Genomic DNA, 230,686 nt, shown 5'->3' with positions numbered 1-230,686 from the left:
ATGGCAGCATGTGGGATGGAACTCGATCATCTATTTGGCTGCGTTGTCCAGTGTGGATGTGTCGCTGTATGAAGCGGCGAAAATTGATGGCGCCGGACGTATGCAGCTGATTCGCCATGTGGATATTCCCGCCATCATGCCCACCGCGGGCATCCTGCTCATTCTCAATATGGGCAGTGTGCTGGCCGTCGGATTCGACAAAATCTACCTGCTGCAGAACGCGTTGAATTTGCCGGCGACCGAGGTGATAGCCACCTACACGTACAAAATCGGTATTCTCAACAGCCAATTCTCCTACTCTACGGCCATTGGCCTGTTCAACACCGTGGTGAACTTCCTGTTTCTTATCACCGCGAACTTTATTTCCAAGAAAGTCTCGGACACGAGTATCTTCTAGGAGCGCATCATGAGTATGACATCGACGACAACCAACGACATCCCTTGGAACAAGCCCGTGCGGCAGCATCGCAGTTTCGGTGATTGGGTCTCCACCGCAATCATCAACTCCTTGATCGCGCTGATCGTTCTCGCGGTGTTGTATCCGCTGTGGTTTGTGGTGATTTCCTCGATTTCCGATCCGACAGCGGTGTCTTCCGGAGCGGTGGGACTGTTGCCTAAGGACATCACCTTCGACGGATACATCAAGGTGTTCACCGATGCGAGCATCTGGATTGGCTATAAGAACACGTTGATCTACTCGGTGGTGGGAACCGCGTTGAACATGGTGGTCACCATCCCCGCGGCCTTTGCGCTTTCCCGACGTGAATTCAAACCGCGTCGTGTGATTCTGTTCCTGCTTTCCGTGACGATGTTCTTCTCCGGCGGTTTGATCCCCAGTTACCTGCTCTATCGGGACCTCGACATCCTCAACACGATGTGGGTGTTCATTCTGCCCGGCGCGGTGAGCGTCTACAACCTTATCGTGGCACGCTCCTTCTTCGAGACCTCCATTCCAGAGGAGCTGCACGACGCCGCGCAAATCGACGGTCTCAGCTATGGCGGATACTTCTTGCGGATCGTGTTGCCCCTGAGCTCCGCTATTCTCGCGGTGGTGGGTCTGTACTACTTCGTGGGCCATTGGAACGATTTCATGACCGGTCTGATCTACATCACCGACGACGCCAAGCAGCCGCTGCAGAATGTGTTGCAGAAACTGCTGCTCATCAACCAGAGCGAGGGCGGCGCCAACATCGGCGCGGTGGATCAGCAACGCATCGCCGATCAGATCAAATTCGGTGTGATCATCGTTTCAACGTTGCCTTTGTTGCTGTTGTACCCGTTCCTGCAGAAGTACTTCAACAAGGGCGTCATGCTTGGCGCGGTGAAGGGCTGAGAAAGGAGAACTCATATGCTTGCGCGATTCTCGCTGGTGTACGAGCGGTTCTGCCGTATCGCGGTTATGGTGTTCGTTGTGAACGTCGCCATGTTCGCGCACACGTTGCTGGGTGCCTTCGTCGTCGGTTTCTTTCCTTCCGTCGCTGCTGCGCATACTGTATACCGTGACTGGCTGCTCGCCGAGGATCGCGCTTGGAAAACCCGTCAGGTGTGGCGGCGCTTCCATTCGGCGTGGAGAACCGAGTTGAAGCCCGCCAACCTGTTCGGATGGTTTCAAGCAGCTGTGGGATTGTTGCTACTGTTCGACTACCGCGTGATGAATTGGCATGCCACCGGTGTGTTCGATTACGCGCTTGCGGGTGTGCTACTGCTGGCGATAGTGGTGTTCGTGCTGTTTTTCGACATGTCATGGGTGCTGCGCGCCCATTATGCCGAACGAGGGTCGTGGGTGGTGCGCGCGTCGCTGGCGGCGGTGATCGCTCGCCCGTTGTGCAGCGTGATGCTTGCGATGACTGCGTTCCTTACGCTGTGGGTATGGTACAACTGGCCAGGCGTGATGATGGTGTTCGGGCTGGCGTTGCCTTTCTTCTGCACCACTATGTTGGTATGTTCGTTCGCGCGACTGCCTGGAGTCCCTCGTCCTCAAGAGGCGGCACGTTCCCGTGCTGTGTCGGGGAGGTGATACGGTGGAAACCGTTATGGTCACGATCCAGGAAGTCGCCCAGGCATCGGGCGCATCGAAAACCGCCGTTTCTCTAGTACTTAATAACAAGGATGCGAAACGTGTGAATCCACAGGTCGCCGAACGTATCCGCCGTGCGGCCGAGGAACTCGGCTATCGGCCGAATTCGATCGCGCGCAGCCTGCGTACGAAGCGTACTCGAACGCTCGGCTTCATCAGCGACGAGATCGCCTCCACTCCTTTCGCCGGCAAGCTGATTCTTGGCGCGCAGGATGCTGCGCGTGACTTGGGATATGTGCTGCTCACCATCAACACTAATAACGACGCACAAATCGAGGATGAGGGCATCGCCGCTTTGCGTCGGTATGGCGTGGATGGTTTTCTGTACGCGTTCATGTACCATCGCGTGGTGCGGGTGCCGCAGTCGTTGCTGGCGCTTCCCACGGTGGTATTGGATGCGGAGGACGTGGATGGTGTGATTCCCGGGATTATGCCCGATGAGCCGCATCTGAGCTATGCCGCGACTGAGCGTTTGGTCAGTGCTGGGCGGCGACGAATTCTGTATGTGGGCACTACAGCGCCCATTCCTGCGCGGGAACAGCGTTTGTCGGGATACCGGCAGGCTATGGAGGATTCCCCCATCGGATTCGACGCTGAATTGGTGGTCGACATTAGCGACGATGTGGATGCGTTCGATGTGGCTGATGAGGCGATTCGTCGACTGCGTCCGGATGGCATTGTATGTTTCAACGACATTCGCGCCACGGTGGTTTATGACTGCATGAAAACCCAAGGGCTGGTGGTTGGAGAAGACACCGATGTCATCGGCATCGATAACCAGCCATTCATCGCGCAGATGCTCAGGCCTCGTCTGACTTCGGTGGAATTGCCTCACTACGAGATGGGATATTGGTCCGTCGCGAAATTGGTTTCGATAATCGAGGACCGTGACCCTGCCGACCTAGTGTTGCCTGAACAACTGGGCGAAATGCCGTCGCTCACGCAATCCCACGCGTTGGCCTATGGCAAGGTCATCGACAAACAATCCGTGCGAATGTAATCCGCCCGCCATGCGATGGTTCTGACTGTTGCACGATTCCAATGCATTGCGGAGTCAGATTTTGCACGATTCCAAGGTCAAATGGAGTCGAAATTTGCACGATTCCAAGTTTAGAGGCCGGGAATCAGGCCTCCGGGCGGGTCTAGGGTGAGGTATTGTTCGTTGAGGTCGATGTCGGGGACGATCGCGCCCACGAAGGGCACGAGCGCGGTTTTCTCCACCACTTCCTCGCCGCTGGAGTTCGTGCCGGTCACCACAGGTTCGCTCAGGCGGATCTTGAGCAGCGACTGGGCCGGTCCGTCGATCACGTCCACAACCTTGCCAACCACCTGGTCTGCGGGCAGGCCCAAGCCGTTGCCCTCGGCCAGACGCGCCTCAAGTCCGATCAGGTCTTTGGAATACCATTCGTCGGCTTCGAGCATCTCTTCCGGATCGTCGGCCTCGCCGTAGAGTTCCACGCCGTTGATCGCCTCGGAGGCGTCGCGGTCGTCCACATCGAAGAATTTGATGATCCAACGGTCCTTGAACGTGCGGGACCATTCGACCACATATTCCTCCTCGCCGTCCTTCGTGTACAGCACGGAGTCGGGGGAGAAGCGGTATTCGGGATCGTCCGTGAACAGCCGCACGGTGACTTCGCCTTTGAGTCCCTGCGCGCGGCCGATACGACAGACCCTCAACAGCTCGCGCTGCTGAGGGTCGTCGGACATGTTCTGTTGCGCCATGCCTGGAAAACCTATTCTGTTCGTCTCGGTCAGCGACGCACGTCCATGATGTCGACGCGCACCTTGTGATCGGCAAGAGCCTGGACCACGGTGCGGATCGCATTGGCGGTACGACCATTGCGGCCGATCACACGGCCGATATCCTCCGGGTTCACGCGCACGCGAAGCAGTTCGCCGCGCGCGTTCTCGTGGGACTTGACGGAGACATCGTCGGGAAAATCAACGATGTTCTTGATGAGGTGTTCCACAGCTTGGGCAAGCATGATCAGTGCCTTTCACTCACTCGGCGTCGGCCGGAGCTTCTTCAGCGGCTTCCTCGGCCGGAGCTTCAGCGGCGGCGGCAGCCTCGGCCTCGGCCTTGGCCTTCGCGGCGGCTTCGGACTTGGCGGCCTTCAGCTTCTGGGCCTGGGATTCGACGGCCTCCACGCGGGCGGCCGCATCCGGGCCGGCCTCAACGGTCTTCAGCGTGCCTTCGGCACCCTCAAGGCCCTTGAACTTCTGCCAGTCGCCGGTGATCTTGAGCAGGGCGAGCACGGGCTCGGACGGCTGAGCGCCGACGCCAAGCCAGTACTGGGCGCGCTCGGAGTCGATCTTGATGGTCGAGGGCTGGGTGTTCGGGTTGTAGGTACCGATCTCCTCGATGACCTTGCCGTCACGCTTGACGTGAGAATCGGCCACGACCACGCGGTAGAACGCGTAGAACTTCTTGCCCTGTCGCTTCAGACGAATCTTGGTTGCCAAAATGGCTCTCCTTATAGTGTTGGTTTGTGCGTTATGGCTGCTGTGTGGGGCACGGCAAACCGATAACCCACGCGTTCCTCGCAAGCCGGGGTGTAGAGGGCGCCACGGAATGCGAATAACTGGGACATTATAACTCCACTCCCCGGACGCGCAAAACGCGGGAGGCTGGGGCTACCACACGTAGGCCGGCTCCTCGTTGGTGACGATCGCACGCATCGTGGCCGTCACGGCGAGATGGTCGGTGGTGGTGATTGCAAACGATTCGACATGCGTGAGTGTGATGCCGCGCGTGAGCAGTGGTGACCGCATGAATGTGGGCAAAGGTCTCCGCGAGGGATTTATTTTTGTGAATGATGGGTCTCAATTATTATGATATTTTGTTAATATTTCTAGGAATATATTGTATATTTCTGTCAAAACCTACTGATTTCAATACGTGAGGCGGTGGTGTGATTGTTGCGAAGAAGTGCCTATCGTCAGCTGATGGACTGGAAGCGATTGAAAACCCAACAGGGACTTTTGATCATGGGCGCTCGTCAGGTGGGAAAGACCACATTGGTGCGGGAGTTCGCAGCCAATGAGTACCAACGTCTGGCGGAAGTGAATTTCATCGAATCACCTCAAGCCGCGGATACGGTGAGCAAAGCGTCCGATGCGAAAGATCTGCTGCTCAGACTGTCGATATTGGCGGGAACGGAGATTGTCCCCGGTGAGACGCTATTGTTCCTCGATGAGATTCAGGCTTGCCAAGATGTGCTGACATGGGTGAAATTCCTCGTTGAAATGCGTGATCTGGACATTGTGCTGTCCGGTTCCATGCTTGGCGTGGATTTGTTCAATGTGCGTTCACTGCCGGTTGGTTTTTTGCAGACCATGGTGATGAAACCCCTTGATTTCTTTGAGTTTTGCGACGCATGCGGACTTCCTAGCTCGGCTCTGTTTACTATGCAGGAATGTTTCTTCTCCCACTGCGAGGTTCCTGACTACCTACACGAGAAGCTGACGGATTTATGGTACAAATACCTACTGGTCGGCGGTATGCCTGATGCGGTGCAGGCTTTTGTGGATTCGTCCGATCTCAATAGGGTGCGCAATGTGCAGAAGGCCATTGTCGATCTCTACGAACTCGATATCACCAAATATGTTCCTGATTTGGTGGAGCGCCGGCATATCAAGACCATCTACGAGTCCATCGTGAATCAGCTCAACGCGCCGAATAAGCGGTTCAAATTCACCAAGCTGGGGAACGGCAGTCGGTTCGTTCATATGCGAACGGCTTTTGATTGGCTGGCGAATGCGGGTATCGCACTGCCGACACTGAAGGTTCAGGAGCCTCGTTATCCCATGGGAGACCATGCGAGCGAGAATTCGTTCAAACTGTATTTGAACGATGTGGGGCTGTTGACCTCGCAATTGATGCGTGAAGTGGACCTGGAGATACTCAATCGACGTTCCAGTATGAACTACGGTTCAATTTTTGAAAATGCGGCTGCCCAAGAGCTTTTCGCCAAAGGATATGAGTTGTTCTACTACAATCAAGGCAATATAGGCGAAGTGGATTTCCTCTTGCAAGACGCAAGAGGAGGTGTGTCCCTATGCGAGATCAAATCAGGGAAAGACTACACGCGGCATCGTGCCATGAATAATCTTTTGGACACGCAAAATTATGAATTCTCGCACGCTTGGGTATTCCATGACGGAAATGTCGAGCGCAAAGGTGTTGTGGAATATTTGCCCATTTACATGTTGGCATGCCTTGACCCCTCGATGACGGCATCAGCCAGCGACGTCACTGCGTTATAAGTGTGGCCGTCACGGCGAGATGGTCGGTGGTGGTGATCACGAAGGATTCGACATGCGTGGGCGTGATGCCCGGCGTGACCAGCACATGGTCGAGTTCGATGCGCGGCCACGGCAGCCATGAGGGGAAGGTGAGATTGGGGCCGTGCGCGTAGGCGAGGCTCGCGTCCGTGAAACCGGATTTGAGCAACGCGCGGAAGCTCGGGTGGTCGGTTCCGGAGTTGAGGTCTCCCATCACCACGGCGATATCGCCCCCGCTTTCCGTCGCGTCGGCCAGCGCGCCCAATCCGCGGATGCCGGCGCTCCACTGGGGGCATCCGCGCATCGGGGATTTCGGATGCGCCGACGCGAACGTGATGTACCGACGGGCCGGCGCGACGTTCGGCTCGCTTTCGTCCGCCGGCTCGATGCCGTCGGTATCGTCGGTCTCGACGGCTGGGGTCTCGTCTTCGTCGCGCGACAGCGGAATGGTGACTGCGGGGACGTCCGCCGCGGGGATATCGACCGCGTCGGACGTGGCGCTGGCCGGCTCGTACGCGGTCCAGATGCCGTTGAACCCGCCGTTGTCGGTGTCGCGTTCCTCGCCCAGCTGGCGGTAGGGGAGCAGTTCGGCGAGACCCTCCTCGTCAAGCGCGGCGACGAGTCCTCCGGTGAGCTCCTGCAAGGCGAGCACGGTGATGTTCCGTTCGCGCACCTCGCGCACGATATGCGCGGCATCGGCCCGGCCGAACCGACAGTTCAGCGTCATCACCGCGAACGGTTGGCCGCAGGCGAGACGCTGACTTCCGTTCGCGCGGCTCGACGGGAATGCGTCGGACGCGCAGGCCATCGATGTTTCACGACCTGTTTCACAGTCGTCCAAACTCGTTTCACGAGATGTTTCACGCATATTGGCGGACGCGAGGACCGCGGCGCTTTTGGCCGGACGCGCCGCCGAAGGCTTCATATCGTATCCGGAACCTTGATACTGCAAGCGTCGCGACGAGGCGGTCAGCGCCAACACCAGCATGGCGCCCACAATGCCCCACTCGTGCAGAATGGCCGCCCACACGGCCAAGGCGACCAGCGGAATCCAAAGAAAAGGAATCAGCGCGATGAGGTACGGCATCGGCATATGCCCCTCCCAGCCTGCCGGCAGCACGCTGAGCGCGATCCATACGGCCGCAATCACCCACAGTACGGAAAACAGCACTATCACTACGACTCCTTTTGCCGGACGCATCGTCCATCACATCTCGCCGCCCTATTGTAGGCGAACCGTCGTATGGAGGAATCAGCCGGCGGCATGGACGATACGCGTCCGCGCGAGGTCGCAACCGGACTGGTCCGCCGGATCCACCGGTCTTGAGATGCGCCGAACGGTTGGTATTCCGCGCTGTTATCGTGGATGGAGGAGGCATCGTATGGCGGAGGTGCGTGGGTGATGGAGGAAAGTCGTATCGATATGCCGCGTTCGCGAAAGGCGGTGCGGCGTCGTGTGGCGGTGGCGCTGTCGCTGGTGTTGGCGATCGTCGCGGTGCTCGTGGCGTATGGCGTCTGGGAGACAACCGCGGACCCGGACCAGCGCGACGCGGCCGCGGGCGGCACGACGGCGCAAGCCGAGGATTCGGACGGCGGCTGGACATCGGTCGGGGACCATGAGGCGCAGGCCGTGCCGGAGGTCTCGCAGTGGACCGAGCAATCCACCCAGGCTGCCCAAGAGGCGGCGGAAGCGGTATCCTCCGTGGTGGTGCCGCAACTGGACGCGCTGTTCGCCGGCGCGGAGTACGCGGTGAAGGTGGTGGACCTCGCCGACCGCACCGTGCCCGTCTCCGTCAACGAGAATGAGATCTATGCCTCCGCCAGCACCTACAAACTGTATGTCGCCCACTCCATGCTGAGCGCGTTGGACGCCGGCACGGTGACGTGGGATTCCGCGCTCAACGGCACCACGCTGCGCGAATGCTTCGCCCTGATGATCGAAATCTCCGACAACGACTGCGCGCAGGCGTGGATGGACAATGTGGTCCCGCGCGATGAGGTGAACGCCCTGGCGGCCTCCATAGGCGCCACGAGCACGAGATTCGCCAAAGACGAGGTGACCACCACCACCGCGGCGGATCTGGCCACCATACTGACGGGAATCTATGACGGCACGCTGATGTCCGCCTCCTCGAACGAGGTGCTGATCGACGCGTTGGAATCGCAGATCTACAGGGATGGCATCCCCGCGGGCATAGGCGAATCGGGTGTCGTGGCCGACAAGGTCGGGTTTTTGTATGGGTATCTTAACGATGCTGGCATTGTCTATAGCGATAAGGGCGATTATGTGTTCGTGATTCTGACGAATAATTCCTCGTGGGCGGCGATCGCGGAAGCCACCGCCATCATCTACGACGCGTTGCCCGCATAGGAGCGGACGGGCGCGGGGCTTTCGGGAAATTCCCAAGATCGAGGAAGGGGATTTTCAGCGTCGTGCCATGATCCGCTGTGATTCGCCGTCTACTGTCGGGGCTGACCGAAGCGGCGGCTCCGCCGCGCGTAGCAGACAGACAGTAAAGGATCGTCGAACCATGCGTCAGCCGAGCAGACACCGTAGCAGCGCCAGTCATGGGATGCGGTCGTATCGGCGGGCTGTGGCGGTTGTCGTGCTGCTGGCGGCCGGCGTGATCAGCGCCATGTGGATGTCGATATCGTACGCGGGGAGCCTTGACGAGGATCTCGCCGTCGAGCAGGAGACGACGGACGAGGATGGCGACTCGACGGATGACGACTCGTCGTTGCGGAAGCAATCCGTCACCTCCACATATCTGCTCGAACAGAAGCAAGAGGAGGCGGCCGCGGCCTTGTCCGCCGAAGTGCAGGAGGAACTGGACGGCGTGTTCGCCGGCGCGGAATACGCGGTGGACGTCGTGGACCTTTCAAGCGGGGCCACCTCCATCGAAATCAACGCGGACGAGGTGTTCGTCTCCGCCAGCACCTACAAACTGTACGTCGCCTACTCCATGCTGAGCGCGGTGGACAGCGGCACGATGACGTGGGAATCGGAACTCAACGGCACCACGTTGGGCGAATGCTTCGCCCAGATGATCGAGATCTCCGACAATGCGTGCCCGGAGGCGTGGCTGTACGACGTGAGTTCGCGGGACGAGGTGACCGCGCAGGCGCACTCCATCGGCGCCACCAGCACCGCGTTCGTCGACGGGCAGGCGGCCACCACCACCGCGTCCGACTTGGCGACCATGCTGACCGGCGTGTATGAGGGCACATTGCTGTCCCAGTCGTCGAGCGAGACGCTGATCGACGAGATGATGTCGCAGGTGTACCGCGAGGGCATACCGGCCGGCATCGGAGACGCGGGCGTTGTGGCCGATAAGGTCGGGTTTTTGTATGGGTATCTTAACGATGCGGGCATCGTCTATAGCGATAAAGGCGATTATGTGTTCGTGATTCTGACGAATAATTCCTCGTGGGCGGCGATCGCCGAGGCCACCGCCATTATCTACGACGCGCTGCCGGAGGCGTAATCGGGTCTCAGTTGAGTTTGGTGTGTCGGTTTTGCTCAACCAGGCCGATTTCTCACACCAAACTCTTGAATCAATCGTTTTACATAGACAGGGCTTGAGAGCCTGACACACCAAACTCGCAATCGCTGGATTTGAGGTATGGCGATTGCGAGTTTGGGAGTGTTTATCAGCGGCCGAACAGCCCGCCGATGCCGCCGCCGAGATTCGGAGGCAGGTCGGGCGTGCCGTTGCCGGCCGCGTCTCCCATCAGCTCATCCAAACCGGCGGGAAGGGCCGGGTTCTGCGGCTTCTTGGCGAACGCTGAGCCGCCGGACGCGCCGTCGGAGGGCTTACCGGCCAGACGGTCGCGCAACGCCTTCTCCTCGGCCTCGCGCTTCATCGGATTGCCGGACTTCGAACCCTTCTTCTTGTTCTTGCCCTTGCCTTTTTTGCCGCCGCCCATCGCCGGGCCGCCGAAGCCGGGGATGCCGCCGCCCATACCGGACTTGTTGCTCATCCGCTTCATCATCTTCGCGGCCTGCTCGAAACGCTGCAGCAGCGCGTTCACCTGTGAGACGGTCACGCCGGAACCATAGGCGATGCGGGCACGGCGCGAGCCATCGATGATCTTCGGGTCGCGGCGTTCGGCCGGGGTCATCGAACGGATGATGGCCTCGGTGCGGTCGATCTCACGCTCGTCGAACTGCTCCAGCTCCTTGCGGTGCTGCGCCATGCCCGGCATCATGCCCAGCAGGCTTTTCATCGAACCGAGCTTGCGCACCTGCTGCAGCTGGTCGAGGAAGTCATCGAGGCCGAAGGAGCCCTCGGAGATCTTCGCGGCGGCCTTCTTGGCCTCCTCCTCGTCGAACTGGCGCTGCGCCTGCTCGATCAGGGTCATGATGTCGCCCATGTCGAGGATGCGCGAGGCCATGCGGTCCGGGTGGAACACCTCGAAATCCTTGAGGCCTTCGCCGGTGGACGAGAACAGGATCGGCTTGCCGGTCACGCTCGCCACCGACAGGGCCGCGCCGCCGCGGGCGTCGCCGTCGAGCTTGGAAAGCACCACGCCGGTGAAATCCACGCCCTCGTCGAAGGCCTTCGCGGTCTGCACCGCGTCCTGGCCGATCATCGCGTCGATCACGAACAGAATCTCATCGGGCTGCACGGCATCGCGGATGTCGCGGGCCTGCTTCATCAGCTCCTCGTCCACACCCAAACGGCCGGCGGTATCGATGATCACCGTGTCATACAGCTTCTGCTTGGCCAGCGCGACCGCGTCGCGCGCCACCTTCACCGGATCGCCCGTGGTCTGGCCGGGGGAGGCCACCGCCTCGCCGCCATCGGACTGCACGCCCTTCTCCGGCGCGTACACCGGCACGCCGGCGCGCTCGCCCACCACCTGCAGCTGCGTCACCGCGTTCGGACGCTGCAAGTCGGCCGCCACCAGCAGCGGCGTGTGACCGCTGTCCTTGAGCCAGTAGCCCAGCTTGCCGGCGAGCGTCGTCTTACCGGCGCCCTGCAGACCGGCGAGCATGATGACGGTCGGCGGATTCTTCGCGAAGTTCAGCGGACGGTCCACGCCGGCGCCGAGCACTTCGGTGAGCTCCTCGTCCACGATTTTGACGACCTGCTGCGCCGGATTGAGCGCCTGCGACACCTCGGTGCCCAGCGCGCGCTCGCGGATGCGCGCGGTGAAGGAACGCACCACGTCGAGCGCCACATCGGCGTCGAGCAGTGCGCGGCGGATCTCGCGGATCGTGCCGTCGATATCCGCTTCGGAAAGCTTGCCCTTGCTCTTCAAATGCTTGAACGCATTCGAGAGCCTATCAGTCAAAGAACTAAATGCTGCCATAATGCGCTCCAGTCTAGCCGTGACGCGGGAAAAGCGCACGCCAGGCGAATTCGGGAAACCGGCGGGCCGAATGAGGTGGACTCGCGGGTGCATGGTCCGCGGCCACCGTTCTTCCACCGAATCCGCTTTCCGCTGATTGGGGCTCGCCGCACGCTTCGGGCCGATACCATGGAAAGAGTAAACCTCAGTGGTAGTGCGAATTGTTGATTGAACTTCGATTTTCGGTTCCGTACATATCGCTGGACACCCCTTATCGCAGACATGCCGTGCGCCGGCGCACCCGTCCACGATGTGATGGGCCGCGTTGCTGCAATGCAGACTGCCATGCAATATGGAGGCCCACCGATGCAACATAAGCAGATAGAACGCAAAGCCCTGACCGTGGGGCTGGTCGTCAACATTTTGATGGTCGCCGCCGGCGTCATCGTCTTCTTCATCACCGGCCTGAAGGCCATGTTCCTCGACACCGCCTATACCGCCATCTCCGTAGGCTCCGGACTGGTGGCGATCGCGCTGTCCTCGCACACCGTGCGCACCACCGAACGCTACCCCAACGGACGGTTCGCGTTGGAACCGATCTACGCGATCTGCAAGGCGGTGTTCACCCTCACCTTGCTGCTGTTCACCCTGATCGACACCGCGCAGATGGCCTATGATTACTTCGCCTATGGAATCGGCGAGCGTACCGCCTTCGGCCCGGTGGTGGTGTACGAGGCCATCACCGTGCTTTCCTGCCTGGGATTGTGGCTGTACTACCGTCGCGAGAACCATTCGATTCGTGGGGCGAGCACCATGCTGGTCGCCGAGGAGAAAAGCACGTTCATCGACGGCGCGATTTCGCTGGGCATCGGCGCGGCCGCGGTGCTCCTCGTGTTCCTGCCGGATGGCACGCCGCTCGACTTCCTGCATTACACGGGCGACTTCTTCATCACCCTGCTGATCGTGCTTGCCGTGGTCAAGGAGCCTTTCGGAGTGCTGTACGGCGCGTACGTCGAGCTGATCGGCGGCGTGCATGAGGATGACGAGACATACGCTTTCGTCGAGGAGACCGCGCAACGTCATCTGCCGGACGGCACGGAGTACGATCGCACGCTGATTTTCAAAACCGGAATGAACTACACCATCGACGTCTACCTCGCCGGCACAGGAGAGACCATCGACGTCGACAACCTCGTGGCTTGCAAGCGCGCTCTCGAACGTGAACTCACCCGCCGCCTGCACATCGTCGACGTCGACTTCGTCTTCGACTAAATCGCCCGTCGCTGCGCGCCGTATGCACCGTCCGTTGCGATTTCACCATCGCCTCAACCCCGCGCGCGTTCAACCGCCCGTCGCTGTGCGCCGTCCGTTGTGATACCCCCGTCGGATTGTGCCGTGAAACACGACCGAATGGGATGTTTCACGAGCACTCCTGCGATACCCCCGTCAGGAAGTGCCGTGAAACACGCTTGAACGCGGTGTTTCACGACACAATCCGACGGGGGTATCGCAATAGGGGCCGTAAAGGTCATGGCGTTCGGTTCGTTCGAGCCAGTCGATTCGAACGAACCGGTTGGGACATTTGAGTGGTTGACACTCAGACTGTGGAGATCATCTGGGAATCGATGTAGAAATACAGTCCGATTCCAGCGGCGGCGAGAACGACCACGACCGCGCCAAGGATGATCAGTCCGCGCATGAGCTTCGCGCGTTTCTGTTCCGCGGTCAGCACAGGGGCTTCAAGGCGGGACCTGCGAATGACGAACCATTCGCCGACAGCCAAGGCGAGAGCCGCTAGCACGTCGATCGCGATCAGGATCACCTGGTATACCGCCATATTGCCGGCGGAGAGGTTGCTGCCTCGGGTGATGCCGTTCATCGCCGCGCTGTTGCCGAATGCGTACAAGGTATGCTTCGAGGCCTCGCGCAAGGCGTTGCGCACTCGGTTGGACTTCGTGTCGCTCAGCTTGTTCTGACCGGTGGTCAACTGAAGATCCGTGCCCGCGGACAGGCACATGTCATTCACCGCCTCTGGTGAGACATTGGCCGCGTCGGTGATCACCGTACCCGTGAAGCCCCACTCGACGCGCAGCAGCGACGTGAGCAGCGCGTAATAGCCGCGCGTGTAGCGGAAGCCCAGACGGTTCATCGAATCCATCAGACCGTTGGCGTTGCCCTCCTTGATGGACATCTCAAACGGTTTGAGATAGATTTCGCGAATCGTCTGTTCGTTGGCCCAAGTGGCCACGGAACTGCGGTTCGTCTCCTGCTCGTTCAGCGCGAAGTGCTTGATGTAGGTCACCAGACCCTTCGAGGTGGCGCCCAGGCATTCGGCGGTACCCATCGCGCCGGAGAGCATCGGATCCTCGGAATAGTATTCGAAGCCACGTCCGCCGAACGGGGTGCGGTGCATGTTCATCGCAGGGGCATACCAGCCCACCGTGTTGGAGCGCAGACCGTCCTCGCCCACCAGTTCGCCCATCTGCTGGGCGAGATCCACATTCCATGTGGAGGCGAGCATGTAGTCGGTGCTGTAGTTGAAGCTGCCCCAACCACTCATGAAATTGGCCAGACCAGCCGGACCGTCGGTATCGGCGGTGGCGGGCTTGTTGACGCTTTCGATCATCGGGGTGTTGAAGCCGGACTTGTTGTACAGCAGGTGCATCTCGCTGACCTTGAGCTCGTCGAGCAGCTGTTCCCACTGCGGATCGTCGTAATCGAGGCCAACCATGTCCACCAGTTCCAGGCCACGGTCAGTATCGACGGTGACGTCATCGTTGTTGTCGGCGTCCGCCGGACGTCCGGAGGCTTCCCAGCCGGTGGCGTCGATGTTGGCGATCAGCTCATCGTCGGCCTCGTGCGTCGGGTACGTCACGCCATCCTGCACGGCGGTGGAGGTGGAGTAGGCGATGCCGTTGTCATCCATCATCGTCCAGTTGGAGCGGGTCAGATATTCGGCGTCCTCGGCGAGGGCGTCATCGAACAGGTTCGTGACCGTGGCGCCGGTGGCGTCGTCGGTGTCCAGCGTGCGCAGGGCATCGACCTCATAGGATGCGACCATATCGGCGCTCGCCGAATCGTCATCGACGTCGTAGCCCTTGGCCGTCAGCATATTGTTCACCGCCTGATGGGCGTCACGTGCGGCGGTCACATAGTAGGTGCCCTCGTCCATGATGTAGGTCTGAGCGCCTTGGGCATCGTAGGATTTCATGTCGTCGACGTCGAACGTGGCGGTGACGGTCTGCGTCTCGCCGGGCTCGAGCAGATCGGTTTTGGCAAAGGCGGCCAATTCCACCGCCGACTTCTCCACGCCGTTGTCGCGATCATAATCGGTGTAGGGCGACTGGAAATAAACTTCGAGCACGTCCTTGCCCGCCGCGTCTCCCGAATTCTCCACGTCAACGGAGACGGTGATGACGCCGTCCTGTTCGCTCATGGTGTAGTTGGACCATGTGAAATCCGTATAGGACATGCCGTAGCCGAAGGGGAACGCGACCTCCTGCTCGTAGTCATAGTCTCCGACGTTGTCGGTGCCCATGATCGAATCCTCGTAGCGGGTCTCATAGTAGCGGTATCCGACGTAGATGCCTTCGGAATACGTCACATAGGTATATCCATCGCCGATGATGTTGCCTTGGTCATCCACATACCGGCTGTTGCCGAAGTTCTGCATCGCAGGGGACGAGAACACGTCGTAGACCTGTGTATCCACGAGTTTGCCGGAGGGATTGTCTTCGCCGGAAAGCACCTTGCCCAGAGCCCGAGGCCATACGCGCCGGTGGGGCCCATCCACAGGCAGGCATCCACGCCGTATTCCGCCTGATCCAGGAATCCCATCTCGAACGGGTTGGCGGCGTTGATGACTACGACGACCTTATCGAAACCGGCTTGCGCGATGCCGGCAAGCATGCTTTCCTCTTCGTCGGTCAACTCGAGGTAGCTTTCATCGGCGGAACCGCCGAACTGTTCCATGGAAGTGGCCAAATCGCCGCCTTCGCCGCCGGTGCGACCGATGACCATGATCGCCGCGTCCGTGTAGCCGTCGAATGTGGAACCCATATCGGCGTTCACCGTATCCCACGGCTGTTCGTTCACCGACCAGTCGCCGTTGGAGCTGCCGCCGCCGCGGCTGATGCCGTCATCCTTGTAGTAGTTCCAAACGTCCTCGTTCACGGTGAAGCCGGCGTTTTCCAGCGACCATTTGACATCGACGTAGGCGAAATCCTCCGTGCCGATGGCGCTGGAGCCGGTGCCGTTGATCAGCCATTCCGTCGAGGCCTCGCCGAATACGGTGACGCTCGAGCCGGCGTCAAGCGGCAGCGCACCTTCGTCGTTCTTCAATAGCACGGTGCCTTCTGCCGCGATATCCCGCGACAGTTGCAGCTGGGCCTGTTCCAGTTCCTCGTCTGAGCTGAACGAGGTTCGATAGAGATTGCCGTCGGCGTCGATGGACACGCTCGATGAATCGCCCACCGTGCCGAGCACCAGACGTAGTGCGCCGTCCCAATAGAGCGCCACCATGTTCAACGCCACCAGAGCTGCGACGATGGCCGCGAAGATGGCGTTCATTATCGCGAAATGCTTTTTATTCTTAATCATTGCGTAATCCTTGTGATGAATGCTGTGTTGTGGAATCACTCGACCGGGTCGTCGTCCGAGGTGTCTCCCGCCGGGTATTCGAAGGTGTAATCCTCCATATTCACCGTCACGGTTTGCGGTTCGTTGCCGCTATCGGCGAACGGCTGAAGCACGGGGCCTCCGAATCTGAGGCTGATATCGCCGGCTGTGCCCTCCTCGCCTGTGCGCACCATGAAATCGCAGCTCTCGTCCTTGTTGAAGGAGTAGTATCCGTCGCCTTCATAATCCACATACGACCAGTATTCGGGGGTTTCCAAGGTGACTTCCATATCGTCGTTGGTCCATGTGCCGTAGAACATCGCGATGCGATGGATGCCCTTGGACCCCACATAGAAATCCTTGGTGAGCTCGTAGCGTTTGGTGGTGGAGGTGTCGATGTACGGCTTGGCGGTGGCGATGTCGCCGCGGTCGCTGTCGGCGTTGTCGGTCAGCACCAGGGTGTTGCGTTCGAACAAAGTGTTGGTGTTGCCATAGCCCATCTCCAATGAGGAGACGTATCCGGCCATGCCTTCGCTGTTCACATAATTGGTGAATACGCCGGTGGAGAATTCGGTGCTGACTGCGGTGTCCGTGTTCTGCTGGTCGTCGGTCTGGGCTCCGCAGCCGCCCAGAGCGCCCACCGCGAGCGCAAGCGAGAGAATGGCTGCCGCGGGTTTCAATGCGAGTTTCATGAGGTCCTTCTTGTCTCGTAGCCGGTATTGGTTGATGATGGCGTACGCGGTGCCGAGGAGTGCCATCTCCTTTCCGTTCTCCTGTTCGGCTTCGGTGCCGCGTATGACGTTGCCGCTTTACGAATGCGAGGGAAGCGTGCCATCAACGTCGTTTGCCCTCAACGTATGCGTCGGATGAGGCCCGTCTCAACGCGTAGTGCATAATCGGTCGTTTGGTTTACGCGATGAGCAGCCGTAGGCCCCGTTGTCCTGCTGCGTTCCCATTACCATGGAATTCAAGGAGACGAAGGAGTGTTCTGTCATGTTCAATGTTGCGATAGTGGACGATGACGCGGCGGATGCGCGCTGGCTGCGCGCCTGCGCGGAACGGTGGGCCAAGGAAAGTGGCGAGGATGTCGTCTGCACCGTATTCGAGAGCGCTTTGGCGTTTTTGAACGTGAGGCATTCGCCCTTCGATATCGTGTTCATGGACATCGAAATGCCTCATCTCGACGGCATGGAAGCCGCGCGCCGTATGCGTGAGTTGGATTCGCGCACCTGTCTGATCTTCGTGACGAGCATGGCGCAGTACGCGATCAAAGGCTATGAGGTCGATGCCATGGATTTTGTGGTGAAACCGGTCTCCTATCCGCAGTTTCGGTTCAAAATGGACAAGGCCGTCGCCTATGCGCGCAAAATGCGTCGGCGTGAGTTTGTGCTGCAATCCAAAAACGGACTGATTCGGTTACCGGAATCCGATATCCAATACGTCGAGGTCTTTCAGCACCGACTGCGCTACCATACGACTCGCGGCGTGCTGGAGGGGTGGGGCACTTTAAGCCAGACGGAGCAGCGCTTGGAGGCGGGACGATTCGCCCGCTGCCATGCCAGTTATCTGGTGAATCTTATGCATGTGAATGAGGTGCGCGGTGACGTGGTCGTCGTTTCCGGCGATGAATTGCCGTTGACCCGTCGCAAGAAAAAGGAATTCATGGATGCGTTGGTTCGATTTATCGGCTCGTGATAGGAGCACGTTATCCGGAACAGCTGAGGGAGGTGCGTGTTGACGGAGATGCTGGTGACGGTATGGGATTGCCTGACGAATTTCTCGGTTGCGCTGTTCGTGGTGGAATTGCTGATGGCCATGCGGGCAAGACGGCGGTCGTTGTTCTGGGTCAGGATGCTGGTGTGGACACCGTTCGTCACCATCCCCGTAGGGTATTGGTTGGCGACGGGATCGTATTTCTACATGTTGCCGTGGTTCCGTATTGGCTGGTATCCATGGATATTCACCGCTCTTATGGCGGTTTCGGCGCTGTTGCTTTGGTGCTGTTTCGAAATGTCCGCGACAAGGGCGTTGTTCATCGCGGTCGCGTCGCATGGCGTGCAGAACGTGATGTATATGGAGGATCTGCTGATCGAGCTGGCCATGCCGGAGGACGGGTTGATGGTCGTCGCGCTGGAATTGATGGCTTGTTTGGTGACGTTGGCCATCGTGTGGAAAGTGTGCGCGCAGCGTCTTCATCGTAATGAGGTGGATGTTTCGAATGTCGCGATGCTGACATTCGTCGTGGTGTCCTCGCTGATTGTGGGGGTGCTGAACTATTGGGCCTACAGTTTTTCATATGTGAGCACGGCCACATTGGTCTACCAGTTGACGTGCAGCGCGTTGCTGCTGGTGGTGCAGTTCAATGTGTTCAACCGCTCGGTGGATATGGCGCGCAACGCCGCGATGGAGCAGATGCTTCGCGCCGCTGAGCGGCGATACCGGTTGACGCAGGAGAACATCGACATCATCAACCGTAAATGTCACGACCTGAAGCATCAGATCACGCTGTTGCGCGATGTCAGCACGCCGGTCGAACGTGAGAACAGCCTTGCTCAAATCGAACAAGCCATCGATATCTATGATTCGCTGATATCTTCAGGCAATCGTGCGTTGGATACGTTGATTATGGAGAAAAGTCTGATCTGCGCGGAGCGGGGCATCGAACTCACCACATTGGTCGATGGTTCGAAGCTCGGTTTTCTTGAGGATGTCGACGTGTATTCGCTGCTCGGCAACGCGTTGGATAACGCGATTGAACGAGAAGGACTGGAAGCGGAGGAGAATCGGATCATCTCACTGACCAGTCGCGAGAGTGGCGACAATATGCTGGCCATACAGATTGACAATTATTGCAGCCAACCCGTGGCGTTCGTAGACGGATTGCCGAAGACGACGAAAGCCGATTCGGCATATCACGGAATCGGCACCAGGAGCATGCGATATGTGGCGGAGCGTTATGGCGGCACGCTGTCGATGCAATGGTCCGCGGAGCATAACCGTTTTTCAGTGACCATCCTGTTTCCGGCCACGAGCCATCGGTGATCGAAAATCAGGCGTCCCTCGCACGAAACCCATCCTGTTAGCCCGTCGGAAAGTGCCGTGAAACAACGTCATCGGAATTGTTTCACGAGCACTCCTGTTACACCCCCGTCGGCTTGTGCCGTGAAACACAGCCGAACGGGATGTTTCACGAGCACTCCTGCGATACCCCCGTCAGGAAGTGCCGTGAAACACCACAATCAAGCGTGTTTCACGGCACTTCCTGACGGGGGTGTCACAATAGGGACCGTAAAGGTCATGGCGTTCGGGTCGGCTGGCCCGTTCGGTCCGGACCAACCAGCTCACCCGGACCGAACGGACTGATCGTGGCGGTCGAACGGACCGGACGGACCTAACGGACTGAACGGACCGGACGGACCGACCGGACCGGACGTGGCGACATGACCGGACGGACCGATTGCTCGTTGCGGCTACTTGATGCTCCAGGTGGATCCCTGCGGGCCGTCCTCGATGGCGATGCCGGCGGCGTTCAGCACGTCGCGGATCGCGTCGGCCGTAGCGAAGTCACGGGTCTTGCGGGCTTCGGCGCGTGCGGCCAATTGGGCGGCGACCAGCGCGTCCAGCGCGTCATGCTCGGCAGCGCCGTTGCCTGCGGCACCGGTGCCCGCGCCCGCTGCGGCCGTGTCGATCCACGGCTCGGCCAGTGGATCCAATCCCAGCGTGTCCAGCATCGCGCGCACGGCGAGCAGCGTATCGCGCAGCTCGGCCTTGACGGTGCCGGCGGCGTCATCGCCCGCGCCCGTATCGGCGGCGATCTGGGCGAGCAGGGTGTTGCCGGCGCGCACGGCGGAGAACATCGCGGCGATCGCGCCGGAAACGTTGAAATCATCGTTCATGGCGGCGGTGAACTCGGCCGGCAGCTGGTCGGCCATCATCGCGCGCACCTCGTCGCGCGAGGGCTGCCCGTCCAACACGACGCCCGCGCGTTCGACGAAATTGCCCACGCGATCATAAGCGGCCCGCGCCTCGGCCAGCGTCTGATCGGACCATTCCAGCATCGAACGGTACTGCACGCCGCCCAGCGCGTAGCGGACCACCCACGCGGGATTCTGGGCCAGCACGGCCGGCACGCTCAAACCGTTGCCCAGCGACTTCGACATCTTCTCGCCCTTGGCGGTCACCCACGCCGAATGCATCCAATGCGCGGCGGAATCCCAGCCGGCGGCGCGCGTTTGCGCCATCTCGTTCTCATGGTGCGGGAATCGCAGGTCGAGTCCGCCGCCATGGATATCGAAACCGTCCTTGAGGTAGCGGCGGCTCATGGCCGAGCATTCGATATGCCAACCGGGGCGGCCCGTGCCGAACGGCGTGGCCCAGCGGGCGTCCTCGGGATCGGTGCTCTTCGGCGCCTTCCACAGCGCGAAGTCGCGCGGGTCGCGCTTGTCGGGCGAAAGATCGGCCGGATCGACCGGATTGTACTTGTCGTCGCCGGCCGCGTCCACGCTGGGGCCCATGCGGTCGGCCACCGCGGCCGCCTCATCGGCGGACTCCGCTCCTGCGGTCTGCTTCTGATGCGTCAGCTCGCCGTAATGAGGCCAGCTTGCCACGTCGAAATACACATTGCCGGTGGGACGGCCCTCGTCGTCCGTCACCACATAGCCGTGGCCGTTGTCGATGATGCGCTGGATAAGCTCGACCATATCCAGCATATGCCCCGTGGCGCGCGGCTCGTAGGTGGGGGGAAGCACTCCCAACGTGTCGTACGCCTGCGTGAACTCGCGCTCGTAGATATACGCGCGCTCCCACCACTGCTGGCCGGCGGCCGCGGCCTTGTCGAGGATCTTGTCGTCGATGTCGGTCACATTGCGCACGAACGTGACTTGATAACCCAGTTTCATGAACCAGCGGCGCACCACGTCGAAGGCCACCGCGGCGCGGATATGGCCGATATGCGGCGAGGACTGCACGGTCGCGCCGCACACGTAGATGCCCACCTGTCCGGGCTTGATCGGCGTGAAGGCCGACACGGCGTGCGTGGCGGTGTCGTACACGCGTAGGCCGGCGGCTGCGGACTGCACGTCAACGGCGGAATTCTGCGGTTCTTGAGCTTTTTCCATAAGCGTCAAGGCTATTCGCGCAACCCGACAAACTCGCGGCGTTCGCGGGCCGTTGGCGCGAGACGGGCGCGGCGCGGGGAACGCGCGGCAAGACTCGTGTCATGGGGCGTGCCACAATAGATGGCATGGTCACACCACAAGTGCTCATCATGCAACACGTCCCATGGGAGAAGCCGGGGCGCATTCTGGCGAACCTCGAGGACCTCGGTCTTGACGCGCAGACGCTTAACGTGGCGACGGTCAAAAAGCCGGATCTGCCGGATTTCAACGAGGTGGCCGGCGTGGTGATCATGGGCGGTCCGATGTCGGCGACCGACTACGACAAATATCCCGGACTCAAAGCCGAGGCGAAGCTCGCACGCGCCTGCGTGGCCGTGGGCAAGCCGGTGCTGGGCGTGTGCCTGGGGCATCAGATCATCGCCACGGCGCTGGGGGCGAAGCTCTCCCGCGGCGAGGCTCCGGAGATCGGATTCGCGCCGATCAAGCGCGTGGACAAGCACGACTATTTCTCGATGTGGGATAAGCAAATCGATGTGCTGCACTGGCATAACGACGTGGTGGGGCTGCCTCCGGAGGCGCAGCTGTTGGCTCGGTCCGCGTCCACGAAGGTGCAGGCGTACCGCATCGGCTCGGCGTTGGGATTGCAGTTCCATCTCGAGGTCACCGGCGCGCTGCTTGAGGAATGGCTTGATGAGCCGAGTATGGTCAAAGAGCTGAAAAAGGCCGGCGGCTCCAAATCGCAGCTGCGTGAACGGTTCGCCCAATGCGACTCCACGCTGCAGCCGCTCGCCGAATCGGTGTTTTCCGGATTCGCGGTCCGCTGCAACGCCTATGCCAAAACCTTGCAGGCCGCGTAGCCTGCGGCGTGGCCTGGGCGTTTCCGCGGTATTCCGCCGCATTCCACGCCGGATGCGTGACCGCTCGATGGCCTGCGCCATCGGGCGTTTTCATCGAGTTGGCACTTGGGCCCTCCAGTTGGCACCCAACTTTGATGTTCGGCAAAATCGTTCGTTGGTATTCCGCCATTGCGGAAGTGATGGCCGCCAAGGCGGGTGCCAACTGGAGGCCTCAAGTGCCAACTCGATGAATTGGCGGCATCGCCTTCCGGGTCGACGCGGTTATTCGAGCTGTTCGGAAAGCTCCATCCACTCCATTTCGAGGGTTTCGGATTCCTCGGCGATGGCCTGCAGCTGCTGGTTGAGCTCGTTGAGTCCGGCGTAGTCGCTGGGGTCGTGCTCGGCCATGCGCTGTTCCAGCTGCATCCGGCTCTCCTCGAGTTTGGCGAGCTTGCGTTCGATGGCGTTCACGCGCTTCGACGCCTGATGGAACTCCTTGCCGCTCAGTTTCGACTTTGCGGAGCCGTTCGATGGGTTGTCGGCCGAACCGTTCATGCCGTCTGAGATGCCTCGACCGCGCTCGGCATGACGAGAGGATGAACCTGCGTCACCGTCATTCTGAGCGGAGCGCAGCGAAGCCGAAGAATCCCCCGCGCCGCCGAAATCGCCCTTCTCGACCATATCGAGATAATCGCCCACGCCTCCGGGCAGATGCCGCACCTTGCCGCCGATCAGCGCGAACTGCTGGTCCGTCACGCGTTCGAGCAGATAGCGGTCGTGGCTCACCACGATCAGCGTGCCGGGCCAGGTGTCGAGCAGATCCTCCATCACGGCGAGCATGTCCGTGTCCAGATCGTTGCCGGGCTCGTCCATGATGAGCACATTCGGCTCGTCCAGCAGAATGAGCAGCAGCTGCATGCGGCGCTTCTGCCCGCCGGAGAGGTCCTTGATCGGCGTCATCAACTGGGCGGAGGCGAAGCCGAGCCGCTCCATCAGCTGGCCGGGCGTCACCTCCTTGCCGTCCACGATATAGCTCGGCTTGTAGCGGCTCAGCACTTCCTTGATCTTGTATTTGCCGAGCTTCTCGAGCTCGTCGAGACGCTGGGAAAGCACCGCGAACTTCACGGTTTTGCCGATGTTCACATGTCCGGCGGTGGGGGTGAGCGTGCCGTCGAGAATCTTCAGCAGCGTGGATTTGCCTGCGCCGTTCGCGCCGACGATGCCGAAACGGTCGCCCGGACCGATCAGCCAGGTCACGTCGTCGAGAACCTTGCGTCCGGAAATCGTGACTTTCTGCGCGGCGGAGGTGACGGATGCCGTCGTGTCCGCCGTTTCGTGCAGCTCGGCGGAATCGGCGGCACCGTTCATGTCGACCGTGACGGCGGCGTTGTCCGGCGTCGCGCCCACACCGGCGTCCGCCAGGCGGGGATCGTTCCAGTCGTCCACCGCGATTTCGAGAGAACCGTGCGCCTGCGGTTCGTCATGCATGGCCGGCACCACATCCACGCGCGAGGCGGAATCGCTCATCGCCGCCACATCGGGGTCGATGTCGGCCAGGCGGTCGCGTCCCACCGCCAGGTCATGGCCGGTGGGCAGCGCCACCCCTTCGGAGGTCACCGCCCGGTCCGCGAAGATCTGCGTCACATCGATCAGATCCACCACCTGCTTGCCCAGACGCGAGGTGGCCATCTGCTTCAATTCGACGCTGTTGCGCACCGGCGGCACGTCGGCGATGAGCTCGCGCGCGGCCTTGACATGGAACTTCTGCTTGGTGGAGCGGGCGCGCGCGCCGCGGGTCAGCCAGGCGAGCTCCTTGCGCGCGAGATTGCGCCGCTTGGTCTCGCGCACGTCGGCCTGGCGGTCGCGTTCCACGCGCTGCAGCATGTAGGCGGAATAGCCGCCCTCGAAGGGGTCGATCACCCCGTCGTGCACCTCCCACATCGATTCGCACACCTCGTCGAGGAACCAACGGTCGTGCGTGACGAGCAGCAGCGCGCCGGATCCGGCGGACCAACGGTTTTTCAGATGTTCGGCAAGCCAGTGGATCGTCACCACGTCCAAGTGGTTGGTGGGCTCGTCAAGCGCGAGGATGTCCCAGTCCTTGAGCAGCAGCCGGGCCAGGTCGGCGCGTCGGCGCTGGCCGCCGGAGAGGGATCCGACCTTCGCGTCGAGGCTGATGCCGCCGAGCAGCGCCTGCACGATCTCGCGCGAGACGGTGTCGGACGCCCATTCGTAGTCCTCGCGGTTCTCCAACGCGGCCTGACGCACCGTGGCGTCGTCGTCGAGGGGATCTCGCTGGTCGAGCATGCCGAAGGTGAGGCCGCCGCGTTTGGTCACGCGTCCGGAATCCGGTTCCTGCGTGCCGTTGAAGAGGTGCAGCAGTGTGGATTTTCCGTCGCCGTTGCGGCCCACGATGCCGATGCGGTCGCCCTCGAACACGCCCTGCGTCACATCGGTGAAGATGGTTTTGGTGGCGAAGGCGAGCGAAACGTGTTCCAGTCCAATATCGTAAGTCGGCATAAGGCACCAATTTAGCGCCTGCGCCCTACCGATGGCATCATTCTCCCCATTCGCGGGAGCGTCTCTTCTCGTTGGCCTGGGGCGTGCCGTTTCCCTTTTTCCTCGGGTTCCGCCCATCGGCGCGATGGATGCGCCGCCGCGTCCCCTCGTGCGGCTCGACGGCGCGCATCCCATCCCGACATCATGGAAAAGAGCCGCCTATTTCTCGCGTCCCGATGGGAATCGGCCCGGTGTGATGGGCCGCCGTGCGGCGGTGGTGGCCCGATTGCGGTACAACGTTTGCCTAAATCACGAAAAAGACCGAAGCGTCCGTGCGCCGACATATGGGCGCGCATCGGCGTATCCAAGCCGAACACGCCGTGAAACCAAGGGCTTGCGATCAGAAACCGTCCGCATAGAATGAACCGAGTTTGTAAGGCGAACAAAGCCTTAAGGGAACGACGAAAAGTTCATATGCGGGCGTTACCGAGGCGCGCTGAGGCGGCACGGTCGCGATCCCGCGGGAACAGGGGTGATGCTGGCGTACGCGCCTTGAGCGAAGACGGGTCGGCCCGCGTGGACGCGCGGCGTCCGCACGACGGTCCTTCACACCTGCGACATCGGCCGCAAGCCATGTCGGCGGCCGAATCATCAGCCAGTGCAACCATCATCCCATCAAACACAAACACACCAGACCATGACCGCCCACACAGAGAGACACGAGGGACCGTCCTTCCATGTACGTCGATCCGAACCGTAACCAAAACGCCGGCAACATCCGCTGGATCCTGCCATACTGCAAGCCCGACTGGCCGCGCGTGGCGGGCTCGGTCGTGCTGTTCGTCGTGAACAACACGATGGCGCTGTCCATTCCGCTGATCACCGGCATGATCGTCGACCGCGTGATCGTGCAGGGGCACGTCGACGAGCTCACCCGCCTGTGCCTGCTGATGATCGTCATGACCCTGGTGCGCGTCGCCTCACGCTACGGCTACGTGATGTGGATGGAGCGCTTCGGGCAGAACTCCGTATACCGGCTCGTCTCGGACGAATACGAGAAGCTGCACAAGCTCGACTTCACCTACTTCAACCACACGCGCACCGGCGACATCATGAGCCGCATGACCTCCGACACCGACGCGATCCGCCACGCCCTGAGCTGGGTGACCTATCAGGTGGTCGACTGCGTGGTCATGTTCGTCGGCGCGCTCGCCGTCATGTTCGCCATCGACTGGCGTCTCGCCCTCGCGCTCGCCTGCATCACCCCCTTCCTGTTCGTGCTCACGCGCGGCCTGTCGAGCCACGCGCGCCCGCTGTTCCTCGCCATCCGCAACTCGCTCGCCGAGCTCAACTCCATGGTCGAGGAGAACATCGAAGGCAACCGCGTGGTCAAGGCCTTCGTGCGCGAGGGATACGAGACCGAGAAATTCGACGAGCGCAACGACGACTACATGCGGCGCAACATGGCGCAGGCCTACAACACCCGCCGCTATATGCCCTGGCTCGACGGGCTCGGCTTCTCGCTGCAGCTCATCACCTTAGGGCTCGGCGGCTTCCTCGTGATCCGCGGCCACATGACCCTCGGCAACCTGGTGAGCTTCAACTCCTTCCTGTGGATGATCGACGGTCCGGTGCGCCAGTCCGGCTGGCTGATCAACGACTGGCAGCGGTTCAACGCCTCCTGCGTGAAGATCCGCAAGCTGCTCACCGCCAAGCCGCGCATCGTGGAGAAGGACGGCGCCGAAGACACGGTCAAACAGGCCGTGGTCATCGCCGAACAGGTCGGCGCGGCCCATCCGCCGGCGCCGGACCGCATCAGCGGCGAGATCCGCTTCGACCATGTGAGCTTCGCCTTCCCCGACGACCCCAAAACACCGATCCTCAAAGACGTCGATTTCGTTATCCCCGCGGGCGGCAAGCTGGGCATCCTCGGCGAGACCGGCTCGGGCAAATCCACGCTGGTCAACCTCATCTCGCGCTTCTACGATCCGACCGTCGGCCATGTGATGATCGACGGCATCGACGCGCGCGACTGGCCGCTGACCACGCTGCGCTCGCAGGTGTGCATCGTCGCGCAGGACACCTTCCTGTTCTCCGACACCATCGGCGGCAATATCGCGTTCGGCGCGGGCGGCGACCGCGACGAGTGCTTCATCCGCCGTATGGCGCAGATCGCCGGCGCCGACCAGTTCATCACCTCGATGCCCGAAGGCTACGACACGGTGGTGGGTGAGCGCGGCGTGGGCCTGTCCGGCGGGCAGAAGCAGCGCCTGTCGCTGGCCCGCGCGTTGGCGGACGATCCGGCGATCCTCATCATGGACGACACCACCTCGGCCGTCGACATGGAGACGGAAGCCCAGATCCAGCGCCGCCTGCAGGAGATGGACAGCCGCAAGACGATCATCACCATCGCGCACCGCATCTCATCGGTGAAGGACGCGGACCTGATCCTCGTGCTGGAACGCGGTCAGGTGGTCGAGCGCGGCACGCACGAGGAGCTGGTCAAGGCGCACGGGCGGTACTGGGACATCTACCACAAACAGCTCGGCCTGCAATCGGGCCGTTCGCAAGGCTACGGCGAGTAGGAAAGGGGGACGCATTCCATGGCGCAACGCAACACATTCCGTGAGGACGAGGAACTCGAGGAGCAGATCAACCTGCGCGACATCCTGCGCGTCGGCAAATATCTCAAACCGTATCTCGACCGCGTGGTCCGCATCCTCATCGTCGTCGTGTCGATGAGCGGCATCCTGGTCACCGTGCCCTACCTGACCAAAATCATGATCGACGAGGCGATTCCGAACAAGGATCTGGGTTTGCTGGGTCTGCTCGCCGGTCTGCTCGCCGTGCTGATCGTGGTCTACGAGCTGTGCCTGCGCTACCGCACGGTGGAGATCACGCGCGTGGGGCAGATGATGCTCAAGGACATGCGCCGCGACATCTTCACGCATATCCAGACGCTGCCGTTCAGCTACTTCGACTCGCGTCCGCACGGCAAGATCCTGATCCGTGTGGTCAACTACGTGAACACGCTGTCCGACACGCTTTCGTCCGGTCTGATCAACGTGATCTCCGACGTGTTCACCTTCCTGCTCACGCTGGTGATTATGTTCGCGGTCGACTGGCGGCTCGCGCTGTGGAGCCTGGTGCTGTTCCCCGTGCTCATCCTCTGGGTGCGCGTGCTGCAGTATTTCCAGCGGCGCGCCTACCAGCGGCTGTCGAACAAGCAGTCGAACCTCAACGCGTACATCCACGAGTCGATCGCCGGAGTGAAAACCACGCAGACCTTCGCACAGGAGCGAGCGCAGTTCGCCACCTTCCAGCAGCAGCAAAGCGAGGTGCGCGACGCGTGGATGAAGGCGGTGCACATCCAGTTCCTCATGTGGCCGGGCGTGCAGACCATCTCCGTGATGACGATCGCGCTGATCTACTTCGTGGGCATCACGGGCTTCGCCGGCGTGGACGTGACCACGGGCGTGCTCATCGCGTTCGTCGGCTACGCGAATAACTTCTGGAACCCGGTCATCAACATCGGCAACTTCTACAACCAGCTCATCACCTGCTCCGCCTATCTGGAGCGCATCTTCGAGACGCTGGATGTGGTGCCCGAGATCGAGAACAGGCCGGGGGCCGCCGACCTGCCGCAGGTGTGTGGCGCGGTGGATTTCAACGATGTGGTGTTCCGCTACGAGGAGGGTGGGCGCAACATCCTCAATCTGGTGGACTTCCATGTCTCACCGGGGCGCACGGTCGCGCTGGTGGGGCCGACGGGCGCGGGCAAGACGACGATCATCTCGCTGCTGTCGCGTTTCTACGACGTGTCGGAGGGGTCGGTGACGATCGACGGCTACGACGTGCGCGACGTGACGCTTGAGTCGCTGCGCCGGCAGATGGGCGTGATGCTGCAGGACACGTTCATCTTCTCGGGCGACGTGCGCGAGAATATCCGCTACGGCAAGCTCGACGCCACGGACGATCAGATCGAGGCTGCGGCCCGGGCCGTGCACGCGCACGAGTTCATCATGGAACTGCCCGACGGCTACGACACCGTGGTGGAGGAGCGTGGCTCGACGCTCTCCGCCGGGCAGCGACAGCTCATCGCCTTCGCTCGCGTGCTGCTCGCCGACCCGCGGATCCTGATCCTCGACGAGGCGACGTCGAATATCGACACGCGCACCGAGGAGGCGCTGCAGGCCGGGCTCGCCGCGCTGCTGAAGGGGCGCACGAGCTTCATCATCGCGCACCGGTTGTCGACCATTGAGAACGCGGACGAGATCTTCTACATCGACCACGGGCAGATCGTCGAGCATGGCGCGCATAAGACGCTGCTTGAGGCGCGCGGTGCGTATTGGCGGCTGTACGAGTCGCAATACGCGATGATCACAGCCGGCGTCGGGGCGTAGGCCCGTCGCGGGCTTCGCACGGACCTCGCCCCATCTCAGTCCCATGCGACTTTTCCTTACATGAATCGCACAGGTCGTGTGCGATTCATGACGGGAGGAAGGGCGGATTTCCAAGGAAATCCGCCCTTCCGTGTGCGTTTGGCGGTCGAAACAGGGTCGCACGGGCACGGCGGCCGCCCGTATCCGTGCGACCCGCCTCTACCGTCGGGTCGACTCGCGTGCGACCAGCCTATAGTCGGCGGTAAGCGTGCGGGCGGGGACGCCCCCACCGTCGATGCGGTCGAGCAGCAGTCCCACCGCTTTGCGCGCCAGATCCTCCATGTCGGTGGCGATGGTGGAGAGCGAGGGAATGTAGTAGTCGCATTCGTTGATGCCATCGAAGCCGATGACGGCGGCATCCTGCGGCACATTGACGCCCCGGTCCGCCAGTCCGCGGATGAAGCCAAGCGCGATCGAGTCGGTCATGCAGAAAGCGCCGTCGAATTCGACTCCCGAATCGACGAGGGTATGCGCCATAGCGCGGGCGTTTGCGGTGCGCCATTCGGTACTGACGAACTGCGAGGGGTCGGGGGTGATGCCGAGGACTTCGAAGGCGTTGAGACATCCGATGAGGCGGCGGCCTGATACCGATGTGGCGCCACGGTCTTCGGCGAGCATGTCATAGTTGGCGCCGATCACCAGGATGCGACGGCATCCAATGTCGACCAGATGCCGGATGGCGGTTTCGGTGCCGGCCTCGCATGGTGTGGCCACCGAATCGAATACCGGATCGGGGGAGAGGTCGTCGAGCAGCACCACCGGTTTGCCGCCGGACAGCGCGCGGATCTCCTCATCGGAGACGTTGCCTGGGCTGAAAATCGTACCGTCGCACAGTTGGCTCGTCACCTTCTGCAGAATCGCGATTTCGCTTTCTTTGGAATTGGAGGTCTCCTGGACGATGGCTTCGAGCCCGTGGCGGGCGACCTCGCGGGAGATGGCGGCGCTCATTTCGGAGGGGTATGGGAAGTCGAGTTCGAAAATCGCCACACCGATAAGCCCGCTGCGTCCGGATCGCAGAGAGCGGGCGGAGAGATTGGTGGTGTATTGCAACGCGCGCGCCGCTTGAAGCACGCGGTCCGTGGTCGCGGGGGCGATGCGTGGGTCGCCGCGCAGCGCGTAGGATGCGGTGGCGCGCGACACGCCGGCCGCCTTGGCGACATCGCTCATCGTGACCATGCTGCGCTCCTTGGATATTGCAATGGTTGCGTTGCTATTGGGCTTCGCTGGGAGGACCTCTTCTTGGGCCCAGTGTACCCCGATGATTTGACACGATTCAACTCAGTGATGTATAACGGTATCCGTCACTGAGTTGAATCGTGTCAAAACAAGAATTCAGCGGGAAATACATGGCGATGCAGCCATGAAACGACCACAGGGGCATAGCAGCCCCGATAAAGGAGGAGTCATGAGGATCACGAAGACGATGAAGGCCGTCCTTGGCGCGGTTTCTGCCAGAAGCGGATCGTCTCCGGTCTTGTCGGGCTGATGGCTGAAATGGAACGCCAGTCCTCCCATGGTCGAGGCCGCGGCGGAGCGTGTTCTCCTTTCGCTCCGCCTGTGACCTGATAACAAGCTACGCCCGCGGGTGCGGGCATGAGAAAGGCACTACGATGACCAACGCTTTTGAACCCCCCGTCGTGCGCGTCGCGGAGCGTGAGCTGCTTCCGCACCGCGTGAACGACGCGACGTTGCCGACCAATCCGCTGCGCCGCTACGGTGCGGATCCGAATCTCGCGATCTTCGACGGCCGATACTTCCTCTACTACACCGACGACGGCGTCGACGATTGGGGGACCACCGTATTCAGCGTGTACGTCTCCGACGACCTCGCCACTTGGGAGCGCTATCCGGCGCTCGACCTGCGCGACGTGCCGTGGTGGGACGGTGAGAACGGCGCGTGGGCGCCGTCCATCGTGCGATCATCCCAAGGCAAGTACGTGTTCCTGTTTGTCGCGGGCGGACAAATCGGCGCCGCCGTGGCGGACGCCCCGTACGGCCCGTTCGTCCCCCAGCCGCAGCCGCTGGTGCGTAAGGGCACCTACGACTGCCATACCATCGATCCCGGCGCGTTCGTCGACGACGATGGCAGTCGGTACTTCCTCTGGGGTAACGGCCGGGCGTGGATAGCCCCATTCTCCGACGATTGCCTGTCGTTCGATGAGACGCGGGCTTGGTCGTGGATTCCCGGCGATTTTCGCGAGGCCATCTGGATCCACCGCCGTAACGGCATGTACTACGCTTCGTGGAGCGAAAACGACACGCGCGATCCGGAATACTGCGTCAAATACGCGATGTCGGATTCCCTGCATGGGCCGTGGAGCGAGCCGCGCACACTGCTGGAGCAGGATCCCGAGCATCACCTGTACGGCACCGGGCATCACAATATCGTGAATATCCCCGGCACCGACGAATGGATCATCGCCTACCATCGATTCGCCTACCATCCAGACGGTCGCTGGACGGGCGGCGACGGCTGTCACCGCGAGGTGGTGTTCGCTCCCCTGACCCATAACACCGACGGCACGCTGGAGCCGGTGCGTCCGGCCGTGGGGTCGTACGTGCGGCCGTTGACCTTCTGAGTCCGGCGCGGCCGTCGGGCGAGAGAAGCGCACGGACTTCGCACGGACCCCGCCCCAACCCGGTCCCGTGCGACTTTTCCTTACATGAATCGCACAGACCGTGTGCGTTCCGTAAGAAGCAAAAGGGCGGATTTCCAAGGAAATTCGCCTTTTTTGTGTGCGTTTGGGGCCGACGGGAGGGGCGCACGAACGCACGAGACCAAGGTATTCGTGCGACCCGCTCCCAGCCAGCGATGGTGCGGACGATGTACACTGTCAGCGCGAGCATATAAGGAGGTCCGTGTGACGGCAGACGACAGCAACCATAAAGGTGGGGTGGTGTTCACGCAAGAGCAGCAGGACGCCATCGCCGCTCTCGCCTCGGAGAACAAATATGCGAAGCAGTCGAAATGGAAAACGCTGCGTGAGCTTCCACCTAAGGACCGTTGGCCCTTCTTCCGCCAGAATTTCCTGGTGGAGACGGGGCTGGTGTTGGTGGTCGTGGTGTTTGTCGTGGCGCTTGTCGTCACCATGGTGACGCGTGGGCCCGATGCGGAGCTCACGGTCGTGCGGCTCAACGCCGGTGAGTCCTACGCGCAGCCGATGTCGGATCTGAAAACCGGCTTCATCGAGCGCGCGGGCATCGAGGACGAGCGGATCGCGCAGTTCGACGGTTCCTACGACATCACCGAGGACGGAAACATCTACACCGACGATTCCGCCGGTCTGCTCACCCGTATCAGCGCGGGGGGCATCAATGTGCTGATCACCACCGAAGAGACGTTGGCATTGGTGGAGACGCGTGGATACGCCTCGTCTCTGTCGGAGAAGCTCGAGTCCTCGCAGCTGGAGGCGGTGGCCGACGCCTTGGTCGATGTCGACGGCGAGCCGGTGACCGACGCGTCGCAGGCGTTCGCGCTCGACCTGAGCAAGTCGTCCACGTGGACGTCGCTGGACGGCGCGCCCGACGACGCGTATCTGGTGATCTCCAACGTGGAGGATGAGACGCATCTGACCCGCATGCGCGAGTTGGTTGATTATCTGTTTGAGTGAGGTCGCACGGAGCGGTTGCGCGGTATCGCTCGTGCGACTTTTCCTTACATGAATCGCACAGCCCGTGTGCGTTGCGTGGATGACATAATGGCGGATTTCCAAGGAAGTCCGCCATTCGTATGTTCATTTGAGGTTGATGGATGGGTCGCACGCGTGGGAGCGCCGGCCTCCGTCGTGCGATAACAGGCTTGTGGACTCGCGCTCGACAAGCCGATATCCGATGGTGAGTTGCGCGGGCGGTTCGTCCGTCTCGCCGTTCGCCCGGCGTTCGATGCGTCGGACGAGCAGGTCGAGCGCGAAGCGGGAGAGTTGGTCGAGGTCGACTTGGATGGTGCTCAGGCTGGGGGTCGCGTACGCGCCGGCGCTGGCCCCGTCGAAGCCGATCACCTTCACATCGCGCGGCACGTCGAGTCCGAGATCGTTCAGGCCGCGGATCACCGCGAAGGCGACGCAGTCGTTCGCGCAGAACACCCCATCGAACGGAATCGGCGCGGTCTCCTCGGCAACGTTCGTCCGTTCCGCGGTGTGCGGGTCATTCTGTGCGGTGGTGGTTTGCCTCGCGTTCGCCGTGGTGCGTCGGTCGGTCCGCGCAGCGGCGGACTGACCGGCATCCGCCGCTGTCTGGTTGCCGATCTGCACGGATTGTGGGTGCCCCCCGCGGTCGTACACATGCGTTCCGGTGGCTGTCTGGTTGTCGATCAGCGCGGGGCGGGGGTCTTGGTTCGCGGTCTCCGATGTCGTGCCGCGGGCCGCCAGAATATGACGTGCGATGCGCTCTCCGGCGGCGATGCCGTCGTCGATGCCGTAGGCGTGGAAGACCGTGGGCTCGTCGTAGGGCAGTCCGGCGTCGAGCAGCGCGCCGCTGGCGCCGCGCAGACGCAGGGCTCCGGAACTTTGCGCCTGCGCGAGTTCGCCGCGTTCCATGTAGGTTTCGCCGACGAGCGCGACGCGTTGGCATCCGCGGTCGATCAGATGGCGCACGGCGGCGCGCGCCCCCTCCTCGTTGGGGAAGTTCACCTGGTCGGTGGTGGGCTGGATTTCGCATGAGTCGATCAGCACGAAGGGGCGGCCGTGGGTCATGCTGTCGATTGGGGCGTCCGGGTTCAGTCCGGAGGCGTGCAGGATCTCCCCGTCGAAGAGCTGGTCGGAGAAGGGGGAGGATTGCAGCGCCTGTTTGGCCGCGTCCGGCGAATATCGCGTCTGTTCGAGGAATGGGGTGAGTCCGCGCGCGGTGGTGTGCGCGCTGAGCGACTGCACGAGTTTGGAATAGAAAGGTGAGTCGTATTCGTTCACGACGATGTGGATGATGTTGCTGCGGCCGGATTTGAGCATGCTTGCGGTGAGATTGATGCGGTAGTCGAGTTTTTTCGCGGCCGCGACCACCTTGAGCCGCGTGGACTCCTTGACGCCGGGCTTGCCGTGCAGCGCGTTCGACGCGGTCATGGGGGACACTCCCGCCGCTCGCGCCACATCGCGTAATGTCGGGGTGCTGCCTGTGCCCATGACTCCTCCTTGGGTGCGTCTGACGGCCGATACCGCATATCGTACGCATATCACGACCTTCAGCTGTGCGTCTTCTTGTCGGGTGCGCCTGACTGCCGGCTCCGGACCGCGATATGTCCGCATGATATGGGTGGGTTTATTTAACGATATTGTCTTGCAGGACAAAATGCAAACCGAGGTGAAAATCATTGTAATTAAGTGAAATAACAGGCAACTCTCCGATAGGCGGATGCTGTTTGCGAAGTGATGATGTTGCTTTAGAATATGTAACGGTACATATTTGTGTGGGGCCATTCCACACGGATCGGAACGGGCCGGACGGCCGCCGCCCGACATCGGCGGCCTCGCGACGCGGCCGGCATGCGACGAAGGACGGAAAGGAAACGACATGAGCGGGCATCTCAAAGCGAACCGCCCACCGATGGGCTGGAACAGCTGGGATTCATACGGCACCACACTCAATGAGCAGGAGCTGCTCGCCAACGCGCGTTTCATGGCCGAGCATCTGCTCGCCGCCGGATGGGACACGTTGGTCGTGGACATCGACTGGTACGATCCGACCGCCCGCGCGCACGGCTACAATGAGAACGCGCCACTGGTGCTCGACGAATACGGCCGTCAGCTGCCCGACCCGGAGCGCTTCCCGAGCGCGGCGAACGGCGCGGGCTTCAAGCCGATCGCCGACGCCGTGCACGCGCTGGGACTGAAATTCGGCGCGCATATGATGCGCGGCATCCCCCGCCTCGCCGTCGAACGCGACCTGCCCGTCAAAGGCACCGCATACACCGCGCGCGACGTGGCCGACCTCGACCATGTGTGCAAGTGGAACCCCGACAACTACGGGCTCAACCAATCCCATCCCGGCGCGCAGGCCTGGTACGACGCGCAACTCGACCAATTCGCCGAATGGGGGCTCGACTTCCTCAAAGTCGACGACATGCAGACCCCGTTCCATTCCGAGGAGATCGCCGCCTACCGGCGCGCCATCGCCAAAGCCGAGGCCGCGCACGGCCGCGCCATCAGCCTTTCGCTCTCGCCCGGCGGCTGGGTGAGCACCGGCTACGTCGACTTCCTGCGCGAGAACGCCCAGATGTGGCGCATCTCCGACGACCTGTGGGACCGTTGGGAGGACATCCTCCAACAGTTCGCTCGCCTCGCCCGTTGGGCCCCGTTCCAGACCGCCGGCCACTGGGCCGACGCCGACATGCTGCCGCTGGGGCATATCGGCCTGCGCGCCGAACGCGGGGACGACCGCGACTGCCGTCTGACCCCGGACGAGCGCCGCACCCTGCTCGCCCTATGGTGCATGGGACGCTCGCCGCTGATGGTGGGCGGCGACCTGCCCACCAGCACGCCCGAAACCATCGCCCTGCTCGCCAACCCGGCCCTACGCGAGGTGACCGCGGGCTCGGCCGACAACCACGAAACCGTGCGCGAACGCATCTTCGCCCGCTGGGACGACGAGAACAGCTATCGCGGCGAACTCATCGTCTGGGCCGCCGACGCCGCCGACTGGGCCGACGGCACGCCATCTGCCCATCCGAACGGCCGGTACGCGGCCCTGTTCTGGACCGGCGACGACGACTACGAGCTCGGCGGCAACATCGAACTGCAATCCATCGTCGGCATCGACGGACGCGACGATCCGTGGACCCTCACCGATCTGTTCGCCGGCGTGGCCGACGGCGCGGCTCCGGCCGACGTGCGCATCGAAGGCGAAGGGGCAGACCGGGTGATCGCCGGCACGATCCCCTCCCACGGCGTGCTGTGGATCGCGCTCGACCGTCGCTGAGCATCCAGCGGAATCAGGAGACGCCTGCGCCGGCGCTCGGTACAGCGTGGGCGTGCGTCGTTTCGCTCAGCATGACGCGGACAGGTGCCGTGTCATTCGGCGTGACGGCTCTTCGCTTCCGTCATTCCGAGCGCAGCGCAGCGGAGTCAAGGAATCCCACAACCCAAAAAGGAACATCATGACAAACGAACGACTCACCGCCACCCTCGACAAGGCCGGCGTGCGGAAAATCAGCACCGACCTGTGGGGCATCTTCTTCGAGGACATCAGCCATTCCGCCGACGGCGGCCTGGCCAGCGAACTCGTGCAGAACGGCGCCTTCGAATACAACCGCGCCGACAGCCGCGACTGGAGCAGCTACACCGCCTGGCGCAAAATCGTGCCGGAAGGATCCTTCGCCGCGTTCGGCGTCGGCGTCGACGATCCGGTGGCAAACGAGAACCCGCACTACGCCGTGGTCGAGGTGCGCGACGCCCCGGCCTCGTTGGAGAACGTCGGCTTCGACGGCATGGTCTTCCGCGCCGGCGAAACCTACCGATGCTCCCTGTGGGCTCGCAAGCGCGGCGGAACCGGCGCGATGCCCATCGACATCGCCCTGATCGGCGACCGGGGCGAAACGTTGGCCCGGGCGCGGGTCACGGCCGAAACGCGGCAGTGGTGCCAGCTCGCCGTCGACCTCACCGTCGCGGCCGACGGAACCGCATCGTACGATGCGGCCGACGACGACGGCGAAACGCGCGGCGGAACCGACGGCATCGCCCGCGAATCATACGCTTGCGCCGGTGACGCGGACGATCCCGCGCAGGACGCGCCTTCGGGTGAGCCTAACGCTCCGGACGACCCGGTCAATCCGGCCAGTCCAGCCGTCCTGGCCAACTCGACCGCCCTGGCCAATCCGGTCAACCTGACCAACTCGACCGTCCCGGCCAATCCGCCGGCCGTCGCGCGCCAGGGCATGCTGCGCCTCACCTTCACCCAACCGGGCGAACTCGACCTCGACTTCATCTCGCTGGAACCGGCCGCCACAACCCAAGGCCTGACGGCCCACATGCGCCCCGACCTGGTTCAGGCGCTCGCCGAACTCAAGCCGCGGTTCATGCGCTTCCCCGGCGGCTGCATCACCCACGGCCTGGGCATGGAGAACATGTACCACTGGGACCGCACCATCGGCGCCGTTGAGCATCGCCCGCACAACTTCAACACGTGGGGCTACCACCAGAGCTTCCGCGTCGGCTACTACGAATATCTGTGCCTGTGCGAGGCGATCGGCGCGAAACCCCTGCCCGTGCTGCCCGCGGCCGTCAGCTGCCAGAACACCAGCCAAGGCCCCGTGCCCATCGCCGAACGCGACATGCCCGCCTACATCGACGAAGTGCTCGCGCTGGTCGAATTCTGCAACGGAGACGCCGACACCCCATGGGGCGCGCGCCGCGCCGAACTCGGCCATCCCGAACCCTTCGGGCTGGAATATCTGGGCATCGGCAACGAGGACCTCATCGACCCCGTGTTCAAAGACCGCTTCCAACGCATCTTCGACGCGGTGAAGGCCGCCTACCCCGAAATCGTCGTGGTCGGTACCGTCGGGCCCGCACCTGAAGGGCAGGATTACGAACTCGGCTGGGCCTACGCGCGCGAAGCCGGCATCCCGGTCGTCGACGAACACTCCTACCAGTCGCCGAGCTGGTGGTTCCACAACCTGCACCACTACGACGACGCCGACCGCGGCGGCCCGAAGGTGTACCTCGGCGAATACGGCTCATGGGGCACCCAGCTCATCAACGGCCTGTCGGAAGCCGCGTTCATGAGCCATATGGAGCTCAACGGCGACGTGGTGTCGATGGCCTCCTACGCGCCGCTGTTCGCCAAAAACGGCCACGAAAGCTGGAATCCCGACCTCATCTACTTCGACAACGAGCGCGTCTACCGCGCCATCAGCTACTGGGTGCAGCGGATGTTCGCCACCACCACCTGCGACGCCGCCTATCCGGTGACGCTCGACGGGCCCGCCACGCTGACCCGCGAACTGCCGGAGAACATCGGCCTGCGCATCCTCGGCGGCGCGCACGCAGACATCCGCGACCTCAGCATCGAAACGGCGGACGGCGAGACCATCGCCCTGCCCGACGTCCACTACTTGGGCAACGGTCCCGTCGACACCACGCTGGCGACGAGCGGCGAGAGCTACACGCTGCGCGCGCGGGTCACCTACTGGGAGGGCATGTGGGGCGTGCAGTTCGCGATGGGCGACGTGGACGGCCCTAACCACAACATCGTCTCGCTCGGGCGCGGGCACAGCGTGCAGGTGGTGCGCGACGGCAGCGGGTACGCGCTCGCCGGCACGGAGGTGTCGATGGACGCCGTGCGTCCCGGCACCACGTGGGACGTGCGCGTCGAAGTCGCCGACCGCGGCGCGAGCATGCGTCTGTTCATCGACGGCGAGCTGATCGCGGACGGGTGCGAGGATCCGGCCGAGCCGCGCCGCACCGTCACCGTCGCGCAGGATACGGCCGCGGGCGTGACGTATGTGCGCGTGGTCAACGCGATGCCCGAGTCGGTTCAGGTGGACCTGACGCAGGTGTGCGATGGGCTGGGACTTGCGCCCGAACGGCGTGCGCACGCGAAGGCCGTCGTGCTCGCCGGCGACGACGAATACGCCGGGCGTGTGGGGCAGGAGGCGCCGTACGCGCCGCAGTCCGTGCGGATCGACCTGGCGGCCGGCGTGTACGAGGCTCCCGCATGGTCGTTCACGGTTATTACGCTGTGAACGCGGAACTTATGCAGGCGGAAGTATGACTGGAAGCACAATCGAAAGCGCGGCCCTGCGCGAGGCGGTCGTCGCATCCGACAAACGGCGCATCACCCTGCGTGATGCCATCGGTTTCGGCATCGGCGACTGCTTCGGCGGCGGACAGCTCGCGCTGGGCACCACCTATCTGGCGCTGTTCTGGAACCGATTCGGCGGCATGTCGATCACCACGGCCCAAGGCATCATCGGCGCGTGCGCCATCGTCAGCGCGTTCGCGGCGCTGGTGTTCGGCGTGCTCGACGACAATCTCTACCGTTTTCCGATCGGCCTGCGCTTCGGGCGCCGCCGCTTCCTGCTCGCCCTGCTTTCGCCATTGGTGCTGATCGGCGTGTTCCTGTGGATTCCGGGACTGCCGGTCGGCGTGTATGCGGTGGTGTACGTGCTGTGGGCGATGCTGCCACAGGCGTTCCAGGCCTGCTACAACCCTCTTCCCGGCGAGATGGCGCAGGATTTCGACGAACGCACGAAGCTGTCGACCACGCGCCTGTTCATCTCCACCGGAACCGGCACGCTGATCCCATTGGCCGGCAGCGCGACGTTGGCGATATTCGGCGAATGGCGGCCGGTCGGCTATATGATCTTCGCCATCGGCTTCACCGTCTGGTTCTCGCTGTCCCTGTTTCTGTGCTGGCGTGCCACTTGGGAGATGACGCCGGAGGAGGCGGGCTTCGGAGCGTGGGCGCGCGGCGAGGTCCCGCGCCGTCGCGTGGGGTTGCTTGGCTGGCTGCGACGCTTGGGCAAAGTGTTGGGGGAGTATGCCTCGACGTTGCGCATCGCCGAATTCCGCCGGCATCTGTCCATCTACCTGCTGGTGCAGCTGGCGATGGATGTGTTCGGGCAGACCTTCGTGTTCTTCGTGATCTACGATTGGAACCGCACCGCCGCCTTCGCCTCGCTGCTGCTGGGATGCGGCGTGATCTCGCTGCCGCTGATGCCGCTGTTCGGCTGGCTGCTTTCCGCCATCGGGCCCCGTCGCCTGTATGCGGTGAACTTCATCGGGTGTCTTGCGGGGGTGGGCTGGATGTTCGCGGCCTGGCGGTTGGTGGACGTGCTGCCCTCCACGGCGTGGACGGTGTTCGCGGTGGCCGGCGTGGTGGTGTTCTTCGCGTTCAAATCGCTCTGCGGATATCTGCCATGGTCGGTGTTTCCGTTCATCGCGGATATCGACCAGCTGGTCACCGGGCGCTACCGTTCCGCCACCTTCTCCGGCATCCAATCCTGCCTGCGCCAGTTGGGTTCCGGTGTCGTGGTGATTGCGGTGGGCGCGATACTCGGCTGGGTGGGGTTCGACTCCACGCTGGATACGCAGTCCGAAATGGCGCGCGATGGTTTGGGCGCGGTGCTGCTTGGATGGTTCGCCATCGCCATGGTGCTCGCCTGGGTTATTTCGTCGCAGCTGACGATCGACCGTGAGACGAATCTGCTGGTGTTGCGTGAGATCGACCGCTTGCGTGCGGGCGGCAGTAAGGCGCAGGTCGACGATGAGACCCGCAAGACGGTCGAGCGGCTGACCGGCATCCCGTATGAGGAATGCTGGCGCGGCTGAGTCATTGCGTTGTTCAGACGTTGCGTTGCCTAGACGCTGCGTTGCTTAGCCGTTGCGCGTCCCACGGGTTTCGACCTATCCGCCTCCCAAACGGTTCCCTTCTGGCCGTTTCCGACGGCTGCCCGCAAGCAGGCTGCGATCGATATTACGTGAGATGCCGGGGACTTCCGGAATAAGCCTCGCTGAGTTTTCGTCAGCGATACAAATTACGGAAGTCCCCGGCATCTCGCGTAGAAACGTTCACTGACGAATCGTCAGTGAACGTTTCTACGGAAGTGTGGGAATCGACCGTGTCGTGTTAGCGGTGGCCGGTGCGTGGTGCGGGATTTTGTTTCACGGATAAGCCCACTGGGCTTATCCGTCCACTGGGCCTATCGTCCGGTGATCTCCGAGCCCAGCACCTTCTCGCTCAAGGCCCGCGGGCCGCGCGTGACGGCCACGGAGCCGGAGCGCACCAGTTCGATCACGCCGTAATGCTCCAGCAGCCCCAGCAGCGCGTCGATTTTGCCCTCCGCGCCGGTCGCCTCGATGGTCAGCGACTCGGGATGCACGTCGACCACGTTCACGCGGAACAGGCGCACGATCTCCAACACGTCCGAACGGTTCGACTCGTCCGCCGCGACCTTGATCAGCACAAGCTCGCGGTCCACGGTGGTGGCGGCGTCCAGTTCGACGATTTTGAGCACATGCAGCAGCTTGTTGAGCTGCTTGATAATCTGCTCCAGCGGCACGGTGTCCACATCGGCGGTCACCGTGATGCGGGAGATGTCCGGACGCTCGGTGGGGGAGACGGACAGCGAGTTGATGTTGAACGCACGGCGCGCGAACAGGCCCGCCACGCGGGCGAGCACGCCGGGACGGTTCTCCACCAGCACCGACAGGGTGTGGCGCTGGGAGCCTGGCTGGGATGCGGGATAGTTGGCCATATCGTTTCTCCTTACACGCTTGGGTTTCACACCGAGGCGGCGCCGGACACCTGGGCCGCGTCATCCGCGCCCTGGGCGGCGGCTCGACGCAGCGGCTTGGTTCCGGGACGGTAGGTGACTTCGTCGTTGGGCGCGCCGGCGGCGACCATCGGCCATACCATCGCGTCCTTCCACACGCGGAAGTCGATCAGCACCGGACGGTCGTTGATCTCGTTGGCCCGCTTGATCGCGTCGATCGCCTGCTCTTCGGTGAAGGCGCGCAGGCCCACGCAACCGTATGCTTCGGCGAGCTTGACAAAATCGGGCACGTCGACGAAATCCTCGGGAGCGGTGTCCTTCGTGGCCTCGCCGTCGCGCAGCATCGTGGCCGAGTAATGCTTGTTGTAGAACAGGGTCTGCCATTGGCGCACCATGCCATACACGGAATTGTTGAGGATCGCGATTTTCACGGGCGCGCCGTCGAGGAACGCGGTCGCCAGCTCTTCGGAGCTCATCTGGAACGATCCGTCGCCGTCGATCAGCCACACCGGCTTGCGTCCTTCGAAGTCGCGCTGCGAGCCGAGCGACGCGCCGATGGCGGCGGGCAGGCCGTAGCCCATCGTGCCCAGGCCTCCGGAGGAGATCCACGAGCGCGGCCGTTCGAAGTCCACCAGCTGCGAGGCCCACATCTGATGCTGTCCCACGCCGGCCACCCAGATCGTTTCGGGATCGGCCATGCCGGAGAGCTGCTTGACCACCCACTGCGGCGAAAGCGAGCCGTCGGTCGGCTGGTCCTCGGGCTGGTCGTAGTCGATGGGATAATCCTCGCGCAGTTTGTTCAGCGAAGCCCACCAGTGGGTCAGGTCCGGCTTGCCATGGATCGCCTGGGTGCGTGTGGTCTCGGGGATGAGGTCGTCGAGCACGCAGGCCACGTCTCCCACGATCGGCACGTCGGCCACGCGGTTCTTGCCGATTTCGGCCGGGTCGATATCGATGTGGATGACGCGGGCCGTGGGGGCGAACGACGTCAGATCGCCGGTGACGCGGTCGTCGAAGCGCGCGCCGATTGCCACCAGCAGGTCGGAACGCTGGGCCGCGCCGGTCGCCGCCACCGTGCCGTGCATGCCCAGCATGCCGAGGTTGGCGGAATCGGAGTCGGGCAGAATGCCGCGCGCCTGCAACGTGGTGACCACGGGCGCGCCGGTGACGCGGGCGAGTTCGGCGATCTGCCGCTGGGCGCCGGAACGGACCGCTCCGCCGCCCACGTACAGCACCGGGCGGTACGACTGCGAGAACATCTTCGCCGCGTCGGCGAGCACGCGGCCATGCGCCTTCGTCGTGGGATTATATCCGGGCAGGATCATGCGCTGCGGCCATGAGAAGTACATGTCGCCGGTCTGCGCGGTTTTGGTCAGATCGACCACCACGGGGCCGGGACGGCCGGTGGCGGCGATATGGAAGGCCTCGGTGAGCACGCGGGGGATGTCCTGCGCGCGCGTGACGAGGTACGAATGCTTGACCACCGGGTAGGTGATGCCGACGATATCGGCCTCCTGGAAGGCGTCGGTGCCGATCGCGCCCACACCCACCTGGCCGGTGATGACGACCATCGGCACGGAATCCATATTCGCGTCGGCGATGGCGGTGACCACGTTCGTGGCACCCGGCCCGGAGGTGACGAGGCACACGCCCACACGGCCGGTGGAGATCGCGTAGCCTTCGGCCGCGTGGCCGGCCGCCTGCTCGTGACGTACCAACACGAAACGGAACTTCGTGCTGTCCTTGATCTCGTCGTACACCGGCAGGATGGCGCCGCCGGGCAGGCCGAACACATCCTTGACGCCCAGTTCCTCCAGAGACCGTACCAGCGCCTGCGCGCCGGTCATCTTCTCACCGTTGACGATGGTCTGCTTGTCGTTGCCCACGGATGTTTTGGGCACGCTGCTGAATGCCTGAAGCGGCGTAGGTAATGCCATGGTTCCTCTCACACTTCGATGAACTTCTCGCCTTGGGTGGGGCTTTTCGGTGCAAAGCCCTCCGGCGGCGTCGGCGGTTCGGCGCGGCGCTTGTGGCGCGTGACGCGAATCCAATGCGGTTGTCTCTCCAGTCTATGGTACCGGCGGATATCGCGCGGCTCGGCGTTCCGCCCGAATGGTGAAGTCCGGCGGAGCGCGGCTCCCGCTCAGCCCAGCGTCTTCCATCCCGCTTCGGCGGCGGCCAGCTGCGCCTTGCGTTTGCTGGAGCCGCGGCCCTCGCCGATGACGGTCCCGTCCTCGCCCAGGCTCACGCGGGCGGTGAACACCTGCGCGTATTCGGGGCCGGAGACCTCCATATGGTAGACGGGCTCGCCTTTGCCGAGCTTGTGCGCCTTGACCGTGAGCGAGGTCTTCCAGTCGAGCGCCGGACCCTCGGTGGCCACCTCGTCCAGCGTCTCGTCGATCAGGCGATGCACCACGGCGCGCGCCTCGTCGATGCCGTGCTCCAGGAAGGTCGCGCCGATCAGCGATTCCACGATGTCGCACAGAATCGAGTTCTTCTCGGCGCCGCCCTGCTCGGATTCGCCGTGGCCGAGCAGAATATACGGTCCCACGTGCAGTTTTTTCTTGGCGATGGCGCTGAGTGAATCCTCGGAGACGGCCCGCGCGCGCATCTTCGCCAGCTCGCCCTCGGACTTGTCGGGGTGCCGGGCGAACAGCGTTTCGGTGGCGACGAGTTCGAGCACCGCGTCGCCGAGGAATTCCAGACGCTCGTAATGGGGCACGCCGGGATGTTCGTGCGCGAAGGAGCGGTGGGTGAGCGCCTGCACCAGCAGGTCGGGGCTGATGGTGGTGCCCAGCGCCTCCAGCAGTTCCGCGCCGGCCGGCTGGTCCGACTGCGAGGCGCGTGAGACGCGGGTGCGTGGCGCGGTCGCGTCGTGTGCGCCGGATGCGGTGGTTGTGTTGTGTGCGGACGTGTTGCGCGCGGTTGTCCGGTTGGGGTCGGTCCGTTGGGAATTCTTCTTAAAATCGGATGATGCTCCGTGCGAGAGTGCGGTTCCATGCACGGAGGGTGCGCCGGATGCGGGGGCAGAGGCGTTGTGTGCGGATGTGTGCGTATTTTGGTTCTTCATGTGCTTCTCGTCTCTTCGCCGGGGTAGGGGACGTCGTGGATTTCGCATTTCGACGGATGGTGTGCGAAATCCACGACGTTGCATGGCCGACAAACGTCGCGAATTTCGCACAAGGTTCGTCAAAGTGCGAAATCCACGACGTTCGTCGGCGGAAGGGGATTATGCAGAAGGCCCCGCCACCCGTCGATGGCAGGGCCTTCTATGCCGTTATGCAGCCGAAATCACTTGGCGTGGGCCGGCTGGATGGCTTCGCGGTAGACGCGGCCGCGGAAGGAGCCGCAGCTCGGGCAGGCCATGTGCGGCAGGGCCGGAGCGCCGCAGTTCGGGCAGCTCACGGTAGCGGTAGCGGTGGCCTTCCAGTTCGCGCGACGCGAGTGCGTATTGGCGCGCGAGGTCTTGTACTTAGGCAGTGCCATTTCAGTATCCTCTGTTTCGTTCGAACGATTGAGCTTAAGCGTTCAGTATGTTAGCGCAATGCTCGTACAAAGTCCATTTCGACATGCGCGGGGCTTGCCTGGACTCGCTCATGTGGGGCCCACGAACCCTCATATGGTTAGTTGGAATGAGTGCGGTCTGGACGCGCGCATGCGGGTTTGCCCGGACGATGCGGCCCGCTGGACGGGATTCAATCGTCTGGACGTGCCCACGCCGGTCCTGCCGCGTTCGTTCCGGGCCGCCGTCACTCGCCGGCTTCGGCTTCCAACTGGGCTTTGAGCGCCGCCAGTCCCGCGAGACGGATGTCGGTCACGTCGTGGCCGTGGTCTGGATGCTCGTTGAGGTTCTCCCCGCACTGCGAGCACAGGCCGCGGCAATCCTCACGGCACAGCGGCTGCAGAGGCAGCGCCTCGACGAGCGAGTCGCGCAGCATCGCCTCGATGTCGGCGAACGCGCCGTCCATCAGCAGCGGGTAGGTGTCCTCCGACTCGTCCTCGCCCGCGATGATGTCCACCTCCGTCTCGCGCCGGGCTTTCTTGCCCGCCCGCGCGTCACGTTTGGATTCCGCCTGCGCGTAAGGGAAGAACGCGGTCACGCTCACCGGCCAGTCGTGTTCGATGGGGGTGAGGCAGCGCGTGCATTCCGTGCTGACGGGCGCGCTGATCCGCCCGGAGAAGATCAGCCCGTCCACAATCGAATCGAACGATCCGCTCACATGAATCGGCGCGCCGGGCGCGACTCCGACGATGGTGTCCCCAATGCCCTCGGGCGCGGGGAAATCCGCGTCCACCGGTTTCGACTGGCCGGCCCGCGTGGCGACCTGCGCCACGGAAATCGCCCACGGGGAATCCTCAACTCGTGCCATATTTCTGCTTTCCTTACGAATGATGATGCGGTATGTCGTGCGATCCTACGCCTGCGGATAGTCGTCCTCGTCCAGCGAGGGCAGTCGGCCTTCGGCGGCGCGCTGGCGTTCGTTCAGCACATTGATGCCGGCCTGCACGTCCTGGCTGAGTTTGTTCAGCTGCTGCTGCAGTCCCTCCATCATCGTGGAGCAGTACCGGTCCGCTCCCTGCGTCAGATGGTCGGATTTGGCCTGCGCCTGGTCGAGGATTGCGCGCGCCTTCTGCCGGGCGATTTCGGTGACGTTCTCCTGCCCGGCGAGGAACTGCGCCTGCTCGTTGGCCTCCTTGACCATGTCGGAGGCGCGGCTTTGCGCCGAGGCGATGATGGCGTTGGCTTGGGTCTGTGCCGATTCGAGCCGGCGTTCCGCCTCACGCATCAACGCGGAGGCGCGCTCGAGCTGCACGGGCAGCATCTTTTTCAGCTCGGTCAGCCGGTCGGTGAACATGTCGCGGTCCACCTTCACCTGGCTGGGGGTGAACAGGCCGCCTTTGGCCTCGTCCAGAGCCTTGTCCAGATCGTCGATGATGTCGTAGACGGTGGTGAATTCGGCGTGGCTTTGGTCCTCGTCGTCGGCGGAGCGGTCCTGCCTCATATCCGGCATCGCGTTTGCGGGGAACAGGGCGGATGGTGGAGCGGATGCGGCATCCCCGGCATCCTGCGCCAGCGGCGGGAACAGGTCGGTGTTGTTCGCGTCCGTCAGATCCACATATCCGGTCGGACGGTCGCCTGCAGGATTGGCCGTATCGTTCGTCATGATCACTCCTTCGTCTGACGTTCCTGGGCGAGGGCCTGGGCGAGCATGGGGACCACGCAATCCGGCACCATGCCGGTCACGTCGCCGCCGTGGCGGGCCACGTCCTTGACGACGGAGCTGGAGATATGCTCGAGCACCGGATCCGCCGGCAGGAACAGGGTCTCCACGGCGGCGAGTTTGCGGTTCACCAGAGCCATGCCCAGTTCGGCTTCGTAGTCGCCGTTCTGGCGCAGTCCTTTGACGATGACCGTGGCGCCGACCTTGGTGCAGTAGTCGGTGATCAGTCCGTCGGTGGAGGAGACGGTGACGTTCGTGCAGCCGGCGTCCGCCAGCGCGCGGCGAATCACATCGACGCGGGTCTCCGCCGGGAAGATCGGCGTTTTGGCGGCGTTCACCGCCACCACCACATGCACTTCGTCGAAGAAGCGCGCGCTGCGTTCAATCACATCCAAATGGCCGGACGTCAGGGGATCGTACGAGCCGGGGCACACTGCGATAGTCATGAGTCCAAGAGTACCGCGTCGTGTCTATGATGGTGGACGACAGGCCGCGACGGCCGGCGGAATCGCCGAAGCCCGTGTGGTCGCCCAAGTTGATGTGGAGGAACGCCATGACGAGCATGTTCGATCTTGAAGACCCGGTGTCGCCGCTGTCCGATCCGGATCAGGGCACGGGCACGGCGGTGCTGGAACGCCCCGAGACGCAGGAGGAGACGAAGCGCGACGATGGCGGCGAGGCCGACCGGTTCGCGCATTACGTGTCCAAGGAGCGCATCAATGAGTCGCGCCTGACCGGCCGCCCCGTGGTCGCCCTGTGCGGCAAGGTGTGGGTGCCCAAGCGCGATCCGTCCCAGTACCCGGTGTGCCCCGACTGCAAGCGCATCTACGACGAAATGATGCGCTGATCGCTCGGTCTCCGTCGTTCCGGTGGACATCACCCGTCATTCCGGGCGAAGCGTATCACCTCGCGTCATCCCGAGCGGAGCGTAGCGGAGTCGAGGGATCTCTGATGTCATCATGCATGAGATCCCTCGACTCCGCTCGGGATGACAAGTAAGGTTCTCTCGGGATGATGAGTGAGGCCTATAGAACCGTAGTCTCGGTGGCTGAGCCGTCAAGCGGGTAGCCCGGTGGGCTGCCTGTAGGCGAGGTGAGCGGCTTGCCGTGAAGGATTCCTGCCGGGGCGGAGGTTCCTATAGAACCGTAGTCTCGGTGGCTGAGCCGTTAGGCGGGTAGCCCGGTGGGCTGCCCGTAGTCGAGGTGGTCGGCTTGCCGCGAAGGATTCCTGCCGAGGCGGAGGTTCCTACAGAACCGTAGTCTCGGTAGGAATCACAGGTTCGCCGCGCATCAGCGATTGGGCGGTGATCGGCAGTTCGGCCAGCGCCTTCGCGTGATGGTCGTGCGCATTCATAATCGCCTCGTGTCCGCGCCACTGCGGGTCGATCTCACCGTGGTCCACGAAGTCGACGAGCAGATTCTTCCACTCGGGGTCGGGCGTGTACGCGGCGAGCTTCTCCTCGCTTCCGGAGACGACATGCTCGCAATCGGCCAGATTGTACTCATACGAGCGGTAGGCGAGCTTGCGTCCAGGCACGGTGGCCTTGTCTTTGGACTTCTTCATGACCGGCTGCATCACGCCGTCCGCGCCTTCGCGCTCGGTGAGCTTGTACACCATGGCGCAGGTCGGCGCGCCCGATCCGGTCACCAGCATCGTGCCCACACCGTAGGAGTCGACCGGCGCGGTCTGCAATGCGGCCAGCGCGTATTCGTCCAGATCGTTGGTGACGGTGATCTTCGTGTTCGTGGCCCCCAAGGCGTCAAGTTGGTTGCGCACGCGCTGCGCCAACGCCGCCAGATCGCCCGAATCGATGCGCACGCCGCCGAGTTCGGGGCCCGCAACCTCGACCGCGGTTTTCACGGCCTCCTCGATGTTGTAGGTGTCGACCAGCAGCGTGGTGTTCTTGCCCAACGCCGCGATCTGCGATTCGAACGCGTCCCGTTCGCTGTCATGCACCAGCGTGAAGCAGTGCGCGGCCGTGCCGATGGCCTTCAGACCATACATTTTGGCGGCGAGCAGATTCGCGGTGCCTTGGAATCCTCCCACCACGGCGGCGCGCGAGGCGGCCACTGCCGCCCATTCGTTGGTGCGCCGGCCGCCCATATCCATGCAGGGGCGGTTCTTCGCCGCGCTGGTCATACGCGAGGCGGCGGAGGCCACGGCGGAATCGTAGTTCAGTATCGACAGCACCAGCGTCTCCAGCAGCGTGCATTCGCCGAAGGTGCCCTCGAACTGCAGGATCGGCGAGTTCGGGAAGAACATCTCGCCTTCGCGGTAGCCCTTGATCGATCCGGTGAACCGGAAGTTCTCCAGCCAGGCGATGGTCTCCTTGCTGACGATGCCTCGGTCGGAGAGGAATCTCAGATCCTCGTCGGCGAGGTGGAGGTCCTCCAGCGCGTCGAGGATGCGGCCGGTGCCGGCGACCACGCCGTAGCGGCGGCCCTCGGGCAGGCGGCGGGTGAACACCTCGAACACGCATTTGCGGTTCGCCGTGCCGTCCTTCAGAGTCGCGTCCAGCATCGTGTACTCGTACATATCGGTCATCAGCGCCGCAGAATAATCCATCATGGCCTGTTCTTTCCGTAGATTCCACTTCGTTCGACTCTTCAAGTCTAGTCGCGTCCCGCCGCTCCGGCGCGATTTCCTCGCGTTTGGATCGCCCGCCACGTCGGGCGCGCGTCGGACGGCGGGCGAAATCACCAACCCGGGTGCTAGGCTCGGCTGGAGGAAAGGTTGAATCATGGTTGAGATCAAAGACATGTTGGGCAGACAGCAGGTCATCCGTTCGGACGGCCGTCAGGTCGACGAGCTGCGGCCGGTGCGCATCACCCGCCACTTCACCGACGCTCCGGAAGGGTCGGTGCTGATCGAATGCGGCGGCACGCGCGTGATGTGCACGGCCACGTTCACCACCGGCGTGCCGCGCTGGCGCAAGGATTCCGGGCAGGGATGGGTCACCGCGGAATACGCGATGCTGCCGCGCGCCACCGCCGAACGCACCGACCGCGAGTCCATCCGCGGCAAGGTCGGCGGCCGCACGCATGAGATCAGCCGCCTGATCGGACGCTGCCTGCGCGGCGTGGTCGACATGAAGGCGCTGGGCGAGAACCAGGTGCAGCTCGACTGCGATGTGCTGCAGGCCGACGGCGGCACGCGCACGGCCTCCGTGACCGGCGCGTACGTGGCGATGGTGGACGCGCTGCGTTGGGCGGAGAAGCATCATTGCATCCGTTCCGCCGACCGTGTGGTGCGCGACAGCATCTCCGCCGTGTCCGTGGGCGTGGTCAACGGCACGCCGATGCTGGACCTGCCGTATCTCGAAGACAGCCAGGCCATGACCGACATGAACGTGGCCATGACCGGTTCCGGCGAATTCATCGAACTGCAGGGCACCGCCGAACACCGCCCGTTCACGCGCAAGGAACTGGACGCGCTGCTCGATCTGGCGGCCAAGGGCAACAAGGAATTGCAGGCCGCCCAGCGCGCCGCCCTGTCGCTGGACTGACACGCGGCCCGACGGGTCGGGTGAGTCGAGTTGGCGGGCGTCCTGAAAACGGATTGGACCGGTTGCGCGAATCGTGTTTGGACGGGCCTGATCCGACCTGATTCGACTTGGTCAGGCCTGATCTGACCGGACTCGCCGGAGACGAATCCGCAGCCGCCCCGTGCGACGGGCGGCCATCGTAACCCCATGTTTTGAATCAAGGAGCAGCACGTATGAAACTGGTCGTCGCCACGCATAACGAAGGCAAACTGGTGGAGATCCGCCGCATTCTCGAGGAGCGGCTGGGCGCGGACGCGGACCGCGTGGAGCTGGTATCCGCCGGCGGCCTTGGTCTGCCCGATCCGGTGGAGGACGGCGTGACCTTCCAGGAGAACGCGCTGCTCAAAGCCCGCGATGTGGCCCGGCGCACCGGTCTGCCCGCCATCGCCGACGATTCCGGACTGATCGTGGATGTGATGGGCAACGCCCCCGGCATCCTCTCCGCCCGTTGGGCCGGCGTGCACGGCGACGACGCGGCGAACAACGCGCTGCTGCTCGCGCAGATCGAGGATATTCCGGACGCCAAACGCACCGCGCGTTTCCGTTGCGCCGCCGCTTTGGTGGTACCGGAGGCTCCGGGCGCGAGCGGGGAAACCGCGTTCGCCGACGTGGCCGACTCCGCCGGCGCGCCGTACCGGATCGCCGAAGAGATCGTGGAAACCGGCGAGATGCCGGGCGTGATTATCCGCGAGCCCCGCGGCGAACATGGCTTCGGCTACGATCCGCTGTTCGTGCCGGACGACCAGTCGCGGCATGACGGCGGCGCGACGCTGACCTCCGCCGAGATGACCCCGGCCGAGAAAAACGCCATCTCCCATCGAGGCAAGGCCCTGCGCGCCCTGGCCCCCGCCGTCGAACGACTGCTGCGGTAGCTGCTGGTGCCATCCGTCGATCGTCGGCGCGGTGGCGGCGGAGGAGACGTCGTCGCATCGCATTTCGGTCGTTTCCGGGCGGCGATGCGACAACGGGGTGCGTAAGCCCGGCCAACCTCGGTCCGCAGCCTGCCGCCGTGCTATCATCGCCTCAGAATCCTCCTAGTCGTTCAAAGGAATTGTGCCCACATGCGCTCATTCACGCTGGTTACGCTCACCCCGGAACAGTTCGACGATTTCTCCGCGCATCATCCGCAGGGTAATTTCCAGCAGACTTCGGCCATGGGCCGTCTGCGTGAGCGGCGCGGCATCGAAGTGGAATATCTGGGAGTCAGCGAACATGGGCGGATCGTGGCCGCGGCGCTACTGGAAACGCACCGCTCCCGTCTATCCACTTTCGCGGCGATCCATGACGGCCCCCTATGCGATTTTCACGACGTTGAGTTGGTGGAGTTCCTCACCTCGCAGCTGAAGTTCCATGCCAAAGCCAATGGGGCGGCGCAGTTGGAGATCACGCCGGAGGCGCCGTATATGGTGCGCGACTCCTTCGGGGCGGCGTTCGAATCCGATGCGGTGCTGCATGCCGCGGTTCCCGGCGTGGACGAGAACGCGGCGGCCCGGTCGGATGACATGAGTGTGGAATCGCTGGTCGCTGCGGGATTCCGCCACGGCGGTTTCGGCACGGGGTACACCGCGGTGCCGCGTTGGCGGTATCTCAAGGATCTGACCGACGTCACCGATGAGCGGTCGCTGTTGAAAAGCTATGACAAGCGCACGCAGTGGAGCGTGAAGCGCGCCCAATCGATGGGCGTGCATGTGCGTGAGCTTGGGGAAGACGAGCTGACGGTATTCACCGACATCGAACGGCAAACGGCCGAACGTCGCAGTTTCGAATATCGCGGCGAGGAGTATTTCCGCCAGTTCAAGCAGTCTTTTGGCGACTCGGCGCATTTCATGCTCGCCGAGATCCATATGGGCGAATATGTGGCGGATATGACCGCCAAGCGTGATGCCTTGCGATCCAAGGTCGAGGCGTTGCGGGCCAAGAACGACGGCCATCCGACCACCAAAACCGAACGTCAGCTGGGCGAGGAGACCCGCAATCTGGAAGCGGCCGAGAAGCGTCTCGCAGATGCGGCCGAATTCGCGAAACGGGGCGATGTGCTGCCTGCGGCCGCTTCGCTGTTCGTGGAGCACCCGCGTGAGGTCATCTACCTGTTCTCCGGCAGCGTGGAGGACTACAAGCCGTTCTACGCCTCCGCGCTCATCCAGCATGAGACGATGCTGCGCCTATGCGTGGAGCGTGGCGTGGCCCGCTATAACTTCTACGGCATCAGTGGCGTTTTTGGGGACCCCGATGATGAGGGCCGTGGCGTGTTGGAATTCAAGCAGGGCTTCAATGGGTATGTCGAGGAACTTCTCGGCGAATTCGAACTCACGGTGAAGCCGTTGACGTACGCGGTGAAAAGTGTCGTCCGCAAGCTGGCGCGTCGTTGACCGACGGCGCCTGCGCGTAATCGTTTGGTTTGTGGAAAGGTTGACGCGATGTCCGTGAGTGCCGAGTATTCGTCGGGAATCATTACTTTGGACGAGTTGGACGAACTGTCCTCCAGACACCCGCAGGGAGGATTCCAACAAACGTCAAACATGGCGCGCCTGTCCTCCGGCGTCGCCGAATCCTACGAGGCGCTGGGCGTGCGCGACGGGTCGGGCGCGTTGGTCGCTGGGTGCCTCGTCGCCTACACCGCGAGTCGTTTCGGTCTGGAGGGGTCGGTATGGATGGGTCCGTTGTGCGATCCGCATGATATCGGGGCCCTGCGCGCCATCACCGAGGAACTCCGCCGGTCTGCGGCCCGACATGGGGCCATCGCGGTGACCTGTTGGCCCGATGTGCCGATCCAGCCTCGCGACTCGTTCGGACAGGCCGTCGGTGAGCTCGACCAGGAGGCCATGGACGCCTACGCCGGATTGGGATGGCGCCATGCCGGGTTCACACGCGGATACGGATCGGTTGTGAACCGTTGGGTGTACGTCAAGAATCTGGAGGGATTGGAGAATCCCGACCAGCTGCTCGCCTCTTATTCGAAGAACACCCGGCGCAATGTGAAGATCGCCGCGAACAGCGGCGTCGAGGTCCGTGGGATGTCTCGTGAAGAGCTGGGCACCTTCCATGAGATCTGCGGGATGAGCTCCGAGAAGCAGCATTTCCGCAACCGTGAGTTGGCGTACTTCCAGCGCGTGTTCGACACGTTCGGCGATCGCGCGGAATTCATGGTGGGCGAGATTCATTACGATCGGTACCTGGCGTCATGGCAGGAGAAACTCGCCGCGTTCACCGCCGAGGCCGAACGGCTTGAGTCGCAGCTGCCGGAGGCGAAATATCCCGACGCCGTGAGGAAGAAGCTTGATACGGCGCGTAGGAACGAGCTTGCCGCTTCCAAGCGTGTTCAGGATGCCCAGGAGGTCATCTCCCGAGAAGGCGCGGTGGTGCCGGCGGCGGTCGGCCTGTTCGTCTGGCATGAGCGGGAGCTGGTGTACCTGTCCAGCGGCAGCGATCCGAGATTCATGAAGTTCTATGCGCCCACGGCCATCCAGCATGAGATGATGAGCCGCTGTCTGGAACGAGGCTTGAAACGATACAACTTCTACGGCATCTCCGGAGTGTTCGACGACCCCGATGATCCGGGCCGCGGCGTGCTGGAGTTCAAGCAGGGATTCAACGGCAATGTGGAGGAGCTGATTGGCGAATTCACCCTGCCGGTGGACAAGTTGCGGTTCGGCGTCAAGGAATTCGCGTCCAAATTGCTGCGCCACTAACCGTGAATCCACGTACTTCCGCTCCTGTTTCGCCCCGGTGGCGAGTTTGGTGTGTCGGGGCGTCGAGCCTTGCCTATGTAAAACGATTGATTCTCGAGTCTGGTGTGCAAAATCGGCCTTGTCTGGCGAACGCGGCACACCAAACTTGTTTGTCGCCTGTCGAAGAGGGTGTTTTGAGTCCTGTGCGGACCATCCAGACGAGCGGATTCGTGGTCTAGATGGGCAGGAACATGCGCGCGACGGTCATCATGACCAGCGAGATGATCGCCGTGATCGCCAGCGAGAATCCCGCCAGACGCGCGTTGCCGAGCACCTTGTCGGTGAACAGCGTGGAGAAGATCGCGATCGGCGCCAGACAGCAGATGACCGCGACGGCGCGCGTGGCCGCGTCGAACGGCAGCACGAACCAGGCGGCCGCGGCGAACAGCAGGCCGAACGGCAGACGCCAGGCGATCACCTCCAACAGTTCGCGCACGTCATGCCGTGAGCTGGGCAGGTCCATAAGCATACCAACCATGAACATCGCCACGAAGGCGTTCGCGTTGGACAGCGGCTGGCAGATGGTCGCGATCCATTCGGGAATCCGCACGTCGGCGATCATCAGCGCGATCATCAGCAGATAGGTGTCGAACGGTACCGATCCGAAGAAACTGTGGGCGATGTTGCGCGCCATCGCGTGGCGGGTCAGCCGTCGCGCGTCGCGGTCCTTCGGCTTCTCGTACGGCAGGGTGGGTGCGTCGCCGGCGTGCTGTTCGGCGAGCGTTTTGCCGGGCTGGATGTGCAGCAGCTGCTGGGTCATCACATTCGTGCCGGCGGCCACCATCACGCAGTTGCCGATGTCGAACATGGCGGCGGGCACCACCGCGCCCGCGCCCCAGAACGCCTGCACCACGGGGAAGCAGAAGCATCCGAGGTTGAATCCCGCGCCGTTGAGCATAAGGAACGCGCGGTCGGAGACCTTGCGCTTGCGTGTGGCAGCGAAGATGAACAGCAGCGGAATCAGCGCGCAGAGGAACGAGAACGCGGCGATCCACAGCAGGCTGATGTCGTGCGGATTCGTGGCGAAGGAGTAGATGATTGCGCCGGGCAGCACGATGTTGAACTCGGCGGTCTGCAACACGCGGTAGTCGCGCTGGCCGAACAGGCCGAACCGCTTGAACAGATATCCCGCGAGGATGATCAGCAGCAGGCTGGCAGGTTGGATGATGGCGGACACGGATTCCTCCACTCTTCGTTCGCTTGACTCGTGTCGGGAACGCGCGCCGCGCGCGGCCTCTCCCACGGCCCGTACGCGGCGGCCCGGCCGATCCCACGCCATCGCGCGCCACCGGCATGAAGAAAGTATAGTGTTCGTCGAACGGCGCGTTCGGAATATGCCGAAGTTTGCATTGCGATGGGCGACGGCTTCGCCGAAGTGCGCGAGATGGGACTCGAACCCACACGTCAAAGACACAGGAACCTAAATCCTGCGCGGCTACCAATTACGCCACTCGCGCGAACGCCACAACTGTAGCAAGCCGCCTGCCCAGCGCGGATCCTTGGGGAGGCGCGCGTCAGGTTCGCATACGAAAAACCCCGGCCGGAACCGGGGTGAGGGAGCCACTTGACAGAATCGAACTGTCGACCTGCTCATTACGAGTGAGCCGCTCTACCGACTGAGCTAAAGTGGCGTGTGGCCCGAGAAGCATTCGCTACTCGCGCACAAAAAGAAAAGTATAGGGGAATCCGTCGAAAAAGCAAGGCGGGTTTTTCCGTCGCGCGTGTTGCCGGAGCGGGGTGCGGTTTGTGTTGTTCTGTCCCCTTTTGTGAGTATCTTGTGAGGTGAAGCGAAGTGTTGCGGCGTATGTGTTTCGGCACGCAACCGCACCGCTTTCAGCAATGATGAAAGGAATGGAATTCATGGCCATCAATCCTCCTGTTGACGCCACCAAGACCCCTGAATGGGCCGCTCTGCAGAAGCATTACGACGAGCTGCAGAACGAGGGCATCAGCCTCAAGCAGTGGTTCGCCGATGATGAGAACCGCGTCGACGCGCTGTCCTTCGACGCCGGCGACCTGCATTTCGACCTGTCCAAGAACCTGATCAAGCCCGAGACGCTCAAGCTGTTCGCCGACCTCGCCAAGGCTGTCAAGCTCGACGAGCGCACCCAGCAGATGTACACCGGCGTGCACATCAACAACACCGAGGATCGTGCCGTGCTGCACACCGCGCTGCGCCGCCCCGCCACCGACGCCGGCAAGTTCATCGTCGACGGCCAGGATACCGTCGCCGACGTGCGCGAGGTGCTCGACCGCATCTACGCCTTCGCCGAGCAGGTCCGCTCCGGCGAATGGGTCGGCGTGACCGGCAAGAAGATCGAAACCGTGGTCAACATCGGCATCGGCGGCTCCGACCTGGGCCCCGTCATGGTGTACGAGGCGCTCAAGCCCTACGCGGACGCCGGCATCTCCGCCCGCTACATCTCCAACATCGACCCCAACGACCTGGCCGAGAAGACCAAGGGACTCGACCCGGAGACCACCCTGTTCATCGTCGTCTCCAAGACCTTCACCACCCTGGAGACCCTGACCAACGCCCGCGAGGCCCGCACCTGGCTGCTTGAGGAGCTCAAGGCCGCCGGCGCCATCGACGGTTCCGACGAGCAGAACGCCGACGCCGTCAAGAAGCACTTCGTCGCCGTCTCCACCAACCTGGAGAAGGTCGCCGAGTTCGGCATCGACCCGGCCAACGCCTTCGGCTTCTGGAACTGGGTCGGTGGCCGCTACTCCGTCGACTCCGCCGTGGGCACCTCCCTCGCCGTGGTGTTCGGCCCGGCCCGCTTCGAGGAGTTCCTGCACGGCTTCCACGAGATCGACGAGTACTTCGAGAAGACCCCGTTCGAGAAGAACGTGGTCGTGCGCTCGGCATGCTCAACGTGTGGTACCGCAACTTCTTCAAGGTCGCCTCGCATGCCGTGCTGCCCTACGACCAGTACCTGCACCGCTTCCCGGCCTACCTGCAGCAGCTGACCATGGAATCCAACGGCAAGTCCGTGCGCTGGGACGGCACCCCCGTCACCTGCGAGACCGGCGAGATCTTCTGGGGCGAGCCCGGCACCAACGGCCAGCACGCCTTCTACCAGCTGATCCACCAGGGCACCCAGCTCATCCCGGCCGACTTCATCGCGTTCGTGAACACCCCGAACCCGACCAAGGACGGCGACCAGGACGTGCACGAGCTGTTCCTCGGCAACTACTTCGCGCAGACCAAGGCGCTCGCGTTCGGCAAGACCGCCGACGAGGTGCGCGCCGAAGGCACTGCCGAGGAGATCGTCCCGGCCCGCGTGTTCACCGGCAACCGCCCGACCACCTCGATCTTCGGCGTGGCGCTGACCCCGTTCGCCGTGGGTGAGCTGATCGCGCTCTACGAGCACATCACCTTCGTCGAGGGCACCGTGTGGGGCCTGGACTCCTACGACCAGTGGGGCGTCGAGCTGGGCAAGCAGCTCGCCAAGGAGATCACCCCGGCCATCAGCCAGGACGACGAGGCGCTCGCCGAGCAGGACGCCTCCACCCAGTCCCTGATCAAGTTCTACCGCGCGAACAGGGAGTTCTGACTAGAGTCAGAACGCTGTGCATAGCGACGTGCATGACGCTATCGCTATGCGCTGCGACGAACAGTTCACTGGACTGTTCGTCGCGAGTTCTGATTCGGACTGTCCGTCTGACTGCACTCAGGGGGCGTCGGTTCCGCATGGAATCGCCGCCCCTTTGTCATATCGCTGGCGGTATTCTGGGGGAGGGAACCGAACGTGAACGTTGCAAGGAGGCACGAATGACAGGCGCGTATCAGCCCCATATCACCGACTATCCGATGGCGCCGGCGGTCTATATGACCCGCGACATCAGTCCCGCCGGGCTGATGAAGGCCTACGAGGCGCTGGGTGCGCGGTCTCAGGGCAAGGTGGCGGTCAAACTCAGCACCGGCGAGGGCGGCAACACCCACTACCTCGATCCCAACCTCATCAAGGATCTGGTGCGGCGGCTCGACGGCACGATCGTCGAATGCAACACCGCCTACGCGGGCACGCGCGACACCTTCGACGCCCACTGGCAGACCATCAAGGAGCATGGCTTCCTGGAGATCGCGCCCGTCGACATCCAGGACGAGGAAGGCGAGATCACCCTGCCGGTCGAAGGAGGCCGCCGCATCACCGGCGACATCGTCGGCTCGCATTTCACGAACTACGACTACTACGCCGTGCTCTCGCACTTCAAAGGCCATGTGATGGGCGGCTTCGGCGGCGCGCTCAAGAACATCTCCATCGGCATCGCCTCGGCGAACGGCAAGAAACGCATCCACTCCGGCCAGGACGAGATCCTGCCCGACCATTTCGGCGGCGAGCAGGACGCCTTCCTCGAGGCGATGGCCGAGGCGTCATCCGCCGTGTTCAACGCGCTCAAAGGCAATATGCTGTTCATCAACGTGATGAACCACCTGTCCGTGGACTGCGACTGCGACGGCAATCCGCACGCGCCGCAGATGGGAGACATCGGCATCCTCGCCTCGCTCGACCCGGTCGCCGTCGACCAGGCCTGCGTCGACCGGATCTACCTCTCCGACGACAACACCGGGCCCCTGATCGAACGCATGGAAAGCCGCCACGGCATCCACACCATCGAACACGCGGCCGAACTCGGCTTCGGCAGCCGCGACTACCGTCTCATCGACCTCGACTAACAGGAGAAGATATGACATCCACGACAATCACCCGTTCCACCGCACGCCCGTTGCCCTCCGTCACCACGCAGGTGTGGGCCACGCTGCTCGCCGTCGTCGGCGCGGTCGCCCTGCCTCAGGTCTTCCACATGGCCGGCGCCTCGCTCGGACTCGGCACCGCCCTGGGCGAAACCCTGCTGCCCATGCATCTGCCGGTGCTGCTGGTCGGACTGCTCGCCGGCCCCTACGCGGGCGTCGCCGCCGGCGCGCTCGGCCCTCTGGTCAGCTTCGCGCTCTCCGGCATGCCCGGCCCGGCCATGGTGCCGTTCATGATCCTCGAACTGGCGGCCTACGGTCTGTTCGCCGGGCTCCTGCGCGGTGTGAACCTGCCGACCGTCGCCAAAGTGCTAATCGCGCAGATCGCAGGCCGAGCCGTGCGCGCCGTGGCGATCCTCGTCGCCGTGTTCGCGCTGGGCAACACCACCGTGGCCGTCGCCTCCATCTGGACGAGCGTTATCGCCGGACTGCCGGGCCTCATCCTGCAGTGGGCGCTGCTGCCGCTGATCGTATGGCTGGTGGACCGCCGCACGGCCGCAGGCCGGTAAGCGGCGCGATGTTCGCCGATATCGAACGCGCGAAGGCCGCGCTCGCCAGCGACCCCACGCTGGGCTGCGCGGCCTGCCTCGGCGTGGAGACCGTCACCGGCATGGGCCGGGGAGTCAGGCCGCTGCTGCAATGGCTGGCCAACGGTCAGGACATCCATGGATTCTCCGCCGCCGATCGTGTGGTCGGCAAGGCCGCGGCGCTGCTCTACGTCAGACTCGGCGTGGCCGCCGTGCATGGGCAGACGATGAGCGAGGCGGGACTGTCCGTGCTGCGGTCCCGCGGCATCGAGGCGAGCTATGACGCGCTGGTGCCGATGATCCTCAACCGCACCCACACCGGCATGTGTCCGATCGAGGCGTCCGTACAGTCCATCCGCACGCCCGACGAGGCCGAACCCGCCATCCGCGCCGCCGTCGCCAAGCTGATGGCATCGAATTCGTAGGATCTTCCATGCGCCGCCGAGCCGTCAAGGTTGTGCTTCGGTCGAGGAGGGCGCGTACACTGGTTCGCTGATTGTGCTGTGAGACGGGTTGCCGCATAAACCCGTCCCACACGAGGTCCAGCCGGGCGGCCTGCGAAGGCCCGACTCCCGGCGGATCGGCACCTCCCCTCGGGCGGACCCGTGGGGATGATGCAGGCGTATCGCACGGCTTCGCGCCGGGCGACGCCCCGACCTATCGCCGATATGCGGCGGCGAACGAGGAACAACAATGGTTAACGCTATTGAGGCATTTGACGCCAAGCACGTCAAGCCGGCCGAAGAGATCCCGGCCTTCCGTCCCGGCGACACCGTCGACGTGAACGTGAAGATCAAGGAAGGCAACAACTCCCGTATCCAGACCTTCACCGGCGTGGTGATCGCCCGTCAGGGCTCTGGCGTGCGCGAGACCTTCGTGGTGCGCAAGATCAGCTTCGGCACCGGTGTGGAGCGCCGCTTCCCGCTGCACTCCCCGGCGATCGACTCCATCAAGCTCGTGCGTATGGGCCGTGTGCGCCGCGCCAAGCTCTACTACCTGCGCGCCCTGCGTGGCAAGGCCGCTCGTATCGTCGAGCGTCGCGACAACTCCGCCAAGTGAGTTTGTGAAATTCAGCCCGGAGGCTTCGGCTTCCGGGCTGTTTTCATTTTCGGCGGGTATGATGGCCCACGGAAAACCTAAGCGAGCCCAATGAGGAGGGACATGCAGCCGGAGAATCCCACAGGCGACGAAACGACGCCGTCGCAGCCGAACGATGGCTCCCGCATCACCGCCGGGGCATCCCAGCCTTACATGACGCAGTCCTATGCGGCGCAATCCTCCGAATTTCAATTCCCTGAACCGCAGGCCTACGCCGACGCAATCGATACCGAAGCGCGCGACGCCCGCACCTTCCAAGTCGCCGACCACGGCGTGGACCCGACGCCGGTGCCACCGCCGGCGTCGAGCGGCCGACACGCGGCGGCGCGCGGCGACAGCTTCACCTTCCGCGACATGCTGGTCTGGTGCGGCGTCCCCATCATCATCGTGCTGCTGCTGCGCATCTTCCTCGTCGGACTGTATACGATTCCCAGCCGATCCATGATGGACACCATCGAACCCGGCGACCGCGTGCTCACCAGCAAGCTCACCCCCGGCGTCTTCGACCTGGAACGCGGCGACGTGATCGTGTTCCACGATCCGGCCAACTGGCTGAGCAGCGAGCAGAACAGCGACATCGTCGGCGACTATCTCATCAAACGTCTGATCGGTCTGCCCGGCGACGTGGTCGCCTGCGAAGGGCCAGGCGAGCCCGTCACCATCAACGGCGTGGCCATCAACGAAACCAGCTACATCCGCCCCGGCGTGGACCCCTCCAGCTTCGCGTTCAGCGTGACCGTCACCGAAGGCCATGTGTTCGTCATGGGCGACAACCGCTCCAGCTCCGCCGACTCACGCTTCCACCAGGACGACGGCTCGAACGGGCTGGTGCCCATCAGCGATGTGGTCGGCGTGGGGTTGATCCGCTACTGGCCGTTGGACCGCATCGGCCTGTTGGACGCGCATCACGAGGTGTTCGCCGACGTGTCCGACGGCGACGCGTCCGGCGGCTCATCCGATTCGGTGGATTCGGCCGATGCGTCCGTCACCATGCTTCTCGGCGTCTCCGGAGCGTCGCAATGAGCGTCTCCGTGACGCCCACGCTCGACCTGGAACGCCAGCTCGCGGCCCGCGGCTTCGACCTGATCGTAGGATTCGACGAGGTCGGCCGCGGCGCGCTCGCCGGGCCGGTGATGGTCGGCTGCGCCGCGATCTGGACGCGGGATCTGCCCGCGCTGGAGGTCCCCGCCGGCGTGGCCGATTCCAAAATGCTCACCGAACATCGCCGTGAAGCCATGTTCGACGAACTGTGCGCATGGCCGGCCGCCTATGCGGTCGGACAGGCCGGCAATACGGAAATCGACGAGTGGGGCATCACCTACGCGTTGGGTGTGGCCGCCCTGCGCGCCCTCAATCAGGTCGAACGTGACCTGGGACTCGGCGACGGCGCGGGTATGGGGGCCACCGCGCCAGCCGGTTTCGCGGATGGCTCGGCGGCCGTGGGCGTTATGGAAACCGACTCGAACGCCCCGGACGTTTCGGCTGCGCGAAACGGACGTGGCGGTCGCGACGCGTTCGGCGTCGTGGATCTGTTCGACAGGTCCAACGTGCGTGTGGGCGCGATTCTCGACGGTCCCAGCGACTACATCACCAAGGCGCTCAACACCTTCGACGCGCCGTCAGTGCCGATTCCCGCGCAGGTGACCACCAAAGTCAAGGGCGACCAGCATTGCGCCACGGTCGCCGCGGCGGCAGTGATCGCCAAGGTGACGCGTGACCGTCTGATGACCTCGATCGCGCAGGGCAATCCGCGGTACGCGCCTTACGAATGGGCCCATAACAAGGGCTATGGTTCCGCCGCGCACCGCGCCGCCATCGTCGAGCATGGCGTCACTCCTTTGCATCGCGTCAGCTGGAAACTGCGATAATCCCACCTCGGCCCGGCCGTGTGCTATGCCCTTCCGCTCCTCCAACGCGCGCAAAAGGATGGCGTTGATTGGGTCTGGGACGTATCTTCACTGTAGGAGGCGCGAGTTTGGTGTGGCCGGTTCTCCCGACGGAGCCGATTTCGCACACCAAACTCGAAAATCAATCGTTTTACTTGGGCGAGGCTCGGCGAGGCGACACACCAAACTCGAAAACCGCCTGCCATGGGGTCGTCTGGCTGCGTCATGTAACGCGGGATACACGGGGTACATGGGGCGCATGGTTGAGGATGTACAATTGTGAGCGCTCACGTTTTTTGGGTGCGGGACGCGACGGGCTCGCATTGCCGTGAGCGACGAGTACGGGCGTCGCCTGCGAGATTCGCGCAACGCCGTTCGCAAACGCATCCGTGCGATGACGCCCAGCGGGGAGGTTCGGGATATGGCAGCAAGCCGCACAACAGGCAAACGGCCTTCGATGTTCGAGGTGGCCAAACTCGCCGGTGTGAGCCATCAGACCGTTTCCCGCGTGATCAACGATTCGCCCGACGTCTCCGATGCGACGCGCGCCCGCGTGCAGGAGGCCATCAAACAACTCGGCTACCGCCCCTCGAATTCGGCGCGCGCGTTGGCCTCGCGCCGCTCGCGCACCATTGGTCTGATCGCCGGCGGCCTCAAATTCTTCGGTCCGATCTCCGCCATCACCTCCATTGAGTCGATGGCGCGCGACCACGGCCTGTTCATGTCGGTGATGATGGTGCACGAGGCCCTGTGCACGCAGGCCGACTTCAACAACCTCACCGATACGTTCAACGAGCAGAACGTGGACGCGTTCATCTTCCTGACGCCGACCGACGTGATGTTCGCCGCCGCCTGCCGCGTCAAGGTGAGCCAGCCACGCGTGATCGTCACCTCCACCCATGGGCAGATGACCGTGCGTGAGGGGCTGGGCCTGATCGCCGCGCCCGACCGCCGCCGCACCGCCCTGGTCGGCATCGACCAATGGGGGGCGATGGCCGACGTGGTGCGGCTGCTGGTCGAGTACGGGCATAAAAGCGCCGTGTATTTCGCCGGGCCCAACGAATGGCGCGACGCCCACACCCGTTTGGACGCGTGGCGCAAACTCTCCGCGGCCAGCTCCATCGACATGCGCGTGGTGCGTTGCCATACGTGGGATTCCTCCGAGGCGTACGCGCAGATGAACCATATGATCGACGAGTATGGGCGCGACGGCGTCGCCCTGCCCACGGTTGTGGTGACCGCGAACGACAGTCAGGCCGTAGGAGTCGCCCGCGCCCTGCACGAGCATGGGCTGCGTATTCCGCAGGATGTGAGTCTGGTCGGATTCGACGACATGGCCGCCATGGACAATATGTATCCGCCGCTGACCACCGTGCGTTCCGACTTCGAAGGGCTGGGCGTGGCCGCCATGCGCGAGGTGCTGCGATTGCTGGGGGAGGGCGCGGATTCGGGGTTCCTGACCAGCCAGCATGGCGTGGGGCTTATTCCCGCCGAAGTGGTCAATCGTCGTTCCCTGGGCCCCGCCCCGCGCCGGTAAATGTTTCGTTCCGCGGTGCGGTGATCGCATGGTGCGGTGATCATACTGTGTGTGGTGATCGCATGGTGCGGTCCATCGTGCGGTGTGCCCATCGTGCGGTACTTTCCATGGTGCGGTGCCTTGAAAACGTTGAAATTCCAACCCACCGCACCATGGGGTCACCGCACGATGGGCACCACCGCATGATGGACCGCACCATGTACCGCACGATGGATGGAGTGGTGATGATGTCGCGGAGGATTTGGGGATGGCGTGGGACACGACGAGGTTGTGAACGCTCACAGGAACCGGTACAATGTGTATCGGCAAGATTGTGAGCGCTAACAGGACTTCCGAGGACGGGAACTGTGAGCGCCTGAAAGAACCAGCGATCACCGCGGACGGCCGCGCGATCGACCAAAGGAGTCCACATATGGCAGCAACGGAAAACGCCGCTGAGCGGGTCGCCACCATCGCCGAGAAGATCCGCGCGGGCAAAACCTCGCTCGGCATCGAATTCGGCTCCACCCGCATCAAGGCGGTGCTCATCGACGACACCTACGCCACCATCGCCTCCGGCGACTTCGGATGGGCCAGCCACTTGGAAGACGGCCTGTGGAGCTACTCCGTCGAGGAGATCTGGACCGGTCTGCAGACCGCGTACGCCGCCATGGCCGGCGACGTCGAAAAAGCCTACGGCGAAAAGCTCACCCATGTGGGCCATATCGGCTTCTCCGCCATGATGCACGGCTACCTCGCCTTCGACGAGGCCGGCGAGCTGCTCGTGCCGTTCCGCACCTGGCAGAACACCAACACCCACGAGGCCCACGAGAAACTCTCCGAACTGTTCCAGTACAACATTCCCGAACGCTGGAGCATCGCGCACCTCTACCAGGCCGTGCTCAACAACGAGGAGCACGTCGGCAAGGTCGCCTTCTTCACCACGCTCGCCGGCTACGTGCACTGGAAGCTCACCGGCAAGAAGGTGCTCGGCGTGGGCGACGCCTCCGGCATGTTCCCCATCGACCCGACCACCCACACGTGGGAGACCGAATTCGTCAAGCAGTTCAACGCATTGCCCGAAGTCGCCGCGCAGCCGTGGACGCTCGAGGACCTGCTGCCCGAACCGCTCGTCGCCGGCACCCCCGCCGGCGAACTGACCGCCGAAGGCGCGGCCCTGCTCGACCCGACCGGCACCCTGCAGCCGGGCGTCGTGCTCGCCCCGCCGGAAGGCGACGCGGGCACCGGCATGGTCGCCACCAACTCCGTGCGCGTGCGCACCGGCAACGTCTCCGCCGGCACCTCGATCTTCGCGATGGTCGTGCTGGAGCGCAAGCTGGAACGCCTGCACCCCGAAGTCGACCTCGTCACCACCCCGGCCGGCGACCTCGCGGGCATGAGCCACGCCAACAACTTCACCTCCGACCTCAACGCCTGGGTCGGACTCTTCGGCCAGTTCGCCGAAGCGCTCGGCACCCCCGTCGACGCCGGCACCCTGTATGGCACCCTGTTCCGCGCGGCCATCGCCGACGACGTGGACCGCAACGCCGGCGGCCTCATCAACTATCCCTTCCGCGCCGGCGAATTCCTCGCCGGACTTTCCGAAGGCCGACTCGTCTTCGCCCGTGGACCGGAAGCCAACATGAACCTCGGCAACTTCATGCGCGCCCAGCTGTTCTCCGCGTTCTCCCCGGTCAAAATCGGCATGGACGTGATGACCAAGGACGAGCACGTGCAGGTCGACTCCCTCGTGGGCCACGGCGGCATCTTCACCACCCCCAAGGTCGCGCAGAAGATCCTCGCCGCCGCGTTCAACACCCCCATCAAGGTGATGGCCACCGCCGCCGAAGGCGGCGCATGGGGCATGGCCGTGCTCGCCGACTACCTGTGGCATGCTGACACCGCCCTCGACGCCTACCTCGACGAACGCGTCTTCGCCGACGCCGCCTCCACCACCGAAGCGCCCGACGCCCAGGACGTGGTCGGCTTCGAAGACTTCTTCGACCGCTTCACCAAGGGGCTGCCGATTGAACACGCCGCCATCGCCGCCATCCCGCTGGAAGAGCGGTGATGGAGTGTCATCCGCGTTGCTCCTCGGTCGACATACCTTCGTATGCCTTCCCTCAGTGCGCCTTGATGACACACGCATCACCGCCTCCCAGCGCTGGAAGAGCGCTGAACATAACTGAACAATCCAAGACATCCGCAAAAGGAAGGAACAACAATGGCAACTTTGGCTGATTACGGTCCCGAAGTGCGCGCCGAAGTCAAGCAGGTGCGCGAGATCGTCGCCACCCTGCACGACCAGCTGATCAAGTGGAACCTCGTCGTGTGGACCGCGGGCAACGTGTCCCAGCGTTTGAAAACCGCCGACCTGTTCGTGATCAAGCCCTCCGGCCTGCGCTACGAATACCTCACCCCGAGCTCCATGGTCGTGTGCGACCTCGACGGCAACGTGGTCGACGGCTCCGAAGCCCCGTCCTCCGACACCGCCTCCCATGCCTACATCTACCGCCACATGCCCGACGTGTACGGCGTGGTGCACACCCACTCCACCTACGCCACCGCCTGGGCCGCCACCGGCCAGAACGTGCCGTGCGGCCTGACCATGATGGGCGACGAGTTCGGCGGCGAAGTCCCCGTCGGCCCCTTCCGCCTCATCGGCTCCGAAGCCATCGGCGAAGGCGTCGTGGAGACGCTCAAGAAGTATCCCAAGTCCCCGGCCGTCCTCATGCAGAACCACGGTCCCTTCACCATCGGCAAGGACGCGGAAGCCGCCGTCAAAGCCGCCGCCATGACCGAAGAGGTCGCGCACACCATGTGGGCCGCCAAGCAGCTCGGCGAGATCATCCCGATCGCGCAGGAAGACATCGATAGGCTTAACGACCGCTACCAAAACGTCTACGGCCAGCATTGATCTGACGGCGCGTCCTCCGCGTTGCGGAAGGCTTGACGTACCGCCGTACGCCTGCGCCTTCCGCGCCTTGAGGCCGCGCGTCAGATCAATGCTTACAGCACTAGCCTGACGGCGATATGTCGTCATCCTGAGCGGAGGCCTTGGCCGGAGTCGAAGGATCCCAGCCATGAACTGGCATCAGATGCCTCGACTGCGCTCGGCATGACGGAATAATTCGATAACACAACACAAACAATCACAACGAAGTAAGGAACAACCCATGGCAATGGAAAATCCCTTTGAGGGCAAGGAAATCTGGTTCGGCGTCGGCTCGCAGGACCTTTACGGCGAGGAGGCGCTGCGCCAGGTGGCCGAGCAGTCCACCGAAATCGTCGACGCGCTCAACGCCACCGGCAAGATTCCGGTCAAGCTGGTGCTGAAGCCCACCCTCAAGTCCTCCGACGGCGTCAAGCAGTTCATGGTCGAAGCCTCCGCCAACCCGAACGTCATCGGCGTCATCACCTGGTGCCACACCTTCTCCCCGGCCAAGATGTGGATTCGCGGCCTCGAAGTGCTCACCAAGCCGATGCTGCAGCTCAACACCCAGCACCACATGGAGATTCCGTGGGAAACCATCGACATGGACTTCATGAACCTCAACCAGGCCGCCCACGGCGACCGTGAGTTCGGCTACATCGTCTCCCGCCTCGGCATCAACCGCAAGATCGTCGTCGGCCACTACACCGACCCCGAAGTCGCCGAGAAGATCGCCACCTGGGTCCGCGCCTGCGCCGGCTGGGACGCCTCCCAGAACATGAAGGTCATGCGCTGGGGCGACAACATGCGCAACGTGGCCGTCACCGAAGGCGACAAGACCGAAGCCGAGCGCGTGTTCGGCGCGTCCATCAACACCTGGGCCGTCAACGAGCTCGTCGCCGCCTACGAGGCCGTCAAAGACGACCAGGTCAAGGCCATCATCGAAGACTACAAGGCCAAGTACGACGTGGCTCCCGAGCTGCTCGACGCCAAGTACGACTCCCTGTTCATCGCCGCCAAGGAAGAGGCCGCGATGGTCAACATGATGCAGGCCAACGGCTGCACCGCCGGCGTCGACAACTTCGAAGACCTCGGCGCCCTGCCGCAGCTGCCCGGCGTCGGCCCGCAGCGCTTCCCCTCGGAGTACGGCTTCGGCTTCTCCGCCGAAGGCGACTGGAAGACCGCCGTCCTCGTGCGCATCGGCGCCGTCATGGGCTACGGCCTCGACGGCGGCGCCTCCCTCATGGAGGACTACTCCTACAACTTCGTGCCCGGCCATGAGCTCAACATGGGCGCCCACATGCTCGAGGTCTCCCCGTCCATCGGCACCATCGCCAAGCCCAAGCTGGAGATCCACCCGCTCGGCATCGGCGGCAAGGCCGACCCCGTGCGCCTCGTCTTCACCGGCGCGCCCAAGAAGGACGCGGTCGTCGTCTCCATGTCCGACGTGCGCGAGCGTTTCCGCCTGCTCATGAACGTCGTCGACATCGTCGAACCCGAAGGCTCCCTCAAGGCCCTGCCCTGCGCCCGCGCCCTCTGGAAGCCGCAGCCCAGCCTCAACGTCTCCGCCGAATGCTGGCTGCGCGCCGGCGGCTCCCACCACACCTGCATGACCACCTCCATCGGTCGTGAGGCCTGGGAGGACTTCGCCCGCATGGCCGGCGTCGAACTCGCCACCATCGACGCGGACACCACCCCGGCCGCGTTCGAACGCGAGCTGCAGATCAGCGAAATGTACCACCGTCTCAACAACCAGCACTGACGCACTTGCGCGATTGCGTAGCAATCGCATATAAGTGCGTGACTGGCGGAATGGGGGCAGTCCAGTGGACTGTCCCCATGGAGCTCCGTGTTGCGGTAACGGAGCGTCACCGGCACGGCAGAAGACTCGACGTACCCGACGGCTTGCGCCGTCCTTCGCGCCAAGGCGCTCACTTCGCCTATGAACTGCCCACTGGGCAGTTCAAGACGGCTCAGCGCCTTCGCCTTCTGCCGCACCGGTGCCGCACGCGTTATCTCAGTGCTCCGCACTGACGCACTTGCGCGATTGCGTGGCAATCGCATATAAGTGCGTGACTGGCGGAATGGGGACAGTCCAGTGGACTGTCCCCATGGAGCTCCGCATTGCGATAACGGAGCGTCCTTCCTCCTGTCATCCTGAGCGGAGCCTGTGGCGGAGTCGAAGGATCTCATGCGGGATTCCTCGATTCCGCTCTCAATGACGGGTGCATCGCTCTCCAACGGCGTGTGGATCGCTCGCAATGACGGGCGAATCCGTTTTGTCTGGCAGGTAAGGCGCTTTGTACGAGGCGGCGCACCGAATCACAGCGGGTGTTTGCGATATTCGTCGCGAGCGCCCGCTGCGGTGTTTTAAAGAGGTTTAGGAACCGGCATGAAGAATATGAGAAGCCTGGTGGCACTGGCGTTCGGCGCGTTCGTATGCGGCGCTGCCGAATTCGTGATGATGGGCATTCTGCCCCAGACGGCCGCCGACATGGGCGTGAGCATCCCCACCGCGGGCAACTACATCACCGCCTATGCGATCGGCGTATGCGTCGGCACGCTGATGCTGGTGTTCGGCCGTACGACCCCGCCGAAGAAACTCATCCTCATCTTCATGGTGATCGTGTTCGTGGGCAACGCGCTTTCCGCCGTCGCCCTCAACAGCGCGATGCTGATCGCCGCGCGCTTCATCGCCGGACTTCCGCACGGTGCGTTCTTCGGCGCGTCCGCGGTGATCGGCAAGAACCTCGCCGAAAAAGGCAAGGCCACCCAGGCCGTGGCCGTCATCACCACCGGACAGACCGTCTCCAACATGCTCGGCGTGCCCGCCGGCACCCTGCTCGCCGAATACGTCTCCTGGCGTGTCTCTTTCGCCATCCTCGCCGCATGGGCGGTGCTCACCATCGTGCTCGTGGCCGCATGGGTGCCGTTCGTCGTTCCGATCAAAGACGCGGGCCTGGCCGGACAGTTCAAATTCCTCAAAGCTCCCGGACCGTGGCTTATCCTCGGCGCGGTGCTGCTCGGCAACGGCGGCGTGTTCTGCTGGTGGAGCTACGTCTCGCCATGGCTGACCGGTGTGGGCGGATGGTCGAGCGCCGCCGTTCCCTTCCTGATGGCCTTGGCCGGATTCGGCATGGTGTTGGGCGGCATGGCCGGCGGCAAGGTCGCTGACCGTTGGCGTCACGCGGGGGCCGCGGGCATCGGCCAGGCCATTGGCATGATCGGCCTGCTTGGTGTGTTCCTCTTCGAAGGTGTGCAGGGGAGCGGCGGCGACGGCGCGCCCGCCGCGCAGGTCGGCACCGCACTGCTGACCTTGTGGATCGCGTTCGGCCTGTTCTTCATCAACCCGCCCCAGCAGCTGCTGATGGCCGAAGCCGGCCAAGGCGGCGGCGAACTCATCGGCGGCGCCACCGTGCAGGTCGCCTTCAACCTCGGCAATGCGATCGGATCGGCCGTCGGCGGCGCGGCCCTCAACGCCACCGCCATGGACTACCATTATCCGGCGCTGTCCGGCGTGCCTTTCACCGCCCTCGCCGTCATCCTCCTCGCCGTCTTCTCCCTACGCTATGAAGGCAAACGGCAGCAATCCTAGCGGCGCTACGAAGTCGTTGGGATATCTTCGCGATGCGGCGGATGCCGCGGATACCGGAAGGCCGCCGGTCCAATAGAGCCGTCGGCCTTCCGTCCAGTGCCGCTCCGACCATGCGGCATGCTTCAGCGTGGATGGGATGACAGTAAGCGACGATTCATCCACGGTGGGATCTCCGCCGGCGTGGACGAATTGATAGTTACCGACCATTCGTCCACGGTGACACGTCCCTCAGCGTGGATGGATTGGCAGTTGCTGACGATTCGTCCACGTTAGACATACTCACCGTGGATGGGTCGATAGTTGCCGACGATTCATCCACGGTGAGGACCCCGTCAGCGTGGGCGAGGTGACAGTCACTAACGGATCATCCACGCTAGGCGTACCCACCGTGGATGGAATGACAGACACCGACCATTCATCCACGGTGCCGCATCCCTCAGCGTGGATGGATTGGCAGTTGCTGACGATTCGTCCACGTTAGACATACTCACCGTGGACGGATTGATAGTCACTGACTATTCGTCCACGGTGACGACCCCGCTAACGTGGATGGATCGATAGTTGCTGACCATTCATCCATGGTGGCGAGTCCGTTAACGTGGATGGGTCGGCGGTTGCTGACCATTCATGCACGGTGGCACATCCGCCAACGTGGACGGATTGATAGTGACCGACGATTCATCCACGATGACGACTCCGCTAACGTGTATGAGCCGACAGTCACTGACCGTTCTTCCACGATGGCGCAGCCGTCAGCGTGGAAGAGGCGACAGTTACTAACGATTCCTCCACGGTGACGACCCCGTCAGCGTGGATGAGCCGTCAGCAGATACCGATCCCTCCACGCCGACGGTCTCCGGCGTCGCGACGACCATACGGAACTCAAGCACTTCGAAATCCCGAACGGGACACCCCTCAACCGGTCCGGTCATGGAGAGTTTGGTGTTCCGGCCCGTCGAGCAAACTCCACGTAGAACGATTGATTCGGCAGTTTGGTGTGTGAAAACGGCCGTATCCGGCGAACCCGACACACCAAACTCGTCGTCACCCCACAACCCGCCGAACAATGGGAAACCACAGGCACGCCATTGGGTTGCAATCCACCGTCAATACGTTCGAGTCCGCCGTGGTCTTGAATAGGTCGCACTATGAAAATGCCGGGCTTACCCCGGCTTCCGGAAGTCTCGCATCGCTGCCGACCTGTGCGATGAGACGTTGCCATACGCTGGTGGCCCGGTTCGTCGGATATATGAACCAGGCCACCAGTCATGCGGTTATTCGAGATCGGTTTGATTTCAGTCGTAGTACTTGATGCACTCTTCGACGAGATCCCAGAACTTCTCCACGTCGATGTCGATGGCGACGTCGGTGTTCTTGACGTCGTCGGTGAGCAGGAAGTAGTCGCAGTTGGTGCGCCCGTAGCTCTGCTCGCTGTTGATTTCGATGTCGGTGTGCATGTTCTTGACGGTCACGATGGAGGGGTCGATCAGATAAGCGACCGTGGTCGGATCATGCAGCGGGCCGCCCTCCCAGCCGAACGTCTTCTTCTGCCCCTTGTTGAAGAACGTCATCAGATCGCAGAACAGCTTGCCGGCGCGGTTGTCGTGCTTGCTCATCCGCTCGATCACGGACGGATAGCACAGCACCTTGCGGGTGATGTCGAGTCCCATCATGGTCACCTTCACGCCGCTGGAGAACACGATATGCGCGGCCTCGCCGTCGGCCCAGATGTTGAACTCCGCGGAAGGCGTGACATTGCCGAGCTGGTAGCAGCCGCCCATCAGCACGATCTGGTTGATCTTGGGGATGATGCGGGGCTCGATGCGCATCGCCATCGCGACGTTGGTCAGCGGACCCGTCGGAACCAGCGTGATGTCGCCGTCGGAGGCCATCAGGGTGTCGATGAGGTAGTTGATGGCGTGCTTGTCCTCGATGGTTTTGGTCAGTTCGTCGAACACCGGGCCGTCAAGTCCCGAATCGCCGTGCACGCGTTCCTCGACGGGCCTCGGCTCGATGACCATGGGGACGCTCATGCCCTTGTACACCGGCACGTCGATGCCGAGATACTGGCAGACGTTGAGCGCGTTGCGGGTGGTCTTCTCCAGCGACTGGTTGCCGCGCACGGTGGTGATGCCGAGCAGCTCGATGTCGGGATGGCCGGCCGCCATCAGAATCGCGACGGCGTCGTCGTGTCCGGGGTCGCAGTCGATGATGATCCTATGCTTTGCCATTACGGAACCTCCTTGTTGATAAATCGTTTTGGCAAAGACATATTAAACATCTATCCGAAAAAATGTCAACTGCGCGACACGCCGTGCGCCAACGCATAGAATGAGGTGAGGAAAGGGGCGAACATGCGAGTGACATTGAAGGACATCGCGGAGGCGACCGGCACGTCGGTGCCGACGGTATCGCTGATACTGAATGACAAACCGTTTAGGGTTTCCGAGGAGACCCGTCAGAAGGTGCTCCGCGCCGCCGAGGAGATGCATTACGTGCGCAATCAGGCGGCCCGCGATCTGCGGCAAGGCGCCAACCACACCCTCGGTCTGATCGTTCCGGACATCAGCAACGGCTTCTATTCCTCGTTCGCCAAAGGAGTGGAACGCGCCTGCCACGACGCGGGCTGGAGTCTGCTGCTCAACGACTCCGACAACGATCCGTCGCGCGAGGCGGAGTACATCGAGCTGATGTATTCCAAAAACGTGGAAGGCGTCATCCTTGCCAATGCCGCGGGCGACGAACGGAAGACCTCGGCGAGTCTGCGGACGCTTGTCTCCCGGGGCATTCCCCATGTGCTGATGGACCTTTCCGGCACGGACCAAAGCGACGCCGTGGCGGGGGACCACCATGTCGGCGGCCGGACGGCGACGGATTACTTGCTCAGGCTCGGCCATCGCCGTATCGCCTGCATCACGGGCCCCATGCATTTGGAGGGCGCGCGCAGCCGTTACGAGGGGTATCGGGAGGCGTTGTCCGCCAAAGGGGTGGAGTATGACGAATCCTTGGTGTACGAGGGGGACTACACCTACGAAACCGCCCTGCAGCTGGCCCGCATGATGGATTGGGAGGCGTTCACGGCGGTTGTCGCCTGCAATGATCTGACCGCTCTCGCCGTGTGCAAGGTCGCCGCGGAGATGGGGTATTCCATCCCCGCCGACCGATCCGTCATCGGCTATGACGACGTGCTGTTCGCCGGACTGATGACTCCGGGGCTGACGACCATGCACCAGCCCAACGAACGGATGGGCATGGACGCGGCCCGTATGCTGATGGAGCGGGTGCGCCATCCTGACCGCGAGCGTGTGGTCACCATGTACACGCCGCAGCTGGTGGTGCGGGACAGCACGGCGCCCTGCCGGTAGGGGCCTTGCTCCGCGCGGGGCCTACGCCTTGCGTCCCGCGGCTCGTCCGCTCAGGGGATGAGCCGCGGGGTGGTCCGTGGGATGAGCAGGGAGCAGGCCCAGGCGAGCGCCATGGTCGCGGCGCTGACCGCCAGGGCCGCGGCGTATCCGGTTTGGGCTCCCATCCTGTCCGCGACGCCCGCCTGCGCGCCGTACAGCAGCAGGTAGCTGATGCCGGAGGCGAGATTGAACGTGCCCGCCGTCAGTCCGGGTAGGGTGCCGGGGCTGTCGCTCGGGGAGAGTTCGACCGCCAGCGCGTTGATCATGATGTTGACGATGCCCACATACCCCAGGCCGAGCATCGCGGACAGCGCCGCGATTGAGGGTCGGCTTGGGTGCAGGGCGGCGAACACGCCGAAGCACGCGGCCAGTGATGTGAGCGCAAGTCCGGCGCGGAACACCGCAAGATATCCGTTTCGCGCGGCGAGCACGCCGGAGAGGATGGCCATGGGCATGCCCGCCAGCGCGTATGGCACCAGCGTCACGATGGTGGAATCGCCGGCGCTGAGCGCGAGGCCGGCCTGCGCGTCCTGCGCGATCGCCGGTATCAGTCCGTTCATCAGGGCGAATACGCCGATGAGGGCGATGAAGACGGTGAGGAGAAAGCCCCAGGTGCTTCGCTGGGTCAGATAGCTGGTTGGTGCGAGCGGCGATGCCGCGCGGCGTTCGATTCGCCAGAAGGCGGCGAACGCGCATGCGGCCACGAGCATCAGCGCGATCGCGGTCGATGTGGGCAGACTGCCTGAACGTAGGGCCGAGATGGCGCAAAGCAGCGTGCCGACCGCCAGGGCGAGGCAGGCCACTCCCGGCCAGTCCATGGTCGTCGCGGCGGGGATCCGGCTTTCGTCCGCGGTGGTCGCAATGGCCACGATGCCGCAGATTCCGGTGCCCGCCAAAGTCCAGAATACGGCGCGGTACCCGAATTCGGAGGCGAGCCATCCGCCCGCGATGGCATCGAGGCCGGCGATGCCTCCGTTGGTGCATGTCACCGCCGCCAGAAGAACGGCGTAGGTGCGGTCGTCCGTGACGCGCTCGCGCAGCATCAGCAGGCATAGGGAGATGATCGGGCCGGTCACGCCCTGCAGCACGCGTCCCAGCGTGAGCAGGGTGAGATTCGGCGCGGCGGCGGCGATGGCGCTGCCTATGGTCGCGACGGCCAGCATGCCGATGGTGGTGCGTTTGCGTCCGACGATGTCTCCTAATCGGGGGAGGAACAGTGAGAAGATGGCGGAGGAGGTGAAGAAGACGGTTTGCGTGTCCGCCGCCTGCGCGGCGGTGATGCCGAGTTCGGCGCTCATCGTCGGCAGGGCGGGGGAGACCATGGACGCGTTGAATTGGTACGAGAAGATGGCGAGGAACAGCGAGGCCATCAGCCCGATAAGGGCGGGGTCGGGACGGAATCCGCGATCGCGTCGCGGCGAGGGGTGCGCTGTGTGGGGCATGGGTGGGATCCTTCGGGATGGGTGTGGCTGGCCGGAGTAGTCGCGGCCATGGTTGTCGGTGGCCGGGTCGTGAAGTGGGAAGACTTTGGCTGAACTCAAGATAAAACGTTTCATCATTGATGTCAAAGATTCTTATGGGGCATTTTGTGATCTGGGTCGGCGTGTCGCGAGCATGCGATTTCCGCGGATTGGCGCATATTGGCCTAAAAACAGGGCTCCTGCACCCATCGGTGGGCGGTTTTTCCAAAAACCTACGTTTTGACATTAATGCCAAAACGATTTATCTTATTTTCTGTCACGGTACGAAGGCCGCGAAGCGGGGCCTGTGACATCGCGTTATCCGCTGAAGAAAACGAAGGAGTTTATCCATGTCGAAGTCGACATACACGATCGGAGAACCGCGATGAACGACACCGTCCGATCCTCGTCGTCCGTGCGGCGGAACGGAGGCGGCAAATCCGTCGCCTTCCTTATGGTCGCGTTCCTGACCGCCACGTTCGCGTTCCAACTCAACGCCTCCATGCTGTCGCCCGCGTTGGTGACGATGCAGGAGGAGCTGAACACCAGCGCCACTCAGATAGGCCTTTCCCAGACGGTGTTCTTCACCTCGTCGGCGCTGTTCTCGTTGTTCCTTCCCCGCCTGGCCGATCTCGTCGGACGCAAGAAGGTGCTGCTGGGCATGCTGCTGGCCACGGTCTGCGGATGCAGCGTCGCCGCGCTGGCGCCCAACGTGCCGGTTCTGCTGCTCGGCCGGTTGCTCCAAGGCACGGCCGGGCCGATCGTGACCCTGTGCATGATCATGCTGCATGTGAGGGTCCCCGACGAAAAGCAATACACCAAGCTTATGGCCATCATCACATCCGTCAACGGCGGCATCGCCGGCGTCGACGCCATCGCGGGCGGATGGATCGCCGGCACGTGGGGATACCGTCCGATCTTCTGGGTTATGGCGGGCATCGGACTGTTGTCCACGATTCTGGTCGCCATCGTCGCCGATGAGAGCAAAGCCGAGGAGTCGAACGAGCGTATGGATTGGCCGGGCGTGCTGTTCCTGGTGCTCGCGGTGGGCACGGCCCTTACCGCCGTGAATTCGATGCAGCGCATCACCGAGGCGAACTGGCTGCTGATCGGCGTGCTGCTGGCGGTCGCGGCCGTGGCGTTCGTCGTGTTCTGGAACATCGAGAAGCGCAGCAGCCATCCGATGTCGCCGATCCATTACATCAAACAGCGCCGCACATGGGGGCTGCTGCTCACCGCCCTGCTGACCCTCACTGGCGTGTTCGCGATTATGAACGGCGTGGTGCCCGCCATCGCGCAGGACGCCGAGGCTGGCGCGGGCATCTCGGCAAGCGTGTCCTCGTTCGTGACGCTCACTCCGTACGCCATCATCGGCTTGGTGTTCGGTCCGATCTCCGGAGTGCTCGCCACCAAATTCGGGTATCGCAAGGTGCTGCGCTGCGGTCTCGTCGTGAGCGTGGCGGCCGCGGTGTTCGGCGTGTTCGTCGCACACTCGCCCAGCGCTGTCGGACTGCTGGCCATGTCGCTGGCCATGGGCGTGGGCTACGCCGGCACCGCCAACATCATGCTCAACGGTCTGGGCATAGTGCTTTCGCCCAAAGACAATCCGGGCTACCTGCCGGGCTTCAACGCCGGGGCGTTCAATCTGGGAGCGGGCATCAGCTATACGATTCTGTACGGCATTATGGATGCGTTCACTGAATCCTCGGGCGCGACCGCCGGATACACGGCCAGTATGATCGGCGGCGCCGTGATTCTGCTCCTCGCGCTGCTCAGCTCCTTCCTGATTCCCAAACCGGAGTCCGACGTGGCGTAGGCGCCGGACGATAAGGCGGGCCGGTCGATCGCATCGAGATGATGACGATCGGCCGGCCCGCCTTGCGTTATGCGGCGTCTCCGTCCGGTCGCCGCCCGAGCGCGTTCGTCAGCGCTTGTCGCCGTAGATCTGGGTGGCGATCGTTTCGGCGAAGACGCGGTTCACGGCGGGACGCACCACCTTCAGCGAAGGCGTCAGGCACTTGTTCTCATTGGTGAACTGCGTGCCCAGCACCACGAACTTGCGCACGGATTCGGCGCGCGAAACGGCCGCGTTGGCGCGGTCCACATAGGTCTGGATCTCCTCGTGCACCGCCGCGTTCGTCGCCAGACGGTCCACCGGCGTATCCACGGACAGGCCGTGCGCGGCCAGCCACATCGGCAGGCTCTCCGGGTCGAGCGTGACCAGCGCGCCGATGAACGGACGCGCGTCGCCCACCACCACGCAATGCTCCACGATCGGGCATTTGACGATCTCCTCCTCCAGCGGGATGGGGGAGACGTTCTTGCCGCCGGCCGTGATGATGATGTCCTTCTTACGGCCCGTGATGGCGAGACGGCCCTCGTCGTCCAGCGACCCCAGATCGCCGGTTTTCAGCCAGCCGTCCTCAGTGAAGGTCTCGGCCGTCTTCTCGGGCAGATTATGGTATCCGACGAACACGTTCGCGCCCTTGACCTGCACTTCGCCGTCCTCGCTGATGCGCACCGACGAGCCGGGCGCGGGCTGGCCCACGGTGCCGATTTTGTTGTCGGACGCGCGGGTCACGGTGAACGGGGCGGCGGTTTCGGTCATGCCATAGCCCTGGATCATCGGCAGTCCGATGCCGGCGTAGAAATGCGCCAGATCCGGGTCGAGCGGCGCGCCGCCGCACGCCACGAACTTGATGTTCGGGCCCAACGCGCCGCGCACCGTGCGGTAGACCAGCGTCTCGTAGGTCGCGCGTTCGGCGATCTCGCGGGCGGTGTGCGCCTCGCCGTTCTGCTCCTTGCGGCTCCACGCGCGCGCGGCCGCCACGGCCTTGGCGAACAGACGGCCTTTCATGCCCATGCCGGCCTTGTGCGTGGCGGCGTTGTACACCTTCTCGAACACGCGCGGCACGCCGAGCAGATAGGTCGGGCGGAAGGAGCGCAGGTCGGGCAGCAGCGAGCGGGTGTCGGGCAGATAGCCCACCACACCCGTATCGGAGCCGATCGAACAATACTGGATATAACGGGCGAAGCAGTGGGCGAGCGGCAGGAACAGCAGCAGACGCGGGAGCCCCTCGCAGATCATCTCAGGCAGGCACTCATAGCCGGCGCGCACGATGGACAGGAAGTTGCGGTGGGTGAGCTCGGCTCCCTTCGGCGCGCCCGTGGAACCGGAGGTGTAGACGATGGTGGCGAGGTCGTCGGCATGCACCGAGGCGATGCGCTCCTCGAGCTCCTCGTCGGAGACGGACACGCCCATGCCTTCCAGCGCGCCGAGCGCGTTGCCGTCCATCATGAGGATCTGGCGCAGCGCGGGGCAACGGTCGCGTACGGAGTCGAGGCGGTCGAAGCGCTCGCGGTCGTCGGCGATCGCGAGACGGACCGTGGAGTCGTTGAGGATGCGCTCCGCCTGCGCGGCGGAATCGGTGTCGTAGATCGGCACGTTCACCGCGCCCACGGCGGCCAGCGCGAAGTCGAGCACGCCCCATTCGAAGCGGGTGGACGAGAACAGGGTCACCGCATCGCCCTTTTCGATGCCGAAGGCGATGAAGCCCTTCGCCGCGGCACGCACCAGACGGGAGAATTCGCCGGTGGTCACGTCCTGCCAGCGGCCCGGTCCCAGCTTCTTCGAGGCGATCACCGTGTCTTCGCCGGTGCGGGCGATGCGTTCGGTGAGCAGGGAGTACAGCGTTTCGTCGTCACGCACCTCGATGGTGCCGGGAGTGGTGTATTCGGTCAGCATTCGTGCACATATCCGTTCTGCGAACGTGGCCTTCATGGGTTTGCGGCCACACTATCGCTTAGGTTACGCGGCCGTAGCCGTGCGCGGCTTTGTGGCCTCCATCAAAAAGGCCCCGCTCCTTTTGTCCGCCGATACAAACGTGGGATGACCTGTGCTGGGTGCCGGCGAAGCCTGCGCTTGGCGATGCGTGGGATGCGGGAGCGGCGTGGTTGGGTGGAATTGTGGCAGCGGGTGGTGGGGCGTGTGGATGGATTTGTTTGAGGATGAGGCTGGCTGAGGCTGAGGCTTGGGCGCGGGACTTGTCGGTGGGAGCGCGGTCTTCGATAAGACGCTATAGGTTTTGCTTATTGCCGGAATATGGGCGCGCCGCGTGTCATGATACGGGCGCGCTTTAGCATGTGGGAGGACGGTCGGCGCGTGGAGGGCACGACGCCGGCGTCGTATGCGATGCCGAGGCGCGGCACTGTGCGCCCGCGGCACTTACGGCACGTCATGGAAGGGAAGAGAACATGGCCGAGAACCGCAACGAACTCAACAAGAACCTCGCTCAGATGCTCAAAGGCGGTGTGATCATGGATGTGACCACACCCGAACAGGCGCGCATCGCCGAGGACGCCGGCGCATGCGCGGTGATGGCGCTGGAACGTATTCCGGCCGACATCCGCGCCGCGGGAGGCGTGAGCCGCATGAGCGATCCCGCCATGATCAAAGGCATCCAGGAGACCGTGTCCATTCCGGTGATGGCGAAGGTTCGCATCGGGCACGTCGCCGAGGCGCGCATCCTGCAGGCCATCGAAATCGACTACATCGACGAGTCCGAAGTGCTCTCCCCGGCCGACGACGTCTACCACATCGACAAAACCCAGTTCGACGTGCCGTTCGTGTGCGGCGCGAAGAACCTCGGCGAGGCGCTGCGCCGTGTGGCCGAAGGCGCGTCCATGATCCGCACCAAGGGCGAGCCCGGCACCGGCGACGTGATCCAGGCCGTGCGCCACATGCGCACCATGAACAAGCAGATCCGCGAACTCGTGGGGCTTCGCGACGACGAACTGTTCGAGGCCGCCAAACAGCTGGCCGTGCCGGTGGAACTCGCCCGCTATGTGCACGACAACGGCCGTCTGCCGGTCGTCAACTTCGCCGCCGGCGGCGTCGCCACTCCGGCCGACGCGGCCCTGATGATGGAGCTCGGCGCCGAAGGTGTGTTCGTCGGATCCGGCATCTTCAAATCCGGCGACCCGGCCAAGCGCGCGGCCGCCATCGTGCAGGCCACCGCCAACTGGCAGGACGCGGACCTGCTCGCCCGCCTGAGCGAAAACCTCGGCGAGGCGATGGTCGGCATCAACGAAGACGAAATCGAAACCATCATGGCGGCGCGTGGCGAATGAGCCGCTGAGCGGTGACCTGCTTGCGGTGACCCGCTTGGCAGGTCACCGCGCGAGGCGGCCGAAGAGGAAGCCCAGTGGGCTTCCGTGCCGCCGGAGCCATCCTTATAACAAAACCCACTCCGTACGAATCGTAGATTTCCGTTCCGCGACGACATGAGATGAGATCCCTCGACTCCGGCCTGACGGCCTCCACTCAGGATGACGAAGAGAGTCCGTATCCGCATCGCGCGAGGTGGGCAGCATGATGAGATCCTTCGACTCCGGCCTGACGGCCTCCGCTCAGGATGACGAGATGGACTTGCCTAGGCTGCGGAGAGACGTGCTTGCTCGGGATGGCAGGCCCTCTTCCTCGTCATGCTGAGCGGAGCGTAGCGGAGTCGAAGCATCTCACACCGAAGGCGGGAGTAAGTCTTCCAAAGAAGGGAATGAGAGAAGCACACATGGTCGTAGCAGTCGAATACATCAGTAAAGAGGCGTCCGACGACGTCGAAAACGCCACCCACGGCGTGACCGGCATCCTCGCCGTGCAGGGCGCGTTCGCCGAACACGCCGCCATGCTCGACAGGCTCGGCGCGCCGTGGAAGCTGCTGCGCGCCGCCGACGACTTCGACGGCTCCATCGATCGGGTGATCCTGCCCGGCGGCGAAAGCACCACGCAGGGCAAGCTGCTGCGTTCGACCGGCCTGTTCGAGAAAGTGGCCGCGCATATCGCCGCCGGCAAGCCCGTGTTCGGCACCTGCGCCGGCATGATCCTGCTCGCCGACCGCCTGGAGAACGACGACAACGTGTATTTCGCCGCGCTCGACGCCACCGTGCGCCGCAACGCCTACGGCCGTCAGCTCGGCTCCTTCGCCGCCACCGCCGACTTCGGCGAGGTGCGGGACTTCCCGCTCGTGTTCATCCGCGGCCCCTACGTCGTCTCGGTCGGCCCACGCGCCCAGGTCATGACCGAGGTGAACGGCAATGTGGTGGGCCTCAAACAGGGTAATATCCTCGCCACCGCCTTCCACCCCGAACTCACCGACGACACCCGCATCCACGAGCTCTTCCTCAGCCTGTAGAAAAGCGCGCGAGCTCGAAGGTCAATCCGGCCACGGAACTCGCAAGGCGACGACGCCGCATGCGAAAAGTCGAACGAATCCCTTGCCACGGGTATGCGCGGGCCGCTAAGGTGACAGGTGGCTAGGCGCGAACAGGCGCGCCGACGGTTCGCTGAGAGGTTCGCATGTTCGACAAACGACTGTTTCAGGTGGCGCCCGGCATCGGACGGCTGATCGCCGGCAAAGTGCTGTGCATGTGGATCGGCCTGCTGGCCAATATCGTGTTCGTGGGCACGTTGGTCATGATGCTGTCCGCCATGGTCCTCGCCGCCGATCCGCACTCCTTCGCCTGTGATGCCGCAGCCGGCACCGACTGCTCGACCAATCTTTTCGGCATCGCGGCCGTGGGCGTGCTGCCCGGCGATATGATGCTGTACGCGGGCGTCCTCATCGCCTGCGCGCTGGTGCGCTACATCACCACCCGTCTCGCAGCCCGTTGCGGCACCGAAGCCGCCGAACGCGTCAAGCTCGGCCTGCGCGAGCGGCTCTACCGCAAGATGCTCGCGCTCGGCCCCTCCTACTCCTCGCGCGTGAAAACCGCCGACGTGGTGCAGTCCGCCGGCGAAGGCGTCGAACAGATCCAATCCTTCTTCGAACTCTTCCTGCCGCAGTTGTTCTATGCGATCCTTGCGCCGATCACCTTGTTCGCCGTGATCGCGCCGCTGAACATGCCCACCGCCGTGACCCTGCTGGTCTGCGCGCCCCTGATCGTGATCGTCGTCGGATTGGTCGCCATGAGCGCCTCCCGAGCGTTCAAAAAGTATTGGGGGCGCTACACCGATATGGGCGCCGCCTTCCTCGACAACCTGCAAGGCCTGGAAACCCTCAAAACCTTCGACGCCGACGCGCAGGCCGCCGAACGCATGGATGAGAAGGCCGAATCCTTCCGCGTGATGACCATGCGCGTGCTGCAAATCCAACTGCGCTCGCTGGCCGCCATGGACGCGGTCGCCTACGGCGGCACCGCGGCCGGCATCGGCGTGGCCCTCTGGCAGTACGCCGGTTCGGATGGATCCGCCGCCGGGCAGACGCAGGGCGCGCTCTCCTCGCTGCTGCCGTTCACCGTAGGGGCGTCGCTCTCCCTTGCGGGCGTGCTGCTGATCGTGCTGCTGTCCGCCGACTTCTTCATCCCCCTGCGCCAGCTCGGCTCCTACTTCCATGTGGCGATGAACGGCATGACCTCCACCAAGCGTATCTTCGCGCTTCTCGACGCGCCCGAACCCGCGCATGGCACGCTCGACCTGCCGTTCGACGCGGCCGGCACCGCACATGAATCCACCAAAGCGGAGCATCATTCCGCGTCCGCGTTCGACATTGAATTCTCCGACGTCTCCTACGCGTATCCCGCCTCGGAATCCGTCCGTCCCAACGACGGGGACAAGTCCGGCAAGCCTGAGAATTCCGACAAATCCGATAAGTCCGGCGGACAAGCCGGTACGGCAGTCTCCGATGCGTCGGACTCCACGCCCGCCAAAGCGCTCTCCGACGTCTCCTTCGCCGCTCGCCCCGGCCAACTCACCGCCATCGTCGGCGTCTCCGGCTCCGGCAAATCGACCGCGGCGGCCCTACTTGCCGGCCAAATCACCGGATACGACGGTTCGATCAGCATCGCCGGCATGGAACTCGCCGACCTGAACGCGGCCTCGCTCACCCGCGCGGTCACCTTGGTCGGCGCGCGCAGCCACCTTTTCGCCGGAAGCCTGCGTGAGAACCTGCTGATGGCCGACCCCGCCGCCGATGACGACCGGCTCTGGGAGGCCTTGGAGCGCGCCCGCGTGGCCGACTTCGTACGCGCGCAACCGGCCGGATTGGACATGCCTATCGCCGCCGACTCCGCGAACCTGTCCGGCGGCCAGCGCCAGCGCATCGCCATCGCCCGTGCCTTGCTGCACAACAGCGCCATCATGGTGTTCGACGAGGCGACCAGCAGCGTGGACGTGGAAAGTGAGGCGCTGATCCTCGCCTCAATCCGTGAACTCGCCGACCGTGGCGCAACGGTCATTATGATCACGCATCGCATGGCCAACGCCGTCGAAGCCGACCGGATCGTCGTGTTCTCCCATGGCGCGGCCGTCGAAACCGGCACGCACGCCGAACTCATCGCCGCCGACGGCGCCTACGCCACGCTGCACCACACGCAGCAAGCCATCGAATCCGTCTCCAATCCCGCCCGTCACGCCGACCGGAACCTCATGGACCGGCGGTATGAGCCCGCGGACGCAACGGCTGACCCTGCACCAACATCACCGGCCGCGGTGCCGGAATCGATGCCGGCATCAGCATCGGCATCGACCGCAAGCCGATCCGCAACCATCGGCACGTCCGCCGTCAACGCGACATCCGCCGTCGCATCGCCCGAAGACGCAGAAGTGTCCGACGCCGCAACCTCCCGCGGCGGCCAACAACCCGATGAACCGAACACGCCGACGGAAAGCACCTTCCATCTCGTCTCGCGTCTGCTCAAGGAGGCCACGCCGCTCGCGCATCTGATGACGGCCGCGGTCGTCTCCGGAACCGTCGGCCATCTCGCCGCCACCTTCCTGCCGGTGTTCGGCGTAATCGCCGCGTTCGCGCTCGCCGGCAATCCCGTGTGGGGGATGGGCGTCGCGCCCGCCGTCATCGCCATGGTGGTGTGCGCGCTGCTGCGTGGCCTGATGCGCTACGTCGAGCAGTATCTCAACCACAACGTCGCCTTCCGTCTGCTCGCCCTGTTCCGCTCCAAAGCGTTCGCCGCGCTGCGCCGCCTCGCCCCCGCGAAGCTCGCCGGCAAAGGCAAGGGCGATCTGATCGCGTTGGTCACCACCGACGTGGAACTGCTGGAGATCTTCTTCGCGCACACGATCTCGCCGGTCGCGATCGCCGTGGCGACCAGCGTGGTGTACGCGCTCGTCCTGCTCACGCTCAGCCCGTGGCTCGCGCTGCTGCTTGTCGTCTCGCATCTGATCATCGGCGTGGTCGTGCCGCGCTTCTTCGCCACCGGCGTGCAGAACCTCGGCCCCACCATCCGCCGCCAATCCTCCTCGCTGGACGACGCGGTGCTCGACGATATGCGCGGCCTCGACGAGATCATCCGCTTCGGCCGCGGCGAGAGCCGGGTGGCCGGCATTGTGGAACGCACCAAGGCGTTGTGGGCCGAGCATGCGCATCTGAGCCGCGTCAACGCCGGATTCGCCGGCATCGGCGGCGTGCTGGTGCTGGTGCTGACCGCGGCCGCGGCGGCTGTGGCGATCGCCGAGGCCACCGTCGAGCCGACGAACATCCCCGCATTGGTGACGGCGGTCGTGCTCCTGTCCAGCTCGTTCGGACCGACTCTGGCCCTGAGCGCGCTGCCTGCGAATCTCACGCAGACCTTCGCCTCCGCGCGCCGCCTGTTCGCGCTGATGGACGAAGCGCCGGCCGTATCGGAAACCGGTCTCGAATCGCCGGCCTATACGGGCATGGCGATGGAACATGTCGACTTCGCCTACGAGTCCGGGGCGGGGGAGAAGGTGCTCGACGATTTCGGCATGGAGGTGCCGCGCTACGGCGTGCTGGGCGTGCAGGGCCCGTCCGGCCGGGGCAAGTCCACCACATTGAAGCTGCTGATGCGCTATTGGGATCCGCAGGGTGGTCGGGTAGCCTTGTCCGGCACGGCGTTGCCGCAGGTCGACGCGCATCACCGCCGCCGCGTGCAAACCATGATGAGTCAGGAAACCCACCTCTTCGACGGCACCATCCGCGAAAACCTGCTGATCGCCCTTCCTGAAGGAATTGAAGGGGCCGAAGGAGTCGACGGGGCCAATGGGGCCGAGGGGGCCGACGGCATGCTGCGCGAGGCTCTGCGCAAGGCTTCGGTACTGGATTTGGTCGACTCATTGCCCGAGGGTCTTGACACGCAGGTGGGGGAGTTGGGTGACCGCCTGTCCGAGGGAGAGCGCCAGCGCATCGGTTTGGCGCGCATTTTCCTGCGTGACGCCGACCTGGTGTTGTTCGACGAGCCGACCAGTCGCCTGGACGCGCTGAACGAAGCCGTGATCCTCCAGTCGATCAACGATCTAGCGCGTCCTAATGCTTGTGAGCGCAGGATCGACAGGGATGGCACTGAAAACGCGCATGGTGTTGAAGGTGCGCACGGTGCTGAAGGTGCGTGTGGTGCTGAACATGCGCACGGCACAAACGACGAGAGTGTTTCGGAGGGCATGGGCAACCCGTCCGGCAAAGCCGTCGTATTGGTCTCGCACAGGGAATCCGCCATGCGCATCGCAGACACCGTACTGACAATGTAATCCCACGCATCACCGACACCGTGCTGTCGATGTAATCCCGTGCTCTGCCAACACTGTGTTGGCGGAACAATCCGTCTACTCGTCATCCCGGGCAGAACGTTTCCCTCTTTTGTCATGCTGAGCGGAGCGCAGCGGAGTCGAAGCATCTCTCGTGAATGGCGACGGAGATCTTTCGACTGCGGGCTGAAGCCCTTCGCTCTAGGATGACGTTGATAATGGTTATTTGTCATGCTGAGCGGAGCGTAGCGGAGTCGAAGCATCTCATACGTCCGATACTGGTATATCTGCGTTACGGGCAGTGTTCAAGGGGCTTTGCATAGGTTGATCTGCGTTACTGGTAGTGCCCATACGCGCTGAGGCCGTATATGATCCGCGGAATACCGGGCCTGTTAGAAGCGATATGGCCGATATGGCACCACCCGTAACGCAGATCGACCTCCGCAGACCTCCAAATCCACTACCCGTAACGCAGATAGGTTCTTGCGGGCCGCGAATCAGATAGGTTCTTGTGGACTGGAAGTGTCGAGTGCCGGCAAGATCGCAAGGACTTTTACGAGGTCATGATTGGTTCCTGTGGGCTGCGAATTGCGGGGTGCGGGAGGCTGTTTTTCTTTGGAAACTCAGGCGTGTCGAGGAGTGTTTGACAGATTGGTACACGGGTGTATCATAGAGAGCAATGGTACACGGATGTACCAACGGGGAAAGGCCCCAATAACCAAACAGCATCGCTTACTGGACGCGGTGGCAACGGAAGCCGTCGCAAGGCCGGTCGGGCGGCGCAAGTGAAGGAGAGCAACATGCGCAACGGTAAGAAGATCGTCGCCGCAACGGCCGCCGCGGCGACCCTTGTGGGTATGGCCGCCTGCGGTTCCAGCAACGGAGCGGGGGATGCCGACGCCTCGAATGGCGATGCCGCCACTGAAATCGTCATCTGGGGCTGGGATTCCGGCAACGTCATCAACGACGTGATTGAGGCCTTCGAAGAGGAGAACCCCGATATCACCGTCAAATTCAACAACACCGGCACCGCGGCCGACACCCAGACCGCTTTGAGCAACGCCGTGCAGGCCGGCAACGGCGCTCCCGACGCCGTGATGCTTGAGGATCCCACCGTCACCCAGTTCGCGGTGACCGGCGACCTGGTGGATCTGAGCCAGTTCGGCGCCGACGAGTACGCGGACGACTTCACCGCCGGTCCGTGGAACAAGGTGCAGTACGACGGCAAGCCCTATGCTCTGCCGATTGACTGCGGTCCTGAAATGTTCTTCTACAACAAGGCCGTGTTCGACGAGGCCGGCGTGAACGCCGAAGACATCAAGACGTGGGACGACTATTACGAGGCCGCCAAGAAGATTCGCGCCATCGGCTCCTACATCACCAACAACGCGGGCAGCTCCATGGAATACCAGCCCTTCACCGCGCAGGTGTGGCAGGCCGGCGCGCAGCCTTGGAAGGTCGATGGGGAGAACATCACCATCGATATGACCGAAGACGAGGGAATGCAGCGTTACATCGAGTTCCAGCAGAAACTCATCGATGAGGACCTCATCGACACGAAGACCCAGAACTGGTCCGACGACTGGAACCGCGAGCTCAACGACGGCACCCTCGCCTCGCTCACCATCGGTGGCTGGATGCCCATCAACCTGATCAACGGTGCTCCCGACCAGGCCGGCAACTGGCGTGTGACCACCATGCCGCAGTGGGAGGAAGGCCAGTCGATCGGCGCCGAGGACGGTGGCTCCGCATGGGCCATCACCACGCAGTCCGACAAGCAGGAAGCCGCCTATAGGTGGGTCGAGTACATCACCCATGGCAACGGTGCCGTGCTCAACTCCCAGACCGGTACGCTGTCTTGCCTGAAGTCCATCCTGAACTCCGACGAATTCACCGATGCGGACTCCAATAAGGAGACCAACGACTACTTCGGCGGGCAGAATGTGAACGAGATCCTCGCCGAAGCGGCCCAGGCCGATGTCACCGAATTCCAGTATCTGCCGTACAACCCGTACGCGCAGTCCACCTTCGGCGATCAGATCTCCAGGGCCTACAACAAGGAGATCACTCTCGAAGAGGCCTTCGCCAACTATGCCAAAGCTCTCGCGGACAACGGCGAACAGCAGGGCTACACCGTCACCCTCAAGGGCTGATACGTCGACGGCCCATCGAGATCAACCGATTTCTCATAACGCGTAGCAGCGGAAGGCGGGTTTCCACCCCGCGTGGGACCCGCCTTCGTCATGCCTCGCAGCTCCACCCCCACACCTCATCCGAAAGAGACAAGTCATGACCGCACAGACCTCGGCGGCGACGGCGCCGGAAATCCCCGTCAACAAGCACAAGCGCGACTGGCGCGGCTGGAAGTTCATGGGACCGTTCGCCGTGGTGTTCGTATTCGTGTTCATCATCCCGATCGTCTACGCCATCTACATCAGCTTCTTCAAGCGGCAGATGGTCGGCGGCACCAAATTCGTCGGCATCGAGAACTATGCGCGTCTGTTCGTCGACTCGCAGTTCTGGAGTTCGGTCGGCCGTGTGGCCCTGTTCACGGTGGTGCAGGTGCCGATCATGCTGTTCCTGGCCGCCGCGATGGCGCTCGCCCTCGACTCGATGAAACTGCACGGCACGAAGTTCTTCCGCATCTCGACCTTCCTGCCCTACGCGGTGCCGGCCGTGGTCTCGACGATGGTCTGGGGTTTCGTGTACGGCGCGAAATACGGTCTGGTCGGCTCTCTCAACGACCTGCTCGGTACCAATATCGACGTGCTCAGCCCCGATGTGCTGCTCGCCGCCATCGTGAACATCAACACATGGGAATTCACCGGCTACAACATGCTGATCTTCTACTCGTCGCTCTCCACCATTCCGCACAGCCTCTATGAGGCCGCCAGCATCGACGGCGCGAGCGAATGGCAGATCGTGCGCAAGATCAAGCTGCCCGAGCTCAAGGGTTCGCTGGCGATCACGGTGATCTTCTCGATCATCGGCTCGTTCCAGCTATTCAACGAACCGAGCGTTCTGCAGAACATGGTTCCGGGCAACGCGATCACCACGTACTACACGCCGAACATGTACGCCTACAACCTGAGCTTCAGCGGCAACCAGTCGAATTACGCCGCCGCGCTGGCCATCACCATGGCGGTGATCACCATGGCCATCGCCTATGTCGTGCAGCTCAAGAGCATGAAGGAGCAGATGAAATGACCGACCTCAAAGCACAGGAAAAGGCCGCGAAAAAGGCCGAGAAGGCGCGTCAAAAGCGCATCGCCCAAGACGAGAAGGCCGAGCGCAAGCGTTTCGCGAAGAACGGATTCTCCAATCCGGCGAATCCTACCCGCTCCGTCGCGCTGACCGCGGTGTGCGCGATCTTCGCCGTGTACTGCCTCTTCCCCTTCGTGTACCTCATGATCAACGCCACCAAGACGCAGGCGGACTTCACCTCCACCTTCGGCCTCGGATTCGGCAGAACCTTCGCCCTGTGGGACAACATCGCCACGGTGTTCACCTACCAGGACGGCATCTTCGCCCGCTGGTTTTTGAACACGATCCTCTATGTGGTGTTGGGCGCGGGCGGCGCGACCCTGCTGGCCATCATGGGCGGCTACGCGCTGGCCAAATTCCGCTTCCCCGGCCGCAAGGCCTGCTTCGTGATCATCATCGGCGCGATCAGCGTGCCCGGCATCGCACTGGCGGTCCCGCAGTTCCTCCTGTTCGCCAAGCTCGGGCTCACCAACACCCCCGCTTCGATGATCATCCCCAGCCTCGTCTCCACCTTCGGCCTGTACCTCATGTGGATCTTCTCCGACCAGGCCGTGCCGGACGAACTGCTTGAGGCCGCCCGTGTGGACGGCGCCGGCGAATGGCGCACCTTCTGGCAGATCAGCCTGCCCCTGCTCGCGCCCGGCATCGTCACCACCGCTTTGTTCGCCATCGTGGCCACGTGGAACAACTACTTCCTGCCGTTGATCATGCTTAAGGATTCCGACTGGTATCCGCTGACGATCGGTCTGAACCAGTGGAAGGACCAGGCCTCGACCGCCGGCGGTCAGGCGATCCAGAACCTGGTGATCACCGGCTCGCTGATCACCATCATTCCTCTGGTCATCGCGTTCCTCATGCTGCAGAAGTACTGGCAGTCCGGCCTCGCCGCCGGCGCGGTCAAGGAGTAAGGCTCCGTAGGGGAGACAAACAAAGGACGGGACTTATGCGTCGAGAATTTCGTTGGCCGCGACTGCTCACGCCGAACGGCGGCGGCATCGCCTACGGTGGGGACTACAACCCCGACCAATGGCCGGAATCCGTGTGGAATGAGGACATCGAACTGATGCGTCGCGCCCACGTGAACACCGTGGCGCTCGCCATCTTCAGCTGGAGCCGCATCCAGCCGCGCGAGGACGAGTGGGATTTCGACTGGCTCGACCGCATCATCGCCAAGCTCGGCGAGGCCGGCATCGCCGTCGACCTCGCCTCCGCCACGGCCAGCGCGCCGATGTGGCTGTACGAACGGCATCCCGAGGTGCTGCCGCGCGACAGATTCGGCCATGTGGTCAATCCCGGCTCGCGTCAGTCGTGGAGCCCCACCAGCCCGGTGTTCAAAGAGTACGCGCTGGCCATGTGCCGCCGGCTCGCCGAGCGCTATGGGGATAATCCCACCGTCACCGCCTGGCATATCGGCAACGAGTACGGCTGGAACAACCGTCACGACTATTCCGACAGCGCGCAGGCCGCCTTCCGCGACTGGTGCGAGCGCCGCTACGGTTCCGTCGAGGCACTGAACGACGCGTGGGGCACCGCCTTCTGGTCGCAGCATGTGAACTCCTTCAGCGAAGTGCTGATTCCGCGCCACATGGGCGGCGACTCCATGGTCAACCCCGCCCAACAGCTCGATTTCGAGCGCTTCGGCAACGATATGCTGCTCGACTTCTACAAGGCCGAACGCGACGCCATCGAGGCGATCTGCCCAGACAAGCCGTTCACCACGAATTTCATGGTATCCACCGACCAGTGCGTCATGGATTACGCGCAATGGAGCGACGAGGTGGATTTCGTCTCCAACGACCATTACTTCCACGAGGGCGAGTCCCATCTCGACGAGCTCGCCTGTTCGGACGCGTTGATGGGAGGTCTCGCCCAAGGCAAGCCATGGTATGTGATGGAGCATTCCACCTCCGGTGTGCAATGGAAGCCGCTGAACGCCCGAAAGCGCCACGGCGAGCTGGTGCGTGACGCGCTGGCTCATGTGGCGTTCGGCGCGGATGCGATCAATTTCTTCCAATGGCGGCAGTCGCGTTCCGGCGCGGAGGCCTTCCATTCCGCGATGGTGCCGCATGCGGGCGCCGACAGCGCGCTGTTTCGCGAGGTGTGCGAGCTGGGGGAGAGTCTGCAGGCGCTGTCCGATGCGGGAATACAGGGGAGCGAGATGGAGCGTTCGCGCGCGGCCATCCTCTTCCACGCCGATTCCGAATGGGCCACGCGCAGCGAGACCCTGCCGACGATGAAGCTCAACCACTGGCATGACGTGCGCGACTGGTACCGCGCGTTCCTCGATGCGGGCCTGCGCGCCGACGTGACGCCCCTGCGCGACGATTGGAGCGGATACGACATCATCGTGCTGCCCACCGTGCTGGTGCTTTCGGACGCGGATGCGCGCCGCATCGCCGAGTTCGCCGCATCCGGAGGCACGGTGGTGGTCGGATACGCCACCGGTCTGGTCGACGAATCCTTCCGCGTCGGATTGGGCGGATATCCGGGCGCGGGCGGCGGCCTGCTGCGCGACGTGCTCGGCGTGCGCACGGAGGAGTTCAATATCGTGGGCGATGAGGCGCAAGGCGAGGCTTCCGCGGTGGGATTGTCCAACGGCGCGTGCAGCCGACTGTGGCAGAGCGTCGCCACGGTCGCTGATGGGGAGGCCGACGATGTCGCGGTGCTCGCCACCTATGAGGGTGAGGGGGCCGAGGATTGGGAGTTGGGCGGCATGCCGGCGCTCACCCGCCATGCGTACGGTGCCGGCGTGGGCTATTACGTCGGTTGCGACCTGCGGCGTGAGGATATCGCCCGCTTCGTCGAAGCCGAGTTCGGCGATGCCTCGATTCGGGCAGACAGCCGCCTGATGCACACCAGACGTATCGGCGTCGACGAAAACGGAAACAGGGTGGCCTTCGATTTCTACCTCAACCGCGGACCGAAGAAGCCGGTGAACGTGCCGGAATTCACAGGCGTTCCGCTGGTCGAACACCGCTGCGCGCCGGTTGCCGGCGTCGCGCATGGCCGTGTGCTTCAGCGCAATGGTGTGCTGATCACACGTCAGCGGCTAGACTAACAAGGAGTGCATCAAGCGGCCGGAGGTGAGGGTATGACAGCGCAGGGAGGCAACGGCAGGCGCGTGACGCTTCGCGACGTGGCGCGCGAGGCCGGCGTCTCGTTGAAAACCGCGTCCAATGTGATCAACGGCTCCGGGCGTATGGCGGAGAAAACCCGCCTTCGTGTGCAGCAGGTGATCGACGAACTGGGATACCAGGTCAATGTCGCCGCCCGCAACCTCAGCCGCGACCACACCGGCTTCATCACCCTCGCCGTGCCCAGCCTCACCCCGCCGTACCTGGCCGAACTGGCCAACCGGGTGATCGACGAGGCCCGCAAGCGCGACTATTCCGTCTACGTCACCACCTACGCCGAAGGATCGGCGAAAGGCGCCCGCGCGCTGCTGGAATCCTTCAACAACACCGTCTCCGACGGCATGATCCTCTCCATGAGCGAGGTCGAAAAACTCGATCCCGAAGATTTGGATGTGAACTTTCCCTTGGTGGTGGTCGGCGCGCGCACCACATGGGGGCGGGCCGACCACGTGACGCCCGACGACGTGCAGGCCGCAAGCGAGGCGACCCGCTATCTGTTCTCGCATGGCGTGCGCTCGCTGGCCGTGGTGGGCGCGCGAGAGGATTACGACGAGGCCGAGGCGCTGCGGGCCATCGAAGGCAACGCGCAGCTGCGTCTGCGCGGCGTGGTGGAGGAGTGCCTGCGTGAGGGGTGTTCGCTGGATTCTCGTCTGGTGGGCAACACCGGGCAGGATTGGACCATCGGTTCGGGGGCGAAGGTGACGCAGCGGCTGATCGACTCGGGAGTGCCCTTCGATGGCATCGTCGCGTTCAACGACCAGCTGGCGATCGGTGCGGTTTCCGCATTGAAGGCCAATGGCGTGGAGATTCCCGAACAGGTGCAGGTGATCGGTTTCGACAACATCGAAGAGGCGGCGTACCTGCAGATTCCTCTGACCACGATGGATTCGCGGCTCGACTGGACCGCGCCCACCGCGGTGGAGCGCATCCTCGCGCGCATCGGCGGCGAGGAGTTGTCCGCCGAACGCCTCACTACCCCCTCACGCGTGATCGAACGCAGCACCACCCGATAGCGTTTGCCTCATTGTCGTTTGGCGCATCCGCTCTGTTTGACGTAACTGTGGTACACAGTTGCACCAAAATAATTTCCGTGATATGCTTACGGTGTTGGTATACAGGTGTACCAACTGTAATTACTGGATTTTTCAGCACAATGATCGGTGCTGTGATTGGATGAGCGGGTGGTCCACTCACCTTGAATCCAAATCCAGAGAATCGCAAATCACAGATGATTCGGAGAGCATAATGATTCAGTCTCGACGACTACTCGCGGCGCTGACGGCTGCCGTCACGACGCTGGGCTTGGGTGTTGCCCCGGCCATGGCGGAGGATGCGGCTGTCGAAACGGCGGTCGCGACGGACGGGCTTATCGCCGCATACGACTTCGCCGATGGCGAAGGACAGTCGCTGAAAGACATCAGTGGCCATGGCAACGACGGAACGGTGGAGGGCTCCCCGATCTGGGGGCGCGGCATTCTATCCTTCGACGGCGGCAATTACGTCAAACTGCCGGATGGCTTGTTGGAAGGGAAGACCGCGGCGACGGTGAGCATCATGGCGAAACCGGACGCGACGGCCAAATCGCGAAACAACTTCCTGTGGAATCTGGGAGGAGACGGCGACGCCTCCACAGGGCAGTTCTTCGTCAGTGCCAACGGAGACAGAGCCGTGATCTCCTCCACCAACTGGAGCGACGAGCAGGCAGTGGACGGTCTGGGGCTTACCGCCGACGTTTGGAAGCAGGTGACCGTCACCATCGAACCAAGCGAGAGCGAGGGCGCTTCGACGCTGACGGCCTACGTCGACGGTGAGCAGGTGGGAGCCTCGGTCGAATCCACGGTGGGCATCGCCGACCTGAAGGCGCACACCAGCAACTACATCGCCAAATCCGCGTATAAAAACGACAAGCTGTTCACCGGTGACGTCAGCAATATGCGAATCTACGACAGGGCGCTCAGCGCGGATGAGGTGCGCGCGGTCGCGCAGGCGGACGCCGTGGAAGTGTTCGCCGAATCACAGCTGAGCGACGAGGAGAAGGTCGCCGCCGACAAAGAGGCGTTGACGGTGGCTGACGCACTGTACGAGGATATGGAACTTCCCTCGACGGGCAACAACGGATCGTCCATCACATGGAGCGTCGAGCCCTCCGAAGCGCTGTCCCTGACGACGGATGGGGGAGTGGCGAAGGCCGTGGTGTCGCGCCAGGATGCCGATGTGACGGTGACGCTGACCGCCACCATCGCCAGCGGCGAGGTCTCCTCGAATAAGGAGTTCATCGTCACCGTCAAGGCGCAGGGCGAGGAGGAACCCACCAGCGCGTATCTGTTTGCGCATTTCACCGGCGACGAGTTGAAATCCACCGACGAACAGATCTACTTCGCGGTCAGCGAGGACGGCGTCTCATGGACCGACACCAAAAAAGACGGCTATCCCGCGCTGATGAGCGACCTCGGCGAACAAGGCGTGCGCGACCCCTACATTCTGCGCGGACACGACGGCACGTTCACCCTACTGGCCACCGATCTGAGCATCTACGAACGAGACGGCAATTGGTCCGGGACCGTGGACGACGCCAGCACCCAACTCATCGTCTGGCAATCCGACGATCTGGTGCACTGGAGCGAGCCGTGGACGCTGGATGTGGCCAGCGACATCACCAATATCGCCACCGGAGCGACGGAGGCAGGCGGCGACGCGTGGGCACCGGAAGCCGTATGGGATGAGGAGAACCAACAGTATGTGGTGTTCTTCGCGGTCGGCGACGATCCCGGCGACGAATTCGGCGTGGTTAAAGACGCCGAAGGCAATATCACCTCGCGATCCCAGAACGTGTATTACGTGACCACAACGGATTTCAAAACGGCGTCCAAGCCGGTGAAGTGGATCGACTACACCAATCCCATGCTGGATTCCTCCGTGCTCAAGGTGGGTGACTGGTGGTATCGGGCAACGGGATCCGGCACCATTTTCATGGAACGCAGCAAGGACCTGTACGCCGTGGCCAAAGGCGACAGCCCGACCGAGAACCTCAATGCGGAAGGCGGATGGGAATTCGTCGGTTGGTTGAACAACTATCAGAACACTGCCGGTTCCGGCGCGCAGACGATGCTCAATACCACCATTGGCTTGGAAGGCGGCGAGCTGTTCCTGTACAACGAGAGCGATTGGGCGGCCGGCGGCGACGGCGAGAGCGTGCCGACCTATGGCGTGATGGCCGACCGTTTCGCCAACAAGCAGGGTTACGTGCCGTACGTGACCACCGATCTATCGGACGGAACCGGTGCCGCTTGGTCGAAGGGCGCGAATATTGATTTCGGCTCGTTGAAGAAGAGGCATGGCTCGATTCTGCCGATCACCCAAAGCGAATACACGCGCATTATGGCGGCATACGTCGGTTCGGAATCCAGCACGACGCTTCAGTCGATCACCGTTGCCGGCGCGGCCGTGGATATGAACGCCGCCGCGGAAGAGGGTGGTGCGACCGTCGAACTCGCGCAGGACGTGAGCTTCGACGCGGGCGCCGATGTGGTGGTCCGCACCTCCCAGCCGCAACAATCCGCCGAAGTCGACTATGACGCGACCACGGGAACATTGCGTGTGGACGTCACCTCGGAGAACCGTCTGGCCCAGCGCTCCTACGTGATCGCCGTGCGGCAGAACGGGCAGCCTCCGGTCGTCGATCCGGATCCGGATCCTGATCCGGTCGATCCGGAACCGGTGCGGGCGGATATCAACGTACAAAGAATCGAAGGCCTCTCCGACGACTTCATCGGCGGCGGAGACATCTCGTCGATGCTGTCGCTGGAGGAAAGCGGAGTCGTGTTCAAAGACGCCGACGGCAACGCCGGAGACCTGTTCGCGCTGATGAAAGCCGGCGGCATGAACTACGTGCGTCTGCGTGTGTGGAACGATCCCTACACCGCGGACGGGCAGGGCTACGGCGGCGGCAACGTGGACGTGGACCGCGCCATCACCATGGGCAAGCGCGCCACCGAAGCCGGGCTGAAAGTGCTGGTCGATTTCCACTACTCCGACTTCTGGGCGGATCCCAGCAAACAGCAGGCGCCGAAAGCCTGGGAATCCTTCGAGGGCGACGCCGATAAGACCGCCGACGCCGTGTACGAGTACACGGTGGAAAGCCTGAACAAGTTCAAGGAAGCCGGCGTGGACGTCGGCATGGTGCAGATCGGCAACGAGACCACGGCGAAGATCGCGGGCGTCACGGGATGGGCCGGTATGTCGAAGGTGTTCAACGCGGGCTCCCGCGCCGTTCGTGAAACGCTTCCGGATGCCAAGGTGGTGCTGCATTTCACCAATCCGGATCGTGTGGGCAGCTATGCCAACTTCGCCAAGTGGCTCAACGACAACCAAGTGGACTACGACGTGTTCGCCAGCTCGTACTATCCGTTCTGGCATGGCACGACCGAGAATCTGACCAACGTGCTCAAGCAGGTGGCCTCCACCTATAAGAAGGACGTGATGGTCGTGGAAACGTCGTGGGCCTACACGTTGGAGGACGGTGATGACGACAGCAACACGGTTCCCAAGAAGGTTTCGGCCACGGAGCTGAAGAAATACGACATCAGCCCGCAAGGTCAGGCCGACGCCATCCATGACGTCGCGGAAGCCGTCAACAACGTCGGTGACAACGACGGCGACGGCGAAAACGACGGTCTGGGCGTGTTCTACTGGGAGCCCGCTTGGCTGCCGGTCGGTACCGGAGGCAAGGGCAACGCGGAACTTGTGGAGCTGTGGAACGCCTATGGCGCAGGCTGGGCAACCGAAGCCGCAGGCGAATACGATCCGGCCGACGCCGGCAAGTATTGGGGCGGTACGGGCGTCGACAACCAGGCGCTGTTCGATTTCGACGGCAAGGCGCTGCCTTCGTTGAACATCTTCTCCTACCTGCATACGGGAGCTGCCACCGAGCACGTGTTCTCCTCGATCACGCCGGTGGAGATCTCCGCCGCGGACACGGACTCCATCGAAGCCATCAAGGCGATGCTTCCCGCCGAGGTGACCGCCGAGTATACGGATGGGGTGGATGAAACCGAATCCGTCACCTGGCAGTCCGATGCGCTCGACTGGATCCGGGGCGCCGGGACCTATGCCATCACCGGCACCACAACCGCCGGCCATGAGGCCACCGCCACCATCACCGTGGTCGACACCGCAACCATGAACCGTGTGACGGACGGCAGTTTCGAGGATTCGGCGAACGATGGCGCGTGGGCCATCACCGGCACCTCCGGCGCCGCATCCATCAAAGCGCAGAACCCCTCCGACGGACAGCGTGCGTTGTGCTTCTGGTACGGTTCGGCCTTCGAGTTCTCCGCCTCACGCACCATCTCCGGTTTGGAACCCGGCGAATACACGCTGACCGCCAAAAGCGAGGGCGCGTACGTCGGAGGCAACGCCGAAAGCAATCCGTTGACGCTCTCCGGCAAAGGCGACGCCGACGAGGCCGCCGTCACGGCGACACTGGGCCTGACCGCATGGAACGATTGGCATTCCGCTTCGGCGACCGTCACCGTGGGAGAGGAAGGCAGCGTGGAGATCTCCATCGGCGGATCGTTCGGAGCCGGCGATTGGGGTTCGATCGATGAGGTCTCTCTGGTCAAGAAAACCGAAAGCCACACCAAACCCGACTCGACCACATTGGACGAAGCCGTCAAACGCGCCCAAGACGTGGATCGCGACGCCTACACCAGCGAGTCCCTGTCGCTGCTCGACCAGGCGGTGATGGCAGCCAAGGTGCTGCTTGCCGGCAGCACCTACACCGAACAGGACATCGCGGATGTTGCGAAGCTGATCGACGATGCCATCGCGGGCCTGTCCGGCGAGCGGCTGGCCAATATCACGGTCGACCCGCATAAAACCGAATATCAGGTGGGCGACGAGATCGCGGTCGACGATCTTGACGTTACCGGCGTGTACGCCGCGGGCGCGGGCACGGTGGAGCTGACGGCCGACGACTACACGCTGTCGTACGACTTCTCCAAGCCCTCGGATGCGGCTACGGTTACGGTGACGCTCAAGGCCGACACCAGCATCACGGAAAGCTACACGGTCGTCGTGAAAGAGGCCACGACGGATCCCGACCCCGAGCCGAGCCCAGACCCCGATCCGGCTCCTGAACCTGAGCCGGATCCGTCTCCGGACCCTGAGCCCGAACCCGAGCCGGATCCGACTCCCGGCCCTGGTGATGGTGACGGGTCGGAATCGGGTGCGGGTTCTGACGGCGAGCCTTCGCAGGACGGTGGTTCGGATGGTCCGTCCGTCGCCGTCACCGGTGCGGGCGTGGCCGCGCTCGCGGCCGTGGTGATGTTGTGCGCCGTCGGTGCCGTGGTCGCGTTCGTCGTGCGGCGCCGTGCCTGATCTCGAATAGTTCGACACGGCACGGCAGCGGGGCGTGCGCGACCTAGACAACGAGCCGTGCCTGATTTCGGATAGTCCGATATGACATGGGGCTGCGGGAGCTACGAAACCCGCGGCCCCATCGTCATGTCGAACGGCCCAACCTGTTGGGCCAAGCGGATTGCCAAACGCCCGTCATGCTGAGCGGAGCGTAGCGGAGTCGAAGCATCTCTTAGTGGCAGAGATCCTTCGACTCCGGGCTACGCCCTCCGCTCGGGATGACGAGGCGCAGAGGCCTGCGCCTTGCCGCTTAAGGCAGCAAAGTGCCTCCGCTCAGGATGGCGCGAACCCCTACTGCTTCTTATTGACGATGAGCTTGTCGAGGAAGTCGAGCACGGTGTCGATGGCCTGGTCTTCGCGGGCGCGGTCCTCCGCGCTCTGCTCCGGTTCGTCGGCCTCCTGCGAGATGGACGACTCCTTGGCCTTGCGGAGGATCTCCAAGGCCGCTTCGGCTTCGGCCAAACGTTCCACATCGATCGAAATCGTGGCGGCGTCCACCATGTTCTCATCCACCTCCATGGTGGAGGAATCGTCATCGGACCGCCGGGTCGTGTGATGCAGTTTCGGTTCGACGATCGACGCGTTCACCGTATGCGCCACACGTTCGGCGTGCCAGCGCTCCTCTTCGGCCAATCGCGCGGTCTCCTGGGCGTTGGCCAACGCGGCCGCCTGATTCTCCAACTCGAACAGCTGCTTATGCGCGCGGACGCGCTCGCGTTCGGCCTGCTCGATCACACCCATCGCCTGCATGCGTTCGTTCTCCACACGCGCCAGCGTGATCTCCGCCCAACGGATCTGCGCGCCGGCGGACGCCAGCGCCATGCGGGCCGAAGCCATGGGCGTGCGCGGCTGCCAATCGTATTCGATATCCTCCAGCATGCGGTCCATCGTTTCCGGAACCAACGTGATCACGCCGATCAGGCAGATCAGGTTGCAGATGGCGAACAGGAAGAACGTGCCCCTGCCTCCCCAGCGTTCGAACATCAGCGGCGTGAACTGGCCGATGGCCCAATTCGTGGCCAGCAGGAACGCCGTGCAGATGCCGGTGGCGCGTCCACGCAGGAATGTGGGGAATAATTCGGGAATCATGATCCACGGAATCGGCCCCATCGAGAACGCGAACGACGCGGTGAACAGCATCACCGCCACCAGCGTGAGCGTCTGGTCGCCGATCAGATACGCGTAGCTGATCAGCAGCGCGAATACGGCCATCAATGCCGAACCGATCGCCATCAGGCGTTTGCGCCCCACCGCGTCGATCAGATACATGCCGATCACGGTGAACACCAGCTCCACGCCGCCCACGCAGGAGGCCGCCAAAAACTCGGTGTTGTCGCCGAAGCCCAGATGTTTGAACATCGTCGGACCGTAGTAGGAGATCGCGTTCATGCCGACGAGCTGGTTGCCGATCGCCAGGAAGATGCCGATTCCCAACGCCTTGCGCAGGCCGGGGCGGAACAGGTCGAGGAAGGAGGCGTTGAGCTCGCGTTCGCGCACCACCGACTCGTGGATGACCTCCACCTGCTCGCGGGCGCGCGTGGTGCCGAGAATATGCTCCAGCACCTGGAAACCCTCATCCTCGCGGCCCTGCTGGATCAGGAAACGCGGGGATTCCGGCACGACCAGCATCGCGATGAAGAACACGGCCGCCGGCACCGCGCCGAGGCCCAGCATCCAACGCCAGCCCCACTCCACATTCCAAAACAGGGAGCCGTTCTCGGCGATGAAATAGTTGATCACATTCGTCAGGAAGATGCCGCAAATGGCCAACAGCTGGAACGAGAACGCCAATGTTCCGCGGATGCTGGTGGGGGCCGACTCCGTGATGTAGGTCACGGCCAACGCGGTCGCCAGACCGATGCCCACGCCGCCGACGATGCGCGCGATGATGAGGTCGAACGGCGAGAACGTGAACGCGCTCCACAACGCCGCCACGAAGAAGAAGGCCGCGCCGGCCAGCAGGATGCGGCGGCGGCCGAACCTGTCGGACAGGAATCCCGCCATCGCCGCGCCGACCACGCCGCCGATCATAATCGACGAGATCACCAGTCCTTGCAGCATGGTGGACAGATGGTAGCGGTGCTGCAGAAAATCGATCGCGCCGGAGATCGACACGGTGTCATAGCCATAAAGAAGGCCCGCCAGACCGGCGCTGAGCGCCAGGCCGAACGTGTACCGTCCGGTGCCACGCGGCTGCACGCGATTGCCTAACGGGTTGCTGTGTTTCGAAACCGCCTGAAACCTTCCCGCCATCGCTCTTCCTCTCAAACGCTCAACGGGGAACATGACCATCCTAGCCGCTTCGGGCGGGTTCGTCACGCGGCGTCTTATCGTATGTTGCCTTATTTTTCGGCAAGCGGACGGCAAACGGCCGGACGGCGGGCGGACGGCGGACGGACGACGGTCGCATGTGAGCCGCGTATATCGCGTGCGGGACGTACTCTGAACACAGCATCGAAGGAGGAACCATGACCGACGACCAGACCGCAGCGACCACCCCCGCCATCCCGTCCATCGCGCTCTCCGACGGCAACCGGATCCCGCAGATCGGCCTCGGCGTGCTGCGCATCGACGACGAAGGCGTGGCGCCCGTGATCGAAACCGCGCTGGAAGCCGGCTACCGGCATATCGACGGCGCCGCCGGATACAACAACGAAGCCGGCGTGGGCCGCGCGCTCGCCGCCACCGGCTACAACGCCGGCGAAGCCCGCCGGAGCCTATGGGTCACCACCAAACTGCGCGACTCGCAGCAGGGCTACGATTCGGCTCTTAAAGCCTTCGACGACTCCCTGAGCCTGCTGCGGCTCGACTACGTGGACATGTACATGCTGCATTGGCCCACCCCCTTCGACTGGCGCAGCGGCGAAACGTGGAAGGCCTTCGCGCGCCTGCGTGAGGAAGGCCGCGTGCGCACGCTCGGCGTATGCAACTTCCTGCCCGAACATCTTGAGCGTCTGCACGATGAGACCGGCGAATGGCCCGCCGTGAACCAGATCGAACTGCACCCCACATGGCAGCAGCGCGACGTGGCCGCCTTCTGCAAAGAGCATGGCATCGCGGTGGAGGCGTATTCCCCGATGGCGCGCGGCGCGGATCTGGCGGCCGGCGACGGCGCGATCGAGCGCATCGCCGAAGCGCACGGCGTCTCCCCGGCGCAGGTGATTCTGCGCTGGCATGTGGAGAACGGCACGATTATCATCCCCAAGTCCGTGCACGCCGAACGCCAGCGCGAGAACCTCGACCTGTTCTCCTTCGCGCTCACCGCCGACGAGCATGCCGCGATCGACGCGCTCGACGGACCCACCCGCGCCGGCCATGACCCGCTCACCTTCACCTATGCGTGACGGCGGATACGCCATGCGGTGGGCGTGGAGGCATGATGGCGCGTAGAACGCATTTCAGGAAGCGACGATTCAACGCGTCGAACCCTTTGGAGCGCGTGCTGATCCTGCTGGTGATCGCCGCGATGGTGGGCGTCGGCATCGGCCTGGGACTGCCGATGTTCAGCCCCACCGTGTCCAAAATCACCGGCGGATACACGGCCACCGGAGACGCCGCCGACACGCTCGCCACACTCGTTGTGGACGACCAACCCGACTCGTCCGGCTACGACCGCGACCTGTTCGGATTCCGTGAGACCGACGACGACGGCAACGGCTGCGACGTGCGCGAGGACGTGCTGGCGCGCGACCTGACCGACGTGGTCTATAAATATCCGGGCAGTTGCAAAGTGCAATCCGGCACGCTTGACGACCCCTACACCGGCGAAACGATCCAGTTCGTACGCGGTGTGGACACGAGCGCGCTGGTGCAGATCGACCACGTGGTGGCGTTGGCGAACGCGTGGCAGTCCGGAGCCCGCGATTGGACCACCGCCGAACGGTATCGTTTCGGCAACGATTCGTACAACCTGCTGCCGGTGGACGGCACCGCCAACCAGGACAAAGGCTCCGCGTCCGCCGCCTACTGGCTGCCCACGAACGGCGACTACCGCTGCTCATACGTGGCCCGCCAAATCGGCGTGAAAGCCAAATACCAGCTCACCGTGACCTCCAAGGAGAAGGACGCCATGCTCACCGTGCTCCACTCCTGCCCCGGCCAGCCCGTTCCCGAATCCTGAAGCGCTGTCTCATATTGGAGCCAGCGCTTTGTCCGCCAGCGGTTCGATGTCCGGAGGGGTGTCCGTTTGGCTCTGTCTTGCTCATTTCTATCCGCGCGTTTTCCATGCGGAGAATAACTCGTCAGAGCCGCCCACCCGCGCCGTTTCGTAAATTTCGGTTGTGCTCGTAACCGCTATTCCTCAAACTCTCATAACTCGTATTTTTCCAAATCTTGCGAACGCCGTTCTCTGAATCCTGCCTATGGAGTTCGGATCTCGTCTGTGAGGTTCGGTCCCTATTCGTCAGCTTCACCCTTTTGGCGTTGCGCACGCAGTGATATCGAGTTTGGTGTGTCCGACTTCGAAGAGGCGCGTGGGTAAAACGTTTGATTCTCGAGTTTGGTGTGGGGAAAACGCCTTCTCTCCCAATCCGGACACACCAAACTCGAACCCCGCCTCTGTCAGAGGTGGGAAGTGGGTTGTGTTCGCAGTCGTTCCGCAACGCCACAGCGATCACCCGTCCTGTCCGAGGGCGGGTGATCGGGGCTGTCTGCCCCGGTGCGGCTTGCGTCGAAGTCAGGCGTTTTTACGTATCAGGGGTTCGATGGTTGGAATGCCTTCGGCTTCGGCCTTTTTCAAGTCATACGTGGATTGCAGATTCATCCAGAAATGAGGTCCGGTTCCCAATGCCATGCCCAGCAGCAGCGACATGCGTGCGGTGATCGCGCGACGCCCATGAATGATGTCGCTGATCGCGGACTGCGATACGCCGATGGATTTGGCTAATCGGTAATGAGAGATGCCCAGTGGCGAAAGAAACTCCTCTTCGAGAATCTCTCCCGGGGTGGAGAGCAAGTCCGTCATGGCGACGCCAGCTGTTTCGTTGGCGCTTGCCGGCGAGTCATGTGCGGGGCTCATGCTCTTGGTGTTGTCACTGACAACGCTCGTTGTCTCGTCAGTGGTAGTCGACGAATCGAACATCGGTGGCCTCCTTCCTGTCCCATCGAAACACCAGCCGCCATTGCCTATTGACGCGGACGCTGTAATGGCTGGCCAGGTCTCCGGATAACTCCTCGAAACGGTTGCCAGGCGGGGTCCGTAACGCTTGGGGGTACTCAGCAGCGTCAAGCATCTGCAGTTTTCTCATCAGCGTTCGTGCCACGCCTTGCGGATATTGGGATGGGATGATTCCCGATTCCCAAAATCGTTCCAGTCGTTTATCTGCGAACCGCATTAATACTACCGCCTTACAGAAGTATTGACAATTATTGGGTGTGGCAACCGGCTTGATTGCCTTATTCTGGTCGATTGAGGATGTCTCAGGTTGGAGAATCCGAGCTTTGCTCATTCCGGTCTTCCAACCGTTTTCGGTCTCCATTTCCTCTCCTGGTTTTTGTCTCTTCGGACGCCGAAAGAGCTGATGTCGAGTTTGGTGTGGCCGGCTTCGAAGGGGCGTCTGGGTAAAACGTTTGATTCTCGAGTTCGGTGTGGGGAAAACGCCTTCTCTCCCAATCCGGACACACCAAACTCGAACCCCGCCTCTGTCAGATAATTTCCTCGAGCAAGTATCGGCAAACTCCGGTTAATTTCGGTGGTAGCCGCATGTGCAATGCCTTGGCGACGCTGCGTGCCAGATCAAGTTTCGCCTCAGCGCTGCTCAGATCCTTTGCGGTGGCGCAGATCACGGCCCATCCCATGTCTCTTAGATGCCTTTGCTTAATGTTGTCTTGTCGATATTGGTGTTTGTCGGTGCGATGTTGGTCGCCCTGATATTCAATGCAAACCTTCTGATCGGGAAACGCCATATCCAGCAGCCAGATATGGTCACCGGCGTCGTCGTAGACGGCGTGGTTCACCTCCATGTCTGGCAGTCCATGCTGTCTTAACACCAAACGAGTCCGTGTCTCCTGCGAGGAGTCGGTATCCTCCTTCATGAGCCGCAACGCCTTCTTGCATTTCTGCTTTCCCCAGAACAGGCCGGATTCCGCCAAAAGTATGACAAAATCGTTTCTCTCACACAACTTCATACGCTTGTCCCGCCGCGTCAACGAATCCGCGAGCACGACAAGCTCGCTGAGCGTCAGATACTGCGCCATCTGCGCCCACGCCACCGCTGGTGGTACGCATTGCACATCTCCCACGATATAAGGCTGGTCAAGTCCTGCGCCGTTGCTCCACCGCAGACGTTTGATGCCTTGTTGCTGGTAGCGGGCGTTGTTGTTCCTTACCGCCACGTGAAGCGCGTTCGTTGAGAGACGAGTCTGCTTTGGCAATTCCGCGCCAAGCAACGCCAAAGCGGTGATGTGGCTGTAGATGAGAGGCTTCTCCCTCTCCTGATTGGCTTGGTTGCATCGCTCCTGCATACGTCGTGATTCCTCTTGAAGCGCGCCGTATGCGATGTCGTTATGCACTCGTTCCACGAAGGCTTCGCTACCCTCGCTCATAGTCGTATTGTTCATGCGCCTTACGCTAGAGGGGTGTACCCGCTCATCGCAACCCGCTTGTTGGAAATGGTGGATAAGTGGAATAACTTTCGTTTATTCACATCAATTCAGCTCAATGTGGATAACTTCAGAGGCGTTGTTTCGTCGAGCGTTCCAATCGGTTTCATCGCTTGCTCCGGTTTGATCGACCGTTTGGTCGTGGTTGACTCATACCGACTCGACATGAGAAACGAAGATGTTTCCCACCCTTGTTGTTCCGGGATCGTTTCAGTTTCCTTCGATTCTCCGGTCCGTTCGTCTGATCTGGTTGCCTTGTTGAGATTTGCCCCACGCCGGTTCATTCAAAACGTGGGCTGCTAGGCCGTTCCGGCTTACCTATCCGTCGTGGTTCGTCTTGTCTTATCCCGTTCATTGTGGTCTTCTGGACATCGAATGCGGGGCGATATCGAGTTTGGTGTGTCCAGCTTCGGAGAGGTGTTTGGGTAAAACGTTTGATTCTCGAGTTTGGTGTGGGGAAAACGCCTTCTCTCCCAATCCGGACACACCAAACTCGAATTCCGCCCTGTCGGAGAGCGAGGAGAGCGGGGCGTGGGTTATTTGCCGCGGTGCGCTTCGTGTTGGGCTCGGGCGCGGGCCAAGGCGCGATGGGTCAGGTCTCTCGTCGAACCGGCGCCGTCGCCCTTGACTCCGAACAGCACGAGCACCACCATGCACAACACCAGGAAGGCGCTGATGCGCAGCGCCCACTGCACGCCGAAGATGTTCGCGGCCGCATAGGTTTCCGCGCCGCCGCCCAACGCCGCGTGGCGCATGTCGGTGAACGTCTCCATAAGAATCACCAGCACGGGCGCGCCCACGGCACCCGCGATCTGCCTCGCCGTATTGGTCACGGCCGACCCGGCCGACACCTCCGAAGGCTCCAGGCAGTTCAACGACCATGTGGTGATGGGCATCAGCACGAAGCCCATGCCGATCTGCCGCACGAACTGCCAGATCGACACCCACCAGATCCACGAATCCGCGCTGACGGTGCTCATCATGGCGGTTCCGAACAGCAGGGTGATCGATCCGATGAGCGCCACCGGCCGCGCGCCGAGCCGGTCGAGCGTTTTGCCGCCGAGAAACTGCGAGATGGCCTGTCCGAGTGCGCCGGGCAGCATGATGAGGCCGCTCATGGTGGCCGAATACCCGCGGTCGTCTTGAATGTACAACGGCATGATCACCATGATCGAGCTGAACGCGAAGAACGACAGCGACGCGCACAGCGTGCCGATGGTGAACGACCGGTTCCTCAGCACGCCCAAATCCAGCAGGGGAGGCTGGGTGGCTTTGGCCCGTGCGATGGCTTCGGCGCTTGGAGCCGTGCCTGTGCCGTCATCGACTGCGACGCCCATTTTGGCGCGCGCCACGAACCGCGCCGCCTCGTTGAAGCGCCGCGCCCCACGCACCTGCCGCAGTACGAACCATACGATGCCACCCAATCCGATGATCATGGGCGCCCACACCATCGGATGCGCGACGTCGTAGGATTCGATGTTCGTGAATCCGAACATCAGCCCGCCGAATCCGAAGATCGACAGTCCCACGGAGAAGAAGTCCGCTTTGGCGTTCTTGTCGTTCGCGCCGAAGTTGCGCAGCCACAGCGTGGCCACGATCAGCGAGACGCCGCCGATGATGGTGAGCGTCAGGAAGATGGAGCGCCAGCCGTTCATATCGGTCTGCCACCCGCCGATGGTCGGTCCGATGGCGGGGGCCACGCTCATGGCCATGCCGACCGTGCCCATGGCCATGCCGCGCCGCGACAGCGGATAGATGGAGAAGACGGTGATCTGCAGGACCGGCCACATCACGCCGGTGCCGACCGCTTCGAGCAGTCGCCCGAACAGCACGAGCGCGAAGGAGGATCCAAGCCACGCCAGCAGCGAGCCGATGGTGAACACCGCCATGGACGCGATGACGATCTGGCGGGTGGAGAACCGCCGGGTGAGAAACGCGGTCAGCGGCACCATCACGCCCATCACGAGCTGGAAGATGGAGGTGAGCCACTGCCCGGTGGTCACGGAGATGCCGAATTCGGAGACGATGGTCGGCAGGGCGGCGCTCAACTGCAATTGCGTGAAGTTGCCGACGAAGGTGATGAATGTAAGTATGGCGATGGAGATGAAGGCGGCCTTCGTAAGGTGTCCGTTCCTATACGAATCCTCTTGGGTCAGCACGGTGTTGCTGCGTGTTGTGCTTATGGCTCCGGCCATTCGTTCTGCATCTTCTTCCTGCCGTCGGCGCGCCCCGTCTAGGCTTGCGGCGACGCGAACACTTTACGCCCACCTGTGCCCATCCGTCCGGTTTCCGTCCGATTCCGTTCGAGGGTTTCGGTCCGGTTCCGTTTAGTCTCGCCCGATGATTTCGTTTGACTTCGCCCCATCCATCGTGCGGGCCGATGTTTGCGTGGATTGTTGCCTGGTTTGTTGTTCTTGGAATGGATGTTCCGATAGTTGATGTCAGATCATCCACGCTGAGGGATATGCAAACGCCAACAGTTCTAATCCGTGCAACGGTCTGCTCACAATGGCTCCAGTCTCGTCCTTTTCAAGTGTATATCCGACTACCGTGTCTCGTGCGCTGCTTCTGGAAAGGCATTGTTGCGATGGATAGGCTGTCGTGCCGCACCGTTATGCAGGGAGGGATTGGCCGTAATGGCTGGTCCAGTTTCACTTGAGAATTTATCAAATCGTAATTTGACAAATCGTGATTTGACAAATTGTGATTTGATACATGTCATTCATAGGTTGCGTGGCCGAAGTCACCTTTATATGGCCGCGCGACCGGAATGCTGCAAGTTGCAGCCCATACCGTATTTGGACACCGTGCGATTTTTCCCGACTACAGCGCGCGGGATAACGCGCTCGCGGAGTTTGGATGGCCTGTCACTCCTGCGCATCGATCATTTGCATACAAGAGACTCGTAAGTATGCAAATAACATACTTACGAGTAGGATACTTATAAGTATGCTATTTGCATGATTGATTGAAGGAAGGTCTTGCATGTTTGTCGGACGCACTGATGAATTGAATGCATTGAACTCCATGTTCAAGCGAAATCGATTCGAAATGGCGGTGATTTACGGACGTCGTCGTATTGGCAAGACCGCTCTGATTGATGAATTCGTCAAAGACAAAAGAGTGTTGTATTTCACCGCTCTGCAACGCAGTAATATCGTGAACCTTCGTCGGTTCACCACAGTTGTGGCCGGGTTTTTCAACTATGAATCATTACCTCCGTTCGAGGATTGGTCCGCAGCGTTGTCGTTTGTGGTTCGGCAGTCCCAAGACATGGAGGATCGTTTCGTTTTTGTGTTTGACGAGTTCCCCTACGCTGCGATGATGGATGATAATCTTCCGTCAGAATTGCAGATCGCCATCGATCATGGATTCAAAGACTCCAATATCATGATGATTCTCTCCGGCAGCAACGAAGGCTTCATGGAAAGCGAGGTGTTGGGCTACAAGAGTCCGCTGTACGGCAGACGCACAGCCCAGATTCAGTTGCAGCCATTGGATTACCGTACCGCCGCTGAATTCCTTCCCGATGCCGCCCCGGAAGAATTGGTGAATACGTACGCTGCGTTTGGCGGAACGCCATACTATTTGGCGCAGCTGGATCCGCAGGCTGATTTTGAGAGCAACGTGCTCAATCTATGTTTCAACCAGCTTGGCTTGCTGCGTGAGGAGCCGTCCATGCTGTTGCGTGAGGAGTTGCGTGAGCCGGCTTTGTATTATTCCGTGCTTCAGGCGATTGCGGGCGGAAGCACTACGCCGAAGATTATTGCAGAACATTCCGGGGTGGGAGAGCATGGGATTGGCAAGTATCTGAAAACTCTTGAGAGCCTAGGCCTGGTGGAGCGCAAAGTGCCGTTCGGCGAGAGTCCGGAGAAGTCTCGCAGAGGTTTGTATTCCATCAAAGATCCGTTTTTCGCGTACTGGTACCGGTTCGTGAGTCCCGCGCTTGACGCGATTGACAACAAGGCTGGTGAGCGTGTGATTCGTCAGCTTGCGTTCGGTGATGCGTTTTCCACGTATGTGGGGCAGCAGTTTGAGACGCTGTGCATGCAGTGGCTCGTTCGTGTGAATGTGGAAGGAGAGCGGATGCCTTTCCTCGCTACTCGATTCGGCAAATGGTGGGGTAATGATCCGCGTAAACGTGAGCAGACGGATATTGATGTGGTGCTTGCGAATCGACAATCGAAAGAGATTTTGCTGGGCGAATGCAAATGGCGAAACACCTTCAACGAAACCGAAGCCGTTGAGTCATTACTGGCACGGGAAGGACTTATCTCCGGCTACGACACCACGTATTTCATGTTCTTCAGCAAGGTTGAAGTCTCCGAAGCGACGCGCAGCAAATACGCGGGCAAGGTCGAGTTCCTTTCAGTCCAAGACCTTTACCGCTAGCCATCACATCTGTCTAGACCTGTGTGCGTACGATACTCACGAGTATCATACGCACACAGGTCTAATGAGGTATGCAAAAGAAAAGGCCGGGATTGATTCCCGACCGAAAGCTGAAATGAACGAACGAGAAAGCGTCGAAGCTTCGAAACGCCAATAGCCGCTCCGCCCGCGATCAGTATGATCCGGTGCCTCTGAGCACCGCCATCACCGTCTTGCACAGCAGGGCGATGTCGCCGGTGATGGACCACGTCTGGATGTAGGAGACGTCTGCGAATTCGGATTGCTCCTTCGTGAGGTCGCTTCGCCCGGAGACCTGCCATGGGCCGGTGATGCCCGGTTTGACGAGCAGTCGGGTGGAGTAGAGCGTCCCGTAGCGGGCGACTTCCTCGGGCAGCGGCGGGCGTGGTCCGACCAGGCTCATATCGCCTTTGAACACGTTGAAGAACTGCGGGAACTCGTCCAGCGATGTTTTGCGAATGAACTTGCCGATCTTCGTGACTCGCGGATCGTCCTTGAGCTTGAAGATGAAGCGGTCCTCCATGCCGTTCTCCTTGGCGAGCCGCGCTTTGATCTCGTCCGCGTCGGTGCGCATGGAACGGAACTTGTACATGGTGAACGGTTTTCCGTAGATACCAATGCGCTGCTGCGAGTAGAACACGGGGCCGCCGTCTTCCTGCTTCACTTTGAACGCCACCCACAGCATGATCGGCGAGCTGATGATCAGCGCGAAGGACGACAGCACGATGTCGAACAGACGTTTGATGATGCGGGTCGTCTGCGAATACTGCGGCAGCCGGGCGGTGAGCACCGGCATGGTCGGGTCGTTGCGCAGATGCAGCAGGGATCCGCCTAGGTCCGCGACCGAGGTGGTGAACGCCAGTTCGATGCCCATGGATTCCACTGCGAGTGAGAGCGTGCGCATGGTCTCCGACTCGCGCGTCAGCACGTCGGCGATGAGCACCGACGAAGCGCCAAGCTGCTTCGCCGTCTGCGGCAGATGCGAGTTGAGGGCGAGCACGCGCAGCCGCGCCTCTTCCTCGTCCCGCGGTGTGAAAGGCACCGATACGAGATGCTGTGCTGCCGTTGGGCCGCCGTCGTCGACGCTGTCCAGAGCGACCGGGCATACCGCGATGGGCTTGTATCCGATGCCGGTGCTTTTGCGTAGGCGCGTGATTGTGGTATGGATTCCCTCGGGAGACCCGATAAGGATGGTGGGATAGTTGTATTCGCCTTGTTTGCGGTTGCGGTGCAGCGCCATCCGCATGCACCAGCGTTCCACCAGAGTGAACAACGTGGCCAGTATGGGCACGAACACGTTCAGAGACCGCGGAAGGTCGAGTTTGAACAGGTATGCCGCCGTGCACAGGATGATGAAGTATGCGAATCCCGCGCTGATGATTTTGCTGTAGAGCGTGTATCCCTCGCCCATGAGATGCCGCTCGTAGCAGTGCATCGCGGCGAGACTCGCGAGCCAGGAGAGGCACGTCAGCACCAGGAACACCATCAGGTTGCTGATCGGATAGTTGTGGCTGTGCAGAAGATAGTCGTAGGTCTCCCGGTTGAGCAGGAACATCATGGCCGATGCGAGCAGCGGCATGATTGCGTCGAGCACCGCCAGCGTGGCGGTGTAGACGTATCGCCATTGCGGCACGGAATAACCTTTGATGCGGCTTTCTTTGCCTTCGTCGTTCGGTTGTGGAATCCCTTTAGTGTTGACCGAAAAATACGAGCCATCGAAGAACGTGGCAGGCGCCGGTTCGCGCGAGTTGATTGTTCCCCCGGTTCGCCTGCGTGACGCCGCACTACGGCCCACCCCATACTCTGACTGCGTCATCGGTGTCTGAGAGTTCCTTCGTTTTGCCTAGTTCCCTATGTTCAAGATACAGAGTATACCCCCTTAGTGTGACTAAGCCATGTTAGACGCGCGAATAATAATGTGGACGTTTTTCGCTTAATACATGGGTTTTTGGTCATCTTTGCAGCTGCCGCTGGGGATATTTGACACCACCCGTTCTTTCTGTTATGGAAGGGGGTGCGGATTTTGATTCCGACGCGCCCACAAGGGGTGGCTGCCAACCGCATCTTTGCGGAAAGGGGAGCTGATCTCTGGAACACGGAATATGGTGGGGTCCGCTTGGTGCTGTTGTGACCGTCGTCCGCATAGGCGCGATTGTCATGGGCGATGCGTGTCGGACCATCCTTTCCATGGATTTCGCCCAGGATTGGGTGGAGAGCCTGATGCCGGGCGAGCGTGGAGAATCTGCTTGTTCACCTGATTCATCAGCCATGATGCTGATAGCGGTCAGTGTTGCAATACTTGAAGGAAAAGACGCTGAGATGCTTTGAGGGTTTGTGTTCTTCCTCGTTGCCGAGGGTGAATCAATTATCATTGCGCCTTATGCTGTTTGGGGAGCGAATTAGGCGCTTGTAGATCGAAGCGGTCCCGTCGATGAATAGGGCCGCTTCGATCGTTAGGGACTGCGCGGCAACTGGTTGGACGCGAGAGTCGCCTGAGGCTGGTGCCGCTGAAGTAATTATTCGCTGACTTTGCGGCGGCCGCGACGTTTGGTGACGCTGGCTTCGGCATCTGCGACGTTGAAGACGATGGCTTTGCTGTCGGGCATGTTCACGCCGTTGATCACGCGCTGGTCGATTTCATTCTCGCTGGGGTTGCTCAGCGTGAAGAACTTGGCGACCGCTTCGAGCACGGCGGGCGTCTTGATACTCACGGAGCCGGTCTGCTTGCCGTCGCTCTTGCTGAACTTGATGGCGTTCGCGTCCTTGGCAGTGCACGCCTGGATGGCGATCTGCTGGTCCTTCTCGTTGACCAGCACCCTCACATACGCGGGATATCCGAGCTCGACGGCGGTGGCCTTGTTGAAACGGATCACGGAATCCGTGATGGTCATCGTCGACTTTCCGGTGGGAACCACGAGCTCCACGGCTTTAAATCCCTGCAATGCTTTCATATAAATACCTCCATATTTATCGGCGTCTACAACATAATAACCTAAGGCAATAATTTGATTTAATGTGTTGTCTTTTCCTTATTGAATCAGAGACATCCTATTGAGTAAAAGACTGAGATTAATACTTGCAAACCTGTGGCTAATGTCTTGTCGTCGCCGTGTGTTCCGTTTGGATAAAAAATCGGGTGGCGGAAAGTCTCAGTGTGAGTGTTCCAACGATCGTTGCGGCATTGTGTCTCTCCCGAATGAACTCGAATAGTGAGTCGACTCAAATTAGGGCCACGTTTACGAAGGGGTTATTGGATGCGGCGGCGCGGATGGCTGATCGCATCGTTGATGCATCCCCGGTTTCGCAGTGATTCATTGATTCATGCGGTGATGAGTGAGGGTGGGATGATTAACACAAGGGGTAACCCCATCGGCTATAGTGTTGAACCGATGTGATGTCCCCTTTTGGGGTAGGTCTTTGGGTGGCGTTTGAAGATGCCGCGCAAGGAATTGCTTGGAGGAGGCATCCCGGGATTGTATCTCGAAAAGAAGCATGTGAGCAGTGCTTAAGTGCGAATGCATGGGAGAAGCGGCGGCGGCTCGGAGGAAAAGAGGAGACATGGGTGTGAATGCTGAGTGGACACGGAAGGCTGCGGATGATCGTGTCGATTCTCCCCGATCGGTCGAACAGCTGATCGACATCCGGCAACAGCAGCTGTCTCATGTGCTGTACTGGCGTTTTTATGTGAATCTGGCGCTTATGCTGGTCGACGCGGCCATGTTCATCATCGCTGGTGCCACCGTGCTGCTTGTGTTGGGGCAGCCCAATTCTTTTATGTCGTACCAGTTCGGCTTCCGTGTGAATGTGACTGTGTATATGTGCATCGCCGCGGCGTTGTACGTGCTATGCCTGCAGAAGTCAGGCATTTATCACCGCCATGTGATGGGTGATGGCTACCAGATCAACACACTGCTGTTCAAAGGCGCGGTGGAGTGCTGGGTGCTGTTGTGCGCCTTGAATTTTGCGCTGAACTTGGACTTGTGGTTGAGCACGCTGACCTACATGCTCGCCGCCGCTTGGCTGCTGACCGTGCTCTCTCGTGCCGTCTCCCGTGTGTTCATCACCCGTGGGCGCCGCAAAGGCGAGTATGCGTATGGAACCGTGGTGGTCGGTTCCCCTGAGGGCATCGGGCGTACGTTGAAATTTCTGGCACGCCGCCAGCAGCTGAACTATCGTCCGGTGGCCGTATGCCCGATTCGTTTTAACAAGGCAGAGGGGCGGATCGAGCGCGAGACGAATCTCGACACCCTGAATGATGAGATGGCGGCCAACTGGGGTTCCGCGTTACCGGTGCTGGAATACGATGATTATCATCTGGCCGAGCGCATGGTGGACATGCATGCGCAGACGGTGATGATCTCCGACGTGTTCAAGCGATACTCCGACAACTACAACATCTTCTCCGTGCGTATGGAGTCGCTTGGCCTTGAGGTGGCGATGGTGGCTTCCGTCGCCGACACCAGCGGCCATGAGATCACGATTCGTTCGATTCAAGGCACCACGATCATCACGCAGCGACTGGCTCAGTATTCGCCCGCGAACCGCATCGTCAAGCGTGTGTTTGATCTGGTGGTGAGCTCTTTGGCGATTGTCTGTTCGCTGATTGTCACCGTACCTGTGGCGATCGCCATCAAGCTGACGGACGGCGGTCCCGTGTTTTACACGCAGACGCGTATCGGCCTGCGCGGCAAGCCTTTCCAGATGATCAAGTTCCGCTCCATGGTGACCAATGCGGACGAGCTGAAGGCGAAGCTCGCCGAGGAGACCGGGCAGGAGGATCGCTTCATTTTCAAGATGAAGGATGACCCGCGCATCACCAAGGTAGGCAAATTCATTCGCCGCTTCTCGATTGACGAGTTGCCGCAGTTCCTCAACGTGTTCAAGGGGGATATGTCTGTGGTGGGGCCCCGCCCGCCGCTGCCTGAGGAATACGCCCGCTACAATCGCCTGTACGCCACCCGTATGCTCGTCAAGCCGGGCATCACCGGCCCATGGCAGGTTTCCGGCCGCTCCGACCTTTCCGCTGAGGAAAGTGAGTCGCTGGATGTGAGCTATGTGCAGAACTGGAGCGTGCTGGGCGACATCGTGCTCATGCTGCGCACGGTCGGTGCGGTTCTGGGGCATAAGGGCGCGTACTAAGAGGCGGGAGTTCCTCTGCGATTTGCGTCGCCGGTGATGTGGTATGACGTGATTCTGCCGGAGGTCGTCCGATAAGGTGGGTTTGTTCGACTACCTGTACCCAGTTGGAACACACTTGGGTTTCCGACTGGCATCGAGCGCGATGGCAGGAACGTAGACGATGACAACGCCCCACAATAGGCGATGCGAGCAATGCCGATTTTATGATGCTTGGGAGGGCAATGGAGTCTTTCGAGGCGCTTACACACCCCAATGCGAGGAGCCTTGTCTCCTCGACGCTGTCTGACATAGGCTGTGAGCGATTACAGGAAACTTGCCATATAGGCGGGAACACAGGTGATGGCTCCGTCTTTGCGAAGGTCCTTGGCATGCACGAGATATTGCTTGTCGATGCGTGAATGGAACTTGGCGGCGAAAGCATCCAGCGAAGCGTGCGTCCGGTAGTTTGATGACTTGACCTCGACGGGGCAGATTTTCTTCCCGTCAGACACGATGAAGTCGATTTCGTAATTGCGGTTCGCTCCATCCTTGGGCCAGGTGTGGTAGAAAAGCCGTTTGCCACGAGAAGTGAGTTCCTGCGCGACGATATTTTCGTAGAGCATTCCCAAATTCGCGGATAATTGGTCGGATAAAAGCTTTGTATAAATGGTGTTGTCGGTGAAGGCTGCGTCTTTGAACGCGAGCGTTACGAACAAGCCCGTGTCCGCCAGATACAGTTTGAACTTCTCCAAGCCGATGTTTGATGACAGTCCCACGTTCGGATCGTCTGCGTGATAGGCGGCAAGCACCGTTTTTGAATCGCGAAGCTGCGCGATTTCTTCGAGGATGTCTTTGGCTCGATGATTCGCAAGGACTGTCGACACCTGATAGCGTGATGATTTCTTAGCGAGCTGCGCGGGTATGGCATCGAAAAGCATGGATAATGTGCCCGAAGGACTGATCTTGTGGAGGTCCTTTTCGTACAAATCGATGATTGTGCGCTTGACCGTATCAACATCCATCAGGTTATTGGTCTGCAGATACGCGTCGACGGCTTGAGGCATTCCTCCGACAAGCATATATAGGCGAAAATCGCGCATGAGCTTGCGGTTAAGCTGATCTCCTGATGGTGTTCGAGAATTAAACGCTTCGTGCAATAACGGAATCGTGCTCGTGTCTCCGCGAGCCCAAGTGAATTCCTCGTAATCCATAGGGCGCATCTGCACTCGCTGTTCTTCGCTGGGAATCAGGATGTTCCGGGTGTTTTTGCGAATCGAGATGAGTGAGCCGGTTTCGATGTAGTCATATCGGCCATCTTTGACGAGTTTCTTAATCGCTTGCCGAGCCGGCGGGCACAGCTGCACCTCGTCGAAGATGATGAGCGAATCTCTCTCGAAAAGCTTGGTCGCGTAGCGGAGCTGCAGTTGTAGGAAAAGATAGTTGAGGTCGGAGATGTCATCGAAAAGCGCGCGGACATCACGCGGTACTTCTGCGAAATCGATGAGGATATGGCTGCGGTACTCTTTTTGGGCGAATTCTTCCGCAACGGTCGATTTGCCGACGCGCCGTGCGCCTTCGATGAGCAGCGCAGTCCTGCCGTTGGATTGGGTTTTCCAATCAAGCAATACGTTGTATATCTTTCTTGAGAACATGATGGCATTCCCATTTCCGCACTTTGTGCAATCGTCTTTTCCTGCATTTTCGCACTTCAGCGGCTTCGTTCTACACTGGTGATGACCGCGACATCGAGGAACGCTACGTCAGCGGCCGCCTGATTCCCAACCGTTTGAGGATGAGCGGTAGGGGAGTGACGGGCAGTCTCCAGATGTATGCAGTCCATGGTCTAGATTGCTTTAGATTTGGCTAGAAAGACTGGGCTGGCGACGTGACTATGCCGTGACTGTCCCCGCTTTCGCGTCCTCACGGAAAGAGGTCGTTATCAATGAAGGGGTGCTGTTGTAACGCGGAAAACATGCCGCAATACCCTTTTCAATGATGTTATGGATGCGTCGGATGGGCACGGCGGAGTCCCGCGCGAACGCGATGAGTTGTTCGATCCGTTCATGCCGGTCGGGTCGATGAACCTGGGGCCGACTGTGGCGCGTGACTCGTCGTCGAGGCGTTGATACCCTCCCTGCGAAGGCATGGGATTGTAAGCATATATTGATGATGTGCTTTCCGATTATGATGGGGTACCCCCCTCGTGCTTAGATATGAGACGTGTGCTCTGCGCGGCAGTCAGAGTCAAGGGAGGATAGCCAGTTGAGTATCGCCGATATTTTGCAGATGATCAAAAAGCATTGGATTGTGGGCTTGGCTGTATTGGTGGTCTCGCTTGCCGTCACTGTGTGTGTGGTACAGACCACGGTGCCCGAATACAGTGCGTCCGTGACGGCCGTCACCAATGCGCAGTCCGCGGCTGCTGACGGCTCGACGAGTGATTCACGTATGGGAGTCGTCTCGCGTGTGGCCACTTCCTCGGCTGTGCTGGAGCCGGTGATCGATGAGCTGGACCTTGACACGTCGGTTGATGCTATGGCCTCATCGGTAAGCGCCTCAGTGGATGCCAGCGGCCTGATGACCGTCACCGCGACCAGTTCTGATTCGCAGCAAGCCGCGGATATCGCCAATGCCGTTTATGACAGTCTCGTGCAGCAAATCGAGGACGACAGCTTCGCCAGCAATGAGACGGGATTGTTCAATGGTCTGCAGTTCTCCGTCATCGAGCGGGCCGTGGCTCCGAGCTCTCCGGTATCTCCGAACAAGCCCCGTCTGATATTCATGGGAACCTTGGCTGGTCTGGTGCTGGCCTTGGTGGTGATCGTCGTCATTGACGTATCCGACAAACGTGTGCGAGATACCGCTGATATACAGCGGATTCTGTATTCCCCCGTCATCAGCTCGGTGCCGAAGTCGGATACGTTCAGGGGAACGGCGCCAGCGGTTATCTCCGATCCCTCCAGCAAGGCCGCCGAAGACATTCGTCGCTTGGCCTTGAACCTCGATTTCATCGTTCCGGACAAAACGGATATGTCGAATGTGATTGTTGTGGCGTCTTCTGACGCGTCTGAGGGTAAGACCACGATCGCTGTGAATTTGGCTGCCGCCATTGCGGAAAGAGGCCGTACTGTTTTGCTGATCGACACGGACCTGCGCAAGCCTTCCATGGCCGGGGTATTGGGGATTAACGGCAAGGTGGGGCTTGCCCATGTGCTTGCCAGGCAGGCTAAACTCGATGAGGCCATTCAGCAGTATTGGAAACCTACTTTTCATGTCATGCCCGCAGGGGAGCAGCAAGCCAATCCCTCTATTCTGATCAATTCCAAGGCCATGAATATGCTTTTGCACGCGGCCGCCAAGCAGTACGACAACGTTATTGTGGATTCCACTCCGATGAGTGTGGCCAATGATTCTGCCGTATTCGCCAAGGAAGGCGGAACGTTGCTGATGGTGGTGGGCCAAGGCGTGGCTCAGAAAAAGACCTTGAAGGCCTCTGCCGAAGAGTTCGAACTGGTCGGAGTGAAGCCTGCCGGCGCTGTGGTCGATATGGTCAAGGAACAGCGCGGAAAAGGGGACTACTATTACTCAGACAAGGCGGCAAAGCATTCCTCGCAGGGAACGTCCGAGAAGTCACATGAGCCGACCGAGAAGGCCGAGCAGTGAACAAACACCGCCTGTTGCTCATCATTGAATCGATGGGCGGCTCCAGCCGTCATGTGGTTGATTTGGTGAATGGACTCGACCCGGAACTGTTTGATATCGCGTTGGTGTATGGCACATCGCGTGTGGATGAGTATTTCGCTGCTGCCCTACCTGGCATGGCTAAGCGGGCGAGGCTGATTCCCTGTGACGATTTGGTGCGCCCGATCAGTCCCCAACACGAGCTTCGTGCCCTAAGATTCGTCAAGCGCGTAATCCGAGAGTTCAAGCCGGGCATCGTGCATTGCCACAGTTCCAAAGCGGGTATTATCGGTCGTCTCACCGCCAAACAGTGCGGAGTGCGTAAGGTGTTCTACACGCCGCACGCCTATTCCTTCCAAGCTCCTGAATTCTCAGGGAAGAAACGCATGGTGTTTGTCGGGTTGGAACGATGGTTCTCCCGCCACGCCACCACGCTGACCTTCAATGTGAGCGAGGGCGAACGGCGGGCCGCGCTGGCCGAGCGGCTGGATAATCCGAGCAAGTTCGAAACCGTGTACAACGGCGTCCGTGATATCGTCATGCCGTCCCGTGCGGAGGCGCTGGATGTGTTGGGGCTTGGCCAAACCATTCCGGCGGATGCTCCCGTGGTGGGAGTGACCGCCAGACTGGTGGAGCAGAAGGATCCGATGACTTCCATTGCCGTGGCCGCGAAAGTGATTGAACGTCGGCCGGACACGCACGTCATCTACGTGGGGGACGGCCCCTATGAGGAACGAATGCGCGGTTTCGCCGCCGAGCATGGCGTTGAGGCCAATGTGCACCTGCTTGGTTATAGGCCGGATGCCGAACGTATCGTCGGCGCATTCGACGTGTACCTGCTCACATCCCTGTATGAGGGCATGCCGTATTCGCTGGTGGAGGCGTTGCGCGCCGGTGTTCCGATCGCCGCGACCGATGTGACCGGCAACGACGAGGTGGTGGAGCCTCATCATAACGGCTTGCTGTTCCCCATAGGAGACGCTGAAGCCGGCGCGGACGCCGTGTTGGAGCTGTTGGACCGTCGAATTCCGTCTGAACAAGTGCGCCAGACCTATCTCGACCGATTCACGTTGGAACGTATGTTACGTAGGATCACGGAGGCATATCTGCGATGATCGTCATCAAACTTTGGTACCGCATCACCGGACTGATGCTCAAGCTGTTCTACAAACTTGTGTACGGGCACCACTTCACCTGGGGAAGCGGCTTCCACATGCGCAAGGGCTTCCAAGCTACGGTGGAGAACGGCGCGCGGATTCAGCTTGGCGACAATGTGTTCTTCAACAACGGCTGCGGTCTGCATGCGCGTGCGGGCATCACCATCGGTTCGGAGACGATTTTCGGCGAGAATGTGCACATCTATGATCACAATCACCGTTTCGCGGACCCCTCGCTCGCCATCAAAGACCAAGGCTATGCCGAGGCGCCGGTGACCATCGGACGGCATTGTTGGATCGGCAGCAATGTGACCATCCTCAAAGGCTCGACCATCGGCGACAACACCGTGATCGGCGCCGGCTGCGTGATCAGCGGCGATGTGCCCGCCGATTCCGTGGTGAAGCTCGATCAGGAACTGTCCGTCAGCGCCATCCGCCGGGAGAATGTGGTTTCGGCACCGGGCAGCAACGTGCAGGAGCACAATACAGACGGTGATTCGGCAAGCGGGGAATCCCACGAGGGAGATAAGCCGATGCGAGTGCTTGTGCTTGACACCGTGATGGACCGCGGTGGTGCCGAAACGATGATGATGAACTATCTGCGCCACTTCGACCGCAGTAAAGTGACCTACGACTTCCTCGTCAACCGTGAATACGAGGCCGCCTATGAGCCGGAGATCAAGCAACTCGGCGGACGCATCTACCGCATGTGCCCGATGTATCCGCAGTACTTCGGCAAGTACAAGCAGCAGATTCGCGCATTCCTCAGGGCTCATCCGGAATACCGCATCATCCACTCCAACCTCGAGGAGCGCAGCTACTTCGGCCTGAAGGAGGCCAAAAAGCTCGACGTGCCGGTGCGTATCGCGCACGCGCACAACCGCCCTGTGGGATTCGACCTCAAATCGATTTTCCGCGAATACTTCCGTTTGCGCCTGCCGTCCGTGACGACCCACATGTTCGCCTGTGGGCAGGAAGCCGGTGATTGGCTGTTCGGTGAGAAGAACCGAGACAAGGTGGTCCAGCAGCGCAACGCGATCGATACCAGCCTCTACCGCTATGATGCGGATGTGGCTCGTGTGGTGCGTGAGGAATTCGGCGTCACCAGCGACAGCACGTTCGTGATGGGGCACGTGGGCCGGTTCTTCCCCCAGAAGAACCACACCTTCCTGATCGACATCTTCAAGGCCGTTCATGACCAGAACCCAGATTCCGTGCTTTGGCTGGTGGGTGGAGGCGAACTGAACGACGAGCTCAAGAACCAGATCCGCTCCAAGGTGGATCAACTGGGGTTGCATAACGCTGTGCGATTCCTTGGCGTGCGCGAGGACGTGAACCGCATTATGCAAGGTATGGACGCCTTTGTACTCCCCAGCCTGTTTGAAGGATTGCCCGTCACCATGATCGAGGCGCAGGCGTCCGGACTGCCGTGCACCATCTCCGACCGGGTTCCCGCCCAATGCGACATCATCGCCAATACACAAATTGTGCCGTTGGACGCCACGCCGGATGAATGGGCGAAGGGAATTCTGGCACAGCGCAACAATCCTAACGTTGCTGACCGTGCACAAGGCGCGGACCTTGTTGCCAATGCCGGTTTTGATATCGTGCAGAATGCCGTATGGCTGCAGGATTTCTACTGCGCTGAGCTGAACAAAGCAGAGCATGCAGACCAAGAGGTATGCCGATGAGTGACGTTCGCGCACGCCACATGCATGGACAGCCGTTAGACCGGCGACAATTGCGTGTGCTCAGAACCCGATGGGAAACGCGCAACAAGAACGCGCTGCTTGCCTGCATTCTGCCGGTGATGATCATCGCCAAATGCATGGTGGCGTTCTTCTTGCCGGATAAGTATTTCTACGACAACAACCGCATCCTTGGCATGGTAAATGCCACACTGGGCTTGCAAGATAGTAGTGGCATGCAGGAGTGGGAAGGCAGCTATCGCGTTGCATCGGATCTGTTTGCCTCATTGAACTTTCCTCGGTTGAGCACTATGCTCGACTGGTCGCTGTGCTTGGGAGTGCTTCTCACCGCGCTTGCCGCAGTGCTAATCATGCACGCGGATGCGCCGGATCTCTTACAGTCGTTATTCATTCTCGCCACTGTGGGATTGCTGAACATCTATATCTTCACCATCGGCAAGGATGTTATCCAGTTTGCATTCTTCTTTGGCGTGTATTTGGTGCTGATACTGCCAATCAACAGTTCGACATTGAAAATACTGTTGAGCGCAGGCGTGCTGTATTACGAAAGTACGTTCTTTCGCGAGTATTACATTCTGATTGCCGCACTTGTTCTGGCGGTATATGCAGTGTTGCAGTTTTTTCGCTGTCGCAGTGAGTTGCATGTGGGCTCTGTATTATTGATTGTTGTTATCTTATTAGGCTTGATTTATATAATGCTGGCAGTAGCTAGCCGTATTATGCCTGACGAATATGATCAAGTGCTCAGTCTGCGCGCAGGATACGATGAGGCGTTTGACGGTAACACGGACTCATCCACATTCATCCAGAATTGGGTTGCAGGAGAAGGTCTTCCTATATTCATGGTGAATTACGTGATCAATGCGTTCCGAATGATGATTCCTATTGAACTTGCCATGCGTGGTGCTTATTATCTACCTTTTTTCGTGTTTCAGACGTTGGTAACGTTTTATTTAGTGAATCTGCTTCGACAGATTAATCGAATCAAAGATCCTGTGCTGTTTCTGGCCTTGTGTGTGTTTTTGGGTTATGTACTTGCGTCTTTTATTTTCGAGCCAGACTTTGGCTCGTGGACCAGACACGAGGCAGCTACCTTCCCAGTGCTCTTGTTACTGGTGCTAAATCGTTATCAGCGGGTTCCCCTGACTTCGCGAGAACATGAGTTTGCAAAGGAATAAGCTATGACCCGTGCGAACACACTGATTGCTACTGATTGCAGACAATACTTGGGACGTGACGGTAGTCATCTGAAATTGCGTTTGGAGCAGCAAGGATTCCGCTACACGTCCGTGCTACGTAAGGCACAAGCTTGTCCGCGAGGTGTGCTGCATTACTGGTATCGTTTCCGACTTTTACGCTTGTCGATAAAGACAGGCTTCCAAATTGGGTATGGCGCGACTATTGGCGCTGGCCTATTTATCGGGCATCGAGGCACTGTAATTGTGAATGGCGAAGCTCGCCTCGGAAGCAACGTCAACCTCAGCCCCGGCGTGGTGATCGGGCAGGAGAACCGGGGAAGCAATGTGGGCGTTCCTCATCTTGGCAATCGTGTCTGGATTGGATCGAACGCGGTGCTCGTCGGTGGCATTCGTATTGGGAATGATGTTCTGATCGCCCCTAACGCGTATGTGAATTTCGACGTGCCTGATCACAGCATTGTAATAGGCAACCCCGCGCGGATAATTCATCGTGACAATGCCACAGCAGGATACTGCCACAATCTGGTCGAGAACCTTGTGCCGGATGAGGATTATTCTGTTGCTGTTGGGGGGCGCAGATGAGTGTCCATATCGGTTTCTTTTCCGGTGACATCAGCCGTTCCGGTGGAACGGAAAACGTCGGCATTATGATTGCCAATGCCCTTGCAGACATTGAAGATTACCGGATTTCTTTCATCAGTCTGTTCGAGGAATCGGATCAACCGTTCTTCGCCATCGACCGGCATATCAATCGGTTCACGATATACGCCGAGCCCACACATGGCATCCAGCATTACTTCGATACCTGCTTGAGGTTGAAACGCATTGTTTTGGAACAGCATATTGATGTTCTGGTGGATATCGATGGCATTCTCGACATGTATTCATTGTTCGTAAAGAAGTTGACCGGCGTGAAGGTCATCTCTTGGGAGCACTTCAACTATTTACAGAATCCCGGAGTGCCGTACCGCAAGCTTACCCGTCGTTGGGCTGCGCGTTCCGCAGACGCCATTGTCACGTTGACCAAAGCGGACAAAGCATTGTACGAACAGCACCTCAAACTGAAGTGCCCTGTAGCTGCCATTCCAAATCCGATGACGAAACCAGATCCGGAACCGGTGTACGACCAGGAATCCAAACTCATCCTCAGCTCCGGACGCCTGACCTACCAGAAGGGTTTTGACATGCTGGTAGATGTGGCCTCGCAGGTATTGCCTGCCCATCCTGATTGGCACTGGTCCATTCTTGGAGAAGGCGAGGATCGACCGATGTTGGAGCGGAAAATACAAGAGGCCGGCATCGGTGACCAGCTCACGCTTGAGGGACGTGTGAGTGATATGGACACATGGTACCGGAAAGCCGCCATGTTCGTGATGACCTCACGATTTGAGGGATTACCTATGGTGTTGTTGGAGGCTAAAGCGTACAAGTTGCCGATAGTGAGCTTCGATTGTCCGACCGGGCCGAACGAAGTGATGATGGACAATGTGAACGGCAGACTTGCGCCATGCTTCGACGTTCCTTCTTTGAGCGAATCCATTGCTGCGCTGATGAACGATGCCTCGCTACGTCGGGACATGTCGCAGCATGCGCAGGATGATGTTGAAACATTCGAACTGAGGTCGATACAAACGCAGTGGAGGCAGCTGTTGGAGAGTGTGGTAAGGAAAAGGAGTTGACGAGCATGGAACAACAGGGTGAGAAGCCTGTAGTGTCGGTTATCGTACCTGTGTATGGTGTTGAACAATATTTGGAGAAATCCGTATCGAGTATCGTCGATCAGACGTATCAGGCGTTGGACATTGTTCTGGTGGATGATGGATCACCGGATAACTGTCCGGCGCTGTGCGATGCATGGGCAGAACGTGATAATCGTATTCGAGTAGTCCACAAGGTTAACGGTGGCTTGGGCTCTGCAAGAAATGCTGGCCTGGATATCGCGTACGGAACATATGTGTGTTTCATTGACAGCGATGACTATATCGAGCCCGACATGATTGAAACAATGACAAGACAAGCATTGTCTCACCAAGCGCAGATGGTGATTTGCGGCACTATCAATGAACGTTATGACTGTGGTAAGTACTCTCTGCTGGGGACAAACACCATGACGTTCGCGGCGACTGAGTGTAATGATGAAGTTAAGTCGCTGATACCGACACTGATGCAGTCGAGCTACTGTATTCCCGCGTGGAACAAGCTGTACTGGAAAGCGTTCCTTGATGAATGTAAAGCGCGTTTTGACGAGACTGTGAATGTAGGCGAGGACTCATTGTTCAACGTATCCTTGTATACGAATCTTGACAGGCTTGTCTGCATTCCGGATGCAGCCTACCACTATATATCGCGGTCTGGCAGCCTATGCAATCGGTTTAATCCTCGTTGGTTCATTGATCGCCGCAAGCTCTATGCGCATGAAAGGGTTTTGCTCCGTGATTGGAGCGACCAAGCGCTGAATTTGTTCGCTAATGAGTTTGTATTTCAGACAGGTGTGATTCTGAGTTTTCTTTATGAGGATTGTTCTAAGGAGACGAAACGCCTTCGTCGAGCGATGATCCAAACCATCGCAGACGACGAACTGGTGAAACAGGTATGCCGCGAAATACAGACTGCCGGCTTGCGCAATGAGATTACCAAGAGAGTTCTGGATACGAATAATCCGTTAATACTGTCTGCATATGGATGGGCTGTCGCATTTGTGAAACGGATACGTGGAGGAAGATAATGATCGCAAAACACCACGTCGATTCGATTTGGCAATGGGGTATCGAAGGCGTATTACGCGCATCTCATGGCTCAGATTGGTCCGCTGGAGTCGAAGCTGTGCGTCAAGCAGGATATATGACATGAACGAAGCTACCCAGATGCAGCAATCCTATCTTGAATATGCTGGAAGAAAGAGGTGGTATGGGCAATAAGAAGCAGTTTGTGATCAATCTTGCCGCGAGTCTGGTGAATTTCGCGGTGAATCTTGGGATCGGTTTCGCGGTCACTCCGTTCATCGTGGGGCGTGTGGGCGCGGAAGCGTATGGTTTCGTGGGGTTGGCGAATAATATGGTGGGATACGCGACTCTGTTCACAATCGCGTTGAATTCCGTGGCTGGCAGGTTCATCACCGTGGCCTGGCATCACGGGGACAAACGCAAGGCGGATGGGTATTTCTCGTCCACGCTCGCGGCCAACGTGCTGCTGGCCCTCATGCTGAGCGCGGTCGCGGTCCCGTTGATCCTAGGACTGGAGCATGTCATCAACATCTCGCCTCATCTGGTGACCGACGTCAAGTGCCTGTTCTTCTTCGTGTATCTGAATTTCGTGGTGTCCGCATTGAGCACGGTGCTGAACGTGGCGACGTTCGTCAGGAACAAGCTGTATCTGTCTAGCCTGGCGAATATAGCGTACTCATTGACGCGCGTCGTAGTGATGGTTGCGTGCTTCGCCTTGTTCCCCACGTATGTGTTGTTCGTGGGCATGGCCACCTGCTTGGGCACGTTGGTGATGGCCGGCATGAACTTCGCGTATACGCGGCGTCTGACGCCCGAGTTGCGGTTCCGTAAATCGGCGGTGTCGTGGAGGACCACGTGGGAGATGCTGTCCAGCGGCGTCTGGAACACCGTGATCAAGCTGCAGCAGATCCTGCAGGACGGGCTGAGCCTGCTGATTGCGAATCTTGCGATTAGCCCCCTTCACATGGGTTACCTCTCCATTGCGCAGGTCGTACCCAACGCGATCTCCGGCCTGATGGGCACCATATCGGGGTTGTTCTCGCCCGAGCAGACCCGACTGTTCGCGCAGGGCAGACCTGACGAACTGTTTCGTGAGCTCGCGTCTAGCATGCGTATCACCGGGTTCTTCACCAACATCGTGTTCGTGACCCTTCTGGTCAATGGCGAGGCATTCATCACATTGTGGCAGCCCGGGCAGGACGCGCACATGATTTACGTGCTGATGGTGTTCACCATGGGCGGGTTCTTCCTTTCAGGTGTGGCCATCACCCTGCAGAATGTGCCGCTGCTGGTCAACCGGCTGCGCAACTACTCCCTGGCATGGCTCGGATGCGGCGTGGCCTCGCTGGCCCTGACGCTGGCGTGCGTCGAACTGACGGATTGGGGCATCTACGCGGTCGGTGCCGTGTCTCAGCTGGTCAGCATCGTCGCGAACCTCACCTTCGTGCCTATCTACGCCGCGAGATGCCTACACATTCGGCGGCGTATGTTCTATCTAATCTACATGCAGTACATAACTGCCACCGTGCTGGCCGCGACCTTGGGCTACTGGGCAGGTGAGGCGATACCCGTGCAGCACGATGGCTGGCCTGGGTTGCTTGCCGGATGCGCTCTCACGGCCTTCGTTACCTGCGCGGTGGACACGCTTGTGCTGCTAGGGCGACGTGAACGCTCTGTCATCATCCGCAAAATCGTTCGGAAGTAAGAAAGTAAGAGAGAGGATAAATCAGCATGGCTGACGACACATCGATCACCTTGGTTACGGCGTTCTTCCCCATCGGACGTGGGGACTGGTCCGACTCCACCCGCAGCGACCAGAAATATCTGGACTACTTCGCCCATTGGGCGCGCATGCGCAACGATCTCATCGTGTACACCACCCCCGAAATAGCGCCGAAAGTCGAACGAATCCGCTCGGATTTCGGTCGCGCCAACACCACGGTCGTCATGATCGACGACCACGCCACGATCGACCCGCAGCTGCTGGCCCTCATGCGCTCGACGGCGAGAACGTACCCTCCCTACAGCCTCTTCCCGGACAAGCCTGAAGTGGCAAAAGCCGAATACGACTACGTGATGGCGCTCAAATACTGGTGCATGCAGCAAGCTGCCGCGACCGCGCATACGGAGCATCTGGCATGGATCGATTTTGGGTTCGACCACGGCGGCACGCTCTATCCAGACCCTGAGTTCTTCGACATGCGGTGGGGGGGGGGGGGGCTTCGAGAAAGACGTGACGATCTTCGCGGTCAAACGACCGGACGACGCCCCCGTGTTCGACATCGTGCGACGCACCGACACGTTCATCCAAGGTGATTGCTTGGTCGTTAAAACCGGATACGCGCGCCGTATCTACGACGACGTGCGCGAGCAATACCTCCACCTGTTATGCTGCGGCATGATCGACGACGACCAAATCGTGCTGCAGATGTGCGCGCGATGGAACCCGGAGCACTACGCCATACTACCCAGCAGCTGGTTCTCCCCGCTACGCGACTACACTGGCGAGGCGTCCCGCACGCAGGCCGTGCCATACGGCGACGACGAGAAAACCATCTCCGCGAGGCAACGATACCATTGGGCCAAACTTTGCCTGAAGCACAGCATCCGCCAATTCCGACACATGATGCGAACAATCACTCTCGCATAGGAAACATCTCCAAGAAAACGTCCGCAGCCCCTAGCGCCCGAGATCTTGCGCACTTTGGTCAACGCACCACGGACGGGCAATGACCAAAGTGCGCAAGCCTTCGGGCACTACCGCGACAAAATCCGCCGCATCGTCCCCACCGAATGGTCCACACGCCGCTACCTCGATATGTCCCGACTCGATGGCAACCTACAAGCAGCGAACTGAACATCGCGCCACAGGCGGGCAATGACCAAAGTACGCAGACCTTCGGGCGCTACCCACACCGGACAGAGTCCGGGGAGGGTAAATCTCAGACGCTACCTTTTTGGGAGATGCTAATGATAAATGATTTTCGGTTAACCAATAAGCCATATCTTACGAGTATGTTCATTCCTTTGCTGATAAGGAAAATGGAGAATTGTCAGTTTTTGATTTCAAAGAAAAGAATAGACCAGGTTTATTCTTTCTTTTCAAAAGAAACTCAAAAATATATCCGAAAAGAATATGATTTTCTTTTCCGTGATTATAATAAACGTACGGAAACCGCAATTCCTTTTCTCAAGACGGATAGGGTGCCTGTATGGACCTGTTGGTTAACGGGAATCAACAGTGCTCCCGAGTTGATTCGTGCTGTTGTTCATAATCAAAAGAGTGTTTTGGAGGGGGGCAATTTGATTATAGAATACTTACTTTGGATAATTACGATCAGTATGTGTCTCTTCCGGGAAAAATAATTGATAGGTTTAATGCTGGAATAATAGAACCTGCCTTTTTCTCCGATATTCTAAGATGTGCTACTCTGCATCAGAATGGTGGAATCTGGTTGGATTCAACGGTTCTTTTGAGCAAAAGCATTCCTTTGGAGATCCTTTCCCATCCGTTCTATTATGCGAAAGGCGTTCGTTTAGCTAAAAAAGATATGTCAACAATGCCTCAGACATCTAAATTTGCTACCTATTTCCTTGCCTGTCAAAAAGGATCTTTATTCTTGCAATACTTATACGAAGTTCTTTTAGAATATTGGTGCAGAAATGATTTCTGTATTGAATACTTAATTTTCAATGATATGGCGATTGTAGGTTTGTCATATATAGAATTATTTCAACAGGAGAATATTTTAATACCTAATAATAATACTGGCTGCGAGATTCTTCAGCATATGTTATCAAAAGATTTTGTCTCTAACGGAAAGCAACTTGATGAATTCACTTATATCCATAAGTTAGCAAGAAAAGCGTATTATGACGACTTATCAATCTCATTGATAAAAAAATACTGCTACAATCTTTTATCTTTTGATGAGATGGTTGCAAGGATTGTGGCACGCTATTAAGGAGATTGGTTTGCAAAGATGCGCGAACAATCATCGCTTAATTAAGAATCATGTTGATAGGGGCTGCGAACTTTCTGATAGTGCCCGAAGGTTCGCACACTTTTGGTTCCGCCTGTTCCTGGTGTGGTGTTCAGTTCGTTGCTTGTAGGTTGCCATCGAACCGGGACATGTCGAGGTAGCGGCGTGTGGATCCGTAGGAGGGGCTGTGTTTTGTCAAGTTCGTGTCGGCTGGACGAGGTGGTGACGTTTTCTTGGACTCGTTGAGTCGGAAAGGACGTCATCGTGAGGTATACGAGGGAGCAGCGGGATCGGGCGGCGGGCCTGTACGTCAAGTACGGGTGTTGCGCCGCGGATGTGGTGCGGGAACTGATTATTTGATTTGTTGAGGTCCGTGGTTATTGCGGTTGGGGGCCGTTGTGGGTTTTGTGGGTCATTTTGTTTCGAGGCCGGGGTTATTGCGGTCGGAGACCATGGTTGGTTAGGCTCCTTTCACCATGCGAGGGACGTGTGGTGAAAGGAGTTGCCTTTAATGGTACGGAAAATCAAGGCAAAGACGATCCTGCGCCTGAGCGAGCAGGGTCTGTCGGGCCGCGCGATCGCGAAATCCCAGGGGATCGCGCGCCGAAGCGTCGCGGAAACGCTCGATGCCGCGACGTCGGCCGGTGTCGGCTGGGCCGACGTCGCGGGCAAGACCGATGACGAGGTGTACGCCCTGTTGTTCCCGGGGCGTGGTGATCGTGAGAGCGCGTACGAACGGCCGGACTGGGCGAAGGTGCATCGTGAGCTGGCGCGTGTGGGCGTGACGTTGAGGATCCTGCAAGGCGAGTACATGGACGGATGCCGGCAGACCGGGAAGCCCTATATGGGGTACGACAGGTTCTGCAAGCTGTACGCGGCGTATGTGGCGGGACTCGGGGTGGCCTCGCGCGTGGAGCACAAGGCCGGCCGGACGATCGAGGTCGACTGGGCGGGCAAGACCATGCGGATCGTCGATCCGGTCACCGGGGATTCGTCGAGGGTGCACCTGTTCGTGGCCGTGTTGCCGTTCAGTCGGTACGCGTTCGTGGAGCCCGCCCTGGATATGGGGCAGAACTCGTGGCTGCGCTGTCATGTGGCGATGTTCGAGTGGTTCGGCGGTTCCACGCCGCGCCTGGTGTGCGACAACCTCAAGACCGGCGTGGTCAAGCATCCACGTGAGGGCGAGGTCGTGTTGAACGACGCGTACCGGGGGCTGGCCGAGCACTATTCGGCGGCCGTGCTGCCCGGACGGGTGAGGAGGCCGAAGGACAAGCCCTCGGTGGAGAACACCGTGTGGCATGCCACGATGGCGTTGGCCGGAGCGATGCGCGACCGTGAATTCGGCTCGCTCGACGAGCTGCGCGCGGCGATACGCGCATGGCTCATGGAATACAATTCCCGCCCGTTCCAGAAGCGCGACGGATCCAGGCTTTCCGTGTTCGAAAGCGAGGAGAGGCCACTGCTCATCGCACTGCCCCCGTTGCCGTACGAGGTGGCGGACTGGGTCTACGGCAGGAGGGTCCAGGCCAACGGCCACGTCGCGTGGGCGCGCAACTGGTATTCCGTCCCGCACGCGTACGTCGGCTCCGCCGTGGATTTGCGGATCGGGGCGAGCGCGCTCGAGGTCTGGCGCAAAAACACCAGGCTCTGCACGCACAGGCTCCTGCCCGCCACCGTCGCCAACAGGTATTCGACGAACGAGGCCGACCTTCCCGATAAAGCCACATGGAAGCCGTGGGACAGGAAACGCTGCGAGCAATGGGCCCGGCGAATAGGCCCCGGCTGCGCCGCCGTGATCGGCAGGCTGTTCGCCGCGGAACGACTCGACGAGCAGGGCGTGGATCCCGCGCTGGCGGTGCTGAGGCTTTCGAAACGCTATTCCGCGCAACGCCTGGAGAACGCGTGTGCGTTGGCGTTGCGGTCGGTCGCCTCGCCACGCTATTCGCATATCCGGCCGATCCTCGAATCCGGGCAGGACCGGACCGACGAAATCCCCGACGACGATGGCGGCGGCATCGGCGATGGTCTCGGCGCCGGTGGCTGGGTGCGCGGCGGCGGCTACTACGCGAGCATGGGAAGGTGACGGGCAGATGATCATCGACACCGAGACCAAGCGCAAGCTGCGCGAGATGAGCGCCCAGGACCTGCTCGACGCGTTCGAACGCCTGGACGAGCGAATCATCGTGCCCCTGAGCCATGCGGAGACGGTCAGGCTCGCGGTCGACAACGCCCACTCCGTCCACATGGACGCCAAGATCCAACGCCTGGTCAAACGCGCCGGGCTACGCTACCCCCAGGCCGACCTGAGAACCATCGACCTCGTGGAGGAACGCGGGCTCGACAGGAGCGTGCTCGCCGGCCTCGACACCGGAAACTATCTGGAGCAACGGCTCAACACCGTGTTCCAGGGAGCCACCGGCTCGGGCAAATCGCACCTGTTGTGCGCGCTGGCGAAATCCGCCTGCCGGGCGCGGTACCGCGCCATCTACATCCGCATGCCCGACCTGGCCGAGCAGGTGACGGTGGCCGCCGGCAAGCCGGGCGGCGTGCCCAAGCTCGTGCGCAAATACGCCACCTACAACCTGCTCGCGATCGACGAATGGCTCGTCGACAAACCCGACGAACCATTCAAACGCTTCCTCCTCGAACTCATGGAACTGCGCTACGACACCGCCAGCACCGCGTTCGCCACCCAATTGGCGACCAAGGAATGGCACCGCCAACTCGGAGGCGACACCATCGCCGACGCGATCCTCGACCGCATCGTGCACAACACGATATGGATCGACACCGGCGAATACAACATGAGACAACGACACGGGCAAACCATGCTCGACAACTAACCGAACAGGCCGGTGGCGCCCAACCAGTCCGTCACCGGCCTCACCCCGCCATAACCCCGGCCTCCAAACACAATAACCAACGGCCTCAAACACTACAAATACTCAGGAACTGGGTATCCCAGCAGGGAGGCCTTGCCGGTGTGGTACCGGGACCGGCTCGAGGAGGAGCGCACCGGCATACCATCGACGCGCGGGGAGCGTTACGCCCGCTGCACGGACGAGCAGAAACGCGCGGCCGTGGACCATTACCTCGGGCACGGCAGGCGGGCGAGCCGCACCATGCGGATGCTGGGCTATCCGAAGAGCAGGGATCTGTTGGTCCGGTGGATCGACGAGCTCGCCCCGGGCGAACGCCTGCTCAGGCGCGGCCCGGTCCCGAGGAATTGAAGCGCGAGGCGGTGGTCGCGGTGGCGTCCGGACGGTTGACGTCGCGCGGGGCGGCCGAACGGCTGGGCGTGGAGGCGTCGGTCGTCGGGAAACTGGAAACGGCGGATGCTCGACGAACCCAAGGAGCATGCGATGGAAAAACCCATGGAACACGGACCGGACCGGGCCGCGCAGCCGTCAGACGGCCGGAAGACCGCGCAGACCGGCGGCGTCGGCGTCGCGTCGGTGGAGGAGTGTTTATGTTCAATGTTCTTTAGGCAGGAGTGGCATGGTGTTTTCCGCTTGATGTGCAGCTGTTTTTCCGCAGTATCGTCATCCCCGTGGTGGCGTGGGCGGCCATGGGTTCGCCCCTGCCTGTTAGATTCCCGGGTTGCAAACCAATAAGCAGCCAAGGGCCGGTTGCCGCCGGCCCGGGGAAGGAAAGGACAGTGACGATACCCATGTCCAAACAGCAAGATATCAGGAGGCTCGACGCGAAGGGCCTGCCGCACGCGCAGATCGCCAGGAGGCTCGGAATCGACCGGGGCACGGTCGCGAAGTGGGCGAGCATGGAGGACTGCTCTCCCAAACCGCCCGCCAGGCGCAGGTCGGGATCGATGCTCGACGAGTACAAGCCCATCGTCGACGGCTGGCTGGAGGCCGACCGTCTCATGCCCCGCAAGCAGCGCCACACCGCCAGACGCGTGCACGACCGGCTCAGGGACGAGCACGGATTCACGGGCTCGTACTCCACCGTGTTGCGCTACGTGGACGAGTGGCGCGCGGCGAACCGCGAACCGTCCGACGGCTACGTGGAACTGGAGTGGACGCCGGGGAGCATGCAGATGGACTTCGGCATGGCCAAGGCGCGTCTGGCTGGCGAGTGGGTCGACGACCATTGCCTGGTCGTCACGTTCCCGCATTCGAACAAACGGTACGCGGCGAGCCTGCCCGCGGAGAACGCGGAATGCATCTGCGAGGGCCTGACTGCGATATTCGAGCATATCGGCGGCGTCCCGCACACGCTCGTGATCGACAACGCGTCCGGCGCGGGCCACCGGGATTCCAAGGGGAACGTGACCTTGTCGCGCGTGTTCGAGGCGTTCGCCAGCCACCACCGGCTCGACGTGCGCTTCTGCAATCCGTATTCGGGCAACGAGAAGGGCAGCGTGGAGAACGCGGTCGGTTTTCTGAGGCGCAACCTCATGGTCCCGCCCATGGCGGCAGAGACCCACGAGCAGCTCACCAGGCTGATGCTGGCCAAGTGCGACGGGCTGGGCGAGAGCGTCCACTACCGCGCGCTCGTGCCGGTCGACGACCTGTTCGCCGACGACCTCAAGGCGTTGCGCCCCTTGCCGTCATGCCGTTTCGACGCGGTGAGGTGGGAGACGAGGAGGGCCGACAAGTACGGGTGCGTCGAGATCGACTCCAACCGGTATCAGATCGGCCCGAACATGCGCGGCAGGCGCGTGGAAGCCGCCATCCGGGCCGCCACGATCACCATCAGGGACGAGGCCGGCCATACGCTCGCCGAACTCGCGCGCGTCTACGGCAGGTCGGCGCGCACGATCCAGGACCCCGCCAAGGTGTTCCCATTGTTGGCCGTCAAGCCCGGCGCATGGCGCGACTGCTCGATCCGACCCGACGTGCCCGACGACGTGAGGGAACGGCTCGACCAAGCCGACGACAAGACCCTCAAGGCCAGTCTCAAGGCCATCGCGAGGGCGTGCGAGGCCGCGGGCTTCGAACCCGCGATGCGAGCCGCCCGCCACTTCATCCAACACGGATGGGGCTTCTCCGAGGCCGACATGACGATCCTGGCCAGACGCATCGCGGAAGGCGACGTCGACTACGGCGGCGACCTGCCCGACCTCGACGCGTACGACCGGTTCAACCACCCCGGAAAGGACAACGCATGAGCAGCAGACCCGAACCGGCGATCCCGGAAACACGTCGTCGCAGGGCCGACACCATCGCCAAAAGCCAGCGCATCATGGAGATGAGCAAACAGCTCACCCTGACCAGAAGCGTGCTCGCCAACACGCTGGCCGAGGCCACGCCCGCCCAGCTCGACTTCATCGAACGCTGGTTCGAGGCAGAGCTCGAATCACGCGACCGGGCCAAACGCGCCCGGCTGATGAAGACGGCGGGTTTCCCGTCCGACAAGGAGCTCGACGGATACGACTGGACCAACCTAGACATGCCCTCCGGCTGGGGCCGGAGCCAGCTCGAGGGCCTCGAATTCGTCGGGAAAGCCGAGGACCTCGTGCTCTACGGGCCGGTCGGCACCGGCAAGAGCTACCTCGCAATCGCGCTGGGACGGGCCGCGTGCCGGGCCGGGATACCGGTGAGGTTCTTCACCGCCTCAAGCCTGGTCATGCGCCTGAGGCGCGCGAAACAGGACAACCGGCTCGACAAGGAGCTCGCCGCCATCGGCCAGGCACGCCTCCTGGTCATCGACGAGCTCGGATACATCCCCATCGACGAGGAGGGCAGCCGCCTCCTGTTCCAGATTATCTCCGACTCCTACGAGACAAGGAGCGTCGTCTACACCACCAACATCGAATTCTCCGGATGGGCCAGGGTGTTCGGCGACCCGAACATGGCCGCCGCGGTCGTCGACCGCACCGTCCACCACGGCAGGCTCATCCGGTTCAAGGGCGAGAGCTACCGCAGCCGCAACGCCCTCATGACCAAATAACCAAACAAACCAGACCAAGGCAGCGGGCGGCCCCACGGAACGATCATCCCGCGGGAAACCCGCTGCACATCCTGCGGAAAACAACACGACTATCCAGCCGACGAGAACTTGACAAAACACAGAGGAGCTGGAGGCCCGGTTGGCCGAGTTGCGGGGGCGGATGGAGTCGCTGGCGGGCGACGTGGAGCGGATGCGCGCCGAGCGGGCGGATCTGGACGTCGAGATCGCGATCCGCCGGGGCACGCTGGAATTGTTGGGAAAAGAGCGGGGCGCAGACCCGGACAACCTGACGAACCGGGAGAAGGCGGTCCTGCTCAGGGCGGTCACCGGTGAGACCGGAGCGACCGCGAAGAGCCTGTTCGCCCGGATCGGCATCGCCCGCAGCACCTACCACTACCAGCCCGACGCCATGAAGAAGCCAGGCAAGGACGCGTGGCTGCCGCCCCTGGTGGAGGAGTCGTTCGAGAGCAGCATGCGCCGCTACGGGTACCGGCGCGTCCACCTGGACCTCAAGAGCGCCGGGATACGAGTGTCGGCCAAACGCGTCATGCGCGTGATGGCCGCCAACGGCCTCAAACCCGTGTTCAAGAGCGCGAAACGCTACGGCTCGTACAAGGGCGAGGTCGGCAAGGCCCCGGACAACCTGGTGAACCGGGACTTCCACGCCGAGGCCCCCAACATGCTGTGGGCCGCGGGACCTGACCGAGTTCTCCATCCCGGCCGGCAAGGCGTACCTCTCGCCGGCGGTCGACCGCTCACGGCGGGCTTCCCGTCGCGTGGACTCGGCGACAGCCCCAACGCGGAGCTCGCCAACGGCATGCTCGACGACGCGTGCACCACCCTCAAGGACGGGGAGCGTCCGGTGGTCCACTCGGACCGGGGCTGCCACTACCGGTGGCCGGGCTGGATCGCGATCTGCGAAAGCCGCGGGCTGGTCCGTTCGACGGGCGCGAAGGGCTGCAGCCCGGACAACGCGGCCGCGGAGGGGTTCTTCGGGCGTCTCAAGCAGGAGTTCTTCCACAAGCGCGGCTTCGCCAATGTGGGCATGGACGAGTTCATCAGCATGCTCGACGAGTACATGGTCTGGTACCGCGACACGAGGATCAAGACCGAATACGGCATGAGCATCATGGCACGCAGACGCGAGCTCGGACTCGTGGCATAATCAAGGAACAGGAACAAAGAAATCCAACAAAACAGCACCACCCCCTCAAGCGGAAAACACCATGACACTCCCGCCTAAAGAACATTGAACATAAACAAGGGGCGGACGTTTTCTCGGAGACTGGATGAAAAGGAGTTTGGATTGTCCGGTCTAGAGGAGCGCACGAGGGCGGTGGAATTGTATTTCATCATGCCCATGACCGACGCGCAGATTTGGGGTATCCGACCAGGCTGTGCTTGGAACGGTGGTTGGCGAAAGATTCCTGTTAATAATAATACGGAGAACAGGACTATTTACCATAGCCAATTCCTCTATCAATACCTCGCTTTCCAAGAATTTCTGGGAAAAAATGATTTATAACTGTAACAATAGGTACACAAAGCAAACACGCGCTAATCACTATAAATAGACCCAAAATAGTTTGTTCGAAACCCATCATCGAACTATCCATATCTATAAATAATCCCAGTAACTCTTCGCAAACCAACAAGAGAACATTATTAAAACTGTAATATATCAATGAATTCGAGCCTATATACGTCATTATCGTCGACAATGGCATCAGGCTTGAAGAAGACTCAAGACGTATCATCAATCCTATTGAAAATGCAATACCAGCAAAAGCTCCCAAGATATAAAATGGATAACTCCCATATTCATTAAGGTATATATCCACATGTTCACCCGTTACATATCGATTCAACAATACAGACAACTCAGTTACAACGCCACAGAATAAAATTAGTGGAAGAACTGAGAGACGCTTTTCAATATCTTTACCAATCGACCTCATTGCTTTACCGGCAATGAAGAACAGTAATCCTGAAGCGGCCGTTTCTATCGCCCAAGGCAAGATATGTCCTATATATATAGAATAACAATATCCGACTAAGGAGAACACGATACCAAATAATATTTGCATCTTGATAGATGATGAAATGAAGCGCTCGAAAATATACATACTTACATCTATTAAAAATAAACTGGTAAAAAACCATGGGATAACACCATAGCTCCCTCCTCTTATTTCTGCAACAATGCCTATCAAATATTGAATCAAAGAGAATGAATATGGTTCTCCAATTATCATTCCATTAATATATACTATTATGATGGTGACAACACCAAAAACAAAGCCAGGAATTAAAAGTGTTCTTATCCTTTTTATCACAAATGCTTTAAGTGAATTATAGTGCTTTACAGAGAATACATATCCAGATAAAAAGAAGAACAATGGCATGTGGAATGCATAGAAAAAATCCCGCACCATATCCGGACAGAGTGTATGTCCCCAAAAAACAAGGATCATAGCGAACCCTTTGCCATAATCCACCCAAGCTATACGACCAAGACTGTTTTGCCTGCTAGACACAGATTGATTATTCATATAATTCCCTCTTCAATAGCCTAATCCACAAATATACCGCTTTCTTTCGCGGCTCAAAAGGAATTCACCAAGAGTCGCATCAAACACGTCAGGCGAAACGCTCCTTCAGCTTCACTCGGTTTTGCAGAAACATCAGTTGCGTACACTCGTGCACTATCTGCAACAAAAGTGCATTGATATTGACAGGTAGCCAACTCTTATCGTCAGCCTCCTACTACGTAACTTGCTCAGTTTACCTATTGACACTAACATGAAGATGTCTAAAACTGTTATGCGAACCGGAGATGCCGTTCATGTCAAATCCTTTAATCAGTATAGTTGTCCCTGTCTACAACGTCGAAAACTATCTAGAAGATTGTGCGGCTAGCATCACGCAACAGTCATATACCAATCTGGAAATCATTCTAGTTGATGATGGATCCACAGACTCTTGTCCTACATTATGCGATTTGTTGGCGACAGAAGACCCGCGCGTTCAAGTAATCCACCAATCTAATCGTGGTCTTTCTGGCGCACGTAACGCCGGCCTTCAACATGCAACGGGAGAGTACATCTGTTTTGTGGACTCCGATGACATGATTCACCCAGAGCTCGTTCAAGCCTCTGTGAATGCGCTTCAACGACATCACACCGCAGCGGTCATGTACGGCTATTGCTCAATAGACGGACACGGTGAATACATAAATTCCAGTGTTGAATCTAAATTTTTCCCTAATCAATGCACAATGTCCGACAAGGAATTAATCAATTTAATCCTTAGTCGCAGGTTGACAAACTATGCTTGGAAATATATAGCCAAACGATCTCTTTATATCGACAATAAAATCTCCTTCCCCGAAGGACGAAACTTCGAAGATGTAGCTGTTACATACCGTGTCTTGCACGCGGCCAGGCGAATCAGCCTAATCAACCGTCCTCTATATCAGTATCGAGAGCGTCCATCTTCCATCATGCATCAGACGGACATGACTAGAAATTACCGTGATCTCGACTGTGTGTTGAATGAAATGTCGAGCGCAGTCAGTGACATGTTTCCCGAACTATCGGCAAAGGCCGACGTGTACCGCGCTACTTGGTTCACTGCAATCGCATGGTCGTACCTATTTTCCAATAGCGCCACAACAGCACAACCTCAGTTCCGAGATTTCATTAAGACGCTGTTCCGGAAAAATGCTCCATTTACAATCATTCGGTTTCTCCCCCCCAAAGAATTAGTCAAATATCTCATGGTGTGGATTCGGTTTCTGATTTAATTTCCGCTTTTCGACAAAGAAACGCTCGTACACGGGTCTATCTCATTAAGTGTGTAATTGGCGGTTTGTTTATTCGGTTGTGTTGGCCGGCCAACGGTCGGCGAAAGTGACGGCGAAGGCATTGAGCGCGGGCTTCCACCGTGTCGTCCATCGTACCTGGCCACGCCCGGTGGGGTCCAGGGGTCTGACGGTCAAGTACATGCATTTGAGCGCGGCCTGCTCGTTCGGGAAATGCCCGCGAGCACGGATCGAGCGCTTGAACCTGGCGTCGGGCGACTCAATCGCATTGGTCGTGCAGATGATCCTACGGATCTCCGCGCCATAGTCAAGGAACGGAACGAACCGGTCCCACGCGTTCATCCACAAGCCCCGGATCGCGGGATACTTGTCCGCCCACCTGCCGAGCATCTCATCACGGGCGCGCACGGCGTCCCGCTCGTTGACCGCCGTGTAGACAGGCTTCAAGTCACGGCGCAACGCATCCCAATCTTTCTTGGACGCGTAGTTGAACGTGTTGCGCAACAGGTGCGCGACGCAGGTTCGCGCGATCGCGAGCGGCCACACCACCTGCACCGCTTCCGGCAGGCCTTTCAACCCGTCGCAGATCAAGAAGAACACGTCCCGGACGCCACGGTTCTTCAACTCGGTGAGCACGCTCAACCAGTATCTGGCGCCCTCTGCCGACGGTGAACCCCAGATCCCCAGCACATCCCGGTTGCCGTCCAGGTCCACGCCAACGGCCACATAAAACGCACGGTTGGCGACCTGGCCGTCACGCACCTTGACCATGGTCGCGTCGATGAACACCGCCGCATATACCGGGTCGAGAGGCCGCGTCGACCATTCGACCATCTCATCAACGACTCGGTCGGTGATCCGGCTGACGGTCTCCTTGGAGACGTTCGCGCCGTATATCCGCTCGGAACGCGCGCTGATCTCACCGGTCGTCAACCCCTTCGCGTACAAGGACAACACCACCTCGTCCACATCAGACAAGTGACGCTGCCGTTTGCGCACGATCACCGGATCGAACGAACCATCCCGGTCACGGGGCACCTCGATCTCGACCGGACCTACCGACGCCGTGGCCACGGTCTTGCGCGTCGTCCCGTTACGGGCGTTCGCCGAACGACCATCCCTGCTCCGCTCATGCCTGGCGCGACCTAGATGCTCGTTCATCTCCTCGTCCAAAGCGGTCTCGAGAACCGTCTTGGTGAACTGCCGCGACAAGCCGTCCGGCCCGGTCAGATCCCAACCTTGCTCACGAGCCATGCGCACGAACTCGACCGCCGCATCACGCTGCGCGTCCCTGGCCGCTTTCAACCGCCCGGCGACATCAGGCCTGACAGCGGCAGACCCGGCAGCATCATCCGTCCGCTCCCTCGAGGCACCATCCTTGGTAGTCGTCATAACAGTCATTATCCCAGCAGACATAACCCACCGGTCCTTTCCAGCCAGCCCCAAGACCAGCCATCCAGGCCAATTACACACTTAAAGCAACAGTCCCCGGTACACGGTGGGAGCTATGGATGTTTCTTGGAGACTGGATGCAAGGAGTTTGGATGTCCGGTCTCGGGAGCGCGTGGGGGTCCCTATGTGGCTTGTCAACTCGAATCGCTAGATTGAGTCTTTCGTTTGGGCATGCTTCGCCTAGCTGAGCGTCGTCTGTTTATGTTCAATGTTCTTTAAGCAGGACGAGGTGGTGACGTTTCTTGGACTCGTTGAGTCGGAAGGGATGTCATCGTGAGGTATACAAGGGCGCAACGGGATCGGGCGGTGGACTTGTACGTCAAGTACGGGCGTTGCGCCGCGGACGTGGTGCGGGAACTGGAGTGTCCCAGCAGGAGGAAACGGATTATGTTCAATATTGTCTAGGCAGGAGTGTGTCATGGCGTTGTTCGCTTAACGTGCAGCTGTTTTCCGCAGAATTGCCCTACTGGGATAGCTCAGCTTGTGGATCATGTTGCTGGACTCAATCCGAACCCGATGAGCACATCCACGGCTCTGTTCCGCTACTTCTTCGAGTACGTCATGATGACGCCCCTTTCTCGACTCAACGAATCCAAGAGAATGTTACCACCTCGAAAACTCCAATTCATATTAATCAAATACACGCCAGTATTGGACGGAACCAAAGTGCATAAACCGCGGGCACTACCTTGGTCTGATGTCTGAATCCAAAGACTCTGCGTGAGCTGTCAGCTATTTCCTAGAAGTCTTGTTTTTGAGCTATTCTGAGTGGGGCGTAGGGTAAACATTTTTCTCTGTAATCGGGAGTTTCTATGAATCGTCGTAGGGGGTGGGCTGGGCGTAATTCCAGCATTGAGGTACTGCGTATTCTTGCGATGTTTCTTATCACGTCGCATCATCTTCTCGCTTATGGCGTCCCGGATCTGCTGACCAGCTCTTTGAGTGTGAATAAGGTTCTTCTCGAAACGTTCCTGTATTCAGGTGGCAAGATCGGCGTGGTGATCTTTTTCCTGATTTCGGCGTGGTATTTGCCTGTGGACGGAACGCTAAAGTCATGTTTCCGCAGGGTTTGGCTGCTGGAACGCGAAGTGCTGTTCTGGAGTCTCGCGCTGTTGGCATGTTCTATGGTGTTCAACCGTGCCGGAGTCGGAACGACACTGGTGGCGAGTTCCGTTCTGCCCACTGCGACTAGCCTATGGTGGTACGTCACCGCATATGCGGTGTTTCTACTGGTGTTCCCGTTCCTAGCCAAAGGCCTACGCGCGTTGGGCGCGCGAGAGCATTTGGCGCTGTGCATGGTCGGTTTCGTGATGTGGACTGTGGGCGAAGGATTTGTGCCGTTCTTCTCTCTGGGATTGCCTGGCGGCGACTTTCTCAGTTTCGTGTACATCTATACGCTGTTGTCGTATTACCGGTGGCATATGCAGGCAATATCTGCCCGTGCTGCGTGGGTGATGCTTGCCGTTGGATACGGTTTGTTGCTGTTCTCCGCTGCGGTTGGAGGACTGGCGTATGAGCGTTTGCATGTGGCTGCTCGTATGCAGGTGTATTTTGCCGCTGCGGAGTTCAAACTCGTGCCGTTGCTGGTTGGATTCGGATTGTTCTCGCTGTTCGTGCGCCGTGAGTTTCATTCGGCAGTGGTGAATCGTTTCGCGTCCACGATGTTGGCGACATACCTGATTACTGAGTATCCGGCGATGCGCAAGCTGGTCTGGCAACGGCTCATTCCAGTCGAATCGTTTTCAGGTCACTGGTATACGTTCATCGCGGTGTGCGCTGCCGTGGTTGCGGTGATGGTCGCGGCCGGTGTTCTGGATTTGCTGCGTCAGACGTTGTTCTCTCTGACTATCGATCGTCACCGCGGTCGACTTTTTGATCGACTGTGGGATTCTGCATCAGACAGCAAACTGGTAGCGCGTATACAGAGGATCTGCCTACCTGCGGATGAAAACCAATCACCACGCTTCGAAGAACATTGAGAATTGCGTAGGGACTACATAGGAAATTATCTCCCAAAATGTCCGCTGCCTTTTCACGGAGACTGGATGTAGGGTAATTGCCGACTTTTACAAGTGTGGGTGAGTCGTGTTCAAAGTACGTAAGTCTTCGAACACAACCGACATTATCATCACAGTCAACCTATTCTCATGATCTGGGTGGCGGTGGTGAATTGTTCAGGTGCGTCACGTTTCAATTCGAACGTTGAGTATCCGTTAATACATGCGTAGGCGGTCCGATTTGGTGAAGGACTGCAACCCGTTAAATCTGGCGAAGACAATGTCTTTTTTGCAGGCTTGGCGTGTTGTCTACTATTGGGCACATACAGTCAGAGAGATTACGCAGTGAAATCCGAAGATGGAGGTTAATCGAATGATGGGTAACGAGTATTCCCTTGGCGAACAAAGCAATGCCAGTAACAGCCAATTCAGCTTGAATGATTCCTTTTACTCGGATACGCATACCGTGTTGGAGAGTGAGGATATCGCTTCAACGATTATGAACGAAGTGAGTAGTCTTGGGTATCAGCGACATGGCCGATGCTTTATCACAGGACCCATAGGTGCAGGGATAACAACCGTCCTAAATTCGGTATTGCTAAAACTGAATAAGAGTATCGAGATGGGGTTGCCGACTCAGTTGGTCTATTTTGATGCGGATGGCAACGGCACGAGTAAGATGAGCGTATTGCATGCGTTCGCGCGCAACTTGAATCGTGTTGGGATTCCTACTCCTTATTTTGACTGTGCCTATTTTCGGACACTAGCGTTCAACGGCAACCTTGCTGCTATTCGTTTGGATATAGAGCAATTACTGAATGATACGAAGAAAAGGGCATTTGAAGTTAAAATTAAGCAATCCGGTCGTAAAATTCTTAGCTGGTTGCCAGAAGGAATCGGTCTGTGTGTGCCCTTGGCTGAAACGTTGATGGATTTGTTTGTGGAAAACGTGTGTTGTAGGGACTGGAAATCTATTAAGGCTGCGAATACCCGTTTGAAAGAAATATGTGATTATAAACAGGGTAGGATTTTTGCTGAACTAAGCAAGTATCTCAAAGAGGATATTGAATCTTGGACGACTAGTAAAGATGGAATCGAAACTAAGCTCGTAGTGTTTGTGGATTCTCTCAATAAAATCGGTGCCCCTGCAGATAAGACTAAAGATTTCTTTGCGTGGTTCGGTGAAATGAGCAATGCTGCAAGGTCATTTTGGATATTTGTGGATAGTTCTGCCTCCGAAATATGTCGTAGCGAAGACGAACGTTCATGTACCACAGAGATCAAACTGCGCTACTTAAATGACGAGGAAGCCAAAAGTTTTTTGGAAGAATACGATAGCAAGGCTGCGAATGTAGATGAAGAAGCTAAGTATGCTTTTGCTATGTCTAAGGGAAGTCCTGCTTTTCTGAGATTGTTCCATGATATTTGGCAGAATGCCGACGTCAGAGAGCGGATCAGGAATCAAGAATATGATTTCTCTAAAGATAGAACAATGATGGATTTCGTGGATGAATCTTATTTGCAACAACTCGAGACCTCTGTTCGCGGTGCCGTTTATTTGTGTGCATTTTTAGGAAAGTGGACGGATGCGGATTTGATTAATGCATTCTCGAATTTTGGCTTCAACGTTGTTGCTGTGGATGAGATAAGACATCTGTCTTTCATTCGCGTAAACGCAGAGAACGATGAGTATTACGAGATGGACGACGTGATAGCATATCATTTACGTCTGTATGCTCAGACCAATAGCTATCTCGTTGACTTACTGGGAAAGTATTTTCTTTCTCTGCTAACTGAGAGAATTCGTCAATCTCAGAAGGATTACGGGGATCAACGTGTTGCCGATGAACAGCTCTGCAAGAATATCTACCGGTTCCTGGACAGTATAGAATCCGGTCACTCGATTGAAGTGCTTTTGAAGTTCGCCTCCGAAATGGCTGAATTGCGCGTTTACGACACAGCAATTCGTGTATATCGACTTTGTCGGAAGGAAGCCGAACGCCAAGGTGATGTGGCGCAAGAATTCACAACTTACTTTGGGGAAGATCGCTGTGAGACGGGTCTGTTCTACCTTAAAGGAGCCATATGCCATCAGGAAACGGCCCTTTCTATTTGCAGGAGGGAGATGATGCGCTTCGACGATATTGCTGCGCAGGATGATTCCTATCTGCAATCGCCCATTCGATTGCGTGTACTCAATAATCTTGGTACTACACTCATGCGATTCTATGAGCGGAGTACTTGCGATCGTCTAGTGGAGGGGTATTCACATCTGAAATATCTATTCTACGGATACTGCATCGGCAATTCCAATGTTTCAACGCTAACTGATAGTCTCAAGGCACAGTATGCGAATAATTTTGGCCTATCCTGTCGTTCGTTGTATGACTGGTTGCTTGAACACCCCGCTGCCAGTGCTGTGTATCCCACTCACGAACTGTTATCTCAGGCTGTTGAAGCTTGTAGTTTTTCCTATACCATAAGGAAGAAAATCGATGGCGAAGAAGCCTCTTCGACTCTGAGATCCTTAATTAATCTGGTGTCAGTGTATTGGCGTTTCGGCCTGTACCTCAATAGTGAGTATTATGCGGCTCAGGCATCTGAGCTGTCACATGGAGCGCTTCAGGTCTTCGCCTCTCATTATAGTGCTGACTATTTGACGTTGCGGTTCAACCATGCACTGGCCTCGCGTGTCCAGGGGATTCTCGCAATGCAAAGTGGTGACTCGACTGCTGCGAGGCGATTCCTTCTTAACGCTCATGCAGAACTGCAGGAAGTACTCATTGATCGAGAGAGCTCTCTTGGCAGTCTGCACCGATCGGCGAAGGAGACAGCCAAGGAAATAGCGAAAACCAAAGACTATATGAAGAAATTAGGACTTTCGTTTTGATTCTGATTAAGGGCTGCAGACGGTTCCTCGAAGATGGAATGAGGAAACATCCGCAGCCCCTACCAGCTGTCACAAGCATCACACTAAAACGGCGACTAATATCGCAAGTGCAAACGCCGCGATCGTCAACACCCACGGCAGTGTTTTCGACCAACAATCCTTCGGTTTAAGCACCACGGTGATCAGGCCAACCAGGAATGCAAAACTACCGATAGTGGCTAAATTCACTGTGATGATTTTCGCTAACTCCCAGCCAGCGGCCTGCACATTCACATTCACTAATGTGGAAGCGGGCGTTATCCAACAATTAGCGAGATGCTTAAGATCTGCGAATGATGATGTCCCGCTGTGGTGCGGTACTGGTTACCCATAGAAATAGCGGAAGTGCGTAAAACGCGTATGCTTCGAATTGTAGATACAAATAGGCGAGCAGCAACAGCCAGCAAATGGTGGTTTTGTTCCACGCATGATTGCGCGTCACATGCCACAGCACCACTCCGATTGCCGCGGCGAACGCGATCACGCCGAATTCGGTGATGAACGAGGTGTAGGCGTTCATCGTGAACACGTTACCCGCGCGATTGCTCGTCGGCCCTCTGGGATCGACGAGCTGGCGGATCTCCTCCGTCACCATGCCTCCGTTGGCGAGGAACACTCGCATGGCGGACTCATAGCCGCGGGTCATGGCTTCGCCGATATTGCCTGCGCCGAAGCCGAACAGCAGGTGTGGAATATCCTGCAATCCAGCCTCCAACGGAGCGAGTGTGCGGATGATTCGCGCGGACATCGAGGAGTCTCCGGCGAACAATCCCTGGCTCGCCAACGCCTGCAGACGAGGCTGCGTGGCGAACAGCGCAACAATCACACCGCATCCGGCGACGGCACCGGCTGCCAGTGCCACGATATTGCGCGTGCGGGAGAACACCCACCGCCAAGGAACCTCAACAATGGCGCATACCACCAACGCCACCGCGCTATCCAAAGCGATACGTGTGCCGGAACCCATCGCCAACGATCCGAGCGCGAACGTGAGAATCAGCACGGGCAGACGGCGGTCACGGGTGAGCCAGAACAACGGCAGCAGCACTCCGTACAGGTGCATGCCGATGTAACTGGGTTCGGCGAACAGGAACTGCGGTCGTGAACTGTGATACTGGCGTAGGAACACGCCATTCACCTGATTCATGAACTGTCCCCAATCGAGGTGCCGGGCCTGTCCAAGCCAGGTCAGCACGCCGAACAGGAACGCGACGCCATAGGCGACGATCAGCAATGTGACGACGGTATGGAGTGAAAGCAGAGGGCTATCGTGCGTATTGGGTTCCGTGGCAGCGCCATGATCGGAGGATGCTCCGGGGTCGAAGGCGATGCAGAAGGCTGCCAGTGTGGCGCACATGGCGAGTATGGCGAAACCTGTGCGGAACAGATACGTCCAGTCCACGCCGATGGTGAGCCATCCATACACGCTGATAAGAGACAGCAGCACGAGCATCGGAACCATGCAAGGGAAACGGCGGACCACATAAGGCAACCGACGCGCGTTCAGCAGCGTGAACAGGAGGAACAACGCGGGGCTGAACGGCGACCAGTACGGCATCTGAATGCCCCATATCAGGCCGTCGACCGGTAGCAGCAGCACGGCGGTGTAGAACACGATGCGGGAGACACCGGTGAATGAAATGCGACAGGCGGTGAGGTATATGTGCGGCATGATTCAGAACGAGGGGAAGGCTCCGAAAGGGGTGTCGACGGTTGATGCGGTCGTTGTTTTTGGCGGGATTGAAGTCATGCCGAGAAGATTGGTGGCAGCGAGGGAATCGGAGTGTGGAATGGTCTGTTCGGAAGAAGCGGAATGCCGCGAATCGTCCGATCTGGTCAGGCTATTGGAAGGATCGTCAGACGGTGTCAGAGCCTGCGCGATGACATCGACGGCTCGGATGATGTGCTCGGCGCAGGTTCGATACGAATCGGCGGAATGTCCGAATGGGTCGGGAATATCTTGCGGGCGGGGCAATGTAGGCCGTTTGAACGGTGCGTTCGCGATGATCGTCGCCAACCGGTTCTCCGGTGTGGACGGTATCGCGGATTCCAGATCCCCGTCGCGCACGCACGCATCGGCGAGGTTGGCGAAATCGTCGAGCAGAAAGGTTTTGTGCGCGGCGGATGGGCTCCATTCCAGCAGTTTGCCGAGTTGCGAATCGGTGAACACGAGAATCACATCGGCCTGATTCGCCATATCGGGAGCGAACGGTGTGGAGCGGTGAGCGGAGGCATCGATGCCGCGATAGGTAAGCAATCGCAGATAATGCGGATCCATGGGAGAGGGAGCGAGATGCAACAGACCTGCGCTGGAGACGCTGGCGAACTGCCCGCAGGAGTCTCGGAACAGGTACTCGGACAGCGCGGAACGGCAGATATTGCCGCGGCACACGAACAGAACGTGCATATTCCCCCTCTTTTGCATGGCAAACGTTGTTACTGCGCTTGGCGATCCGAAGCCAATTATAGTATGAGCGAAAGTCGGAACATCCAGTGCTGACTCTGGAGCGGACCGAGAGGTGAAGTCGAGGTTTACGGGCGTGAGCTGTGTGCCTTGCGGGACAATAGCGCGAATCCGCAACCGGCGGTGCAAGCCAGTAGAGCGGCGGTCAGCAGGGCGATCATACCGGTAGTGTTGACGCCGGTGGCGGGCAGCGGGGTTGCCGTATCTGGTGTGGTGTCTTGCGTTGGAGGTGCGGGCTGTGACGGGTCTGTTGGATCCGTCGGCTCGGTCGGAGGGGTTTCGCCCGGTGACGGTGGTTGTTCAGGATCGCCGCCGTCGGGGGGCACAGGCGGAGTCGGGGAGTGCGACGGTGGTTGTGTCGAGCTCGGCAACCATGGACGAGATATTGCCGGCGTACACGGTGATATCGTAGGTGGCTCCGCACTGGGGCGTAATCGGTATGTCAACCGATACGACGGTATTGACGCCGTCGCCGTATGGGCCCCACGCTTCGCCGTCGACCATGGCCCAGAGGTACGGGAGCCCGCTCTCCGCGAGCTCGTCGGGAATCGAGGCGGTGACGGAAATCGAAGATTCGTTCACCACTACATCGAATATGGCGTTGGGGGAGTCGTTCGCCTGCGCGGGAACGGCGGAGGCGCAACACGTGAATACGACGATGGCCGCGATCAATGTGCGGGCAAGATGTCGGCGGATGTTCATGACGGTTCTCTACTTTCAAGTGACGCTGCGGTGGTGCAAGGAAACGACGTCATTGTCGGCACCACTCCCTCAATCATATCGGGAAACCTTAGGGGAGGCGAAACAAGTGATGAGCTTCATTAGGGGCAAGCGCATCGAGATGGGAGCCATGAACGTTTGTGGAGATGGTTTCTTATGTGTTCCGCATTTATCCGCGACACGAATCCCGTATGGCTTGGCGTGTGTGTGCAATGATGGGAATCGGAACATACGAACGCCGCTGATGGGACGCTGCTGTCGTTGGAGTGGCTGACTTCGTGAAGGAGATGAACGACCATGCGTAGGGCCACGGTATACGACGTTGCGAACAAGGCGGGCGTTTCCACGGCCACGGTGTCTTTCACCTTCCGGCATCCGGAGAAGGTCAAACCCTCCACCCGAGAGAAGGTGCTGGGTGCCGCCCACGAATTGGAGTATGTTCCGTCCGCCAGCGCGCGGGGATTGGCCCGCGGGCGCACGGGCGTGCTGGGGCTGTATTCGTTCGACATGCTGCTTGAGCGCACCGAGGGCATCGAACTCGCCGAAGACGATGCCGAAAACGCCTACACGAACGCCGGATCCGACATCATGGACCCTGACGTGCGCGCGTATCCGCTGTATGTCGACGAGGTGCAGCGCGGATTCGAACTGGAATGCTGGCGGCGTGGCAGGGTGCTGCAGTTGAGCACCGCGGCCGGACATGGGGCGGAGGAATCCATCGCGGAGATCGCCGGGCGAGTGGATGGGTTGGCGTTATTCCCCAGCGAGTACGTGAAGGGGCTGCCGTTGGAGCGCCTGTGCCGGCAGATGCCCGTCGTGCGCATCAGCGCCGGTAGTGAAAACGTGCCGGCCGCGTATGTGAACTGCGATAATACGACCGGCATGAACGCCATCGTCGATCATCTCATCGATGTGCATCATGTGCGCAGCGTGGCGTTCGTCGGCGTGCAGGACTCCTCGGATATGCGTGAGCGGTACGCCGCGTTCGTGCGGCGCATCCGGGAGCGGGGGTTGGGGGATATGCCGGCGCTTGTGGACGATTCCCGCGCGGTGTCCGCGGAATGGTTCGTGAAGTTGTGCGATGCGCTCGGATCGGGGCAGTTGCCGGAGGCGGTGGTGTGTTCGAATGATCAAAGCGCCCTCGGAGTCGTGGAGCTGTTGCAGGATGCCGGCCTGAAGGTGCCCGACGATGTGATCGTCACCGGATTCGACGGCGTGCTGGCCGGCCGCCTGTTGCATCCGACGCTGACGACGGTGCGCCAGCCGATGGAGGCCATGGGACGTCTGGCCGCGAAGCTTTTGGACGAGCAGGCGGAGGACCCATGGCGGGAGCCTTGCGAATACCGGCTTCCGGTGCGGTTCATTGCGAGGGAGAGCTGCGGCTGCGCGTAAAACGAACGCATAATCGTTGCGTGACGTGATATTGCGTGGCATTGCGGTATGGACGCGATGCTGCTGCTGCTGGCTTGGCCTACGTTGATGGCCTGCTGGCATCTACTGTCGGTTTCCGACTGTGATTCCCATCTGCTCAGGATGCCTTCCTCTGGCGTGTCGTGAGGTGCGTGGATTTGACAAACAGAAATCTAAGCGCTTAAATATTGCTATCAATCTAAGCGGTTAGATTGAGGATCTGGAGATTCAAGGAGGAACCAATGACCCATTCAATGTTGAAGAAAACCGCGGCCCTGCTCGCAGGAACCGCCATGCTCGTCGGCGTCACCGCATGCGGACGCACCAACACCGATAGCACCGCCAGCGCGGACGACGTCACCACCATCGACTCCAGCCCGGCCACCGGCGAACTGACCATCTGGGCTATGGGCAACGAAGGCGACCTGCTTGGCGACTTCGTCAAGGACTTCGAAGAGGAGAACCCCGACGTCACCGTCACCGTCACCGCCATCCCGTGGTCCAGCGCGCACGACAAGCTGCAGACCGCGATCGCGGCCGGCAACGGACCGGACATCGCGCAGATGGGCACCACTTGGATGGCCGACTTCTCCGACTCCTTCTCCCAAGTGCCCGACAACTTCGACCTGAGCGACTTCTCCGAAGGTCCTCTCGAGGCCGGCCAGGTGGATGGAACGCAACTCGGCATCCCATGGTATGTCGACACCCGCGTGCTCTACTACCGCACCGACATCGCGGAGCAGGCCGGTTGGACCGAGGCTCCCGAAACCTGGGACGAGCTCAAGCAGATGGCCCAGGACCTGCAGAAGGTCGACGGCGTCGAATGGGGCATGTACCAGCAGCCGTCCGGCACCGACTCGTTCATCGGAGTCCTTCCGTACGTGTTCTCCGCGGGCGCCGAACTGACCGACGACGGCCAGACCCAATGGACCCTCAACACCGATGCCATGAAGGAGGCGCTTGATTTCACCTCCAGCCTGTATGAGGACGGCATCGCTGATCCGAACGCCGACGTGAGCGCCGGCGCGAACATCACGAACTTCGTTTCCGGCGAGGCTCCGATGATGATCGAAGGACCGACCGCCGTGAGCCAGATCAACGAGCTCGGCGGCGAGGGCTTCGAAGACAAGTACACGACCGTGACCTTGCCGTCCATGGACGGCTCCCCCGACGCGGTCTCCTTCGTCGGCGGTTGCGACCTCGTCGTATTCAAGGATTCCGACAACAAACAGGCCGCGTGGAAGTTCATCCAGTGGGCCAGCCAGCCCGAGGTGCAGGCCGCATGGTACGAGCTTTCCTCCGATCTGCCGGCGTCCCAGACGGCGTGGAGCGATGAGGCGCTCGCGGACAACGACAAACTCGTGGCGTTCGGCGACCAGCTCGAAAGCACCATGGCGCCGCCCGCTCTGGCCACTTGGGCGCAGGTCGGATCCGCCGGCGACCGCATCGTCGAGCAGATCAACAAGGGTCAGGTGACCGTTGAGGAAGGACTGGAGAGCCTGCAGTCCGAAGCCGATTCGATCGGTATGGGGAACTGACGGGCATGTCGTTCCGTGGCAAGAAGACGGCGGAGGGTTCGGGTAAGGCCCTCCGCCGCCGCCAGACCCTGATTGCCTGGGGATTCGCACTGCCGTTCGTGCTGGTGTTCTGCGTGTTCATGCTGATCCCCCTTCTTTCTTCCGTGGCGATGTCGTTCACCGACATTACATCCCGTGACCTGCGAACCCCCTTCAACGTGAACTTCGTCGGACTCGACCAGTATGTGGCGTTGTTCTCCGACTCGAGGTTCATGAAGGCGCTGCTGAACACCGGCATCTTCGTGCTGATCGGACTGCCGATCACCATGGTCATCGCCATGGCGTTCGCCGTCGCCCTCAACAAGGGACTGCGTCACGTCAACTCGTTCTTCCGCGCCCTGTTCTACGCGCCCGTGGTGGCCAGCGTCGTCGCCGTTTCCGTGGTGTGGCGCTACATCCTCCAAGAGGACGGCCTGCTCAATCAGATCCTCGCCGTGTTCGGAATCCAAGGCCCCGACTGGCTGCATGACACGCATTTCGCCCTTCCCGCGCTGATGGTCATGACCATCTGGCGCAACATGGGCACGCTGATGATCATCTTCCTCGCCGGACTGCAAGCCATCCCGGAAGAGCTGAAAGAAGCTGCTTCCGTGGACGGCGCCAGCAAGTGGCGCACCTTCCGCAGCATCACCCTGCCCCTGATGAAACCCACCATCCTGTTGGGCGCGGTGCTCATCTCCGTCGCCTACCTGCAGTTCTTCGAGGAATCATTCGTCATGACCCAGGGCGGACCTCTCGACTCGACGCTGTCGGCAGCCTATTACGTATACCAGAAGTTCGGATTCGGCCAATACGGCATAGCCTCCGCGGCAAGTTGGGTGCTGTTCATCATCATCGCGGTGGTGAGCGCGCTGCAGTTCCGAATCCTCAAATCCGAAGACTAAGGGGATGGTCATGAGCATGTCGCAAGCTATGACGTCGGCTCCGGTGGCGGAGAACAAAGTCTCCCTCTGGCGGCGTTTCCTGAACAACAGGGGACCGGTGTACATCGTCCTGACCCTGATCGGGTTCCTCTGGATCTTCCCGTTCCTGTGGATGGCGCTCGGTTCGGTCAAAACACAACGGGAGATTCTCGCCAAACCGCCGAAACTGCTCCCGGAACATGTCACGTGGGAGAACTTCGCCAGATGGTTCACCCAGCTCGACTTCGGCACCTACTTCACCAACAGCCTCATCGTGTCCGTCATCACGGTGCTGGGCAACATCGTGTTCTGCTCCATGGTCGGCTACGCGCTGGCGAAGATGAAATTCACCGGAAAGAACATCCTGTTCGGCGCGGTGATGGTCACCCTCATGGTGCCCAGCGTGGCCACGTTCGTTCCCCTGTTCGTGATCGTGTCGAATATGGGATTGTCGAACTCGTACGCGGCGCTGATTCTGCCGTTCCTGACGCAGCCGATCGGCGTGTTCCTGATGCGCCAGTTCATCGGCGGCATCCCGGACGCGCTTATGGAAGCCGCGAGAATTGACGGCGCGGGGGAGGTGCGTATCTTCTTCCAAATCATCCTGCCGCAATGCGGTCCCGCGATCGCGACGCTGTCGATCCTGACGTTCCTTTCGTCGTGGAACAACTTCCTATGGCCGTTGGTCGCCGCGCAGACGGAGGACAAATACACGCTGCCCGTGGCTCTGTCGCTGTACTCCACAGGACAGAACGCGACTAACTACAGCGTCCTGCTGGCCGGCGCCGTGCTGGTCATCACGCCCATCCTGCTGCTGTTCATCTTCCTGCAGCGGTACTTCATCCAGGGCGTCGCCATGACCGGCATCAAATAAACGTTTCTTCTGCAGTTCTGAAAGGAATCCGACATATGGCTGCACCAACCCTCACCTTCCCCTCCGGCTTCATTTGGGGCGCATCCACCGCCGCGCACCAGATCGAAGGCAACAACGTGTCGTCCGACTGGTGGGCGCGCGAGCAAAACCCCAACAGCGATCTCAAAGAACCCTCCGGCGACGCGAGCGACAGCTACAACCGCTATGAGGAGGACATCAAACTGCTGGCCGACGCGGGACTGACCATGTACCGCTTCTCCATCGAATGGGCTCGCATCGAGCCCGAAGAGGGATTCTTCTCCCCGGCACAACGGCTGCACTACCGGCGCATGATCGATGTGTGCCATAAGTACGGCGTCGAGCCGATGGTCACGCTGAACCATATGACGTTGCCGCTATGGTTCGCCAAAGAAGGCGGCTGGCTGCGCGACGATTCCACCGACCTGTTCGGCCGGTATGTGGAATATCTGCTGCCCATCCTCCAGGACGTGCATTGGATCTGCACCATCAACGAGCCCAATATGGTCGCCCTGACCAGGGGCGGAACGGTCGGCTCCGACTTCGTCGCGTCGTCGCTGCCCGCGCCGGATCCCGTGATTTCCGCGAACTTGGTGAAAGCGCACAAGAAGGCGCGTCAGGTGCTCGCCGCCCTTCCGGATGCGAAAACCGGGTGGACGATCGCCTGTCAGGCGTTCCACGCCGCGCCGGGCTGCGAACAGGAGATGCTGGAATATCAATATCCTCGCGAGGACTACTTCACCGAAGCGGGCGCGGGGGACGACTTCATCGGCGTTCAAGCGTACCTGCGCACGTTCATCGGCAAAGACGGGCCGCTTCCCGTCGCCGACGATGCGGAGCGCACGCTCACCGGATGGGAGTATTTCCCGCCCGCCATCGGCATCGCCACCAGGCACACGTGGGAAGTGGGTAAGCACACGCCGCTGTTCGTCACCGAAAACGGGCTCGCCACCAATGACGACACGCGACGTGTCGACTACACATTCGACGCGCTCGGCGGATTGCGCGAGGCTATGGAAGAGGGCATCGACGTGCGCGGATATCTGCACTGGTCGCTGCTCGACAACTACGAGTGGGGATCGTTCAAGCCCACGTTCGGTCTGATCGCCTGGGATCCGGAGACCTTCGAGCGGCGGCCGAAGCCGTCGCTGTCGTGGCTGGGCGAATGCTCCCGCACGCAGCAGGTCGTGCATCCCTATCGCTGACGGGCGGTTTGCGGCGTATTTCGCGAGCGAACCGGCTGGCGAAACCTGAAGGAGGCGGCGCTCATCACATGCTGATGGGTGCCGCTTCTGCGATCTGCGTTACAGGTAGTGGATTTTACGGTGTGCGGACATCGATCTGCGTTACGGGTAGTGGGCTTTGAACGTTATCCCATGTATGACTGTTGGGAAATAAGGGCTGATACTTGGCGAACGACCATTCGGGCACTACCCGTAACGCAGATTGACCTTTGCGGGAACCAGAATCCACTACCCGTAACGCAGATAGCCCAATCCGGGTAATTTGTCCCGTGTTTGTTTGGGTTGTTCGCAGCGTCGATAATTATATTGCCAGCTCCGTGCATATCCCAAGGCTGAAGTCGACTCGCGTGCGAGGTATGGTTTCGGTATGGCTGAAGACTTCTCTCCTAGGAATATTATTGTGACCGGTGGTTGTGGTTTCATCGGTTCGAATTTCGTGCACTACGTGGTGGACCATCATCCGGATGTTCATGTGACGGTGTTGGATAAGCTGACGTACGCGGGCAATCCGGAGAACATCGCTGGTCTTCCCGGGGGCCGTGTGGAGTTGGTCGTGGGGGACATCTGCGACGCTGGCCTGTTGGATCGTCTGGTGCCGGGGCATGACGCGATCGTGCATTACGCGGCGGAGTCGCATAACGACAATTCGATCGCGGATCCCGAGCCGTTCCTGAAAACGAACGTGGAGGGCACGTTCCGTTTGTTGGAGGCGACGCGCAAGTACGGGATCCGCTACCATCATGTGAGCACGGACGAGGTGTATGGCGATCTCGCGTTGGATGATCCGGCCCGGTTCACGGAGTCGACGCCGTATCGTCCCTCCAGTCCGTATTCGTCGACGAAGGCGGCGTCGGATATGCTGGTGCGCGCGTGGACGCGCACGTACGGGTTGAGGACCACGATCAGCAACTGTTCGAACAATTATGGTCCGTACCAGCATGTGGAGAAGTTCATCCCGCGTCAGATCACGAACATCCTGGAGGGCGTGCGTCCGAAATTGTACGGCCGGGGTGAGAACGTGCGTGATTGGATCCACACGGAGGACCATTCGGGCGGCGTGTGGACGATCCTGACGAAGGGCCGTGTGGGTGAGACGTATCTGATCGGCGCGGACGGCGAGCGGAACAACATCACCGTGCTGCGCATGATCTTGGAGATGATGGGCCAGGACGCGGACGCGTTCGACTGGGTCAAGGATAGGCCAGGCCATGACCGCCGCTACGCGATCGACTCGACGAAGCTGCGCGGCGAGCTGGGTTGGACGCCCGAACATACGGACTTCGAATCCGGTTTGAGGCAGACCATCGAATGGTATGCGGAGAACCGCGCGTGGTGGGAGCCGGTCAAGGCCGCCACCGAAGCCCGATACAAGTCCCAAGGCCAGTAAGCGTCGGATAAAGACGGCCTCGTCGTCGATTCGGATAGGGTGAGGAGGTGTGGAATCGGGAATGAGACTGGCATGAAATCACCGGCGGGACAGGTGTGAATCACAAACAGAAGTCATCGGCTCGCCATGCTGCCCTATCAGACCGGGCGGACGGTGAGAGTGAAATCAGGTTCATCATGGTCCGTGATGGTGGCGAGATTGCATACGCTGGATAGGCGCCATGTGGCGTAGATCGGGAGGTATGTCACCTTGCCTTCTGATCTCACATTAGAGCGCGAGAGCACAACTCCACGAGGGATGCGGCTGTCGGAAGAGCTTAGCAGCGCATCAATCGAGGAGTGGGCGCGGAAATTGCGTCCGGATTTCACCTCGAACGGCATCACCTTTCCTTCGCTGGTATCCGCGATGAAATCGGCCTCCCCCTGCTTTTTCACCATGAAGTAATGTAAGGGGACATCTTGCGCGGTGAGTTCCTGCGCCACGACGTTCTCATAAATCGCGCCTAGATTTGGCTCTTTGTCATCCAAGTATGCCGCACGCGCTGTCGCCGCGGGGTATCTGGCCATCAGCATGCCGGTATCGGACTGGTACAGCTTGAATTTGGGGGATTGAGCGGTATGCCGAAGCGGATGCTTCGCCTCGGAAACGCAATCCGTTTTCAATGCGACGCCGGCATCGACCAGCCATATGAAATCCTTTTGACTGCGGTCATATCGCGCTCCGGCGGCGAGACTGGAGACGTTGAATCGTCCATTGCCCTCAACCAGTTGGGTGGGAAGCTGGTCGAAAATCTCCTGAACCTGCAGCGCGCGGTTGCCGGCGTACTGCGAGATGTCATGCCGGTATTGGCGGTTGAGATCCTGCTGGAGTTCTCGAACGGCGGCCAGATCGCCTTTGGTATTGAGAAAACATTGCACGGTCTCCGGCATACCGCCCACCACCAGATACGTTCTGAAATTCGCCATCATGGCTTCATGGATGTAATCGGGTACGGGAGAGCCGTTTTCGCAGGACTCGCGTATCGTATCCAGGGTGGATTCCTGAACGCCGATGGCCCAGCAGAATTCTTCAAAATCTAGCGGATGCATGGTCTGCTCCGTCACGAAGCCAACGGGATAGGACCGCACTCCCTTGAGCTCCGTGCCCAACATCGAACCTGAGAACACGTAGTCGAAACGGCCATCCTCCACGAGGAACTTCACCATGGTCATAATATCCGGGCGTTCCTGCACCTCATCGATGAAGATTAGAGTGTGATGCGGCACAAGAGGCTGATTTGCGAACAGCGTGATCCTTTGGATGAAGTCCTGCGCGCTGGTCGCCTCTTCAAGGGCCTGCGCGGCCTGCCGGTTCTCGTAAAGATTGATTTCAACGTTGACGTCGAAGTGTTGTTTGGCGAAGTCTCGTACCACATAGCTTTTGCCTACCTGCCGTGCTCCGGTGAGAAACAACGCCTTGCGGCTCTCGGAGTTCTTCCAGTTGAGCAGTTTCGCGGTGACTTTTCGTTGCAGCATCGGGCCTCCTCGCGTGGGATATGGCTTGTAAGAATAGTCCTGAGAGCAGTGGATGTCAAAAATTCCAAGTTTGAAACGGGTGAAAATGACAAAAATTCCAAGTTTCAAACATGGTGAAATGTCAAAAATTCCAAGTTTTGGAAGTTGGAATCCTTCGACTTCGGGCTGCGCCCTTCGCTCAGGATGACACGAGGAGAAGGCTGCGCCCCTCGCTCAGGATGACTAGGGAGAAGGACAGCGTCCTTGTTTAGGGTGACGAGGGAGAATGGCTGCGCCTTTGTTCGGGGGATGACGTAGCTGAAGAACGTTGCGGCTTGGGGTCGTTTGCTGAAGTATGGATTGTTGTAAAACGTTACTTTTTTACGATTTTCAAGATGGTTTATCTTGATTTCGTATAGAATGAGACGAATATGGTGAAAGGAGTGCCATGATTCGTCTTCGGTCAATCACGCTGAATGGTTTCAAGAATGTTGGGCATGGCGAGGTCGCTCTGTCGACGTGGAAAAAAGGCGAGCCCGCTCCGGACGCCGATATCGTGGGCATCTACGGGCAGAATGGTTCCGGCAAGACCTCTGTGATTCAGGCGCTTGGCATAGTGAAACATCTGTGGAGCGGAAAAGGCATTCGAAACGTCGCCGCCGACTGCGTATCGAAAGAAAGCGATGAGGCGGAAATCGTCGTCGAAGGCGTTCTTTTCAATAATGAAACGCAGGAAGCCGATCTTTTGTTCGTCTATAAGGTGACTTTTACCGAGTCGAGCAACGGACCGTCGCCGATCGGCGAAGAACTCGCGTGCAAGGATCTTTCCAGGAAAGAGCCCATGCGTACCTTATTGTCGTACTCCTTGAAGGACGGTGGACACTGGGGCTACGAACTTAAGCCGAAACAATTCTGGAAAGACATCATGTCTTTGGATGAGGATGCGAAAACCGGATTGGCGGTGGCCCAACGTCTTTCAGCCGACAAATCCTGCTCGCTTGTTTTCTCGAACGATTTCTTCCTCTTGGCTGGAGAACTGAGCAATAAGACCGTCGGCAAAGCGAAATCGAATGCGAAATCGAAAACCGCGGGTGGCGTTGGGAAAACGCTCGGCTCCGCATCGGCGCTTGCGATGCTATGGCAATTGATCACAGGCATGAAGCTGTTCGCTCTGACCGACCTGGCGGTGGTCGCTGTCTCCCAATACGCGGTCTCCATGCTGAACCATCTGCACATCGCGACGCATGAAGGGGAGCTGGGCAGATTGGCGGACGCGTCGTTCATCGTGAACTTGGCCGAACCAGCTACCCTAAACGAGAAACAGCTCAATGATCTGCGCAATACGGTGGAGAAAATGACTCCAGTGCTTTCCGCGCTGGTGCCGGGGCTCTCATTGGGCGTCGTCCAGCTCGGAGGCATGCTGGGCGATGACGGAACCCCGGCCGAGCGAGTTGAAATCACCTGCACTCGAGGCGGGACAACCGTTCCGCTACGGTGCGAATCCGAAGGCATCAAAAAACTGGTCTCAATCCTCACCCTGCTCATTGACGTGTACTCCAAGCCTGGAGCCTGCGTCGCCATCGACGAATTGGACTCCGGCGTATTCGAATTTCTCTTGGGGGAGATTCTTCAGGTGCTTCAGAATCACGGTCGGGGGCAGCTGATCTTCACCGCGCACAACCTGCGCCCCCTGGAAACCCTGAACAAAGGATCGTTGGTGTTCACCACCACCAATCCCGAACGGCGCTATATCAAATTCCGCGGCAGCCGGGAGAAAAGCAACCTGCGCAGCCAATACCTGCGTGCGATCAACCTCGGAGGCCAGGCGGAAACCGTGTACGAACCGACCAACATATTCGATATCGACGGCGCGTTCTACGATTCCGGCTTTCCGGAGAACGGGTGATTCCCATGGCGAACCCGGCGACCAGAAAGGTCATTCTGTTCATAGTGGAGGGACCCACGGAGGAAACCGCCCTCGGAAGCGTTTTCCAACGACTGTTCAACGGCCATCTTGTGAAGTTCGACGTCGTGCACGGCGATGTGACCGTCGCGCAGACGTCCAAAGAGCCCCGCGATCGGGTGCGGGACCTGATCGTTGGCGAGCTGAAACGTGACCGCGGCTACCAATGGAAGGACATCGCGCAGATCGTGCAGATATGCGACATGGATGGCGCCTTCATCCCGGAAAGCCTTGTGCTTGCGGGGGAGACGGACGCGATCGAATATCGTGAGGATCGCATACTCACCGGCAAAACGGAAAGCATACGTTTGCGCAACCGCAGAAAAAGCGAATCGTTGCGCAAACTGTCGAGCATCTCATGCCTGACGTATCAGAAGCATGAGGTTCCGTATCGGATCTACTACTTCTCCAGGAATATGGAACACGCGCTGCATAATCGATCCGGCAGCCTCTCCAACTCCGAGAAGTCGAAACTCGCCCAGTCGTTCCGCCGGCGGTTCGCAAACGACTTGCCGCAGTTCAAAGCCTTTATGCGAAGCCCGGAGGTGGCGGTGCCCGGCGACTACCGAGACACGTGGGACGCCGTCCAAAACGGCGTCTCGTCGCTGCGAAGAGGCTCGAACCTGCATCTGGCCATTCCTGAATAGCATGTTCTCCTCTGGGTTCTCGAATGTGGAGTGTTTTACAAGGGGGGTACCGAATCGCACGGCTTCGGGGCAAGACACGGTATTGTGGGATGGGGATATCACCGGGATGAAAGCATGATCACGTCGTCGCCCTGGAAGCACGGAGCGGGGCATGGAAGGAGACGGAGCCATGACGTTCAACAATGATGGCGAGAACCTGTTCGAGGGGTTGACGGATGCCCCGATGGCGGGGGTGGAACCTCCGATGCCGCCAGCTGGGGCTTCGTCGGCGTCGGGGGAGCGTCGGTCTCGTCGCGCCGCCCAGCGCCGGCTGCGTGAACGCAGGCGCAGGCGCAACCGTCGCATTCTGATTGTTGTGGCGGTGGTGCTGGGCGTGCTGATCGCCTTGGGCGCATGGTTCGGCGTTTCGGCGCTGAAGGCGAAAAGCGAGGTCGAACAAGCGGTGGCGGTCGTTTCGCAGATCCAGACCAGCGTGGGGGAGTGCGACGTCGACCAAGCCGTCAGTGGGTTGAACGATTTGGCGGAGCATATCGACGCGGCCTACCGGCAGACCAACAGCCCGATTTGGGCGCTCGCCTCTTGGACGCCGTACGTGGGGTCGGATATCGGTGCGGTGCGATCTGTGGTGAGCGCGTTGGAGACGGTGTCCACCGATGCGCTGCCGTCGTTGTCCACCGCGTTGGACGGATTCTCACTGGATTCCATCGCCGTGGAGAACGGACAGGTACAGATCGGCGACCTGGCCAGCCGGGCCACCGATCTGACGACGGCCAGTGAGGTGATCAGCCAGGCCAACGACGAGCTGCAGGCCGTGGATGGATTGCGGATCGCGCAGCTGGCCGACGCGGTGGATAGCGCGAAAACCAAGTTCAACACGGTTTCGTCTCTGCTTGACACCGTCTCGCGCGCGGCGCAGCTGCTGCCGAAGATGCTGGGGCTTGAGGACGGGCAGACGCGCAACTATCTGCTGATTTCGCAGAACAACGCCGAAATTCGAGCCACGGGCGGCATTCCGGGTTCGTGGGGTGTGATCACCGTGAGTAACGGTGCGATTTCGATTTCGGAATTCGATTCGGCATATAAAGTGTCTGATACGCCGGTGGTGGAACTGACGGCTGAAGAGAGGGTGCTGTATGGCGATAATCTGGCCAAGTATCAGCAAAGCATCAACTTCACGCCCGATTTCCCGCGTTCCGCTTATATCGGCAGCGTGATGTGGAAACAGCTTAAAGGCCAGGATGTGGACGGTATGATCAGTGTGGACCCGGTGGCTTTGCAGCGGATTCTGGCCGTTACCGGCAGCGTGACCACTTCCAATGGCACGGTGCTGGATGGACAGAACACGGTGAAGGCGCTGCTTAGCGATAGCTACGCCTCCATGACTCCCGCCGAGACGGATACGTTCTTCTCCGACGCCGCCCAATGCGTGTTCGATAGGATCAAGCAAGGAAGCAGCGACAACGTCGCACTGATCAAGGCGTTGAATTCCGCCGTCACCGATGGTCATATTCTGCTGTGGTCGGCGCATGAGGACGAGCAGGAACTGATTTCCGGCACCACCGTCTCCGGCGAACTGGAAACAGATTCCACCAAACCAGTTGCAGGCCTGTATTTTAACGATGGCACGATGGGCAAAATGGACTGGTATCTCCAGCGTGAGTCCTCTCTGGAATACGAGAAGACATATCCCAATGGGGCCAAGCAGTATGTGCTGCATGTCAAACTGACCAATACCGTCGATCCGGCCGCTGTGGATTCAATTCCTGAATATGTGCGCGGTTATGATGAAGCCGACAATACGCGGTCTGGGGAAATCATCACTTCTGTATATACGTATGCGCCAGCCGGGGGGCGCTTGGTGAGTTGGTCATTCAGCGGGAGCGGCGTCGGCGATGGTGAATATGATACCGTCAGCGTGCATGAGGGATTGACCTATGGTGTGAAGAAGATTACGTTACAGCCGGGGGAGAGCTGTGAACTCACCGTACATCTGATGACCTCAACGGAAGCGATTGGGGAATTGAAACTGCGTCAGACGCCGACTCTGGAGTAGTTCGCCGCATATGGCATATGAATATGAAAAGGTCTTCGAGAGAATTTCTCGAAGACCTTAATTGAATTCAAGAGACTTGAATCAGCGGGCTTTCTTACGCACAGCGAAGAGGGCCACGCTAGCGGCGGCCATCAGCACGATCGCCACACCGTACGGGGCCACAGCGGCACCCGTGTTGGCGGTGTCGTTGGCATTGCCGGTGTCTCCGGTACCGGTCTGGGCTCCCTTGACGGTGACGGTGTAAGTGGTCTTGCTCTCCTCACCGGTGGCGGTGATGGTGAAGCCACCGTTGGCGGCCTTCTTCACACCTGCGTCGGTCAGGATGTACTTGAGGGCCAAGGATCCGTCCTCCTCGGCGGTGAACGGCTTGGACTTGATAGCAGCTTTCACAACGTCGGAGACATAGGTGGTGTCGTATTCGACGTTGACCGTCTCGCCGCCCTTGAAGGTGCCGGCCGGGATGGTGTAGACAAGCGTGTTGCCGGACGGGGCGGTGGTATCAGAGTAATCGGCGGCCATAACGGTTTCGTGGGCGGAGTCGAAAGCCATAGCGGTGTTGGCGGCGAAACCGAAGCCGAACACAGCGGCGATGGTGGCGAGAAGGGCCACGATTTTCTTCTTCATGATAGTTATCCTTTACCTCTCAGCTTGTGGGGCCCGATACCCCTCTGAGACTTGGTCGTGGAGTTCAGAGGTCATCCCCTTGCTCCGTGTACAGTGCCTCACTATACACCCCCTTACGATATGGAAAACCTGAGAAAAATGGCGGGAAATTGCCGCTGTGTGACAAGTCCGTCACGTGGTGTGAGGCTATTCGCACACCCCCGAATTATGGGTACGAGGGTAAACCCGCGGAATGTCAACGATGTTGGCGCAGTGCGGCGAATGTTACGAAAAACGCAGTCCAAGTCGCTCTTCGGCGTGTCGTTTGGTGCGTTGGGTACAACATGGTGATCAAACAGATCAAGCGGCTTTGCCTGCCGCCGCTGTGGTGGCGTCATCCTCGTCGTCGAAGCTGAACAGCTCTTCCACGGTGGTGTCGAACACCTTCGCGATATCCATGGCCAGCCGCAGCGACGGGCAGTACAGGCCCTGCTCCAAACGTCCTATGGTCTCGCGGCGCACATTGACCAGATCCGCAAGATCGGACTGCTTCATATCCCTCTCGAGGCGATGCAGCTTCAGACTAGTCCTCATCGTCGCCTCCCCTGACTCCCTGGTGCTCAAGCCACAGGTAGCGCGCGTCGGAGAGCGCCAGCGCGGCCATGGCGAGCGTGGGCAGCGTCATCGGCCGGATCTGGTGCATGCCCGGCTGCAGCAGCGCCAGCATGGTGTAGACGAAGCCCAACAGGATCAGCACGGCGATCATCGTGGTCAACGCGAACTGCATGGCGTCGCTCTGGTGTTTGTCGGAAAGCTCGTCGCGGCGCGGATCCTGCCGGTCGAGCACCAGGAACACCAGCACCTCGCCGACGATCCACAGCACGGCGACGATTCCGGTGGCAATCACTCCCACAAGATTGTTCTGGAACAGCAGCAGCAAGGCGCAGCACACCGCTCCCACTATTTCGACGACCATGCGGAATGAGATGTATCGGTTGAAGGTCATCGTGGAATCGCTCCTCTTCCATATCACGGTATCGACGTGCCGCCCTTGAACCCATACGGCCGTTCTATAGAAGAATCTAGCACCGCCGGCGCGGTTTCGAGGGAAGGTAACGGGGGGATATGGTGAAGCCCCGCGCGTGGCGGGGCTTCACGGAAGGATTGCGCGGATTAGTACCAGTTGTTGGCGACCCAGAAGTCGTATGCGCCGGCAATGGATCCATAGCGGCTGTTGCAGTAGCTGACGAACCACTTGAACTGCGTCTGGTAGTTGGTCTGCCAGTCGGCGCCGGCGGAGGCCATCTTGCTGCCCGGCAGCGCCTGGGCCAGACCGTACGCGCCGGAGCTGGCGTTGGTGGCGGTGGGATTCCAGCCGGACTCGTGGTTGATGATGTACACGGCGGCGGAGAAGTCGCTTTCGCTGTAGCCGTTGGAGATGAGGTAGTCGTGCGCCCACTGCTGCATCTCGCTGGCCGGCACGGTGGTGCCGAGGCTGGAGTTCGACGAGCTGGAGCCGGACGACGAGCTGCCTGTGCCGACCAGAATCACGCGGTCGACCGGGGCTTTCTTGACGTAGGAGGCGAACACGTTGGAGGAGACGACCGTGTCTCCGGCGCGGGTGACCAGACTGGTGGTCTCCATCACGCCCTCCTCGCCTTCGGATTCCACTTTCTCCTCGCCTTCGGCGAGTTCGTCGGTCTCCTTATAGACGGTGTTGAACGCGATTGCGGTTTCCGAGGTTTCCAGTTCGGCGCCGGCGCGCTCGATGGTGATGACGGTGGACTCGTCGACCTCGTCGCTCAGGGCGGGGGAGACGGTGTCGCCCGATTCGAGTGTGATGTTGCCCGCGTCGAGCACGGATTTGACGTCGGTGAAGGCGTCCTTTTCACCGAGCACGATGCGAGTTTCGCCGTTGATCTTCACGGTCACGAACGTGGTGTTCTTGTCGGCGCCCTTGAGGGATTCGCGCGACGTGCCACGGGAGACGGTGGTGCCGAGCGTGTCGGTGGCGGAGAATTCAGTGACGGACTGTGACGGAGCCAGCTCGTTACGGTAGAAGGCGCTCGTCGCCACGCCGGCTGCGGCAAGCATTCCCACGGCGGCGAAAGATGCCGCGATCTTCATCCACTGGCGTTTGCTCAGGGACTTCAAAGTGGGGACGTTCTTGCGATGGCTGGCCATTACGCTCCTTGACTCGGCGATATTGCGTGTGCGCACACACTTCTTCCAGTGTAGTTCAGTGTGTGCATAATGTGAAATCCCGCCTGCCCGAAAAGGGACAGACGGGATGGGATGTCTTGACGTTGCCACGCTTCGCGTGGAGATGCTTCGACTCCGCTACGCTCCGCTCAGCATGACGAGAAGGAATCATCCTGAGTGGAGTGCACCTCCTTCTCTTCGTCATCCTGAGCGGAGGCGCAGCCGGAGTCGAAGGATCTCAGACCGTTTTACTCGGCGTCGGCGGTTTTGGCGGCCTGGGTCATATCGAGGGCCTTGGCCTGCTCGATCAGATCATCAAGCGCCTCGGCGGGCAGCGCGCCCGCCTGCTGGAAGATGATCTGCCCCTGCTTGGCGACCATCAGCGTGGGCACGGCCTGCACGCCGGCGGCCTGCGCGAGCTCCTGATTGGCGTCGATATCGACCTTCGCGAAGAACACATCCGGATTCTTCTCGCTCGCGGCCTCGAACACCGGGCCGAACGAGCGGCACGGACCGCACCAGGTGGCCCAGAAATCCACGAACACGATCTCATTGCCATTGACGGTCTTCTCGAACTCAGCGGTGCTGATGGCATGAGTGGCCATAATCTGCTCCTTACCTTGGGTTGTCGCCTTCAGCTTCCCATCACCACTCAACATTTACGCGGTCTTTACGCCGGGAGAATAGGGGACGCGCGAACGCGCGCGATAATGGGAACCATGCCAGTCCTGAATGATGAGGTGCCCAGCGAGGGCGACTTCGACGCCGGTCGCCGTCGCGGCGAATTCGATTCGATCACGCCCGAGGATTTCATCCGCGGATCAGGCGGCGCGGGCCGCGGCAATCCGCCCGGATGGCTCGGCCGCGACGACATCGACCGCGCCCGGCGGCAGCTGCCCATCGCCTATGTGGAAATCGTGCCGGCGCGAACCGACGACCTCGGCCGCATTAGCCAGGTCGGATCGCTGCTGTGCGTGTCGGACGACGGCAACATCGAACGCACGCTGATCACCGGACGCGTGCTGTTCCACGAAACCCTGCGCGAGGCGATCGCACGCAACGTGGCCAAAGACCTGGGCGACATCGCCCTGCCGATGCTGCCGGCGAACCTGCAGCCGTTCACCGTGGCGGAATTCTTCCCCACACCGGGCCTGAGCGAATGCTACGACCCGCGCCAGCACGCGATCGCCCTCTGCTATGTGGTGCCCATCGCCGGCGACTGCAAACCGCAGGACGAGACGCTCGACGTGGAATGGGTCGATCCGCGCGGCGGCACAATGGAGACCTTCCTCGCGCAGATGGTCAACGGGCACGACCGAATCGTGCGTCAAGCGTTGGCCTGGGCGGGAATCTGACGACGATTGGAGGAATATGCGCATCGCGAACCATATCTACCGCGGCGGTGAGGGACTGCCGCTCATCCTGCTGAACGCCTATCCGGTGGACCACCGCATGTGGGACGAATGCGCGGTCGCGGTGGCACGCATCGCCGACGCCGAAGGCATACCCGCGTTCCCGATCTGGGCGCCCGACATGCCCGGCTCGGGCGAATCCGGCGTGCCCACGGCCGAGGAATCCGGCCCGCAGGAATCCAACGGATCCTACCCGCAGGCCCTGAACCGCGCGGGCGAGGCCTATGTACGGCTGATGCGCGAAGGCGGGTACGAGAAAGCCATATGGGTGGGGCTGTCGATGGGCGGATACATGGTCATGAACCTGTGCCGGATCCACCCCGAAGCGGTGGCCGGACTCGCGTTGTGCGACACCATGGCCGCATCCGACGGCGTCGGCGGCGAAGGGCGGCTCGCCACGGCCGACGCGTGCGAGCGGAGCGACTCGCTGGAACCGGTGATGCATTTCGCACAGCCGCAGCCGGGGGACTCCACCGTGAAGCGCTCGCCGGCGTTCGTGGAGAAGATGACCGCGTGGATCCAGGACCAGACGCCGGCCGGAGCCGCATGGCGGCAGCGCATGACCTACGGGCGCGCGGATTTGAGCGATGTGCCGGCGTCGATCGACGTGCCGGTGGCCGTGGTGTCCGGAACTCTCGATCCAACCAGCGATCCGAGTGTGATGCGGCCGCTCGCCGAACGCATCGGCGGCAACGCCGTGTTCACGCAGATCGAGGACTGCGGCCATTTCAGCGCCGTGGAACACCCCGAAACGGTGGCCCGCGCCCTCGTGGACCTCGTCAAGCGCGTGCAGGGACTGTGATGTGACGTATGCCGGCGTGAGATCCTTCGACTGCGTTCGCTTCGCTCACTTCGCTCAGGATGACACCCCTTCGTCATGCCGAGCGAAGGCGAAGCCGAAGTCGAGGCATCCCACAGGATGCCGAGGAGGGGCGTCATCCTGAGCGGAGCCGATAGGCGAAGTCGAAGGATCCCATCTCCATCAACGTTAGAAAGGCGATATTCCTATGTTTTCTCCATTGGCGCTCACCCAGGCGCTGCCGTTCCTGCCGCTCGCGCAGGGCGACATCGACTATCAGACCGAACGTCGCGGCGATCCCGACCTGGTCGCCACGCTGCTCACCGACACCGCGACCAAAGTGATCCTGACCCGCAACGGTCGGATCGCCGTGCCGCGCGGCCAAGGCGAACTCGTGGACCGCGAAACCGTCAGCATGCGACTGGCCACCCTGCCCGGCGCGTACGTGCTCGCGGAACTGGACCGCCATCCGCAGGCCGTAGCCATGTTCCTCGGCGCCTACGGCGGAGTGCGGGACGAACATGTGCTGGCCGTCGACATCACCCGTGTTCCCGAAGCGGGCGCCGACGTGGCATCCGCCCGCGCGACCGTGTCCGGAATCGAGGATTCCGGAACCGTCGACGGGCATTTGGGAGCGGTCGGCGCGACCGGAGCATCCGCCCCCGTAGCGGCGGACGCGGCATTGCGGGCGGTTCCGGACTCGGCCGGACTTGGCGCGGACGACGCCTTCGACGAGTCAGTGGGCGGCACTCAGGAGGCGAACATCCCCAAGCCGACGCTGCTGCAGCAGGCCGTCACCAGATTCGACTGGGTCGACCTGCGCGGCTTCGCCCCGCACGCCACCGCGCGTGAGGCGGGACAAGCGACCAGCGCCATCACCCTGAGCATCTGGCACAGCAGGCAGCGGCACTGCCCCACCTGCGGAGCCCCGGTCGAAACGGCGATGAGCGGATGGGCGCAGCGGTGCACGAACCAGGCGGACGGCAACCGCGTGCTGTTCCCCCGCGTCGAACCGGCGGTGATCACCGCGGTGGTCGACGGGCAGGACCGGCTGCTGCTGCAACACAACGCCGCGTGGAAGGACGCGCGGCTGTATTCGGTGTCCGCGGGATTCGTGGAGGCCGGCGAGAACCTGGAACACGCCTGCCGGCGCGAAACCTTGGAGGAAGTTGGCATCCAGTTGGGTGAGGTGCGGTATCTGGGCTCGCAGCCGTGGCCGTACCCGGCCTCGCTGATGGTGGCGTTCAAAGCGCATGCGATCAACACCGACGTGCGGCCGGACGGCACCGAAACGATGAACGCACGGTGGGTGACGCGCGACGAATACACCGCCGAACTGGTTTCGGGGCGGATGGTCGCGCCGGGCAAGGCCACCATCGCCCGCTACATGATCGAGGAATGGCTCGGACGCGAGCTGTGAGATGCCTCGACTGCGCCTACGGCTCCGCTCGGCATGACGAAGAAGGGACGTCATCCTGAGCGAAGTGCGCGAAGCGAACGCAGTCGAAGGATCTCTCAGTACGGCGGAAGGAAATGCGGTGCTGTTTGGCATGACGAAAAAGGGGACGTCATCCTGAGCGGAGCCGTAGGCGCAGTCGAAGGATCTCTCGACGTGACGGAAGGAATGTCATTCTGAGCGCAGTCGAAGGATCTCGACAGGGCGGGCTGATAGGCTGGGAACCATGAGTGAACACAACGAAGAACAGCCGCTGAACCTCGACATCCCCAACCATCTGGAATACTCCGACGACCACGTGTGGGTGGACCTCGCGGACGGCGAACTCGCCGTCGTGGGCATCACCGAATACGCCGCCGAGCAATTCGGCGAACTCGTGTACGTGGACCTGCCCGAGCCGGGCGGCCACGTGGACGCAGGCGACGAAATCGTCGAACTCGAATCCTCCAAAGCCGTGCAGCCGCTGATCAGCCCCATCTCCGGCACCATCCGCTACGTCAACCGCGACGTGGCCGACGACCCCTCCGTGATCAACGGCGACCCCTACGGCGAAGGCTGGATCCTCAAAATCGAACTCGACGACGACGAACCCGAACTGCTGAACGCCGAGCAATACGCGAAAGCGGTGCGCTGAGCCAAACCACACGCCGGTTCAGGAACATGGCTTATATTGGGGAACATGAATAGTCCACGCAAGGAAGCAGCCGCATCCGAGACGGTGGCCGACGAAATGGCCACCGTGCCCATTCCTGCGCGCACCACGGTCACCAACTTCGACACGGCGTCCAGACGGGAACGCATCGAAGGCAAGCCGCCGCTGGTGCAACTCACCCGCCGTGCGATCATCGGCGGATTCGGCGTCTGGTCGCGCCTGTCGACCGCGGTGGTGCGCCAACTCGGCTGGTATCCGCGCATCGAACCCTACGTGGGCTATGGCACCGACCAATACTCGCGCCTCATCTGCCGCACCGTCTACGGACCCGAGCGCTCGCAGGAGGGCACGCTCAAACGCGGCATCCGCGGCATGCTGGCCGTCGCCGCGCCCCACACGCATGTGCGCATCAGCATCGACGGCGTGCCGTTGAACACCGTGCAGGTCGGCGCGTCCGAAGTGCACGACAAGCCGGATCCTGCGCAGACGACCAGCTTGGAATACGCGGTCTCCGACACGGCCGGCTACCTCGACCTGCTGGCCGAACACGAGCTGCCGGTCGGCGTGCACCGCGTGACCTACCGCACCAGCCGCCGCAAGCCGGTGGGGGCGAACCTGTACACGATCCCATCCAGTGCGAAGGTCGGCATCATCTCCGATGTGGACGACACGGTCATGATCACGCAGGCGCCAGTGTTCTGGAAGGCCGCGTGGAACCTGCTGTTCTTGAATCCGAAGAAAAAAGCGCCCGTGCCGGGTATGAACGTGCTGTTCAACAAGCTTGCGGACCTGTTTCCGGACGCGCCGTTCTTCTACCTGTCGACCTCGCCGTGGAACGTGGAGAGCTCCATCCGGCATTTCATCAAGGACCACGGCTATCCGCCGGGGCCGCTGTTGCTGCGCGACCTGGACCCGCGGCCCAAGACCTTTGTGCCGTCGGGCGTGCAGCACAAGCTCGAATTCGCCGAGCAGCTCATGGCCGATTTTCCCGATATGAAGTTTATCCTCGTGGGCGACGATGGTCAGAAGGACCCCACCACGTATGCGACCATCGCCAAACGGTATCCGGGGCGTGTGCTCGCCATCGCGATCCGGCAGCTCTCACCCAAGGAATCGCTGGGCTTTGCGCCGATGACCGGCATCACCACCACGCAGCCCATGCCGGTGACCGACGTGCCGGTGTTCACGGGAACCACGGGATCGAACCTGCTCAAAACCATGCTGCCGTACCTCAAAGCGCATGTGGCCTGATCCCTTTTGAACCAGTTGGCACTTGATGCCTCCAGTTGGCACCCGCGAGATGATTACCGTAAACGGAATCGGCTTGATTTCGCCCATCTTGTTGGAAAGTGTCGGAAGTCGGGTGCCAACTAGAGGCCTTAAGTGCCAACTGGATACGGAGCGAATTGACGCGGTCGGTTCTTGTGCCGTGCGTGGCGCGCGGAAAATGCGGGGGAGCCCATATAATCGCGCGTATGAGTGACGAGACGGTGGTGGCGATGAACTCTTTTGATGAGACGGGTATGCGCCCGCCTGTGGCGCGGCGCGCGCCTGAAGCGCGGGAGTTCCACGGCGACGTGTTCCACGACGACTACGCGTGGATGCGCGACAAGGACTCTCCCGAGGTGTGCGAATACGTGGACGCGCAGAACCGGTACTGCGAGGCGCGTATGGCGCATCTGGCCGGATTGCGCGGCACGCTGTTCGAAGAGCTGAAATCGCATGTCGAGGAGACCGACATGTCAGTGCCCACGCGTGTGAACGACTACTGGTATTTCACGCGCACGCAGGAGGGCCGGCAGTACGGCATCCAATGCCGATTGCCGATCCGCGGCGCTGATGACTGGGATCCGCCACAGGTGGATCCCAAAGGCGAACCGGGATCGATGCCCGGCGAGCAGATCGTGTTCGATGCCAACGTCGAGGCGCAAGACCACGACTTCTTCCGTCTGGGCGGTATGGATCTGAGCCGCGACGGCCGCTGGCTGTTGTACGGCGTGGATGTGAGCGGCGACGAACGCTATGACTTTCACATCCGCGATCTGGCAGCCGAAGGGTCTGGCACCATCGGCGAGACCGTGTCTGAAGGGGCCGCGTCCGGCGGAACGGTTGGCAGTGGGGCCGTGTCTGAAGTGGCCGTGTCTGATGGGGCGGTTGGCGGTGAAACCGTATCCGTCGGAATCTCCTCTGACGGAATCTCATCCGGCGGGTCCTCTGACGGCGCACACGTCGAACTGCCGGAGGTGTTCGTCGGTATCGGCGGCGCGTGCCTGACGCCCGACGGGCGATACGTGTTCTGGGTGGAGCTCGACGACGCATGGCGTCCGTTCGCGATCTGGCGGCACAAAGTCGGCACGCCGGTCGAATCGGACACGTGCGTGTACCGCGAGGCCGACGAACGGTTCTGGGCCGGCGTGGGCATCAGCTTCGACGAACGCAACGTGGTGATCGGCACCGGTTCGAAAACCACCACCGAGGTGCTGATGCTGCCCGTCGACACTCCCGAGGGCGAATTCCGCGCGTTCATCCCGCGCGAGACGGACGTGGAATACGATGTGAGCTTCGCCTGCTTCGAAGGGGCCGGCGAGAACGGTTCGGACATTCCTTTGGCCGTGGTCTACCACAACGCGAAGAATCCGAACTTCGAAATCGACGTGATCGACATGCGCGAACACGAACCGCCCTACCGTTTGGGCGAGGGCGTGTGCGTGGCGGCCGGATCGCCGTACGGCTGCGAACGCGGCGACGATGTGGAGCCGGGAGCGTCGGCGCGGCCGATCGCAACACCGTATTTCAACCCCTCGAACCCGCCCATCCTGCAGGGCATGCATGGTCTGGGCATTGAGGGGATCGCGATCCACCAGCATTTCGTCACCCTGAGCTATAGGGCCGACGGTCTGCCGCGTGTGGCGATGATGACCAAGCGTGATGCCGCCGAGGACTTTCTGGCCGGCCGCGCGTGGCGTTTCCGCGAGCTCACGCCGCCTGCGTTGGAGAACGACTGGGATGTGGACGATCACGACGATTCCGTGTTCGCCGAGGCGTTCGGAGCGCAGATCGGCGTCGAACCTCTGATCGCCGACGACACCGCCGGTCCGCATCGCCGGCCTCCCGTGCGGGATGCCGTGTCCGCTGGGAACTCCGACGTCAATGGTGTCAATGGCGTCAACGGGATTGGCGGTACGGCTGACGGTGTGGCCGGTGGTGCAGCGGCCGGTGGTGCGTCCGGCGACGTGGCTGACATCGCTACCGGCGGCGCGGCGATGCGCGACAGCCTCTCCGCCTTCGACGGCGCGTCGGCCGACGAGATGCCGGGCGAAACCCGCCGTCTGTATTCAATCGGCGCGGGCGGCAACCCCTCGTATGAGGCGCCGCGCATGCGCTACTCCTTCTCCAGCTACACGCGCCCCGGCGAACTGCGCGAAATCGACCCGGTCACCGGACGGGACGTGCTGCTCAAACGCGCCCAAGTGTTGGGCGACTTCGACGCGCGCGACTATATGGAACGGCGCGTGTGGATCACCGCGCGCGACGGCGAACGCGTGCCCGTCTCATTGGTGTGGCGTCGCGACCTGCCCGTGCAGGACGCCCCCATGTTCATCACCAGCTACGGCGCGTACGAAATCAGCTCGGATCCGGGATTCTCAGTATCCCGACTGAGCATGCTCGACCGCGGCGTGCTGTACGCCGTGCCGCATATCCGCGGCGGCGGCGAGATGGGCCGCGCCTGGTATGAGCAGGGGCGGCGGCTGAACAAACGGCATTCCTTCGAGGATTTCGTCGACGCGACCATCGCCCTGCAGGACGCGCGGCTGGCGGATAAGCGCCGGACCGTGGCGAACGGCGGATCGGCCGGCGGCCTGCTTATGGGCGCGGTCGCGAACCTCGCGCCCGAACGCTTCGCCGGCATCGAGGCGGATGTGCCGTTCGTGGACGCGTTGACCTCGATCCTCGACCCGTCGCTGCCGTTGACCGTGACCGAATGGGACGAGTGGGGCGATCCGTTGCACGACGCCGAGGTGTACCGGTACATGAAGTCGTATACGCCGTACGAGAACCTGCCCGAAGGGGGCGCGTTCCCGAAGATCTTCATCACCACGTCGATGAACGACACGCGTGTGCTCGTGGTGGAGCCGCTCAAATGGCTGGCGGCCATGCATGCGCGCGGATTCGACGCCGTGGCCAAAATCGAGGTGGAGGCCGGGCACGGCGGCATCTCCGGCCGTTACAAACAGTGGGAGGAGGTCTCCTACGAGAACGCGTGGTGTCTGAGCGTGATGGGCATCGCGCGCTGAATGCGTTGTCCATTAGACGGGACGCGGCGGGCTTGGATGACGCGCGCGAGTGTAGGTTATCCTGCATGGCAAAGACATACAAGATCGCCGTGATTCCCGGCGACGGCATTGGCAAGGAAGTCACCCCGTGGGCCCAGCAGGCGCTGGAGAAGGCCGCGCAGGGAGAGGCTGAGTTCACCTACGAGCATTTCGATCTTGGCGCGGAACGCTATCTGCGCGACGGTGCGATCCTTCCCGAAGACGAGGAGGAACGCATCAAAGCCAACGACGCGATCCTGCTGGGCGCGGTCGGCGACCCGCGCATCAAGGCCGGCATTCTGGAGCGCGGCCTGCTGCTCAAACTGCGCTTCGACCTGGACCAGTTCGTGAACCTGCGACCCTCCAAGCTGTACAAGGGCGTCACCTCGCCGCTCTCCAACCCGGGCGACATCGACTTCGTGGTGGTGCGCGAGGGCACCGAAGGCCTGTATTGCGGCGCTGGCGGAGCGGTCCGTCGCGACACCCCCAACGAGGTGGCCACCGAGGTGTCGATCAATACCGCGTATGGAGTGGAGCGCGTGGTGCGCTACGCCTTCCAGCTGGCCATGAAGCGCAGGAAGCATGTGACGCTCGTGCACAAGAAGAACGTGCTCGTCAACGCTGGCGACATGTGGCAGCGTCTGGTCGAGAAGGTCTCCGCCGAATATCCGGAGGTCACGCACGACTACCAGCACATCGACGCGGCCACGATCTTCCTCGTGTCCGATCCGAGCCGCTTCGACGTGATTCTCACCGACAACCTCTTTGGCGACATCCTCACCGATGAGGCCGGCGCCGTGGTGGGCGGCGTGGGCTATTCCGCCTCCGGCTGCATCAACGCGACCAACGAATTCCCGTCCATGTTCGAGCCGATTCATGGATCCGCGCCCGACATCGCCGGACAGAACAAGGCCAATCCGACCGCCGCGATCCTCTCCGCCGCGATGCTGCTGCGCCATCTCGGATTCGACGAGGCCGCCGCGAAGATCGACGCGGCCGTGGAAGCGGATATCGAGGAGCTGGGCTCCACTCAGCGTTCCACCGACGAGGTGGGCCGCGACATCCTCGCCCGCATCGCGTGACGACGGCGTTGAATCAGGCGTTGAATATCGGATGCTGAACGTTGAGCGCCGCGTATTGGGCGCAACGCGTTGAGTTCCGGACGAGACCGAACGAAACGGCCTCCATCCCAATGATCGGGATGGAGGCCGTTCGCGTTGCTATGCTGGTGTGCCATGGTTGGTGCGACATTTGAATTTGGTGGGAAGCCGACGCGCATGCGGCGGGGGGAGTGCAAAACCCCGGGCGGCAAACTCGTCGCCGTCGGCGTCGACGTCGACGAGGCGGGGCGTGCGACGGCATGCCGTATCGACGGCGACTTCTTCATCGAGGGAACGAATGATGCTTGCGACGCGTTGCTTCGCGACATCGAACGGGCGCTGCTCTTCGGAGATCCGGTGGATGGGGCGATCGCGCGTCATGGCGAGGCACGGCTTGTGGGCACCGATGCCCAAGCCATAGCAACCGCGTTCGCTCGCGCGATGAACCGGTCGGAGCATAGCGATGGGGCCGCCGGCATTATGGGTCGGCAGGAACCGGTCGCGGACGAAGGGATCGCCGATGAAACGAATCGCGAAGTCATGCTCGGCGAATCTGACGGAGAGGGAACCGACGGTGCCTATGGAGTGGGCGTTCATGGTATGAACGGCCACGACGCGAACGCAGGCGATGTGAACGCGGATGATGTGAACGCGGATGATGTGAACGCGGATGATGCGCGGGCGCGATGGGAGGCGCTGGCGCGTGAGCTTGTGGTGACGCACGACCGTCCGCGCCCGCCGGCCGAGCAGATGGCGCTCGACGAACAGTGGGCGCGCGAGGTCGCGGCCGGCACGCGGCCCGCGACGTTGCGGTTCTGGGAATGGGCCGCGCCATGCGTGGTGATCGGCCGATTCCAATCCGAGCCCGACGAGGTCAACCTCGACGTGGCGCGGGACTTGGGTTTCTCGGTGGTGCGGCGATGCACCGGCGGTGGCGCCATGTTCATCGAACCGGGCAACACCATCACCTATTCGCTGTACGCGCCCCTGTGGTTCGTCGAGGGGATCGACATCGAGGAATCCTACCGCCTGTGCGATCGCTGGCTGGTCGAGGCGTTGCGTAAGTTGGGCGTCGACGCGCGGTTCAGCGGATTGAACGACATCGCCTCGCAATCGGGCAAAATCGGAGGCGCCGCGCAGCGTCGTTTCCCCCGGCCCCGTACGGGCGTCGATGCCTCCAAACGGGCGGAGGTCCCGCATGAAGGCGCGGGCGCCACTATCGACGACCCGCGTTCCGTTGCTTCCGTTGCTCCTGTTGAACCCGCTGTTCCCGCTGCCTCCGCTGCCCCCGCTGCCTCTGCCGGCGACTCCGGCGCGGCCGGGGAACATGCCGACATAAACGGCGGCATGGGCGCGGTGCTGCATCATGTGACCCTCTCCTACGATATCGACGCGCAAAAGATGGGACGCGTGCTCAACACCAGCCGTGAGAAGATGCGGGACAAAGCCGTGAAATCCGCCGTGAAACGGGTCGATCCCCTCAAACGGCAGACCGGATTCACCCGCGACGAGCTCGTGAATCATCTGATCGGCGAGTTCGGTGTGTCCGGCCTTGAAACCGGGCTCATGTAAAACGATTGATTCTTGAATTTGGTGTGGATTCTTGAGGCATTGTCGGCAAACGGACACACCAAACTCAAAATCGCTCTCCGTGGACGTGCCGCGATACAATGGGCGGATGGTCTACGCCTGACCGGTCACGAGGAACAAGGACGGTGCGATGAGCATGGAGAAGCCGAACGCGACTCCTGAGGAGGAGAATCTGCTGCTGCATACCGCGTTGTTCAAGCAGGTGTCTTCCGAGGAAGCCGAGGAACTGATTCCGCACCTGCGATTCGCCGTGTTCGACAAAGGCGATTACATTTTCTCCGAAGGCGACACCGACCACCGCATGTATCTGCTGGAAGAAGGCCGTGTGAAGCTGATTCGCCAGGCGAACGACGAGCGCATTCAGCTGCTGTCCATCCACGCGCCCGGCGAGGTGTTGGGGGAGATTCCGGTGTTCGATCCCAGCGGCGGCCCGCGCACCGCCTCCGCGATCGCGATGAACTACGGCACGCGCGTCGCCTATCTGGAACGCGAGGCGCTGTTCGAATGGCTGGACGAGCATCCGCGCGTGGCGGTGGACATGCTGCAGGTGCTGGCCGGACGCATGCGTTCCAATAACGAGCGCATCTGCGATCTGGTGTTTATGGATGTGCCGGCGCGATTGGCCAAGACGCTGCTGAACCTCGCCTCGCGCTTCGGCGAGCCGGTCGAGGCCGGGCTCAAGGTGCCGCACGATCTGACCCAGGAGGAGATGGCGCAGCTGGTCGGTTCCTCGCGCGAGACGGTGAACAAGGCGCTGATGGATTTCGCCAATCGTGGGTGGATCGCCCGCGAGGGCCGTTCGATCATCATCTACCAGCCCGGCATGCTGATCCGGCGTTCCCGGCGCTAGCCGACCGCGGTCGCGGTGGAGGGTGGCCCTCGCTGGTCCGTCGCCGGCGGCGCGTGCGGGCCATGCGGTTGCGGCGCTGATCGGTCTCGGACACGTCCGGGGGATTCCGGCCGGCATGATGGGCAGCACGGCGGCAACGTGTCGGTCTTGGACGCGTCCGAGGGATTCCCTGCCCTATTCGCGCATATTCCGTATGCTCGTCTTCGCGGATTATATGGTGCCGGTACCGCGCGATGAGACGGGATCGGGTTTGGGGGCATCGGGGGCGTTGAGGCGCTATTTCAGGCTTTTTCCCAGTGTTTTTTAGGAGAGTGCGGTTCTTGTGACGATTCGTCGCGATGGTGAATCCGGGGGTGCCTTGGTAGAGCGGGCCCTTTAGAATGGGCAGCATGCCCAAAGAGAAGTCTGTAACAGTCCATCGTGCGCTCGTACTCATGCTGACCTATGTCGTGCTCGCCGTTTCCGGCGGTGTGGTGGCCAGTCTGCTGTTCATGCCTGCCGTGTTCGGCGCCAATACCGTGGCGAAGGCCGTCGTGCCCTCGCTGCAGGTGGAAGGCGTGGACTTCGACGTGACCAGCCTGCCGCAGAGGTCGGTGATGTACGCGAGCGACGGCACCACCGAAATCGCGCAGTTCTACAGCCAGAACCGCATCGTCGTGCCGCTGAAGGACATCTCGGAGCCGATGCAGCAGGCCATGGTGGCGCGTGAGGACCGCCGCTTCTGGCAGCATTCCGGCGTGGACGTGCAGGGCGTGCTGCGCGCGTTCGTGCAGACCTATCTGATCGGCGGCGAACAGCAGGGCGGTTCGTCGCTCACCCAGCAATACGTCAAGAACGTGCTGCTTATGCAGGCGATCGAAGACAATGATCCGATCGCGCAATACCACGCGTCGGAAAGCACCATCGCGCGCAAGATCCGCGAGATGCTCATCGCCGTGCAGATGGAGAAGACCTACTCCAAGGCGGAGATTCTGCAGGGCTACCTCAACATCGCCCAGTTCGGCGTGAATCTGTACGGCGTGGAGACCGCCGCGGAACGCTACTTCAACACGACCGCCGCCGAACTCAATATCGTGCAGGCCGCCACAATCGCATCCATCACCCAGAACCCGAGCAACTACGATCCCACGATCGAGGAGAACCAGGCCGAATGCGAGACGCAGCGCAACATCGTGCTGGGCCTGATGCTGCAGGAAGGCTACATTTCGCAGGATGAATACGACGAGGCGGTGAACACCCCGCTGGTCGACACGCTCGACGTCCAGGACGTGCAGGTGGGTTGCCAGGACGCCGGCGACTACGCCTTCTTCTGCGACTATGTGGTGCATAAGATCGAGAACTCCGAGGAATTCGGCGAAACCGCCGAGGAGCGCGAGAAGCTGCTCAACGAAGGCGGCCTGACGATCGTGACCACGCTGGACGTCGACGCGAACAGCCTGCTGATGGAGGAGGCCCGCAACACGATCCCCGCGGACGACGCCAGCGGCATGGAGATCGTCATGGCATCGGTCAAACCGGGCACCGGCGAGGTGCTGGGTTTCGGCATCAACAAGACATACGACGCCACATCGGACGCGGCTTCGGACCCGACCAAAACCTCCATCAACTACGCGGTGGACATGGTCGACGGCGGCGGATCGGGCTTCCCGATCGGCTCCTCGTGGAAGCCGGTCAATCTGATCGCATGGATGGAAGCCGGGCGCTCGATCAACGAGAACCTGCAGACCACCACACGGTACGCGCAATCGGAATTCGATTGCGACGGGTATAACGGCGGATCGACGATATGGTCGGTGCAGAACGCGTTGGGCACCGGAACCACGAACCCGGAAAGCCCGTTCTTGGGCCTGGTGCGCTCGCACAACACCACGCAGGCGTCGATGGGCGCGATCATCGGCCTGTGCGCGGTGGCCAACACCGCCACCGAGCTGGGCTACCACGACGCCTACACGGGATCGACGTTGCAGGAGAGCACCTCGTTCACGCCTTCGATGCTGATCGGCACGGTGAACGTCTCGCCGTTGACCATGGCCAGCATCTTCGCCGTGTACGCCTCCAACGGCGTGCAGTGCAACCCGATCGCCCTGACCAAGGTGACCGACAAGAACGGCAACGACATCGACGTGCCCTCCGCCAACTGCCATCAGGCGGTCGACCCGGAGATCATCCAGACATTGGCCTACACCCTCAACCAAGGCGTGGTCAGATCGGACGGCGCGGGCGGCTCGGCCCAGTTGGACAACGGGCGCAAAACCTTCGCGAAAACCGGTACGAACGGCAACACCTACGTGTCGACGGGCGGCTTCATCCCCAATGAAATCGCCACCTTCGTGCTCGTCGGCGACGCGCAGGGCTCGACCGCGATCGAGAACATCACCATCAACGGCTCGTACAACTCGTATTGGGACGGCTCCACCATCGCGGCCCCCGCATGGCGTCGGTTCATGAACGCCTACGCGGAACGCAAACAGTTGGCCATCGACAACGACTACGGACAACCATCGTCGAAATACACGGCGACCAGCAGCACGGTGACCTCGATTCAAGGCACCACCCTGTCCTCCACGTCGACCAGCAGCAACAGCAATTCGACGACCAATTCGACGACCAATTCGACCGACGGCACCACCAGCCAGCAGGACGACTGATCTGACGTGAGATTCGTCCGGCGGCCTGGTTCCGCCTGAGTTGGGCATGTATTCGACGGGCGTTCACCGACAGCGGTGAACGCCCGTCTACAATATGTGAGTAGCGGTCTTTGCCGAAGCGATGCCATCGAAAGGGAGGATGCGATGACGCAGGATGAACAGATCCACGAGAACTTCGATTTTCGGGGATTCGACGTGCCTGAGTTGGAGGCGGTGACGTTGGCCGCCCAAGAGGCGGGCGCGAAGCGTGCGAAACACGCGAAGGCCGCGGACGGTGGGGAAGGCTCCGCAATCCCGAAGAACGGGAAGAAGAAGGAGAAGGGCGCGAAGGTGAAGAAGTCGAAAACGAACACGAAGGGCGCGAAGGTCGGGAAAGCCGGGAAGGACGGGAAAGCCGTGCGGTCCGCCGAACGAGACGACGCGCGCGACGAACAGCGGGGGAGCGCCGCGGGCGTCAAACTGTTCGAGCCGATGACCCTGCGCGGCGTGACCATGCGCAACCGCGTGTGGCTTCCGCCGATGGACATGTATTCGGCGTTCGCGCGCGACGGCAAGCCCACGCCCTTCCACTACCAGCATTACGTCTCCCGCGCGATGGGCGGATTCGGCATGATCATCGTCGAAACGACGGCCGTCGCGCCCGAAGGCCGCATCTCCCCATGCGACGTGGGCCTGTGGGAGGACGGGCAGATAGAGTCGTGGCGCTGGATCGTCGACGGCATCAAAGCCGCGGGCGCGGTGCCCGCCATCCAGCTCAACCATGCCGGACGCAAAGCCTCCACCGGTTGCTTCGCCGTGGGATACGACCGCGAAAGCGTGCCCGCCGAGGCCGGCGGGTGGCCCACGGTCGCGCCCTCGCCCATTCCATTCGGCTCGTTGGCCAAGCCGCGCGCGTTGGGTGTGGATGAGATCCACGGCATCGTGACCGCGTTCGCCTATGCGGCCGGGCGCGCGGTGGCCGCGGGCTTCCAGGCGATCGAGCTGCATGCCGCGCACGGCTATCTGATCTCGCAGTTCCTCGACCCGCTGTGCAACGAGCGCGACGACGAATACGGCGGCGACCTGAACGGACGCGCGCGCTTCATGCTGGAGATCGTGGATGCGGTGCGTGCCACGATACCGCAGGATATGCCGCTGCTGGTGCGCATATCCGCCACCGATTGGGCTGCGGGCGGCTGGGATCTGGACCAGACGATCGCGGTGTCCGCCATGATGAAAGAGCGCGGCGTGGACTTGGTGGATGTGTCCACCGGCGGCATCATCGACGGCGTGACGATTCCCGTGAAGGCGAACTACCAGGTGCCGTTCTCCGCACAGGTGCGTGAGAAGGCCGGCGTTCCGGTGACCGCGGTGGGATTGATCACCAAGGCGAAGCAGGCGGAGAAGATTCTGCGCGCCGGCGACGCGGACGCCATCGAAATCGGCCGCGCCGCGCTGCGCGACCCCTACTGGCCGTTGCGCGCCGCCGACAAGCTCGGCGTGCGTTCCGCCGACATGCCGTACGCGCCGCAATATCTGCGCGGCGCGTATTAATGCGTTAGTGCGGATTCCCCGTCATCCTGAGCGAAGGCCGAAGGCCGGAGTCGAAGGCCGGAGTCGAAGGATCTTATCGCCTTTGACGGTATGGATTTGAGATCTTTCGACTCTACGCTCCGCTCAAGATGACGGAAGGGGACGGAAGGGAAGGGCGTTTCCCTCCGGGCGACGGCAGGGACCTACAGATCCGCGCCGACGGCCTCGGAGACGTGCTCGAAGCCGTCGCGCTTGAGCAGCTCGGCCAGACCACGCTTGAGCACGGTGATCTGCTGCGGTCCGCGGTACATCAGCGCGCTGATGAACATCACCAGATCCGCGCCGGAGCGAATCTTGGCATAGGCCTGTTCGGGGATGAAGACGCCGCCGATGCCGGCGATGGCGAAACGGTCGCCGTACTCGCGACGCACCTGACGGATCAGATCGTTGCTGGCGCGGTAGGTGGGGCCGCCGGACAGGCCGCCCTCCCAATCGTGGGGGATGGCGAGACCGGTGCGGTCCTTCTGCAGATTCGCGATGGACAGGCCCTGCACGTTATGCTCGGCGAGCACGTCGAGCAGGTCCTTGAGCTCGGCCCACGGCTTGTTGAGCGGAAGCTTGACCAGCGTGGGCTGCGGGCGGTCGATCCGGTCGAGCGCGGTAAACAGCTGGTCGAGATTGTCGGGGCTGGCGGTGAAGGGCTCGCCGGCCTTGGTGTTGGGGCAGGAGACGTTGACCTCGACCATGGCGGTGCGGCCCGCGGCGCGGCGCATGGAGATGCAGTAGTCCTCGATGCCTTCGGCGAGGTCGCCGGTGAGCGAATCGTTGGTGCGCGCGATGGAGACGGAGATCTGCATGGAACGCGCCTTGGTCCACGCCTGCTCGGCGCGTTCGATCACCGTGTCGGAGCCGATGTTGGCCAATCCGACGTGCACCATCATGGAGTCGTATTCGGGCAGGCGGTGGAACCACGGTTTGGCGTTTCCGGGGCAGACGCGCGAGGTGGTGGATCCCACCGTTTCGAAGCCGAATCCGGCGTTGTCGAGCAGCACCGGCATCTCGCAGTTCTTGTCGAGGCCGGCGGACAGGCCGAAGGGATTGGCGAAGTCCACGCCCATCACCGTGGTCTCGAGCACGGGATCGGTGTAGTTGAGCATCTGGCGTTCGAGCCACATCAGCGGCGTGATGTTCTTGGTCAGCTGGCAGAAGGTGATCATGCGGTCGTGCGCCTCGTCCGGCGGCACGTTGAACACGAAGTTCGGCTTGATGATGTGCTTATACCCAAAAGTGAACAGGTCGGTGGTGGCTTTGTTGACGGCGTCGTGCCAGAAGCTTTCGGAAACGTAACTCATGGGGTCCATTGTGTCACGGTCGGTGCCGTTTCCACAACGTTTTGGGCGCGAGGTTTTGCGACGATTCAATCGCGAGGTTTTACAACGCTTTAACCGCCAGGGGCGAAAAACGGCTTGTTTTCGGTGTTTGGGAGCCCTGATGGTTAAAGCGTTGTAGTTGACGTGCTGTCAGTTATAACGCTTTAACCATAGGGGGTGTCCGCCCGCACCAGAATCGGCTTGTTTCCAAGGCTCGTTGATTCGCGGTGGTTAAAGCGTTGTAACCGAGATAAGGGGATGTGCGAAAGTTGACGCAAATTTTATAAGAATCGCTCATCCGGGTTTGAAATATGAGCTTTTATGTGCGATAATGTTCGTATGATTTCGTCACAGCGTCAGCACCTCATTTTGAGCAGGCTGCGCACGCGTGGTGCCGTGCGCATTACGGCGTTGTCGAAGGAGTTGGGTGTGTCAGCGATGACCATCCGCCGCGACATCGCCGAACTCTCCGACAAGGGTCTGCTCAAGCGCGTCCACGGCGGTGCCGTGACCACCAGCACCCTGCTGAGCGAGCCGTTGTTCTCGGTAAAATCACAGATGGACATCGGCCTGAAAGACGCCATCGCCCAAGAAGCCGTGAAATACGTGGCCCCCGGCGACGTGATCGCCATCGGCGGCGGCACCACGGCCTACGTGTTCGCCCAGCATCTGCTCGAATCGCAGCAGGCCAGCGGCATCACCATCCTCACCAACTCGATCCCCGTGGCCGAGCTGGTGCAGGCGCTCGAGTCGAAGGACGTCGAGGTGATCGTCACCGGAGGCGTGATTACACGCTCCAACTCGCTGGTGGGCCCCATCGCCGACAAGGTGGTCGCGTCCCTGCGCGTCAACACCGTGTTCCTCGGCACGCATTCGGTCTCCATCCCGCGCGGCTTCCTCATGCCGAACTCGCTGGAGGCCGCCACCGACATGGCGATGATGGACATCGCCGACCGCACGATCATCCTGACCGACCATACGAAGTGGAGCTGCACATCCCTGTCGCTGTTCGCACGCTTCGACCAGGTGGACACGGTGATCACCGACGACGGACTCGACCCCGACTCCGCCGCCAAAACCAAGGATTTGGTGAAAGAACTCGTTCTGGCACACCAGAGCGAACCCGAAGAGGAAAGTGAGTGACAACAATGTCGCAATTCGCGAACTACACCCCTGGGGCGTATGCGAAGGAGCATATCCGCATCACACCGACGACCCTGGCGGACGGACGTGACTTTTTCTATCTGGACGACGATCCCGAATACGTCTCCGGTGCGAAAACGCGCGAACTGAACGATCCGCGCGAGCTGGCGTACCGGTTCTCCAACCAGCTGAACGCCGCGGGCGAGGAGGTGCCCTACGCCGCCCCCGAGATGCGCCGCGACCCGCTGACCGGCGACTGGATCCCCATGGCCACCGCCCGCATGAACCGCCCGATCACCGCCGGCCCCGGCGCCACCGCCACCGGCAATCCGCTGGCCGCGCGCAAGCCCGGCGACCCCTACCAGGACGGCGAAGTGCCCGACACGGACTACAACGTCGTGGTGTTCGAGAACCGCTTCCCCTCCATGGTCAAGGTTCCCGGACGCTCCGAAGCGGTGGAATACATTAACGGCAGCCCGCTGTGGGAGCGGAAGCTCGCCGCCGGACGCTGCGAGGTCATCTGCTTCGACCCGAACGAGACCGGCCTGCCCGCCGACCTGCCCGTGACCCGTCTGCGCACCGTCGTGGAGGCGTGGGCCTTCCGCACCGCGGAGATCTCCACAATGGACGGCATCGAGCAGATCTTCCCCTTCGAGAACCATGGCCAGGAGATCGGCGTCTCGCTCGCCCACCCGCACGGCCAGGTGTACTGCTATCCGTTCATCGCCCCCAAGATGGAGACCGAGCTCAAGCACACCGAAGCCTACTTCGAGAAAACCGGCGGCAACCTGCTCAAAGACATCATGAACGCGGAGATCGAGGCGGAGGAGCGCATCGTGATGCGCAACCACTCATGGATCGCCTACGTGCCGGCCGCCGCCCGTTGGCCCCTCGAGGTGCATGTGGCCCCCGTGCGCGACGTGCTCACGCTCGACGAGCTCGACGATCAGGAGCGCTGGGATCTGGCCCAGATGTACTCCACGCTGCTCAAGCGCGGCAACGCCTTCTTCGACAAGGGCGACGGGCTGGGTATGGACCTGCCCTACATCGCCGCGTGGCATCAGGCGCCGATCCATGACGCGCGCCGCGAACACTACCGTCTGAACCTGCAGTTCTTCTCGTTCCGCCGCGCCGCCAACAAGATCAAGTACCTCGCCGGATCCGAATCCGGCATGGCCGCTTGGATCTCCGACACCACCCCCGAACTCATCGCCCAGCGCTTCCGCGAGCTGGGAGCCATCGACATCGCCGACTGACCCCACAAGGAATCATCATGACTGCTGTTGAATTCATCGCGCCGCTTTCGCACGACGAAGGCGTGAAGATCGCCACCGACCTGTTCGTGAAGACCTACGGCAAGCAGCCGGCCGGCGTGTGGGCCGCGCCGGGCCGCGTGAACCTGATCGGCGAGCACACCGACTACAACGCGGGCCTGTGCCTGCCGATCGCGTTGCCGCACCGCACCTTCGTGGCCCTCGCTCCGCGCGAGGACACCGTGGTGCACGTCGTCTCCGACGTGAAGCCGGACCAGGTCGCCGAAGCCGACCTCGACGGACTCGCCGCCGGCGACGTCGACGGTTGGGCCGCCTACCCGGTGGGCGTGGCGTGGGCGTTGCGCGAGGCCGGATTCGATCAGGTGCAGGGCTTCGACGCGGCCTTCGCCTCCTGCGTGCCGCTAGGTTCGGGCCTGAGCTCGTCCGCCGCCATGACCTGCTCCACCGCACTGGCCTTGGATGAGGTATATGGCCTGGGCTATGGCTCGTCCGACGCGGGACGTGTGACCCTGATCAACGCCGCCATCAAGTCGGAGAACGAGATGGCCGGCGCCTCCACGGGCGGCCTCGACCAGTCCGCCTCCATGCGCTGCACCCCGGGGCATGCGCTGCTGCTCGACTGCCGTCCGGAGCTGACCGCGCTGGAGAACGTCTCCCAGCAGGTCTTCGATCTGGATGCCCACGGACTGGAACTGCTTGTGGTCGACACCCAGGCGCCGCACCAGCTCAACGACGGCCAGTACGCGCAGCGCCGCGCCACCTGCGAGGAGGCCGCGCGCATCCTCGGCGTGGCCAACCTGCGTGTCGCAGCCGACGGCATCGCCAAGGCGGACGACCAGTTCCAGGCGCTCAAGGAGACCCTGGACGCGCTGGACGACGAGACCATGAAGAAGCGCGTGCGCCACGTGGTCACCGAAATCGAACGCGTGCGCTCCTTCGTGCGCGCCTTCGCGCAGGGCGACATCGAAGCGTCCGGACGTCTGTTCAACGCCTCGCACGACTCGCTCGCCGCGGATTACGAGGTGACGGTTCCCGAACTCGACATCGCCGTGGATGTGGCGCGGGCCAACGGCGCGTACGGCGCGCGTATGACCGGCGGCGGCTTCGGCGGCTCCATCATCGCGTTGGTGGATAAGGGCCGTTCCCAAGAGGTCGCCCAGCTCATCGCCGACGAATTCGAACGCCAAGGCTTCCACGCGCCGCGCGCATTAGCTGCAGTGGCTGCGGCGAGTGCGTCACGCGAGGCGTGAGCTACGTTACGACATCGCCCTCCGTCCCAGACGGAGGGCGTTTTGCTTTGCGGCGTCAAAAGAGGATGTATGGCGCAGAGGGCGGGGCTAGCGATAGCCCTGCCAGTGGGGGAGGGGGAAGAGGATGTTCTCGTATTGCGCCCAGGTGTCGAGCAGGTCGATGTTGGGCTCGCCGAGCCAGCGGGACTGCAATCCCTCCATCGCCGAGCCCACCGTCATGGACAGCAGCGCTATCGATTGCGGCGTGGAGAATTCCGGAGGCAGCTTCCAGGGGAATCGTCCGACTTCTTCGCGCAGCCGCTCTCCTCGTTGGGAGAAGTAGTCATGGGCTGGATGGTGGGGGTCCAGCGCTTCGGCGCGCAGCACGATATAGAGCTGTGTGAGCATGGGGTTGCGTAGGCTTTCCTGCGCGATGATGCGGTACCATTCCGGCATCAGCGCCGGGGAGCGTTCCAGCTCTTCCTTGGATAGGGAGAGTTTGTCGTCCAGATATTGCTTGCCCGTATTCCCGTTGCCGTGTTCGTCGTATTCTTCGAGGATGAGCGAAAGCAGTCCGTTTTTGTTCTTGACGTATCTCAGTATTCCCGCTTGGCTGAGTCCGGTGCGGTCCGCGACCTCCTGGATGGTCATGCCGTAGAAGCCGCGTTCCGACAGCACTTCCATCGCCGCCTGCGTGATGTCCTTGACCCGTTGGGAACGTTGTTTTCTCATGGTGCATCTCCTCGTGTGCCTCTGTCTTCATCAATATAGTCGCCGTACCTCCGACGGCGGGTGCTGACCCGTCGTCGACGACACGCGTTGACAAGATTTCCTCCTCGTATTATTCTAATCCACATTGGTAAGTAAGTATTTACTTATCAAGAGGAAACGGGTACCGCGAAAGGTGACGGTCGTATCGCAGCGATGCGTCGCCGATCAACCGCGGTGCCGTGCCGGGCGAGGCCGTCCGGCGCGAAGGGCGGGTGGACCACCGGTCCGTCCCGCGTACATATGCGGAAAACCCGCGCATGAACATGGAGGTTCATATGTCGTCACAACACAAAACCAACTGGAGGCCGTGGCTGGTGTTCGCCGGATGCTGCGTGCTTTCGCTCGTCGGTTTCGGCCTGATCGTCAACACGGCCGGCCTGTATTACACCCCACTGTGCGAAGAGCTGGGCATCTCCCGCGCGCAGATCGCGTTGGCCTCGTCGATCATGGCCATCGCCACCATGCCGACGATGCTGTTGGCCGGAGGCATCATGAAACGCGTCGACTCGCGCGTGCTGATCTCCGTCTGCATCACCGTGGTCGCGCTGCTGTTCCTCCTCCAGTCGTTCTTCACCCAACTGTGGCAGTTCTACGTGTCGTTCGCGCTGATGGGCGTCGCGTACGTCATCCCGATCTCCTTGGCCCCCAGCGTGCTGCTCACCAACTGGTTCGAAGACAAACTCGGCCTGGCGATGGGCATCGCCTTGGGCATCAGCGGCATCGGCGGCATGATCTTCAACCCCATCGTCTCCGCTTGGATCACCAATCTCGGCTGGCGCTCGTCATACCGCATCACCGCGCTGGTGCTGGCGGTTTGCATCCTGCCTTTCGCGATCTTCGCGTTCAAATTCCGTCCGGACGCGAGCCGGAACGAATATGCGTACGGCCATGTGGCCAGCGCCGATGAGAAGCAGGGCGTGCAGACCGAACTCACCGGCATGAGCGCCAAGCAGGCGTTCAAAACCAAGTCGTTCGCGTTGCTGGTCGTGGTCTCCGTGCTGCTGCAGGTGGTGGCCGCCATGGTGCAGCACGTTTCCGGCCATGAGGTGGCGCAGGGCCTGACGTTGGAACAAGGTTCGCTGGTGGTCTCCGGCATCATGCTCGGCGCCGCGGTGGGCAAGGCGACCATCGGCATGCTGCTCGACCGTATGAAAACCGAGCTGGTGATCCTCATCTACGCCGCCGTGGGCCTTATCGGCTGGGGATTGATGGCGCTGTCCGGAGCCGTGACGCCCGCCACCATCGCCGGATTCCTCGCAGGCCTCGGCCAAGGCGTGGTGCTGGTGGCCCTGCCTTGGATGATCCGCCAGTTCTTCGGCCAAAAGGACTACGCCACGATTCTGAGCGTGGTCTCCGTATTCGGCTCGGTCGCCTCGGCCATCGCCGGCACCGCGCACGGCGCTGTGTACGACCTGACCGGCAGCTATCTGCCGTCGCTGGTGGGCAACGTCGCGTTCTACGTGATCGCCGCCGCCGCGGCCATCATGGCCTACAAACTGCGTCCCGTCAAGGACGCGCGCGCCAGCCGGTGAAACCGGCGCGCGGATCGGCCGGACGACCGCCATCCGCACAGGACAGACGACCCATCACAAGGAGCCGCAATGAGCGATGCCGATGAATTCATGAACAACTATCTGGCGAACATCCGCCGGCAATACGAACAGTCCGCCTACGCGCCCGTATGCGAGGCCAATCCCAAACGCACCGAGACGGTTGTCTGCCGCGACGGCGTGGAGTTGACCGCCGACATCTACACGCCCGCGATGCCGGGGCCGTACCCCACGATTGTGGTGCGGTGCCCATACCCGCAGCAGGTGCCGCTGTGGGAGCTGCACGGCGAGGAGCTGGCGCGTCGGGGATACGCGATGGTGTGCGAATGGTGCCGCGGCACCCACACCTCCGGTGGGGAGTGGGAGCCGAACGTCAACGAACGCGACGATGGCGCGGATCTGCTCGCCTGGCTGGAGGAGCGGGACTGGGTCGATGTGGTCGGCCTGTGGGGAACCTCGTACCTGTCGCTGGCATGCTGGGTGATGGCCGACATCACAACCCCCAAAGTGGCGTCCATCTGCGCCAACCACTATGGCACCGACCGTTTCGCCTCCGCATACCAGAAAGGCGCGTTCCGTTGCGACGTGCTGACCGCGTGGGCCATGCAGAACGCGGGACATCCGGTGGAGGCCGACTACCTGCAATCCGCGCTCCACCGACCACAATTGAGTGTGGACGAGGACATGTGGGGCGGCCGGCTGGACTGGTACCGCGACTGGATCAGCCATCCGCGAGGAGACGACCCCTACTGGGACGAGGGTTTCTGGGGGCTGCTCAAATCCATCCCCGCGAAGGTCACGGTGCCCATGTTCATCCAGGAAGGGTGGTTCGACCATCATCTCGGCAGCGCGCTCACCGGATATCAGAGCCTCAACCCTCAGGCCAAGGAGCATTCCTGGCTGCGCATCGGCTGCTGGAACCACTACTTCCTCAATCCGCTGGAAGGACTGGAACCGAGCGGACTCGACGCCACCGAAGTGCCGGCCGCGCTCGAATGGTTCGACCTGACGCTCAAACGACGCCAAACTCCGCGCCGCAAAGTGGAATACTACGAAATCGGCGACGACTCATGGCACACCACGGATCATTGGCCGCCCGACGCCGGCGATGCCGCCGGAAGCGGCGAAATCAGGCTGTACCTGGCCGCCGGGCAGAATGAAGACGCGTGCGGTGAGAACGGGCTGGCCCTCGCTCCGCCGGCGGAAGGCGCGTTGGAATACGACTACGATCCCAACGATCCGGTGCCCACCCGCGGAGGGGAGGCGCTGCTGACCACAATGGGCGAGATCGGCGCGCGCATCCAGCCGCGGCCCGGCTACCGCGACGACGTGCTGAGCTTCGTGTCGCAGCCACTCGACGAAGACCTGCACATCCAAGGGACGATCCGCGTGGAACTGTACGTGTCCAGCTCCGCCGCCGACACCGCCTTCACGGCCAAACTAATGTGCGTGGACCCGGACGGCACGGCGCGCAACTACCGCAGCTCCATCACCACCCTCGCCTTGGACGATCCCGACACGCCCGACTACATGCCCGGCGGGGTGCGGCGGGTGAGCGTCGACATGTGGGATATCTGCTGGAAGGTGCCCGCCGGCTCACGCATCCGCTGCGACATCTCCTCATCCGACTTTCCGCAGTACTCCGTGCACACGAACACCGCCGGACTGTGGAGCGCGCAAAGTGAGGCGGTGACCGCGCGCCAAACCATCCATATGGGAGCGACCACCCCGTCGGCGGTGGTGCTGCCGATCGCAACCGCCGACCGAATGTGAATACCGTAGAAAGGACTAATGATGATCGATCAGGAAGTATTGAATCTGTTCGCGGGCAACGCCGCCGCCATGGCCGAAGGCGACGCTCCCCATCTGGCGGCGCAGAAGCTGCCGGACGGCGTGGAACGTATCAAGGACCTGCCCTATACGGGGAATCAGGACGGCGCGGTCGACACCGAGGCGAAAACCGCCCACCTGCTGGATATTTACAAGCCCGCTGATTCGCCGGACGACGCCCTGCTGCCGGTGATTGTGGACTTCCACGGCGGCGGCCTGTACTACGGCAACAAAGAGAACAACGAATGCCGCGACATGCTGCTGACGGCGCGGGGCTTCGCCGTGGTGAACGCCAACTACCGGCTGGTGCCGACGGTGAGCTTCCCCTCTCAACTGAAGGACGCGATGGCGGTGCTCGAGTGGGTCGCGGCCCACGGAGCCGAATATGGGCTGGATACGAGCAGAGTGTGCGTCACAGGCGACTCGGCCGGAGGGGCGTTGGCGCTGTACCTGTGCGCGGCGAACGGCTCCGCGCAATTGGCTGCGGCATTGGGCGTGAAGCCGTGCGCCATCGACGTGCGCGCGCTCGCGGTCACCTCGGGCATGTTCCGCCTGTCCGGCGGCGTGCATGCCACCGCGCTGTCGTATTACGGACGTGGTTACTTCCAGACGCCCGACGACCATGTGATGATGAACCCCTATCTGGATTTGGACAAGCTGGTGGTGGATGCGGGCGAGGGGCTGCCACCGGTGTATATGGTCACCAGCGTGGAGGATTTCATCGCCGACAACAGCTATGAGCTGGCGCGCATCCTCCATGCCCGCCACCGCGACCATGCGATGAAGGTATGGGCGCGCGGCGGCGAACGGCCGCTCGGCCATGTGTTCAACATCACCCAGGCCGGCGATCAGGAAGCGAGCGAGGCGCGCGAGGCCATCGCCGACATCGCGGATTTCTGCAAAGCATACTGCGCGTAGACCCGGGTTCGGGGCTTTCCATGGTGCGGTGTGCCCATCGTGCGGTGCCTTAGAAACGTTGGAATTCCAACCCACCGCACCATGTGGTCACCGCACCATGGGCGCTTTCGCACCATGGACCGCACTATGGGGCGTGTACTGGAACGGGTGCGAATAGTAGAGTGGGGCGCATGAGATTGATGGACTGGGCGAGGCGGCTGTCGGCATGGATCAGGCGGGTGCCGCGGATTCTGCATGACATGCCGATGGCCGAATGGGATCGGGGCAACCGGTGGGCGCTGCTCGGCTCGGCGGTCGCGTTCCTTGCGCTGTATGCGGTCGACGTGATCTGCCAGCCTCCCGCGGGCGTCTCGCTGTGCATCGAAATCCTGCTCAACCTGCTGTGGGTGTTCTATGCGGTGGACTACGTGCTGACCATGTACGTGGCCGAACACAGCTGGAAGTGGATGAGCAAGCATATCCTCGGCCTGCTGATCCTGGTCGCCCCGCTGATCCCCGGCCTGCGCTTCGTGCGCGTGGTGGCGGCGCTGTACGCGCTGCACCGCGGCTCGCTCTCCTGGGTGCGCGGTCACATCAACATCTACATTGCCTGCGCGGGCGCGCTGCTGCTCTCCACCGGAGCGCTGCTGGTGCTCGAGGCGGAACGCGGCGTGCCCGGCGCGTCGATCGACAACTACACGGACGCGCTGTGGTGGGCCTTCGTGTCCGTGACCACCATCGGATACGGCGAATACTATCCGGTGACGGCCGAGGGCAAACTCATCACGGTGGCGGTGGTGATCGCCGGCATCGCCCTGATCGGTGTGATCACCGGTGCCTGCGCCGCATGGGTGATCAAGGAGATCAGCCTCAACGGCGACAAAACCGCGCCCGTCACCACCGCGCAGGCCGACAAAATCGAACGCAAGCTGGAGATGCTGTCCGACCGCGTGGGCGAGCTGCACAAACGGATGCGGTGACGGGCGCGTAAGTGCGGTCCGCTCGATTACTCGATCGCTTACGAACTGCACGTTTGCCGATCGGGTTTTCGGGACGTAGAGCAGTCGCGCGCCCCGGCGGACCGCCCGCGCGCGGCGTTGCCGGCGTGGCGTCGGCGTGGTGTCGTGAGACGACGCGTCGCGGCGGTGACCCCGACCTCTATACTGAACAAGTCCACACATAATTTCTTTTTGCTTACTCCGAGGGAGCCTAAACCCATGAACAAGGCAATCATCACCGTGGTCGGCCAAGACACGGTCGGCATCATCGCGCGCGTCTGCACCTACCTGTCCGAGCGCAAGATCAACGTGCTCGACATCTCGCAGACCATCATCGACGGCTTCTTCAACATGATGATGATTGTCGACGTGACCGAGGCCGACGAGGAATTCGGCGCCATCGTCGAGGAGCTCGACCAGCTCGGCGAGCAGATCGGCGTGCGCATCCGCTGCCAGCGCGAAGAGATCTTCACGAAGATGCACCGTATCTGATCGTTATCGTCGTGCCGGGCGAAGCCGAAGCGTCGTGTATGAGAATCCGCTTCGTTCGCCCGCAATGACAGGGATATAAGGAAACACCATGCTGAATATCATGGAGGTCCACGAGACCAACCAGATGATCGAGCAGGAGAAGCTCGACGTGCGCACCATCACCATGGGCATCAGCCTGCTCGACTGCGCGGCCGACACCGTGGACGAGGTGTGCGACAACATCTACCGCAAAATCACCACCTACGCGCGCGACCTCGTCTCCACCGGGCAGGCCATCGAACGCGATTACGGCATTCCGATCGTGAACAAGCGCATCACCGTCACCCCCATCTCGCTGGTCGGCGCGAGCTCGTGCAAGACCTCCGAGGACTTCGTGAAGATCGCGCACGCGCTTGACCGCGCGGCCAAAGAGGTCGGCGTCGATCTGATCGGCGGCTACTCCGCGCTCGTCTCCAAGTCGATGACCCCGGCCGAGGAGCTGCTGATCCGCTCGCTGCCGCAGGCCTTAAGCGAAACCGACATCGTCTGCTCGTCCGTCAACGTCGGCTCCACCAAAACCGGCATCGACATGAACGCGGTGGAGCTGCTCGGCCATATCGTCAAGGACATCGCCTACGCCACCCGCGACAACGATTCCTACGGATGCGTGAAGTTCGTGGCCTTCTGCAACGTGCCCGACGACAACCCGTTCATGGCCGGCGGCTTCCATGGCGTGACCGAGGGAGACGCCGTGATCAACGTCGGCGTCTCCGGCCCCGGCGTGGTCTCCCGCGCGCTCGACGCGGCCAAGGGCAAGGATTTCGAATTCCTGTGCGAGACGATCAAGCGCACCGCGTTCAAGATCACGCGCGTGGGCCAGCTGGTCGCGCAGGAGGCGTCGCGCCGCCTCGGCATTCCGTTCGGCATCATCGATCTTTCCCTCGCGCCGACCCCGGCCGTGGGTGATTCGGTGGGCGAGGTGCTCGAGAAGATCGGGCTGGAGCAGGTCGGCGCGCCCGGCACCACCGCGGCGCTCGCCATGCTCAACGACCAGGTGAAGAAGGGCGGCATCATGGCCTCCTCATATGTCGGCGGCCTGTCCGGCGCGTTCATTCCGGTCTCCGAAGACAAGAACATGATCGACGCGGCCGCAGCCGGCTGCCTGACGATTGAGAAGCTCGAGGCCATGACCTGCGTGTGCTCGGTCGGCCTTGATATGATCGCGATTCCGGGCGACACCACCGCTTCGACCATCTCCGGCATCATCGCCGACGAGGCGGCCATCGGCATGGTGAACCAGAAGACCACCGCCGTGCGCATCATTCCGGTCGAAGGCAAGGGCGTGGGCGAGATGGCGAACTTCGGCGGCCTGATGGGCTATGCGCCGATCATGCCGGTGAACCAGACGAGCTGCGAGGCGTTCGTGACCCGTGGCGGCCGCATCCCCGCCCCGATCCACAGCTTCAAGAACTGACGCACAACGTCTATTCGTCGTGCGTCATCCCGAGCGGAGTCGAGGGATCCCAAAGGTTAGAGATCCCTCGACTCCGCCCTGCGTGCTCCGCTCGGGATGACGGAGGAAGGGCGTCATTGCGAGTTTGGTGTGTCCAAACCCGCCACTAGGCAGTGTGCCTAAAAACAAAAACCGCGGAATTCCGCGGTTTTTGTTTTGGTCTTCGGTCAATTCAGCAATCCGGACACACCAAACTCGATCACGACTATTTCCCGCCGGCGAAATTCAGCTGACGCCACGCCTCGTAGATGGCGATCGACGCGCAGTTGGTGAGATTCAGGGAACGTAGGCTCGGCCGCATCGGCAGACGCACCTGCTCGGCCACATGCGGACCGGCCATGATATCCATCGGATCGGGGATATCGCCCGGCTCCGGGCCGAACAGCAGAATATCGGTCGGACGGTATTCCACCTCGGTGTAGAGCTTGGTGGCGTGCGCGGTGAACGCGATGATACGCGAGTTCGGCATCGATTCGACCAGATTGTCGAAATTCGGATGCAGCACCACATGCGCCATGTCGTGGTAGTCGAGACCGGCCCGGCGCAGCTTGGTGTCGCGCAGGTTGAACCCCAACGGCTCCACCAGATGCAGAATCGTTCCGGTCACCGCGCACAGGCGGATCGCGGAACCGGTGTTGCCGGGAATGCGCGGCGAGTAATAGCACAGATGAGGCGTCACGGTTTCCGTCGCCGCGGCCTTCTCCGCCGTGAGCATGGCATCGACCACGGAGATCGGATTGCCATGCGCGTCGGTCACCAATTCGTCCGGGCCGTAATTCGATTTGCGGTAGCCGTATTCGAACATCTTGCCGACTTGGGATTCCTCAGGGCGTTTCATATCGTTCGTCATAGCTGCTAAGAATATGAATGATGAACGACACTGCGTATGAGATTCCTGCGCCTCGAGCTTCGCTCTCCGGTCGGAACGACGGGAAAGGGCAGGCTGAGGCATATGCCCGTGAAGATGAGGAGAGACGGCCCGCGGCTTGTGTTCGGGGCGACGGGGAAGGTCGGCCCGCGACTCGTGTTCAAGGTGACGGGAACGAGCGGGCTGCGTCCTGTGTCGGGGATGACGGGGCGGAACGGACGGCCGTGGCCGCCGCGCCGCGGATCGCGAAGCGACTGGCGGCATGGTGGGAGGCGAACGCGCGCGATCTGCCATGGCGGTTCGGGCGCGCGACGCCATGGGGCGTGCTCGTCTCCGAAGTGATGAGCCAGCAGACGCAGATGAGCCGGGTGGTGCCGTACTGGCAGGCCTGGATGGAGCTGTGGCCGGACGCGTCGGCGCTCGCCGGCGCGTCGACGGCCGAGGTCATCACCATGTGGGGCCGGTTGGGATATCCGCGCCGCGCGCTGCGATTGCAGGAATGCGCGCAAGCAGTATCCGAACGCTACGCCGACGAACTGCCGCGCACCTATGAGCGGCTGGTCGCGTTGCCCGGCATCGGCGACTATACGGCCAGCGCGGTGATGAGTTTCGCATACGGCAAACGCGTCGCGGTGATCGACACGAATATCCGCCGCGTGCTCAGTCGTGTGTTCCTCGGCAAGGAATCGATGGGAGGGGCGGCCAGCGCCGCGGAACGCGCCCTCGCCAATACCGTGCTTCCTCAGGATCCGTCCGCTTCGGTGATGTGGAACCAGGCGGTGATGGAGTTGGGCGCGGTGGTGTGCGCGGCGAAGAAGCCGCTGTGCGAGCGCTGCCCGATCGCGGGGGAGTGTCTGTTTCTCGAATCCGGTCTGCCGGGACTGGGGGAGAAGCGCACGCGTCCGCGGCAGCGCTTCCAAGGCACCGATCGCCAGGTGCGTGGCATCGTGCTGAACGCGTTACGAGGATTGTCTTCGGAACACGCGTCGTCGCAGCCGCGGACGACGGCCGCCGCCTCGCGGGCCCATGCCGCCGCGCCGCGCTCGCTGCCGCGCGAACAGGTGGAATCGCTGTGGAAGGACCATGTGCAGCTCGACTCCTGCATCGCCTCGTTGGATGAGGATGGTCTGATCGAGATTCTTCCCGACGGCTCGCTGCGTCTGCCCCGCTAATGGTTGAGTGCGGCTTGGGCTGACGGAGGCGCGTCGGATTCCTTTCGTCAGCGTTCGGATGGTCGGATTGGGACGGATGATATTGCGTGCGCTTCGACGGATTACCGAACGTGGGTGATGGCGGATGATGCGGCCCGCATGTGAAAAGGAGACGGGGATGCCGTGTCTCGCATGAGGATGCGGTGAGGAGGGCATACACTCGTGGATATGCCTCAGACCAGACAGCCACGTTCCGCCGGGAATGGCCGCGCCGACAGCGCCGGCCGTGCCTCGGGCACCCGTCGTGGGGTCGGATCCGGAGCGAATTCGTCGTCGGGCGTCGGCGGCTCGTCCAAGCGTGCCGCCTCGGACGGCCGGTCGCGTCGGACGGGAACGTCGCGAGGGGATTCCGCGCGTGCTTCGTCGCGCACCTCGGCGAAGAAGCCGGGTGTCTCGGCTCGACTGGGATTGGGCGGGGCCTCGACGAGAAAGCCGCGCAAGCCGTTAAGCGCGAAGGCGCGCAAGAAAAGGGCGATGTACCGCCGTCGCCGCATCGTGGTCGCGTTGGCGTTGGCGTTGGCGATCGCGGTGGTGGTGTTCTGCTGCTACAGTCTGACCCGCGGCGCGAGCGCCATAGGAACCCTGATCAACCATGACGACATATACGCGATCTCGCGCGAGGAGGTGCCCGAGGCCAAGCAGTCCAGCGGCACCAAGGATTGCACGGCGCAGAACGTGAGTCTGCAGCTCACCGCGCAGTCACAGACCGTGGCGGTCGGGGGAGCGTTGGAATTCTCCGCCTCGATCGTGCATGAGGGGTCGGGCAGCTGCCTGATCGACGGCTCGGATTCCAGCCGTGTGCTCACCATCACCTCCGGCGAGGAGACCATCTGGAGGTCGGATGTGTGCGCGGCCGATCCGCGCATGCTGCTGATGGCCAAAGGCGACAAGGACATCCAGACGATCACGTGGAACACGAATGCGAACGCCACGCTCACCGAATGCACAGACGAGGCGGACTGGTCCACGGTGAATCCCGGCACCTATGTGGCGCGGCTCAGCCTCAAAGACGTTCCCGACGCGACCAGCGACCAGGTGGTGTTCACCGTCCAGTGATGACGGGACGGGAATGTCCGCGTGTACAGGTAGTCTTGTGACTTTGCATGAGGTGTGTCATATTGCGGGCATGCCGACCAGGGCTTTAAGCCCCACCAACGACGATGAGCGCCCGCACAGGCATATGGTGGCCGTGCCGGCGTCTCTCCCCGGTAAAACGGCGGAATTCCGCCGAAAGACTAGCGAGCGATAAGGAACGTCCATTGGCTGCCACTGAAGCTACGACGAACACCACCATGAACGCGCGCGCCGATAGCCGCGAAATCGAACTGCATAAGGCTTCGGACCGTGTGAACTTCGGTTCCATCAAGGAACCCATCGATGTGCCCTACCTGCTGGGCGTGCAGACCGACAGCTTCGATTGGCTGATCGGCGCCGACCGCTGGAAGAAGCGCGTCGAGGAAGACATCGAAAACGGCACCAACACCGTGCCGCACATCTCCGGCCTCGACGAGGTCTTCCAGGAGATCTCCCCGATCGAGAACTTCGCCCAGACCATGAGCCTGACGTTCTCCGACCCGTACTTCGAGGAGCCCCGCCACACCGTGCAGGAGTGCAAGGAGAAGGACTACACCTACTCCGCCCCGCTGTACGTGAACGCCGAATTCGAGAACGGCGACACCGGCGAGATCAAGTCCCAGACCGTGTTCATGGGCGACTTCCCGCTGCAGACCCCGCACGGCACCTTCATCATCGGCGGCACCGAGCGTGTGATCGTCTCGCAGCTCGTGCGCTCCCCGGGCGTGTACTTCGACCGCCAGCAGGACCGCACCTCCGACAAGGAGGTCTTCGGCGCGAAGATTATCCCCAGCCGCGGCGCGTGGCTTGAGTTCGAGGTGGACAAGAAGGACCAGCCGCAGGTGCGCGTGGATCGCAAGCGCAAGCAGTCCGCCATCGTGTTCCTGATGGCCATCGGCATGAGCAAGTCCGAGATCGCCGACGCGTTCAAGGACTATCCGCTGGTGCTCGACGCGCTCGAGAAGGAGACCCTGGAGACCCAGGAAGAGGCCCTGGTCGACCTGTACCGCAAGATCCGCCCGGCCGACACCCCCACTCCGGAGGCCGGCAAGAACCTGCTCGACTCCTTCTACTTCAACACCAAGCGCTACGATCTGGCCCGCGTCGGCCGTTACAAGATCAACCGCAAGCTCGGTCTGGAAACCGACTACAACGACCGTTCCCTGCATCAGGAAGACATCATCGCCACCATCAAGTATCTGGTGACGCTGCATGACGGCAAGACCGCCTTCCCGGGCAAGCGCGACGGCCAGGACGTGGACCTGCGCGTGGATGTGGACGATATCGACCACTTCGGCAACCGCCGCATCCGCCAGGTCGGCGAGCTGATCCAGAACCAGCTGCGCACCGGCCTGAGCCGTATGGAGCGCGTCGTGCGCGAACGCATGACCACCCAGGACGCCGAGGCCATCACCCCGCAGTCCCTGATCAACATCCGCCCGGTGAACGCCACCATCAAGGAGTTCTTCGGCACCTCTCAGCTGAGCCAGTTCATGGACCAGAACAACCCGCTCTCCGGCGTGACCAACAAGCGCCGTCTGAGCGCCCTGGGACCCGGCGGTCTGAGCCGCGACCGCGCCTCCATGGAGGTGCGCGACGTGCACCCGTCCCACTTCGGCCGCATGTGCCCGATCGAAAGCCCCGAAGGTCCGAACATCGGTCTGATCGGCTCGCTGGCCACCTTCGGCCGCGTGAACCCGTTCGGCTTCATCGAGACCCCGTACCGCAAGGTCGTGGACGGCCGCGTGACCGACGAGGTCGAGTACATGACCGCCGACCGCGATCTCGACCACGTGATCGCCCAGGCCAACCAGGAGCTCGACGCGGACGGCAACTTCGTCAAGGCTGAGGCCCTCGCCCGAGTCGGCGAGGAGGAGGCGGTCGACGTTCCGGTCTCCCAGGTCGATTACATGGACGTCTCCCCGCGCCAGATGGTCTCCCTCGGCGCCTCCCTGATCCCGTTCCTGGAGCACGACGAGGGCCACCGAGCGCTGATGGGCACCAACATGCAGCGCCAGGCCGTGCCGCTGATCGAATCCGAGCGCCCGCTGGTGGGCACCGGTTCCGAATGGCGCGCCGCCAACGACTCCGGCGACGTGATCAAGGCCGAGAAGGACGGCGTGGTGACCTACGTCTCCGCCGACATCATCCGCACGATGAACGACGACGGCACGCAGTCCAGCTACAAGCTGGCCAAGTTCCAGCGTTCCAACCAGACCACCTGCTACAACCAGCGCCCGATCATCAAGGACGGCGAACGCGTCGAGGCCGGCACCGTGCTGGCCGACGGCCCCGCCATCGAGAAGGGCGAGCTGGCTCTGGGCAAGAACCTGCTCATCGCGTTCATGCCGTGGAACGGCTACAACTACGAGGACGCCATCATCATCTCGCAGCGCATCGTCCAGGACGACACGCTCAGCTCCATCCACATCGAGGAGTACGAGATCGACGCCCGCGAAACCAAGCTGGGCGCCGAGGAGATCACCCGTGACCTGCCGAACGTCGGCGAGGACGCGGTGGCCAACCTCGACGAGCGCGGCATCATCCGCATCGGCGCCGAGGTCGAGGCCGGCGACATCCTCGTCGGCAAGGTCACCCCGAAGGGCGAGACCGAGCTGACCCCGGAGGAGCGTCTGCTGCGCGCCATCTTCGGCGAGAAGTCCCGCGAGGTGCGCGACACCTCCCTGCGCGTGCCCCACGGCGAGACCGGCACCGTCATCGGCGTCAAGGAGATCACCCGCGAGGACGCCGAGGACGACGGCGACGAGCTGCCCAACGGCGTCAACCAGATGATCCGCGTGTACATCGCCCAGCACCGTAAGATCACTGTGGGCGACAAGCTCTCCGGCCGCCACGGCAACAAGGGCTGCATCTCGCGCATTCTGCCCGAGGAGGACATGCCGTTCCTCGCGGACGGCACTCCGGTCGACATCATGCTCAACCCGCTTGGCGTGCCTTCGCGAATGAACCTCGGCCAGGTGCTCGAACTGCACCTCGGCTGGATCGCGCACTCCGGCTGGGACATCTCCCTCGACCCGAATATGGAGGCCGAGTGGAAGAAGCTCATCCCCGCCGGCGCCGAGAAGGCCGAGCCGGGCACCCCGGTGGCCACCCCGGTGTTCGACGGCGTGCGTCCGGAGGCCCTCGAAGGCCTGCTGTCCACCACGCTGCCCAACCGCGACGGCGACCGTCTGGTCGGCCCCGACGGCAAGGCGACGCTGTTCGACGGCCGCACCGGCGAACCCTTCGGCAAGCCGATCTCCGTGGGCTACATGTACATGCTGAAGCTGCACCACCTCGTGGACGACAAGATCCACGCCCGCTCCACCGGCCCGTACTCGATGATCACCCAGCAGCCGCTGGGCGGCAAGGCGCAGTTCGGCGGCCAGCGCTTCGGCGAGATGGAGGTGTGGGCCCTCGAGGCCTACGGCGCCGCGTACACGCTGCACGAGATGATGACCACCAAGTCCGATGACGTCGACGGCCGCGTGCGCGTCTACGGCGCCATCGTGAAGGGCGACAACCTGCCGCCGGCGGGCATTCCCGAGTCCTTCAAGGTGCTCCTGAAGGAAATGCAGTCCCTGTCCCTGAACGTCGAGGTGCTCAACGCGGAAGGCGTCGCCATCGACATGAAGGACGAGGACGACGACCCCGTCTCATCCTCCGACGACCTCGGCTTCAACATCGGCGCGCGTCCCGACGCGTCCGCCAAAGAGGACCAGATCGTCGACACGCCCGAATATCAGTGATCTGAACTGATCTGAACTTGTATCCGAATTTACGAAAGACAGGACAACACAAGTGCTGGATGTCAACGCTTTTGACAAACTGAGGATTGGTCTCGCCACCGCCGACGATATTCGCGGTTGGAGCCACGGCGAGGTCAAGAAGCCCGAAACCATCAACTACCGTACCCTCAAGCCCGAGAAGGACGGTCTGTTCGGCGAGCAGATCTTCGGCCCGACCCGCGACTGGGAGTGCGCCTGCGGCAAGTACAAGCGCGTGCGCTTCAAGGGCATCGTGTGCGAGCGATGCGGCGTCGAGGTGACCAAGAGCCGCGTGCGCCGCGAGCGCATGGGCCATATCGAACTGGCCGCTCCGGTGACGCATATCTGGTTCTTCAAGGGTGTGCCGTCGCGTCTGGGCTACCTGCTCAACGTGACCCCGAAGGATCTGGAGCGCGTGATCTACTTCGCCTCCTACATGGTCACCGAGGTCGACGATGAGCAGCGCCACACGGATCTGCCCGGTCTGCAGGACGAGTTCGACACCGAGATCAAGCAGCTGGAACGCCGCCGCGACAACGAGATCGAGGAGCGCGCCAAGAAGGTCGAATCCGATCTGGCCGAGCTCGAGGCCGCCGGCGAGGCCAAGGGACCCGCCCGCGCCAAGCTGCGCAACAGCGCCGAGCGCGAGATGGCCGCCATCCGCCAGCGTTTCAACGACCAGATCTCCCGTCTGGACGCCGTGTTCGACAAGTTCAAGAAGCTTGCCCCCGGCGACATGATCGACGATGTGGATCTGTGGCGTGAGATGCAGGACCGCTACGGCGACTACTTCGACGGCTGCATGGGCGCCGAGGCGATCAAGAAGCGTCTGCAGTCCCTCGATCTTGAGGCCATCTCCATGGAGCTGAAGGAAGAGATCAAGGACGCCTCCGAGCAGCGCAAGACCAAGGCCCTGAAGCGTCTCAAGGTCGTCAACGCCTTCCTGACCACCGGCAACAAGCCGGAGGCCATGGTGCTCGACGCGATTCCGGTCATCCCGCCGGATCTGCGGCCTATGGTGCAGCTCGACGGCGGCCGCTTCGCGACCTCCGATCTGAACGACCTCTACCGTCGTGTGATCAACCGCAACAACCGTTTGAAGCGCCTCATCGAGCTCGGCGCCCCGGAGATCATGCTCAACAACGAGAAGCGCATGCTCCAGGAGGCCGTCGACTCGCTGTTCGACAACGGCCGCCGTGGACGCCCGGTCACCGGCGCCTCGAACCGTCCGCTCAAGTCCCTGTCCGACATGCTCAAGGGCAAGCAGGGCCGCTTCCGTCAGAACCTGCTCGGCAAGCGCGTGGACTACTCCGGCCGTTCCGTGATCGTGGTGGGCCCGTCCCTGCGCATGCACCAGTGCGGTCTGCCCAAGCCGATGGCGCTCGAGCTGTTCAAGCCCTTCGTCATCAAGCGTCTGGTGGACCTCAACTACGCGCAGAACATGAAGAGCGCCAAGCGTCTGGTCGACCGCGGCGATTCCGAGGTGTGGGGCGTGCTCGAAGAGGTCATCGCCGAGCATCCCGTGCTGCTCAACCGCGCGCCCACGCTGCACCGTCTGGGCATCCAGGCCTTCGAGCCGATTCTGGTCGAAGGCAAGGCCATCCACCTGCCGCCGCTCGCCTGCGCCGCCTTCAACGCCGACTTCGACGGCGACCAGATGGCCGTGCACCTGCCGCTGAGCGCCGAAGCCCAGGCCGAGGCCCGCTCGCTGATGATGTCGTCCGACAACATCCTCAAGCCCGCCGACGGCCACACCGTGACCATGCCTTCGCAGGATATGATCCTCGGTCTGTACTACCTGTCCACCGTGGTGGAGGGCGCCAAGGGCCAGGGCCGCGTGTTCTCCTCGCTGGACGAGGCCGAGATGTCGCTCGACCTGCACGAGATCGACATGCAGGCCAAGGTGCTGATCCGCCTGCCGCAGGACTTCACCCTGCCCACCGATTGGGAGCCGGGCGAGGTGCAGGTCGTCGACCCGCAGCCGGGCAGCGCCGAGGTCGTCAAGGAAGAGCGCTTCCACGACGGCACCGTGCTGTTCGCCACCTCCTTCGGCCGCATCCTGTTCAACGAGACCCTGCCGACGGACTACCCGTTCGTCAACGACCAGGTCGCCAAGGGCCGTCTGTCGAACATCGTCGACGACATCGCCATGCGCTACTCCACCCAGCAGGTGGCCGCCACGCTCGACGCCCTGAAGGATCTCGGCTTCACCCGCGCCCCGTGGTCCGGCGTGACCATGTCCTTCTCCGACATCGCCACCCCGCCGGAAGGCGACGCGATCATCGCCGACTACGAGCAGCAGGCCGCCAAGGTCAACGACCAGTTCGACATGGGTCTGCTCACCGCGGAGGACCGCCGCGAGGAGCTCATCAGCCTGTGGACCGAGTGCACCGACAAAGTGGCCGAGGCCATGCGCGACAACTTCCACGACGCCAACAACGTGAACATCATGGTGCAGTCGGGAGCGCGAGGCAACTGGATGCAGATCCGCCAGATCGCGGGTATGCGAGGCCTCGTGGCCAACCCGAAGGGCGAGATCATCCCCCGTCCGGTCAAGTCCAACTACCGCGAGGGCCTGTCCGTGCTGGAGTACTTCATCTCGCAGCACGGCGCCCGCAAGGGTCTGGCCGATACCGCACTGCGTACCGCCGAGTCGGGCTACCTGACCCGTCGTCTGGTCGACGTCTCCCAGGACGTGATCGTGCGCGAAGAGGACTGCGGCACCAAGGCCGGACTCATGCTGCGCGTGGCCGACCGCGACGCCGACGGCAACCTGACGCTGGTCAAGGCCGCCGACGGTGGCCCGTACTCCCGCCTGCTCGCGGCCGACGTGATCGACCCGGCCGACGGCGAGACCGTGCTGTTCAAGCGCGACGACGCCCTGTCGATGGACGCGCTCAACACGCTGGTCGAGCATGGCATCGAAGAGGTCAAGTGCCGTTCCGTGCTCACCTGCGAGTCCAAGCGCGGCGTGTGCTCCAAGTGCTACGGTTGGTCGCTGGCCACCAACAAGCTGGTCGACGTCGGCGAAACCGTCGGTATCGTCGCCGCCCAGTCCATCGGCGAGCCCGGTACCCAGCTGACGCTGCGCTCCTTCCACTCCGGCGGCGTCGCCTCGGCCTCCGATATCACGCAGGGTCTTCCCCGTGTCACCGAGTTGTTCGAGGCCCGCACCCCGAAGGGTGAGGCGCCGATCACCGAGTTCGCCGGCACCATCAAGGTCACCGAGAACGACCGCGGCCGCCAGATCGTCCTCACTCCGGACGCCGACTCCGGCGCTCCGACCGAGGACGGCGTGATCAAGCCGATCACGTATCAGGTGTCCCGCCGCGTGCCGATGCTTGTCAAGGACGGCGAACACGTCAAGACCGGCACCCAGCTGGTCGAAGGCTCCGTCGATCCGAAGAAGATCCTTACGATCCTCGGCAAGCGCGCCGCCCAGGTGAACATCGTGGAGGAGGTGCACAACGTGTACCGCTCCCAGGGTGTGGATATCCACGACAAGCACATCGAGGTCATCGTGCATCAGATGACCCGCCGCATCACCATCATCGACTCCGGCGACACCGATCTGCTGCCCGGCGAGTTGGTGGACAACGCCCGCTTCCGCGCCACCAACATGGCGACCGTGAAGAACGGCGGCAAGCCCGCCGTCGGCCGTCCTGCGCTGATGGGCATCACCAAGGCCTCGCTGGCCACCGATTCGTGGCTGTCGGCCGCCTCCTTCCAGGAGACGACCCGCGTGCTCACCGAAGCCGCTCTGAGCCAGAAGGTCGACGACCTGAAGGGCCTCAAGGAGAACGTCATCATCGGTAAGCTCATCCCGGCCGGTACGGGCCTCGCCCGCTACCGCAACGCCGTGGTCGAGCCCGACAAGGCGATCCGCGACACCATCTACCCGAACTTCGGTCTGGGTGGCGATATGGAGGCCGGCGCCGACTTCTCCGACGCCGATCTGAGCGATGTGGACTTCTCCAACATCGACTTCGGCGATCTGAAGCTCGGCGACGACTTCAATCCGGACGACTTCCTCAACGACGCCGGCGGTCAGGTCGACCTCGGCGGCGATCTGGGAGACGTGCTGTAAAGCGAAACGCCTGACACGCTGACCACAGGGCCCCGGCATTCCCAAGGGATGCCGGGGCCCTGCCCGTATCCCGGGGGGGGCATGCGCAATGACGTGGATTTGGTCCGCGTCGGGGTCGCTTTGCCCGTCTCCGCGGAGAATCACGTATGGAAGGACTTCGTTTTGGACGCGTTCCTCGCAGCGCGAGACGCGCGCGCCACCGGCGGGTCCGGGGGAGTGCGCGCAGCATGGCCGCATGGAGTCGGTCGACATGTCGCCAGTATCGGCGCGCCTGTTTGGCGTGAATCGACTGGCCTGAGAAAGCGGCGAAATCGGCCGCATAGCCCAACGCCCGCACGGTCTGCGCCAGATTCTCGCGTAAGAGCGGCATGTGGTCGACGATATCGGCCGCCTGCTGGCGTCGAGAGCCTGATAGCGGTATGCCGTCACGTTCGGCGAGATCGCACAGCGTACCCCAGCCTGCGAGGATACGCTGTCGCGGCGTGCCGCGGCAACGCGCCAGCACGCGTCGCGCCGCGTTGAGGACGAGGATGCCGCAGATAAGGATGATGGCCATCCACAGCGGGCTGCCAACCAAGATGATGCGAACGACGATGCCTATGAACCCTTCCCAGAACGGATTGCCTTCGTTCCTCTCGGCGTCGGTTCCTGTGATCGAACTGTGCGGCCGAATCCGTGGCGCGTCCCGCAGCGGATCGGTGAGCGGCACCGGCGGCTGGCGCACCAAAACTTGCGGATCGGGAGGCGCGAGCGTGAGATCGTCGTTGGGGGTTTTCGCCTCGTCGGGCGTGGGATGGAACGCCACCCAACCCAATCCGGACAGGTTTATCTCCACCCAGGCGGCGATATCATCACCGGTGAACGAGACTGCGGAACCATGGTCGCCCGCGGAATCGGCTCCACCTTGGATTTCGCCTTGGACCTCGCCTCGGGTCCCACCTAGGATTCCGACATCGGTTGCGCTTTTGGCGTTCGCGGAACCGTTTTCTGATCTGAATCCCATCACCACACGACTGGGCAGGCCGACCGCCCTGGCCATAAGCGCCATGGCGGAGGCGTATTGTTCGTCGTCGCCCACCATGGCGTCGCCGGACAACAGGCTGGTGATACGGTAATTGCCGTGACCGGCAAGAGAGGGATAGTCGCCTTCGAGCCCATGCGAGAACCAGCCGGACTCCCTGAGCACGGCGGCCAACGCCCGAGCCGCTTCGCCGCCGCTGGTCTGGCCTCCGGCGATAGCCGAAGCGAGTTCGTCGACGGCTTCGGGAACATCCAACGCCTGAGGTTGGGTGATATGCGCGGCGGTCGCCCGGTTGATGGCCGCGTCGCTGGGAACGGCGGGGAACACGCCGGTTTCGGTATAGGTCATGCCTTCGGCTGTGCCATGAGGGAGAATGCCGGAATCGGTGTCGACGTTGTAGAAGAACGCGCGTGAATCCTCATCGTCGAGGAAATCGACGGCGGTGGCGGCACCGGCCAGCGGCAGCCAGACATCGGTGAAACCGGATCCGATGGTGAATGTGGCCGTGAAGGGTTCGCCCCGTTCTTCGTTACGGATACGCGTCCCCATACGGCGATACCGTGATGATCCGGCGGACCGCGTGGATTCGTGAGGTCGCGTGGAATCGTCATATTCCGTGGATCCGGTGAGATTCCATACGACGCCGTCGAAATGGTCCATCACCGCAAGCCGTATCGGCGTACCCTTGGGCAGTCCTTCGACGGTGAGCAGCGTCTCGTCCCGATGATCTTTGATATAGGATCGAAAACCACTTAACGGACTGGCGTAGGCGATCGGGGTCAACGGTGGATCGTATGCATCGCGCAGAACGCGACGATGCTGCGCCAGCATAAGTGGGCTTGATCCCGCGATGGTGACGGCGACGGCCAGCATGGCCACCGCCGTTCGCCACCTCCGCCACTCAAGCAGTCGCCATTTCCACGACAGCCAGACGGTAAGCATGATTCCCATCAGTATGCCGCAACCCGCGCGGTGCCATCCCGAATCGGTGCCGAGCCATGCGCAGACCGCCACCGCCATGCCGATCGGCAGCGCGGACAGCGTATTGAGCCAGGCGGTTTCGGCGAATGCGAACACACCCGCCAGCAACGTGAACCACAAGCCGATCGTCCATACCGCCATCAGCGAACCATCGGCGGTTCCGGTCGGGGGTTCTATGGCGATGAGATATTTGAACGAGCCGAACGTCGCCTCCCATCCCAAGGCCAGGGTGCGCCATGTGGGCAGCATATGCGCCACCGTGGTGTGGTTCACGGCGATGATCGGGCCAAGCACGCATTGGGAGGCCGCCAGCAATACCAGCTGCCACCAGAGCCGCCATGCCGGTCGCGTGCCGGCCCACGCGATCGCCGCGCCTGCGATTACGGCGGGGACGGCCGCCGACGCCCATTGCGAGAGGTCGCCGTATACGTCGATGAGATTGGCCACGGCGAGCAGCATGACTGTGATTACGCATGCCATGGTGATGATTCGGCTTTGCCGCAGCGCCTGACCGCAGGCGGCATCCGCACGCAAAACGTTCTCGTGCAAAACGTCTGCGCTGTGGCCTGCGCCGCCGTTCTCCGCGCGTGCCTTGCCGCGTCGGTCGGCGCGGACGTGGATGGTGTTGTCACGGCGGCGGGACGGATGAAATTCCCGAACACGCAGGCGTCGGTTGCTGCGAGCGCGGATGGCGTTGGTGGAGGAGACGACGGTGGCGGAGGAGGTGAGGGCGGTCATATGATCACCTCCGAGAACGGCGGCAGACCATCCAAGGAACCGACGGCGACTATGGTGAATCCGGCGAGGTCCCGTACATCGCCGGACCCGCCGAGAGCGGCTCGCACCACCACGCGGCGGGCGGAGTGGGGCAGCGCCATCACGGCATGTGCGATCCGGTCCAGACTCGTGCGAGAACCTGTGACCAGCACGTACCGTGAGGCACGAGGCGTATATCGTACGGTTTCGCCCATGAGATTCGCGGCATCGGCGGTGGCTTGGTGCGGGGGAGTCCTTGTGCCGACACTATCGGCGTCGGCGTCGGCGTCAGCGGTAGCGTGACGGGGGCGAGTCCCTGTATCTGCGCTGTTGGTTCTGTCGGCAACGTCGACGCTGACCGCATCGTCGGTGTCGGAGGAATCGCCGACGTTGCGGCGTATGGCGCTGGCCGCGTCGAGCAACGCCAAGGCATCATGCGGCATGATATGCGTGGTGCCGGCGTGCATGGCGATCGCCCTTTCCTGCTCGAGACAGGCGATGCCGATGGAGGCGTGGACGGATACGGCCAATTCGAACTCCTCCGGCGAATCGTAATGATCGGCGGCCACGTCAAGCGTCAACGAGGTGTCGGAGCGGCATGTCTCCTCGTATTGGCGAATCATCAGCCGCCCGCTTTTCGCGCTGCTCAACCAGTGCGCATGGCGTATGTCATCGCCGAACTCGTATGGGCGCAGTCCGTGGAGGTCAAGATCGTCGGAGACGACCCGACCGTTCGCCAACCCCTCGAAATCGTGGGAAACTCCAGTGCGCGGCAATACCAGACGCACGGTGGCGGGATGGACGAACACACAGGCGTGCGTGGTCAGAGGCCGTTCACGGCATATGAAACCGAACGGGTCACCCTGGCGGATAAGCGGCGGGCCGATTCGCAATACGGCGCGGGCTTCGGCGACATGACGCACATCCATGACGGCGGACTCGCCCGACGCCAGTCGAGGGATGGCGAATCGTGTGCGCATCCTACCGATGGGAAGATCCACAAACGGTCCGGAGATACGGAATCGGCCCGCGCCACGCTCGCTGACCTCCATATGCACACTGAACGCATCGCCCGCTTTGACTCGTCGGTCGGACACCTGCATCGAGGCATCGTATCGCATGCCGCCAAGCGACGACAGCAAAGCGACCGTCATCAGAGTCGACGCGAACAATCCGAACGTCAACGATTCATGCCATCCGCAATAGGGGAAAACCGTCAGGCATATCACCGCGCATGCGGATACCGCCCATCCCAAAGGAGAGACGACGCGAGCGTGCCGGCGCACGGATTCGACGGGAACGCGATGCCATACATCGCGCGCTCGTCGCCATATGTTGTGCGCTCGCCGGCGTATGCCATGTGCGACGCTGCGTACGCCATATGCGCTGCGTGCGCCATATGTGCTGCGTACGCCATACGCGATACGCGCGGCGGCCGCCAATGGCCGCAGTACGACAGGCGGACGGCCGGTGGATAGCAATCCAGTCATGATCCGCCCTTTCGTCGATGCGCCGGACGATTGACGGGGCCTTCGTCGACTTGCGGTATGGGAACGTTCTCGAGAATCCGCGTGATGAGTTCTTCCGCACCTACGCCCTCGTACGCGGCTTGGGTGGTGAGCCGTAGACGATGGGCGAGGACGGCGCGCGCCAGATCGCAGACATCGCTCGGAACCACATAGGCGCGCCCCTCCGCGGCGGCCGAAATGCGCGCGCAGCGGGCCAACGCCAATATGGCCCGCATGGAGGCGCCGCCGGCGATGCGTTCGTCATGTCGGGTCGCTTCGACCAGACGCACGATGTATTCGCGGATCGCCTCATCGATATGCACCATGGCCGCGATTTGGCGCATGCGAAGAATATCGTCCGTGGCGCATACGGGCCGGATGGTGCGCGCACGGTCGATGACGTCGATCTGCCGAAGCGCCGCCACCGATGTGGCGTGGTCGGGATGCGTGATGGCGATGCGCATCAGAAAACGGTCGAGCTGTGCTTCGGGCAATGGATAGGTGCCGGCCTGCTCGTTGGGATTCTGCGTGGCGATCACCATGAACGGTTGGGGAACCTCATAGGAGGTGCCGTCCACGGTGACCTTCCGCTCCTCCATGACCTCCAGCAGCGCGGATTGGGTTTTCGCGCTGGCGCGGTTGATTTCGTCGGCCAACACGATGGAGGCGAACACCGGACCTTGGCGGAACGTGAATTCTGCGTGCCGCTGGTCGTAGAACGTCACGCCGAGCACGTCGGAAGGCAACAGGTCCGGTGTGAATTGGATGCGTTTGAACGATGCAGCGATGGAATACGCCACACTGCGCGCCATCTGTGTTTTGCCGGTTCCTGGATCGCCTTCGATCAGCGCATGGCCGCCGGCCAGCAGCGCGGTGACGCATTGCGTGATCGGCATGGTCTGGCCGAGCACCACCGCGGAGACGTTCTCCACCAAAGCGGAGAAGCATTGCCGGAACCATGCGATCTGCGGCGGAGGTGCCGTGACGATGCCTGGCATATTCTCCGGCATGCCCGAAACCGCCTCAGGCGGCGTGCCTTGAAACGGATCTCCGGGCGGCCGCGTTTTGTCAGACGGTCGTGTGGCGTCGACGAGCACCGTTTCGTCGGAGAGGAATGTGTTCTGTGAGCCGGTCATCATCATCTCCTTGTCGAAACGCGGAACGTACGGACGGCGCATACCGATTGGGACGCGGCACGCCGTGGCACGATGCCGCTGGCTCGCCCGCACAGCATCGGCTCGCCGGAGACGAGCGTGATCGTCCAGATGAGGGATTCGTCGGACGTGTCGGCCAAATCCACGGTGACGGCGGAGGAAAGTGTGGTTAACGAACCCGTCGAGGCGATGGTCTTGTCGCCGCGCATCACCGTGATGACGGCGGTGACCGGCTGTCCCCACGCGTCCACCATGGCGTTCGGTCGGAACACAAGGCGGTCGCGGCCACTCCACGTCGGCCGATAGTCGGTGCGGAACGCAGGCGCGACCTTCCACACGTCGGTGTTGGATGCGGTCACGGCCTCGCTGGATTGCCCTCGGAACATTTGTCTGACCTCCACGGAACCGCAGCTGGTCCATTCGCTGATGGCATATCGGTCGCCGTCGACCGCCACGCCGTTGCGGGTGATCGCCATGCCGTCGTTATGGGATGGGTCTGAACTGCGGGCCGATACGATGCACACGCCGTCGTTGCGGATGATGCGCGCGTCGATTGGCGGCGACGGCGTATACACGGGCACGACCGTAACGGACGCGGCGGGAGCGTCGACTTCCGAACGTTCGGGAACCACCGTGACCGTGGCGGTGAGTCGACGCCCGAAATCCGATGGGTCAATACGCAGATTCGCCGAAAGCGTCGTGCAAGGCGCGGAGGTGGATGCCTCACCCACGGTGAACCGCAACGCCTCGCATCCGGCATTGCGCATATCGGGCAGCGCCCGCAACCCCACCGTGACCGAATCGCCATTGCGTTCGTCCTGCGTGGCCGACACCAAGCCGTCGATGTCGTCGGGAGTCCCCCAAATCACGCTGGGGGCGGACGGGGTTGAGGCGGGACTGTCTCCGATGGCGTTCGCGGCCGTCACCGTGGCCGTGGCGGTGACGCCGTCGCTGACGTATTCGTCATCGATGACGAAGGTGTGTGTGAGCCCGTCGGTCTGCTGGATGAGCGAGCGTCCATCGCTGAACGTGAGCGTCACCGTGTATCCGGTGACCGCGGTGAAATCACCTTGTGGCGCGGCCCAACGCACCTTCGCCCGCCGGTGGCCCGCGGTGACGGCGACATCCGTGGGCGCGGAGGGCGTCGTATCCGGCGTGGCGACGGCGGTATGGGATTCCTCGGACCATCCGACCGCGTTGTGCGCGGCGACGGTGAACTCATATCGTCGTCCGTTGATCAGACCGTCGACCACGCAACGGGTGGCCGTGCCGCAGGAGCGCTCGCCGATGCCGCCGCCCGACCAAGACACGCGATACTCGTCGATGGCTTCGCCATTGGGCGAGCCCGGAGTCCAACGCAACGTCACCCGTCCGTTTTCGGCGGCGCCGGCCACTGCGGACAGCAACGGCGCCTCGGGCCTGTCCACGATGGCGACGGTGATGCCGGCGGTGACTTCGCGTTCCCGCGTATCGGTGCCATCCCTCACGGTGGCGAGCACGGTGGTGGTGGAAGCGCCGATATCCGAAGCGACATGGATGTCGACCATGCCGGACTTCCCGCATTCGACGTCGATCGCCAAGCCTTCGCCCCCTTCGCAGGACACCACCCGCAAAGAGGTGCCGGGGAAAGGATTGTATGCCTCGGACAGCAGGTCCACCGATACGTTCGAACCCGCGTGAACCTTCACGGTGGTGTTGCCGACGCGGGCCAAAGGCCTGGTGGACGCCACCACGCGCGCGGTCATGCCGGCACGTATGGTGCCGTGGCCATAGTCGATGGTGATGGGAATGGCGGCCGTGACGCCGGGCTTGGCGGTTACGGCGGCGCTGACGCGCAGCAGTCCGGCGGCGGTGACGGTCGCCTCGACGCGCTCGTCGGATGAGCCCGCGCTGGAAAAGGAATACCGTCGTTCGGTATTCGAGGCATTGTCCGGTGTATGCGTCAGCGCGGCCAGATCGATGACGGCCGCGTCCGCGCCGGCCTCCACCTCGATGGTCGCCGACGAGAACATCGGCGCGGGAGTGTTTCGGCCGACCACCGTGATGGGCAGCGTGATCACGGATGAATTGATGATCGCGGCATCCGAACCTTGCCTGCCATCCACTGCGGTGAAGGTGATGGAGGCAGGGCCCGCATATTCCCGGAGCGCGGTGAACCGCAGGGTCTCGTCATCCACCATCAGGTCGCCGTCGGCGGCTTTGGTGGCGCTGATGGAGCCGGTATCGGCCACATATGGCCGTTTTCCCGCGCCCACCCGCACATAGTCGGCGATGGCGATGGTGATGGTCTCCCCGGCGTTCACCGTCAACGGCGGTGCTTTGGGGCGCAACGTCGGAGGAAACACGCCATAGGCGGGCACATGGATGAAAGCCGTGGCGGTGACGCCGTATGCCGTGTTCATCACCGTATACGGCACGGCGCGCGCCTCGTCGGTCAAGTCCACGCTGATTATCGTGGATCCCTCGCCGTCGGCGAGACGCGCATGATCGCGCGCGGACGCATGCACCTCCACCCGCAGGTCGTCGATGGGACCGGAAGGGTTGGAGATCCAATCGGACACATCCACATCCACGGACCGTTTGTCGATGGTGGCGGATGAAGGCACCCGATAGTCGTTGACGGTGGGCGCTTCGATGGCGGCGTCCGGGTCGACGGTCACGCGCAGCGTGCCGGTATCGCGCAATCCCGCCTTGTCGGCGACCGTATAGGAGATATAAGAGGTTCCCGGCGACGCCGGCGCGGTGAACGCGACCATATCGCCGTCCACCCGCGCGTCCACGATGCCTTGCGTGTCCAATCGCGCGTCGAGGGTGAGATCGGCGTCATCGGCGGCGATGTCGTTATGCGTCACCGGCACCGCGGCCGAGGTGTTCGGGCGCAAGACGATCTCATCATCGCGTGCCGTCACTCTTGAGCCATTTGAGGAGCTCGAGGTGGGGACCACGCCCACGCGGATCCATGCCTGCGCCCGTTGTCCGGTCCAATCCTCCACCGCATACGTGAAATCGTCCGTTCCATAGGAATCGGCATACGCCTCATACATCATGTAATCGGATCCGACTTCGACGATGCGTCCGAGCTTGGGCGCGCTATTGCCCAATCCCAGCAGCTGCACATCGTCGCCGTCCACGTCGATGCCGGTCAGGTCGACGGCAATACGCGTGCGTCGTCCGGCGGCCGCCTGCGCTTCGATGGCGCGTGGCGTGGGAGCGGCTTTGGAATCGGCGTCGCAGGCATGCACGGCGACGGTGATGGTGGCCGAAGCCGCATTCCCCAAAGCGTCCGCCACGGTGTAGACGATGCTGTAGGTGCCGGGCTCGTCGGAAGCCTGATATCGCACGGTGCCGCCGGATACGAACGCCAGACCGCGGAACGCGGATTCGTCGACGCGCAGATCATCGCTCACGCGTATGGCGGTGCCGCCGCCGGCGGCGGTGACGTGGTCGAGCACATCCACGGTGACGATGCCTCCTGCGCGTACGCGCACGGCGATATCCTCCGCTTTCGGAGCATGGCCGGCGGCCTCCCAGGCGGGCGGATGCACCACGATGGTGCCGCTGGCGGTGCCGGCCACGTTGGCCGCCGTATACGAGACCGGCACCGGTGCCGTCGGCGCTTGGCTCGCGGTGAGATACACGCGTCGATGACCCACCACGGCGGCGGTGACTCCGGAGCCCTCGTCGACGTGGATCTCGGTGATCGCCAGGACTCCGCCCATCGGATCAACGTCATTGGCGAGTGGTTCCACGATGGAGGTGAGATCTGAAGCCAAAGACGTCGCATCATCGGCCACCACCGGCCCGGCGCGTTCGGCGGTGGCCGGGTTGACCTCCACGCGCACCAGCCCTGTGGCGGGAATCGAGCCCTGCTCAATCGTGTAGGAGACATAGTGGGTGCCTGTTTGCGAAGAACGGAACGCGATGCTCATATCATCGGAGTCGGCGGTGACTCGGGCGTCGTCTCCGCCGCCGACGGCATCCGCCTTCGTGAGCCGTGCCGGTTGCGAGGACGTGCCGTGCACATACGTGCTCAGATCGATGACGGTGTCGGTTCCAGGCATGGTCTGCCGCACCACCGGGTCGATAACCGCGGTGAGGGTGTTCGCCGGTTTGATCGAGAAATACACGATGCCCGTGCCGGAGCTCCGGCCATCGGAGACGGCGACCTGCACGCCTATGCGTCCGGACGATAGGGATCCGGCGTCGAACACCAGCTGCCCGTCCGCTCGGGTGGACACCGCCACCTGATCGGTATGCTGCGCCACCGCGGACGTCAACGTCATCGGATCGCCGTCGGGATCCGTGAAGCCTGCCAACGCGTTGGCCGTATACGTGGACCCCTGCTCCACATCGAAATGCGGAGGCATGTCGGATTGCACGGGCGCATGATTGTCTTTGCCGGTGATTGTGATGAGCACCGTGGCGCTGGCGGTTCGTCCCCGGCCGTCGGAGATGTCATATCGGAACCGTGCGCTGCCGACGGTCGCGTCGGTGGCGTCGACCTGCAGGTATCTTCCGTCGTAGATGGTGTGCGCGGACACATCCGGGTTGTCTGGCATGCCCACGGCGGTGACGCGCAGCACGGAACAGTCGCCGTGCTCGTCGTTGCGCAATACGTCGACGATCCGAGAGGTTCCCGCCCTGACTCCAAATTCGTCATCCACCGCGGCGAACCGTTCGGATTGGGCGGAACATGTGGCGCTGAACTCGCGATGGTCGCTGATGGAACCGGTATGGCCGCGTTCGTGTTCCGTCTCTTCCGCTCGCACGGCATCCCATTGGATGGTGATGGCGGCGGTGCTCCCATCCGTATTCCATACCGTGCCGTCCGTCACGTCATTAAGCACCACCAGCCGATGGTTGGTCCGGAACACCAGCTCGCTGCCGGCATGCACCGATTCCAACGTGAGAAGATCCGTGGAATCATAGTCGGCGTCGGGCGCGCACCATCGCAGGTAATTGTTGGCGTTCTGGCTCCAAGCCGCATACACGCAGCCGGCCATGGCGGCCGGCCGCGCGGCGGCGGACCTTCCTCCGGTCGTGGACACCAAGGGAGCGGGGGAGTCGGAGCCAAGATCGATGACCGCCAATCCGCGGTCGCTGGCGGCCGCCACCCATCCTTGTTGCCGCCCGTCGACGGGAGGGGATTGCAAGGTGAGCGTGTCGGCACCATCGACGACGGCGTCGCCATGTGGGAACAGCACGGTGTCTCCCGTGACGATCACCGGCACGTCGTCGATGACGGTGAAATCGTCGGCATGGGTGAAGCGTCCGCCGGTGAGCGATTCGAGCTGTTCGGGCGCGCCGCCATCGGCGGGATGCCATCGCAGCACCACGCCGTCCTTCGGCCGGTATCCGTATACATGGCCATCGGCGTTGACGGCGATTCTGCCGCCGGAACCGAGCCGCATGCACGGGGGATCGCCGCTGGGGTCAAGAGCGCTGAATCTATCGGTCGTCTCGGCCCACACGCCGCCGGTCGCGCTGTTGAGGACGGCGATGGTCTCGCCTCCGATGGCGGCTATGGCGGCGCTTGAGGCGTCCACGACGGCGTCCGTGCTCGCAGTGGATGCCGAGATCGACATGAGACGGCCGGGCTGCGCCAATACGGTGGCGTCGTTATGTTGAACGACGTCGAAACGCGCGGCGGAGGAGGCCACGCCGGCATCTGCCTCCCGGTTGCGCACATTGAAACGCGCCGCCTTGCCCTGCGCCAAGGAGGAAACCCATACGGTGCCGTCATCAAGACGCACATGCCGTCTGGTCACCGAACTGATGACGATGGATCCCACCATAAGAGCGGTCATCGCCAGCAGCGCGGCCACGGGCAGCGCCCACCGGCTGGCGGCGATGGAGGCGAGGCGTCGAGCGATGTTCATGCGCCGGCCGTCGCACGTTGCGCTTGCGGGATGCGCGGCGTGGGCGCGAGGGCGCCATGTCTTTCGAAATCGTCTTGTCGTCCGAGATCGTCTTGTCGATCGAGATCGCCATGTCATCATGCCACCTCCTTCTGAAGCGTGCCGCCAGGCGCGACGCGGATGGAACCGCCTGTTCCGGCGGTTTGGACGAGGGCCTCGTCCGGCGCGCGTAGGCGGTATCCACCGTTGCCGCGGGGAACGTCGATCCGACTTCCGGTCGGGCTGGGCACGGCATCCATGAAAACCATGACGGTACATGCGACTATCGCCGCCACGGTCGCCGACACCGCCGTGCCGGCGACGATGACGGCGAGGGTTTTCGCCCGGTGCCGCGAACGTGCCGGGCATGTTGAAAGCGCCGCCGTCGGATGGGACGTATCCGAACGCGACGGGCGTGGCATGCCGCGCCCCTTGCGTCTGCGAAACGCATCGCGTTCGTCAAGCCCGCGAAACCCGTTGCGTTCGTCAAGTCCGTCGGATCCATCGCACCTGCGAAACCCTCCCGATACACACCGCTGAAGATCGTCCGGGTATCGGGGCGTGTTCTCCGCGTCCACAGGAGTGGGTGGGAATCCGCTGGCGTGCTGCGCCCGCTGCAACGCCCTGGCGAATTCCAGCGCGGAGTAATGGCGGTCGCCGGGATTCTTGTCAAGCGCCATGCGCAGGGCTCGTTCCACATCCGCGGGAACATCGTCACGTCCGATATGCGGCAGCGGCTTTCCGAGTATCGACGCGATCAGCTCGGTCTCGCAGCGGGGACGGTATCCGTGCTCGTAGGGGGAGGCTCCCGCGAGCATCGCGAATATCGTGGCGGCCAGCGAATAGATATCCGACGCCTCGTCGCCGGCGCTGGTTCCCCGCAACACCTCCGGTGCGGCCCATGGCGGCGAATGTCCGGCCGGATGGTCTGCGTAGATGTCGCGGGAAACGCCGAAGTCGCCCAATATCGGCAGTCCCCGCGTTCCGATCAGCACATTGCTGGGTTTGATGTCGTGGTGGATGATGCCGCAGCGGTGGGCGGCATACAAGCCGCTTGCCAGACGGACGCCCACATCCACCGCGCGTGCGCAGGGCAACGGCCCGTGGCGCAGCAGATCGGCGAGGGCGCCCTGCTCGGCGTAGTCGACGACGATGTAAGCGCGACCGTCATCGGTGCACCCGGAGTCGAAGATGCGAAGGATGTGCGGATGACGGGGCAGTCGGGCCATCACCGCGGCCTCGTGCCGGAGCGCGCTCGCGGCGAGGGAGCCTGCGGCGGGATCGCTGACCTTCACCGCCACATGGCGGCTGGGCGTGTGATGGGCGTAGAGCAGCACCACGGCGGTGGATCCGGAGCCCAACACTCGGATGAAATCATAGCCGGGCAACCGTGGCGGAGACGGGAATGGTGGTGCGTTGATCATGATGCCCTCCTCGTTGCGGGTTCATTGGTCCAGTCATTGTCGCCACGCAATCGGACAGAAATTCATATGGTGTGTAAGGGGTAACACGCGTGGAAAGTAAAACTTTTCCCTTGCCGATACGGGCGTTTAGGCTGGAGGCATGAGCACGAACACGAATACGCAAAACAGCCAGGCGAATCACGCCGACGCGGCCGGGATGGGGCCGGGTGGGGCGATGCTGTTGGTCGCGCCGCCTCGCGCCGGCAAAACCGAATACGCGTTCGCCACGCTGCTGCGCGGTTTGGAGACGTTCGGCATGCAGGGTGCCGTGATGGCGGTGTCCGGCCGTACCGCCGCCGATCGGCTGTCCAATCGTGTGATTCGTCATATGGGCGCATCCACCCAAGTGCGCCCCGTCACCACATTGGCCGCCATCGCGTTTCGAGCGATCTCCGCTGCCCGAGCCCGAGCGGGATTGAGCGCGCCTCGCCTGCTCAACGGCGCCGAACAGGATGCCCTGCTGCGCCAGGTCGTCGCCGTGCATCTGGGCCATGCCGCCGCGGGCGACGACTGCCCCACATGCGCGTTGTTGCGTGGCTATTTCGCGCAACGGGCATGGTCCACGCTGATCACCGAAGCGTCGGCCGTGCCGTCGGACACGCATGTGAGCCTACAATCGCCGTCGAGGAACATCGGCTTGCGGACTTCCGAGGTCGGCGGGTCGCCCACCGCGGAGGTGTTCGCGCGTGGGGTGTCGGGCGCGTTCATCGCCCAGCTTCGCGACATGCTCGCCCGCATGGATGAGCTTGGCGTCACGGCGAAGCATGAGGCGGAGCTGCTGGCCCGGTTGGGCGAGGGGCGAACCCGCTTGGCCGAACAGTGGCGGTTGGCGTTCGCCTTGCGCGCCGAATACATCGCGATGCTGGGCGAGACCTACGCGCACGATTACCGGCTCGACGCCTCCTATCTGCTGGTTGCCGGCGCCAATGCGATCCCCCAGCTCGCCCGCGGCGAGACGCTGCCCGAACTGCTGGTCGTCGACGACTTCCAGGACACCACGCTCGCCGGACTGCGCTTTCTCGAGTCGCTGCATGAGGCGGGTGTGCGGCTGTTGCTGGTCGGCAACCCGGACGAGGCCGTGCAGACCTTCCGGGGCTCCTACCCCGAATACCTGTTCCGCAGGGCCCAGGATGGCGACATCCATGCGCGGATGTGCGACGCTTCGGCGCTGCCGTCCGCAGGCGCTGCCGCTCGCGTCCGCGCGACCGTCGCCGAAGGCGTGTCCGCTGCTGGGGACATGTCCGCAACCGATGACGCATCCGCTGCCGAGAATGAGGGGATGGCCGGCGCTTCCGGTCCTCGTTATCTTGATGTGGTCGCTTCTCGCATCTCCCTGTCGATCCCCTCGCAGGAGCACGACCCGGTGCCCATCGCGCAGCGTCCGGGCAAACTGCTCCAAACTGCCGCCGGTGGCGCGTCGCCGGTCGCCGACGGCAGTTTGGAGACCTCGTTGTATCGTTCCCCCCGTGAGGAGCTTGACGATGTGGTGTGGCAGATCAAGCGCGCGCGACTTGACGAGGACGTCACATGGAACGATATGGCCGTTATCGCCCACGACAACAGCATCGTGAGACGTTTCGGGGAACGTTTGCGTCGCGAAGGCGTGCCGGTGCGCTATTCGTCGGTCGCGCGTCCGCTGAAGGACGAGCCTTTCGTCCAAGGGCTGTTCGCGTTGGTGGAGCTGGCCGATCTGCGCAGGCAAGGCGAGGATCGCAATCGTATGGGATTGGTCCGGACGGCGGCGTTCGTGCGGTCCCGCGTCGCCACCATCCTCGCCAGCCCATTGGTCAGTGCCGCGGGAGGCCGTCCCGCACGACTCGCCCCCATCGAATCGGCGATCGTCGCGTTGGATTCGCTGTCGGGCATCGTCACGGATGACGACGCGGCGGTCTCCCGGCTGGTCGAGGCGTGGGGACGTCTGCGTTCCCATGTCGAAGAGGCTCGCCGGGAACAAGCGGATACCCTATCGTCTTCCATCAGCGTGGATGACGCTTTGGTGGACGAGTTGGCGGCTCGGGGAGACGATCTCGCCTTCGGGGCGGACGCCGTCTATGTGATGTTGGCGTTCGACAGCGAACTCGCACCCGCCGAACTCGTCATGGACGCCATTCAAGCGGTGCTCGGCACCGATGCCCAGTCCAAGGCGTTCAGCCGATTGTGGCAGCTGGTCGCGGCGATCGTGCGGGGGATGGACTCCCTGAGCGCGGCCGGCCCGACGCGCCGACTGGAACCCCAGTATGTGCTTGCGGTCGCATGGAACGCCACCGGCGTGGCCAAACAGTGGCAGAACCTCGCGCTGTCCAATACGCCTGAAGGCCGCGCGGCCAATGACCGGCTGGACGCGGCCATGCGACTGTTCCAGTTCGCCGAAGGCAGCTCGATGGACGTGACGGGGTTCATCGCCAATATGCGCTCGCAACAGATCGAGGCGGACTCGCTCGCCCATATCGGCCCCGTCGAGGAGGCCGTGACCCTGACCACGCCGGCCGGCGCGGCCGGGCGGCATTTCCGCTACGTCTGGCTGCCGTCCATGCAACAGGACGTATGGCCGAATCTCGCCGAACGCAACACCATGTTCGCAGGCGAGGATCTGGTCGAACTCGTATTGCGTGGTCGACTTGTCGAAGTGACGCAAGGCGAGCGTGATCCGCGGCTGGTGTCGGTGCTGTCCGGTGAGAAGAAGAGTCTGCTGGTGGCCCTCACCCGAGCCGATGAGCGTGCGACGGTCAGCGCGGTGTGGAACGACGACTCCAGCCCTTCGGACTTCCTGTTCGGCTATATGCCCGAACGATTCAAGCGCGAACGTTCGAACGCGCGGTACACCACGGCGAACGATCACGGCGATTTCTCCGGACTGGATGCCAGCGCGCGAGGATTGGTCGCCGCCGCGCGCATCATGCTCGCCACCAACAAGCCGGAAAGCGATGCGGCCAAGGACGCCATCGACACGCTCGCCTTACTCGCCGAACACGGCGTGGACGTCGCCGACCCCGCGCAATGGCCGTTCGTGGCCTCCGGCTTGGGTGGCGACGATGATACGACCGACGACGGAACCGCCGAATCGGATGCCACAAGCTCCGACCCGGGGGATGGGCCCGCGCACGCGGCTGATGTCGATATCGATGTCGATGTCGATGCTCGGACGGGAGCTCGTGACCTATCGTCGGAGCGTCCTGTGGTGGTGTCGTTGTCGCCCTCGTCGGCTGACCAACTATGGGCGTGCCCGGTGTGCTGGCTGTTGGAGAACCGTTTCTCCGGCCCCAGGCCGGGATCATTGGCGATGGGATTCGGCTCGTTGATCCACGAGGTGGCACAACGTGGCAGCGAGGAGGGGCTTGATCGCTCTCGTCTTTCCGCCGAAGCGATCGCGGGGCGTCTTGAGGAGATCTACGAATCCCTGCGTCCGGACCCCGATGCCATAGCCGACGTCAAAGAACGGTATCAGGCGATGAAAACCGCCATGTCGGCGAATGAGATTCTGGCGAATATCGCGCATTACTTTGCCGACAGCGAGAACGCCGAGTATCTGGGCGGGAATGCCAAACTATTGGAAATCGGGCGGTTGGAGCATGTCAGCAATGAATGCGAGTTCAGCGCGCTTTTCGATCTGAATGATATTCTCGCCGCCTATAACGCGGTGCCGGGCATCGAACCGCTGAACCGGCCGCAGCTCTATGCCGCGATGGGGATGTTGGTGGGGGGATGGCCGGAAGGCATGCGTGAGAACCTTACCGTGCGGCTCGCCGGACGCATCGATCGTATGGAAACCCGCGTGCTTTCCGATGGGAGCAGGCATCTGCGACTGGTCGACTACAAAACCGGCAAGGACCGCGGAGGCCCGGGAATATTCAACGATTTGCAGCTGGTGTGCTATCAGTTGGGTCTTGCGTTCCCCGAAGGCGGCCCACGCGGTTACGAGGCGGTGCGCAACGTGCCGCGTATCGGTCAGAGCGTGCTGTTCTATGTCAGGCATCGCAGCAGCGCCGGCTTCGCCCAAGCGCCGGAAGGCGGGTTCCAGCCTCCTCTGTTCGTCGACGGCTCGCTGAACGCGGAACCGCCATTGAAGCGTTACAGAATCCCCAACGTCGTCGAGAAGCTTATGGACATGCCGGTTCCCACACCCGATGCCAAACCGGAAGGCATACCGGACGAGAAGTGGGCGCGGTTCGTGACGCTCGCCGGCACGCAGACGCTATGGGCGCTGACCATGATCGCCCGCGTGTTCTATGCGGCAGCGGCCAAACGTTCCGGCGCATTGATCGCGCATCCGCAGCCAAGCCATCTGGAATATTGCAAATCAAGGACCTGTCCCGCATGCGCGGGGATGGTCGACACCGTGTTCGAAACGAGGCAAGCATGACCGGATTCACGCCAAGCGCTGAGCAAAGCGCCATCATTGACGCGCCTGTCGACTCGGACGTGCTGGTCGTCGCCGGCGCGGGTAGCGGCAAAACCTTCACCATGACCCAGCGCATCATCGCGTTGATTCGGCGGGGCGTCGCCCCGGAACGCATTCTCGGCCTGACCTTCACGCGCAAGGCCGCCGGCGAATTGCTGGAACGCGTGTCCGCCGCCGTATCCGGAGAGCATGCGTCAGCGGATGGCCAGGCGGATGCGGGCTCGATGGACCATGCCTTCCTGAAACCGGCGATTTTCACCTACGACGCCTTTTTCCAAACCTTGGTGCGGCAATACGGTCTGCTGGTGGGCTTCGACCAGAACACGCAGCCGTTGAGCGAGGCGGGCAGACATCAGCTGGTCAGCGACGTGATCGATGCGCATATGGGAAGCGCGCTCGAACGGAACCTCGGCGCATTCGACACCTTGGCCGACAATGTGCTCAAACTTTCGGAATCCATCTCCAGCGCCATGATCGGTTCGGACTGCACCAACTTCGAAGAAGCGGTGGACCGCGTGCGCGCATGGGATCAGGCGTTTATGGCAAGGCTCGAACGGGTGATCGGTGACGAACCTCTGCCGGAGCCGATGCCGGTCAAGCCCGTACGTGGCAAAAAAGACACGGACGAGGAGTGGCGGACCAAAGTCGATGCGTTCATGGAGAGCGATCTCCATCCGTTCTGCGTGGGGCAATGCGGGCGACTGTATGAGACCACGCAGAAACGTGAGGCGTTGCTCACTCTGGTGGAGGAGTACGCGAAAGCCAAGCGTATGCGGAATATGGCGGAATTCTCGGATTTCACCATCGCGGCCTATCAGCTCATCGAACGCTTTCCCTCCATCGCGCAACGATGCCGACGTCGATACAGCCACGTGCTGCTGGACGAATATCAGGACACCTCCACCACACAGGCCGCGCTGCTCGCCTCGCTGTTTCACGCGGATGACCATGACCGTTGCGCGGTCAACGCCGTGGGAGACCCCTTCCAATCCATCTACGCATGGAGAGGGGCGAGTCCGGGCGCGTTCCGTATGTTCCAAAGCGCTTTCGGCATGCCGTCCGACGCCAAGCCATATCCTCTAAGCGTCACCAGACGTAATCCACGGTTGGTGTTGGAGGCCGCCAACAATCTCACCGAGCCTTTGCGCGTCAAGCCCGATCGTGCGAGCAGTTCGCTGATGCGCGAGGTGGACGTCGCACCGCTCGATCCGCTTGACGATGCCGACGCGGGCACCCTTGGAGTGCTTGGGTTTGAGACGCACGGACAGGAGATCGACGCCGTGGTGCGCTTCTGCAAGGCCGCGGTCGCACGCCAGCATAAGCGGGGGAATCGGGAATCGGCTTCGGTGGCGGTGCTGTTCCGAACGAAAACAATCATGCCCGAATATCAGGAGGCTTTGGAAAACGCGGGATTGCGCACTTTTACGGTGGGGTACTCCGCGCTGCTCGAACGTCCGGAGATCCTTGATGTGTTCGCCTTGCTGCATGTCGTATCCAACCACACGGACAGCGCGGCGCTGATGCGCCTGCTGGCCACGCCGCGATTCAACGTCGCGGCCGGAGACCTCGCCTCATTAGCCCGATTCGCGGAACAAGCCAACACCGAGCAGCGGTTCCACGCATTGGTGCAGGCGGGACTGGTCTCCGCGGACATACCCAAACACGAGTGGGCGGATGCGGTGCGCGACTACCGTGACAAAGTCGCCAACGCGGTGTTCCTCGCGGACCTGCTGATCGATGGCGAACTCGCATCGTTGCTGGACAAGTGCGATTCGATCAGCGAACAGGGGGCTGCGGCGATCACCCGCGCCTCGACGATGCTCAAGCATGTGCAGGACGCCATCGGCCGGCCGATTCACGATGTGGTACGCGCCGCGGTGGAAGCGCTGGAATTGGATATCGACACCGTGATCGCCCATGCGCTGCGGCAGCCCGACCACCGGCCCGATCCCACACTGTCCCGCCTGCCGATGGAGTCGATCATCGACCTGGTGGATACCTACGCGCAGGAGATCGCCGTGGACCAGACTCCGACGTTGCGTGGTTTTACGGCATGGGTCGACCGGCTCAAATCGATCGATGACGAAAGCGCGTCCCTGCCGACCGGGCCGGTCGACGTGGAACTGATGACCGTGCACCAATCCAAGGGATTGGAATGGGACGCCGTGGTCGTGGTCGGCATGTCCGATGGCGGATTCCCCAGCGGTCAAGGGGATGGTCTCAAGGTCTCTCTTGCCGAACGGCAGACGGAAAACCCCGGCAGCGGACGATGGTCGGCGCCTCGTTACGACGAGAAGGCCAACACATGGCTGACGAATCCCACCGCGGTTCCGGTCCCGGTGCGTGCCGATGCCGATATTCTGCCTCGATTCCCGCATGATCTGGCCGTTGGTGCCGATCCCATCGAAGGATTGGACGCGCTCGACGATGCGGAGACCATCGACGATGAGGTGTTCGGCTCCATACGTGAGTTCGTCGATGAGCGTGACGGAGCGAACGCCGACGGCTGGTATCTGACCCAGATGGAGGAATACGGGCGGCGTTTGCACGCCGATGAGCGACGGTTGGCCTATGTGGCGCTCACGCGCGCCCGCGAGGACGTGCTGCTCACCTACGCGCATTACAACGAAGGCTCCCGCGATCCCTCCGCGGTGGGAGGAAGGGCTCGGAAAAAGAGCCCATCCAACTTCTGGTCGGAGGTTCATGACTCCATACACCGGCATCATGACGTGCTTTGGGCGAAGGATCTCGTGGTGGATCCCGTCGAGGACTTTGCGGATGCGCAGGCTCCCGAAGGCTTCTTTGTCGGCGACCGTGCCCGCGAATACGGCGAAGCCGTCGTCACCGAAGCGTGGAGGTCTCCGATCGAACCGTCCGCCCAAGCGGAGGACATGCCATGGCCGGCCAGATTGAGCGACTCCAAACATGAGGAGATCACCCGCGGCGTGTCTGAACTGCGCGAAGCCATTCGCGCACGGCGTGATGGCCCGGCGAGTGAAGCGAGCATGGGGAGGCGGCATGGAGAAGGCTCGCTGACGGAGCGTGCGCGCATGTTGGTCTCCGACCCCGATCTGATGGCCAATCTGCTCGACGGCGCGGCTTTCGACCAGGCGGTCAAGGCCAAGGCTTTGCGTATCGGTGCGGCCGGTCGCCAGAACGTCACTGGCCTGCAGGCGCGTGCCGGAGGCATGGGCGAACGTGAGGAGCGCGAGTATTGGCGCGGCATCATCCGTCCGATTCCACGTGTTGCCTCGCCCGCCGCCGAAGCGGGCACGCGATTGCATGATTGGGCGGAGCGTTTCGTGAACGCGGGTCTGCCCGGTGCCGGCGAGGCGCTCGCCTACGGCTCCGGCATCGGTGGCTTCGGAACCGGTGACGCAAGCGTCGGTGTTTCCGGTGTGATCGGTGCCGGTTCGACGGATGGTGGCGAATCCCGCGAAGCATTGATCGCCGAAGCCGCGCGGGACCCCAACGAGAAAATCCGCGTATGGGCCGAACGCTTGGCCGCGTCGCGTTGGGCGCGCCGCACGCCGGCTTGGGCGGAGCGGCAGATCGTCGTGGACATTCCCGGCGTCGGCATCGTCAACGGCAAACTCGACGCCGTGTTTTACGGCCGTTTGGACGATGACGGGGAGAACGCCGGCGCGGAGAACGTCACCGCGGGGAACACCGGCGCGGGGAACAACGGCGCTGGGAATGACGCCACGGGGGCTACGGCGGCATCGTCGGACGTTCCGGTCTCCGTCGCCACCGCCGCATCCGTCGCATCCGTCGTCTCCGGCGAGGCGACGTCTCCCACCTACACGGTGGTCGACTGGAAAACCGGCAAACGCCCTACCAATCCGGAGGAGATCGAACGTAAACTCGCCCAGCTGGACATGTACCGTCTTCTGCTCGCCGCCGTCGAAGGCATCGAGTTGGACAGTATCGACGCGTCTCTCTACTATGTGAGTGAGCCCGATGAGGGCCGGCGCGAGCTGCGTGCCCGCGCGAAAACAGAACAGGACATCCTTGCCGAGTTGAGCTCCGGCATCCCCGAGCAATCGGACAACGACTAGACCGGCCACGGTTCCGTGCGCCCCGCACGCCGACACGGCGCGCGTCGCAGGCGCATAGGGCAGTCGCCGGTCCCGCGAGAGGAACGCATCGCGAACGTCGTGAGTCCGGGGAGCCGCTACCCTTGGTGCGACGTGTGGGCGGGCACACGCGCAACGGACGACAGTAAGGAGAGATGCCGTGGCGACGACAAGCCCCACGACCGACCCGAAGAACGACCAAACCGCGCAGACCATGCCGGATACGCCGGATACGCGGCGTGCGCGGGAGACTACCGCGAGCGGCGACGGCCGCGCTCCCAAGGCCTCGCCGTACGCCAGGCTGTTCCGCATACCCGGAGCGAAGGCCTTCTGCGTGTCCGGCGCGGTGGCGCGGTTGCCGATCTCCATGATGAGTCTCGGCATCGTGCTCGCGCTCAACCATCTATACGACAACTGGACCGTCGCCGGCACCATGAGCGCGGCCTACGTGTTCGCGCTTTCCTGTGTGACCCCGTTCTACGCGCGCGCCTTCGACCGTTTCGGCCAGGCCCGAGTGGGGCGGTTCGCGCTCGCCGTGCAGGTCGCGTCCATGCTGGGCTTCGCGTTCGGCGCGCTGATGCGTGTGCCGATTCCGTTGCTGTTCGCGCTCGCCGTGATCATGGGCCTGACCCAATTCTCCTTCGGCGCGTTGGTGCGCACCCGTTGGGCGTACGCGCTGCGCGGCGTCGACGGCGGCGAACAGCTGCTCAACACCGCCTATGCGATGGAGGCCGCCATCGACGAGGTCGTGTTCATTTTGGGGCCGATCCTCGCCGCGTGGCTGGCCACCTCCGTGCACCCGGTCAGCCAGCTGTTCGTGCCGACGCTGGCCTGCGGCATCGGCGGCACCGTATTCTTCATGCTCAAATCCACACAGCCCAAGCCGATGATCGAACAGGTCCAGACCGTCTCGCTGCCCACCGCCGAAGCCGCGTCCGCGCGCGCCGACGGCGCGATGGACACGCTGTCGTTGGACCAGTTGCGCCATCAGGGCACCAAGCCGAAGAACGTGCTGCTGTACACGGGCGTGCTGCCGCTGCTGGTGGTGTTCGTCGTCTTCAACATGAGCTTCACCTCCTTCGACGTGTCCATCACCGCCGCCATGCAGGAGGCGGGCGTCGAGAAGTTCCTCGGCCTGCAGCTCGCCATGTTCGCCCTCGGCTCGTGCATCGGCGCGGTGGTGTTCGGCTCCCGCCAGCTCAAAGGCTCGCATTGGGCGCATATGGTGATCTTCCTCGGTCTGCTCACCATCGGATTCGTGCTGTTCCGTCTGACGATGGACAACTTCTTCCTGCTGGGAGTGGTGGAGATCCTCGCCGGCCTGTGCGTCTCGCCGCTGTTCACCACCGGCAACCTCATCGTCAAAAGCCTGGTGCCGGCTGAATCGCTCACCGAAGGCCTCTCTTGGCTGTCCACCGCAGGCACGGTGGGCACTTCCATCGGCTCGTCGATCGGGGGCATCGTGCTCGACGCCTCCGGCGTGCACTCCGGCATGATGCTGCCCTGGATCTTCACCGCCGCCGCACTGCCCCTCGCCCTCTTGGGCTGGCGTCTGTCCCATCGCCCATCCAAGCGCTGAGCCGGACCTCCGTCGTGCCGGGCGAAATCCGTCGTATCGGGTGAAACCCTTCGTCATGCCGGGGTGAAACCCTCGTCATGCGGGTGAAACCTCCGTCATGCCGAGCGAAGTCGAGGCATCTCTTGGCTTGAGATCCTTGCGCCTCGCTACGCTCCGCTCAGGATGACGAAGAGGAACTACGTCCGCTCGGGACGACGGGCGGGTTTCGCGACAAGCATGTGGACTTGGGGGTGTGTTCCGCCATGGCCCGCGCTACGCTTTTTGGGAAGAGTGACAGGGCCCTATCCGTGAAGATGGGCCATGAACGGTAAGGAGCGAATATGATCAAGGTTTCCGTGGTTGGCGCGAAGGGCCGTATGGGCCGGCATGTGGTGGACGCGGTGAACGGCGCGGCCGACATGCAGCTGGCGCTCGCACTTGACGCGGGCGACGACCTGACCCGGATCACTCCCGAGAACACCGACGTGGCGGTTGAATTCACCGTGCCGTCCGTCACGCTCGACAATGTGCTCACGCTGATCGCGCAGGGAGTCGACGTGGTGGTGGGCACCACCGGATGGACCGACGAGAGGCTCGACCAGGTGCGCGAGGCGCTCGCCAAGGCCCCACGCGAAGGGCAGAAGGCGTTCATCGCGCCGAACTTCGCCATCTCCGCCGTGCTGGCCGATTATTTCTCCACGCAGGCGGCGAAGTATTTCGAATCCGTCGAGGTGATCGAACTGCACCATCCGAACAAGGTGGACGCCCCCTCCGGCACCGCGATCCACACGGCGCAGGGCATCGCCGCGGCCCGCAAGGCCGCCGGACTGCCGGCCGTGCCGGACGCCACCGAAACCGACGGCGGCTCGCGCGGCCAGTCGGTCGACGGCATCCAGGTGCACGCCGTGCGTCTGCGCGGACTCAACGCCCATGAAGAGGTATTGTTCGGCAATGCGGGGGAGCAGCTGACGATCCGCGCCGACAGCTTCGACCGCGGATCCTTTATGCCGGGCGTACTGCTCGCCGCGCGCAAGCTCGCCTCCGACGCCCCCGCAGGCCTGACCGTCGGCCTCGCCAACTTCCTCGACCTTTAATCCCTCCCTCCTGCGTCATGCTCGCCATGTTGTCAGGAGTCCAATAGGAGTGGGCAATCCCATAGGGTGATGCTCGACCGTAAAGACTTGGCCTGAGCGGCCCGGAGCGTGTCGAGCATCACCCTATGGGAGTGCCCACGGTGCCTAACACAGTCCATAACGAGAAGTACGGTGAACATTATGAGTGAGCATGACATCCACCTTCTGAATCCAGCCCCGTTCGGCCGCATCCTTCCCGCGATGGTCACTCCGATGAAGGACGACGGCAGCGTCGATTTCGATGCCGCGCAGAAGCTGGCCAAGGCGTTGGTCGCCGACGGCGCGGATGGCATCGTGGTCAACGGCACCACCGGTGAATCGCCCGTCACCCATATCGACGAGAAGGTCGACCTCGTGCGCGCGGTCAAAGAGGTCGTGGACGTGCCCGTCATTTCGGGCGCCGGATCCAACGACACCGCGCATACCGTGCGTATGGTCGAGCAGACCCAGGAGGCGGGCGCCGACGCGGTGCTCGTCGTCATGCCCTACTATTCCCGTCCCTCGCAGGACGGCGTCGTCGGCCACTACAAGGCCGTCAACGACTCCACCGACAAGCCGATCATCGTCTACGACGTGCCCGGCCGCACCGGCCTGAAGGTCACGGTCGACACCTACGACCGTCTGGCCGCGCTCGACCATGTCGTGGCAGTCAAGGACGCCACCGGCGACCTCGCCGCGGCGGTCGAGAAGCAGCAGCGCACCGGTCTGGCCTGGTATTCGGGTGACGACGGCCTGTTCCTGCCGTTCCTGTCCATCGGCGCGGTGGGCATCATCTCCGTGATCGCGCACGTCGCCTCAGCGCCGATGCGCGAACTGGCCGAGGCCTTCGACCGCGGCGACATCCACGAGGCGCAGCGCCTCGCCAACCAGCTCGCGCCGCTGGTGCACGCCCTGAACGGCGACGGCTATCAGGCCGTGATGGCCAAGGCCGCCTGCCGCGTCAACGGCACGCTTGAATCCACTGAAATGCGTCTGCCGAACATCGGCCCGGACGCCGTCCAGCTCGACAAGGCCGAGGAGGGCATGCGCGCCTCCGGTCTGCTCTGAGCGGACGCACCCCACGTCGCCTCCGTGAGAGCACGAAGGCAATAACCATAAGAAACCAACGAAAGTACATGGCACAAGAAAACAACACCAACGATTCCAACTCCTCATCATCGACCCGCGGCACCCGCCGCCGCGGCTCCGCCAAAACCGCCAGCACCAAGGCATCCAACACCAAGGCCGCGGCGAAATCCACCGCGAAAGCGAAGAACGCGCCCGCGAACAAGTCCGGACAGCGCGCCGGCAGGGGCGGCAGCCGTCCCCGCCACCAGAACAACTCCACGCAGGCCACCGCGCCCCAGCAGAACGCGACCCTGATCGCGCCGCCGAAGTACCGCAAGGGCTCGATGCGCATCACCCCGCTCGGCGGCCTTGGCGAAATCGGCCGCAACATGAACGTGGTCGAATACAACGGCCACCTGCTGCTCATCGACTGCGGCGTGCTCTTCCCCGAAGAGGAGCAGCCGGGCGTGGACCTGATCCTGCCCGACTTCAGCTATATCAAGGATCGCCTCGACCAGGTCGACGCGCTCGTGCTCACCCACGGCCATGAGGACCATATCGGCGGCGTGCCCTACCTGCTCAAGCTGCGCCCGGACATCCCGCTGATCGGCTCCAAGCTCACCCTCGCCTTCGTGGACGCAAAGTGCAAGGAGCATCGCATCAACCCCACCAAGGTGGAGGTCTCCGGCCGCGACAAGCTCAAGGTGGGCCCG

General features: G+C 61.8%; 160 protein-coding genes, 2 tRNA genes and 5 pseudogenes (2 of these 167 cut by a window edge). 111 read left to right on the top strand and 56 right to left on the bottom strand.

Annotated elements, in window-relative coordinates; all coding sequences use genetic code 11:
• From BL8807_RS02470 to BL8807_RS02455, 4 genes are all read left to right on the top strand, one after another.
• Window positions 1-397: the 3' portion of an ABC transporter permease gene (locus BL8807_RS02470; RefSeq protein ID WP_083570066.1), read on the top strand. The gene continues 575 nt to the left of window position 1, outside the view; the window shows 397 of its 972 coding nt (coding positions 576-972); its start codon lies beyond the left edge, outside the window; its stop codon occupies window positions 395-397.
• A gap of 15 nt (window positions 398-412) precedes the next feature.
• Window positions 413-1,333 (top strand): carbohydrate ABC transporter permease, encoded by a 921-nt coding sequence (locus BL8807_RS02465; protein WP_072723398.1) that lies wholly within the window; start codon window positions 413-415, stop codon window positions 1,331-1,333.
• Between the two features lie 78 nt (window positions 1,334-1,411).
• Window positions 1,412-2,017 (top strand): YesL family protein, encoded by a 606-nt coding sequence (locus BL8807_RS02460; RefSeq protein ID WP_264298330.1) that lies wholly within the window; start codon window positions 1,412-1,414, stop codon window positions 2,015-2,017.
• Between the two features lie 16 nt (window positions 2,018-2,033).
• Complete coding sequence (locus BL8807_RS02455) at window positions 2,034-3,077, top strand: LacI family DNA-binding transcriptional regulator (RefSeq protein ID WP_072723400.1); 1,044 nt, start codon at window positions 2,034-2,036, stop codon at window positions 3,075-3,077.
• 110 nt (window positions 3,078-3,187) lie between these two features.
• On the opposite strand, the gene rimM is transcribed toward BL8807_RS02455, so the two are convergent.
• The 4 genes from rimM to BL8807_RS02435 all read right to left on the bottom strand — a co-directional run bounded on the left by rimM (window position 3,188) and on the right by BL8807_RS02435 (window position 4,864).
• A complete protein-coding gene (gene rimM, locus BL8807_RS02450; protein ID WP_072723401.1) occupies window positions 3,188-3,802 on the bottom strand; it encodes a ribosome maturation factor RimM in 615 nt (204 codons plus the stop codon).
• A 29-nt stretch (window positions 3,803-3,831) separates the two neighbouring features.
• The gene (locus BL8807_RS02445) at window positions 3,832-4,065 is read right to left on the bottom strand and encodes an RNA-binding protein (RefSeq protein ID WP_072723402.1); all 234 of its coding nucleotides are present in this window, start codon (window positions 4,063-4,065) and stop codon (window positions 3,832-3,834) included.
• Window positions 4,066-4,081: 16 nt separating this feature from the next.
• Window positions 4,082-4,543, bottom strand: a complete 462-nt coding sequence (gene rpsP / locus BL8807_RS02440; protein WP_072723403.1) for a 30S ribosomal protein S16 — start codon at window positions 4,541-4,543, stop codon at window positions 4,082-4,084.
• Window positions 4,544-4,714: 171 nt separating this feature from the next.
• Window positions 4,715-4,864, bottom strand: a complete 150-nt coding sequence (locus tag BL8807_RS02435) for a hypothetical protein (protein WP_158217130.1) — start codon at window positions 4,862-4,864, stop codon at window positions 4,715-4,717.
• 204 nt (window positions 4,865-5,068) lie between these two features.
• Here BL8807_RS02435 and BL8807_RS02430 point away from each other — a divergent pair, with 204 nt between their 5' ends.
• Window positions 5,069-6,346, top strand: coding sequence for an ATP-binding protein (locus tag BL8807_RS02430; protein ID WP_244569481.1), 1,278 nt, complete (start codon window positions 5,069-5,071; stop codon window positions 6,344-6,346).
• Here the strand turns inward: BL8807_RS02430 and BL8807_RS02425 are convergent.
• Window positions 6,333-7,541 carry an endonuclease/exonuclease/phosphatase family protein gene (locus BL8807_RS02425; protein ID WP_193057490.1) on the bottom strand — a complete coding sequence of 403 codons (1,209 nt, stop codon included), beginning with the start codon at window positions 7,539-7,541 and terminating at the stop codon, window positions 6,333-6,335. The two genes, BL8807_RS02430 and BL8807_RS02425, sit on opposite strands and share 14 nt — an antisense overlap.
• Window positions 7,542-7,787: 246 nt before the next feature.
• Between BL8807_RS02425 and BL8807_RS02420 the strand changes: the two genes are divergently transcribed.
• Window positions 7,788-8,735, top strand: coding sequence for a serine hydrolase (locus tag BL8807_RS02420; protein ID WP_158217129.1), 948 nt, complete (start codon window positions 7,788-7,790; stop codon window positions 8,733-8,735).
• Window positions 8,736-8,895: 160 nt separating this feature from the next.
• The gene (locus BL8807_RS02415; RefSeq protein WP_158217128.1) at window positions 8,896-9,849 is read left to right on the top strand and encodes a serine hydrolase; all 954 of its coding nucleotides are present in this window, start codon (window positions 8,896-8,898) and stop codon (window positions 9,847-9,849) included.
• A 166-nt stretch (window positions 9,850-10,015) separates the two neighbouring features.
• On the opposite strand, the gene ffh is transcribed toward BL8807_RS02415, so the two are convergent.
• On the bottom strand, window positions 10,016-11,680 hold the full coding sequence (gene ffh / locus BL8807_RS02410) for a signal recognition particle protein (RefSeq protein WP_072723407.1): 1,665 nt from the start codon (window positions 11,678-11,680) through the stop codon (window positions 10,016-10,018).
• A gap of 345 nt (window positions 11,681-12,025) precedes the next feature.
• On the opposite strand from ffh, the gene BL8807_RS02405 reads away from it, so the two are divergent.
• Complete coding sequence (locus BL8807_RS02405; RefSeq protein WP_072723408.1) at window positions 12,026-12,931, top strand: cation transporter; 906 nt, start codon at window positions 12,026-12,028, stop codon at window positions 12,929-12,931.
• 325 nt (window positions 12,932-13,256) lie between these two features.
• On the opposite strand, the gene BL8807_RS02400 is transcribed toward BL8807_RS02405, so the two are convergent.
• From BL8807_RS02400 to BL8807_RS02390, 3 genes are read right to left on the bottom strand one after another with little or no spacing between them, the layout of a single operon-like run.
• On the bottom strand, window positions 13,257-15,371 hold the full coding sequence (locus tag BL8807_RS02400; protein WP_193057489.1) for a glycoside hydrolase family 3 N-terminal domain-containing protein: 2,115 nt from the start codon (window positions 15,369-15,371) through the stop codon (window positions 13,257-13,259).
• Entirely contained in the window at window positions 15,260-16,258 is a 999-nt protein-coding gene (locus BL8807_RS02395) for a glycoside hydrolase family 3 C-terminal domain-containing protein (protein WP_193057488.1), read from the bottom strand. Before BL8807_RS02395 ends, BL8807_RS02400 begins: the two co-directional genes overlap by 112 nt.
• 35 nt (window positions 16,259-16,293) lie before the next feature.
• Window positions 16,294-17,034, bottom strand: coding sequence for a hypothetical protein (locus tag BL8807_RS02390; protein WP_072723410.1), 741 nt, complete (start codon window positions 17,032-17,034; stop codon window positions 16,294-16,296).
• A gap of 235 nt (window positions 17,035-17,269) precedes the next feature.
• Between BL8807_RS02390 and BL8807_RS02385 the strand changes: the two genes are divergently transcribed.
• Both BL8807_RS02385 and BL8807_RS02380 read left to right on the top strand, forming a co-directional pair.
• Complete coding sequence (locus BL8807_RS02385; RefSeq protein WP_072723411.1) at window positions 17,270-17,971, top strand: LytR/AlgR family response regulator transcription factor; 702 nt, start codon at window positions 17,270-17,272, stop codon at window positions 17,969-17,971.
• A gap of 378 nt (window positions 17,972-18,349) precedes the next feature.
• Entirely contained in the window at window positions 18,350-19,318 is a 969-nt protein-coding gene (locus BL8807_RS02380) for an ATP-binding protein (protein WP_193057487.1), read from the top strand.
• 428 nt (window positions 19,319-19,746) lie between these two features.
• On the opposite strand, the gene cysS is transcribed toward BL8807_RS02380, so the two are convergent.
• The gene (gene cysS, locus BL8807_RS02375) at window positions 19,747-21,393 is read right to left on the bottom strand and encodes a cysteine--tRNA ligase (RefSeq protein ID WP_072723413.1); all 1,647 of its coding nucleotides are present in this window, start codon (window positions 21,391-21,393) and stop codon (window positions 19,747-19,749) included.
• A gap of 125 nt (window positions 21,394-21,518) precedes the next feature.
• Between cysS and BL8807_RS02370 the strand changes: the two genes are divergently transcribed.
• Entirely contained in the window at window positions 21,519-22,250 is a 732-nt protein-coding gene (locus BL8807_RS02370) for a type 1 glutamine amidotransferase (RefSeq protein ID WP_072723414.1), read from the top strand.
• Window positions 22,251-22,511: 261 nt separating this feature from the next.
• Here the strand turns inward: BL8807_RS02370 and BL8807_RS12185 are convergent.
• A pseudogene (locus BL8807_RS12185) lies at window positions 22,512-23,546 on the bottom strand (ATP-binding cassette domain-containing protein); the annotation flags it as partial.
• Between the two features lie 87 nt (window positions 23,547-23,633).
• Window positions 23,634-24,749 (bottom strand): annotated as a pseudogene (locus tag BL8807_RS12180) (ABC-F family ATP-binding cassette domain-containing protein); the annotation flags it as partial.
• A gap of 716 nt (window positions 24,750-25,465) precedes the next feature.
• Between BL8807_RS12180 and BL8807_RS02360 the strand changes: the two are divergent.
• Entirely contained in the window at window positions 25,466-27,313 is a 1,848-nt protein-coding gene (locus BL8807_RS02360; protein ID WP_072723417.1) for an ABC transporter ATP-binding protein, read from the top strand.
• Window positions 27,314-27,331: 18 nt separating this feature from the next.
• Window positions 27,332-29,131, top strand: a complete 1,800-nt coding sequence (locus tag BL8807_RS02355; protein ID WP_072723419.1) for an ABC transporter ATP-binding protein — start codon at window positions 27,332-27,334, stop codon at window positions 29,129-29,131.
• A 198-nt stretch (window positions 29,132-29,329) separates the two neighbouring features.
• Here BL8807_RS02355 and BL8807_RS02350 read toward each other — a convergent pair whose 3' ends face one another.
• Window positions 29,330-30,346: a LacI family DNA-binding transcriptional regulator gene (locus BL8807_RS02350; RefSeq protein ID WP_072723421.1), complete on the bottom strand. Its 1,017-nt coding sequence runs from the start codon at window positions 30,344-30,346 to the stop codon at window positions 29,330-29,332.
• Between the two features lie 434 nt (window positions 30,347-30,780).
• On the opposite strand from BL8807_RS02350, the gene BL8807_RS02345 reads away from it, so the two are divergent.
• Together BL8807_RS02345 and BL8807_RS02340 are read left to right on the top strand one after the other, a co-directional pair.
• Window positions 30,781-31,749: a family 43 glycosylhydrolase gene (locus BL8807_RS02345; protein ID WP_072723422.1), complete on the top strand. Its 969-nt coding sequence runs from the start codon at window positions 30,781-30,783 to the stop codon at window positions 31,747-31,749.
• 282 nt (window positions 31,750-32,031) lie between these two features.
• Entirely contained in the window at window positions 32,032-32,781 is a 750-nt protein-coding gene (locus tag BL8807_RS02340; RefSeq protein ID WP_083570070.1) for a hypothetical protein, read from the top strand.
• A gap of 123 nt (window positions 32,782-32,904) precedes the next feature.
• Here the strand turns inward: BL8807_RS02340 and BL8807_RS11910 are convergent, their stop codons facing one another.
• Window positions 32,905-34,284 (bottom strand): LacI family DNA-binding transcriptional regulator, encoded by a 1,380-nt coding sequence (locus BL8807_RS11910; RefSeq protein ID WP_226847433.1) that lies wholly within the window; start codon window positions 34,282-34,284, stop codon window positions 32,905-32,907.
• Between the two features lie 421 nt (window positions 34,285-34,705).
• Between BL8807_RS11910 and BL8807_RS02330 the strand changes: the two genes are divergently transcribed.
• The 3 genes from BL8807_RS02330 to BL8807_RS02320 all read left to right on the top strand — a co-directional run bounded on the left by BL8807_RS02330 (window position 34,706) and on the right by BL8807_RS02320 (window position 40,428).
• Window positions 34,706-36,076, top strand: a complete 1,371-nt coding sequence (locus BL8807_RS02330) for a glycoside hydrolase family 27 protein (protein ID WP_072723654.1) — start codon at window positions 34,706-34,708, stop codon at window positions 36,074-36,076.
• A gap of 178 nt (window positions 36,077-36,254) precedes the next feature.
• Window positions 36,255-38,840, top strand: a complete 2,586-nt coding sequence (locus tag BL8807_RS02325) for an alpha-L-arabinofuranosidase C-terminal domain-containing protein (protein WP_226847429.1) — start codon at window positions 36,255-36,257, stop codon at window positions 38,838-38,840.
• Window positions 38,841-38,865: 25 nt separating this feature from the next.
• Entirely contained in the window at window positions 38,866-40,428 is a 1,563-nt protein-coding gene (locus tag BL8807_RS02320) for an MFS transporter (RefSeq protein WP_072723424.1), read from the top strand.
• A gap of 371 nt (window positions 40,429-40,799) precedes the next feature.
• Here the strand turns inward: BL8807_RS02320 and ilvN are convergent, their stop codons facing one another.
• The 7 genes from ilvN to coaD all read right to left on the bottom strand — a co-directional run bounded on the left by ilvN (window position 40,800) and on the right by coaD (window position 47,040).
• On the bottom strand, window positions 40,800-41,354 hold the full coding sequence (gene ilvN / locus BL8807_RS02310) for an acetolactate synthase small subunit (RefSeq protein WP_072723426.1): 555 nt from the start codon (window positions 41,352-41,354) through the stop codon (window positions 40,800-40,802).
• Between the two features lie 26 nt (window positions 41,355-41,380).
• Complete coding sequence (locus tag BL8807_RS02305) at window positions 41,381-43,309, bottom strand: acetolactate synthase large subunit (protein WP_072723428.1); 1,929 nt, start codon at window positions 43,307-43,309, stop codon at window positions 41,381-41,383.
• 206 nt (window positions 43,310-43,515) lie between these two features.
• Entirely contained in the window at window positions 43,516-44,181 is a 666-nt protein-coding gene (gene rnc, locus BL8807_RS02300; protein ID WP_072723657.1) for a ribonuclease III, read from the bottom strand.
• A 482-nt stretch (window positions 44,182-44,663) separates the two neighbouring features.
• Entirely contained in the window at window positions 44,664-44,858 is a 195-nt protein-coding gene (gene rpmF, locus BL8807_RS02295; RefSeq protein ID WP_072723430.1) for a 50S ribosomal protein L32, read from the bottom strand.
• Window positions 44,859-45,121: 263 nt separating this feature from the next.
• Window positions 45,122-45,742 carry a YceD family protein gene (locus tag BL8807_RS02290; RefSeq protein WP_072723433.1) on the bottom strand — a complete coding sequence of 207 codons (621 nt, stop codon included), beginning with the start codon at window positions 45,740-45,742 and terminating at the stop codon, window positions 45,122-45,124.
• Window positions 45,743-45,787: 45 nt separating this feature from the next.
• Complete coding sequence (locus BL8807_RS02285; RefSeq protein ID WP_226847422.1) at window positions 45,788-46,537, bottom strand: ATP synthase subunit B family protein; 750 nt, start codon at window positions 46,535-46,537, stop codon at window positions 45,788-45,790.
• A gap of 2 nt (window positions 46,538-46,539) precedes the next feature.
• On the bottom strand, window positions 46,540-47,040 hold the full coding sequence (gene coaD, locus BL8807_RS02280; RefSeq protein ID WP_072723435.1) for a pantetheine-phosphate adenylyltransferase: 501 nt from the start codon (window positions 47,038-47,040) through the stop codon (window positions 46,540-46,542).
• 107 nt (window positions 47,041-47,147) lie between these two features.
• Here coaD and BL8807_RS02275 point away from each other — a divergent pair, with 107 nt between their 5' ends.
• On the top strand, window positions 47,148-47,441 hold the full coding sequence (locus BL8807_RS02275; RefSeq protein WP_072723437.1) for a DUF3039 domain-containing protein: 294 nt from the start codon (window positions 47,148-47,150) through the stop codon (window positions 47,439-47,441).
• A gap of 398 nt (window positions 47,442-47,839) precedes the next feature.
• Here the strand turns inward: BL8807_RS02275 and BL8807_RS02270 are convergent, their stop codons facing one another.
• Window positions 47,840-49,162 carry a nicotinate phosphoribosyltransferase gene (locus tag BL8807_RS02270; protein WP_072723439.1) on the bottom strand — a complete coding sequence of 441 codons (1,323 nt, stop codon included), beginning with the start codon at window positions 49,160-49,162 and terminating at the stop codon, window positions 47,840-47,842.
• A 172-nt stretch (window positions 49,163-49,334) separates the two neighbouring features.
• Here BL8807_RS02270 and rph point away from each other — a divergent pair, with 172 nt between their 5' ends.
• From rph to BL8807_RS02250, 4 genes are all read left to right on the top strand, one after another.
• Window positions 49,335-50,099, top strand: coding sequence for a ribonuclease PH (gene rph / locus BL8807_RS02265; RefSeq protein WP_072723441.1), 765 nt, complete (start codon window positions 49,335-49,337; stop codon window positions 50,097-50,099).
• Window positions 50,100-50,311: 212 nt separating this feature from the next.
• On the top strand, window positions 50,312-51,010 hold the full coding sequence (locus BL8807_RS02260) for a non-canonical purine NTP pyrophosphatase (RefSeq protein WP_072723442.1): 699 nt from the start codon (window positions 50,312-50,314) through the stop codon (window positions 51,008-51,010).
• Between the two features lie 189 nt (window positions 51,011-51,199).
• The gene (locus BL8807_RS02255) at window positions 51,200-52,507 is read left to right on the top strand and encodes an aminoacyltransferase (RefSeq protein ID WP_072723444.1); all 1,308 of its coding nucleotides are present in this window, start codon (window positions 51,200-51,202) and stop codon (window positions 52,505-52,507) included.
• Window positions 52,508-52,555: 48 nt separating this feature from the next.
• Window positions 52,556-53,827, top strand: a complete 1,272-nt coding sequence (locus BL8807_RS02250) for an aminoacyltransferase (RefSeq protein WP_072723446.1) — start codon at window positions 52,556-52,558, stop codon at window positions 53,825-53,827.
• 214 nt (window positions 53,828-54,041) lie between these two features.
• Here BL8807_RS02250 and BL8807_RS02245 read toward each other — a convergent pair whose 3' ends face one another.
• The 3 genes from BL8807_RS02245 to BL8807_RS02235 form a co-directional block, all read right to left on the bottom strand.
• Window positions 54,042-55,043, bottom strand: a complete 1,002-nt coding sequence (locus BL8807_RS02245) for an AEC family transporter (protein WP_072723660.1) — start codon at window positions 55,041-55,043, stop codon at window positions 54,042-54,044.
• A gap of 199 nt (window positions 55,044-55,242) precedes the next feature.
• Window positions 55,243-55,323 (bottom strand) — tRNA-Leu (locus BL8807_RS02240).
• A gap of 101 nt (window positions 55,324-55,424) precedes the next feature.
• Window positions 55,425-55,497, bottom strand: a tRNA-Thr gene (locus tag BL8807_RS02235).
• A gap of 229 nt (window positions 55,498-55,726) precedes the next feature.
• Between BL8807_RS02235 and pgi the strand changes: the two are divergent.
• From pgi to BL8807_RS02175, 12 genes and pseudogenes are all read left to right on the top strand, one after another.
• Window positions 55,727-57,423: pseudogene (gene pgi / locus BL8807_RS02230) on the top strand (glucose-6-phosphate isomerase).
• A gap of 218 nt (window positions 57,424-57,641) precedes the next feature.
• Entirely contained in the window at window positions 57,642-58,547 is a 906-nt protein-coding gene (locus BL8807_RS02225; protein ID WP_205408842.1) for a DUF362 domain-containing protein, read from the top strand.
• 11 nt (window positions 58,548-58,558) lie between these two features.
• Window positions 58,559-59,131 (top strand): ECF transporter S component, encoded by a 573-nt coding sequence (locus tag BL8807_RS02220; protein WP_072723450.1) that lies wholly within the window; start codon window positions 58,559-58,561, stop codon window positions 59,129-59,131.
• The gene (locus BL8807_RS02215; RefSeq protein WP_083570071.1) at window positions 59,095-59,574 is read left to right on the top strand and encodes a DUF1893 domain-containing protein; all 480 of its coding nucleotides are present in this window, start codon (window positions 59,095-59,097) and stop codon (window positions 59,572-59,574) included. Before BL8807_RS02220 ends, BL8807_RS02215 begins: the two co-directional genes overlap by 37 nt.
• 268 nt (window positions 59,575-59,842) lie before the next feature.
• Window positions 59,843-60,208, top strand: coding sequence for a 50S ribosomal protein L19 (gene rplS, locus BL8807_RS02210; RefSeq protein ID WP_072723454.1), 366 nt, complete (start codon window positions 59,843-59,845; stop codon window positions 60,206-60,208).
• A 102-nt stretch (window positions 60,209-60,310) separates the two neighbouring features.
• Window positions 60,311-61,204: pseudogene (lepB, locus tag BL8807_RS02205) on the top strand (signal peptidase I); the annotation flags it as partial.
• Window positions 61,205-61,266: 62 nt separating this feature from the next.
• The gene (locus tag BL8807_RS02200) at window positions 61,267-62,115 is read left to right on the top strand and encodes a ribonuclease HII (RefSeq protein ID WP_072723456.1); all 849 of its coding nucleotides are present in this window, start codon (window positions 61,267-61,269) and stop codon (window positions 62,113-62,115) included.
• A gap of 439 nt (window positions 62,116-62,554) precedes the next feature.
• On the top strand, window positions 62,555-63,670 hold the full coding sequence (locus BL8807_RS02195) for a LacI family DNA-binding transcriptional regulator (protein WP_072723458.1): 1,116 nt from the start codon (window positions 62,555-62,557) through the stop codon (window positions 63,668-63,670).
• A gap of 412 nt (window positions 63,671-64,082) precedes the next feature.
• The gene (locus BL8807_RS02190; RefSeq protein WP_072723459.1) at window positions 64,083-65,720 is read left to right on the top strand and encodes a xylulokinase; all 1,638 of its coding nucleotides are present in this window, start codon (window positions 64,083-64,085) and stop codon (window positions 65,718-65,720) included.
• 153 nt (window positions 65,721-65,873) lie between these two features.
• Complete coding sequence (locus BL8807_RS02185) at window positions 65,874-66,566, top strand: L-ribulose-5-phosphate 4-epimerase (protein WP_072723461.1); 693 nt, start codon at window positions 65,874-65,876, stop codon at window positions 66,564-66,566.
• 259 nt (window positions 66,567-66,825) lie between these two features.
• A complete protein-coding gene (gene araA, locus BL8807_RS02180) occupies window positions 66,826-68,343 on the top strand; it encodes an L-arabinose isomerase (protein ID WP_072723463.1) in 1,518 nt (505 codons plus the stop codon).
• Window positions 68,344-68,973: 630 nt separating this feature from the next.
• Window positions 68,974-70,176: an MFS transporter gene (locus BL8807_RS02175; protein WP_072723465.1), complete on the top strand. Its 1,203-nt coding sequence runs from the start codon at window positions 68,974-68,976 to the stop codon at window positions 70,174-70,176.
• 1,295 nt (window positions 70,177-71,471) lie between these two features.
• On the opposite strand, the gene BL8807_RS02170 is transcribed toward BL8807_RS02175, so the two are convergent.
• Window positions 71,472-72,407: a nucleoside hydrolase gene (locus BL8807_RS02170; protein ID WP_072723466.1), complete on the bottom strand. Its 936-nt coding sequence runs from the start codon at window positions 72,405-72,407 to the stop codon at window positions 71,472-71,474.
• Between the two features lie 123 nt (window positions 72,408-72,530).
• Here BL8807_RS02170 and BL8807_RS02165 point away from each other — a divergent pair, with 123 nt between their 5' ends.
• Window positions 72,531-73,541 (top strand): LacI family DNA-binding transcriptional regulator, encoded by a 1,011-nt coding sequence (locus tag BL8807_RS02165; RefSeq protein ID WP_072723468.1) that lies wholly within the window; start codon window positions 72,531-72,533, stop codon window positions 73,539-73,541.
• A gap of 50 nt (window positions 73,542-73,591) precedes the next feature.
• Here BL8807_RS02165 and BL8807_RS02160 read toward each other — a convergent pair whose 3' ends face one another.
• A complete protein-coding gene (locus tag BL8807_RS02160; protein WP_072723469.1) occupies window positions 73,592-75,022 on the bottom strand; it encodes an MFS transporter in 1,431 nt (476 codons plus the stop codon).
• A 403-nt stretch (window positions 75,023-75,425) separates the two neighbouring features.
• Between BL8807_RS02160 and uriT the strand changes: the two genes are divergently transcribed.
• Complete coding sequence (gene uriT, locus BL8807_RS02155; protein ID WP_072723471.1) at window positions 75,426-76,856, top strand: uridine transporter UriT; 1,431 nt, start codon at window positions 75,426-75,428, stop codon at window positions 76,854-76,856.
• 108 nt (window positions 76,857-76,964) lie between these two features.
• On the opposite strand, the gene BL8807_RS02150 is transcribed toward uriT, so the two are convergent.
• Entirely contained in the window at window positions 76,965-78,785 is a 1,821-nt protein-coding gene (locus BL8807_RS02150; RefSeq protein ID WP_072723472.1) for an AMP-dependent synthetase/ligase, read from the bottom strand.
• Window positions 78,786-79,294: 509 nt separating this feature from the next.
• Between BL8807_RS02150 and pdxS the strand changes: the two genes are divergently transcribed.
• The 9 genes and pseudogenes from pdxS to BL8807_RS02105 all read left to right on the top strand — a co-directional run bounded on the left by pdxS (window position 79,295) and on the right by BL8807_RS02105 (window position 98,308).
• Window positions 79,295-80,170, top strand: coding sequence for a pyridoxal 5'-phosphate synthase lyase subunit PdxS (gene pdxS, locus BL8807_RS02145; RefSeq protein WP_072723474.1), 876 nt, complete (start codon window positions 79,295-79,297; stop codon window positions 80,168-80,170).
• Window positions 80,171-80,610: 440 nt separating this feature from the next.
• Complete coding sequence (pdxT, locus tag BL8807_RS02140) at window positions 80,611-81,231, top strand: pyridoxal 5'-phosphate synthase glutaminase subunit PdxT (protein ID WP_072723476.1); 621 nt, start codon at window positions 80,611-80,613, stop codon at window positions 81,229-81,231.
• A 164-nt stretch (window positions 81,232-81,395) separates the two neighbouring features.
• Window positions 81,396-85,310 (top strand): annotated as a pseudogene (locus BL8807_RS02135) (thiol reductant ABC exporter subunit CydD/CydC); the annotation flags it as partial.
• A gap of 1,022 nt (window positions 85,311-86,332) precedes the next feature.
• Complete coding sequence (locus BL8807_RS02130) at window positions 86,333-87,685, top strand: ABC transporter substrate-binding protein (protein WP_072723477.1); 1,353 nt, start codon at window positions 86,333-86,335, stop codon at window positions 87,683-87,685.
• Window positions 87,686-87,821: 136 nt separating this feature from the next.
• A complete protein-coding gene (locus tag BL8807_RS02125; protein WP_072723479.1) occupies window positions 87,822-88,739 on the top strand; it encodes a carbohydrate ABC transporter permease in 918 nt (305 codons plus the stop codon).
• Window positions 88,736-89,704 (top strand): carbohydrate ABC transporter permease, encoded by a 969-nt coding sequence (locus BL8807_RS02120; RefSeq protein WP_072723481.1) that lies wholly within the window; start codon window positions 88,736-88,738, stop codon window positions 89,702-89,704. The genes BL8807_RS02125 and BL8807_RS02120 overlap by 4 nt, the downstream gene beginning before the upstream one ends.
• A 35-nt stretch (window positions 89,705-89,739) precedes the next feature.
• Complete coding sequence (locus BL8807_RS02115) at window positions 89,740-91,854, top strand: beta-galactosidase (protein WP_072723483.1); 2,115 nt, start codon at window positions 89,740-89,742, stop codon at window positions 91,852-91,854.
• 33 nt (window positions 91,855-91,887) lie between these two features.
• Window positions 91,888-92,943 (top strand): LacI family DNA-binding transcriptional regulator, encoded by a 1,056-nt coding sequence (locus BL8807_RS02110; protein WP_072723485.1) that lies wholly within the window; start codon window positions 91,888-91,890, stop codon window positions 92,941-92,943.
• A gap of 232 nt (window positions 92,944-93,175) precedes the next feature.
• Complete coding sequence (locus BL8807_RS02105; protein WP_158217127.1) at window positions 93,176-98,308, top strand: glycosyl hydrolase 53 family protein; 5,133 nt, start codon at window positions 93,176-93,178, stop codon at window positions 98,306-98,308.
• A 330-nt stretch (window positions 98,309-98,638) separates the two neighbouring features.
• Here BL8807_RS02105 and BL8807_RS02100 read toward each other — a convergent pair whose 3' ends face one another.
• A complete protein-coding gene (locus BL8807_RS02100) occupies window positions 98,639-100,600 on the bottom strand; it encodes a sugar porter family MFS transporter (RefSeq protein ID WP_072723489.1) in 1,962 nt (653 codons plus the stop codon).
• 215 nt (window positions 100,601-100,815) lie between these two features.
• Between BL8807_RS02100 and BL8807_RS02095 the strand changes: the two genes are divergently transcribed.
• The gene (locus BL8807_RS02095; protein ID WP_072723490.1) at window positions 100,816-101,691 is read left to right on the top strand and encodes an aldo/keto reductase; all 876 of its coding nucleotides are present in this window, start codon (window positions 100,816-100,818) and stop codon (window positions 101,689-101,691) included.
• Between the two features lie 35 nt (window positions 101,692-101,726).
• Window positions 101,727-102,467 carry an HNH endonuclease family protein gene (locus BL8807_RS02090; protein ID WP_072723492.1) on the top strand — a complete coding sequence of 247 codons (741 nt, stop codon included), beginning with the start codon at window positions 101,727-101,729 and terminating at the stop codon, window positions 102,465-102,467.
• A 555-nt stretch (window positions 102,468-103,022) separates the two neighbouring features.
• On the opposite strand, the gene BL8807_RS02085 is transcribed toward BL8807_RS02090, so the two are convergent.
• The 4 genes from BL8807_RS02085 to BL8807_RS02070 form a co-directional block, all read right to left on the bottom strand.
• On the bottom strand, window positions 103,023-103,427 hold the full coding sequence (locus tag BL8807_RS02085) for a HigA family addiction module antitoxin (RefSeq protein ID WP_226847420.1): 405 nt from the start codon (window positions 103,425-103,427) through the stop codon (window positions 103,023-103,025).
• The gene (locus BL8807_RS02080) at window positions 103,402-103,824 is read right to left on the bottom strand and encodes a type II toxin-antitoxin system RelE/ParE family toxin (RefSeq protein ID WP_226847418.1); all 423 of its coding nucleotides are present in this window, start codon (window positions 103,822-103,824) and stop codon (window positions 103,402-103,404) included. Before BL8807_RS02080 ends, BL8807_RS02085 begins: the two co-directional genes overlap by 26 nt.
• A gap of 166 nt (window positions 103,825-103,990) precedes the next feature.
• Window positions 103,991-104,905: a hypothetical protein gene (locus tag BL8807_RS02075; RefSeq protein ID WP_094725380.1), complete on the bottom strand. Its 915-nt coding sequence runs from the start codon at window positions 104,903-104,905 to the stop codon at window positions 103,991-103,993.
• A 578-nt stretch (window positions 104,906-105,483) separates the two neighbouring features.
• Window positions 105,484-107,142, bottom strand: coding sequence for an MDR family MFS transporter (locus BL8807_RS02070; RefSeq protein ID WP_072723495.1), 1,659 nt, complete (start codon window positions 107,140-107,142; stop codon window positions 105,484-105,486).
• A 790-nt stretch (window positions 107,143-107,932) separates the two neighbouring features.
• Here BL8807_RS02070 and BL8807_RS02065 point away from each other — a divergent pair.
• Complete coding sequence (locus tag BL8807_RS02065; protein WP_072723497.1) at window positions 107,933-109,339, top strand: ATP-binding protein; 1,407 nt, start codon at window positions 107,933-107,935, stop codon at window positions 109,337-109,339.
• Window positions 109,340-109,511: 172 nt separating this feature from the next.
• On the opposite strand, the gene BL8807_RS02060 is transcribed toward BL8807_RS02065, so the two are convergent.
• A complete protein-coding gene (locus BL8807_RS02060) occupies window positions 109,512-111,173 on the bottom strand; it encodes a sugar transferase (RefSeq protein WP_072723498.1) in 1,662 nt (553 codons plus the stop codon).
• Between the two features lie 311 nt (window positions 111,174-111,484).
• Here BL8807_RS02060 and BL8807_RS02055 point away from each other — a divergent pair, with 311 nt between their 5' ends.
• On the top strand, window positions 111,485-111,685 hold the full coding sequence (locus tag BL8807_RS02055) for a hypothetical protein (protein WP_143249046.1): 201 nt from the start codon (window positions 111,485-111,487) through the stop codon (window positions 111,683-111,685).
• Window positions 111,686-111,873: 188 nt separating this feature from the next.
• Here the strand turns inward: BL8807_RS02055 and BL8807_RS02050 are convergent, their stop codons facing one another.
• Entirely contained in the window at window positions 111,874-112,308 is a 435-nt protein-coding gene (locus BL8807_RS02050; protein ID WP_072723499.1) for a hypothetical protein, read from the bottom strand.
• Between the two features lie 607 nt (window positions 112,309-112,915).
• Between BL8807_RS02050 and BL8807_RS02045 the strand changes: the two genes are divergently transcribed.
• Window positions 112,916-114,496 carry a sugar transferase gene (locus BL8807_RS02045; RefSeq protein WP_072723500.1) on the top strand — a complete coding sequence of 527 codons (1,581 nt, stop codon included), beginning with the start codon at window positions 112,916-112,918 and terminating at the stop codon, window positions 114,494-114,496.
• Between the two features lie 302 nt (window positions 114,497-114,798).
• On the opposite strand, the gene BL8807_RS02040 is transcribed toward BL8807_RS02045, so the two are convergent.
• Window positions 114,799-116,127 carry an ATP-binding protein gene (locus BL8807_RS02040; protein ID WP_072723502.1) on the bottom strand — a complete coding sequence of 443 codons (1,329 nt, stop codon included), beginning with the start codon at window positions 116,125-116,127 and terminating at the stop codon, window positions 114,799-114,801.
• A gap of 610 nt (window positions 116,128-116,737) precedes the next feature.
• Here BL8807_RS02040 and BL8807_RS02035 point away from each other — a divergent pair.
• The 18 genes from BL8807_RS02035 (at window position 116,738) to BL8807_RS01945 (ending at window position 136,002) form a co-directional block, all read left to right on the top strand.
• Window positions 116,738-118,138 (top strand): tyrosine-protein kinase domain-containing protein, encoded by a 1,401-nt coding sequence (locus BL8807_RS02035; protein ID WP_072723503.1) that lies wholly within the window; start codon window positions 116,738-116,740, stop codon window positions 118,136-118,138.
• On the top strand, window positions 118,135-119,271 hold the full coding sequence (locus BL8807_RS02030; protein ID WP_226847416.1) for a glycosyltransferase family 4 protein: 1,137 nt from the start codon (window positions 118,135-118,137) through the stop codon (window positions 119,269-119,271). Before BL8807_RS02035 ends, BL8807_RS02030 begins: the two co-directional genes overlap by 4 nt.
• Window positions 119,268-121,004 carry a glycosyltransferase gene (locus BL8807_RS02020; RefSeq protein WP_226847414.1) on the top strand — a complete coding sequence of 579 codons (1,737 nt, stop codon included), beginning with the start codon at window positions 119,268-119,270 and terminating at the stop codon, window positions 121,002-121,004. Before BL8807_RS02030 ends, BL8807_RS02020 begins: the two co-directional genes overlap by 4 nt.
• Entirely contained in the window at window positions 121,001-122,200 is a 1,200-nt protein-coding gene (locus BL8807_RS02015) for a hypothetical protein (protein WP_072723504.1), read from the top strand. Before BL8807_RS02020 ends, BL8807_RS02015 begins: the two co-directional genes overlap by 4 nt.
• Before the next feature lie 3 nt (window positions 122,201-122,203).
• The gene (locus BL8807_RS02010; protein ID WP_072723506.1) at window positions 122,204-122,803 is read left to right on the top strand and encodes a serine O-acetyltransferase; all 600 of its coding nucleotides are present in this window, start codon (window positions 122,204-122,206) and stop codon (window positions 122,801-122,803) included.
• Window positions 122,800-123,900 (top strand): glycosyltransferase family 4 protein, encoded by a 1,101-nt coding sequence (locus BL8807_RS02005; RefSeq protein ID WP_072723508.1) that lies wholly within the window; start codon window positions 122,800-122,802, stop codon window positions 123,898-123,900. Before BL8807_RS02010 ends, BL8807_RS02005 begins: the two co-directional genes overlap by 4 nt.
• A gap of 5 nt (window positions 123,901-123,905) precedes the next feature.
• Entirely contained in the window at window positions 123,906-124,946 is a 1,041-nt protein-coding gene (locus BL8807_RS02000; protein ID WP_072723509.1) for a glycosyltransferase family 2 protein, read from the top strand.
• Between the two features lie 182 nt (window positions 124,947-125,128).
• On the top strand, window positions 125,129-126,649 hold the full coding sequence (locus tag BL8807_RS01995; protein ID WP_072723511.1) for a lipopolysaccharide biosynthesis protein: 1,521 nt from the start codon (window positions 125,129-125,131) through the stop codon (window positions 126,647-126,649).
• 26 nt (window positions 126,650-126,675) lie between these two features.
• Complete coding sequence (locus BL8807_RS01990; RefSeq protein WP_193057485.1) at window positions 126,676-127,260, top strand: WlaTC/HtrL family glycosyltransferase; 585 nt, start codon at window positions 126,676-126,678, stop codon at window positions 127,258-127,260.
• A 4-nt stretch (window positions 127,261-127,264) separates the two neighbouring features.
• Window positions 127,265-127,594 carry a hypothetical protein gene (locus BL8807_RS01985; RefSeq protein ID WP_264298328.1) on the top strand — a complete coding sequence of 110 codons (330 nt, stop codon included), beginning with the start codon at window positions 127,265-127,267 and terminating at the stop codon, window positions 127,592-127,594.
• 392 nt (window positions 127,595-127,986) lie between these two features.
• A complete protein-coding gene (locus BL8807_RS12085) occupies window positions 127,987-128,310 on the top strand; it encodes a capsular polysaccharide synthesis protein (RefSeq protein ID WP_193057483.1) in 324 nt (107 codons plus the stop codon).
• Window positions 128,268-128,909: a capsular polysaccharide synthesis protein gene (locus tag BL8807_RS01975; RefSeq protein ID WP_193057482.1), complete on the top strand. Its 642-nt coding sequence runs from the start codon at window positions 128,268-128,270 to the stop codon at window positions 128,907-128,909. Before BL8807_RS12085 ends, BL8807_RS01975 begins: the two co-directional genes overlap by 43 nt.
• A 529-nt stretch (window positions 128,910-129,438) precedes the next feature.
• Window positions 129,439-131,010 (top strand): IS21 family transposase, encoded by a 1,572-nt coding sequence (istA, locus tag BL8807_RS01970; protein WP_072723516.1) that lies wholly within the window; start codon window positions 129,439-129,441, stop codon window positions 131,008-131,010.
• Between the two features lie 7 nt (window positions 131,011-131,017).
• On the top strand, window positions 131,018-131,770 hold the full coding sequence (locus BL8807_RS01965; protein WP_072723518.1) for an ATP-binding protein: 753 nt from the start codon (window positions 131,018-131,020) through the stop codon (window positions 131,768-131,770).
• Window positions 131,771-131,902: 132 nt separating this feature from the next.
• The gene (locus BL8807_RS11905) at window positions 131,903-132,157 is read left to right on the top strand and encodes a hypothetical protein (RefSeq protein ID WP_226847412.1); all 255 of its coding nucleotides are present in this window, start codon (window positions 131,903-131,905) and stop codon (window positions 132,155-132,157) included.
• A gap of 428 nt (window positions 132,158-132,585) precedes the next feature.
• Window positions 132,586-134,055 (top strand): IS21 family transposase, encoded by a 1,470-nt coding sequence (gene istA, locus BL8807_RS01955; RefSeq protein ID WP_072723520.1) that lies wholly within the window; start codon window positions 132,586-132,588, stop codon window positions 134,053-134,055.
• Complete coding sequence (gene istB, locus BL8807_RS01950) at window positions 134,052-134,837, top strand: IS21-like element helper ATPase IstB (RefSeq protein ID WP_072723522.1); 786 nt, start codon at window positions 134,052-134,054, stop codon at window positions 134,835-134,837. Before istA (BL8807_RS01955) ends, istB begins: the two co-directional genes overlap by 4 nt.
• A 139-nt stretch (window positions 134,838-134,976) precedes the next feature.
• On the top strand, window positions 134,977-136,002 hold the full coding sequence (locus BL8807_RS01945) for an IS3 family transposase (protein WP_143147931.1): 1,026 nt from the start codon (window positions 134,977-134,979) through the stop codon (window positions 136,000-136,002).
• 289 nt (window positions 136,003-136,291) lie between these two features.
• Here BL8807_RS01945 and BL8807_RS01940 read toward each other — a convergent pair whose 3' ends face one another.
• Window positions 136,292-137,389 (bottom strand): acyltransferase family protein, encoded by a 1,098-nt coding sequence (locus BL8807_RS01940; protein ID WP_072723525.1) that lies wholly within the window; start codon window positions 137,387-137,389, stop codon window positions 136,292-136,294.
• A 293-nt stretch (window positions 137,390-137,682) separates the two neighbouring features.
• Here BL8807_RS01940 and BL8807_RS01935 point away from each other — a divergent pair, with 293 nt between their 5' ends.
• Complete coding sequence (locus BL8807_RS01935) at window positions 137,683-138,642, top strand: glycosyltransferase family 2 protein (protein ID WP_158217126.1); 960 nt, start codon at window positions 137,683-137,685, stop codon at window positions 138,640-138,642.
• Between the two features lie 69 nt (window positions 138,643-138,711).
• Here the strand turns inward: BL8807_RS01935 and BL8807_RS01930 are convergent, their stop codons facing one another.
• Entirely contained in the window at window positions 138,712-140,052 is a 1,341-nt protein-coding gene (locus BL8807_RS01930; protein WP_226847410.1) for an IS256 family transposase, read from the bottom strand.
• Between the two features lie 872 nt (window positions 140,053-140,924).
• Between BL8807_RS01930 and BL8807_RS01925 the strand changes: the two genes are divergently transcribed.
• Both BL8807_RS01925 and BL8807_RS01920 read left to right on the top strand, forming a co-directional pair.
• Window positions 140,925-142,091, top strand: coding sequence for an acyltransferase family protein (locus BL8807_RS01925; protein WP_083570077.1), 1,167 nt, complete (start codon window positions 140,925-140,927; stop codon window positions 142,089-142,091).
• Between the two features lie 391 nt (window positions 142,092-142,482).
• Window positions 142,483-144,999, top strand: a complete 2,517-nt coding sequence (locus BL8807_RS01920) for a hypothetical protein (RefSeq protein ID WP_072723531.1) — start codon at window positions 142,483-142,485, stop codon at window positions 144,997-144,999.
• 78 nt (window positions 145,000-145,077) lie between these two features.
• On the opposite strand, the gene BL8807_RS01915 is transcribed toward BL8807_RS01920, so the two are convergent.
• The 4 genes from BL8807_RS01915 to BL8807_RS01900 form a co-directional block, all read right to left on the bottom strand.
• Window positions 145,078-145,266: a hypothetical protein gene (locus tag BL8807_RS01915; RefSeq protein ID WP_143249045.1), complete on the bottom strand. Its 189-nt coding sequence runs from the start codon at window positions 145,264-145,266 to the stop codon at window positions 145,078-145,080.
• Between the two features lie 52 nt (window positions 145,267-145,318).
• A complete protein-coding gene (locus tag BL8807_RS01910) occupies window positions 145,319-146,710 on the bottom strand; it encodes a hypothetical protein (protein WP_072723533.1) in 1,392 nt (463 codons plus the stop codon).
• Window positions 146,711-146,713: 3 nt separating this feature from the next.
• Window positions 146,714-147,445, bottom strand: a complete 732-nt coding sequence (locus tag BL8807_RS01905; protein ID WP_072723535.1) for an arsenate reductase/protein-tyrosine-phosphatase family protein — start codon at window positions 147,443-147,445, stop codon at window positions 146,714-146,716.
• 357 nt (window positions 147,446-147,802) lie between these two features.
• On the bottom strand, window positions 147,803-148,204 hold the full coding sequence (locus BL8807_RS01900; protein ID WP_072723538.1) for a hypothetical protein: 402 nt from the start codon (window positions 148,202-148,204) through the stop codon (window positions 147,803-147,805).
• 315 nt (window positions 148,205-148,519) lie between these two features.
• Between BL8807_RS01900 and BL8807_RS01895 the strand changes: the two genes are divergently transcribed.
• The 6 genes from BL8807_RS01895 (at window position 148,520) to rfbB (ending at window position 155,634) form a co-directional block, all read left to right on the top strand.
• Window positions 148,520-149,614, top strand: a complete 1,095-nt coding sequence (locus tag BL8807_RS01895; RefSeq protein WP_072723540.1) for a LacI family DNA-binding transcriptional regulator — start codon at window positions 148,520-148,522, stop codon at window positions 149,612-149,614.
• A 260-nt stretch (window positions 149,615-149,874) separates the two neighbouring features.
• The gene (locus tag BL8807_RS01890) at window positions 149,875-151,170 is read left to right on the top strand and encodes an extracellular solute-binding protein (protein WP_072723542.1); all 1,296 of its coding nucleotides are present in this window, start codon (window positions 149,875-149,877) and stop codon (window positions 151,168-151,170) included.
• A 5-nt stretch (window positions 151,171-151,175) separates the two neighbouring features.
• Window positions 151,176-152,093: a carbohydrate ABC transporter permease gene (locus BL8807_RS01885; protein WP_072723544.1), complete on the top strand. Its 918-nt coding sequence runs from the start codon at window positions 151,176-151,178 to the stop codon at window positions 152,091-152,093.
• Window positions 152,094-152,109: 16 nt separating this feature from the next.
• A complete protein-coding gene (locus BL8807_RS01880) occupies window positions 152,110-152,985 on the top strand; it encodes a carbohydrate ABC transporter permease (protein ID WP_370737530.1) in 876 nt (291 codons plus the stop codon).
• A gap of 35 nt (window positions 152,986-153,020) precedes the next feature.
• Window positions 153,021-154,208 (top strand): glycoside hydrolase family 1 protein, encoded by a 1,188-nt coding sequence (locus BL8807_RS01875; RefSeq protein ID WP_072723548.1) that lies wholly within the window; start codon window positions 153,021-153,023, stop codon window positions 154,206-154,208.
• Between the two features lie 406 nt (window positions 154,209-154,614).
• On the top strand, window positions 154,615-155,634 hold the full coding sequence (gene rfbB / locus BL8807_RS01870; RefSeq protein ID WP_072723550.1) for a dTDP-glucose 4,6-dehydratase: 1,020 nt from the start codon (window positions 154,615-154,617) through the stop codon (window positions 155,632-155,634).
• 137 nt (window positions 155,635-155,771) lie between these two features.
• Here rfbB and BL8807_RS01865 read toward each other — a convergent pair whose 3' ends face one another.
• A complete protein-coding gene (locus BL8807_RS01865) occupies window positions 155,772-157,148 on the bottom strand; it encodes an ATP-binding protein (RefSeq protein WP_072723552.1) in 1,377 nt (458 codons plus the stop codon).
• A gap of 427 nt (window positions 157,149-157,575) precedes the next feature.
• Between BL8807_RS01865 and BL8807_RS01860 the strand changes: the two genes are divergently transcribed.
• From BL8807_RS01860 to BL8807_RS01850, 3 genes are all read left to right on the top strand, one after another.
• On the top strand, window positions 157,576-159,033 hold the full coding sequence (locus BL8807_RS01860; RefSeq protein WP_072723554.1) for an AAA family ATPase: 1,458 nt from the start codon (window positions 157,576-157,578) through the stop codon (window positions 159,031-159,033).
• A 110-nt stretch (window positions 159,034-159,143) separates the two neighbouring features.
• Window positions 159,144-159,737, top strand: coding sequence for a hypothetical protein (locus tag BL8807_RS01855; protein WP_143147933.1), 594 nt, complete (start codon window positions 159,144-159,146; stop codon window positions 159,735-159,737).
• Between the two features lie 169 nt (window positions 159,738-159,906).
• Complete coding sequence (locus BL8807_RS01850) at window positions 159,907-161,790, top strand: DUF4012 domain-containing protein (RefSeq protein WP_158217125.1); 1,884 nt, start codon at window positions 159,907-159,909, stop codon at window positions 161,788-161,790.
• Window positions 161,791-161,871: 81 nt separating this feature from the next.
• Here BL8807_RS01850 and BL8807_RS01845 read toward each other — a convergent pair whose 3' ends face one another.
• The 5 genes from BL8807_RS01845 to trxA all read right to left on the bottom strand — a co-directional run bounded on the left by BL8807_RS01845 (window position 161,872) and on the right by trxA (window position 165,200).
• Window positions 161,872-162,414, bottom strand: coding sequence for a hypothetical protein (locus BL8807_RS01845; protein WP_072723558.1), 543 nt, complete (start codon window positions 162,412-162,414; stop codon window positions 161,872-161,874).
• Between the two features lie 339 nt (window positions 162,415-162,753).
• A complete protein-coding gene (locus BL8807_RS01840; protein ID WP_072723560.1) occupies window positions 162,754-162,987 on the bottom strand; it encodes a helix-turn-helix transcriptional regulator in 234 nt (77 codons plus the stop codon).
• Entirely contained in the window at window positions 162,977-163,399 is a 423-nt protein-coding gene (locus BL8807_RS01835) for a hypothetical protein (RefSeq protein WP_072723562.1), read from the bottom strand. Before BL8807_RS01835 ends, BL8807_RS01840 begins: the two co-directional genes overlap by 11 nt.
• Window positions 163,400-163,566: 167 nt before the next feature.
• Window positions 163,567-164,577: an aggregation-promoting factor C-terminal-like domain-containing protein gene (locus BL8807_RS01830; RefSeq protein WP_072723564.1), complete on the bottom strand. Its 1,011-nt coding sequence runs from the start codon at window positions 164,575-164,577 to the stop codon at window positions 163,567-163,569.
• A 266-nt stretch (window positions 164,578-164,843) separates the two neighbouring features.
• On the bottom strand, window positions 164,844-165,200 hold the full coding sequence (gene trxA / locus BL8807_RS01825; protein ID WP_072723566.1) for a thioredoxin: 357 nt from the start codon (window positions 165,198-165,200) through the stop codon (window positions 164,844-164,846).
• Window positions 165,201-165,314: 114 nt separating this feature from the next.
• Here trxA and BL8807_RS01820 point away from each other — a divergent pair, with 114 nt between their 5' ends.
• From BL8807_RS01820 to BL8807_RS01765, 11 genes are all read left to right on the top strand, one after another.
• Window positions 165,315-165,950, top strand: a complete 636-nt coding sequence (locus BL8807_RS01820; protein ID WP_072723678.1) for an NUDIX hydrolase family protein — start codon at window positions 165,315-165,317, stop codon at window positions 165,948-165,950.
• Window positions 165,951-165,966: 16 nt separating this feature from the next.
• Window positions 165,967-166,809: an alpha/beta fold hydrolase gene (locus BL8807_RS01815; protein WP_072723568.1), complete on the top strand. Its 843-nt coding sequence runs from the start codon at window positions 165,967-165,969 to the stop codon at window positions 166,807-166,809.
• A 205-nt stretch (window positions 166,810-167,014) separates the two neighbouring features.
• Window positions 167,015-168,226, top strand: coding sequence for an NAD(+) diphosphatase (nudC, locus tag BL8807_RS01810; RefSeq protein ID WP_072723570.1), 1,212 nt, complete (start codon window positions 167,015-167,017; stop codon window positions 168,224-168,226).
• A 262-nt stretch (window positions 168,227-168,488) separates the two neighbouring features.
• Entirely contained in the window at window positions 168,489-168,896 is a 408-nt protein-coding gene (gene gcvH, locus BL8807_RS01805; RefSeq protein WP_072723572.1) for a glycine cleavage system protein GcvH, read from the top strand.
• A 45-nt stretch (window positions 168,897-168,941) separates the two neighbouring features.
• Window positions 168,942-170,165 carry an App1 family protein gene (locus BL8807_RS01800; protein ID WP_072723574.1) on the top strand — a complete coding sequence of 408 codons (1,224 nt, stop codon included), beginning with the start codon at window positions 168,942-168,944 and terminating at the stop codon, window positions 170,163-170,165.
• Window positions 170,166-170,413: 248 nt separating this feature from the next.
• On the top strand, window positions 170,414-173,209 hold the full coding sequence (locus tag BL8807_RS01795; protein ID WP_094725384.1) for a S9 family peptidase: 2,796 nt from the start codon (window positions 170,414-170,416) through the stop codon (window positions 173,207-173,209).
• A gap of 65 nt (window positions 173,210-173,274) precedes the next feature.
• On the top strand, window positions 173,275-174,309 hold the full coding sequence (locus tag BL8807_RS01790; protein ID WP_072723578.1) for a 3-isopropylmalate dehydrogenase: 1,035 nt from the start codon (window positions 173,275-173,277) through the stop codon (window positions 174,307-174,309).
• A 195-nt stretch (window positions 174,310-174,504) separates the two neighbouring features.
• Window positions 174,505-175,899, top strand: a complete 1,395-nt coding sequence (locus tag BL8807_RS01785) for a lipoate--protein ligase family protein (protein ID WP_226847409.1) — start codon at window positions 174,505-174,507, stop codon at window positions 175,897-175,899.
• A gap of 148 nt (window positions 175,900-176,047) precedes the next feature.
• A complete protein-coding gene (locus tag BL8807_RS01775) occupies window positions 176,048-176,767 on the top strand; it encodes a Crp/Fnr family transcriptional regulator (RefSeq protein WP_072723580.1) in 720 nt (239 codons plus the stop codon).
• A gap of 380 nt (window positions 176,768-177,147) precedes the next feature.
• Window positions 177,148-179,415: a transglycosylase domain-containing protein gene (locus BL8807_RS01770; RefSeq protein WP_072723582.1), complete on the top strand. Its 2,268-nt coding sequence runs from the start codon at window positions 177,148-177,150 to the stop codon at window positions 179,413-179,415.
• A 144-nt stretch (window positions 179,416-179,559) separates the two neighbouring features.
• Window positions 179,560-180,948 (top strand): NADH:flavin oxidoreductase/NADH oxidase, encoded by a 1,389-nt coding sequence (locus tag BL8807_RS01765; RefSeq protein ID WP_072723583.1) that lies wholly within the window; start codon window positions 179,560-179,562, stop codon window positions 180,946-180,948.
• 182 nt (window positions 180,949-181,130) lie between these two features.
• Here the strand turns inward: BL8807_RS01765 and BL8807_RS01760 are convergent, their stop codons facing one another.
• Window positions 181,131-182,279 (bottom strand): quinone-dependent dihydroorotate dehydrogenase, encoded by a 1,149-nt coding sequence (locus BL8807_RS01760; RefSeq protein ID WP_072723680.1) that lies wholly within the window; start codon window positions 182,277-182,279, stop codon window positions 181,131-181,133.
• A gap of 357 nt (window positions 182,280-182,636) precedes the next feature.
• Between BL8807_RS01760 and BL8807_RS01755 the strand changes: the two genes are divergently transcribed.
• The 3 genes from BL8807_RS01755 to galK are packed head-to-tail and all read left to right on the top strand — an operon-like array spanning window position 182,637 to window position 185,964.
• Window positions 182,637-183,440 carry a DeoR/GlpR family DNA-binding transcription regulator gene (locus tag BL8807_RS01755; RefSeq protein ID WP_072723585.1) on the top strand — a complete coding sequence of 268 codons (804 nt, stop codon included), beginning with the start codon at window positions 182,637-182,639 and terminating at the stop codon, window positions 183,438-183,440.
• Window positions 183,441-183,445: 5 nt separating this feature from the next.
• Window positions 183,446-184,696 carry a galactose-1-phosphate uridylyltransferase gene (gene galT / locus BL8807_RS01750; RefSeq protein WP_072723587.1) on the top strand — a complete coding sequence of 417 codons (1,251 nt, stop codon included), beginning with the start codon at window positions 183,446-183,448 and terminating at the stop codon, window positions 184,694-184,696.
• A gap of 17 nt (window positions 184,697-184,713) precedes the next feature.
• Window positions 184,714-185,964: a galactokinase gene (gene galK, locus BL8807_RS01745; protein ID WP_072723589.1), complete on the top strand. Its 1,251-nt coding sequence runs from the start codon at window positions 184,714-184,716 to the stop codon at window positions 185,962-185,964.
• Between the two features lie 87 nt (window positions 185,965-186,051).
• Here galK and BL8807_RS01740 read toward each other — a convergent pair whose 3' ends face one another.
• Window positions 186,052-186,675 (bottom strand): TetR/AcrR family transcriptional regulator, encoded by a 624-nt coding sequence (locus BL8807_RS01740; RefSeq protein ID WP_072723591.1) that lies wholly within the window; start codon window positions 186,673-186,675, stop codon window positions 186,052-186,054.
• 314 nt (window positions 186,676-186,989) lie between these two features.
• On the opposite strand from BL8807_RS01740, the gene BL8807_RS01735 reads away from it, so the two are divergent.
• The 6 genes from BL8807_RS01735 (at window position 186,990) to BL8807_RS01710 (ending at window position 193,934) form a co-directional block, all read left to right on the top strand.
• A complete protein-coding gene (locus BL8807_RS01735; RefSeq protein ID WP_193057481.1) occupies window positions 186,990-188,246 on the top strand; it encodes an MFS transporter in 1,257 nt (418 codons plus the stop codon).
• Window positions 188,247-188,315: 69 nt separating this feature from the next.
• Window positions 188,316-190,037, top strand: a complete 1,722-nt coding sequence (locus tag BL8807_RS01730) for a CocE/NonD family hydrolase (protein WP_072723593.1) — start codon at window positions 188,316-188,318, stop codon at window positions 190,035-190,037.
• An 18-nt stretch (window positions 190,038-190,055) separates the two neighbouring features.
• Entirely contained in the window at window positions 190,056-191,012 is a 957-nt protein-coding gene (locus BL8807_RS01725; protein ID WP_226847408.1) for an alpha/beta hydrolase, read from the top strand.
• A 170-nt stretch (window positions 191,013-191,182) separates the two neighbouring features.
• On the top strand, window positions 191,183-191,971 hold the full coding sequence (locus tag BL8807_RS01720; protein WP_083570080.1) for a potassium channel family protein: 789 nt from the start codon (window positions 191,183-191,185) through the stop codon (window positions 191,969-191,971).
• A gap of 237 nt (window positions 191,972-192,208) precedes the next feature.
• Entirely contained in the window at window positions 192,209-192,481 is a 273-nt protein-coding gene (locus BL8807_RS01715; RefSeq protein ID WP_072723596.1) for an ACT domain-containing protein, read from the top strand.
• An 88-nt stretch (window positions 192,482-192,569) separates the two neighbouring features.
• On the top strand, window positions 192,570-193,934 hold the full coding sequence (locus BL8807_RS01710; protein WP_072723598.1) for a PFL family protein: 1,365 nt from the start codon (window positions 192,570-192,572) through the stop codon (window positions 193,932-193,934).
• 244 nt (window positions 193,935-194,178) lie between these two features.
• Here the strand turns inward: BL8807_RS01710 and BL8807_RS01705 are convergent, their stop codons facing one another.
• Window positions 194,179-194,823 (bottom strand): tRNA (cytidine(34)-2'-O)-methyltransferase, encoded by a 645-nt coding sequence (locus tag BL8807_RS01705; RefSeq protein ID WP_072723600.1) that lies wholly within the window; start codon window positions 194,821-194,823, stop codon window positions 194,179-194,181.
• Between the two features lie 242 nt (window positions 194,824-195,065).
• Here BL8807_RS01705 and BL8807_RS01700 point away from each other — a divergent pair, with 242 nt between their 5' ends.
• The 4 genes from BL8807_RS01700 to BL8807_RS01685 all read left to right on the top strand — a co-directional run bounded on the left by BL8807_RS01700 (window position 195,066) and on the right by BL8807_RS01685 (window position 204,980).
• Window positions 195,066-196,013, top strand: a complete 948-nt coding sequence (locus BL8807_RS01700) for an HhH-GPD family protein (protein WP_072723602.1) — start codon at window positions 195,066-195,068, stop codon at window positions 196,011-196,013.
• 513 nt (window positions 196,014-196,526) lie between these two features.
• Complete coding sequence (locus BL8807_RS01695) at window positions 196,527-197,108, top strand: hypothetical protein (protein ID WP_083570081.1); 582 nt, start codon at window positions 196,527-196,529, stop codon at window positions 197,106-197,108.
• Between the two features lie 236 nt (window positions 197,109-197,344).
• Complete coding sequence (gene rpoB, locus BL8807_RS01690; RefSeq protein ID WP_072723606.1) at window positions 197,345-200,875, top strand: DNA-directed RNA polymerase subunit beta; 3,531 nt, start codon at window positions 197,345-197,347, stop codon at window positions 200,873-200,875.
• A gap of 52 nt (window positions 200,876-200,927) precedes the next feature.
• On the top strand, window positions 200,928-204,980 hold the full coding sequence (locus BL8807_RS01685; protein ID WP_072723608.1) for a DNA-directed RNA polymerase subunit beta': 4,053 nt from the start codon (window positions 200,928-200,930) through the stop codon (window positions 204,978-204,980).
• On the opposite strand, the gene BL8807_RS01680 is transcribed toward BL8807_RS01685, so the two are convergent.
• The 5 genes from BL8807_RS01680 to BL8807_RS01660 form a co-directional block, all read right to left on the bottom strand.
• On the bottom strand, window positions 204,925-207,720 hold the full coding sequence (locus tag BL8807_RS01680) for a transglutaminase TgpA family protein (protein WP_072723610.1): 2,796 nt from the start codon (window positions 207,718-207,720) through the stop codon (window positions 204,925-204,927). The genes BL8807_RS01685 and BL8807_RS01680 overlap by 56 nt on opposite strands.
• A complete protein-coding gene (locus BL8807_RS01675) occupies window positions 207,717-208,922 on the bottom strand; it encodes a DUF58 domain-containing protein (RefSeq protein WP_072723612.1) in 1,206 nt (401 codons plus the stop codon). The genes BL8807_RS01680 and BL8807_RS01675 overlap by 4 nt, the downstream gene beginning before the upstream one ends.
• A gap of 302 nt (window positions 208,923-209,224) precedes the next feature.
• On the bottom strand, window positions 209,225-210,382 hold the full coding sequence (locus BL8807_RS01670; protein WP_072723614.1) for an AAA family ATPase: 1,158 nt from the start codon (window positions 210,380-210,382) through the stop codon (window positions 209,225-209,227).
• 2 nt (window positions 210,383-210,384) lie between these two features.
• A complete protein-coding gene (locus BL8807_RS01665) occupies window positions 210,385-216,279 on the bottom strand; it encodes an Ig-like domain-containing protein (protein WP_072723616.1) in 5,895 nt (1,964 codons plus the stop codon).
• A gap of 116 nt (window positions 216,280-216,395) precedes the next feature.
• A complete protein-coding gene (locus tag BL8807_RS01660; RefSeq protein WP_072723618.1) occupies window positions 216,396-217,721 on the bottom strand; it encodes a serine/threonine-protein kinase in 1,326 nt (441 codons plus the stop codon).
• Window positions 217,722-217,917: 196 nt separating this feature from the next.
• Between BL8807_RS01660 and BL8807_RS01655 the strand changes: the two genes are divergently transcribed.
• The 6 genes from BL8807_RS01655 to BL8807_RS01630 all read left to right on the top strand — a co-directional run.
• The gene (locus BL8807_RS01655; protein ID WP_072723687.1) at window positions 217,918-222,120 is read left to right on the top strand and encodes a PD-(D/E)XK nuclease family protein; all 4,203 of its coding nucleotides are present in this window, start codon (window positions 217,918-217,920) and stop codon (window positions 222,118-222,120) included.
• On the top strand, window positions 222,117-226,217 hold the full coding sequence (locus tag BL8807_RS01650) for an ATP-dependent DNA helicase (protein WP_072723619.1): 4,101 nt from the start codon (window positions 222,117-222,119) through the stop codon (window positions 226,215-226,217). Before BL8807_RS01655 ends, BL8807_RS01650 begins: the two co-directional genes overlap by 4 nt.
• A 385-nt stretch (window positions 226,218-226,602) precedes the next feature.
• Window positions 226,603-227,814, top strand: coding sequence for an MFS transporter (locus BL8807_RS01645; protein ID WP_083570094.1), 1,212 nt, complete (start codon window positions 226,603-226,605; stop codon window positions 227,812-227,814).
• A 320-nt stretch (window positions 227,815-228,134) separates the two neighbouring features.
• Window positions 228,135-228,887, top strand: a complete 753-nt coding sequence (gene dapB / locus BL8807_RS01640; RefSeq protein ID WP_072723620.1) for a 4-hydroxy-tetrahydrodipicolinate reductase — start codon at window positions 228,135-228,137, stop codon at window positions 228,885-228,887.
• A 180-nt stretch (window positions 228,888-229,067) separates the two neighbouring features.
• Window positions 229,068-229,973: a 4-hydroxy-tetrahydrodipicolinate synthase gene (gene dapA / locus BL8807_RS01635; RefSeq protein ID WP_072723621.1), complete on the top strand. Its 906-nt coding sequence runs from the start codon at window positions 229,068-229,070 to the stop codon at window positions 229,971-229,973.
• 68 nt (window positions 229,974-230,041) lie between these two features.
• On the top strand, window positions 230,042-230,686 hold the start of the coding sequence (locus BL8807_RS01630; protein ID WP_072723622.1) for a ribonuclease J. The gene runs 1,302 nt beyond the window's last position; 645 of the gene's 1,947 nt are visible here — the first part of the coding sequence; it begins with the start codon at window positions 230,042-230,044; its stop codon lies off the right edge, out of view.

Origin of the sequence: Bifidobacterium lemurum, assembly GCF_014898175.1 — a bacterium.
Taxonomy (GTDB): Bacteria; Actinomycetota; Actinomycetes; order Actinomycetales; family Bifidobacteriaceae; genus Bifidobacterium; species Bifidobacterium lemurum.
This window is presented reverse-complemented; position numbering and strand designations above follow the sequence as displayed.

Excerpts from the sequence above, each read along its gene's own strand:
- BL8807_RS01770 (WP_072723582.1), top strand. The coding sequence starts at position 177,148 with ATGGGCAGCATGCCCAAAGAGAAGTCTGTAACAGTCCATCGTGCGCTC.
- pdxT (WP_072723476.1), top strand. The coding sequence starts at position 80,611 with ATGGTCGTAGCAGTCGAATACATCAGTAAAGAGGCGTCCGACGACGTC.
- BL8807_RS02305 (WP_072723428.1), bottom strand. The coding sequence starts at position 43,309 with ATGGCATTACCTACGCCGCTTCAGGCATTCAGCAGCGTGCCCAAAACA.
- BL8807_RS02190 (WP_072723459.1), top strand. The coding sequence starts at position 64,083 with ATGGCAGCAACGGAAAACGCCGCTGAGCGGGTCGCCACCATCGCCGAG.
- BL8807_RS01880 (WP_370737530.1), top strand. The coding sequence starts at position 152,110 with ATGTCGCAAGCTATGACGTCGGCTCCGGTGGCGGAGAACAAAGTCTCC.
- BL8807_RS02360 (WP_072723417.1), top strand. The coding sequence starts at position 25,466 with ATGTACGTCGATCCGAACCGTAACCAAAACGCCGGCAACATCCGCTGG.
- BL8807_RS02405 (WP_072723408.1), top strand. The coding sequence starts at position 12,026 with ATGCAACATAAGCAGATAGAACGCAAAGCCCTGACCGTGGGGCTGGTC.
- BL8807_RS02430 (WP_244569481.1), top strand. The coding sequence starts at position 5,069 with ATGGGCGCTCGTCAGGTGGGAAAGACCACATTGGTGCGGGAGTTCGCA.
- istA (WP_072723516.1), top strand. The coding sequence starts at position 129,439 with ATGGTACGGAAAATCAAGGCAAAGACGATCCTGCGCCTGAGCGAGCAG.
- BL8807_RS02350 (WP_072723421.1), bottom strand. The coding sequence starts at position 30,346 with ATGGTCACGATGAGCGATGTCGCCAAGGCGGCCGGCGTGTCGCGCGCC.
- BL8807_RS02290 (WP_072723433.1), bottom strand. The coding sequence starts at position 45,742 with ATGGCACGAGTTGAGGATTCCCCGTGGGCGATTTCCGTGGCGCAGGTC.
- ffh (WP_072723407.1), bottom strand. The coding sequence starts at position 11,680 with ATGGCAGCATTTAGTTCTTTGACTGATAGGCTCTCGAATGCGTTCAAG.
- BL8807_RS02175 (WP_072723465.1), top strand. The coding sequence starts at position 68,974 with ATGAAGAATATGAGAAGCCTGGTGGCACTGGCGTTCGGCGCGTTCGTA.
- galT (WP_072723587.1), top strand. The coding sequence starts at position 183,446 with ATGTCGCAATTCGCGAACTACACCCCTGGGGCGTATGCGAAGGAGCAT.
- BL8807_RS01740 (WP_072723591.1), bottom strand. The coding sequence starts at position 186,675 with ATGAGAAAACAACGTTCCCAACGGGTCAAGGACATCACGCAGGCGGCG.
- BL8807_RS01845 (WP_072723558.1), bottom strand. The coding sequence starts at position 162,414 with ATGAAGAAGAAAATCGTGGCCCTTCTCGCCACCATCGCCGCTGTGTTC.
- BL8807_RS02355 (WP_072723419.1), top strand. The coding sequence starts at position 27,332 with ATGGCGCAACGCAACACATTCCGTGAGGACGAGGAACTCGAGGAGCAG.
- BL8807_RS02085 (WP_226847420.1), bottom strand. The coding sequence starts at position 103,427 with ATGTTCGATTCGTCGACTACCACTGACGAGACAACGAGCGTTGTCAGT.
- BL8807_RS01705 (WP_072723600.1), bottom strand. The coding sequence starts at position 194,823 with ATGACGAACGATATGAAACGCCCTGAGGAATCCCAAGTCGGCAAGATG.
- BL8807_RS02075 (WP_094725380.1), bottom strand. The coding sequence starts at position 104,905 with ATGAACAATACGACTATGAGCGAGGGTAGCGAAGCCTTCGTGGAACGA.
- BL8807_RS02455 (WP_072723400.1), top strand. The coding sequence starts at position 2,034 with ATGGTCACGATCCAGGAAGTCGCCCAGGCATCGGGCGCATCGAAAACC.
- BL8807_RS02125 (WP_072723479.1), top strand. The coding sequence starts at position 87,822 with ATGACCGCACAGACCTCGGCGGCGACGGCGCCGGAAATCCCCGTCAAC.
- BL8807_RS01895 (WP_072723540.1), top strand. The coding sequence starts at position 148,520 with ATGCGTAGGGCCACGGTATACGACGTTGCGAACAAGGCGGGCGTTTCC.
- BL8807_RS02090 (WP_072723492.1), top strand. The coding sequence starts at position 101,727 with ATGGCGCGTAGAACGCATTTCAGGAAGCGACGATTCAACGCGTCGAAC.
- BL8807_RS01670 (WP_072723614.1), bottom strand. The coding sequence starts at position 210,382 with ATGACCGGCTCACAGAACACATTCCTCTCCGACGAAACGGTGCTCGTC.
- BL8807_RS11910 (WP_226847433.1), bottom strand. The coding sequence starts at position 34,284 with ATGGGCACAGGCAGCACCCCGACATTACGCGATGTGGCGCGAGCGGCG.
- BL8807_RS02370 (WP_072723414.1), top strand. The coding sequence starts at position 21,519 with ATGGTCACACCACAAGTGCTCATCATGCAACACGTCCCATGGGAGAAG.
- BL8807_RS01910 (WP_072723533.1), bottom strand. The coding sequence starts at position 146,710 with ATGCCGCACATATACCTCACCGCCTGTCGCATTTCATTCACCGGTGTC.
- BL8807_RS01885 (WP_072723544.1), top strand. The coding sequence starts at position 151,176 with ATGTCGTTCCGTGGCAAGAAGACGGCGGAGGGTTCGGGTAAGGCCCTC.
- BL8807_RS01680 (WP_072723610.1), bottom strand. The coding sequence starts at position 207,720 with ATGACCGCCCTCACCTCCTCCGCCACCGTCGTCTCCTCCACCAACGCC.
- nudC (WP_072723570.1), top strand. The coding sequence starts at position 167,015 with ATGTTTTCTCCATTGGCGCTCACCCAGGCGCTGCCGTTCCTGCCGCTC.
- BL8807_RS01900 (WP_072723538.1), bottom strand. The coding sequence starts at position 148,204 with ATGAACATCCGCCGACATCTTGCCCGCACATTGATCGCGGCCATCGTC.
- BL8807_RS02095 (WP_072723490.1), top strand. The coding sequence starts at position 100,816 with ATGACCGACGACCAGACCGCAGCGACCACCCCCGCCATCCCGTCCATC.
- cysS (WP_072723413.1), bottom strand. The coding sequence starts at position 21,393 with ATGGAAAAAGCTCAAGAACCGCAGAATTCCGCCGTTGACGTGCAGTCC.
- BL8807_RS02060 (WP_072723498.1), bottom strand. The coding sequence starts at position 111,173 with ATGACGCAGTCAGAGTATGGGGTGGGCCGTAGTGCGGCGTCACGCAGG.
- BL8807_RS02285 (WP_226847422.1), bottom strand. The coding sequence starts at position 46,537 with ATGACGAACGATACGGCCAATCCTGCAGGCGACCGTCCGACCGGATAT.
- BL8807_RS01940 (WP_072723525.1), bottom strand. The coding sequence starts at position 137,389 with ATGAATAATCAATCTGTGTCTAGCAGGCAAAACAGTCTTGGTCGTATA.
- BL8807_RS01920 (WP_072723531.1), top strand. The coding sequence starts at position 142,483 with ATGATGGGTAACGAGTATTCCCTTGGCGAACAAAGCAATGCCAGTAAC.
- ilvN (WP_072723426.1), bottom strand. The coding sequence starts at position 41,354 with ATGGCCAACTATCCCGCATCCCAGCCAGGCTCCCAGCGCCACACCCTG.
- BL8807_RS01925 (WP_083570077.1), top strand. The coding sequence starts at position 140,925 with ATGAATCGTCGTAGGGGGTGGGCTGGGCGTAATTCCAGCATTGAGGTA.
- BL8807_RS01890 (WP_072723542.1), top strand. The coding sequence starts at position 149,875 with ATGACCCATTCAATGTTGAAGAAAACCGCGGCCCTGCTCGCAGGAACC.
- BL8807_RS02105 (WP_158217127.1), top strand. The coding sequence starts at position 93,176 with ATGATTCAGTCTCGACGACTACTCGCGGCGCTGACGGCTGCCGTCACG.
- BL8807_RS01835 (WP_072723562.1), bottom strand. The coding sequence starts at position 163,399 with ATGACCTTCAACCGATACATCTCATTCCGCATGGTCGTCGAAATAGTG.
- BL8807_RS01875 (WP_072723548.1), top strand. The coding sequence starts at position 153,021 with ATGGCTGCACCAACCCTCACCTTCCCCTCCGGCTTCATTTGGGGCGCA.
- BL8807_RS02250 (WP_072723446.1), top strand. The coding sequence starts at position 52,556 with ATGTCCGTGAGTGCCGAGTATTCGTCGGGAATCATTACTTTGGACGAG.
- trxA (WP_072723566.1), bottom strand. The coding sequence starts at position 165,200 with ATGGCCACTCATGCCATCAGCACCGCTGAGTTCGAGAAGACCGTCAAT.
- BL8807_RS02110 (WP_072723485.1), top strand. The coding sequence starts at position 91,888 with ATGACAGCGCAGGGAGGCAACGGCAGGCGCGTGACGCTTCGCGACGTG.
- BL8807_RS02100 (WP_072723489.1), bottom strand. The coding sequence starts at position 100,600 with ATGGCGGGAAGGTTTCAGGCGGTTTCGAAACACAGCAACCCGTTAGGC.
- BL8807_RS01725 (WP_226847408.1), top strand. The coding sequence starts at position 190,056 with ATGATGATCGATCAGGAAGTATTGAATCTGTTCGCGGGCAACGCCGCC.
- BL8807_RS02185 (WP_072723461.1), top strand. The coding sequence starts at position 65,874 with ATGGCAACTTTGGCTGATTACGGTCCCGAAGTGCGCGCCGAAGTCAAG.
- BL8807_RS01795 (WP_094725384.1), top strand. The coding sequence starts at position 170,414 with ATGAACTCTTTTGATGAGACGGGTATGCGCCCGCCTGTGGCGCGGCGC.
- rplS (WP_072723454.1), top strand. The coding sequence starts at position 59,843 with ATGGTTAACGCTATTGAGGCATTTGACGCCAAGCACGTCAAGCCGGCC.
- BL8807_RS02040 (WP_072723502.1), bottom strand. The coding sequence starts at position 116,127 with ATGTTCTCAAGAAAGATATACAACGTATTGCTTGATTGGAAAACCCAA.
- BL8807_RS01850 (WP_158217125.1), top strand. The coding sequence starts at position 159,907 with ATGACGTTCAACAATGATGGCGAGAACCTGTTCGAGGGGTTGACGGAT.
- BL8807_RS02120 (WP_072723481.1), top strand. The coding sequence starts at position 88,736 with ATGACCGACCTCAAAGCACAGGAAAAGGCCGCGAAAAAGGCCGAGAAG.
- BL8807_RS01830 (WP_072723564.1), bottom strand. The coding sequence starts at position 164,577 with ATGGCCAGCCATCGCAAGAACGTCCCCACTTTGAAGTCCCTGAGCAAA.
- BL8807_RS01905 (WP_072723535.1), bottom strand. The coding sequence starts at position 147,445 with ATGCACGTTCTGTTCGTGTGCCGCGGCAATATCTGCCGTTCCGCGCTG.
- BL8807_RS02000 (WP_072723509.1), top strand. The coding sequence starts at position 123,906 with ATGGAACAACAGGGTGAGAAGCCTGTAGTGTCGGTTATCGTACCTGTG.
- uriT (WP_072723471.1), top strand. The coding sequence starts at position 75,426 with ATGAACGACACCGTCCGATCCTCGTCGTCCGTGCGGCGGAACGGAGGC.
- galK (WP_072723589.1), top strand. The coding sequence starts at position 184,714 with ATGACTGCTGTTGAATTCATCGCGCCGCTTTCGCACGACGAAGGCGTG.
- BL8807_RS02065 (WP_072723497.1), top strand. The coding sequence starts at position 107,933 with ATGTTTGTCGGACGCACTGATGAATTGAATGCATTGAACTCCATGTTC.
- BL8807_RS01715 (WP_072723596.1), top strand. The coding sequence starts at position 192,209 with ATGAACAAGGCAATCATCACCGTGGTCGGCCAAGACACGGTCGGCATC.
- BL8807_RS12085 (WP_193057483.1), top strand. The coding sequence starts at position 127,987 with ATGGAGAATTGTCAGTTTTTGATTTCAAAGAAAAGAATAGACCAGGTT.
- BL8807_RS02010 (WP_072723506.1), top strand. The coding sequence starts at position 122,204 with ATGACCCGTGCGAACACACTGATTGCTACTGATTGCAGACAATACTTG.
- BL8807_RS01775 (WP_072723580.1), top strand. The coding sequence starts at position 176,048 with ATGAGCATGGAGAAGCCGAACGCGACTCCTGAGGAGGAGAATCTGCTG.
- BL8807_RS02080 (WP_226847418.1), bottom strand. The coding sequence starts at position 103,824 with ATGGAGACCGAAAACGGTTGGAAGACCGGAATGAGCAAAGCTCGGATT.
- BL8807_RS01730 (WP_072723593.1), top strand. The coding sequence starts at position 188,316 with ATGAGCGATGCCGATGAATTCATGAACAACTATCTGGCGAACATCCGC.
- BL8807_RS01665 (WP_072723616.1), bottom strand. The coding sequence starts at position 216,279 with ATGAACATCGCTCGACGCCTCGCCTCCATCGCCGCCAGCCGGTGGGCG.
- BL8807_RS02385 (WP_072723411.1), top strand. The coding sequence starts at position 17,270 with ATGTTCAATGTTGCGATAGTGGACGATGACGCGGCGGATGCGCGCTGG.
- BL8807_RS01790 (WP_072723578.1), top strand. The coding sequence starts at position 173,275 with ATGGCAAAGACATACAAGATCGCCGTGATTCCCGGCGACGGCATTGGC.
- rpoB (WP_072723606.1), top strand. The coding sequence starts at position 197,345 with ATGAACGCGCGCGCCGATAGCCGCGAAATCGAACTGCATAAGGCTTCG.
- BL8807_RS01860 (WP_072723554.1), top strand. The coding sequence starts at position 157,576 with ATGATTCGTCTTCGGTCAATCACGCTGAATGGTTTCAAGAATGTTGGG.
- BL8807_RS01990 (WP_193057485.1), top strand. The coding sequence starts at position 126,676 with ATGGCTGACGACACATCGATCACCTTGGTTACGGCGTTCTTCCCCATC.
- rfbB (WP_072723550.1), top strand. The coding sequence starts at position 154,615 with ATGGCTGAAGACTTCTCTCCTAGGAATATTATTGTGACCGGTGGTTGT.
- BL8807_RS01720 (WP_083570080.1), top strand. The coding sequence starts at position 191,183 with ATGAGATTGATGGACTGGGCGAGGCGGCTGTCGGCATGGATCAGGCGG.
- BL8807_RS02330 (WP_072723654.1), top strand. The coding sequence starts at position 34,706 with ATGGGCTGGAACAGCTGGGATTCATACGGCACCACACTCAATGAGCAG.
- BL8807_RS02325 (WP_226847429.1), top strand. The coding sequence starts at position 36,255 with ATGACAAACGAACGACTCACCGCCACCCTCGACAAGGCCGGCGTGCGG.
- BL8807_RS02255 (WP_072723444.1), top strand. The coding sequence starts at position 51,200 with ATGCGCTCATTCACGCTGGTTACGCTCACCCCGGAACAGTTCGACGAT.
- BL8807_RS02115 (WP_072723483.1), top strand. The coding sequence starts at position 89,740 with ATGCGTCGAGAATTTCGTTGGCCGCGACTGCTCACGCCGAACGGCGGC.
- BL8807_RS02395 (WP_193057488.1), bottom strand. The coding sequence starts at position 16,258 with ATGATTAAGAATAAAAAGCATTTCGCGATAATGAACGCCATCTTCGCG.
- BL8807_RS01935 (WP_158217126.1), top strand. The coding sequence starts at position 137,683 with ATGTCAAATCCTTTAATCAGTATAGTTGTCCCTGTCTACAACGTCGAA.
- BL8807_RS01800 (WP_072723574.1), top strand. The coding sequence starts at position 168,942 with ATGAATAGTCCACGCAAGGAAGCAGCCGCATCCGAGACGGTGGCCGAC.
- gcvH (WP_072723572.1), top strand. The coding sequence starts at position 168,489 with ATGAGTGAACACAACGAAGAACAGCCGCTGAACCTCGACATCCCCAAC.
- BL8807_RS01820 (WP_072723678.1), top strand. The coding sequence starts at position 165,315 with ATGCCAGTCCTGAATGATGAGGTGCCCAGCGAGGGCGACTTCGACGCC.
- BL8807_RS02415 (WP_158217128.1), top strand. The coding sequence starts at position 8,896 with ATGCGTCAGCCGAGCAGACACCGTAGCAGCGCCAGTCATGGGATGCGG.
- BL8807_RS02345 (WP_072723422.1), top strand. The coding sequence starts at position 30,781 with ATGACCAACGCTTTTGAACCCCCCGTCGTGCGCGTCGCGGAGCGTGAG.
- BL8807_RS02420 (WP_158217129.1), top strand. The coding sequence starts at position 7,788 with ATGCCGCGTTCGCGAAAGGCGGTGCGGCGTCGTGTGGCGGTGGCGCTG.
- pdxS (WP_072723474.1), top strand. The coding sequence starts at position 79,295 with ATGGCCGAGAACCGCAACGAACTCAACAAGAACCTCGCTCAGATGCTC.
- BL8807_RS02170 (WP_072723466.1), bottom strand. The coding sequence starts at position 72,407 with ATGGCAAAGCATAGGATCATCATCGACTGCGACCCCGGACACGACGAC.
- BL8807_RS02160 (WP_072723469.1), bottom strand. The coding sequence starts at position 75,022 with ATGCCCCACACAGCGCACCCCTCGCCGCGACGCGATCGCGGATTCCGT.
- rpmF (WP_072723430.1), bottom strand. The coding sequence starts at position 44,858 with ATGGCACTGCCTAAGTACAAGACCTCGCGCGCCAATACGCACTCGCGT.
- BL8807_RS02225 (WP_205408842.1), top strand. The coding sequence starts at position 57,642 with ATGACAGGCGCGTATCAGCCCCATATCACCGACTATCCGATGGCGCCG.
- BL8807_RS02020 (WP_226847414.1), top strand. The coding sequence starts at position 119,268 with ATGATCGTCATCAAACTTTGGTACCGCATCACCGGACTGATGCTCAAG.
- BL8807_RS01930 (WP_226847410.1), bottom strand. The coding sequence starts at position 140,052 with ATGACGACTACCAAGGATGGTGCCTCGAGGGAGCGGACGGATGATGCT.
- coaD (WP_072723435.1), bottom strand. The coding sequence starts at position 47,040 with ATGACTATCGCAGTGTGCCCCGGCTCGTACGATCCCCTGACGTCCGGC.
- BL8807_RS02215 (WP_083570071.1), top strand. The coding sequence starts at position 59,095 with ATGGCTGGTGGACCGCCGCACGGCCGCAGGCCGGTAAGCGGCGCGATG.
- BL8807_RS02220 (WP_072723450.1), top strand. The coding sequence starts at position 58,559 with ATGACATCCACGACAATCACCCGTTCCACCGCACGCCCGTTGCCCTCC.
- araA (WP_072723463.1), top strand. The coding sequence starts at position 66,826 with ATGGCAATGGAAAATCCCTTTGAGGGCAAGGAAATCTGGTTCGGCGTC.
- BL8807_RS01645 (WP_083570094.1), top strand. The coding sequence starts at position 226,603 with ATGATGAGTCTCGGCATCGTGCTCGCGCTCAACCATCTATACGACAAC.
- BL8807_RS01655 (WP_072723687.1), top strand. The coding sequence starts at position 217,918 with ATGGGGCCGGGTGGGGCGATGCTGTTGGTCGCGCCGCCTCGCGCCGGC.
- BL8807_RS02380 (WP_193057487.1), top strand. The coding sequence starts at position 18,350 with ATGGAGGATCTGCTGATCGAGCTGGCCATGCCGGAGGACGGGTTGATG.
- BL8807_RS01650 (WP_072723619.1), top strand. The coding sequence starts at position 222,117 with ATGACCGGATTCACGCCAAGCGCTGAGCAAAGCGCCATCATTGACGCG.
- dapA (WP_072723621.1), top strand. The coding sequence starts at position 229,068 with ATGAGTGAGCATGACATCCACCTTCTGAATCCAGCCCCGTTCGGCCGC.
- dapB (WP_072723620.1), top strand. The coding sequence starts at position 228,135 with ATGATCAAGGTTTCCGTGGTTGGCGCGAAGGGCCGTATGGGCCGGCAT.
- BL8807_RS01710 (WP_072723598.1), top strand. The coding sequence starts at position 192,570 with ATGCTGAATATCATGGAGGTCCACGAGACCAACCAGATGATCGAGCAG.
- BL8807_RS02150 (WP_072723472.1), bottom strand. The coding sequence starts at position 78,785 with ATGCTGACCGAATACACCACTCCCGGCACCATCGAGGTGCGTGACGAC.
- BL8807_RS01660 (WP_072723618.1), bottom strand. The coding sequence starts at position 217,721 with ATGATCAACGCACCACCATTCCCGTCTCCGCCACGGTTGCCCGGCTAT.
- BL8807_RS02275 (WP_072723437.1), top strand. The coding sequence starts at position 47,148 with ATGACGAGCATGTTCGATCTTGAAGACCCGGTGTCGCCGCTGTCCGAT.
- BL8807_RS01735 (WP_193057481.1), top strand. The coding sequence starts at position 186,990 with ATGTCGTCACAACACAAAACCAACTGGAGGCCGTGGCTGGTGTTCGCC.
- BL8807_RS01995 (WP_072723511.1), top strand. The coding sequence starts at position 125,129 with ATGGGCAATAAGAAGCAGTTTGTGATCAATCTTGCCGCGAGTCTGGTG.
- BL8807_RS02260 (WP_072723442.1), top strand. The coding sequence starts at position 50,312 with ATGAAACTGGTCGTCGCCACGCATAACGAAGGCAAACTGGTGGAGATC.
- BL8807_RS02200 (WP_072723456.1), top strand. The coding sequence starts at position 61,267 with ATGAGCGTCTCCGTGACGCCCACGCTCGACCTGGAACGCCAGCTCGCG.
- rimM (WP_072723401.1), bottom strand. The coding sequence starts at position 3,802 with ATGGCGCAACAGAACATGTCCGACGACCCTCAGCAGCGCGAGCTGTTG.
- BL8807_RS01760 (WP_072723680.1), bottom strand. The coding sequence starts at position 182,279 with ATGAGTTACGTTTCCGAAAGCTTCTGGCACGACGCCGTCAACAAAGCC.
- BL8807_RS02070 (WP_072723495.1), bottom strand. The coding sequence starts at position 107,142 with ATGGCCGGAGCCATAAGCACAACACGCAGCAACACCGTGCTGACCCAA.
- istB (WP_072723522.1), top strand. The coding sequence starts at position 134,052 with ATGAGCAGCAGACCCGAACCGGCGATCCCGGAAACACGTCGTCGCAGG.
- BL8807_RS01765 (WP_072723583.1), top strand. The coding sequence starts at position 179,560 with ATGACGCAGGATGAACAGATCCACGAGAACTTCGATTTTCGGGGATTC.
- BL8807_RS02045 (WP_072723500.1), top strand. The coding sequence starts at position 112,916 with ATGGGTGTGAATGCTGAGTGGACACGGAAGGCTGCGGATGATCGTGTC.
- BL8807_RS02130 (WP_072723477.1), top strand. The coding sequence starts at position 86,333 with ATGCGCAACGGTAAGAAGATCGTCGCCGCAACGGCCGCCGCGGCGACC.
- BL8807_RS01965 (WP_072723518.1), top strand. The coding sequence starts at position 131,018 with ATGATCATCGACACCGAGACCAAGCGCAAGCTGCGCGAGATGAGCGCC.
- BL8807_RS02465 (WP_072723398.1), top strand. The coding sequence starts at position 413 with ATGACATCGACGACAACCAACGACATCCCTTGGAACAAGCCCGTGCGG.
- BL8807_RS02005 (WP_072723508.1), top strand. The coding sequence starts at position 122,800 with ATGAGTGTCCATATCGGTTTCTTTTCCGGTGACATCAGCCGTTCCGGT.
- BL8807_RS02015 (WP_072723504.1), top strand. The coding sequence starts at position 121,001 with ATGAGTGACGTTCGCGCACGCCACATGCATGGACAGCCGTTAGACCGG.
- BL8807_RS01815 (WP_072723568.1), top strand. The coding sequence starts at position 165,967 with ATGCGCATCGCGAACCATATCTACCGCGGCGGTGAGGGACTGCCGCTC.
- BL8807_RS01785 (WP_226847409.1), top strand. The coding sequence starts at position 174,505 with ATGCGGCGGGGGGAGTGCAAAACCCCGGGCGGCAAACTCGTCGCCGTC.
- BL8807_RS01755 (WP_072723585.1), top strand. The coding sequence starts at position 182,637 with ATGATTTCGTCACAGCGTCAGCACCTCATTTTGAGCAGGCTGCGCACG.
- BL8807_RS02390 (WP_072723410.1), bottom strand. The coding sequence starts at position 17,034 with ATGGCACTCCTCGGCACCGCGTACGCCATCATCAACCAATACCGGCTA.
- BL8807_RS02165 (WP_072723468.1), top strand. The coding sequence starts at position 72,531 with ATGCGAGTGACATTGAAGGACATCGCGGAGGCGACCGGCACGTCGGTG.
- BL8807_RS01695 (WP_083570081.1), top strand. The coding sequence starts at position 196,527 with ATGTACCGCCGTCGCCGCATCGTGGTCGCGTTGGCGTTGGCGTTGGCG.
- BL8807_RS02320 (WP_072723424.1), top strand. The coding sequence starts at position 38,866 with ATGACTGGAAGCACAATCGAAAGCGCGGCCCTGCGCGAGGCGGTCGTC.
- BL8807_RS02445 (WP_072723402.1), bottom strand. The coding sequence starts at position 4,065 with ATGCTTGCCCAAGCTGTGGAACACCTCATCAAGAACATCGTTGATTTT.
- BL8807_RS01865 (WP_072723552.1), bottom strand. The coding sequence starts at position 157,148 with ATGCTGCAACGAAAAGTCACCGCGAAACTGCTCAACTGGAAGAACTCC.
- BL8807_RS02195 (WP_072723458.1), top strand. The coding sequence starts at position 62,555 with ATGGCAGCAAGCCGCACAACAGGCAAACGGCCTTCGATGTTCGAGGTG.
- rph (WP_072723441.1), top strand. The coding sequence starts at position 49,335 with ATGGTTGAGATCAAAGACATGTTGGGCAGACAGCAGGTCATCCGTTCG.
- BL8807_RS01840 (WP_072723560.1), bottom strand. The coding sequence starts at position 162,987 with ATGAGGACTAGTCTGAAGCTGCATCGCCTCGAGAGGGATATGAAGCAG.
- BL8807_RS02270 (WP_072723439.1), bottom strand. The coding sequence starts at position 49,162 with ATGATGGATTATTCTGCGGCGCTGATGACCGATATGTACGAGTACACG.
- BL8807_RS02050 (WP_072723499.1), bottom strand. The coding sequence starts at position 112,308 with ATGAAAGCATTGCAGGGATTTAAAGCCGTGGAGCTCGTGGTTCCCACC.